Source organism: Serratia surfactantfaciens (genome assembly GCF_001642805.2).
Classification (GTDB): Bacteria; Pseudomonadota; Gammaproteobacteria; order Enterobacterales; family Enterobacteriaceae; genus Serratia; species Serratia surfactantfaciens.
Genome location: NZ_CP016948.1, coordinates 4791600 through 5014345 on the forward strand (window position 1 = coordinate 4791600; position 222746 = coordinate 5014345).

At 59.4% G+C, this 222746-nt stretch carries 214 protein-coding genes, 7 tRNA genes and 4 pseudogenes (2 of these 225 cut by a window edge); 126 read left to right on the forward strand and 99 right to left on the reverse strand.

The window, feature by feature from the left end; translation table 11 throughout:
* The 7 genes from ATE40_RS22320 to ATE40_RS22350 form a co-directional block, all read left to right on the forward strand.
* Positions 1-226: the final stretch of an enterobactin synthase subunit F gene (locus ATE40_RS22320; RefSeq protein ID WP_063919664.1), read on the forward strand. The gene continues 3719 nt to the left of window position 1, outside the view; the window shows 226 of its 3945 coding nt (coding positions 3720-3945); its start codon lies off the left edge, out of view; the stop codon is at positions 224-226.
* 175 nt (positions 227-401) lie between these two features.
* Positions 402-1670 carry an enterobactin transporter EntS gene (gene entS, locus ATE40_RS22325; protein WP_019453418.1) on the forward strand — a complete coding sequence of 423 codons (1269 nt, stop codon included), beginning with the start codon at positions 402-404 and terminating at the stop codon, positions 1668-1670.
* Positions 1671-1882: 212 nt separating this feature from the next.
* Complete coding sequence (locus tag ATE40_RS22330; protein WP_063919665.1) at positions 1883-3088, forward strand: isochorismate synthase; 1206 nt, start codon at positions 1883-1885, stop codon at positions 3086-3088.
* Between the two features lie 7 nt (positions 3089-3095).
* Positions 3096-4724: a (2,3-dihydroxybenzoyl)adenylate synthase gene (locus tag ATE40_RS22335; protein ID WP_063919666.1), complete on the forward strand. Its 1629-nt coding sequence runs from the start codon at positions 3096-3098 to the stop codon at positions 4722-4724.
* Between the two features lie 3 nt (positions 4725-4727).
* Positions 4728-5588, forward strand: coding sequence for an isochorismatase (locus ATE40_RS22340; RefSeq protein WP_016929399.1), 861 nt, complete (start codon positions 4728-4730; stop codon positions 5586-5588).
* Between the two features lie 243 nt (positions 5589-5831).
* Positions 5832-6851, forward strand: coding sequence for a 7-bladed beta-propeller protein YncE (gene yncE / locus ATE40_RS22345; RefSeq protein WP_370456249.1), 1020 nt, complete (start codon positions 5832-5834; stop codon positions 6849-6851).
* Positions 6852-6971: 120 nt separating this feature from the next.
* On the forward strand, positions 6972-7589 hold the full coding sequence (locus tag ATE40_RS22350; protein ID WP_063919667.1) for a DUF2238 domain-containing protein: 618 nt from the start codon (positions 6972-6974) through the stop codon (positions 7587-7589).
* A gap of 97 nt (positions 7590-7686) precedes the next feature.
* On the opposite strand, the gene ATE40_RS22355 is transcribed toward ATE40_RS22350, so the two are convergent.
* The gene (locus tag ATE40_RS22355; protein WP_004929586.1) at positions 7687-8313 is read right to left on the reverse strand and encodes a helix-turn-helix transcriptional regulator; all 627 of its coding nucleotides are present in this window, start codon (positions 8311-8313) and stop codon (positions 7687-7689) included.
* Between the two features lie 316 nt (positions 8314-8629).
* Here ATE40_RS22355 and ATE40_RS22360 point away from each other — a divergent pair, with 316 nt between their 5' ends.
* The 5 genes from ATE40_RS22360 to ATE40_RS22380 all read left to right on the forward strand — a co-directional run bounded on the left by ATE40_RS22360 (position 8630) and on the right by ATE40_RS22380 (position 12416).
* Positions 8630-9904, forward strand: a complete 1275-nt coding sequence (locus ATE40_RS22360) for a cation:dicarboxylate symporter family transporter (protein ID WP_063919668.1) — start codon at positions 8630-8632, stop codon at positions 9902-9904.
* Between the two features lie 54 nt (positions 9905-9958).
* Positions 9959-10348 (forward strand): RidA family protein, encoded by a 390-nt coding sequence (locus ATE40_RS22365; protein ID WP_063919669.1) that lies wholly within the window; start codon positions 9959-9961, stop codon positions 10346-10348.
* Between the two features lie 21 nt (positions 10349-10369).
* Positions 10370-11341: a threo-3-hydroxy-L-aspartate ammonia-lyase gene (locus ATE40_RS22370; protein ID WP_063919670.1), complete on the forward strand. Its 972-nt coding sequence runs from the start codon at positions 10370-10372 to the stop codon at positions 11339-11341.
* 26 nt (positions 11342-11367) lie between these two features.
* The gene (locus ATE40_RS22375; RefSeq protein WP_063919671.1) at positions 11368-11874 is read left to right on the forward strand and encodes a YbaK/prolyl-tRNA synthetase associated domain-containing protein; all 507 of its coding nucleotides are present in this window, start codon (positions 11368-11370) and stop codon (positions 11872-11874) included.
* Positions 11875-11993: 119 nt separating this feature from the next.
* On the forward strand, positions 11994-12416 hold the full coding sequence (locus ATE40_RS22380; protein WP_230329028.1) for a hypothetical protein: 423 nt from the start codon (positions 11994-11996) through the stop codon (positions 12414-12416).
* Positions 12417-12648: 232 nt separating this feature from the next.
* Here the strand turns inward: ATE40_RS22380 and ATE40_RS22385 are convergent.
* From ATE40_RS22385 to aspA, 6 genes are all read right to left on the reverse strand, one after another.
* A tRNA-Phe gene (locus tag ATE40_RS22385) sits at positions 12649-12724 on the reverse strand.
* Between the two features lie 160 nt (positions 12725-12884).
* A complete protein-coding gene (gene dicD / locus ATE40_RS22390) occupies positions 12885-13460 on the reverse strand; it encodes a division control transcriptional repressor DicD (RefSeq protein ID WP_015376374.1) in 576 nt (191 codons plus the stop codon).
* A 39-nt stretch (positions 13461-13499) separates the two neighbouring features.
* Positions 13500-15218 (reverse strand): protein-disulfide reductase DsbD, encoded by a 1719-nt coding sequence (locus ATE40_RS22395; RefSeq protein ID WP_063918005.1) that lies wholly within the window; start codon positions 15216-15218, stop codon positions 13500-13502.
* Positions 15194-15517, reverse strand: coding sequence for a divalent cation tolerance protein CutA (gene cutA / locus ATE40_RS22400; RefSeq protein WP_015376376.1), 324 nt, complete (start codon positions 15515-15517; stop codon positions 15194-15196). Before cutA ends, ATE40_RS22395 begins: the two co-directional genes overlap by 25 nt.
* 109 nt (positions 15518-15626) lie before the next feature.
* Positions 15627-16928, reverse strand: coding sequence for an anaerobic C4-dicarboxylate transporter (locus ATE40_RS22405; protein ID WP_033654882.1), 1302 nt, complete (start codon positions 16926-16928; stop codon positions 15627-15629).
* 249 nt (positions 16929-17177) lie between these two features.
* On the reverse strand, positions 17178-18614 hold the full coding sequence (aspA, locus tag ATE40_RS22410; protein ID WP_004929659.1) for an aspartate ammonia-lyase: 1437 nt from the start codon (positions 18612-18614) through the stop codon (positions 17178-17180).
* A 373-nt stretch (positions 18615-18987) separates the two neighbouring features.
* On the opposite strand from aspA, the gene ATE40_RS22415 reads away from it, so the two are divergent.
* The 5 genes from ATE40_RS22415 to ATE40_RS22435 all read left to right on the forward strand — a co-directional run bounded on the left by ATE40_RS22415 (position 18988) and on the right by ATE40_RS22435 (position 24149).
* The gene (locus tag ATE40_RS22415) at positions 18988-19476 is read left to right on the forward strand and encodes an FxsA family protein (RefSeq protein WP_019453406.1); all 489 of its coding nucleotides are present in this window, start codon (positions 18988-18990) and stop codon (positions 19474-19476) included.
* 189 nt (positions 19477-19665) lie between these two features.
* Positions 19666-19959 (forward strand): co-chaperone GroES, encoded by a 294-nt coding sequence (locus ATE40_RS22420; protein WP_004952634.1) that lies wholly within the window; start codon positions 19666-19668, stop codon positions 19957-19959.
* A 44-nt stretch (positions 19960-20003) separates the two neighbouring features.
* On the forward strand, positions 20004-21650 hold the full coding sequence (gene groL / locus ATE40_RS22425) for a chaperonin GroEL (RefSeq protein WP_004929662.1): 1647 nt from the start codon (positions 20004-20006) through the stop codon (positions 21648-21650).
* A 225-nt stretch (positions 21651-21875) separates the two neighbouring features.
* Entirely contained in the window at positions 21876-23501 is a 1626-nt protein-coding gene (locus ATE40_RS22430) for a methyl-accepting chemotaxis protein (protein WP_063918006.1), read from the forward strand.
* A 303-nt stretch (positions 23502-23804) separates the two neighbouring features.
* On the forward strand, positions 23805-24149 hold the full coding sequence (locus ATE40_RS22435) for a DUF4156 domain-containing protein (RefSeq protein ID WP_025159576.1): 345 nt from the start codon (positions 23805-23807) through the stop codon (positions 24147-24149).
* An 83-nt stretch (positions 24150-24232) separates the two neighbouring features.
* On the opposite strand, the gene epmB is transcribed toward ATE40_RS22435, so the two are convergent.
* Positions 24233-25261, reverse strand: a complete 1029-nt coding sequence (epmB, locus tag ATE40_RS22440) for an EF-P beta-lysylation protein EpmB (protein WP_025159577.1) — start codon at positions 25259-25261, stop codon at positions 24233-24235.
* A gap of 42 nt (positions 25262-25303) precedes the next feature.
* Between epmB and efp the strand changes: the two genes are divergently transcribed.
* The 4 genes from efp to sugE all read left to right on the forward strand — a co-directional run bounded on the left by efp (position 25304) and on the right by sugE (position 26832).
* Complete coding sequence (gene efp, locus ATE40_RS22445) at positions 25304-25870, forward strand: elongation factor P (RefSeq protein ID WP_019453401.1); 567 nt, start codon at positions 25304-25306, stop codon at positions 25868-25870.
* Between the two features lie 70 nt (positions 25871-25940).
* A complete protein-coding gene (locus tag ATE40_RS22450) occupies positions 25941-26072 on the forward strand; it encodes an entericidin A/B family lipoprotein (RefSeq protein ID WP_019453400.1) in 132 nt (43 codons plus the stop codon).
* A gap of 120 nt (positions 26073-26192) precedes the next feature.
* The gene (locus ATE40_RS22455; protein ID WP_019453399.1) at positions 26193-26324 is read left to right on the forward strand and encodes an entericidin A/B family lipoprotein; all 132 of its coding nucleotides are present in this window, start codon (positions 26193-26195) and stop codon (positions 26322-26324) included.
* A 190-nt stretch (positions 26325-26514) separates the two neighbouring features.
* The gene (gene sugE, locus ATE40_RS22460) at positions 26515-26832 is read left to right on the forward strand and encodes a quaternary ammonium compound efflux SMR transporter SugE (RefSeq protein ID WP_019453398.1); all 318 of its coding nucleotides are present in this window, start codon (positions 26515-26517) and stop codon (positions 26830-26832) included.
* On the opposite strand, the gene blc is transcribed toward sugE, so the two are convergent.
* The 5 genes from blc to frdA form a co-directional block, all read right to left on the reverse strand.
* Positions 26826-27359, reverse strand: a complete 534-nt coding sequence (blc, locus tag ATE40_RS22465; protein ID WP_025159578.1) for an outer membrane lipoprotein Blc — start codon at positions 27357-27359, stop codon at positions 26826-26828. The two genes, sugE and blc, sit on opposite strands and share 7 nt — an antisense overlap.
* Before the next feature lie 84 nt (positions 27360-27443).
* Complete coding sequence (gene frdD / locus ATE40_RS22470) at positions 27444-27803, reverse strand: fumarate reductase subunit FrdD (RefSeq protein ID WP_004929672.1); 360 nt, start codon at positions 27801-27803, stop codon at positions 27444-27446.
* A gap of 12 nt (positions 27804-27815) precedes the next feature.
* Positions 27816-28208 carry a fumarate reductase subunit FrdC gene (gene frdC, locus ATE40_RS22475; RefSeq protein ID WP_004929673.1) on the reverse strand — a complete coding sequence of 131 codons (393 nt, stop codon included), beginning with the start codon at positions 28206-28208 and terminating at the stop codon, positions 27816-27818.
* 15 nt (positions 28209-28223) lie between these two features.
* A complete protein-coding gene (locus ATE40_RS22480) occupies positions 28224-28958 on the reverse strand; it encodes a succinate dehydrogenase/fumarate reductase iron-sulfur subunit (protein ID WP_019453394.1) in 735 nt (244 codons plus the stop codon).
* Positions 28951-30747: a fumarate reductase (quinol) flavoprotein subunit gene (gene frdA / locus ATE40_RS22485; RefSeq protein ID WP_025159579.1), complete on the reverse strand. Its 1797-nt coding sequence runs from the start codon at positions 30745-30747 to the stop codon at positions 28951-28953. The genes ATE40_RS22480 and frdA overlap by 8 nt, the downstream gene beginning before the upstream one ends.
* Positions 30748-31132: 385 nt before the next feature.
* Between frdA and epmA the strand changes: the two genes are divergently transcribed.
* Complete coding sequence (gene epmA / locus ATE40_RS22490) at positions 31133-32110, forward strand: elongation factor P--(R)-beta-lysine ligase (RefSeq protein ID WP_004929681.1); 978 nt, start codon at positions 31133-31135, stop codon at positions 32108-32110.
* Positions 32111-32178: 68 nt separating this feature from the next.
* On the opposite strand, the gene mscM is transcribed toward epmA, so the two are convergent.
* The 3 genes from mscM to rsgA all read right to left on the reverse strand — a co-directional run bounded on the left by mscM (position 32179) and on the right by rsgA (position 37558).
* On the reverse strand, positions 32179-35526 hold the full coding sequence (gene mscM / locus ATE40_RS22495) for a miniconductance mechanosensitive channel MscM (RefSeq protein WP_019453391.1): 3348 nt from the start codon (positions 35524-35526) through the stop codon (positions 32179-32181).
* A gap of 13 nt (positions 35527-35539) precedes the next feature.
* Positions 35540-36433 carry an archaetidylserine decarboxylase gene (gene asd / locus ATE40_RS22500; protein WP_019453390.1) on the reverse strand — a complete coding sequence of 298 codons (894 nt, stop codon included), beginning with the start codon at positions 36431-36433 and terminating at the stop codon, positions 35540-35542.
* A 75-nt stretch (positions 36434-36508) separates the two neighbouring features.
* Complete coding sequence (rsgA, locus tag ATE40_RS22505; RefSeq protein WP_063918007.1) at positions 36509-37558, reverse strand: small ribosomal subunit biogenesis GTPase RsgA; 1050 nt, start codon at positions 37556-37558, stop codon at positions 36509-36511.
* 245 nt (positions 37559-37803) lie between these two features.
* Here rsgA and orn point away from each other — a divergent pair, with 245 nt between their 5' ends.
* The 4 genes from orn to ATE40_RS22525 all read left to right on the forward strand — a co-directional run bounded on the left by orn (position 37804) and on the right by ATE40_RS22525 (position 38889).
* Positions 37804-38349, forward strand: a complete 546-nt coding sequence (gene orn / locus ATE40_RS22510) for an oligoribonuclease (RefSeq protein WP_063918008.1) — start codon at positions 37804-37806, stop codon at positions 38347-38349.
* Positions 38350-38541: 192 nt separating this feature from the next.
* Positions 38542-38617 (forward strand) — tRNA-Gly (locus ATE40_RS22515).
* Positions 38618-38683: 66 nt separating this feature from the next.
* Positions 38684-38759 (forward strand) — tRNA-Gly (locus ATE40_RS22520).
* Positions 38760-38813: 54 nt separating this feature from the next.
* A tRNA-Gly gene (locus ATE40_RS22525) sits at positions 38814-38889 on the forward strand.
* Between the two features lie 312 nt (positions 38890-39201).
* On the opposite strand, the gene queG is transcribed toward ATE40_RS22525, so the two are convergent.
* Positions 39202-40341, reverse strand: coding sequence for a tRNA epoxyqueuosine(34) reductase QueG (gene queG, locus ATE40_RS22530; RefSeq protein WP_063918009.1), 1140 nt, complete (start codon positions 40339-40341; stop codon positions 39202-39204).
* On the opposite strand from queG, the gene nnr reads away from it, so the two are divergent.
* From nnr to ATE40_RS22610, 16 genes are all read left to right on the forward strand, one after another.
* On the forward strand, positions 40340-41854 hold the full coding sequence (nnr, locus tag ATE40_RS22535) for a bifunctional ADP-dependent NAD(P)H-hydrate dehydratase/NAD(P)H-hydrate epimerase (RefSeq protein ID WP_063918010.1): 1515 nt from the start codon (positions 40340-40342) through the stop codon (positions 41852-41854). The two genes, queG and nnr, sit on opposite strands and share 2 nt — an antisense overlap.
* 10 nt (positions 41855-41864) lie before the next feature.
* The gene (gene tsaE / locus ATE40_RS22540) at positions 41865-42335 is read left to right on the forward strand and encodes a tRNA (adenosine(37)-N6)-threonylcarbamoyltransferase complex ATPase subunit type 1 TsaE (protein WP_025159581.1); all 471 of its coding nucleotides are present in this window, start codon (positions 41865-41867) and stop codon (positions 42333-42335) included.
* Positions 42336-42342: 7 nt separating this feature from the next.
* Positions 42343-44139: an N-acetylmuramoyl-L-alanine amidase AmiB gene (amiB, locus tag ATE40_RS22545; protein ID WP_063918011.1), complete on the forward strand. Its 1797-nt coding sequence runs from the start codon at positions 42343-42345 to the stop codon at positions 44137-44139.
* A gap of 22 nt (positions 44140-44161) precedes the next feature.
* Entirely contained in the window at positions 44162-46045 is a 1884-nt protein-coding gene (gene mutL / locus ATE40_RS22550; protein WP_063918012.1) for a DNA mismatch repair endonuclease MutL, read from the forward strand.
* Positions 46038-46979: a tRNA (adenosine(37)-N6)-dimethylallyltransferase MiaA gene (gene miaA / locus ATE40_RS22555; RefSeq protein ID WP_063918013.1), complete on the forward strand. Its 942-nt coding sequence runs from the start codon at positions 46038-46040 to the stop codon at positions 46977-46979. Before mutL ends, miaA begins: the two co-directional genes overlap by 8 nt.
* Before the next feature lie 113 nt (positions 46980-47092).
* Positions 47093-47401 (forward strand): RNA chaperone Hfq, encoded by a 309-nt coding sequence (hfq, locus tag ATE40_RS22560; protein WP_019453381.1) that lies wholly within the window; start codon positions 47093-47095, stop codon positions 47399-47401.
* Positions 47402-47499: 98 nt separating this feature from the next.
* Positions 47500-48780 carry a ribosome rescue GTPase HflX gene (gene hflX / locus ATE40_RS22565; RefSeq protein ID WP_004933675.1) on the forward strand — a complete coding sequence of 427 codons (1281 nt, stop codon included), beginning with the start codon at positions 47500-47502 and terminating at the stop codon, positions 48778-48780.
* Positions 48781-48848: 68 nt separating this feature from the next.
* Entirely contained in the window at positions 48849-50099 is a 1251-nt protein-coding gene (gene hflK / locus ATE40_RS22570) for an FtsH protease activity modulator HflK (protein WP_019453380.1), read from the forward strand.
* Between the two features lie 3 nt (positions 50100-50102).
* A complete protein-coding gene (hflC, locus tag ATE40_RS22575; RefSeq protein WP_004933669.1) occupies positions 50103-51107 on the forward strand; it encodes a protease modulator HflC in 1005 nt (334 codons plus the stop codon).
* A 63-nt stretch (positions 51108-51170) separates the two neighbouring features.
* Positions 51171-51371, forward strand: coding sequence for a DUF2065 domain-containing protein (locus ATE40_RS22580; RefSeq protein WP_004933666.1), 201 nt, complete (start codon positions 51171-51173; stop codon positions 51369-51371).
* Between the two features lie 98 nt (positions 51372-51469).
* A complete protein-coding gene (locus tag ATE40_RS22585; protein WP_025159583.1) occupies positions 51470-52768 on the forward strand; it encodes an adenylosuccinate synthase in 1299 nt (432 codons plus the stop codon).
* A gap of 233 nt (positions 52769-53001) precedes the next feature.
* The gene (nsrR, locus tag ATE40_RS22590) at positions 53002-53427 is read left to right on the forward strand and encodes a nitric oxide-sensing transcriptional repressor NsrR (RefSeq protein ID WP_015376391.1); all 426 of its coding nucleotides are present in this window, start codon (positions 53002-53004) and stop codon (positions 53425-53427) included.
* 59 nt (positions 53428-53486) lie between these two features.
* Complete coding sequence (rnr, locus tag ATE40_RS22595; RefSeq protein ID WP_063918014.1) at positions 53487-55961, forward strand: ribonuclease R; 2475 nt, start codon at positions 53487-53489, stop codon at positions 55959-55961.
* Positions 55962-56022: 61 nt separating this feature from the next.
* Positions 56023-56754 carry a 23S rRNA (guanosine(2251)-2'-O)-methyltransferase RlmB gene (gene rlmB / locus ATE40_RS22600; protein ID WP_004933653.1) on the forward strand — a complete coding sequence of 244 codons (732 nt, stop codon included), beginning with the start codon at positions 56023-56025 and terminating at the stop codon, positions 56752-56754.
* Between the two features lie 116 nt (positions 56755-56870).
* The gene (locus ATE40_RS22605) at positions 56871-58499 is read left to right on the forward strand and encodes an isovaleryl-CoA dehydrogenase (RefSeq protein WP_063918015.1); all 1629 of its coding nucleotides are present in this window, start codon (positions 56871-56873) and stop codon (positions 58497-58499) included.
* Positions 58500-58565: 66 nt separating this feature from the next.
* On the forward strand, positions 58566-58964 hold the full coding sequence (locus ATE40_RS22610) for a DUF350 domain-containing protein (protein ID WP_015376394.1): 399 nt from the start codon (positions 58566-58568) through the stop codon (positions 58962-58964).
* Here ATE40_RS22610 and ATE40_RS22615 read toward each other — a convergent pair.
* On the reverse strand, positions 58961-59236 hold the full coding sequence (locus tag ATE40_RS22615; RefSeq protein WP_025159584.1) for a YdgH/BhsA/McbA family protein: 276 nt from the start codon (positions 59234-59236) through the stop codon (positions 58961-58963). The genes ATE40_RS22610 and ATE40_RS22615 overlap by 4 nt on opposite strands.
* 123 nt (positions 59237-59359) lie before the next feature.
* Positions 59360-59668, reverse strand: a complete 309-nt coding sequence (gene bsmA / locus ATE40_RS22620) for a biofilm peroxide resistance protein BsmA (protein WP_025159585.1) — start codon at positions 59666-59668, stop codon at positions 59360-59362.
* 126 nt (positions 59669-59794) lie between these two features.
* On the opposite strand from bsmA, the gene yjfP reads away from it, so the two are divergent.
* Positions 59795-60547, forward strand: a complete 753-nt coding sequence (gene yjfP, locus ATE40_RS22625; RefSeq protein WP_063918016.1) for an esterase — start codon at positions 59795-59797, stop codon at positions 60545-60547.
* Positions 60548-60669: 122 nt separating this feature from the next.
* Positions 60670-61044 (forward strand): hypothetical protein, encoded by a 375-nt coding sequence (locus ATE40_RS22630; RefSeq protein WP_063918017.1) that lies wholly within the window; start codon positions 60670-60672, stop codon positions 61042-61044.
* A gap of 103 nt (positions 61045-61147) precedes the next feature.
* On the opposite strand, the gene ATE40_RS22635 is transcribed toward ATE40_RS22630, so the two are convergent.
* On the reverse strand, positions 61148-61414 hold the full coding sequence (locus ATE40_RS22635; protein ID WP_063918018.1) for a YdgH/BhsA/McbA family protein: 267 nt from the start codon (positions 61412-61414) through the stop codon (positions 61148-61150).
* A complete protein-coding gene (locus ATE40_RS24825) occupies positions 61411-61632 on the reverse strand; it encodes a hypothetical protein (protein ID WP_139285582.1) in 222 nt (73 codons plus the stop codon). The genes ATE40_RS22635 and ATE40_RS24825 overlap by 4 nt, the downstream gene beginning before the upstream one ends.
* 236 nt (positions 61633-61868) lie before the next feature.
* Here ATE40_RS24825 and rpsF point away from each other — a divergent pair, with 236 nt between their 5' ends.
* From rpsF to ATE40_RS22655, 5 genes are all read left to right on the forward strand, one after another.
* Positions 61869-62267 (forward strand): 30S ribosomal protein S6, encoded by a 399-nt coding sequence (gene rpsF / locus ATE40_RS22640; RefSeq protein WP_004933634.1) that lies wholly within the window; start codon positions 61869-61871, stop codon positions 62265-62267.
* Between the two features lie 8 nt (positions 62268-62275).
* Positions 62276-62593, forward strand: a complete 318-nt coding sequence (priB, locus tag ATE40_RS24435; RefSeq protein WP_049233092.1) for a primosomal replication protein N — start codon at positions 62276-62278, stop codon at positions 62591-62593.
* A 4-nt stretch (positions 62594-62597) separates the two neighbouring features.
* The gene (gene rpsR / locus ATE40_RS22645; RefSeq protein ID WP_000135199.1) at positions 62598-62825 is read left to right on the forward strand and encodes a 30S ribosomal protein S18; all 228 of its coding nucleotides are present in this window, start codon (positions 62598-62600) and stop codon (positions 62823-62825) included.
* Positions 62826-62864: 39 nt separating this feature from the next.
* Positions 62865-63317: a 50S ribosomal protein L9 gene (gene rplI / locus ATE40_RS22650; RefSeq protein ID WP_004933629.1), complete on the forward strand. Its 453-nt coding sequence runs from the start codon at positions 62865-62867 to the stop codon at positions 63315-63317.
* A 111-nt stretch (positions 63318-63428) separates the two neighbouring features.
* Entirely contained in the window at positions 63429-63782 is a 354-nt protein-coding gene (locus ATE40_RS22655; RefSeq protein ID WP_019453369.1) for a DUF488 domain-containing protein, read from the forward strand.
* 3 nt (positions 63783-63785) lie between these two features.
* On the opposite strand, the gene ATE40_RS22660 is transcribed toward ATE40_RS22655, so the two are convergent.
* Positions 63786-64454, reverse strand: coding sequence for an OapA family protein (locus ATE40_RS22660; protein WP_063918019.1), 669 nt, complete (start codon positions 64452-64454; stop codon positions 63786-63788).
* Positions 64455-64721: 267 nt separating this feature from the next.
* Between ATE40_RS22660 and fklB the strand changes: the two genes are divergently transcribed.
* Positions 64722-65342 carry a BamJ family beta-barrel-assembly machinery protein gene (gene fklB / locus ATE40_RS22665; RefSeq protein WP_004933618.1) on the forward strand — a complete coding sequence of 207 codons (621 nt, stop codon included), beginning with the start codon at positions 64722-64724 and terminating at the stop codon, positions 65340-65342.
* A 43-nt stretch (positions 65343-65385) separates the two neighbouring features.
* On the opposite strand, the gene ytfE is transcribed toward fklB, so the two are convergent.
* Positions 65386-66051 carry an iron-sulfur cluster repair protein YtfE gene (ytfE, locus tag ATE40_RS22670; protein ID WP_019453367.1) on the reverse strand — a complete coding sequence of 222 codons (666 nt, stop codon included), beginning with the start codon at positions 66049-66051 and terminating at the stop codon, positions 65386-65388.
* Between the two features lie 113 nt (positions 66052-66164).
* Positions 66165-68117, reverse strand: a complete 1953-nt coding sequence (locus tag ATE40_RS22675) for a bifunctional 2',3'-cyclic-nucleotide 2'-phosphodiesterase/3'-nucleotidase (RefSeq protein WP_063918020.1) — start codon at positions 68115-68117, stop codon at positions 66165-66167.
* Between the two features lie 254 nt (positions 68118-68371).
* Between ATE40_RS22675 and cysQ the strand changes: the two genes are divergently transcribed.
* The gene (gene cysQ, locus ATE40_RS22680; RefSeq protein WP_033644177.1) at positions 68372-69112 is read left to right on the forward strand and encodes a 3'(2'),5'-bisphosphate nucleotidase CysQ; all 741 of its coding nucleotides are present in this window, start codon (positions 68372-68374) and stop codon (positions 69110-69112) included.
* Position 69113: 1 nt separating this feature from the next.
* Here the strand turns inward: cysQ and ATE40_RS22685 are convergent, their stop codons facing one another.
* On the reverse strand, positions 69114-69671 hold the full coding sequence (locus ATE40_RS22685) for a YtfJ family protein (protein WP_025159587.1): 558 nt from the start codon (positions 69669-69671) through the stop codon (positions 69114-69116).
* A 330-nt stretch (positions 69672-70001) separates the two neighbouring features.
* On the opposite strand from ATE40_RS22685, the gene ATE40_RS22690 reads away from it, so the two are divergent.
* Complete coding sequence (locus tag ATE40_RS22690; RefSeq protein WP_019453363.1) at positions 70002-70208, forward strand: DUF1107 domain-containing protein; 207 nt, start codon at positions 70002-70004, stop codon at positions 70206-70208.
* Between the two features lie 67 nt (positions 70209-70275).
* Here the strand turns inward: ATE40_RS22690 and paeA are convergent, their stop codons facing one another.
* Positions 70276-71607, reverse strand: a complete 1332-nt coding sequence (gene paeA, locus ATE40_RS22695; protein WP_019453362.1) for a polyamine export protein PaeA — start codon at positions 71605-71607, stop codon at positions 70276-70278.
* Between the two features lie 180 nt (positions 71608-71787).
* The gene (msrA, locus tag ATE40_RS22700) at positions 71788-72426 is read right to left on the reverse strand and encodes a peptide-methionine (S)-S-oxide reductase MsrA (protein ID WP_156785460.1); all 639 of its coding nucleotides are present in this window, start codon (positions 72424-72426) and stop codon (positions 71788-71790) included.
* A gap of 307 nt (positions 72427-72733) precedes the next feature.
* On the opposite strand from msrA, the gene tamA reads away from it, so the two are divergent.
* The 3 genes from tamA to ATE40_RS22715 are packed head-to-tail and all read left to right on the forward strand — an operon-like array spanning position 72734 to position 78617.
* Positions 72734-74452 carry an autotransporter assembly complex protein TamA gene (gene tamA / locus ATE40_RS22705; protein ID WP_195934014.1) on the forward strand — a complete coding sequence of 573 codons (1719 nt, stop codon included), beginning with the start codon at positions 72734-72736 and terminating at the stop codon, positions 74450-74452.
* Positions 74449-78267, forward strand: a complete 3819-nt coding sequence (gene tamB, locus ATE40_RS22710) for an autotransporter assembly complex protein TamB (RefSeq protein ID WP_063918023.1) — start codon at positions 74449-74451, stop codon at positions 78265-78267. Before tamA ends, tamB begins: the two co-directional genes overlap by 4 nt.
* Positions 78268-78269: 2 nt before the next feature.
* A complete protein-coding gene (locus tag ATE40_RS22715) occupies positions 78270-78617 on the forward strand; it encodes a gamma-glutamylcyclotransferase family protein (protein WP_025159589.1) in 348 nt (115 codons plus the stop codon).
* 53 nt (positions 78618-78670) lie between these two features.
* Here ATE40_RS22715 and ppa read toward each other — a convergent pair whose 3' ends face one another.
* Complete coding sequence (gene ppa / locus ATE40_RS22720) at positions 78671-79201, reverse strand: inorganic diphosphatase (protein ID WP_004933594.1); 531 nt, start codon at positions 79199-79201, stop codon at positions 78671-78673.
* A gap of 260 nt (positions 79202-79461) precedes the next feature.
* Between ppa and ATE40_RS22725 the strand changes: the two genes are divergently transcribed.
* Positions 79462-81015, forward strand: coding sequence for a methyl-accepting chemotaxis protein (locus tag ATE40_RS22725; RefSeq protein ID WP_019453357.1), 1554 nt, complete (start codon positions 79462-79464; stop codon positions 81013-81015).
* A 44-nt stretch (positions 81016-81059) separates the two neighbouring features.
* On the opposite strand, the gene fbp is transcribed toward ATE40_RS22725, so the two are convergent.
* Positions 81060-82064: a class 1 fructose-bisphosphatase gene (fbp, locus tag ATE40_RS22730; protein ID WP_004933587.1), complete on the reverse strand. Its 1005-nt coding sequence runs from the start codon at positions 82062-82064 to the stop codon at positions 81060-81062.
* Between the two features lie 169 nt (positions 82065-82233).
* On the opposite strand from fbp, the gene mpl reads away from it, so the two are divergent.
* Positions 82234-83613: a UDP-N-acetylmuramate:L-alanyl-gamma-D-glutamyl-meso-diaminopimelate ligase gene (gene mpl, locus ATE40_RS22735; protein WP_019453356.1), complete on the forward strand. Its 1380-nt coding sequence runs from the start codon at positions 82234-82236 to the stop codon at positions 83611-83613.
* 197 nt (positions 83614-83810) lie between these two features.
* Here the strand turns inward: mpl and yhcN (ATE40_RS22740) are convergent, their stop codons facing one another.
* From yhcN (ATE40_RS22740) to argR, 3 genes are all read right to left on the reverse strand, one after another.
* Positions 83811-84074 (reverse strand): peroxide/acid stress response protein YhcN, encoded by a 264-nt coding sequence (yhcN, locus tag ATE40_RS22740; protein ID WP_004933578.1) that lies wholly within the window; start codon positions 84072-84074, stop codon positions 83811-83813.
* A 120-nt stretch (positions 84075-84194) separates the two neighbouring features.
* On the reverse strand, positions 84195-84458 hold the full coding sequence (gene yhcN / locus ATE40_RS22745) for a peroxide/acid stress response protein YhcN (protein WP_004933574.1): 264 nt from the start codon (positions 84456-84458) through the stop codon (positions 84195-84197).
* A 403-nt stretch (positions 84459-84861) separates the two neighbouring features.
* Entirely contained in the window at positions 84862-85332 is a 471-nt protein-coding gene (gene argR / locus ATE40_RS22750; protein ID WP_016929335.1) for a transcriptional regulator ArgR, read from the reverse strand.
* 464 nt (positions 85333-85796) lie between these two features.
* Here argR and mdh point away from each other — a divergent pair, with 464 nt between their 5' ends.
* Positions 85797-86735: a malate dehydrogenase gene (mdh, locus tag ATE40_RS22755; RefSeq protein ID WP_004933569.1), complete on the forward strand. Its 939-nt coding sequence runs from the start codon at positions 85797-85799 to the stop codon at positions 86733-86735.
* 66 nt (positions 86736-86801) lie between these two features.
* Here mdh and ATE40_RS22760 read toward each other — a convergent pair whose 3' ends face one another.
* The gene (locus ATE40_RS22760; protein WP_019453353.1) at positions 86802-87062 is read right to left on the reverse strand and encodes a helix-turn-helix domain-containing protein; all 261 of its coding nucleotides are present in this window, start codon (positions 87060-87062) and stop codon (positions 86802-86804) included.
* 182 nt (positions 87063-87244) lie between these two features.
* On the opposite strand from ATE40_RS22760, the gene ATE40_RS22765 reads away from it, so the two are divergent.
* Positions 87245-87601 (forward strand): DNA-binding protein, encoded by a 357-nt coding sequence (locus ATE40_RS22765; RefSeq protein ID WP_025159590.1) that lies wholly within the window; start codon positions 87245-87247, stop codon positions 87599-87601.
* Positions 87602-87651: 50 nt separating this feature from the next.
* On the opposite strand, the gene ispB is transcribed toward ATE40_RS22765, so the two are convergent.
* Positions 87652-88623: an octaprenyl diphosphate synthase gene (ispB, locus tag ATE40_RS22770; protein WP_019453351.1), complete on the reverse strand. Its 972-nt coding sequence runs from the start codon at positions 88621-88623 to the stop codon at positions 87652-87654.
* 270 nt (positions 88624-88893) lie between these two features.
* Between ispB and rplU the strand changes: the two genes are divergently transcribed.
* The 4 genes from rplU to cgtA all read left to right on the forward strand — a co-directional run bounded on the left by rplU (position 88894) and on the right by cgtA (position 91746).
* Positions 88894-89205 (forward strand): 50S ribosomal protein L21, encoded by a 312-nt coding sequence (rplU, locus tag ATE40_RS22775; protein ID WP_004933561.1) that lies wholly within the window; start codon positions 88894-88896, stop codon positions 89203-89205.
* A 17-nt stretch (positions 89206-89222) separates the two neighbouring features.
* Positions 89223-89480 carry a 50S ribosomal protein L27 gene (gene rpmA, locus ATE40_RS22780; RefSeq protein WP_004933559.1) on the forward strand — a complete coding sequence of 86 codons (258 nt, stop codon included), beginning with the start codon at positions 89223-89225 and terminating at the stop codon, positions 89478-89480.
* Positions 89481-89585: 105 nt separating this feature from the next.
* On the forward strand, positions 89586-90557 hold the full coding sequence (locus ATE40_RS22785) for a DMT family transporter (protein WP_063918024.1): 972 nt from the start codon (positions 89586-89588) through the stop codon (positions 90555-90557).
* A 16-nt stretch (positions 90558-90573) separates the two neighbouring features.
* The gene (cgtA, locus tag ATE40_RS22790) at positions 90574-91746 is read left to right on the forward strand and encodes an Obg family GTPase CgtA (protein WP_004933553.1); all 1173 of its coding nucleotides are present in this window, start codon (positions 90574-90576) and stop codon (positions 91744-91746) included.
* A 36-nt stretch (positions 91747-91782) separates the two neighbouring features.
* Here the strand turns inward: cgtA and pmrB are convergent, their stop codons facing one another.
* The 3 genes from pmrB to dacB are packed head-to-tail and all read right to left on the reverse strand — an operon-like array spanning position 91783 to position 94945.
* The gene (gene pmrB / locus ATE40_RS22795) at positions 91783-92844 is read right to left on the reverse strand and encodes a two-component system sensor histidine kinase PmrB (protein ID WP_019453349.1); all 1062 of its coding nucleotides are present in this window, start codon (positions 92842-92844) and stop codon (positions 91783-91785) included.
* On the reverse strand, positions 92841-93503 hold the full coding sequence (pmrA, locus tag ATE40_RS22800; RefSeq protein WP_019453348.1) for a two-component system response regulator PmrA: 663 nt from the start codon (positions 93501-93503) through the stop codon (positions 92841-92843). Before pmrA ends, pmrB begins: the two co-directional genes overlap by 4 nt.
* Positions 93504-93511: 8 nt before the next feature.
* A complete protein-coding gene (gene dacB, locus ATE40_RS22805) occupies positions 93512-94945 on the reverse strand; it encodes a serine-type D-Ala-D-Ala carboxypeptidase (RefSeq protein WP_063918025.1) in 1434 nt (477 codons plus the stop codon).
* 256 nt (positions 94946-95201) lie between these two features.
* Here dacB and greA point away from each other — a divergent pair, with 256 nt between their 5' ends.
* The gene (gene greA / locus ATE40_RS22810) at positions 95202-95678 is read left to right on the forward strand and encodes a transcription elongation factor GreA (protein ID WP_004933539.1); all 477 of its coding nucleotides are present in this window, start codon (positions 95202-95204) and stop codon (positions 95676-95678) included.
* A gap of 112 nt (positions 95679-95790) precedes the next feature.
* On the opposite strand, the gene yhbY is transcribed toward greA, so the two are convergent.
* Positions 95791-96084 carry a ribosome assembly RNA-binding protein YhbY gene (yhbY, locus tag ATE40_RS22815; RefSeq protein ID WP_004933536.1) on the reverse strand — a complete coding sequence of 98 codons (294 nt, stop codon included), beginning with the start codon at positions 96082-96084 and terminating at the stop codon, positions 95791-95793.
* A gap of 143 nt (positions 96085-96227) precedes the next feature.
* Here yhbY and rlmE point away from each other — a divergent pair, with 143 nt between their 5' ends.
* The 19 genes from rlmE (at position 96228) to yedF (ending at position 115791) form a co-directional block, all read left to right on the forward strand.
* Positions 96228-96857, forward strand: a complete 630-nt coding sequence (gene rlmE, locus ATE40_RS22820; RefSeq protein WP_004933533.1) for a 23S rRNA (uridine(2552)-2'-O)-methyltransferase RlmE — start codon at positions 96228-96230, stop codon at positions 96855-96857.
* Between the two features lie 56 nt (positions 96858-96913).
* The gene (gene ftsH / locus ATE40_RS22825; protein WP_004933529.1) at positions 96914-98845 is read left to right on the forward strand and encodes an ATP-dependent zinc metalloprotease FtsH; all 1932 of its coding nucleotides are present in this window, start codon (positions 96914-96916) and stop codon (positions 98843-98845) included.
* Between the two features lie 92 nt (positions 98846-98937).
* Entirely contained in the window at positions 98938-99774 is an 837-nt protein-coding gene (folP, locus tag ATE40_RS22830; protein ID WP_019453345.1) for a dihydropteroate synthase, read from the forward strand.
* A 3-nt stretch (positions 99775-99777) separates the two neighbouring features.
* Positions 99778-101115, forward strand: a complete 1338-nt coding sequence (glmM, locus tag ATE40_RS22835) for a phosphoglucosamine mutase (protein WP_019453344.1) — start codon at positions 99778-99780, stop codon at positions 101113-101115.
* A gap of 220 nt (positions 101116-101335) precedes the next feature.
* Positions 101336-101671 carry a preprotein translocase subunit SecG gene (gene secG / locus ATE40_RS22840; protein WP_004933519.1) on the forward strand — a complete coding sequence of 112 codons (336 nt, stop codon included), beginning with the start codon at positions 101336-101338 and terminating at the stop codon, positions 101669-101671.
* A gap of 70 nt (positions 101672-101741) precedes the next feature.
* A tRNA-Leu gene (locus tag ATE40_RS22845) sits at positions 101742-101828 on the forward strand.
* Positions 101829-101888: 60 nt separating this feature from the next.
* Positions 101889-101965 (forward strand) — tRNA-Met (locus tag ATE40_RS22850).
* Positions 101966-102182: 217 nt separating this feature from the next.
* Positions 102183-102635 (forward strand): ribosome maturation factor RimP, encoded by a 453-nt coding sequence (rimP, locus tag ATE40_RS22855; RefSeq protein WP_004933515.1) that lies wholly within the window; start codon positions 102183-102185, stop codon positions 102633-102635.
* Between the two features lie 21 nt (positions 102636-102656).
* Positions 102657-104165, forward strand: a complete 1509-nt coding sequence (nusA, locus tag ATE40_RS22860) for a transcription termination factor NusA (protein ID WP_019453340.1) — start codon at positions 102657-102659, stop codon at positions 104163-104165.
* A gap of 23 nt (positions 104166-104188) precedes the next feature.
* Entirely contained in the window at positions 104189-106879 is a 2691-nt protein-coding gene (gene infB / locus ATE40_RS22865) for a translation initiation factor IF-2 (RefSeq protein ID WP_019453339.1), read from the forward strand.
* Between the two features lie 70 nt (positions 106880-106949).
* The gene (gene rbfA / locus ATE40_RS22870; protein ID WP_019453338.1) at positions 106950-107360 is read left to right on the forward strand and encodes a 30S ribosome-binding factor RbfA; all 411 of its coding nucleotides are present in this window, start codon (positions 106950-106952) and stop codon (positions 107358-107360) included.
* A complete protein-coding gene (gene truB, locus ATE40_RS22875; protein WP_004933505.1) occupies positions 107360-108304 on the forward strand; it encodes a tRNA pseudouridine(55) synthase TruB in 945 nt (314 codons plus the stop codon). The genes rbfA and truB overlap by 1 nt, the downstream gene beginning before the upstream one ends.
* Before the next feature lie 124 nt (positions 108305-108428).
* Complete coding sequence (gene rpsO / locus ATE40_RS22880) at positions 108429-108698, forward strand: 30S ribosomal protein S15 (protein ID WP_004933502.1); 270 nt, start codon at positions 108429-108431, stop codon at positions 108696-108698.
* A gap of 256 nt (positions 108699-108954) precedes the next feature.
* Positions 108955-111072: a polyribonucleotide nucleotidyltransferase gene (gene pnp, locus ATE40_RS22885; RefSeq protein ID WP_019453336.1), complete on the forward strand. Its 2118-nt coding sequence runs from the start codon at positions 108955-108957 to the stop codon at positions 111070-111072.
* A gap of 128 nt (positions 111073-111200) precedes the next feature.
* Positions 111201-112085 (forward strand): lipoprotein NlpI, encoded by an 885-nt coding sequence (gene nlpI, locus ATE40_RS22890; RefSeq protein WP_063918026.1) that lies wholly within the window; start codon positions 111201-111203, stop codon positions 112083-112085.
* Between the two features lie 122 nt (positions 112086-112207).
* On the forward strand, positions 112208-112282 hold the full coding sequence (gene yrbN, locus ATE40_RS25075) for a protein YrbN (RefSeq protein ID WP_223182019.1): 75 nt from the start codon (positions 112208-112210) through the stop codon (positions 112280-112282).
* Positions 112272-114194 (forward strand): DEAD/DEAH family ATP-dependent RNA helicase, encoded by a 1923-nt coding sequence (locus tag ATE40_RS22895; RefSeq protein ID WP_004933492.1) that lies wholly within the window; start codon positions 112272-112274, stop codon positions 114192-114194. The genes yrbN and ATE40_RS22895 overlap by 11 nt, the downstream gene beginning before the upstream one ends.
* 146 nt (positions 114195-114340) lie before the next feature.
* A complete protein-coding gene (gene yedE, locus ATE40_RS22900) occupies positions 114341-115555 on the forward strand; it encodes a selenium metabolism membrane protein YedE/FdhT (RefSeq protein ID WP_019453334.1) in 1215 nt (404 codons plus the stop codon).
* A complete protein-coding gene (yedF, locus tag ATE40_RS22905; protein ID WP_004933486.1) occupies positions 115552-115791 on the forward strand; it encodes a sulfurtransferase-like selenium metabolism protein YedF in 240 nt (79 codons plus the stop codon). Before yedE ends, yedF begins: the two co-directional genes overlap by 4 nt.
* Before the next feature lie 37 nt (positions 115792-115828).
* Here the strand turns inward: yedF and ATE40_RS22910 are convergent, their stop codons facing one another.
* Positions 115829-116842, reverse strand: coding sequence for a luciferase-like monooxygenase (locus ATE40_RS22910; RefSeq protein ID WP_175565696.1), 1014 nt, complete (start codon positions 116840-116842; stop codon positions 115829-115831).
* Positions 116843-117072: 230 nt separating this feature from the next.
* Between ATE40_RS22910 and ATE40_RS22915 the strand changes: the two genes are divergently transcribed.
* From ATE40_RS22915 to ATE40_RS24840, 5 genes are all read left to right on the forward strand, one after another.
* A complete protein-coding gene (locus ATE40_RS22915) occupies positions 117073-118044 on the forward strand; it encodes an HlyD family secretion protein (RefSeq protein ID WP_019453332.1) in 972 nt (323 codons plus the stop codon).
* Entirely contained in the window at positions 118026-119180 is a 1155-nt protein-coding gene (locus ATE40_RS22920) for an ABC transporter permease (RefSeq protein WP_025159593.1), read from the forward strand. Before ATE40_RS22915 ends, ATE40_RS22920 begins: the two co-directional genes overlap by 19 nt.
* A complete protein-coding gene (locus ATE40_RS22925) occupies positions 119177-120316 on the forward strand; it encodes an ABC transporter permease (protein WP_063918028.1) in 1140 nt (379 codons plus the stop codon). The genes ATE40_RS22920 and ATE40_RS22925 overlap by 4 nt, the downstream gene beginning before the upstream one ends.
* Before the next feature lie 146 nt (positions 120317-120462).
* Positions 120463-120837: a hypothetical protein gene (locus ATE40_RS24835; protein ID WP_156785446.1), complete on the forward strand. Its 375-nt coding sequence runs from the start codon at positions 120463-120465 to the stop codon at positions 120835-120837.
* A 39-nt stretch (positions 120838-120876) separates the two neighbouring features.
* On the forward strand, positions 120877-121107 hold the full coding sequence (locus tag ATE40_RS24840; protein WP_154747200.1) for a hypothetical protein: 231 nt from the start codon (positions 120877-120879) through the stop codon (positions 121105-121107).
* 37 nt (positions 121108-121144) lie between these two features.
* Here ATE40_RS24840 and ATE40_RS22930 read toward each other — a convergent pair whose 3' ends face one another.
* Positions 121145-122023, reverse strand: coding sequence for a U32 family peptidase (locus tag ATE40_RS22930; RefSeq protein ID WP_063918029.1), 879 nt, complete (start codon positions 122021-122023; stop codon positions 121145-121147).
* A gap of 11 nt (positions 122024-122034) precedes the next feature.
* Entirely contained in the window at positions 122035-123030 is a 996-nt protein-coding gene (gene ubiU / locus ATE40_RS22935) for a ubiquinone anaerobic biosynthesis protein UbiU (RefSeq protein WP_063918030.1), read from the reverse strand.
* Between the two features lie 258 nt (positions 123031-123288).
* Between ubiU and ubiT the strand changes: the two genes are divergently transcribed.
* Together ubiT and ATE40_RS22945 are read left to right on the forward strand one after the other, a co-directional pair.
* Positions 123289-123810, forward strand: a complete 522-nt coding sequence (gene ubiT, locus ATE40_RS22940) for a ubiquinone anaerobic biosynthesis accessory factor UbiT (protein WP_025159594.1) — start codon at positions 123289-123291, stop codon at positions 123808-123810.
* A complete protein-coding gene (locus ATE40_RS22945) occupies positions 123804-124307 on the forward strand; it encodes a GNAT family N-acetyltransferase (protein WP_063918031.1) in 504 nt (167 codons plus the stop codon). The genes ubiT and ATE40_RS22945 overlap by 7 nt, the downstream gene beginning before the upstream one ends.
* Here the strand turns inward: ATE40_RS22945 and ATE40_RS22950 are convergent.
* From ATE40_RS22950 to speFL, 4 genes are all read right to left on the reverse strand, one after another.
* The gene (locus ATE40_RS22950; RefSeq protein WP_139291246.1) at positions 124294-124599 is read right to left on the reverse strand and encodes a GIY-YIG nuclease family protein; all 306 of its coding nucleotides are present in this window, start codon (positions 124597-124599) and stop codon (positions 124294-124296) included. The two genes, ATE40_RS22945 and ATE40_RS22950, sit on opposite strands and share 14 nt — an antisense overlap.
* Positions 124600-124685: 86 nt before the next feature.
* Complete coding sequence (potE, locus tag ATE40_RS22955; protein WP_025159595.1) at positions 124686-126002, reverse strand: putrescine-ornithine antiporter; 1317 nt, start codon at positions 126000-126002, stop codon at positions 124686-124688.
* Positions 126003-126064: 62 nt separating this feature from the next.
* Positions 126065-128227, reverse strand: coding sequence for an ornithine decarboxylase SpeF (gene speF / locus ATE40_RS22960; RefSeq protein ID WP_063918032.1), 2163 nt, complete (start codon positions 128225-128227; stop codon positions 126065-126067).
* A 273-nt stretch (positions 128228-128500) separates the two neighbouring features.
* Complete coding sequence (gene speFL, locus ATE40_RS24525) at positions 128501-128605, reverse strand: leader peptide SpeFL (protein WP_004933443.1); 105 nt, start codon at positions 128603-128605, stop codon at positions 128501-128503.
* Positions 128606-129038: 433 nt separating this feature from the next.
* Here speFL and ATE40_RS22965 point away from each other — a divergent pair, with 433 nt between their 5' ends.
* Together ATE40_RS22965 and ATE40_RS22970 are read left to right on the forward strand one after the other, a co-directional pair.
* Positions 129039-129479, forward strand: coding sequence for a YhbP family protein (locus ATE40_RS22965; protein ID WP_063918417.1), 441 nt, complete (start codon positions 129039-129041; stop codon positions 129477-129479).
* Between the two features lie 30 nt (positions 129480-129509).
* Entirely contained in the window at positions 129510-130142 is a 633-nt protein-coding gene (locus ATE40_RS22970) for an NAD(P)H-binding protein (protein ID WP_063918033.1), read from the forward strand.
* Here the strand turns inward: ATE40_RS22970 and phnP are convergent.
* From phnP to phnF, 11 genes are read right to left on the reverse strand one after another with little or no spacing between them, the layout of a single operon-like run.
* A complete protein-coding gene (phnP, locus tag ATE40_RS22975; RefSeq protein ID WP_063918034.1) occupies positions 130099-130881 on the reverse strand; it encodes a phosphonate metabolism protein PhnP in 783 nt (260 codons plus the stop codon). The two genes, ATE40_RS22970 and phnP, sit on opposite strands and share 44 nt — an antisense overlap.
* A 12-nt stretch (positions 130882-130893) precedes the next feature.
* Complete coding sequence (locus ATE40_RS22980; RefSeq protein WP_063918035.1) at positions 130894-131496, reverse strand: DapH/DapD/GlmU-related protein; 603 nt, start codon at positions 131494-131496, stop codon at positions 130894-130896.
* Entirely contained in the window at positions 131493-132062 is a 570-nt protein-coding gene (phnN, locus tag ATE40_RS22985) for a ribose 1,5-bisphosphokinase (RefSeq protein WP_063918036.1), read from the reverse strand. Before phnN ends, ATE40_RS22980 begins: the two co-directional genes overlap by 4 nt.
* Positions 132062-133198: an alpha-D-ribose 1-methylphosphonate 5-triphosphate diphosphatase gene (gene phnM / locus ATE40_RS22990; protein WP_063918037.1), complete on the reverse strand. Its 1137-nt coding sequence runs from the start codon at positions 133196-133198 to the stop codon at positions 132062-132064. Before phnM ends, phnN begins: the two co-directional genes overlap by 1 nt.
* Complete coding sequence (gene phnL, locus ATE40_RS22995) at positions 133198-133902, reverse strand: phosphonate C-P lyase system protein PhnL (protein ID WP_019453319.1); 705 nt, start codon at positions 133900-133902, stop codon at positions 133198-133200. The genes phnM and phnL overlap by 1 nt, the downstream gene beginning before the upstream one ends.
* 16 nt (positions 133903-133918) lie before the next feature.
* Positions 133919-134707, reverse strand: a complete 789-nt coding sequence (gene phnK, locus ATE40_RS23000) for a phosphonate C-P lyase system protein PhnK (protein ID WP_060444784.1) — start codon at positions 134705-134707, stop codon at positions 133919-133921.
* Positions 134707-135567 (reverse strand): alpha-D-ribose 1-methylphosphonate 5-phosphate C-P-lyase PhnJ, encoded by an 861-nt coding sequence (locus ATE40_RS23005; protein ID WP_004933420.1) that lies wholly within the window; start codon positions 135565-135567, stop codon positions 134707-134709. The genes phnK and ATE40_RS23005 overlap by 1 nt, the downstream gene beginning before the upstream one ends.
* Positions 135560-136645, reverse strand: coding sequence for a carbon-phosphorus lyase complex subunit (locus tag ATE40_RS23010; protein WP_063918038.1), 1086 nt, complete (start codon positions 136643-136645; stop codon positions 135560-135562). Before ATE40_RS23010 ends, ATE40_RS23005 begins: the two co-directional genes overlap by 8 nt.
* Positions 136645-137226, reverse strand: coding sequence for a phosphonate C-P lyase system protein PhnH (gene phnH / locus ATE40_RS23015; protein ID WP_063918039.1), 582 nt, complete (start codon positions 137224-137226; stop codon positions 136645-136647). Before phnH ends, ATE40_RS23010 begins: the two co-directional genes overlap by 1 nt.
* A 3-nt stretch (positions 137227-137229) precedes the next feature.
* Positions 137230-137673, reverse strand: coding sequence for a phosphonate C-P lyase system protein PhnG (gene phnG, locus ATE40_RS23020; protein ID WP_063918040.1), 444 nt, complete (start codon positions 137671-137673; stop codon positions 137230-137232).
* On the reverse strand, positions 137674-138402 hold the full coding sequence (gene phnF, locus ATE40_RS23025; protein ID WP_015376439.1) for a phosphonate metabolism transcriptional regulator PhnF: 729 nt from the start codon (positions 138400-138402) through the stop codon (positions 137674-137676). It lies immediately after the preceding gene.
* 227 nt (positions 138403-138629) lie between these two features.
* On the opposite strand from phnF, the gene ATE40_RS23030 reads away from it, so the two are divergent.
* A complete protein-coding gene (locus tag ATE40_RS23030; protein ID WP_063918041.1) occupies positions 138630-139685 on the forward strand; it encodes a permease in 1056 nt (351 codons plus the stop codon).
* A 34-nt stretch (positions 139686-139719) separates the two neighbouring features.
* A complete protein-coding gene (locus ATE40_RS23035) occupies positions 139720-140010 on the forward strand; it encodes a hypothetical protein (protein WP_063918042.1) in 291 nt (96 codons plus the stop codon).
* Between the two features lie 130 nt (positions 140011-140140).
* On the opposite strand, the gene ATE40_RS23040 is transcribed toward ATE40_RS23035, so the two are convergent.
* From ATE40_RS23040 to ATE40_RS23055, 4 genes are all read right to left on the reverse strand, one after another.
* Positions 140141-141499, reverse strand: coding sequence for a hypothetical protein (locus ATE40_RS23040; RefSeq protein WP_244889057.1), 1359 nt, complete (start codon positions 141497-141499; stop codon positions 140141-140143).
* Positions 141500-141963: 464 nt separating this feature from the next.
* A complete protein-coding gene (nrdG, locus tag ATE40_RS23045) occupies positions 141964-142428 on the reverse strand; it encodes an anaerobic ribonucleoside-triphosphate reductase-activating protein (RefSeq protein WP_063918044.1) in 465 nt (154 codons plus the stop codon).
* Positions 142429-142596: 168 nt separating this feature from the next.
* The gene (gene nrdD / locus ATE40_RS23050; protein ID WP_063918045.1) at positions 142597-144735 is read right to left on the reverse strand and encodes an anaerobic ribonucleoside-triphosphate reductase; all 2139 of its coding nucleotides are present in this window, start codon (positions 144733-144735) and stop codon (positions 142597-142599) included.
* A 244-nt stretch (positions 144736-144979) separates the two neighbouring features.
* Positions 144980-145894, reverse strand: a complete 915-nt coding sequence (locus ATE40_RS23055) for a LysR family transcriptional regulator (protein WP_063918046.1) — start codon at positions 145892-145894, stop codon at positions 144980-144982.
* 105 nt (positions 145895-145999) lie between these two features.
* Between ATE40_RS23055 and ATE40_RS23060 the strand changes: the two genes are divergently transcribed.
* On the forward strand, positions 146000-146524 hold the full coding sequence (locus ATE40_RS23060; protein WP_063918047.1) for an NAD(P)H-dependent oxidoreductase: 525 nt from the start codon (positions 146000-146002) through the stop codon (positions 146522-146524).
* Between the two features lie 28 nt (positions 146525-146552).
* Here the strand turns inward: ATE40_RS23060 and treC are convergent, their stop codons facing one another.
* The 3 genes from treC to treR all read right to left on the reverse strand — a co-directional run bounded on the left by treC (position 146553) and on the right by treR (position 150785).
* Entirely contained in the window at positions 146553-148217 is a 1665-nt protein-coding gene (gene treC, locus ATE40_RS23065; protein WP_063918048.1) for an alpha,alpha-phosphotrehalase, read from the reverse strand.
* A gap of 67 nt (positions 148218-148284) precedes the next feature.
* Positions 148285-149700, reverse strand: a complete 1416-nt coding sequence (gene treB / locus ATE40_RS23070; protein WP_019453304.1) for a PTS trehalose transporter subunit IIBC — start codon at positions 149698-149700, stop codon at positions 148285-148287.
* 137 nt (positions 149701-149837) lie between these two features.
* On the reverse strand, positions 149838-150785 hold the full coding sequence (gene treR, locus ATE40_RS23075) for a trehalose operon repressor TreR (RefSeq protein WP_019453303.1): 948 nt from the start codon (positions 150783-150785) through the stop codon (positions 149838-149840).
* Positions 150786-151207: 422 nt separating this feature from the next.
* Between treR and mgtA the strand changes: the two genes are divergently transcribed.
* From mgtA to ATE40_RS23095, 4 genes are all read left to right on the forward strand, one after another.
* Complete coding sequence (gene mgtA / locus ATE40_RS23080) at positions 151208-153916, forward strand: magnesium-translocating P-type ATPase (RefSeq protein WP_063918049.1); 2709 nt, start codon at positions 151208-151210, stop codon at positions 153914-153916.
* Between the two features lie 211 nt (positions 153917-154127).
* Entirely contained in the window at positions 154128-156521 is a 2394-nt protein-coding gene (locus ATE40_RS23085; protein WP_063918050.1) for a beta-N-acetylhexosaminidase, read from the forward strand.
* A gap of 141 nt (positions 156522-156662) precedes the next feature.
* Positions 156663-157241: a hypothetical protein gene (locus tag ATE40_RS23090; protein WP_063918051.1), complete on the forward strand. Its 579-nt coding sequence runs from the start codon at positions 156663-156665 to the stop codon at positions 157239-157241.
* 62 nt (positions 157242-157303) lie between these two features.
* Positions 157304-157570: a hypothetical protein gene (locus tag ATE40_RS23095; RefSeq protein ID WP_063918052.1), complete on the forward strand. Its 267-nt coding sequence runs from the start codon at positions 157304-157306 to the stop codon at positions 157568-157570.
* Positions 157571-157617: 47 nt separating this feature from the next.
* Here the strand turns inward: ATE40_RS23095 and ridA are convergent, their stop codons facing one another.
* The 5 genes from ridA to argF all read right to left on the reverse strand — a co-directional run bounded on the left by ridA (position 157618) and on the right by argF (position 162646).
* Positions 157618-158004: a 2-iminobutanoate/2-iminopropanoate deaminase gene (ridA, locus tag ATE40_RS23100; RefSeq protein ID WP_019453299.1), complete on the reverse strand. Its 387-nt coding sequence runs from the start codon at positions 158002-158004 to the stop codon at positions 157618-157620.
* A 156-nt stretch (positions 158005-158160) separates the two neighbouring features.
* Positions 158161-158625, reverse strand: a complete 465-nt coding sequence (gene pyrI / locus ATE40_RS23105) for an aspartate carbamoyltransferase regulatory subunit (RefSeq protein WP_019453298.1) — start codon at positions 158623-158625, stop codon at positions 158161-158163.
* A gap of 12 nt (positions 158626-158637) precedes the next feature.
* Positions 158638-159573 carry an aspartate carbamoyltransferase gene (pyrB, locus tag ATE40_RS23110; RefSeq protein WP_019453297.1) on the reverse strand — a complete coding sequence of 312 codons (936 nt, stop codon included), beginning with the start codon at positions 159571-159573 and terminating at the stop codon, positions 158638-158640.
* A 289-nt stretch (positions 159574-159862) separates the two neighbouring features.
* On the reverse strand, positions 159863-161431 hold the full coding sequence (locus ATE40_RS23115) for an ABC transporter substrate-binding protein (protein WP_063918053.1): 1569 nt from the start codon (positions 161429-161431) through the stop codon (positions 159863-159865).
* Positions 161432-161626: 195 nt separating this feature from the next.
* Positions 161627-162646: an ornithine carbamoyltransferase gene (gene argF, locus ATE40_RS23120; RefSeq protein ID WP_019453295.1), complete on the reverse strand. Its 1020-nt coding sequence runs from the start codon at positions 162644-162646 to the stop codon at positions 161627-161629.
* 162 nt (positions 162647-162808) lie between these two features.
* Between argF and rraB the strand changes: the two genes are divergently transcribed.
* Positions 162809-163234: a ribonuclease E inhibitor RraB gene (gene rraB, locus ATE40_RS23125; RefSeq protein WP_004933365.1), complete on the forward strand. Its 426-nt coding sequence runs from the start codon at positions 162809-162811 to the stop codon at positions 163232-163234.
* A gap of 179 nt (positions 163235-163413) precedes the next feature.
* Positions 163414-164178, forward strand: coding sequence for a tRNA isopentenyl-2-thiomethyl-A-37 hydroxylase MiaE (gene miaE, locus ATE40_RS23130; RefSeq protein WP_015376459.1), 765 nt, complete (start codon positions 163414-163416; stop codon positions 164176-164178).
* Between the two features lie 15 nt (positions 164179-164193).
* On the opposite strand, the gene ATE40_RS23135 is transcribed toward miaE, so the two are convergent.
* From ATE40_RS23135 to pepA, 5 genes are all read right to left on the reverse strand, one after another.
* Positions 164194-165801 carry a GMC family oxidoreductase gene (locus ATE40_RS23135; protein WP_063918054.1) on the reverse strand — a complete coding sequence of 536 codons (1608 nt, stop codon included), beginning with the start codon at positions 165799-165801 and terminating at the stop codon, positions 164194-164196.
* 225 nt (positions 165802-166026) lie between these two features.
* Positions 166027-166530, reverse strand: coding sequence for a GNAT family N-acetyltransferase (locus ATE40_RS23140; RefSeq protein ID WP_004933360.1), 504 nt, complete (start codon positions 166528-166530; stop codon positions 166027-166029).
* Between the two features lie 199 nt (positions 166531-166729).
* Entirely contained in the window at positions 166730-169606 is a 2877-nt protein-coding gene (locus ATE40_RS23145) for a valine--tRNA ligase (protein WP_063918055.1), read from the reverse strand.
* Between the two features lie 12 nt (positions 169607-169618).
* On the reverse strand, positions 169619-170068 hold the full coding sequence (locus ATE40_RS23150) for a DNA polymerase III subunit chi (protein ID WP_016929275.1): 450 nt from the start codon (positions 170066-170068) through the stop codon (positions 169619-169621).
* A gap of 84 nt (positions 170069-170152) precedes the next feature.
* On the reverse strand, positions 170153-171664 hold the full coding sequence (pepA, locus tag ATE40_RS23155) for a leucyl aminopeptidase (protein ID WP_004933352.1): 1512 nt from the start codon (positions 171662-171664) through the stop codon (positions 170153-170155).
* A 282-nt stretch (positions 171665-171946) separates the two neighbouring features.
* Between pepA and lptF the strand changes: the two genes are divergently transcribed.
* From lptF to ATE40_RS23180, 5 genes and pseudogenes are all read left to right on the forward strand, one after another.
* Positions 171947-173041, forward strand: a complete 1095-nt coding sequence (gene lptF / locus ATE40_RS23160) for an LPS export ABC transporter permease LptF (RefSeq protein ID WP_019453291.1) — start codon at positions 171947-171949, stop codon at positions 173039-173041.
* Complete coding sequence (gene lptG / locus ATE40_RS23165) at positions 173041-174111, forward strand: LPS export ABC transporter permease LptG (RefSeq protein WP_019453290.1); 1071 nt, start codon at positions 173041-173043, stop codon at positions 174109-174111. The genes lptF and lptG overlap by 1 nt, the downstream gene beginning before the upstream one ends.
* A 134-nt stretch (positions 174112-174245) precedes the next feature.
* Positions 174246-174965, forward strand: coding sequence for an autoinducer binding domain-containing protein (locus ATE40_RS23170; protein ID WP_063918056.1), 720 nt, complete (start codon positions 174246-174248; stop codon positions 174963-174965).
* A 1078-nt stretch (positions 174966-176043) separates the two neighbouring features.
* Positions 176044-176128: transfer RNA gene (locus ATE40_RS23175), tRNA-Leu, on the forward strand.
* A 198-nt stretch (positions 176129-176326) separates the two neighbouring features.
* A pseudogene (locus ATE40_RS23180) lies at positions 176327-176725 on the forward strand (Arm DNA-binding domain-containing protein); the annotation flags it as partial.
* Positions 176726-176789: 64 nt separating this feature from the next.
* Here ATE40_RS23180 and ATE40_RS23185 read toward each other — a convergent pair.
* From ATE40_RS23185 to ATE40_RS23195, 3 genes and pseudogenes are all read right to left on the reverse strand, one after another.
* Positions 176790-177145, reverse strand: a pseudogene (locus ATE40_RS23185) (transposase); the annotation flags it as partial.
* Positions 177146-177224: 79 nt separating this feature from the next.
* Positions 177225-177511: pseudogene (locus ATE40_RS23190) on the reverse strand (transposase); the annotation flags it as partial.
* A 78-nt stretch (positions 177512-177589) separates the two neighbouring features.
* A complete protein-coding gene (locus tag ATE40_RS23195) occupies positions 177590-178330 on the reverse strand; it encodes a hypothetical protein (protein WP_063918058.1) in 741 nt (246 codons plus the stop codon).
* Between the two features lie 423 nt (positions 178331-178753).
* Here ATE40_RS23195 and ATE40_RS23200 point away from each other — a divergent pair, with 423 nt between their 5' ends.
* Positions 178754-179344, forward strand: coding sequence for an IS3 family transposase (locus ATE40_RS23200; RefSeq protein WP_063918059.1), 591 nt, complete (start codon positions 178754-178756; stop codon positions 179342-179344).
* Positions 179345-179447: 103 nt separating this feature from the next.
* On the opposite strand, the gene ATE40_RS23205 is transcribed toward ATE40_RS23200, so the two are convergent.
* Positions 179448-181244, reverse strand: coding sequence for a DUF262 domain-containing protein (locus ATE40_RS23205; RefSeq protein ID WP_063918060.1), 1797 nt, complete (start codon positions 181242-181244; stop codon positions 179448-179450).
* Positions 181245-181336: 92 nt separating this feature from the next.
* Positions 181337-182206 carry a phosphorothioated DNA-binding restriction endonuclease gene (locus ATE40_RS23210; protein ID WP_063918061.1) on the reverse strand — a complete coding sequence of 290 codons (870 nt, stop codon included), beginning with the start codon at positions 182204-182206 and terminating at the stop codon, positions 181337-181339.
* A 340-nt stretch (positions 182207-182546) separates the two neighbouring features.
* Here ATE40_RS23210 and ATE40_RS24530 point away from each other — a divergent pair.
* Positions 182547-183646 (forward strand): annotated as a pseudogene (locus ATE40_RS24530) (IS3 family transposase).
* A 117-nt stretch (positions 183647-183763) separates the two neighbouring features.
* Here the strand turns inward: ATE40_RS24530 and ATE40_RS23225 are convergent.
* Positions 183764-184882, reverse strand: coding sequence for an HNH endonuclease (locus ATE40_RS23225; RefSeq protein ID WP_063918062.1), 1119 nt, complete (start codon positions 184880-184882; stop codon positions 183764-183766).
* 230 nt (positions 184883-185112) lie between these two features.
* Positions 185113-185421, reverse strand: coding sequence for a hypothetical protein (locus ATE40_RS23230; protein ID WP_063918063.1), 309 nt, complete (start codon positions 185419-185421; stop codon positions 185113-185115).
* A 554-nt stretch (positions 185422-185975) separates the two neighbouring features.
* On the opposite strand from ATE40_RS23230, the gene ATE40_RS23235 reads away from it, so the two are divergent.
* Positions 185976-186533 (forward strand): hypothetical protein, encoded by a 558-nt coding sequence (locus tag ATE40_RS23235; RefSeq protein ID WP_004933327.1) that lies wholly within the window; start codon positions 185976-185978, stop codon positions 186531-186533.
* Positions 186534-186535: 2 nt separating this feature from the next.
* Positions 186536-186955 carry a putative T6SS immunity periplasmic lipoprotein gene (locus ATE40_RS23240; RefSeq protein ID WP_063918064.1) on the forward strand — a complete coding sequence of 140 codons (420 nt, stop codon included), beginning with the start codon at positions 186536-186538 and terminating at the stop codon, positions 186953-186955.
* Positions 186956-186971: 16 nt separating this feature from the next.
* Here the strand turns inward: ATE40_RS23240 and ATE40_RS23245 are convergent, their stop codons facing one another.
* Together ATE40_RS23245 and ascF are read right to left on the reverse strand one after the other, a co-directional pair.
* Positions 186972-188402 carry a 6-phospho-beta-glucosidase gene (locus tag ATE40_RS23245; protein WP_063918065.1) on the reverse strand — a complete coding sequence of 477 codons (1431 nt, stop codon included), beginning with the start codon at positions 188400-188402 and terminating at the stop codon, positions 186972-186974.
* A 16-nt stretch (positions 188403-188418) separates the two neighbouring features.
* Positions 188419-189861 carry a PTS cellobiose/arbutin/salicin transporter subunit IIBC gene (ascF, locus tag ATE40_RS23250; protein ID WP_063918066.1) on the reverse strand — a complete coding sequence of 481 codons (1443 nt, stop codon included), beginning with the start codon at positions 189859-189861 and terminating at the stop codon, positions 188419-188421.
* Positions 189862-190145: 284 nt separating this feature from the next.
* Here ascF and ATE40_RS23255 point away from each other — a divergent pair, with 284 nt between their 5' ends.
* From ATE40_RS23255 to ATE40_RS23280, 6 genes are all read left to right on the forward strand, one after another.
* Entirely contained in the window at positions 190146-191165 is a 1020-nt protein-coding gene (locus ATE40_RS23255; protein ID WP_156785447.1) for a LacI family DNA-binding transcriptional regulator, read from the forward strand.
* Positions 191166-191804: 639 nt separating this feature from the next.
* The gene (gene rffG, locus ATE40_RS23260) at positions 191805-192869 is read left to right on the forward strand and encodes a dTDP-glucose 4,6-dehydratase (RefSeq protein ID WP_063918068.1); all 1065 of its coding nucleotides are present in this window, start codon (positions 191805-191807) and stop codon (positions 192867-192869) included.
* 20 nt (positions 192870-192889) lie between these two features.
* A complete protein-coding gene (rfbA, locus tag ATE40_RS23265; RefSeq protein WP_033651411.1) occupies positions 192890-193759 on the forward strand; it encodes a glucose-1-phosphate thymidylyltransferase RfbA in 870 nt (289 codons plus the stop codon).
* 75 nt (positions 193760-193834) lie between these two features.
* Positions 193835-194884 carry a TDP-N-acetylfucosamine:lipid II N-acetylfucosaminyltransferase family protein gene (locus ATE40_RS23270; protein ID WP_063918069.1) on the forward strand — a complete coding sequence of 350 codons (1050 nt, stop codon included), beginning with the start codon at positions 193835-193837 and terminating at the stop codon, positions 194882-194884.
* A gap of 54 nt (positions 194885-194938) precedes the next feature.
* Positions 194939-196069 (forward strand): dTDP-4-amino-4,6-dideoxygalactose transaminase, encoded by a 1131-nt coding sequence (rffA, locus tag ATE40_RS23275; RefSeq protein WP_063918070.1) that lies wholly within the window; start codon positions 194939-194941, stop codon positions 196067-196069.
* On the forward strand, positions 196066-197463 hold the full coding sequence (locus tag ATE40_RS23280) for a lipopolysaccharide biosynthesis protein (protein ID WP_063918071.1): 1398 nt from the start codon (positions 196066-196068) through the stop codon (positions 197461-197463). Before rffA ends, ATE40_RS23280 begins: the two co-directional genes overlap by 4 nt.
* Before the next feature lie 95 nt (positions 197464-197558).
* Here ATE40_RS23280 and yjiA read toward each other — a convergent pair whose 3' ends face one another.
* The 12 genes from yjiA to ATE40_RS23340 form a co-directional block, all read right to left on the reverse strand.
* Positions 197559-198512 carry a GTPase gene (gene yjiA, locus ATE40_RS23285; RefSeq protein ID WP_063918072.1) on the reverse strand — a complete coding sequence of 318 codons (954 nt, stop codon included), beginning with the start codon at positions 198510-198512 and terminating at the stop codon, positions 197559-197561.
* A gap of 21 nt (positions 198513-198533) precedes the next feature.
* The gene (locus tag ATE40_RS23290) at positions 198534-198737 is read right to left on the reverse strand and encodes a YbdD/YjiX family protein (RefSeq protein ID WP_004953088.1); all 204 of its coding nucleotides are present in this window, start codon (positions 198735-198737) and stop codon (positions 198534-198536) included.
* A 218-nt stretch (positions 198738-198955) separates the two neighbouring features.
* Positions 198956-201136 carry a carbon starvation CstA family protein gene (locus ATE40_RS23295; protein ID WP_060448212.1) on the reverse strand — a complete coding sequence of 727 codons (2181 nt, stop codon included), beginning with the start codon at positions 201134-201136 and terminating at the stop codon, positions 198956-198958.
* A 261-nt stretch (positions 201137-201397) separates the two neighbouring features.
* On the reverse strand, positions 201398-202282 hold the full coding sequence (locus ATE40_RS23300; protein WP_063918073.1) for a LysR family transcriptional regulator: 885 nt from the start codon (positions 202280-202282) through the stop codon (positions 201398-201400).
* 27 nt (positions 202283-202309) lie between these two features.
* Positions 202310-203002, reverse strand: coding sequence for an MgtC/SapB family protein (locus ATE40_RS23305; RefSeq protein WP_019453282.1), 693 nt, complete (start codon positions 203000-203002; stop codon positions 202310-202312).
* Positions 203003-203114: 112 nt separating this feature from the next.
* On the reverse strand, positions 203115-203894 hold the full coding sequence (locus tag ATE40_RS23310; protein ID WP_063918074.1) for an ABC transporter ATP-binding protein: 780 nt from the start codon (positions 203892-203894) through the stop codon (positions 203115-203117).
* A gap of 583 nt (positions 203895-204477) precedes the next feature.
* Positions 204478-205560: a porin gene (locus ATE40_RS23315; protein WP_063918075.1), complete on the reverse strand. Its 1083-nt coding sequence runs from the start codon at positions 205558-205560 to the stop codon at positions 204478-204480.
* A 32-nt stretch (positions 205561-205592) separates the two neighbouring features.
* Complete coding sequence (locus tag ATE40_RS23320; protein WP_063918076.1) at positions 205593-206384, reverse strand: ABC transporter ATP-binding protein; 792 nt, start codon at positions 206382-206384, stop codon at positions 205593-205595.
* 15 nt (positions 206385-206399) lie between these two features.
* The gene (locus ATE40_RS23325; protein WP_244889058.1) at positions 206400-208010 is read right to left on the reverse strand and encodes an ABC transporter permease; all 1611 of its coding nucleotides are present in this window, start codon (positions 208008-208010) and stop codon (positions 206400-206402) included.
* A gap of 595 nt (positions 208011-208605) precedes the next feature.
* Complete coding sequence (locus ATE40_RS23330; RefSeq protein ID WP_063918078.1) at positions 208606-209295, reverse strand: trehalose-6-phosphate synthase; 690 nt, start codon at positions 209293-209295, stop codon at positions 208606-208608.
* 13 nt (positions 209296-209308) lie between these two features.
* Positions 209309-209719: a GNAT family N-acetyltransferase gene (locus ATE40_RS23335; protein ID WP_063918079.1), complete on the reverse strand. Its 411-nt coding sequence runs from the start codon at positions 209717-209719 to the stop codon at positions 209309-209311.
* Between the two features lie 32 nt (positions 209720-209751).
* Positions 209752-211122 carry a glutamine synthetase family protein gene (locus tag ATE40_RS23340; protein WP_063918080.1) on the reverse strand — a complete coding sequence of 457 codons (1371 nt, stop codon included), beginning with the start codon at positions 211120-211122 and terminating at the stop codon, positions 209752-209754.
* A 236-nt stretch (positions 211123-211358) separates the two neighbouring features.
* Here ATE40_RS23340 and ATE40_RS23345 point away from each other — a divergent pair, with 236 nt between their 5' ends.
* A complete protein-coding gene (locus ATE40_RS23345) occupies positions 211359-211676 on the forward strand; it encodes a hypothetical protein (protein WP_063918081.1) in 318 nt (105 codons plus the stop codon).
* Here ATE40_RS23345 and ATE40_RS23350 read toward each other — a convergent pair.
* The 4 genes from ATE40_RS23350 to ATE40_RS23365 are packed head-to-tail and all read right to left on the reverse strand — an operon-like array spanning position 211667 to position 213889.
* Positions 211667-212062: a hypothetical protein gene (locus ATE40_RS23350; RefSeq protein ID WP_063918082.1), complete on the reverse strand. Its 396-nt coding sequence runs from the start codon at positions 212060-212062 to the stop codon at positions 211667-211669. The genes ATE40_RS23345 and ATE40_RS23350 overlap by 10 nt on opposite strands.
* A gap of 13 nt (positions 212063-212075) precedes the next feature.
* Entirely contained in the window at positions 212076-212468 is a 393-nt protein-coding gene (locus ATE40_RS23355; RefSeq protein WP_063918083.1) for a hypothetical protein, read from the reverse strand.
* Positions 212469-212495: 27 nt separating this feature from the next.
* Entirely contained in the window at positions 212496-212885 is a 390-nt protein-coding gene (locus ATE40_RS23360) for a hypothetical protein (protein ID WP_063918084.1), read from the reverse strand.
* Positions 212885-213889, reverse strand: coding sequence for a hypothetical protein (locus ATE40_RS23365; protein WP_063918085.1), 1005 nt, complete (start codon positions 213887-213889; stop codon positions 212885-212887). The genes ATE40_RS23360 and ATE40_RS23365 overlap by 1 nt, the downstream gene beginning before the upstream one ends.
* Positions 213890-214152: 263 nt before the next feature.
* Here ATE40_RS23365 and ATE40_RS23370 point away from each other — a divergent pair, with 263 nt between their 5' ends.
* On the forward strand, positions 214153-214503 hold the full coding sequence (locus tag ATE40_RS23370; protein WP_033645671.1) for a type II toxin-antitoxin system RelE/ParE family toxin: 351 nt from the start codon (positions 214153-214155) through the stop codon (positions 214501-214503).
* A 3-nt stretch (positions 214504-214506) separates the two neighbouring features.
* On the forward strand, positions 214507-214806 hold the full coding sequence (locus tag ATE40_RS23375) for a helix-turn-helix domain-containing protein (protein WP_019453270.1): 300 nt from the start codon (positions 214507-214509) through the stop codon (positions 214804-214806).
* On the opposite strand, the gene ATE40_RS23380 is transcribed toward ATE40_RS23375, so the two are convergent.
* Positions 214796-215713, reverse strand: a complete 918-nt coding sequence (locus ATE40_RS23380) for a LysR family transcriptional regulator (RefSeq protein WP_063918086.1) — start codon at positions 215711-215713, stop codon at positions 214796-214798. The genes ATE40_RS23375 and ATE40_RS23380 overlap by 11 nt on opposite strands.
* 168 nt (positions 215714-215881) lie before the next feature.
* Between ATE40_RS23380 and ATE40_RS23385 the strand changes: the two genes are divergently transcribed.
* The 7 genes from ATE40_RS23385 to ATE40_RS23415 form a co-directional block, all read left to right on the forward strand.
* Positions 215882-216580, forward strand: coding sequence for a CoA transferase subunit A (locus tag ATE40_RS23385; protein ID WP_004933280.1), 699 nt, complete (start codon positions 215882-215884; stop codon positions 216578-216580).
* 11 nt (positions 216581-216591) lie between these two features.
* Positions 216592-217245 carry a CoA transferase subunit B gene (locus ATE40_RS23390; RefSeq protein WP_015376496.1) on the forward strand — a complete coding sequence of 218 codons (654 nt, stop codon included), beginning with the start codon at positions 216592-216594 and terminating at the stop codon, positions 217243-217245.
* Positions 217246-217259: 14 nt separating this feature from the next.
* Complete coding sequence (locus ATE40_RS23395) at positions 217260-218444, forward strand: acetyl-CoA C-acetyltransferase (protein WP_019453267.1); 1185 nt, start codon at positions 217260-217262, stop codon at positions 218442-218444.
* 17 nt (positions 218445-218461) lie between these two features.
* Positions 218462-219385, forward strand: a complete 924-nt coding sequence (locus ATE40_RS23400; RefSeq protein ID WP_019453266.1) for a 3-hydroxyacyl-CoA dehydrogenase family protein — start codon at positions 218462-218464, stop codon at positions 219383-219385.
* 45 nt (positions 219386-219430) lie between these two features.
* Entirely contained in the window at positions 219431-220822 is a 1392-nt protein-coding gene (locus tag ATE40_RS23405; protein ID WP_063918087.1) for a GntP family permease, read from the forward strand.
* A gap of 12 nt (positions 220823-220834) precedes the next feature.
* Positions 220835-221605, forward strand: coding sequence for a 3-hydroxybutyrate dehydrogenase (locus ATE40_RS23410; RefSeq protein WP_063918088.1), 771 nt, complete (start codon positions 220835-220837; stop codon positions 221603-221605).
* Between the two features lie 371 nt (positions 221606-221976).
* Positions 221977-222746: the 5' portion of a porin gene (locus ATE40_RS23415; RefSeq protein WP_025159602.1), read on the forward strand. Its footprint extends 367 nt past the window's final position; the window shows 770 of its 1137 coding nt (coding positions 1-770); its start codon is at positions 221977-221979; its stop codon lies beyond the right edge, outside the window.

The following is a 222746-nucleotide window of genomic DNA, read 5'->3' on the forward strand; positions in this document are numbered from 1 at the left end:
GGTGCGGTTGCTGTCGCGTACCCGCACCGCCCGTTTCCACGGCCAGGCGACGCTGTTCGTCGCTAAACGCACGCTGCAGGAAGGGATGGACGTGCAGCAAACCTGGTCGCAGTACGTTGATGCGCTGCAGGCGCAAGAGCTGGACTGTGCGCACGTCGATATCGTTTCGCCGGCGTCGTTCAAAGTGCTGGGGCCGCTGCTGAACCGGATCTTGCGCACGCTGTAATGACTCCCTCATCCCGCCGCCAGACACGGGGATTATCCCGCGTTTGGCGGCGTTTCTTGCGGTCGCTCACAATTGAATATCAATGAGTTTTATTATCATTATTGATTTCGTCATCTGTGCTAGCATAGCGCCCCGCAACTGCAGAATCCCCGTTTAAAGATGTGGTGAACAACCGATGAGTAGCAAACCCTCCATCCTGCTTGATTTTAGCCTGCTGAAAACCAACCGGGCTTTCCGCGCGGTGTTCTGCGCGCGCTTTATCTCCATTGTGGCGCTGGGGTTGATGGCGATCGCCATCCCGGTGCAGATCCAGGCGTTGACCGGTTCCACCCTGCAGGTCGGGCTGGCGGTGACGCTGGCCGGCGGCGGCATGTTCGCTGGGCTGCTGATGGGAGGGGTATTGGCCGATCGCTATGAGCGACGCCGGCTGATTCTGTTTGCGCGCTCCACCTGCGGCGTCGGTTTTGTCGGCCTGTGCCTCAACGCCCTGTTGCCGTCGCCTTCGCTGGCGGCCATTTATCTGCTGGCGGTGTGGGACGGCTTCTTCGGCGCGGTGGGGGTGACGGCGCTGCTGGCGGCCACGCCGGCGTTGGTGGGCCGCGAAAACATCGTGCAGGCGGGCGCCATCAGCATGCTGACGGTGCGCTTCGGCTCGATTCTTTCTCCGGCGATCGGCGGCCTGGTGATCGCCCATATGGGCATCGCCTGGAACTACGGTCTGGCGGCGTTCGGCACCCTGCTGACGTTGCTGCCGCTGCTGAGCCTGCCGCAGCTGATGCCGCCGCCGCAGCCGCGTGAACACCCGCTGCGCGCGCTGGCGGGCGGTTTCGCCTTCCTGTTCCAGAACAAGGTGATCGGCATGGTGGCGCTGATCGGCGCGCTGCTGACCATGGCCAGCGCGGTGCGCGTGCTGTACCCGGCGATGGCGGAAGGTTGGCACATCGACGCTGCCCACCTCGGTTATATGTACGCCGCCGTGCCGCTCGGCGCGGCCATCGGCGCGTTCACCAGCGGGCGCGTGGCGCACGTGGCGCGCCCCGGCTGGGTGATGCTGCTGACGGCGATCGCGGCGTTCGCCGCCATTGGCCTGTTCGGCCTGATGCCGTGGTACAGCCTGGCGTTGCTGTGTCTGGTGGCGTTCGGCTACCTGAGCGCGCTGAACTCGCTGCTGCAATACGGTCTGATCCAGAGCCTGACGCCGGACAACTTCCTCGGCCGCATCAATGGCCTGTGGACGGCGCAGAACGTGGTGGGCGATGCGCTGGGCGCGTTGCTGCTGGGGGCGATGGGCGCCTTTATGCTGCCGGCGATGAGCGCCAGCGGCTTTGGCTTCGGCGCGGCGGCGCTCGGCATCCTGCTGTTGTTCGCCATGACCGGTTTGCGTCAGGTCACGATGCACAAACCGGAGCCGCAGAACGAGCCTCAGCCGGCCAGTGAAAAGTAACTCAATGCGTTAATTCGACGCTGTGGGATCAAATAGCAATGCTTATCATCGGCATGCGTAAAACCCACAGCGTTTATGTCATGATTTCGAAATGAAAGAAGTGCTTACGTTTATTGACATAGCAAATATCGGCGAGTAATTTAGCGCGGAATTAACTCAAATGATAATCATTATTATATTGGTTATCACTTCAAATTCTTGAGGGCGAAGCGATGGATACTGCCGTGAACGACATCAATCGAAAGGAAGTGCAGGAGTGCGAAGAGCAGCGATTTGCCGCTGATTTTTCTCCGGCGTCGGGCTTCTTCTTTACTTCTCCTTTCCGCAGTCTGACCACCACCGGTTGTTTCAGCCGCATTCGCCTGCCGGCCGCAGACGGCGCCGATCTGAACGGCGAGTTCCAGCGCAGCGTACGGCAGGCGTTTGCCGAGGCCCGACAGGCCGGCATCAAAAAGCCGCTGCTGTGCGGCGCCATCCCGTTCGATACCCGGCAGCCTTCGGCGCTGTTTATTCCGCAGCAGAGCCGCTGGTTCGATCGCGCCGCCTTTATGGCCGGCGTTAGGCCGGCGGCGGACGGGCCGGAGCTGGCCGGGGTAACGGAGCTGCCGCCACAGCAGCCGTTCATGAACATGGTCAGCGACGCCGTCGACGCGATGAAGGCCGGTGAGTTGGACAAAGTGGTCTTGTCGCGCCTGCTGGAGATCGAAACACGTCAGCCGGTGGATCGCCATGCGCTGATGGCGCGCGTGATTGCCCAGAACCCACACGGTTTCCATTTCCATGTGCCGCTGGAGCAGGGCGCACTGTTGGGCGCCAGCCCCGAATTGCTGCTGCGTCAGGACGGCGGCCGTTTCTATTCCAACCCGCTGGCCGGTTCCGCCCGGCGCGAGGCCGACCCGCAGCGCGATCGCGAAGTGGGAGAGCGGCTGATGGCCTCGGCGAAAGATCGCCACGAGCATCGCATCGTCACCGAAAGCATGCGTGACGTGCTGGCCGGCCGCTGCCGCTACCTGAACGTGCCGCAAACCCCTGAATTATTGACCACCACCACGCTGTGGCATCTCTCCACGCCGATCGACGGCGAGGCGGCATCTCCCGACGAAAACGCCCTGTCGCTGGCCTGCCTGTTGCACCCGACGCCGGCGCTGTGCGGCATGCCGACGGCCCAGGCGCACGCCCTGATCGGCAAGCTGGAGCCGTTCGATCGCGGCCTGTTCGGCGGCATCGTCGGCTGGTGCGACGACGAAGGCAACGGCGAGTGGGTAGTGACTATCCGCTGCGGCACCGTTGACGGCAACCGGGTACGGCTGTTCGCCGGCGCCGGCATCGTGGAAGACTCTTCACCCGAATCTGAATGGCATGAAACAGGCACCAAACTCAGCACCATTCTGCGTGCCTTTGGTATGAATCAAGGATAACGACAAGATGAGCATTGCCTTTACCCCCTGGCCGGCGGAGTTCGCCAGCCGCTATCGCGAGCGCGGCTACTGGATTGACAAGCCGCTGACCGAGATCCTCGAACGCCAGGCCAACAACGACGCTCCGGCGATCATCGACGCCCAGAGCAGCCTGTCCTACCGCGAACTGCAGCAGCGCTCCGATCGCCTGGCGGCCGCTTTGCTGCGCCGCGGCGTGAAATCCGGCGACACCGCACTGGTGCAGCTGGGCAACGTGGCGGAGTTCTATATCGTGTTCTTCGCGCTGCTGAAAATTGGCGTGGCGCCGGTCAACGCGCTGTTCAGCCATCAGCGCAGCGAGCTGAACGCCTATGCCGAGCAGATCAAACCGGCGCTGCTGATCGCCGATCGTCAGCACGCACTGTTTGCCGACGATCAATTCCTGAGCGCCTTCCGCGATACGCATCCTTCGCTGCGGGTCGTGGCGCTGCGCAGCCAGGCCGAGGGTGAGCTGGCGCTGGCCGCCTGGCTGGACGAAGCGAGCGACGATTTCGTCGCGCAGCCTTCCGCGGCCGATCAGGTGGCGTTCTTCCAGCTTTCCGGCGGTAGCACCGGTACGCCGAAGCTGATCCCGCGCACCCACAATGACTACTACTACAGCATTCGCCGCAGCGTGGAGATCTGCCGTTTCGATGCGCAGACCCGCTATCTGTGCGCGCTGCCGGTGGCGCACAACTACCCGATGAGTTCGCCGGGCGTGCTGGGCGTGTTTTATGGCGCCGGGCTGGTGGTGTTCGCCGCCGATCCGGACGCCGGGCAATGTTTCCGCCTGATCGAACAGCACCAAATCAACGTGACGGCGCTGGTGCCGCCGGCGGTCACGCTGTGGCTGCAGGCGATCGAAGAGTGGGGCGGCAATGCCCAGCTTGCCAGCCTGAAACTGCTGCAGGTGGGCGGCGCCAAGCTGGGCGAAACGCTGGCGGCGCGCATTCAGAACGAAATCGGCTGCCAACTGCAGCAGGTGTTCGGCATGGCGGAAGGGCTGGTGAACTACACCCGACTGGACGACGACGAGCGCCACATCCTGGCGACGCAAGGGCGGCCGATGTCGCCGGACGACGAGGTATGGGTGGCGGATGACGACGGCAATCCGTTGCCGGCGGGCGAGGTCGGACGGTTGATGACGCGCGGGCCTTACACCTTCCGCGGTTACTACCAGAGCCCGGCGCACAACGCCGATGCTTTCGACGCCGACGGTTTCTATTGCTCCGGCGATCTGATCAGCATCAGCGAAGACGGTTACATCACCGTGCAGGGGCGGCAAAAAGACCAGATCAACCGCGGTGGGGAGAAGATCGCCGCCGAGGAGATCGAGAACCAGCTGCTGCGCCATCCGGACGTGATCAATGCCGCGCTGGTATCTATGCCGGACGCGCTGATGGGGGAGAAGAGCTGCGCCTATATCATCGCCAACGCGCCGCTGAAACCGGTGGTGCTGCGCCGTCACCTGCGTGAACAGGGCGTGGCGGACTTCAAACTGCCGGATCGCTTTATTCAGGTGGACAGCCTGCCGCTGACCCCGGTCGGCAAAGTGGACAAAAAACGGCTGCGCCAGCAGCTCGAAGCGCAATTACAGACTCAGGCTCAGGGAGATTAATCGATGGCCATTCCAAAACTTAATGATTACGCGCTGCCGACGGCGGACGAACTGCCGCAAAATAAAGTCACCTGGCAGGTGGAGCCGCAGCGCGCCGCGCTGTTGATCCACGATATGCAGCAGTATTTCCTCAACTTCTGGGGCGAGGACAGCGCGCTGATTAAACAGGTGGTGGAGAACATCGCCAACCTGCGCCGCTACTGCAAGCAGCAGGGTATTCCGGTGTTCTATACCGCGCAGCCGAACCAGCAGAGCGATGAAGATCGCGCGCTGTTGAACGACATGTGGGGGCCGGGCCTGAACAAGCACCCCGAGCAGCAGGCGGTGACCGCCGCGCTGGCGCCGGACGAAGACGATACGGTGCTGGTGAAATGGCGCTACAGCGCCTTCCATCGCTCGCCGCTGCAGGAGATCCTGCAGGAGTCCGGCCGCGATCAGCTGATCATCTGTGGCGTGTATGCGCACATCGGCTGCCTGACCACCGCCATCGACGCCTTCATGCGCAATATCCAGCCGTTCATGGTGGCCGATGGCCTGGCGGACTTCTCGCGCGACGAACACCTGATGGCGCTGCGTTACACCGCCGGCCGCTGCGGCCGGGTGGTGACCACCGCGTCTCTGTTGCCGGCGGCCGGTATCGCCAGCATCGATGCGCTGCGTCAGCAGATCCTGCCGCTGCTGGACGAAGACAGCGAAGACATGGGCAACGATGAAAACCTGATCGATTACGGGCTGGATTCGGTGCGCATCATGGAGCTGGCGACTCGCTGGCGCAAGATCCGCAGCGACATCGACTTTATCGCGCTGGCGCGCAACCCGACCATCGACAGCTGGTGGGCGCTGCTTTCCGAAGAGAAAGCCTGATTTTTAATAACGATAATGCGGCGGCCGTCTGGTTTGACATAAAGCGCCGCTCTTTTGAGCCATATCCAAAATAGTTGCATCTGCATCAAGGCGGCAAGAACGTGAGTCCCCAGGAGCTTACTCAGGTAAGTGACTGGGGCGAGCGAGCGCAGCCAACACCGATGTAGCTGCAAGTATGAAGGATATAAGGAGATTTTGATGAATACTTTGATTACCAAGGGAAAACGTGCGGCATTCCCGCTGATGCTGCTGTCCACGCTGCTGTTCTCCAACACCTTGCAGGCGCAAACCGCGCCGGAAGTGCTGCGCAAGCCGGTCGGCAAAGGCGCTTATGAAATGGCTTACAGCCCGAGCGAAAACGCGCTCTACCTGGCCACCTCGCAGAGCCGCAAGCTGGACAAGGGCGGCATCGTCTACCGTCTGGATCCGACCACGCTGGATGTGACCCAGATTATCCATAACGACATCAAGCCGTTTGGCGCCGCCGTCAATGCCAAGACCGGCACGCTGTTCTTCGGCAACACCGTCAATAACTCGGTAACCGCGATCGACGCCAAAACCGGCGACGTGAAAGGCCGCCTGGTGCTGGACGCGCGCCAGCGCTCCGAAACCGTTAAGCCGCTGGCGCCGCGTGAACTGGTGGCGGATGCCGACAGCGACACGCTGTACATCACCGGGCTGGGGGATTCCAGCGTGGTGTGGGTGGTGGACGGCAAGGATCTGACCCTGCGCGCTACCGTGACCGACACCGGCAAATACGGCACCGGCCTGGCGCTGGACGCCGCCGCCAAACGCCTGTATGTCACCAACGCCGACGGCGAGCTGGTGACCATCGACACCCAGAGCAACAAGGTGCTGTCGCGCAAGAAGCTGGATGAGTCTAAAGAGCACTTCTTCCTGAACATCAGCCTGGATACCGCCACTCACCGCGCTTTCATCACCGATTCCAAGCAGCCGCAGGTGCTGGTGGTGGATACCCGCAACGGCAACATCCTGAGCAAGATCGACGTGCCGGAATCGCTGGCGGTGCTGTTCAACCCGGCGCGCAATGAGGTTTACGTTACCCACCGCCAGGCGGGCGAAGTGAGCGTGATCGACGCCAAGAGCTACAAGGTGCTGAACACCATCAAGACGCCGACCCATCCGAACAGCCTGGCGCTGTCGCCGGATGGCCAAACGCTGTATGTCAGCGTCAAACAGGCTTCCAGCCGCGAGAAAGAAGCGACCGCGCCGGACGACGTGATCCGCGTAGCGCTGAAATAATCTCACCCAGATAAGCACACCTCGAACAGGCGAAGCGGCGACGCTCCGCCTGTTTTTTTTCGCCGTGCGATCTGCGGTATAAAGAGGGGATTGCCTTATTGACCCGAAGGAACGTTGGATATGCCCGTTTCACGCTCTCCGCTGTTGTTGTCTGTGATCACCCTGCTGCTGCTGGCGGCGCTGATCCACAGCGGCATTCATCCTTACGATCGCACCACCTGGCTGATGGAAGTGGCGCCGGTCTTGATTGTTTTGCCGCTGCTGTGGCTGACCCACCGCCGCTACCCGCTGACGCCGCTGCTCTACACGCTGATTTTCTTCCACGCGCTGATTCTGATTTTCGGCGGTATGTACAGCTATGCCCGCGTGCCGCTGGGGTTTGAGGTGCAGCAGTGGCTGGATCTTGATCGCAACCCGTACGACAAATTGGGGCATTTCTTTCAGGGATTGGTGCCGGCGCTGGCGGCGCGCGAGATCCTGCTGCGCGGCGGCTATGTACAGGGGCGCAAGATGCTGGGCTTCGTGGTGTGCTGCATCGCGCTGGCGATCAGCGCCCTGTATGAGCTGATCGAATGGTGGGCGGCGCTGGCGCTGGGCCAGGGCGCCGACGAGTTTCTCGGTACTCAGGGTGACCCGTGGGACACCCAGTCCGACATGTTCTGCGCGCTGCTCGGGGCGATATGCGGCCTGTTGCTGTTCGGGCGCTGGCAGGATCGGCAAATCGCTCGCTTAGGCTGATAAACCTCAAATGATCACATAGCAATAGCCCGCCGTATGGCGGGTTTTCTATGAAAAAACGTAAAGTAACCAGGTGGGGCTGAAAGGCGTCGCCTTTTCACTCTTCTTTCGCATAGAGATACACCGAAGCGCGGGAAACGCCGAGGTGCTGCGCCACGATTTCCATCGCCTTTTTAACCTCGAGCAGACCTTGCTCCCTCAGTTCCTGAATCAACCGCTTTCTCTCCGGCGTTTTCAGCGCGCGCGGCGTGGTGGCGTGGCGTGCGGCGAAGCGATCGATACGGTTGCGGATGGCCTCCGCGCCGCTGGGCTCCAGGTGTTCCGTCACCGCGCCGGCCGCCGTTTGCGTGAACTGCGCCAGCGCGCTTTGCATGCCGCGGAACAGCGTCATATCAACGTTCAAACAGAGTGCGGCGACGTAGTCGCCCTGCGCATTCTTGATGCCGATCGAGGTGCTTTTCGCCGGGCGACCGTCGGCGAACTGGTTGCCGTAGTTGGCGATCACGCTGGGAAACTCCGCCGAAGCGATGCGAGCCAGGCCAAGTTCCGTCGCCGCTTGGCCGACTTCTCGTCCGGACAGGTTGTTGTGGATCGCCAAAATGGCGTGTTCGGGATTTTGCAGATCGTGAACCACCACTTCGCAAAACGGCGCGAAGGTGGCGCTCAGCCCCTCGGCAATCACGTTTAACTGGGATAACAGCAAATTTTCCGGCACTTCAGGCATAGGGCACTCCGATCACTCTCTTGGCGGCGTTGGCTCATTTCGAACCAGATCCAGATGAAGAACATACCACAAGTGCGGCGCACGGCGGTTTTCATCTGGCGCCTGGCGACACTAAAAATGATCCTGCTCCCAATTCTGCACTTCCCGATTAGCATTTGACTGTCGCGCAGGTATATAACATCATCATTGGACTTATTTTCTAATTTTAGATTATTTGTTTTGAGTATGACAATGTTCGTGCGTTAAAAGCCGTATCGCACACACCGGGGTTTTTCAGCGCTAGCTTCAACGGCCCGCAAGGGCATGGAGAACAATAATGTCTGCAACTTCAGTCGTCGGTTCTGCACGAAAACCTTTTTACTCCACGCTGACCTTTCAGTTAGTGGTAGGGCTGGCGGCCGGTGGCGCGCTGGGAGTGCTGTGGCCGCAAATTGGCGCTCAGCTCAATCCGCTGGCGGCGGCCTTCGTCAAGCTGATCAAAATGGTGGCCGGCCTGATTGTGTTTCTCACCGTGGTGGCCGGTTTTGCGCAGGTTAAACGCGGTGCCGGCGTTGGTCGCCTGGGCATGATCTCGGTCTGTTATTTCGAAGCGGTCAGCACGTTGGCACTGCTGATCGGCCTGGTGATGGGCAATCTGTTTGAGCCGGGCAAGGGGCTGGCCTTGCATGCTGATGCCGCCACGGTGCTTAAACCGGCGGAGCCCCTGCAAGGCGTGGACTTCGTGATGAGCATTATCCCGAAAACGGTGGTTGATGCGTTGGCCAGCGGCATCATGCTGCAAATCTTGTTGGTGGCTCTGCTGTTTGGCTATGCGCTGTACGCAATGGGCGATAAAGGCAAGCCGGTGGTTGATTTGGTGAATCTGCTTACCGAAGCCACCTTCAAAGTGGTCAATATCATCCTCAAGCTGGCGCCCGTTGGCGTATTTGGCGCGGCGGCGTTCATGCTGGGCAAATACGGCATTGGCGCGCTGATGCCGGTGATGAAATTGGTGGGGCTGGTCTATCTGGGGTGTCTGTTCCTCATTGTGGTGGTGTTTTCCGTGGTGGCCTGGTTGACCCGTTTTAGCCTGTTCGGTTTCTTAAAACTCATCAGGGAAGAGCTGATCATCGCCTTTACCACCACCTCATCGGAAGCCGCCTTGCCGGGCCTGATGAAAAAACTTGAATTGGCCGGCTGTAGTAAAGCCACCGTCGGTTTTGTCGTGCCGACCGGTTACTCCTTGAATCTGGACGGCTCTTCAATCTACATGACGTTAGCGGCGCTGTTTATCGCTCAGGCCGCCGGTTTGGAGCTGAGCCTGGCGCAACAGGCCGGCCTATTGATGGTGTTTCTGCTGACCTCGAAAGGCGTAGCCGGCGTGACGGGCGGCGCTTTCGTCACGCTGTCCGCTTCGCTGTTGATGTTTCCAGAGATACCGATGGAGGGGCTGGCGCTGATTCTTGGCGTGGATCGCTTGATGGATACCATGCGTACGTTGACCAACGTGGCCGGCAACGGCGTGGCGACCATGGCGATTTCTTACTGGCAGAAAGAGCGTGTGGGTTTTCAGGTGAGGCTGCCTGAAGCTGCCGTGCGCAAACCCGTCTGAATGCCGCCCTGCGCGGTTGCCGCAGGGCTTTTCGAACCTGTGCAAGGATTAAATATGAAGCATGATGTGGTTTACAACGGATCCGGCGGCTTTCCTCCCGCCGGTCATTACTCACCCAGTTGCACGGCCAATGGGGCGGTCTATATCTCTGGCCAATTGCCGATCGCCTTTTCCGGTGAGAGTCTTGCCGGCGAACCTTTCGCGCGGCAAGTCCGCCAGGTGCTCGACAATCTGGATGCCTGCCTGGCAGGGGCCGGCGTCGGCCGCGCGCAACTGGTTCAGGTGCGCGTCTATCTGACGGATATCGATTTGTGGCCGACCTTCAATGCGCTGTATGCCGAATGGATCGGCGAGTTTCGCCCTGCGCGCGCGGTGGCCGGCGTATCGCAGCTGCATTATGGCGCCGCCGTGGAAGTGGAAGCTGTCGCGTTGGCCGCCCTTTAACCCTTACTGACAGGTAACGCTATGACCGATTTGATTTTACCCGTTTATGACGACGTGGCCGCCGCCGCCGCGCGCATCAAGGATTATGCTCACCGCACGCCGGTGCAGACTTCACGCACGGTTGACGACGATTTCGGCGCCAGCGTATTTTTCAAATGCGAGAACCTGCAGCGCATGGGCGCCTTTAAATTTCGCGGTGCGATGAATGCCTTGCTGCAGTTTTCTCCGGCGCAGCGCAAGGCCGGGGTAGTGGCCTTTTCTTCCGGCAATCATGCACAGGCGATCGCGCTGGCTGCCAGGCTGCTCGACATTCCCGCCACGATCGTTATGCCGCACGACGCGCCGGCGGCCAAAGTGGCTGCGACGCGCGGCTATGGCGGCAAAGTGGTGGAGTACAACCGTTATCATGAGGATCGCGAGCAGATCGGCCGGGATCTGGCGCAGCAACAGGGATTAACGCTGATCCCGCCTTACGATCATCCGCAGGTGATCGCCGGGCAGGGTACCGCGGCTAAAGAGCTGTTCGACGGGGTCGGCGAACTGGACGCGCTGTTCGTTTGCCTGGGCGGCGGCGGGTTGCTGGCCGGCTCTGCACTCGCCGCGCGTCGGCTGTCGCCGGGTTGCCGAGTCTATGGCGTAGAGCCTTTGGCGGGCAATGACGGGCAGCAATCATTCCGTACCGGCCGCATCGTTCACATTGAGACGCCGCAGACCCTCGCCGATGGCGCACAGACGCAGCATCTGGGCCAACATACTTTCCCGATTATCCGCCGGGACGTTGACGACGTTCTGACGGTGACCGACGATGAGCTGATTACCGCCATGCGCTTTTTCGCTGAACGGATGAAAATGGTGGTGGAGCCAACCGGCTGCCTGGGGTTCGCCGCCGCCTGCGCGCAGAAATCGATGCTGCGGGGAAAACGCGTCGGTGTGATCATCAGCGGTGGCAACGTCGACATTCGCCGCTACGGCGAGTTGCTGGCAGGTCAATAGAAACAGGCGGATGACGAGAGAGAACCATGGTGACAGACAAGACGGTATTTGAGCAGGTCGTGGCGCTGCTGAGCGCCGGAGAGGCCGCATTCCGGGTGATAGAACATCCGGCGGAGGGGCGCTGCGAAGCGGTAGCGGCATTGCGCGGCACCGAACAGGGGCAGGGCGCCAAGGCACTGGTGTGCCAAACGCGCATCGACGGAGCCAAGCATTACATTTTGGCGGTGCTGGCGGCGGACCGTCAGGCGGATCTGCAGCGGTTGGCGGCCGAGTTGGGCGGTAAAAAGGCGTCGTTGGTCAGCCCGGCGGAAATCGCGACCCTGACGGCCTGCGTGCCGGGGGCGATCCCGCCGTTCAGCTTCCACCCGCAGCTCAGGCTGGTCGCCGATCCGGAGCTGTTTGAGCGTTACGATGACATTGCGTTTAACGCCGGCGATCTGCAACGCTCCGTGGTGCTCAATGCGCAGGATTATCTGCGTATTGCGGCGCCTGAGTTTATTCATTTCGCGCGTACGGAGACGATGGCGGAGTGAGAAAAAGAGCGTCTGTTCAGACGAGTTGAACAACAACGCTGAACTGCCGTTTACCGCCGGTTCAGCGTTTTTATGCTATATCCTTTGTTCGGAACCGCTGGCTGAACGAGAGACTGAGTTTGATCACCAATCCCCTATCCCGCAAAGAATACGCAGTATGGATGTCGTTAACGATAGGGTTCAGCTTTGCGTGGTTAAATCTTTTAGAGCTCTATAACAACGACGCATTATTCTTTCAGAAATTGACGATTTCCGTCATCAATAACGTTTCGTTCGCCGATGTCATCGCCTCTTACCTGAGGCTGATTCTGTATCTTCCTTTCGGCGTGTTGGCGATCGTGCTGACGCTGCTGTTTTGCGCCCAGCGGTTATGCGATACCCGGTTCTTCGTGCTCGCCTGGCCGGTTTCTCTGGCGATCTTCCTGGCCTTTTGGTTCATCAACGTCGCTTTCCCCGGGCATCTCAATCTGGTATTAGCCGCCAAATCTTGCGTACTGGCGCTGATTGGGCTGATTCCGCCGAGCCAACGAAAGCCCGAATAATCGAACGCAGTTCGATGGAGAGTCCTGTCTCTGAAAAGCAAAAACCCAGCCATAGGCTGGGTTCTCTATATAGGGCGACCGGACTCGGACAACCGGCGCTGGCGCCGTGTTGAACAGCGCTTTAGCGCTGGCCCGCAGGGTGAGGCCTTTGGCCGAATAATCGAACGCAGTTCGATGGAGAGTCCTGTCTCTGAAAAGCAAAAACCCAGCCATAGGCTGGGTTCTCTAAATATGGTGCCCGGACTCGGAATCGAACCAAGGACACGGGGATTTTCAATCCCCTGCTCTACCGACTGAGCTATCCGGGCAACGGGCAGCATTAAACCGTATTGGCATAAAGCCGTCAACGGCTTTATGCGTGAAAGACGCTAAAATGCGTCCGGTTGCTGGCTTTTCAGGCAAAGGGCGCAAAAAATGCGCCTGTCAGAGAGAGCGCCTTGGGTTGGCTGCGCCGCCGACCCTGCAGATTCAGCTCAGCGCCCCGTTACGGCGGCATTGCGCCACCTGCAAGATGTCTTCCGCCAGCCGTTTGGCGACCGATACGTCCTGGAGCTGGCGTTTTACCAGCAGTTTGCTCAGGCAACCTTCCTGAATCAGCTCCATTTGCTGCGCCACCATATCGGCGTCGTCGGCGTCCATGTCGCGCAGCAGTTCGCGGGTCAGCTCCAGCGAAGTCAGCTTTTGCTGCTCCGCCAGTTGGTGGATCGGGTGATCCGTTTCCGGGAAGAAGCTGCAGGCGGCGATAAACAGGCAACCGGGGTAGCGGTCTTGCTGCACGTATTCCGCCAGCACGTCATAGCGCGCCAGCAGCTTTTGCTGCGGGCTCAGATTTTCGTCCAGCAGCAGCTGGCGGCGCCAGGTGTCTATCTGCTGGCCATGATAGCGCAGGCAGTCGTACAGCAGCGCTTCGCGATCCGGCCAGAACCGTTTGAGATCGCCGGGTTGAACGTCGAGTTTTTCCGCCAGCATCTCTAATGTGGCGGTCGCCAGGCCCTGTTGTTCCAACAGGCCCAGCGCGGTATCAAGGACGTGTTCACGTTGCACTTGTGCTTCCTCCCATTCACTTCCGATCTTCAGTGTCAGTTATCGCATCACTTTCTGCAAATGCGCGTTGAAGGCTTCCGCCTTCATAAAGCCGGTGACCCGCTCGGCCGCCAGCTCGCGGCCTGCCGGATCGAAGAACAGGATCGTCGGCAGCCCCAACACCTGCAGATGCTTCAGCAGCGCAGCCTGTTCTGCGCTGTTGGCGGTCACGTCCGCTTGCAGCAGCACCGCGTTGGCCAGGCTCGCCTGTACCGCCGCATCGCTGAAGGTGTATTTCTCGAACTCTTTACAGGCCACGCACCAGTCGGCGTACAGATCGAGCATCACCGGCTTGCCCCGCGCTTGTTGCAGCGCCAGATCGAGCTGTTCGACGTTGTTGATACGGGTAAAGGCCAGGTGCGGCTGAGCAGCCTGCTGCGCCTGGTCGGCGCCGAAAGCCCAATCTTGCAGCGGCCGTGCGGCGATCACCGCTGCCGCCAGCAGCAGCAGTTGCAAGGCGCGAGCCCAGCCGCGCGCGCTTCTCAGGCTCAGGGCGAAGGCCCAACCGAAGAATGCCAGGCCGAGCAGGCTCCACAAACGCATGCCCCACAGATCGCCGATCACTCGCTCCAGCAGGAACACCGGCAGCGCCAGAATGACGAAGCCGAAGGCCTCTTTCACGTACTGCATCCACGGGCCGCTGCGCGGCAGCAGGCGGTTGCCGAACAGGGTGACGATCACCAGCGGAATGCCCATCCCCAGCGCGTACAGGTACAGCGTGCCGCCGCCAGCCCACAGATTGCCGCTCTGGGCGATATACAGCAGGATGGCGCTGAGCGGCGCGGTGGTGCAGGGCGAGCAAATCAGCCCGGCCAGGGCGCCCATCAGGAATACGCCGGTCAGCGAGCCGCCGCGCTGGGTGTTGCTCCAGTTAGCCAGCCGGGTTTGCAGTGCGGAAGGCAGCTGCAGGGAATAGAGGCCGAACATCGACAGCGCCAGGGCGATGAACAGCACCGACAGGCCGATCAAGACATAAGGATGTTGCAGCGCCGCCTGGAACTGCAGCCCGGCGGCGGCCACCACCAACCCGAGCAGGGTGTAGGTGAGCGCCATGCCCTGCACGTAAACCACCGCCAGCGCCAGAATGCGGCCGCTGCTTTGCGGCCGGTCGCGGCCGAGAATGATGCCGGAGATCAGCGGGTACATCGGCAGCACGCACGGCGTGAAGGCGATACCGATGCCGATCAGCAATGCCCACAGCGGCGAGAACGGCAGGCTGGCCGGTGCGGCGGGCGCTTCAGCCGGTGCAGAGGCCGAAAGCGGTGCGGCTGCTGCGGCGCTGACCGCGTCCAACGGGATCACCCGGGTTTCCGGCGGATAGCAGAAACCGGCCTCGGCGCAGCCCTGATAGGTGACGCTGAGGCTGGCGTTGGCCGCCGCCTGTTGCAGCGGCACCTGCAGATTAAGCTGCTGCTTGAAGATGGCGACTTCGCCGAAGAACTCGTCCTTGTGGCTCAAACCTTCCGGCAGGGTAAAGGCGCCGAGCGTCGCCTGTTGCGGCACCAGTTTGATCTGCTGACGATACAGGTAATAGCCGGGGCGGATCTGCCAGTTCAGCGTCACCTGGCTGCCTTGCTGTTTGAAATCGAAAGCAAAAGCCCGATCGACGGGCACGAACTGGCTGCCGCCCGTCGGTGCGAACAGCGAGGCCTGCGCCGCCTGCGGCAGGAAGAACAGGCTGCACAGCAGCAAAATCAGTTTAATGAAGCGTTGATCCATGACAGGTAGTCTTTATCTCCGGCCATCACCGGCAATACCAGCAGCTCGGGCGTCTGGTAGGGGTGATGTTGTTTCAGGGTGTCGAGCAGGGCCTGCTGACGGCGGCGATCGCTTTTGAACAGCATCTGCACCTCGTATTCCTGTTCCAGCTTCCCTTCCCAGTAATACAGCGAGGTGGCGCCGGGCAGCAGCGTGGCGCAGGCCGCCAGCTTATCGCCCAAGACCCGCGCCGCCAGTTCCTGGGCGCTGGCTTCATCGGGTGCGGTACAGAGTATGACGACAGCTTCGCAATCAGACATCTTCAGCCCTCTCTTCGGTTCGAATGGGCACTATACCCTGAAGGCGGATTGGCTAGAAGGCGAGTTTATCGCCAGAAGGAAAACCGGGGCCGCAGCCCCGGTCGAAGCGTTACAGCATGATGCTGCCGAGCAGGAAGCCGAATACCACCGCGAAAATCACGCCCATGGTGCCGGGAATGAAGAACGGATGGTTGAACACGAAGCGGCCGATGCGCGTGGTGCCGGTATCGTCCATCTGCACCGCGGCGACCAGCGTCGGGTAGGTCGGCAGGATGAACAGGCCGGATACGGCAGCGAAGGAGGCGACGGCGGTCAGCGGCGACACGTTCAGCGCCAGCGCCATCGGCATCAGCGCCTTGGCGGTGGCGGCCTGCGAGTACAGCAGCGCCGAGCAGAAGAAGAAGATCACCGCCAGCAGCCACGGGTGCGCCTGAATGACGCTGCCTGCCGTCTCTTTGATCCAGTCGATGTTGGCCTGCACGAAGGTGTCGCCCAGCCAGGCGACGCCGAGGATACAGATACAGGCGCTCATGCCGGCCTTGAAGGTGCTGGAGTTCAGCACCATGTCGGTGTCGACGCGGCACAGCAGGGTAGTCAGCGTGGCGACGCTCAGCATGATGATCAGGATGGCGTTGGTGGTGTTCATCAGCGGCTTGGCCACCAGGCCCAGGCCCGGGCTGTTGATGATGGCGTAGGCTACCACGCACAGTACGCCCAGCAGGAACAGCAGCACCGAGGCTTTGGCGCGCGGTTTGATCTCCAGCGCGTTGTTGCCGCGCAGGGTGATCAGGCCTTCTTCCAGGCGTTTCAGGTAGACCGGATCGTTAGACAGCTTGGAGTCGAACAGCCAGGTCACCAGCAGCGACATCACCAGCACGGCGCAGAAGGTGGACGGGATCACCACCATCAGCAGGTGCAGGTAGCTGACGCCGTGGCCTTCCATCACCGAAGACATGTACACCACCGCGGCAGAGATCGGCGAGGCGGTGATGGCGATCTGGGCGGACACCACGGCGGTCGACAGCGGCCGGCAAGGCTTGATGCCCTGTTCTTTCGCCACTTCGGCGATCACCGGCAGCGCCGAGAGCGAGATGTTGCCGGTGCCGGCGAAGATGGTCAGGAAGTAGGTGACGATAGGGGCGAGAATGGTGATGTGCTTGGGGTTCTTGCGCAGCAGCTTTTCGGTCTGCTGTACCAGATAGTCCATCCCCCCGGCGACCTGCATGGCGGAGATCGCCGCGATCACCGCCATGATGATGGAAATCACGTCGAAGGGAATGCTGCCCGGCTTAACGCCGATCAGCGCCAGGACCAGAACGCCCAATCCCCCCGCGAACCCGATACCGATACCGCCCAACCTGGCCCCTAAAAAGATGGCCAGCAGAACGATAACCAATTCCAAGGCTAGCATAGTGTTTACTCCTTAAAATGAGATTTCCCGTCGTCCTTGAAACTGCATCGGTGTTGGCTGCGATCACTGACCCCAGTCACTTACTTGAGTAAGCTCCTGGGGACTTGCGCTCTTGCCGCCTTGATGCAGTCCCAATGATTTAGGGTGTAAATTGAAAATAAAACGTTAAAATTTTGTGGGCGCCGGAAAGTAAAAAGGCACGCTATCCAGAGGATTTAGCGTGCCTTTCAGGGCTACCGGGTAGGTCTGTTATTGTTCATTTTCATCCGTATAGCGTTTGGCTTTATAGGCCGGGTGCATCAGGTTCTCCACGGAGAAGATGTCATCCAGCTCGGCTTCGGTCAGCAGGCCGCGTTCCAGCACCACTTCACGCACGCTCTTGCCGGTTTCGGCGCAGATCTTCCCGACGATGTCACCGTTATGGTGGCCGATGAACGGGTTCAGATAGGTGACGATACCGATCGAGTTGAAGACGTAGTGTTCGCAGACTTCTTTATTCGCGGTGATGCCGTTAATGCATTTTTCCAGCAGGTTGTAGCACGCGTTGGTCAGGATGTGGATCGACTCGAACATCGCCTGGCCGATCACCGGCTCCATCACGTTCAACTGCAGCTGGCCCGCTTCGGCCGCCATGGTAACGCAAGTGTCGTTGCCAATCACCTTGAAACACACCTGATTGACCACTTCCGGCACCACCGGGTTCACTTTGGCCGGCATGATGGACGACCCCGCCTGCAGCTCCGGCAGGTTGATTTCGTTCAGGCCGGCGCGCGGGCCGGAGGAGAGCAGGCGCAGGTCGTTACAGATTTTGGACAGTTTCACCGCCAGGCGTTTGAGCGCGCTGTGCACCATCACGTAGGCGCCGCAGTCGGAGGTGGCTTCGATCAGGTCTTCCGCCGGCACGACCGGCAGGCCGCTGACTTCCGCCAGTTTTTGCACCGCCAGCGGCTGATAGCCTTCCGGGGTGTTGAGCGCGGTGCCGATGGCGGTGGCGCCCAGGTTCACTTCCAGCAGCAGCTCCGCGGTGCGGTGCAGGTTGCGGGTTTCTTCGTTCAGCAGCACGCTGAAGGCGTGGAATTCCTGGCCGAGAGTCATCGGCACCGCGTCCTGCAGCTGGGTGCGGCCCATCTTCAGGATGGTTTCGAACTCTTTCGCCTTGCGATCGAAGCCTTCGCGCAGTTGGTTGATGGCGTCGATCAGCTTCTGGTTGGAGGCGTACACCGCGATGCGGAACCCGGTCGGGTAGGCGTCGTTGGTGGATTGGCATTTATTGAGGTGATCGTTCGGGTTCAGGTATTGGTATTCGCCTTTTTGGTGGCCCATCAGCTCGAGGCCGATGTTCGCCAGCACTTCGTTGGTGTTCATGTTCAGCGAGGTGCCTGCGCCGCCCTGGAACACGTCCACCGGGAACTGATCCATGCATTTGCCTTTATCCAGCACCTCGTCGCAGGCCTGGATGATCACGTCGGCGATTTTGCGCGGGATGGTTTTAAGTTCTTTGTTGGCCATCGCCGCGGCCTTTTTCACCATCACCATGCCGCGAACGAACTCGGGGACATCGCTGATTTTGCTGTTGCTGATGTAGAAGTTTTCAATCGCACGCAGAGTATGAACTCCGTAGTAAGCGTCTGCGGGGACTTCACGTGTTCCTAACAGGTCTTCTTCGATACGAATGTTGTTTGACATGAGAACCTTCTCTATCTCTATGTGTTGCTGCCGAATTAATAATTTGTCAGGTCAAGGCTAAAGGGCACAGCCTAAATTAATATTGCCGAAGGCTTGGGGCGTGAAACGATTAACCAAATCGCCCGTTGCTGCCCAGATCATATGCTGGTTGGTAAGAAATGACTGAATCCAGATCACCTTATGGTGTTTAAGGATATGCCCTTTTCCGGTTCTGTGACTTCTTTCACGTTTGTGAACTTTAGCAATAAAAACCGGCTCTCGGTTGAAATGAAAGGGTGATGTCCCCATTGTAGTGGTGTCGGCCGTTTACGGCCTCTTTTTTCGCGCCGTCGCCCCGTGGCGGCCGCGCTTTACCTACCGATAGGAGAACCAGGTGCGCTGGTTACCGCTACTGCTGATATTTCTGCTGGCTTACATAGAAATATCGATCTTTATCAAAGTCGCCGCCGTGCTCGGCGTCGCTGTCACCCTGCTGCTGGTGGTGTTCAGTTCCTGCGTCGGCATTTCGCTGGTGCGCAATCAGGGTATGAAAACCTTCGTGCAGATGCAGCAAAAACTGGCGGCCGGCGAAAGCCCGGCGGCGGAAATGGTGAAAAGCGTTTCGCTGGTGTTGGCAGGCTTCCTGCTGCTGATTCCGGGCTTCTTCACCGACTTCCTCGGCCTGCTGCTGCTGCTGCCGCCGGTGCAAAAATCGTTGACGCTGAAGCTGATGCCGCATCTGTCGGTGTATCGCCCCGGCGGTTGGACGGGCGGCGACGCCGCCAACGGCAACACCTTCGACGGCGAATTCCAGCGCAAGGACGACGAACGCCCGGTGCTGGAACACCGCCCGGACGAGGAGCGCAAGCCTCACGATCGTTAACAAAACGCGGCCCAGGCCGCGTTTTTCATCTCTGTAGCCTCCGTTCGGCCAAAAATGCGAAATTTTTTTCGTTAGCCCCCTTGAAGGGGGCTGGAACGCCCCCATCTCAAATGCCACGAGGCCGGTAATAACAACCATCCGGTGTACAACCCTAAATCTGATAGAGACCTTCTTACAGGAGAGCGTTCAATGAGTATTCGTCCATTGCATGACCGCGTTATCGTCAAGCGCAAAGAAGTTGAATCAAAATCTGCTGGCGGCATCGTCCTGACTGGCTCTGCGGCGGGTAAATCCACTCGCGGTGAAGTGGTTGCAGTGGGTAAAGGGCGTGTGCTGGAAAGCGGCAACATCCAACCGCTGGATGTGAAAGTTGGCGATATCGTGATTTTCAACGACGGCTACGGCGTGAAAGCAGAGAAGATCGACAATGAAGAAGTGTTGATCATGTCCGAAAGCGACATTCTGGCAATTGTTGAAGCGTAATTGCGCTTTATCTTCTGAACTGAACGAGTTGAAGGGAAATACCAATGGCAGCTAAAGACGTAAAATTCGGCAATGACGCTCGCGTGAAAATGCTCCGCGGCGTGAATGTTCTCGCTGATGCAGTAAAAGTGACCCTGGGCCCGAAAGGCCGCAACGTAGTGCTGGATAAATCTTTCGGCGCACCAACCATCACCAAAGATGGCGTTTCCGTTGCGCGTGAAATCGAACTGGAAGACAAGTTCGAGAACATGGGCGCTCAGATGGTGAAAGAAGTGGCCTCCAAAGCGAACGACGCGGCGGGCGACGGCACCACCACTGCAACCGTACTGGCTCAATCCATCATCACCGAAGGTCTGAAAGCGGTTGCTGCAGGCATGAACCCGATGGATCTGAAGCGCGGCATCGACAAAGCGGTTGTCGCTGCGGTTGAAGAACTGAAAAAACTGTCCGTACCTTGCTCCGATTCCAAAGCTATCGCTCAGGTAGGCACCATCTCCGCCAACTCCGACGAAACCGTGGGTAAACTGATCGCGGAAGCGATGGAGAAAGTGGGCAAAGAAGGCGTTATCACCGTTGAAGAAGGCACCGGCCTGCAAGACGAGCTGGACGTGGTTGAAGGTATGCAGTTCGACCGCGGTTACCTGTCCCCATACTTCATCAACAAGCCGGAAACCGGTTCTGTTGAGCTGGAAAGCCCGTTCATCCTGCTGGCTGACAAGAAGATCTCCAACATCCGCGAAATGCTGCCGGTGCTGGAAGCCGTTGCCAAAGCAGGCAAACCGCTGCTGATCATCGCTGAAGACGTTGAAGGCGAAGCGCTGGCGACCCTGGTGGTCAACACCATGCGCGGCATCGTGAAAGTCGCCGCCGTTAAGGCGCCTGGCTTCGGCGACCGTCGTAAAGCCATGCTGCAGGACATCGCTACCCTGACTGCCGGTACCGTTATCTCTGAAGAGATCGGTCTGGAGCTGGAAAAAGCCACCCTGGAAGATCTGGGCCAGGCGAAGCGCGTTGTCATCAACAAAGACACCACCATCATCATCGATGGCGTGGGCGACGAAGCGACCATCCAGGGCCGCGTTGCTCAGATCCGTCAGCAGATCGAAGAAGCGACCTCTGACTACGATCGTGAAAAACTGCAGGAGCGCGTAGCGAAACTGGCCGGCGGCGTTGCCGTTATCAAGGTTGGCGCAGCCACTGAAGTTGAAATGAAAGAGAAGAAAGCCCGCGTTGAAGACGCCCTGCACGCGACCCGCGCCGCAGTGGAAGAAGGCGTGGTTGCAGGCGGCGGCGTAGCGCTGATCCGCGTTGCAGGCAAAATCGCCGCGCTGAAAGGCGACAACGAAGACCAGAACGTGGGTATCAAAGTTGCGCTGCGCGCAATGGAAGCCCCTCTGCGTCAGATCGTGGTCAACGCCGGTGAAGAAGCTTCCGTTATCGCCAACCAGGTGAAAGCGGGCGAAGGCAGCTACGGCTACAACGCTTACTCTGAAGAATACGGCGACATGATCGCGATGGGCATCCTGGATCCAACCAAAGTCACCCGTTCTGCTCTGCAGTACGCGGCGTCCGTGGCTGGCCTGATGATCACCACCGAATGCATGGTCACCGACCTGCCGAAGGCTGACGCACCGGATCTGGGCGCAGCAGGCGGTATGGGCGGCATGGGCGGCATGGGCGGCATGATGTAATCATCCCCCACACGCTTGTGTGCTGAGAACCCCGGTCAAGTGACCGGGGTTTTTTTTATCTTAAAAATCAATAAAAAGAATGTTTGTTTAGCGTGTTATTAGTTAACTGAATGAATTATTGCATTATTTTGTTTTTACCCTAAACCGTTGTCGTTTCGTACCGATATAGCCCCTACCGGGCGGGGAATTTTCCCCCGCCGGGGTGACTGTCAACGGAGACGACTTATGCTGAAAAATATGAAAATAGCCACCTGGCTGATGTTAATGCTGTTGCTGCTGGGCTTGATGCCCATGGGAACCGGCGCCATCGCCTTCTATTTCATGCAGCAAAACGGCAACAGCATCGGCAGGATGAGCACTTTCTCCGACGAGGAAGCGGCGCTGAACCGCAGTTGGCGTGCTTTGCTGCAAACGCAGACGCTGATCGACAACATGGCGTTCGAGCGTATGGCGCAGACCAGCAGAGCCGATATTCAGCAGGGCATTGATGAGGCGCGCGGCGAGCTGCGCGGCGCCGATGTCGCTTTCAACCTGTTCTGGGATACGCCGGGTTTGACGGTATCGCGCCCGGAGCTGGGCGAGGCGATGAAAAAGGTTTACCTGGCGCAGCAGGCGGTGCTGAAGCAAGAGTTGACGCTGCTGGCCGACACGCCTCAGGTGGCATTGATCGAGCGGCTGCACGCCATGGCGGCCGAGAAGCGTCAGGTGCGCCAACGGTTGGACAGCCAGTTTGCCGACTATATGCGGGCGACGGTCGCCGCCCACCGTCTGGCGGTGGAGGCGGCGGAACAGACTCAGAAAGTGTTCGCTCGCCTGCTGAGCGGTACCCTGGCGGCGATCCTGCTGCTGCTGGTCGCCGTACAGCGCGACTTCCGTCGGCGCCTGATCCTGCCGCTGCGCCAAATTGCTGAACACTTGCAAAAGGTTGGGCGCGGCGATCTGCGCAGCAAGATCGTGGCGCGCAGCAACGATGAGATTGGCATGTTGTTCGCCAGCCTGCAGGCGATGCAGCAGGAGCTGAGCGCCACCGTGCAGCAGGTGCGTGACGGCGTGGAGTCGATCAACCACGGCACGCATGAGATCGCCGTCGGCAACGCCGATCTCTCCAGCCGCACCGAAGAGCAGGCCAGCGCGCTGACGGAAACCGCCGCCAGCATGGAACAGATCACCGCCATGGTGCGGCAAAACGCCGATAACGCCAACCAGGCCGCCGGAATGGTCAGCCAGACCGTCGATATTGCCCGCAACGGCGAAACGATGATGGCCAGCGCGGTCGACAAAATGCGGGCGATCAACGACAGCGCGCGTCAGGTGGGGGACATCACCAGCGTGATCGATGGCATCGCCTTCCAGACCAATATCCTGGCGTTGAACGCCGCCGTGGAGGCCGCGCGCGCCGGTGAGCAGGGGCGGGGTTTTGCGGTGGTGGCCGGCGAGGTGCGCAATCTGGCGCAGCGCTGCGCGACTTCGGCCAAGGAGATCAGTGGCCTGGTCGACGGCGTGACCGGCGATATCGCCGCCGGAGTGCGGCTGGTTGAACAGGCGGGTGAAACGATGAATGCCATCGCCGGCTCGGTGAATCAGGTGATGTCGCTGATGGATAACATCTCGTACGCGTCGCAAGAGCAAAGCAAGGGCGTTGAGCAGGTCGGGGTGGCGGTGACCCAGATGGATCAGGTGACCCAGCAGAACGCCGCGCTGGTGGAGGAGGTGGCGACCACCGCCGTCGGCGTGGAGGAGCAGGCGGCGCTGTTGGCGCAGGCGGTGGCGGTATTCCAACTGGCGGAGGAGGGACCGCGTCAGGGCGAAGTGGAGGCTCAGGCATCGGCGGCCGCTGCCGGTTGGGCATAACGCCGCCGCACTGTATTTGATGATATTTTTGCCGCCCGGGGCGATTTAGCTGGTAGACTGGTTAGTTATCAGCTGTCGCTCAAGACGTTGGCCCGCTAGCGTGGCAACGGATGCTTAAGAGATGGCATCGCTTTCTGATATACCCTATGAGTTTCAAGTTGTAGCTAGGCGGCCAGCTCGTGAGTCCCCAGGCGCTTACTTGAGTAAGTAACTGGGGGGAGCGAGTGCAGTCAACAACGCTACAGCTTGAAAGGCGACGGGGATAAGATTTTGCGTAATTCTCAACATCGAATGGGGAACAAGATGCGGATTAAAGCCTTACTGGGTCTTTCGGCAGCGATGCTGCTGGCGGGTTGCAGCACCACTCATGAACTGACCGCTGCGGGTCAGCAGATCAAGTTCACCGACAGCAAGCCGGCGGCGGAATGCCAGCTGCTGGGTGAAGTGACCGGCACCCAGAGCAACTGGCTGTCCGGCAACGGCGGTGAAGGCAGCTCCATGCGCGGTGCGGCCAACGATCTGCGCAACAAGGCTGCGGAGATGGGCGGCAACGTCATTTACGGCGCCAACAGCCCAAGCCAGAATCTGCTCTCCAGCTTCGCGCCGTTGGACAGCAAAATGGTCGGCCAGGTTTACAAGTGCCCGTAAGGCGCTGAGGCCAATCGCCGCAGAGAGATAAAAAAAGAGGAATGCCACGGCATTCCTCTTTTCGTTGGGGTGTCTGACGCGCCTCACTCCTGCATCAGACGCAGGTCGATCGGCGTTTTGCTTGGTTCGCCGCCCACCTCACGCGTCAGGCGCGGCACCAGATAACCGGACACCTTGCTCAGCAGCGCCTGCATGATGGCGCGCGCTTCATCGTCGCTGACCATGAAGTGCGCCGCGCCCTGCACTTTGTCCAGCACGTGGATGTAATAGGGCAGGATGCCGGCGTCGAACAGCGCGTTGCTGAGCGCCGCCAGCGTATCGGCGTCATCGTTGACATCGCGCAGCAGCACGCTTTGATTGAGCAGCGTGACACCGGCGAGGCGCAGCTGGGCCATGGCGCTCTGCAGCTCGCGGTCAATTTCGTTGGCGTGGTTGATGTGCGTGACCATCAGCACCTGCAGGCGCGAGGCCGACAGCAGGCGGCACAGCGCCGGCGTAATGCGCGCCGGGATCACCACCGGCAAACGGGTGTGAATGCGCAGACGTTTCAGGTGCGGGATGGTCTCCAGCTCGCCGACCAGCCACTCCAGCTCGCTGTCTTTGGCCATCAGCGGATCGCCGCCGGAAAAAATGATCTCGTCCAGTTCCGGGTGTTGGCGGATATAATCCAGCGCCTGCCGCCAGTTGTTCTTATTGCCCTGGTTGTCCTGATAGGGGAAGTGGCGGCGGAAGCAGTAACGGCAGTTGACCGCACAGCCGCCCTTGACCAGCAGCAACGCGCGATTGCGGTATTTGTGCAGCAGGCCCGGCACCACGCTGCGCTGCTCATCCAGCGGATCGGTGGTGAACCCTGGGGCGTTGATGAACTCCTCTCTGGCGGTCAGCACCTGGCGCAGCAGCGGGTCGTTGGCGTCCCCGGGGCGCATGCGCGCAGCGAAGGCGCGCGGCACGCGCAGGGCAAACAGCCGACGGGCATCGCGCCCCTGCGGCAGTTCCGGGTGCGTATTCAGTGACAAAAGCTGCAGTAATTCATCAGGATCGGTAATAACATCGGCGAGTTGATGCAACCAATCTTCTCTATGCGCCGTACTTTGGGTTATAATGTGTGCCATTTTTTTGGCTAAGCTACCAGTTCAAATATTCAGAGGGCCATCATGGCGACTTATTCTAGCAACGATTTCCGTCCGGGTCTTAAAATCATGTTCGAGGGCGAACCTTACGCCGTCGAAGCCAGTGAGTTCGTTAAGCCGGGCAAAGGCCAGGCGTTCGCGCGCGTGAAAATGCGCCGTCTGCTGACCGGCACCCGCGTGGAAAAAACCTTCAAGTCTACCGATTCTTGCGAAGGCGCGGACGTGATGGACACCAACATGAACTACCTGTACAGCGACGGTGAGTTCTACCACTTCATGCACCCTGAGTCTTTCGAACAGCATCAGGTTGACGGCAAAACCGTCGGCGACGCGGCCAAATGGCTGCAGGATAACGCAGAGTGCATCATCACCCTGTGGGATGGCCGTCCAATCGCCGTTCAGCCGCCGAACTTCATCGAAGCGGAAATCACCGAGACCGATCCTGGCCTGAAAGGCGATACCGCAGGGACTGGCGGCAAGCCGGCTACCCTGAGCACCGGCGCCGTGGTTAAAGTGCCGTTGTTCGTCCAGATCGGCGAAGTGATCAAAGTTGACACTCGCTCTGGCGAATACGTCTCTCGCGTTAAGTAAGTTTCAAAACAGAGGAACCCCAGCGGTTCCTCTGCTTTATCCCTTCCCCGTTCGTTGGCAGAAAATCCGCATGTTCAAGAAAACGCTGTTGGCCGTGCTCTCCCTGTTGTTCCTTTTCTCCCTTAGCGGTTGCAATACGTTTCGCGGTTTCGGCGAAGACGTTCAGCATCTCGGCGGCGCCATCTCCCGCACGGCCAGCTGAACCCGCCTTTAAATCGATGTATTTGCGCTACAAAGCCGGTTGCGATCCCACGCCTTCCGTCAATTTTGACTACGCTTAGAAAGCCGTACTTTTTCATCAACGACAAATAAGGACTTTCTTATGCTGAAGAAAAGTATTATCGCGATCTTCTCTTTGATGATTTTGGCCTCTCTGACCGCCTGCAATACCACCCGCGGCGTGGGTGAAGACATTCAGGCCGGCGGCAAGGCCATTCAGCGCAGCGCGGAATAATCCGTTCTCATCCGGCGGCGCTTCGCCAGCGGAGGCCGCCGCACTACTTGTCCTTGCCTATCTGTTTGCGCTGTTGCTATGCTGCCGCGGTGCGGGCGAGGTTGCCCGCCGTTCATCACCTGGCTGAACGGGACGACCCGTTTACGCGTCATTTCATCGGGGACGACCCCAGTGGTAGGGAGGCCGTCTCATGGCCTGGATTATTCTGCTTGTCGCCGGTTTGCTCGAAGTGGTTTGGGCTATCGGTCTGAAATATACCCACGGTTTTACCCGATTGACGCCGAGCATCATCACCATCGCCGCGATGGTGGTCAGCATGTTGCTGTTGGCCAACGCCATGAAAACGCTGCCCGCCGGCACCGCTTATGCGGTGTGGACCGGCATCGGCGCGGTGGGCGCGGCGATCATGGGCATGGTGCTGTTGGGCGAGTCGACCAATATCGCGCGCATCATCAGTCTGTGCCTGATTGTGGTCGGCATCCTCGGTCTGAAGTTCAGCAGTCACTGATCGGCGGACTGTTGCACCCAGATCAGCGCATCGGTGGCGAAACCGTAGCCCTTGGCCGTCTGTAATAAGCTGTCGCGTGCGTTGGCGTCAAGCGTCGGGGTGCGCGACAGGATCCACAGATAGTCGCGGTTAGGGCCGCAAACCAGCGCGTAGCGGTAGTCCGGGTCCAGGGCAATCACGTTATAGCCGCCGTAGAAGGGGCCGAAGAACGACACTTTCAGCGCCGCGACCTGCGGTGAACCGATAAAGTAGGCTTTGCCTTCGCTTTCTTGCCATTGCTGTTTCTGCGGATTGAAGCCGCGATTGATGACTTTCAGCCCGCCGTCGGCGCGTGGGCTGTAGTGGGCGGTCACCTGCTGCAAACCGCGTTCAAAACGATGATCCAGACGCGCGATTTCGTACCAGGTGCCGAGATAGCGCTGGCTGTCGAAATTGTTCACGACCTTGATGTCTTTGGGCGGGGAGACGCTGCAAGCGACGGAGAGCAGGGCGGAAAGCATGACGCTAAGCTTTGACCATAAACGCATCGGTGGCTCCTGTTTACCGGGGGCGAGTAGACAGTGTAGCCGATGAGAAAAGGGCGGCCAACGGGCGTTGGCCGCCTGAGCGGTTTACAGCGTGACGACGCCGATGACGGTGACTACGCTGAGGATCGCCGCCAGACCGTAGAACACCCACTTGCCGGCCGGCACGTGGATCTTCAGATCGTGCATCGCATGGTGGATGCGGTGCAGGCCGCACCACAGCGGCAGAATGATCATCAGCAGCAGGAACAGGCGGCCGATTAGGCTCTGGCAGAACGCCAGCACGCGCTCGTAACCCAGCGCCTCACCGGGGAACAGCCCCAGCGGCAGCAGAATGCCGACCAGCAGCACGATGGCCGGCGCGACGATCGCGCCCCACATGCCGCCGGCGCCGAACAATCCCCAGAAAACCGGCTCGTCGGAGCGTTTAGGTGCTTGATTTATCATGTTTCCTCCGGATTAGATCAGGGCCACGGCCAGAATGACCACGCTGACGACGATGGTGACGGCCCACAGCCCTTTCACGATGGGGCCCGGCCCCATTTTCTCGCTGTTGACCACGATATTGGCGGCCTTCGGCGCCAGATCGAACCAGGTTTTGGTATGCAGCGCCGCCGCCAGCAGGGCGACGACGTTGATCAACAGCACCAGCGGATTCTGCAAGAAACCGACGAAGCCGGCCCAGCTCTCGGCGCCGCCCTTCAGCGCAAATACGCCGTAGAGCAGCACGATGCTGAACCACACCGCAAGCACCGAGGTGCCTTCGCGCAGCATATAGAAACGGTAGAAGCCGAGCTTTTGCCACCAGGTGGGCGTCATGGTGCGCACATAGGGCTTACGTTGAGTTGTCATGGCAATTTTTCTCCCTTATTGCGGCTTCAACATGGCGATCATGAAGTCTTTGGCGCTCTCCACCTTGCCCTGCTGGATGGCGGCGGCGGGATCGACGTGTTTCGGGCAGACTTCAGAGCAATAGCCGACGAAGGTGCAGCTCCAGACGCCGTTTTGGCCGTTGAGCTGCGGCATGCGCTGTTTCTTGCCGTGGTCGCGGTTGTCCAGGTTATAGCGGTGTGCCAGCGTGATCGCCGCCGGGCCGATAAACTCGGGGTTGAGGCCGAACTGCGGGCACGCGGCGTAGCACAGGCCGCAGTTGATACAGCCGGAGAACTGGTGGTACTTGGCCATCTGCGCCGGGGTCTGCACGTTCGGGCCATCTTCCGGTTTGCGATCGTTACCGATGATGTACGGCTTGATTGCCTCCAGGCTTTCGATGAAGTGGGTCATGTCTACCACCAGATCGCGCTCGATCGGGAAGTTGCCCAACGCTTCGACCTTCATGCCGCCGACATAGTCGCGCAGGAAGGTTTTGCACGCCAGCTTCGGCACGCGGTTGACCATCATGCCGCAGGAGCCGCAGATCGCCATGCGGCACGACCAGCGGTAGGAGAGATCCGGCGCCAGGTTATCCTTGATGTAGCCCAGCGCGTCGAGCAGCGAGGTTTGTTCATCGTAAGGCACGGCGTAAGTGACGAAATGCGGCTCGGCGTCGGTTTCCGGGTTATAGCGCATGACGTCGATCTTCAGGGTTTGCATCTCAGCCATTTGCCTGCTCCTTATTCTTTTTCTCCTGCGCTTCGGCTTCTGCGCCGTAGACGCGTTTGGCCGGCGGCAGCTTGGTGATTTTCACGTCGCTGTATTCGAGACGCGGCGCGCCCTGCGGGTTATGGAACGCCAGCGTATGTTTGAGGAAGTTGACGTCGTCGCGCTCGGTGCAGCCTTCGTCCAGGCGCTGGTGGGCGCCGCGCGACTCTTTGCGGTTAAGCGCGGAGTGCGCCATGCACTCGGCGACGTCCAGGCCGTAACCCAGCTCGATGGTGTACAGCAGATCGGTGTTGAACACGCTGGAGTTGTCGGTGATTTTGACGCGCTTGAAGCGCTCTTTCAGCTCGGCCAGCTTATCGATGGTTTTTTGCATCAGCTCCGGCGTGCGGTAGATACCGCAGCCTTCTTCCATCGACAGCCCCATTTCGTCGCGGATCTTCGCCCAGTTCTCGTTGCCTTCCTGTTTCATCAGGTTGCTCAGGCGGGTTTCGACGTCGCGGGTTTGCGCATCCAGCGCGGCGCCGTTGGCCGGTGCGGTTTCCAGCGCGCGGCGCGCCGCGTGTTCACCGGCGACGCGGCCGAACACCACCAGTTCCGCCAGCGAGTTGGAGCCGAGACGGTTGGCGCCGTGGAGGCCGACGGAGGAGCATTCGCCGACTGCGAACAGCCCCTTGATGCGGGTTTCGCAGTTTTGATCGGTTTCAATGCCGCCCATGGTGTAGTGCGCGGTAGGGCGCACCGGAATCGGATCTTTCACCGGATCGACGCCGACATAGGCTTTGGCCAGTTCGCAGATGAACGGCAGCCGCTCCAGCAGCTTTTTCTCGCCCAGGTGGCGCAGATCGAGGTAGACCACGTCGCCGCGCGGGGTGGCGATGGTGCGGCCGGCGCGCCATTCGTGCCAGAAGGCCTGGGACACCTTGTCGCGCGGGCCCAGCTCCATGTATTTGTTCTTCGGCTCGCCCAGCGGGGTTTCCGGGCCCATGCCGTAGTCTTGCAGGTAACGGTAGCCGTCCTTGTTCACCAGGATGCCGCCTTCGCCGCGGCAGCCCTCGGTCATCAGGATGCCGGAACCGGGCAGGCCGGTCGGGTGATACTGCACGAACTCCATGTCGCGCAGCGGTACGCCGTGGTGGAACGCCATGCCCATGCCGTCGCCGGTGACGATGCCGCCGTTGGTGTTGTAGCGATAGACGCGCCCGGCGCCGCCGGTGGCCATCACCACCGCGTTGGCGCGGATCTGCACGCGGGTGCCTTCCATCATGTTAAGCGCCACCAGGCCGCGCGCCTGGCCGTCATCCACCAGGATATCCAGCACGAAGTGCTCGTCGAAGCGTTGGATTTGCGGGTATTTCAGCGAAGTCTGGAACAGAGTGTGCAGCATGTGGAAGCCGGTCTTGTCGGCGGCGAACCAGGTGCGTTCGATCTTCATGCCGCCGAAGCGCCGCACGTTGACCGAACCGTCCGGTTTGCGGCTCCACGGGCAACCCCACTGTTCGAGCTGGGTCATCTCGCGCGGGCACTGATGCACGAAGTGATCGACCACGTCCTGCTCGCACAGCCAGTCGCCGCCGGCAACGGTGTCGTGGAAGTGGTAGTCGAAGGTATCGTGATCCTGAGTGACGGCGGCGGAGCCCCCCTCGGCGGCGACCGTGTGGCTGCGCATCGGGTAGACCTTAGAGATCAGCGCGATTTTCAGTTGGGGATTGGCTTCCGCTGCGGCTATTGCTGCACGTAAACCAGCGCCCCCGGCCCCAATAATGGCAAGATCGGCGTTAAAGGTTTGCACTGCATTCCTCCAATGTTCTTATTAAGAACGGCAAGTTAAATATCTATGCTTAAAATTTAGCGAACTCTTCGGGTGCTAACTAATTGAACCGATTAATGTTGCTTAAAGGTTAAGGATAGATATCTCCCACCAATAATGGGGAATTAACTATACCTAAAGTTAAGTAGTCGAAATTTGATGTGATCGATTGTTTTGTCGATTAACGCTCGACCAACAGGCTTGCCTGCCTTTTCGCGTGTTCGGCGTGCTTTACCCTTTTTAGCGCGCTTTTGCCGCCTATTTATCGGAAATTGGCGTTATCGCCGGTTGCGCATCGTGAAGAATTTGTTTGGCTGCAAGGATGCGAGTAGACTGCATCCCCTGTTTGATTTCGGAGTTAATTACCATGAGCGAAACGGCAAGCTGGCAGCCTAGTGCACCCATCGCCAATTTGTTGAAACGCGCAGCGATTCTGGCTGAGATCCGGCGTTTCTTCGCCGATCGTGGCGTGCTGGAAGTTGAGACGCCCACCATGAGCCAGGCAACGGTCACCGACGTTCACCTGTTCCCGTTCGAGACGCGTTTCGTCGGGCCGGGGGCGGCAGAGGGCCTGACGCTATACATGATGACCAGCCCGGAATATCACATGAAGCGCCTGCTGGCGGCGGGCAGCGGCCCGATCTACCAAATGGGGCGCAGCTTCCGCAATGAAGAAGCCGGGCGGCATCACAACCCGGAATTCACCATGCTGGAGTGGTACCGTCCGCACTACGACATGTACCGCCTGATGAATGAGGTGGACGATCTGCTGCAACAGGTGCTGGACTGCGAGAGCGCGGAGACCCTGTCTTATCAGCAGGCGTTCCTGCGTCATCTGGACATCGATCCGCTGTCGGCGGAGAAGGCGCAGCTGCGTGAAGCGGCGGCCAAACTCGATCTGAGCAACATCGCCGATACCGAAGAAGACCGCGATACGCTGCTGCAGCTGCTGTTCACCGTGGGCGTGGAGCCACATATCGGTCGTGAAAAGCCGGCGTTCGTTTACCACTTCCCGGCCAGCCAGGCGGCGTTGGCGGAGATCAGCACCGAGGACCACCGCGTGGCGGAGCGTTTCGAGGTGTACTTCAAGGGCATTGAGCTGGCGAACGGTTTCCGCGAGCTGACCGACGGCCGTGAACAACAGCAACGCTTCGAGCAGGACAATCGCAAACGCGCGGAGCGCGGCCTGCCGCAGCAGCCGATCGACTACAACCTGTTGGCGGCGTTGCAGCACGGCATGCCGGAATGTTCCGGCGTGGCGCTGGGCGTGGATCGTCTGGTGATGCTGGCGTTGGGCGCCGAGAGCCTGAGCGACGTGTTGGCCTTCCCGGTCGGGATCGCCTGACGTTTCAGGCGGAGAGAAAAGCAAAAAGGGTCGGCAAATGCCGGCCCTTTTTTTATCGCGAGAGTCCCTTACAGCCCTCCGGCGTCGCGCTTGGTATTCGGCGCCGGCGTGGACGGCGGCGTACGGCCGTTGTTGGTCAGCCGCGACAGCGTCTCGGTACGCACCTGGAACGGTGGGTACGGCAGCGTGATGCCGTGCTCACGGTAGCCAGCCAGGATCAGCTGGTGGATCTCGTGGCGCAGCGGCATGCGGTGGCCCATCTCGGCGGCGTAAATACGCATCTCGAAGATCTGGATGCCTTGCTGCAGGTCGACCAGGTAGACCTCCGGCGCCGGGTTATCCAGCACCAGCGAGCAGCGCTCGGCGGCGTTCATCAGGATCTTGGTCACCTCTTCACTGTTGGCTTCGCCCGGCGCCGGTACGGTCAGCACCACACGAGTCAGGTTATCCGACAGCGACCAGTTGACGAACTGCTCGGTGATGAAGGCTTTGTTCGGCACGATGATCTCTTTGCGGTCCCAGTCCGAGATGGTGGTGGCGCGGGTGTTGATCTTGGTGACGGTGCCGGTCAGGTTGCGGATCGTCACGGTATCGCCGATGCGGATCGGCTTCTCGAACAGGATGATCAGGCCGGAGATGAAGTTGGAGAAGATCTCCTGCATGCCGAAGCCCAACCCCAGACTGAGCGCGGTGACCACCCATTGCAGTTTCGACCATTCGATGCCGATCCAGGCGAAGCTGAGCACTGCGCCAAACAGCAGCAGCAGGTACTTGGTGATGGTGGTGATGGCGTAGCCGGTGCCTGGCGACAGATCGAGGTGCTGCAGCACCGCCAGCTCCAGCAGCGCCGGCAGGTTGCGCACCAGCTGCATGGTGATGATCAACACCAGAATGGCGATCAGAACCGCGCCGAGGGTGATCGGATGGGCGGTTTCCACGCCGTTCACCGTCGAGGTGACGTCCCACAGCGAGATGTTTTCCAGGAAGGCGAACGCGGAGTGGATCTCCGACCACAGCACGATCACCGACACCAGCGCGATCAGCGTCAGGATCGAACGCACCAGCCGCAGCGACTGGGCGCTGATGGTGTCCAGATCGAAGTCTGAATCGTCCGGATCGATGGATCCTTCGGTACTGTTCGGGGTATGCGAAGTTTCGTCTTCGCCGCGGGCGCGCTGGGCCAGAATGTCGGCGCGGCGCTGTTTGGCGCGATCGAACGCGATGCGCCGCCGCTGGATCAACATCCAACGGCGAATGATGTGGTAGATGACCAGCAGCAGGAACCAAATCGCCACCGAGGTTTCCAGGCGCGCCAACAGCGCCTGCGCGGTGGTGAGGTAACCGACGGTCGACGCCAGCGCCGCCAGCAGCGGCGCCGACAGCAGCAGCCCCCAAAAGGCGCTGTTGAGCATGTTGTCGCCGGAGCCGTTTTTATCCAGATACAGCGGGATGCCGGCGCGTTTCAGGCTGTGGGTGACCAGCGCCAGCGCCAGACACAGCAGGATGAAGCACAGCCGCCCCAGCGTATTGGCGAACTCGCGCTCTTTCAGGCTATCGAAGGTGATCAGCGCCATGATCAGCGGCACGATCAGCCAGATCGACATTTTGTAGTAGCGCATGGCGCGCGAGACCTGCTTCGCCGGCCAGCGGAAGTGCACGATGAACAGCCCCTGCGGGTGGGCGAAGGCGGCGCAGATCATACAGATCCACAGGATCGGCAATGTGGCGGTCACCCCTTTGCCGATCGCTTCCGCCACCGGGTAGTTCCAGGCGCTTTGCAGGCCGTAGCCGAGTGCGGCCCACAGTACCGGCAGCGGCATCGCCACCAGAATCGACCAGAACACGGTGCGCACCGTCAGGAAGAATTCATCCTGCGTCACCTTGCCGACGCGGCTGCTGGCGCGCTCGAGGAAGGCGTGATAGTGCTTGCGCGAACTGATGCTGAAAATCACCAGCAGCAGGGCGCCGAAGATCGGGATCAGCGTTTCGCGGCTGGTCACCATCATCATGAAGGCGCCGCCGAGCTGCGACAGCGTATCCAGCGACAGGACGCGCGTCAGATCGTGCGCCACGTTGAGCGGGTAAGAGAAGTTGATCGGATTGACGTCCGGCACCCAGAACAGGTAGCGGTGGGTGGCGTCGCGAATTTCGTTCAACGCTTCGATCAGCTGGGTGTTGGCCACCTTCAGCTTGGTCAGCTCGAGAATTTGGGTGTCGCAACCGGACAACAGCGAGTTCAGCAGCTCGCGCTGGGTGCGCAGCTGGGCATCGACGATGCGCTGCTCCTGGTTGGTCAGTGCGCTGCCGTCGTCGCGTTTGAACTCGCGCTGCGACAGTTTTTCCAGCTGGCTTTCAAACTGCAGGCGCTGCACGCGCAGCTGGGCCATGTCGCCGTCCAGCTGTTGCGGTTTGGGCATTTCCGGCAATGTCGCCACCTGGGCGCGCAGGGTTTCCCCCAGCGCCGACGACGAACCGAGCCACTGGGCCTGTTCGATGATGGTGCTCAGCGCCTGGCGCACCTGCAGTGTCTGCGCCGCCGCCTGCCGCTGCTGCGATGAAATCAGATCCATGCGCTGCGCCTGGTTGTTCAGCGCGGCGGACAGTTCGCGGTTGATCTGCAGCTGTTGGCTGATGCTCTTCGGCAGATCGCCGTTCTGCTCGGCCAACTGCTCGGTTTTTTCCAGCGCCAGTTCCGCTTCGCGTTGGCGCTGGGCGTTGAGGTTGTTGCGCAGCGCCTGCAGCTGAACGTCTATTTTCTCGTGGCGCTTTTTATAGACTTCGGCGCGCATGCGCGCCAGCTCCTGGCGATTGTTGGCCGACAGCTGCGCCAGCTCCAGTTCGTCTACTTTGGCCTTGCGCGCCGCGGCTTCGGTCTGCAGCAGGGCCAGGGCGGCCTGCGCGTACGGCGTGGTCGGGTTGGCGGGCTGCGCCTGCAAACGGCGCTGCACTTCGGTCAGCGCGCGGCGGGCGTCGGTCTGCTGCTGCGGCAACTGGCCGAGCGAGTCGCTGATTTCCCGGGTGCGATCCTGCTCTTGCTGCAGCAGGCGTGCCTGTTCCAGTAGCAGGCTGCTGGTTTGCAGGATCTGCTGCTCCAGATCGGCCGCCGGGAGATCGTCGCCGTTCGGCAGGATCTTGTTGCTTTCCAGCACCAGCTGCCGGCGCAACTCCTGCGTCATCTTCGGGAAATCGTCGATCACCCTCTGATACTGCTCGGAGCGAGTCTGCGACTCTTTACGCTCCGTCAGCCAGTTGAGAGCGCTTTGCAGCGCTTCGGTGGTCTCCGCCTGATTCGGCGCGTTTTTGCTGCTTTCCGCCTGCTTCAGCTCCTGTTTGAGCTGGTTCTCGGTCGGCACGGGGGCGGCCAGCGCCGGTTGCCACAGCAGGCAACCGAGCAAAAGCGTGATGATCAGGCGCACGGCGTCGATTCCTTTAGAGCGGGGTCTGTGGTGTTTCAGCGGCGGCCGGAATTTCGGCGAAGGCCTCACCCATGCGGGTGACGGTGCCGTTATGCAGCTGCGGCGCGAACTGTACGCTGCCTGCGGTAAACAGGTTGATCACCGTGGAGCCGAGCTTGAAACGGCCCATCTCGGCGCCTTTTTCCAGCGCGATGGCACCTTCTTCACCGGCGGCCGGGTAGGTCCAGCGCTTGATGATGCCTTCGCGCGGCGGCGTGACGGTGCCGGCCCAGACGGTTTCGATGCTGCCGACGATGGTGGCGCCGACCAGGATTTGCACCATCGGCCCGATGTCGGTGTCGAACACGCAGATCACGCGCTCGTTGCGCGCGAACAGGTTAGGCACGTTGGCGGCGGTGAGCGGGTTGACCGAGAACAGATCGCCCGGCACATAGATCATCTCGCGCAGCACGCCGGCGCACGGCATGTGTACGCGGTGGTAATCGCGCGGTGCCAGATAGGTGGTGGCGAACAGGCCGTTGCGGAACGGCTCGGCCAGCAGATAGTTGCCGGCCAGCAGCGCTTCCAGACTGTAATGGTGGCCTTTAGCCTGGAAGATTTGATCGTCGCGGATCGGACCGAGCTGGCTGATGGCGCCGTCGGCGGGCAGCGCCAGCCAGTTGGCGTCGGCGATGATAGGGCGCGCGCCGTCGCGCAGCGGGCGCACGAAGAAGTCGTTGAAAGTGGCGTAAGACGCCAGGTCCGGATTTTGCGCTTCCTGCATCTCCACGCGGTAGTAGCGGGCGAAGGTCTTGACCACCAGTTGGGTCAGCCAGCCAGCCTGTTTGTCCGCGCCCCAGCCCGCCAGGCGGGTCAGCGCCAGCTTAGGCAGCCAATATTGCAATTTAATCTTGATGCTATCCAGCACGTTAACCTCGTGAATCAGGGTAAAGGGCGCGCATTGTAACGAGGGCTCCGCCGTCGTCAATCCCGCCCGTTAGTGTCAGTCTGCGGCGTCCGTGAAGTTCTTGCGAACCTTCACCTGCGCCATGCTTTCCAGAATGCGGTGATAGTTGTCGAAACGCTCTTCCGCGATATCGCCTTTCTCCATCGCCTCGCGAATGGCGCAGCCGGGATCGGTATCGTGGCGGCAGTCGCGGAATTTGCAACCGCCTAAATAATCACGGAATTCGACAAAGCCGCGGGTGATTTGTTCCGGCTCCAGGTGCCACAGGCCAAACTCGCGCACCCCTGGGGAGTCGATCACATCGCCGCCGTGCTGGAAATGGTACAGCCGCGCGGCGGTGGTGGTATGTTGCCCGAGGCCCGATACGTCGGAAACCTGATTTACCAGAATTTGCTCTTCGGACGGCGGCAGCAGCGCGTTCAGCAGGCTGGACTTGCCGACCCCGGACTGACCGGCGAAGATGCTGATGCGCCCGGCCAGCGCCTGTTCGAATTCCGCCATGCCTTCCCGCGTCTGGCTGGAGACTTCCAGCACCCGGTAGCCAATCTTGCGATAGATATCCATCATGCCGTCGACCAGCTTGCGCGCTTCGGCGTCCAGCAGGTCAATCTTGTTGAGCACGATCAGCGGCTCGACTTCGAGCGTTTCGCAGGCCACCAGATAACGGTCGATGATGTTCAGCGACAGCTCGGGCAGGATCGCCGACACGATGACGATCTGATTGATATTGGCGGCGATCGGCTTCACGCCGTCGTAGAAATCCGGGCGCGTCAGCACCGAGGTGCGTTCGTGCACCGCTTCCACAATGCCTTTTACCCCTTCATGGGCGCCCAGGCCGGGGCGCCACACCACGCGATCGCCGGTCACCAGCGAACGCAGCGTGCGGCGGATGTTGCAGCGGTGCTGAGTGCCATCCGGCGCCTCAACGTCGGCGTGCATGCCGAAACGGCTGATGACGACGCCTTCCTGCGGCTCGCCCAGTTGGGAATCATCAGGTTCCGGTTTGTTGTCAGCGCGCTTCAGACGGCGCTGATGGTTCGCCTGCACGCGGCGTTGCTGGCCTTTGGACAGTTTGTTCTTACTCACTGCGCCTCACTTGAATCGGTTTTATACCTTTACGTATACGCACAGCTGCGGCGGGGGACTTTCCCCGGGCGCAGCCTTGAACCCGTCAGGGTATATGTCGCCCAGGGCGACCAAAAAGACTATGATACACGCTATTTTATATTAAATAACCGTTGTTAGCCGCCGGCTGCGGCGCGTCGCCACCGGCGGCGCCCGCCGTCTCGTCCGCGCAGCGTTTTTCTCTCGGCTTTTAGGCAGGAAACATCATGACAGGAAACGAAAATAACCTGATTTGGATCGATTTGGAGATGACCGGGCTGGATCCCGAGCGTGACCGCATTATCGAAATCGCCACGCTGGTCACCGACGCCAACCTGAACATCCTGGCGGAAGGGCCGGTGATCGCCGTGCATCAAACCGATGAGCAGCTGGCCCTGATGGACGAGTGGAACGTGCGCACCCATACCGGCAGCGGATTGGTGGAGCGAGTGAAAGCCAGCCGCCAGGACGATCGCGCTGCCGAGCTGGAAACCATCGCCTTCCTGCAGCAATGGGTGCCGGCCGGCAAATCGCCGATCTGCGGCAACAGCGTAGGCCAGGATCGCCGTTTCCTGTTCCGCTATATGCCGGAACTGGAGGCCTACTTCCATTACCGCTATCTGGATGTCAGCACGCTGAAAGAGCTGGCGCGCCGCTGGAGGCCGGAAATTCTCGGCGGCTTTAAGAAGCAGGGCACCCATCAAGCGCTGGATGACATCCGCGAATCGGTGGCCGAACTGGCTTATTACCGCGAACATTTCATTCAGCTTTAAGGCGATAGCAGCCCCTGTGGAGAGAAAACGCCGTTTTTAGCCGATTAATTCGCCAATCTGGCGCTTTAATCGGCAATTAAACAAAAATCGCGTTTTTTTGCTTTCAGGGGCTTGCGACAAAAAGGATTTCTCGTATAATGCGCACCCCGTACCGATGAAGAATTTCGTAACGTTCCACCATCGATACGCCGGGCGGGAATAGCTCAGTTGGTAGAGCACGACCTTGCCAAGGTCGGGGTCGCGAGTTCGAGTCTCGTTTCCCGCTCCAAATTCAACAATGTCGCGATGCGGCATGATGAATAAATAAAGCAGTATCAAGCAGTACCTATGCGACGCGGGAATAGCTCAGTTGGTAGAGCGCAACCTTGCCAAGGTTGAGGTCGCGAGTTCGAGCCTCGTTTCCCGCTCCAAAAATTCAAAGGTCACGCCAGTGTTTGGTGACCGGATGCCAAAAGCATCTCAATGCGGGAATAGCTCAGTTGGTAGAGCACGACCTTGCCAAGGTCGGGGTCGCGAGTTCGAGTCTCGTTTCCCGCTCCAATTTTCTCTTCGTTTCAAACTCAAATCCAACGCCTTGTCGGGCGCGGATTTTTGTCCCGTTTTACACACCCGGTAAAAACGTTGTGAACAGAGTTATCCACAGCCTCTGTACATAAACCCGCCTGCCTGAAAAATCAACGTCATACAAATTAAATATTTATTGCTTTGATTTATAAGCTTATTTATTTATGCCGAAACGTTATGCCGATCACTTGCTCTTTTTGTTGCAGTTGAAAGACAACGTGTTTTTATTTTTATACACAAATCCACAGAGTGAGTCGCTCGGGCGGCATGACTGTGCTATGTACGCCCTCAGGCGTCGCGCGGCAGGCCTTTTTCCACAGCCCGTATCAACCGTTTTTTCTGCGCCGTCTGCACCTCAATGCCCTGCGCTTCGCGGCGGGCGAGCTGTTGCGCCAGCGCCCAGTGGATATGTTCGTCCAGCATGGCGTCCTGCTCCAAACGCGCGCGCAGTGCGAGTACGATGCTGTCCTCATAAGGCGCGTTGCCCAGCGCCACCGCGATATTGCGCAGCCAGCGCAGGTGGCCGATGCGGCGTATCGCCGAGCCTTCGGTGATGCGCAGGAATTTTTCTTCCGTCCAATTGAACAGATCGATCAGCTGCGGCGTATGCAGCGCGGCGCGCGGGCTGAAGTCGTCTTCATCGGTGAGTTGCGAAAAGCGGTTCCACGGGCAGATCAGCTGGCAATCGTCGCAGCCGTAGATGCGGTTGCCGAGCAGCGGGCGGAACTCTTCCGGGATCGCGCCTTCCAGCTCGATGGTCAGGTAGGAGATGCAGCGCCGGGCGTCGACGGTATAGGGCGCGACGATGGCACCGGTCGGGCAGGTGGTGATGCAGGCGACGCAGCGGCCGCACTGCTCTTCCTGCGGCTGATCCACCGGCAGCGGCAGATCGATCAGCAGTTCACCGAGGAAAAACCAGGATCCGGCTTCGCGGTTGAGAATTAGTGAGTGTTTACCAACCCAGCCAATACCCGCTTTGGCGGCCAGCGCACGCTCCATCACCGGCGCCGAATCGACAAAGGGACGGAAATTCAGCTCGCCGCAGTATTCCTGGATTTGATCGCCCAGCTTTTTCAGGCGCTGGCGCAACAGCTTGTGATAATCGCGCCCCAGCGCGTAGCGGCTGACGTAACCCAACTGCGGGTTTTGCAAGGTGCTGGCGAACGCTGCCTTGGCCGGCAGGTAGTTCATGCGCACGCTGATCACCCGCAGCGTGCCCGGCAACAGCTCGTGAGGGCGTGCGCGCAACATGCCGTGGCGCGCCATCCATTCCATCTCGCCGTGGTACTGTTTGTCGAGCCAGGCCTGCAGCTTCGGCTCTTCAAGGCTCAGATCGGTATCGCAGATGCCAACCTGCTGGAATCCTAGCGATTGCCCCCATTGCTTGATATGTTGGGCGAGTTGATGGAGATCGAGGGGGTGCGTCATGACGGGCCACAGTGAAAAAGCATACGTTGACAGTTTACCACACTCTGTCTGGCCTGCGGATTGGATCCGGCGTTCGGAACCTGCGGCGGCGGCCTCGCTCGGTATTTCTCTTTACGATTTGATGCAGCGCGCCGGTCAGGCGGCCTACGCGCTGGCGCGCAACGCTTACCCCTCACGCGACCACTGGCTGGTGCTCTGCGGCCACGGCAACAACGGCGGCGATGGCTATGTGACGGCGCGCCTGGCGAAGGCGGCGGGCGTGCAGGTGACGGTGATCGCCTGTGAAGGCGCACGGCCGTTGCCGCCGGAGGCCGCTGAAGCCCGCCTGGCCTGGCTGGCCGCCGGCGGCGATATTCTGCCGGCGCACAGCCGCTGGCCTGAACGAGTCGATCTGATCATCGACGCTCTGTTAGGCACCGGTTTAGGCAGTGCGCCGCGTGCGCCTTACGATGCGCTGATCGAAGCCGCCAACCGCCATTCGGCGCCGGTGGTGGCGCTCGATATCCCGTCCGGCCTGCTGGCAGAAAGCGGTGCGGCGCCGGGGGCGGTGGTGCGTGCCGCACACACCGTCACGTTTATCGGTCTTAAGCCGGGGTTGCTGACCGGCCAGGCGCGCGATTGGGTCGGGCAACTTCATCCGAATACGCTAGGCTTATCGGGTTGGTTGGCAAAGCAACCGGAGCAGATTCAGCGGCTTACCGCCGAAGTGCTGCCGCGCTGGCTGCATCCGCGCCGTCCCTGCGCCCACAAGGGCGAACATGGCCGTCTGCTGTTGGTGGGCGGCGACCGCGGATTCGGCGGCGCCATTCGCATGGCGGCGGAAGCGGCGCTGCGCAGCGGGGCGGGATTGGTGCGAGTGCTCACTCACATTGAACACGTTGCGCCGCTGTTGGCGGCCCGACCGGAGTTGATGGCACAGGCGTTGGACGAAGCGACGCTGCGGCAGGCGATGCAGTGGGCGGATGTGCTGGTGATTGGCCCGGGGTTGGGCCAGACTGAGTGGGGCAAAAACGCGTTGAACGTGCTGCAAACCAGCGATAAACCGGCTTTGTGGGACGCCGATGCGCTGAACTTGCTGGCATTAAATCCCGAGAAACGGCAGAATCGCGTGATGACTCCGCATCCCGGGGAGGCGGCGCGGCTGTTGAGCTGCAGCACCGCCGACATCGAGAGTGATCGCTTACTTGCCGTGCGTAACCTGACGGCGCGTTATGGCGGCGTGGCGGTGCTGAAAGGCGCCGGAACGCTGATCGCCGATGAGCGGGGGCAGATGGCGATCGCCGACGTCGGCAACGCCGGCATGGCCTCGGGCGGCATGGGCGATGTGCTGTCGGGCATCATCGGCGGTTTGCTGGCGCAAAAGCTCTCGCTGTATGATGCTGCCTGTGCGGGCTGCGTCGTACACGGCGCGGCCGGCGATCGCGTAGCGGAAAGACAAGGTACAAGAGGCATGTTGGCGACCGATTTACTGCCGGACATCCTTCATTTCGTTAACCCTGAGTGGGCAAAATAGACTTTATCGAATGAAAGAACTCGTTTTACCTCTGCCGGACGAGGCAGCGACTGTCGCTTTGGGCACCACTTTGGCCAAGGCTTGCGATCGCGCCAGCGTCATCTATCTGTACGGCGACCTGGGCGCCGGTAAAACCACCTTCAGCCGTGGCTTCCTGCAGGCGTTGGGGCATCGGGGCAACGTCAAAAGCCCGACCTACACGCTGGTGGAGCCTTATGCCCTGCAGCCGCTGGCGGTGTATCACTTCGATCTGTATCGCCTGGCCGATCCGGAAGAGCTTGAGTTTATGGGCATTCGCGATTACTTCGCGCAAGACGCCATCTGCCTGGTCGAATGGCCGCAGCAGGGCACCGGCGTGCTGCCGGAGCCGGATCTGGCGTTACATCTGCGCTATCAGGGCGAAGGACGAGAGGCGCAGATCGAGGCGATTTCCGCTTACGGCGGCCAATTGTTAGACCGTATCCATGGATCACAGGGATGATGCTGCAATGACGCATGCGTTGAAAAAATTTGCGATCGTCATGTTGATCGCCGTGCTGGGGCCGCTCGGCGCGCTGAACGCGCTGGCGGCGTCTTCGCTGTCCGATATCAAAGTCTCTAACGCCCAGCGCGAAGCGACGGTGTCGGTGAGTTTCAATGGCCCGCCGGACTACGCGTTTTTCCCGCTGCACGGCCCGGATCGCGTGGTGTTGGACGTCAACCAGAAAGGCAAGGTCGGCGGCCTGCCGCTCAATTTCAGCGGCCAAAACCTAGTGAAAAGCATTCGCTCCAGCGCGCCGAAAGACGCCCAGAGCGTGCGCCTGGTGTTTGATCTGACCCAGCGCGCCAAAACCCGAGTTTCCACCCGTCAGAACGGCAGCGTACACACCGTGGTCTTCACCATTACGGCCGAAGGCGGCGCCAATGCCGTGGCGCGTAAAGCGCCGGTGCAAACGCCTGCGCCGGTGGCGGTCAGCCAACCGCCGCGTCAGGCGCCGGTCGCGGTGCGTGAAGCGCCGGAGCCGCCGCTGCGCAAAGCGCCGCCGGGTTCAAACCCCTTTACCAATAAACAGAGCGTGGTCGCAGGCACCGCCACCGAGGTGACGCCGCGCAGCAGCCGCGTTTCCGCCGGTTCCGGCGATCGGGTGGTGGTGGCGATCGACGCCGGCCACGGCGGTCAGGATCCGGGTGCCATCGGCCCGACCGGCCTGAAAGAGAAGAATGTCACCATCGCCATCGCGCGCCGTCTGCAGGCGATGCTGGACGCCGATCCGCAGTTCAAGCCGGTGTTGACGCGTAACGGCGACTATTTCATTTCGGTGATGGGGCGTTCCGACGTCGCGCGTAAGCAGGGCGCCAACGTGCTGGTTTCCATCCACGCCGACGCCGCGCCGAACCGCAGCGCCAGCGGCGCTTCTGTTTGGGTGCTGTCCAACCGCCGCGCCAACAGCGAAATGGCCGGCTGGCTCGAACAGCATGAGAAGCAGTCCGAGCTGCTCGGCGGCGCCGGCGATCTGCTGGCCAACAGCCAGGCCGACCCTTATCTGAGCCAGGCGGTGCTGGACCTGCAGTTCGGCCACTCGCAGCGCGTGGGGTACGATGTGGCGGTGAAAGTGCTGCAGCAGCTGCAGAGCGTCGGATCGCTGCATAAACGCCGGCCGGAACACGCCAGCCTGGGCGTGCTGCGTTCGCCGGATATCCCATCGCTGCTGGTGGAAACCGGATTTATCAGTAATAGCACGGAGGAGCGGCTGCTGGGCAGCAGCGCGTATCAGGAGAAGATTGCCAAGGCCATCCATAACGGTCTGCGCAGCTACTTCCTGGCGCATCCGCTGCAAGCCGACCCAAAGGTGGAAAACCGACCGCTGGACGTCGCAGCGGCGGTTAACACCTCAACACCAGACGTGCGCCAGCCGGAGCCTATCGTCAGCTCGGCCGGCGCGAGCCGCAGCCAAAGCGGCAAAACCCAGATCCACGTGGTGAAGCGGGCGGAGACGCTGTCCGGCATCGCCGACAGCTACGGTACGACCATGGCGGCGCTGCGGGATCTGAACAAACTGAAGAAAGACGGCGTATGGGTCGGGCAACGCCTGAAGGTGCCGGCGGGGAAAAACGCCGCCATCACTACGGTCGCCAAGGCGAAAACGCCGGCGAAGAAGCCGTCCAAACATAAAGTGGCCCGTGGGGATACGCTCTCCTCCATCGCTTCTCGTTACGGCGTCAGCGTCGGCGATCTGAAACGGGTCAATAATCTGAAGTCGGACGTCGCGCCGCTGGATCGGACGCTGACCATTCCGCAGGCCTAGCGCCATCGCTACAGGAGTCAGCATGCCTATCCAGGTGTTACCGCCACAGCTCGCCAACCAGATCGCCGCCGGAGAGGTGGTTGAACGCCCCGCGTCGGTGGTCAAGGAGCTGGTGGAAAACAGCTTGGATGCCGGCGCGACGCGTATCGACATCGATATTGAACGCGGCGGCGCCAAGCTGATCCGCATTCGCGACAATGGCTGCGGCATCGGCAAGGACGACCTGGCGCTGGCGCTGGCGCGGCATGCCACCAGTAAAATCAGCACGCTCGACGACCTGGAGGCGATCGTCAGCCTCGGTTTTCGCGGCGAAGCGCTGGCCAGTATCAGCTCGGTTTCCCGTTTAACCCTGACGTCGCGCACCGCCGAGCAGAGCGAAGCGTGGCAAGCCTACGCCGAAGGGCGTGAGCAGGCGGTGACGGTCAAACCCGCCGCGCATCCGATCGGCAGCACGCTGGAAGTGCTGGATCTGTTTTACAACACCCCGGCGCGTCGCAAGTTCATGCGCACCGAGAAAACCGAATTCGGCCATATCGATGAAGTGGTGCGGCGCATCGCGCTGGCGCGTTTCGATGTGGCGATCAACCTCAGCCATAACGGCAAATTGATCCGCCAATACCGGGCGGCGAAGGAAGAAAGTCAACACGAGCGCCGTTTGGGCAGCATCTGCGGCCCGGCGTTTTTGCAGCATGCGCTGAACATCGACTGGCAGCACGGCGATCTGAGCATCCGCGGCTGGGTGGCGGATCCGGCCGGCGCGCGTCAGCTGGGTGAAATGCAGTATTGCTACGTCAACCGCCGCATGATGCGCGATCGGCTGATCAATCATGCCATTCGTCAGGCCTATCAGGATCAGTTGAAAGACGATCAGCAGCCCGCTTACGTGCTGTACCTGGAGGTCGATCCGCACCAGGTGGATGTCAACGTTCACCCCGCCAAGCACGAGGTGCGTTTCCATCAGGCGCGGCTGGTGCACGATTTTATTTATCAGGCGGTGACCACAGTGCTGCAGCAGGCCGGCCAAACGCCGCTGATGCCGCTGACGGAAACGCCTGACGAAGAACCAGCGCCGGTCTGGCAGCAGGAAAACCGCGTCGCCGCCGGCGGCAACCATTTTTCTCAGCCTGCGCCGCGCCGCGAAACGCCGCCGCAGGCCGGCGTCGCCCGCGAGCGCGCACCGCAGCCGGGGTGGCAAACGGCGGGCGGTTACCAGAAACGCGAAGGCGAGCTGTACGGCAAACTGATCCAGCCCGCCGCAGAGCCGCCGGCCGACGCCGAGTCGGAAACCCCGAGCAAGCCACCGCTGTTCCCGCCGGTGAAAGCCGCAGCGGAAGTACCGCTGGCGGGCGGGCAGCATAGTTTTGGTCGGGTGCTGATGATTTATCCGCCATGCTATGCGTTGATTGAGCAGCGCCAACTGCCGGCACTGCTCAATCTGACGGTGGCCGAACGCTGGCTGCGTCAGGCGCAGCTCAACCCGTCGGCGGAGGGGCTGCGGCCGCAACCGCTGCTGATCCCGATCAAGCTGACGCTGAGTAAAAACGAAGCGGCGGCCATTGCGCGGCATCAGGCGCTGTTGGCGGCGATGGGGCTGGATCTGCAGACAGATCATGGCCGTGTGACGTTGCGCGCAGTGCCTTTACCATTACGCCAACAAAATTTACAAAAACTGATACCCGAACTGTTAGGCTATCTGACCGAACATCAGGAGATATCGCCCGCGGTGCTGGCTACTTGGCTCGCTCGTCGCCTTGGCAGCGAACATGAACAGTGGAACACCTCGCAAGCGATACAATTGCTGACCGACGTTGAACGACTTTGCCCGCAGCTGGTCAAATCGCCACCGAGCGGACTTTTACAACCCGTTGATTTACAGGCCGCACTGGCGGCCCTCAAGCATGACTGAAACTGAAATGACACCACGTCCCCCGGCTATTTTCATCATGGGGCCGACCGCCTCGGGCAAGACCGCGCTGGCGATCGCGCTGCGCGAACGCCTGCCGGTGGAGCTGATCAGCGTCGATTCCGCGCTGATTTATCGCGGCATGGATATCGGCACCGCCAAGCCGAACGCCGAAGAATTGGCGCAGGCGCCGCACCGGCTGATCGATATCCGCGATCCCGCCGAAGCTTATTCGGCGGCGGAGTTCCGCGCCGACGCGCTGAAAGAGATGGCCGACATCACCGCCGCCGGGCGCATTCCGCTGCTGGTGGGCGGTACCATGTTGTATTTCAAGGCGTTGCTGGAAGGATTGTCGCCGCTGCCGTCCGCCGATCCCGCAGTGCGCGAGCGCATCGAACGGCAAGCGGCGGAGCTGGGTTGGGAGGCGTTGCACCGGCAGTTGCAGGCGATCGATCCGGTCGCGGCATTGAGAATTCATCCGAATGATCCGCAGAGACTGTCCAGAGCACTGGAAGTTTTTTTTATTTCGGGTAAAACTTTAACGGAACTGACTCAAATTTCGGGTGAATCGTTACCGTATCAAGTTCACCAATTTGCGATAGCGCCGACCAGCCGTGAGTTGATCCATCAACGCATCGAGCTGCGGTACCATCAAATGTTGGCGGCGGGTTTTGAGACGGAAGCGCGTGCACTTTTCGCACGGGGTGATTTGCATACGGACTTGCCCTCCATTCGCTGTGTCGGTTACCGCCAGATGTGGTCATACTTGTCTGGTGAAATTAGTTACGATGAGATGGTTTATCGTGGTATTTGCGCAACACGTCAGTTGGCTAAACGCCAGATGACCTGGTTACGGGGTTGGGAGTCGGTCCATTGGTTGGACAGTGAAAAGCCGGGAGAGGCTTTGGACTCGGTGACACAGGTTGTTAGTGCATAGGTTGGGTGATTGTGTACAATTGCTGAGTATTCAGCGCGCAAATTTTTACGTCGTTTATTTTAGAGCCGACAGGTTCTTAGTTACAAACAACAAGCAAATAAGGAAAAGATAGAATGGCTAAGGGGCAATCTTTGCAAGATCCGTTCCTGAACGCATTGCGTCGTGAACGTGTTCCGGTTTCTATTTATTTGGTGAATGGTATTAAGCTGCAAGGCCAGATTGAGTCTTTTGACCAGTTTGTCATCCTGTTGAAGAACACGGTTAGCCAGATGGTGTACAAGCACGCTATCTCTACCGTTGTCCCGTCACGTCCGGTTTCGCATCACAGCAACAACCCGAGCGGCGGTTCAAGCAACTATCACCATGGCAACAATCCGTCTGCGCAGCAACAGTCGCAGCAGGAAAGCGATGACGCTGAATAAAGCGCGTTGCAAGTCAACCATGACGGGGAGCATAAGCAGCCGCGCGCTGTTTATGTCCCCCAAACTCACGGTGAGTGTCCGTTTGAGAGGTTGCACGCTTGTTTGACCGTTATGAAGCCGGTGAGCAGGCCGTACTGGTTCATATCTATTTCTCGCAAGACAAAGATACGGAAGACCTCAACGAGTTCGAATCGTTGGTTTCCTCAGCCGGTGTCGAAGCTTTGCAAGTGGTGACTGGTAGCCGCAAAGCCCCGCATCCGAAGTACTTTGTCGGCGAAGGAAAGGCCGAAGAAATTGCAGATGCGGTGAAAGCCAGCGGCGCGTCTGTTGTCCTGTTTGATCATTCCCTTTCCCCGGCGCAGGAAAGAAACCTTGAGCGCCTGTGCGAATGCCGGGTGATCGACCGCACCGGGTTGATTTTAGACATCTTTGCCCAGCGTGCCCGCACCCATGAAGGTAAGCTGCAGGTGGAGCTGGCGCAGTTGCGTCACATCGCCACGCGTCTGGTGCGCGGCTGGACGCACCTGGAGCGGCAAAAAGGGGGGATTGGCCTGCGCGGGCCGGGGGAAACCCAGCTTGAGACCGACCGTCGCCTGTTGCGCGATCGCATCAGCTTGATTCTGCGCCGCCTGGAGCGGGTAGAGAAGCAGCGTGAACAAGGCCGACGCGCGCGGACCCGCGCCGATGTGCCGACCGTATCGCTGGTGGGCTACACCAACGCCGGCAAATCCACCCTGTTTAACCGAATAACGTCTGCCGAGGTGTATGCGGCGGACCAGCTATTTGCCACCCTGGATCCTACGTTGCGGCGCATTGATGTGCCGGACGTGGGAGATACCGTGTTGGCGGATACCGTAGGCTTTATCCGGCACCTGCCGCACGATCTGGTGGCCGCCTTCAAGGCGACGCTGCAGGAGACGCGCCAGGCATCGCTGCTGCTGCACGTCATCGACGCGGCGGATCCGCGCGTCGATGAGAACATCGAAGCGGTGAACACCGTGCTGGCGGAGATCGACTCGGATGAAATCCCTACACTGTTAGTGATGAACAAAATAGATATGCTGGACGATTTTGTGCCGCGTATCGACCGCAACGACGAAAACCTGCCGATCCGGGTGTGGCTGTCCGCCGCCAGCGGAGAGGGTATTCCGTTGCTGTATCAGGCGTTGACGGAGCGCTTATCGGGGGAGATCGCGCATTACGAATTGCGCTTACCGCCACGGGCAGGCCGTCTTCGCAGCCGTTTTTACCAGCTTCAGGCGATTGAAAAAGAGTGGAACGAGGAGGACGGCAGCATTGGCGTGGTGGTGCGAATGCCGATCGTCGAATGGCGTCGTCTCTGCAAGCAAGAACAGGACCTGATTGACTTTATCGTATGATCATATCCTGTTACATTTATGCTTCGCGAAAGCCTGAAGTACCCAATCACAGAATATGGAGCTAAAACATGGCGTGGAATCAGCCCGGTAATAACGGACAGGACCGCGACCCGTGGGGGAGCAGCAATAACAATGGCGGCAACTCTGGCGGTAACAACAAAGGCGGTCGTGATCAAGGGCCACCTGATTTGGACGATATCTTCCGCAAACTGAGCAAGAAATTGAGCGGTTTCGGCGGGGGCAAAGGCTCCAACAGCAATAGCGGCGGCACCGGCACCTCTGGTCCGGGCTTCAGCGGCCGCATTATCGGTATCGCGGCGGTCGCCGTGGTGGTGATCTGGGCCGCCAGCGGCTTCTACACCATCAAGGAAGCCGAGCGCGGCGTCGTGACGCGTTTCGGCAAGTTCAGCCACCTGGTGCAGCCGGGCCTGAACTGGAAACCGACCTTCATCGACGACGTGCGTCCGGTGAACGTGGAATCCGTGCGCGAGCTGGCGGCGTCCGGCGTGATGCTGACCTCCGATGAAAACGTGGTGCGCGTGGAAATGAACGTGCAGTACCGCGTGACCAACCCGGAAGCGTACCTGTTCAGCGTCGTCAATGCCGACGACAGCCTGAGCCAGGCGACCGACAGCGCCCTGCGCGGCGTGATCGGTAAATACTCGATGGACCGCATCCTGACCGAAGGCCGTACCGTGGTGCGTAACGACACGCAGCGCATGCTGGAAGAGACCATTCGTCCTTACAACATGGGCATCACGCTGCTGGACGTCAACTTCCAGGCGGCGCGTCCGCCGGAAGAGGTGAAGGCGTCGTTCGACGATGCGATCGCCGCGCGTGAGAACGAGCAGCAATACATCCGTGAAGCGGAAGCTTACGCCAACGAAGTTCAGCCGCGTGCGAACGGCCAGGCGCAGCGTCTGCTGGAAGACTCCAAGGCTTATAAAGACCGCACCATCCTGGAAGCTCAGGGTGAGGTGGCGCGCTTTGCCAAACTGTTGCCGGAATACAAGTCCGCTCCGCAGATCACCCGCGAGCGTCTGTATATCGAAACCATGGAAAAAGTGCTGGGCCATACCCGTAAGGTGTTGGTGAGCGACAAAGGCAACAACCTGATGGTGCTGCCGTTGGATCAGATGCTGCGCGGCCAAGGCGCGGCACCGGAGAGCGGCAACAAGGATACCAGCCTGATTCGCCTCAATCCGAATCCTGCGCCGGCTGCCAACAGCAGCGCTCCGCGCACCAGCGGCGGTTCGATTATGGATCAGCGCCGGGCGAATGCGCAGCGTGACGACACCACTCGCGTAGGGAGAGAGTAATCAATGCGTAAGTCTTTTGTAGTTATTGTCCTCGCGGTGCTGGTGGTGCTGTACGCTTCGCTGTTCGTGGTGCAGGAAGGTCAGCGCGGCATCGTGCTGCGCTTCGGCAAGGTTCTGCGCGACGGCGAAAACAAGCCGCTGGTGTATGCGCCGGGTCTGCACCTCAAGATCCCGTTCATTGAAACCGTGAAGAACCTGGATGCGCGTATCCAGACCATGGACAACCAGGCCGATCGCTTCGTGACCAGCGAGAAGAAAGACCTGATCGTCGACTCCTATCTGAAGTGGCGCATCAGCGATTTCAGCCGTTACTATCTGGCGACCGGCGGCGGCGACGTCTCCCAGGCTGAAGTGCTGCTGAAACGTAAGTTCAGCGACCGTCTGCGTTCCGAAATCGGCCGCCTGGACGTGAAAGACATCGTGACCGACTCGCGCGGCAAGCTGATGTCCGACGTGCGTGACGCGCTGAACACCGGCACCGTGGGCGACGGCGAGGAAGTGGCGACCACCGAAGCCGATGACGCTATCGCCTCTGCGGCGGCGCGCGTTGAGCGGGAAACCACCGGCAAACAGCCGCAGGTGAACCCGAACAGCATGGCGGCGCTGGGCATCGAAGTGATCGACGTGCGTATCAAGCAGATCAACCTGCCGGCCGAAGTGTCCGACGCCATCTACCAGCGTATGCGCGCCGAGCGTGAAGCGGTAGCCCGTCGTCTGCGCTCGCAAGGCCAGGAAGAAGCCGAGAAGCTGCGCGCCAGCGCGGACTACGAAGTGACCCGTACCCTGGCGGAAGCCGAGCGTCAGGCGCGTATCACCCGCGGTGAAGGCGATGCCGAAGCGGCCAAACTGTTCGCCAATGCGTTCAGCCAGGATCCGGACTTCTATGCCTTTATCCGCAGCCTGCGCGCCTATGAAGCCAGCTTCAAGGACAACCAGGATGTGCTGGTACTGAGCCCGGACAGCGATTTCTTCCGCTACATGAAGTCGCCTGATACCCTGCGCAAATAAGCGCGGCAGGCAATCTGATCGAGGGCCCGTTTACGCGGGCCCTTTCTCGTTTTTGGGGGATGCATGAACTCAACGATTTGGCTGGCGCTTGGGCTGGTTCTGGTACTGGAAGGATTGGGGCCGATGCTGTTTCCGCAGGCCTGGCGCAAAATGATTGTGGCGATGTCGCAGCTGCCGGACGCGACGCTGCGGCGATTTGGCGGTGGAATAGTGGTTGCGGGCTGCGTGATCTACTACATGTTGAGCGGCCGCACGGGTCTTTAAAGTCTAGCCCAAAATTTATGCAATCGTATGCTAAAAGTGCTGAAAATCGAAAATTACGGTGGTAGAATCCATTTTTAAGCAATCGGTGATTTTGAAAAATGGGTAAGAACGTCGTCGTACTGGGCACCCAATGGGGTGACGAAGGTAAAGGCAAGGTTGTAGACCTGCTGACTGAACGGGCTCAATATGTTGTGCGCTACCAAGGTGGCCATAACGCTGGCCACACTCTGGTAATCAACGGTGAAAAAACCGTCCTTCATTTAATTCCTTCAGGTATTCTGCGTGAAAACGTCACCAGCATCATCGGCAACGGTGTTGTTCTGGCGCCGGACGCGTTGATGAAAGAAATGGGTGAACTCGAAGCGCGTGGCATCCCGGTACGCGAACGTCTGTTACTGTCTGAAGCTTGCCCGTTGATCCTGCCTTACCACGTTGCGTTGGATAACGCGCGTGAGAAAGCGCGCGGCGCGAAAGCGATCGGCACCACCGGTCGCGGCATCGGCCCGGCTTACGAAGATAAAGTGGCTCGTCGCGGCCTGCGCGTCGGCGACCTGTTCAACAAAGAAACCTTCGCCGTTAAGCTGAAAGAGATCGTCGATTACCACAACTTCCAGCTGGTCAACTACTACAAAGTTGAAGCCGTCGATTATCAGGCGACGCTGGACTATGTGCTGTCTATCGCCGACATCCTGACCGCCATGGTGGTTGACGTTTCCGAACTGCTGGACGGCGCGCGCAAGCGTGGCGATCTGATCATGTTCGAAGGCGCTCAGGGCACCCTGCTGGATATCGACCACGGCACCTATCCGTACGTGACCTCTTCCAACACCACCGCAGGCGGCGTAGCTACCGGTTCCGGCATTGGCCCACGTTATGTGGACTACGTGCTGGGCATCGTGAAAGCTTACTCTACTCGCGTGGGTGCAGGTCCGTTCCCAACCGAACTGTTCGATGAAACCGGCGAGTACCTGTGCAAGCAGGGTAACGAGTTCGGCGCCACCACCGGCCGTCGTCGTCGTACCGGCTGGCTGGATGCCGTAGCGGTGCGTCGTGCGGTGCAGATCAACTCACTGTCCGGCTTCTGCCTGACCAAACTGGACGTCCTGGACGGCCTGAAAGAAGTGAAGATCTGCGTGGGTTACCGCATGCCGGACGGCCGCGAAGTGGACACCACTCCGCTGGCGGCAGAAGGCTGGGAAGGCATTGAGCCTATCTACGAAACCATGCCGGGCTGGAGCGAAACCACCTTTGGCGTGAAAGAGCACAGCAAGCTGCCTCAGGCTGCGCTGAACTACATCAAGCGCATCGAAGAAGTGACCGGCGTACCGGTAGACATCATCTCTACCGGCCCGGATCGCAGCGAAACCATGATCCTGCGCGACCCGTTCGACGCATAATCAGGCTTTGCGGCACTAAACAAACCGGGCGCGTCCCGGTTTGTTTTTATCCTGACTCCCTCCGATTGCGGTTTCACGTCAAAAAATCCTTTCATAAACCCGCCTTAGGGTGCGGGATTCGCTAAATAATTAGCGACGAACTCTCCGGCTGGTTTATTATCCAATGAGTAATCTTTTGAATAGCGCCGAAAAGCGGCGTATCAGACGGGTAAAGTGATACCCAGAGGTAAGATGTGCAGTTAACAAGTTTTACTGATTATGGCCTGCGGGCGTTGATCTACATGGCCTCGTTGCCGCAGGACAAGATGACCAGCATCTCGGAAGTGACCGAGGTTTACGGCGTGTCTCGCAACCATATGGTGAAGATCATCAATCAGTTGAGCCGGGTGGGTTTTGTCACGGCGGTGCGCGGCAAGCATGGCGGTATCCGTTTGGGCAAACCGGCCGAGAGCATTCGCCTCGGCGACGTAGTGCGGGCGCTGGAGCCGCTTGCGCTGGTTAACTGCAGCAGCGAGTTTTGCCACATCACCCCTGCCTGCCGACTGAAGCAGGTGCTCCAGCAGGGCGTACAGAATTTCCTTGAAGAGCTGGATAAGCATACGTTGGCCGACATGGTCGAAGACAATCCGCCGCTCTACAAGCTATTGCTTGTCGAATAAAACGACGTTGAGAAGACAAGGCTCAACGTCATCCTGCTGATGACAACGGAGGAACCGCAATGTCACAAGATCCATTCCTGGAACGAGAAGCAGAAAAATACGAATCCCCCATCCCCAGCCGTGAATATATCCTGGCCCATTTGGCGAAACGAGAAACGCCGGCCAGCCGCGAAGAACTGGGCAACGAACTGGGCCTCAGCGGCGAAGAGCAGCTGGAAGCGCTGCGCCGCCGCCTGCGCGCCATGGAGCGCGATGGCCAGTTAGTGTTTACCCGCCGCCAGTGCTACGCGCTGCCGGAACGTTTGGATCTGCTGCGCGGCACGGTGATCGGCCACCGCGACGGATACGGCTTCCTGCGCGTTGAGGGCAGCAAAGACGATCTGTACCTGTCCGCCGAACAGATGAAAATGGCGATCCACGGCGACGTGGTGCTGGCGCAGGCGCTGGGCGCAGACCGTAAAGGGCGTCGCGAGGCGCGCATCGTGCGCGTGCTGGTGCCGAAAAACAGTCAGATCGTCGGCCGTTTCTTCATGGACGCCGGTACCGGCTTTGTGGTGCCGGACGACAGCCGTCTGAGCTTTGATATTCTGATCCCGGCGGACAACGTCAGCGGCGCGCGCATGGGCTTTATGGTGGTGGTGGAGCTGACTCAGCGTCCGACCCGCCGCACCAAGGCGGTCGGCAAGATCGTCGAGATCCTCGGCGACAAAATGGGCACCAGCATGGCGGTGGACATCGCGCTGCGCACCCATGAGATCCCGCATACCTGGCCGCCGCAGGTGGAAAAACAGGTGGCCGATCTCAGCGAGCAGGTGCCGGAAGCGGCCAAGAAGGGCCGCGTCGATCTGCGCAAGCTGCCGTTGGTCACCATCGACGGTGAAGACGCGCGCGACTTCGATGATGCTGTGTACTGCGAGAAGAAACGCGGCGGCGGCTGGCGCCTGTGGGTGGCGATCGCCGACGTCAGCTACTACGTGCGTCCGCGCACCGCGCTGGACGATGAAGCGCGTAGCCGCGGCAACTCGGTCTATTTCCCGTCGCAGGTGATCCCGATGCTGCCGGAAGTGCTGTCCAACGGGCTGTGCTCCCTGAACCCGCAGGTCGATCGCCTGTGCATGGTGTGCGAGATGACCATCTCCGCCCAGGGGCGCCTGTCGACGGCCAAGTTCTACGAGGCGGTAATGAGCTCTCACGCCCGCCTGACCTACAACAAGGTGTGGCACATTCTGCAGGGCGATCAGGAGCTGCGCGAGCATTACCACCCGCTGGTCAAGCACCTGGAAGAGCTGCACGCCATGTACAAGGTGCTGGATAAGGCGCGCGCCGAGCGCGGCGGCATCGCGTTCGAAACCGAAGAAGCCAAATTCATCTTCAATGCCGAGCGTCGCATCGAGCGCGTAGAGCCGACGGTGCGCAACGACGCCCACAAGCTGATCGAAGAGTGCATGATCATGGCCAACGTGGCGGCCGCGCGCTTCGTCGAGAAACGCAACGAGCCGGCGCTGTACCGCGTGCACGATCGTCCGAGCGACGACCACATCTCCGCGCTGCGCAGCGTGCTGAGCGAGCTGGGGCTGACGCTGGGCGGCGGTAATAAGCCGCAGCCGAAGGACTATGCGGTGCTGATGGATGAAGTGTCCGAGCGCCCTGACCACGAAATGCTGCAAACCATGTTGCTGCGCTCGATGAAGCAGGCGATTTACGATCCGGAAAACCGCGGCCACTTCGGCCTGGCGCTGGCCTCTTACGGCCACTTCACCTCGCCGATCCGCCGTTATCCGGATCTGGCGCTGCACCGCGCGATCAAATATCAGCTGGCCAAGGAACACAGCGAGCCGAAAGAGCGCTGGACGCCGACCGGCGGCTGGCACAGCGAATTCGAAGAGATGCTGCAGCTGGGCGAACACTGTTCGATGACCGAGCGCCGCGCGGACGAAGCGACGCGCAACGTCGCCGACTGGCTGAAGTGCGACTTCATGCAGGATCACGTCGGTGAAGTGTTCAGCGGCATCATCTCCAGCGTGACCGGTTTCGGCTTCTTCGTGCGCCTGAACGATCTGTTTATCGACGGGCTGGTGCACGTATCAACGCTGGATAATGATTACTATCGCTACGATAATATCGGCCAGCGCCTGATCGGCGAGTCTTCCGGCACGGTCTATCGCCTGGGGGATACGGTGGAGATCCGCGTGGACGCGGTGCATATGGACGAGCGCAAGATCGACTTCGCGCTGGTGTCCAGCACCCGCAAAGCGCGCGGTGAAGGCAAAACCGAGCGCGATCGCGCCAAGAAAGGCGGCCAGCGTACGCTGCGCGACAACGGTAGCGCAGGGCGCGGCAAGCGCCGCGGCGGCAAACCGCCGGCCAACTTCGAGCCGGACAGCGCCTTCCGCAAGCAGGATGACGCAAAGCCTGCGGACAACGTGAAGAAGGCGAAAAAGAAAGCCAAGAAAGCGTCCGACAAAACGCGGAAAATCGCGGCGGCGACCAAAGCCAAACGCGCAGCCAAGAAGAAAGGTGCCGAGCAGGCCTAACCTGCCGCACATCGTTATCATCGGCCGGTTATCGCCGGCCGCACGAATTTAAAAGAGCATCATGAGCGAAATTATTTACGGCATCCACGCCGTCAAAGCCCTGTTAGAGCGCGACCCGCAACGCTTCCTGGAAGTGTTTATCCTGAAAGGCCGCGAAGATCGCCGCCTGCAACCGCTGATCGCCGAGCTGGAAGCGACCGGCATCGTGATCCAGGTGGCGAACCGCCAATGGCTGGATGACAAGGTTGAAGGCGCGGTGCACCAGGGGATCATCGCCCGGGTGCGCGAAGGGCGCCAGTATCAGGAGAACGATCTGCCGGGCCTGCTGGAGAGCGTAGAGACGCCGTTCCTGCTGGTGCTGGACGGCGTGACCGACCCGCACAACCTCGGTGCCTGCCTGCGCAGCGCCGATGCGGCCGGCGTGCACGCGGTGATCGTGCCGCGTGACCGTTCCGCCCAGTTGAACGCCACCGCCAAGAAAGTGGCCTGCGGCGCCGCCGAAAACGTGCCGTTGATCCGCGTGACCAACCTGGCGCGCACGCTGCGTCTGTTGCAGGAAATGAATGTCTGGGTGGTGGGCACCGCCGGCGAAGCCGACCATACGCTGTATCAGAGCAAAATGACCGGCCCGATGGCGCTGGTGATGGGCGCGGAAGGCGAAGGCATGCGCCGCCTGACCCGCGAACACTGCGACGAGCTGATCAGCATCCCGATGGCCGGTACCGTCTCTTCGCTGAACGTGTCGGTCGCCACCGGCATCTGCCTGTTCGAAGCGGTGCGTCAGCGCGGCTGATTCTCCTGACGGGGGCGCAGTGCCCCCGTTAATTCCCCCTCTTGTGATCCCGCCTGCGGCAGAAATCCCTGCGCCGACCATACTTACTCCTGACGCTTTTTTCAGGGAGCACTCTCATGGTCTGGACTACGCACACCGTTTTTAACCAACCCAAGCCGCTCGGCAACAGCAACCTGTTTCTCTCCGATACGCCGCTGCGTGAAGCGTTGCAGCGCGAGCAAGGCGGTTGGGACGCCGAGGTATTGGCTTCGCTGGGCCAGCAGCTCGGCACGCAGGAGTCGCTGGAGCTGGGGCGGCTGGCCAACGCCAACCCGCCGGAGCTGCTGCGCTACGACGCCACCGGCCAGCGACTGGACGACGTCCGCTTTCACCCGGCCTGGCATATCCTGATGCAGGGGCTGATCGCCAACCGGGTGCACAACCTGCCCTGGCAGGAGGATGCGCGCATCGGTTCCTTCGTGGCGCGCGCCGCGCGCTTTATGCTGCATGCTCAGGTCGAGGCCGGCACCCTGTGCCCGGTGACCATGACCTTCGGCGCCACGCCGCTGTTGCTGCAGACGTTACCGGCTGAGTTTCGCTCCTGGTTGACGCCGCTGCTGTCGGATCGTTATGACGCTCATCTGCTGCCGGGCGGGCAAAAACGCGGCCTGCTGATCGGCATGGGCATGACGGAGAAGCAGGGCGGCTCCGACGTATTGAGCAATACCACCACTGCCACGCCGTTAGGCGCGCGCGGGCCGGGCGAAGCCTACCGGCTGGTGGGGCACAAGTGGTTCTTCTCGGTGCCGCAGAGCGATGCGCACCTGGTGCTGGCGCAGGCCGAAGGCGGGTTGTCCTGTTTCTTCCTGCCGCGCATTTTGCCGGACGGCAGCCGCAACGCCATTCGCCTGGAGCGGCTGAAAGACAAGCTGGGCAACCGCTCCAACGCCAGCAGCGAAGTGGAGTTTCAGGACGCCACCGCCTGGCTGCTGGGCGATGAGGGCGACGGCGTGCGGCACATCCTGAAAATGGGCGGCCTGACCCGTTTCGACTGCTCACTGGGCAGCCACGGCCTGATGCGCCGCGGGCTGTCGGTGGCGCTGTATCATGCGCTGCAGCGGCAGGCATTCGGTAAGCTCCTGATCGAACAACCGCTGATGCGCCAGGTTCTGGCGCGCATGGCGCTGCGGCTGGAAGGGCATACCGCGTTGCTGTTCCGGCTGGCCCGCGCCTGGGAGAGCCGCAGCAATGAGGGCGAGCTGATTTACAGCCGCCTGCTGACGCCAGCGGCCAAATACAGCATCTGCCGGCAGGGCATGCCGTTCATCGCCGAGGCGATGGAGGTGCTGGGCGGTATCGGCTACTGCGAAGAGAGCGAGCTGCCGCGTCTGTACCGCGAGATGCCGGTCAACAGCATCTGGGAGGGTTCCGGCAACATCATGTGCCTGGACGTGCTGCGCAGCTTGCACAAGCTGCCGGGCGCGCTCGAGATGTTGCAGTTCGAGCTGCAGCCGGTGCGCGGTCAGAATCGGCTGTTCGATCATGCCTGGCGGCAGTGGCAGCAGCGCGCCCGGCAACCGAGCGAGGAGATGGGGCGGTTGCTGACCCAGCAGCTGTTCGATCTGTGCTGCGCCGCGCAGCTGCTGCAGCACGCCAGCCCGCAGATCGCCGATGCCTGGTGTCACCTGACGCTGGATCACCGCGGTGAGAGCCTGCTGTCGGCCGAGGTGTGCGAGCTGCTGTTGAACCGCGCCATCGGCGGCTAGGGAAAAGGGTGGCGCGCGGCGGCGAAAACCTTTTTAATTCAGCCTCACTCTGACAGGAAAATGCACATGGATATTCTCAGCGCGTTGGCGGCGTTCGCCTCTTACTTCTTCAGCGGTTTCGCCATGATTTTGGTGTTTCTGTTCGTCTATACCCGTATCACTCCGCACGACGAATGGGCGCTGATCAAGGCCGATAATCAATCCGCCGCCTTTGCTTTCATCGGTGCCTGCCTGGGGTATGTGATCCCGTTGGCCAGCGCGGCGATCAACTCGATCAGCCTGCTGGATTACCTGCTGTGGGGCGTGGTGGCGCTGGTGGTGCAACTGCTGCTGTTCGCGGCCGTGAAGATCTACATGCCGCGCATCAGCGACAAGATCGAAGCCAACCATCTGGCCGCCGGGATTTTCCTGGGGGGCGTCTCCGTCAGCGGCGGCGTGTTGAATGCGGCTTGCATGAGCTACTAAAGGTATAAGATCGCCGAGGCGCGCCAGCCAGGCGGGTGCGCCTGCTCTTCCATCCGCAGGATGCGGTAATAGCTGGCGCCGTGTTGGTCGGCGGTGCGGGCGATGGCCAGTTCCGCCTCCTGCGGTGAGCCGGGCAGATCGTTGAAGGTGATCTCGGCGATTTCACTGAGCGGCGTCACGCGATCGGCGGGCGCCAGCTCGGCGGACTGTGCGCCGGTGCTGAGCAACCCCATGGAAAGCAAGAGGGAGGTGAGTGCGGTGGAGCGTTTCATGGCGTTCCCCTTCGTCAGATCCTGATTCGACACCCGCAACATGCGGCATGCTGTCCCTCAGTGTGCAACACCCTGCTTCAGCCAGTGCAAAGCTAGTGTAAATCTGCTTAAAAAATCCTCACCTTAGCGATACAGGATCGCTTGGGAATACCATTGGCCCGGCACGACGGTCTCGCTGTTCATAATGATCACGTAATAACGAGCGCCGGCGGCGGTGGCCTTGCGCTGGATCTCCGCTTCCACGTCCATCGGGCTGCCGCGTACCACGGCGGTGACGGTGCCGGTTTTCACCAGCTCGGCGGTTTGCGCGCGAACGATCTCCTGCGCCTGTGCGGTGGGCGGCGGCGGCGGTTTCGGCGTGGTGGTCATGATGCCGCAGGCGGAAAGCTGTGTGGCCAGAGTCAGGCTAATGAGTGTACGGACAATCGTCATGGTGACCTCGGAAGCGCCGGTGCGATGGCTTCAGTGTAACGCAATATAAGCTGTAACAGATTGAGCTATCGCTGCTTCGTGCAAGTTTGTCATGATGAATGCCAACAGGTGATTGAGGATGAGCGGATGATCGAAATTCATGACGAGCGGGCGGGCGATATTGCGGTGATCCATGCGGTGCCGGCGGGGCAGTATCATCGGCCGCTGCCGACGGTGTTCTTCTGCCATGGCTATACCTCGTCGAAAGAGGTGTACGCCTACTTCGCCTATGCGCTGGCGCGTGCCGGTTTTCGAACGGTGCTGCCGGATGCCGATCGGCACGGCGAGCGGTTCGACGGCGATGAGACGCGGCGCCTGGCATCGTTCTGGGAGATCTTGCGCAGCAATATCGACGAACTGCCGCAGGTCAAAGCGCATTTTGAGCGGCTCGGCCTGATTGCCGACGGACGCATCGGCGTCGCCGGCGCCTCAATGGGCGGCATGACCGCGCTCGGCGCCTTCGCGCGCTTCCCGTGGATCCGGGCGGCCGCCAGCCTGATGGGCTCCGGTTATTACCGTTCGCTGGCGCACACGCTGTATCCGCCGTTGGGCGAACGGGGCGAGGCGCTCTCGCCGGCGGCGTATGCCGCGCGCACCGCCGTGCTGGCGGAGTATGAACTGGAGGGGCGTTTGGCGCAGATCGCCGGGCGGCCGCTGCTGCTGTGGCACGGCGAGACGGACGACGTGGTGCCGGCGGCGGACAGCCTGCGTTTGGCGGCCGAACTGCGGCGGCAAGGCGCGGACGGCCGTTTGACGTCGCTCGTCGAGCCGGGGGTGAAGCATCGCATCACGCCGTTGGCGCTGTCCGCCACCACCGATTTCTTCCGCCGCGAGTTGTAATGCGCATCCGGGCGCGATGCAGGGAATTACAGCGCTCTGCGCAGGTTGTTTCGGCCATCGTTTGGCCGCCCGAAGGGGAGAATGTCAGCGTGAATTCTTTCTGGGGCAGCAAGGAGCAGGGCATGATAAAGGGTATCAGCAAGACGGCCGACGCCGATCGCAGTTTGATGGGAACGATAAAAGCGCGCGCCGAGGTTAAATCAGCGGCCTTCAGCGAGCTGTTGGGCGCCGCCGACGGCAAAGCGCGGCAAAACAAGGCTAATCCGCTGTCGCGCATTACCGCGCATACGGTGCAAAACATGACGGCACTGTTCTCTTTCGCGCCGAAAGCAGCGGCCACTCACACTGCCGCGGCGGGGGCGCTCTCTTTCGAGCAGCGGGCGACCCTGGCGGAAAGTACCGAGCTGCTGCAAACGCGCACCCACTATCTGCGGATGGCGTTGCAGTTGCACAATCTGGGCAAGGCGCTCAGTGCGCCGGCGTTGCTCAAGCTCTGATTGGCGTGGGAAGTAGTGGAGCGCCCAACGTGCGGCGCTCCTGAGTGGACTTAACGGGCTCTCTGGTGAAGCCCTGGGGATTTCCCTGGCGTGGCGTGTCTCTTTAGCGGTACAGCTCGGCGCTGACGTGCATCGTGCTGTTGTCGCCCGGTTCGTGCAGGGCGATGATGCGATAAGAGGTTGCGCCGCGTTGATCGGCGATTTTACTGACCTGGCTGGTGGCGTCATCCGGCGAAACCACGTTCTGGTTCAGGGTGACGAAGCCGACGCTCTGGCGTTGATCGGCCTGGTGCGAGGTGATCTCCGTCGCGGCCATTACGTTGGCGGAGAACAGGGCGGCCAGCGCCGTCGCGAGCATGATGCGTTTCATAGTGCCTCTCTTAACTTCTTGCCGTTACGGCCTGACAGCGAGTGTCGCTGCGGCAAAAAGTCATTTATCTGCATTGAATAACCTGGAATCTTTTTCGTCGCGCTGTCTGCGGCGGATATGGTTAATTTTAGTCCGTTGCGGCGGATTAAAAAGCGGGGTGTTTTGATGACCTTTTTCAAAAAAAATGAAATAGATTTGTGACTCAGCGCTGATTTCATTGAAAGATTTTTGAAACCGATGGATCGGCGTACATAGGTTCACCCACGAGCAAATCGTGCTATTTCCCATAGCGCCTCGCATTAACGCGAATAAAACCCACGCAGTCCTTGAGTTTCCCGCCCTGCGTCAGTATGATTACGCGTCATTTTTCAGCCGCACACTAAACACGTTCCTTGCTTCCATGGGCCGCGGTTGACCCTGACAGGAGGCTGAATAATCCGTAAGGAGCAATTCGATGCGTCATTACGAAATCGTTTTTATGGTCCATCCTGACCAAAGCGAACAGGTTCCGGGCATGATCGAGCGTTACAGTGCTACCATCACTAACGCGCAAGGTCAGATTCACCGTCTGGAAGACTGGGGCCGCCGTCAGCTGGCTTATCCGATCAACAAACTGCACAAGGCTCACTACGTTCTGCTGAACGTTGAAGCGCCGCAGGAAGCGATCGATGAGCTGGAAACTAACTTCCGCTTCAACGACGCCGTTATCCGCAGCATGGTTATGCGCGTTAAGCACGCGGTAACTGAAGCATCTCCGATGGTTAAAGCGAAAGACGAACGTCGTGGCGATCGCCGCGAAGACTTCGCTAACGAAACCGCAGATGATGCAGATGCTGGGGATTCTGAAGAGTAATTGCCGCCGTGACGGCTAATCGTCTGGTTTTGTCGGGCACTGTGTGCAAGGCGCCGGTTCGAAAAGTGAGTCCTTCCGGGATACCACACTGCCAATTTGTGCTAGAGCACCGTTCGCAGCAGATGGAAGCCGGATTCAGCAGACAAGCATGGTGCCGAATGCCCGTGGTTGTCAGCGGACAACAGTCACAAGCACTAACTCAAAGATTAACGGTCGGCAGTCAGATTACCGTGCAAGGCTTTGTAAGCTGCCATCAAGGGCGCAACGGGCTGAGCAAATTGGTTCTGCATGCCGAGCAGATTGAATTGATAGATTCTGGAGACTAGCCAAATGGCACGTTATTTCCGTCGTCGCAAGTTCTGCCGTTTCACCGCGGAAGGCGTTCAAGAGATTGACTATAAAGACATCGCTACGCTGAAAAACTACATCACCGAAAGTGGTAAAATTGTACCGAGCCGTATCACCGGTACTCGTGCAAAATATCAGCGCCAGCTGGCCCGTGCTATCAAGCGCGCGCGCTACCTGTCTTTGTTGCCGTACACTGATCGTCATCAGTAATCGGCCACTGTCCATTAACGACTTTGAGAGGATAAGGTAATGCAAGTTATTCTGCTTGATAAAGTAGCAAACCTGGGCAGCCTGGGTGATCAAGTTAACGTTAAAGCGGGCTACGCTCGTAACTTCCTGGTACCACAGGGCAAAGCTGTTCCTGCTACCAAGAAAAACGTTGAGTTCTTCGAAGCACGCCGTGCTGAACTGGAAGCCAAACTGGCTGACGTTCTGGCTGCTGCTGAAGCTCGCGCAACCAAGATCAACGAACTGGGTTCAGTGACCATCGCTTCCAAATCTGGCGACGAAGGTAAACTGTTCGGCTCTATCGGCACCCGCGACATCGCTGACGCAGTGACTGCGGCAGGCGTTGAAGTTGCCAAGAGCGAAGTTCGTCTGCCGAACGGCGTTCTGCGTACCACTGGTGAGCACGAAGTGCACTTCCAGGTACACAGCGACGTGTTCGCACAGCTGAATGTAGTTGTGGTTGCAGAAGCGTAATTTACGCTGCTGTTAACCCGGTTAAAACGCCAGCCTCGCGCTGGCGTTTTGCTTTTCTGCGCCCGGCAAAACGCGCTACGCTTGAACTCGGGATGAAAAGGAGAGCGTGCGATGGCAAAGATTACTCTGCAACGGGTTTACGACTTCAGCGCGCCGGCGCCGGCGCATTGTTATCTGATAGATCGGCTATGGCCGCGCGGCGTCAGCAAGGAAAGGCTGGCGGGCGTGCAGTGGCTGAAACAGGTGGCGCCGGATGACGAGCTGCGCAAGTGGTTCCATCAGCATACCGACCAGTGGGCGGTCTTTGAGGCGCGTTACCGCCAACAGCTGGTGGCCAACGATGCCTGGCGGCCGCTGGTGGCGCTGTTGCGGCAGGGGGAGGCGCTGACGCTGCTGTATGGCAGCAAGGATACCGAGCACAATCAGGGCGTGGTGCTGCGCGAGTTTCTGCTGGCGCAGCTGTAGGGATTAGCGTTCCCGGCGGTAGCTGCCGTCGGCCTGGCGGCGGAACAGCACCTGGCTGTTGTCTGCGGTGGTGACCGACAGCGCGTTAATCACGCCGTTGGCGTCGCGTTCGATACGCACTTCCTGGCCGGCTTTCATGTTGCTCAGCGGCTTGTCGCCGCCTTCCACCTGCGCCATGGCGAACACTTCATTCACCGGCAGGTTGTTGTCGCGAAACAGCTGGGCCAGCGTCTGGCCGGGCTGGATCTGATAACGCTGCCAGTTGCCCGCCGGCGCAGTTTCGTTGGCAGACGTGGTGCCGCCGTTTTGCAGTTCGGCCTGCAGCGGCACGCTGGTTTCCTGCTGAGATACCGGGAACGGCTGTCTTTCGGGCGAGTAAGGCCACAGCAACGCCAACAGCAGAATGATGCCGAAGATCAGCACCCAGCGGCGATGAAAGTAGGGCAGCGGTTCCATCCAATGGAAACCGTCCGGCAGATGCCAGACTTTAATCAGCAGCGCTTTGACCTGCTGCATTTTGTCGTTGGCCGACGGCGGCTCCGATGGCGGCTCCGCGCCTTCAGACGCAGGTGCGGCGCCCGGTTTCAGGCGCTGGCTGACGTTCAGCCAGGTGCGCAGCAGCGGCTGGTAGATGCGGGTGGTTTTCCTTCTCCTGGGCGCGATTCTGCCCATGGTGACCTCTCTTCGACGGCGTAATAATTAGCGCGGCGCGACAAACGCGTCGCCTGCCCGGTATCCTGCTTTCAGTATAGTCCGCTAACTGATTGAAGTGAAAGGCGGCTGAGCGGCAGAGCCGAGGTTTGCGGCTGCGGGCGTTAACAGAAGGTTATTGTTTCTTTTTCTACGACAAAAGTCATCATTCTCCACACAAGATTTTACCCGGCATTGACGCGCTGTTATGCTGCGCTTTCGACTTTTTACAGACTTAAGGAAAACCCCATGACAACCCCTTCTTTTGACAGCGTTGAAGCGCAAGCAAGTTACGGGATTGGTTTACAGGTCGGCCAGCAGCTGCAAGAGTCCGGGCTGGAAGGTTTGCAACCGGAAGCTTTGCTGGCGGGTCTGCGTGACGCGCTGGAAGGGAATGCCCCGGCGGTTCCGGTAGACGTGGTGCACCGTGCGCTGCGTGAAATCCATGAGCGTGCGGACGCGGTGCGCCGCGAGCGCCAGCAGGCGATGGCCGTTGAAGGCCAGAAGTTCCTGGACGACAACGCCAAGCGCGACGACGTGACGCTGACCGAGTCCGGCCTGCAGTTCTCCGTGCTGGAGCAGGGCAACGGCCCAATCCCGTCCCGTCAGGATCGCGTGCGTGTGCACTACACCGGTCGTCTGATCAACGGCGACGTGTTCGACAGCTCGGTTGAGCGCGGCCAGCCGGCGGAATTCCCGGTCAGCGGCGTGATCCCAGGCTGGATCGAAGCGCTGACCCTGATGCCGGTCGGCTCCAAATGGCAGCTGTATATCCCGCACAACCTGGCCTACGGCGAGCGTGGTGCTGGCGCGTCCATCCCGCCGTTCAGCGCTCTGGTGTTCGACGTCGAGCTGCTGGAAATCCTGTAATCTCACCGAGGATTGCTCTGGGCGCCTTCGCGGCGCCCTTGTTTTATGCGCCGCGCAGCGCGCGCGGGAACAGCAGATTGTTCTCCAGACTGATGTGTTCCATCAGATCGCCGATGAACTCGTCGATGCCGTTGTACAGCGCTCGCCAGGTGGTGCAGGCGCCCTCCGGCGGCGTGACGTTATCGGTGAGGAACTTCACCACCTCCAGTTGCTCGCCCGCCTCGTCATGTTCATGTTCCATCACCGAAATAGGTCCGGCGGCCTGAGGCCCCATCCCCTGTTTGATCAGCGGGAACAGGATCTGCTCCTCTTTCATCATGTGATTCTCCAGATCCAGGCGGATCAGGTTCAGCTGCTTCGCCAACCCGCGCGGGCAGGCGGGTTTGTCGCCGTGCACGCGTTCAACTTTTTCCGCCATCAGCACCAGTTCGGCCAGCTGTTCTCGGTGCCGCTGATGAAAGCGCGGCAGTATGTAGTCGATCACCTCATCGAGCGGGGCCGTGCGCCAGTCACGGTTTTGTACCGGCGTGGCGGCCAGAGCGGCCAGTTCGTTCTCCAATCTGTCGATATCCAGGCCTTTGCGCTCGGCGGCGCGTTCCAGCGACTGTCGGCCGCCGCAGCAGAAATCCAGCTGGTGTTGGCGAAAAAGACGGGATGCCCGTGGAATGGCGATAGCGAGCGCGCCAAGGGATTGATTGCGGTAATCCATGGTAGTGCCTCTTTAAACGAAGGAATTCTATAACATGCATTTTAAATGCAATTTAAAGGGCGCGCCAGCGGGAAAATAGCGAAGATGGCCGGGGGATTGCCCCGGCCTGGCGATTATTTTGCGCTTAAATCGATGCGATAGACCGCGAAACCGATGCGGTCATTGCCTTCGGCGGTCATCGGGTATTGGGCGTGCTCTTTGATAAACGCCGTTGCTTTGTCCGATGGCGAGGTCTCGAAGCGGATATCCAGCGGCTGCTTGCTGCTGAAGGTCGCCAAACGCCAATTGTTGTCTGCCTGCGGATGCACTGCGCCGCGCCGTTTGGTTTCGGCGCTGATGTAGGCCGCCAGCACCGAACGATTCTCATCCGGCGAAGCGAAGGCGATATGTTGGTCGCCGGTGCCGGCAAACTTGCCGCCGTAGGCGCGGTAGTTGTTGGTGGCGACCAGGAAGGTGGCGTTCGGATCGATCGGCTTGCCGTTGAAGGTCAGCTGCTTGATGCGCTCCGCCTTATCGTTGATCAGCTGGCATTCGCCGTCATAGCGCGCCGGCTGGCTGACGTCGATCTGGTAATTGACGCCGTCGATCACGTCGAAGTTATAGGTGCGGAAGCCGTCCCAGTTGATCAATCCTTGCGGCTTGGCGTTATTGACGTCTATCTGGTTGAACTGACCGGCGGAGCACTCCAGCCACTCTTTCACCTCTTTGCCGCTGGCCTTCACCACCACCAGCGTATTGGGATAGAGATAGAGATCGGCGGCGTTGCGGAAGGTGAGCTGGCCCTTTTCCACTTCGACGAAGCTGGCGGGATCGTTCTTGCGGCCGCCGACCTTGAACGGCGCCGCCGCCGACAACACCGGCAGATCGGCAAGATCCGGGTCGCCCTGGATGTAATGTTCGACGTAGGCCTTCTGCGCATTGTTGACGATTTGCACCGTCGGATCGTCCTGCACCAGCGCCAGATAGCTGTACATGTTGCCGTCGGATTTGCCGATCGGCTGGCTGACGAACTCGCGCGTGCCCTTGTGATCGTCCGCCAATACTTTCACCAGCGCGGCGTCTTCAGCCGCCAGCGATTTCTTGTTCTCTTTGTCGTAGATCGGCCGCGCTTCCGCTTTGGCGGCGGTCACTTTCCAACTGCCGCCATCGTTGTTGAGCTGCAGGTCGACCACGCCGAGATGATCACCCCACTGGCCCGGCATGACCGCCGGTATGCCGTTCAGCAGGCCCTTATCGATATCCGCGCCTTTGATGTTGGCGAAGTCCTTGCTCGGGAACACCGCATGGGCGTGACCGAACATGATGGCGTCGATGCCCGGCACCTGGCTGAGGTAATAGACCGAGTTTTCCGCCATCGCCTTGTAAGGCTCGCTAGACAGCCCGGAATGCGGGATCGCCACCACCAGATCGGCGCCCTGTTTACGCATTTCCGGCACATAGCGCTTGGCGGTGGCGGTGATGTCGTCCACCGTCACTTTGCCCTGCAGGTTAGCTTTGTCCCATACCAGGATCTGCGGCGGCACGAAGCCGATGTAGCCGATGCGTAGCGTATGCGTCTTGCCGTCGCGGTCTTTCACCGGCGTATCGACGATGATGTACGGCGTGAACAGCGGTTTTTGCGTTTTGGCGTCGAGGACGTTGGCGTTGATATACGGGAATTTGGCGCCGGCGATGGCGTTCTTCAGGTAATCCAGCCCGTAGTTGAACTCATGGTTGCCGATGTTGCCGACCACATAGTCCAGCGTGTTCATCGCCTTGTAGACCGGGTGCACGTCGCCCGGCTTCAACCCCTTGGCCGCCATGTAGTCGCCGAGCGGGCTGCCCTGAATGATGTCGCCGTTGTCCACTAACACCGCGTTGGTGGCCTGCTGGCGCGCCTGTTGGATCAGACTGGCGGTGCGCACCAGGCCGAATTTGTCGGTCGGGGTGTCCTTGTAGTAATCGAAGTCCATCATATTGCTGTGCAGATCGGTGGTTTCCAGCACGCGCAGATCGACGGTCGCCGCCTGCGCCGAGGCGCACACCAGCAGCGCAAGCGCGGACAGCCTCAGTGGATGCTTCATCATTGGGGGTCTCTCCATTCCATTATTCGAGTGTTATCGCAGAGGGAAATGTAATTAACATTGCTTGCCACAGCAAACTGTGAAGTTTGACAGAAAACGGCGGTAGGTAACGCGGGGAAGTTCACAGTTGCGCCCTACAAGATCTGAGCAATTCCCGAGGCTTAGGCGGTTGAGATGGATATTCGGCGCAAAAAAAACTAGTCTGCTAGCAGAGACAGAGGGAAATTTCCCACGGAGATGCGGAGTTGAGGTGCATGATGTTAGAGCGAATTTGCCAACTGTCCCGCGAGGCGGGAGCGGCGATCATGGCGGTGTACGATGGTGAACAACCGCTTGATGTCGCACAGAAAAAAGATGATTCACCGGTGACGGCGGCCGATCTGGCGGCGCACCATATCATCAAGCGCGGCCTGGCGGCGCTGACGCCGGAGGTGCCGCTGCTGTCGGAAGAGGATCCGCCGGCGTGGGAAGAGCGCCGCAACTGGACGCGCTACTGGCTGGTCGATCCGCTGGACGGCACCAAAGAGTTTTTGCATCGCAATGGCGAGTTCACGGTCAATATCGCCCTGATTGAAGACGGGCAGGCGGTGATGGGCGTGGTGTATGCCCCGGCGATCGACGTGTTGTATCTGGCGGAGCGCGGCAAGGCCTGGAAAGAAGAGAAGGGCGTGCGGCAGGCGATCGGCGTCAGCAACGCGCATCCGCCGCTGGTGGTGGTGAGCCGCTCGCATATCGACGACGAACTGAAAGACTATCTGCAGCAGCTGGGCGAGCACCAGACCGTGTCCGTCGGTTCTTCGCTGAAATTCTGCCTGGTGGCGGAAGGCAAGGCGCAGCTCTATCCGCGCTTCGGGCCGACCAACATTTGGGATACCGCCGCAGGGCATGCGGTGGCGGTGGCCGCCGGGGCGCAGATTCACGATTGGCAGGGCAAGCCGTTGCTTTACACCCCGCGTGAATCCTTCCTCAACCCCGGCTTCCGGGTTTCGCTGTTCTGAGTTAGTTCGCCAACAGCTGGTGCAGCTTGGACATCACCTGCTGCACCTCTTCCGGCGTCAGCGCGCCGTCTTTGGCGAACTGGATGCGCCCTTGCTTATCCAGCACCACAATAGCTGAGCCTTTCGGCTGCAGATCCCAGGCCTTGCGCACGTTGCCGTCGCTGTCGACGATAAACTGCGACCATGGGAACTCCTTCTTGCTGTCTTCAATGCTGCTGCGCACGAACATCGCGGTGCCCATCAGGGCATCGTCGGTGTTGACGATTGTCGTCGTTTGGTAACGATCGTGTGGTAGCTTCGCCTTCTTGATCGCTTCAATCAGTGGGTCGTTCATGTCTTTGGCGGAGCTGCGGCCGGCAATATGTTGTATCACCCGCACTTTTCCACTGAGCTGCGCGCTGTTCCAGTTTTGGTAGCTAAAATTACCGTCAGCGTAATTGAGTTCTCCTTTGTCGCTGACGCCGACCGGCGCCACGCGCTGCTGGAGCTGGAAGTTGTGTGCGGAAGCGAAAAGCGGGGCGAGCAGCAGGGATACCATCAGCATGCGACTTGTTTTCATGCTTTCTCCTTGTAATGGGGGGAATTTGTGCGACAGCACTTCGACAGCCTAAAGCATAGGATGTGATAAGAGGTCTGTCCTGTTAACCGGATCGCAGATTTTCCCTTGGTTCGCTAATCATCAGATTTTGAAGGGATATCCTGAAAACGTTATAAATTATCATATACAATTCTGTCAAAAAGTGTAAATCCAGCGTAGATCACCGGGCGAAAGTGAACGTTCTGGTCTTTACTGGGTCTACTACATGCAATCAAGTTGCGTTCTGAATTTCGAGGCTGCCACCTTTGGCGGCTCGCTGAGCGCATGGATCAACGGGAGGAGCGTAAAAGAATGAGAATCTTCCAGCGTTATAACCCTTTGAAAGTGGCAAAGTACGTTAAGACCCTGTTTCGCGGAAGGCTGTATATCAAGGACGTAGGCGCATTTGAATTCGACGAGGGGAAAATCCTGCCGCCGAAGATTCGCGACAAGCGCCATTTCAGCGTGATGTCTGAAGTGAACCGTCAGGTGCTGCTGTTGCAGGCCGAGTTCGGTTGAACACCGTGCTGACAGCTGAAAAAAATGCGGCCCCGATGGGGCCGCTGATGTTTTTGTCCCGCCGCCGTCAAGCCGACGGCGTGTCTTCCGGCGCCTTCGGCAGCACCGCCGCCGGTTTGTCGCTCAGCCGGGTGACCAGCAGCTGGTCTATCTTGTAGCTGTCGATATCCACCACTTCAAACTTGTAGCCGGCGTATTTGACGAAGTCGGTGCGTTTCGGGATCTTGCGCAGCATATACATCATAAAGCCGCCGATGGTCTCGTAGTTACCCGCCTGCGGGAATTCGTCGATATCCAGCACGCGCATCACGTCGTCGATCGGTGTGCCGCCTTCAATCAGCCATGAGCTTTCGTCACGCGCTACGATCTGCTCTTCCTGACCCTGGCCGACCAGGTCGCCCATCAGCGTGGTCATCACGTCGTTAAGGGTGATGATGCCCACCACCAACGCATATTCATTGAGGATCACCGCGAAGTCTTCACCGGCGGTTTTGAAGCTTTCCAGCGCTTCAGACAGCGTGAGGGTGTCCGGCACGATCAGCGCAGAACGGATCTGCACGCCGCTGCTCAGCACCAGGCTCTGGTTGCCCAGCACGCGGTTCAGCAGGTCTTTGGAGTCGACGTAGCCGACCACCTGATCGATATGGCCGTCGCACACCAGGAACTTGGAGTGCGGGTGGGTCGAGACTTTCTCCTTGATGCTCTCTTCGCTTTCGCGCAGATCGAAGTACACCACGCTTTCGCGCGAGGTCATCGAAGACGGCACGGTGCGCGATTCCAGTTCGAACACGTTTTCAATCAACTCGTGCTCCTGCTTGCGCAGCACGCCCGCCAGGGCACCGGCTTCCACCACCGCGTAAATATCATCGGAAGTGATGTCGTCCTTGCGCACCATCGGCAGCTTGAACATGCGGAAGATCAGGTTGGCCATGCCGTTGAAGAACCACACCAGCGGGCGGAAGATCATGATGGAGAAACGCATCGGGTTGATGATCCGGACGGCGACCGTCTCTGGTGCAATCATACCGATGCGCTTCGGGGTCAAATCGGCGAACAGGATAAACAGGCTGGTCACCAGCACGAAGGAGCAGATGAAGCTGACCTGTTCCGCCAGTTCGGGGGACAGGAATTTAATAAAGAATTGTTGGAAGGTGCCGGAAAAAGCCGCGTCGCCGACGATACCGCCGAGGATGGCTACGGCGTTCAGGCCGATCTGCACCACGGTGAAGAAGATGCCCGGAGTTTCTTGCAGTTTAAGCACTCTGGCGGCGTTGACGTTGCCTTCGTCCGCCATCAGCTTCAGTTTGATCTTGCGCGAGGCGGCCAGAGAGATTTCCGACAGTGAGAAGAACGCACTCACCGCGATCAGAAAAAGAATCAGTAAAATACTGTTTAACATAATCTATCCATACGTGCCGACGGGATGCCGGCGCTCTTGAGGAAGGGTAGTACATAGTAAAAAAAGCAGCGATAACAACCAGAAGGGAAGCTATCGGGCCGCAGAAGCGGCCCGCATAGTATAGCAGTTGCCCCACAGGGGCCGCCAGCGGTTAAAAAAGTGCCGCCGGCCGGCATCGGATCAGCCCTGCGGCGGCAGGCACACGCCGATGCCGCCCAGCCCGCAGTAGCCTTCCGGGTTCTTGAACAGGTACTGCTGGTGATCGTCTTCCGCGTAATAGAACGGCAGCGCCGGCGCGATCTCGGTGGTGATGACGCGCTTGTCGCCCGCCGCGTCCATCGCCTGCTGGAAGCGCTGCAGGCTGCTTTCGGCTTCGGCCTGCTGTTCCGGGCTCAGCGTATAGATCGCCGAGCGGTACTGCGTGCCGACGTCGCCGCCCTGGCGCATGCCCTGCGCCGGATCGTGATTTTCCCAGAACAGCTGCAGCAGCTGTTTGTAGCTGACGACCTGCGGATCGAACACCACGCGCACCACTTCGGCATGGCCGGTCTGGCCGCTGCATACTTCACGGTAGGTCGGGTTCGGCGTGTAGCCGCCGCTGTAGCCGGCGGCGGTGCTGTAGACGCCCGGCCGTTGCCAGAACAGGCGCTCTACGCCCCAGAAACAGCCCATGGCGAAGATCGCCACTTCCATGCCTGCCGGCACCTGGGTCATCGAGTGTTCGGTGACCACGTTGAGCGTTGCGACAGGCATTGGCGTGGTGCGGCCAGGCAGCGCGCTTGCCTTATCGACGGTTTGTGATTTATCAAAAAATGGCACCACGGTTGACTCCTGTTGTCACAGTAAGAATTGACCCTACATGGCGGCGGTTCGGTTGTATCTCACCGCGTCTTTGCCCACAATAAGTGGCAAGTTGGATTTTGTATAAGCTTAACGCAGTATTTTGAGCGCCAAAAGTGAAGAATTCGCCTGTTGCGCGGCGGTGGCAAAGCGCGGCGGGCGGCGTCCGGAACTAGGCTGAAGAGGGCTGCCGTCATGATAGCGCGGAGTCTGCCCTGGCCCCGGAGCGAACACCATAACAGGAAAGTAAAATCAATAAGGAGAACACGTGCCAAAGTACCCGGTCATGTGCTTGATAGCTGTGTTGCTTGCAACACCTGCAGCCTACGCGGCGAACGTGCGGTTGCAGGTGGAAGGGTTAAGCGGAGAATTGGAAAAAAACGTCCGGGTGCGGCTGTCGTCGATCACGCCTGAAGAAGTCGGCACCGACGGCCGTTTTCGCGCGCGGGTGGATGAGGCGGTGCGCCAGGGGCTGCGCGCGCTCGGCTATTACCAGCCGACCATCGAGTTTACGCTGGACGACAGGCCGGGGATGTCGCGCCCGGTGCTGCATGCCAAGGTCAATCCGGGCGAACCGGTGCGCATCGCCGGCGCCAACATCGTGCTGGAAGGCGGCGCAAAGACCGATGAGGACTACCTGGCGCTGGTAAAGAAGGACCGGCCGACCATCGGCGAGATCCTCAACCACGGCAAGTATGACAGTTTCAAAGGCTCGCTCACCGGCCTGGCGCTGCGCAAAGGCTACTTCGATGCCGACATGACCAAAAGCCAGCTCGGCGTGGCCGAAGATCTGCACAAGGCGTTTTGGGATATCGATTTCAACAGCGGCGAACGTTATCGCTTCGGCAAGGTGAAATTCACCGGTTCGCAAATCCGCGAAGACTATCTGCAAAATCTGGTGCCCTTTCATCAGGGGGATTACTACAGTTCGGAGGATTTGGCCGAGCTGAACCGCCGTTTGTCCGCCACCAACTGGTTTAACTCGGTGGTGGTGTCCCCTGATTTCAACGATGCCAAAGAGAACAAGATTTTGCCGTTGGACGCGCTGGTGACGCCGCGCACGCGCAACACCGTCGAAACCGGTATCGGTTACTCCACCGACGTCGGCCCACGGGTGAAAGGCACCTGGAAAAAGCCCTGGCTCAACGATCGCGGGCATAGCCTGGAAACCAGCGCCAGCGTGTCGGCGCCGGAGCAGCAGCTGGATCTGACCTACAAGATCCCGCTGCTGAAGAATCCGCTGGAGCAGTATTACCTGCTGCAGGGCGGGCTCAAGAACGTCAATCTCAACGACACCAAATCCGTCACCTCCAAAGTGGTGGCCTCGCGCAACTGGGATCTCTCCAGCGGCTGGCAGCGGGCGATCAACCTGACCTGGCGCTGGGATAACTTTACCCAGGGTAACGTCAGCAACACCACCATGCTGTTGTATCCCGGCGTCAGCTTCAACCGCACCCGTTCGCGCGGCGGCCTGATGCCGACCTGGGGCGACAGCCAGCGCTACTCCATCGACGTGTCCGACACCACTTGGGGCTCCGGCGTGGACTTCGCGCTGATGCAGGCGCAGAACGTCTGGATCCGCACCCTGGCCGACAAGCACCGTTTCGTGGCGCGCGGGCAGGTGGGATGGATTGAAACCAACGATTTCGACAAGGTGCCGCCGGATCTGCGTTTCTTCGCCGGTGGCGACCGCAGCATTCGCGGCTACAAGTACAAAGACATTTCGCCGCGTGATAACGACGGCAAGCTGACCGGTGCCTCCAAGATGCTGACCGGATCGCTGGAGTACCAATACAACGTGACCGGCAAATGGTGGGGGGCGATGTTCGTCGACTCCGGTGAAGCGGTGAACGATATCAAGCAGAGCAACTTCAAAACCGGCGCCGGTGTCGGCGTGCGCTGGCAGTCGCCGGTGGGGCCGGTGAAGCTGGATATCGCCGCGCCCGTGGGGGACAAGGACACCCACGGGATGCAGTTCTACATCGGTTTGGGGCCTGAACTATGAGCCTGGTTAAAAAGATTTGTCTCGGATTTCTGGTCGTCTTGCTGTTGCTGATCGGCGGTCTGGCCTTCCTGGTGGGCACCACCACCGGTTTGCATATGGTCATCAACGGCGCGGCGCGCTGGGTGCCTGGGCTGGAGATCGCCGGCGTCAGCGGCGGTTGGCGCGATTTGACGCTGAAGGGCGTGAAGTATCAGATGCCGGGCGTGACGGTCAACGCCGGACAGTTCCACCTCTCCCTCGATCTGTCCTGCTTTAAACGCAGTTCGCTGTGCGTCAACGCCTTGACCGCTCAGGACGTGGACGTGGCGGTGAACACCAAAGAGATGGCGCCTGCCGCGCCGGTGGAGGAGAGCAGTGAGCCGACCACCAATCTCAGCACGCCTTATCCGATCACGCTGCGCCTGTTGGCGCTGAATAACGTCAAGGTCACCGTCGACGACACCGCCATCTCTCTGGCCGAGTTCCGCACCGGTGCACACTGGCAGGAGCGCGCGCTGACGTTGATGCCCACCAAGATCGGCTCGCTGCTGATCGCGTTGCCGAAAACCCCGCAAAACCCGTTGCCGGAAGCGGTGCAACCGGCGGTAGAGGTGGCGAAAAAGGTCGGCGAGCAGGTTACCGACGCGGCGAAACCGGCGCCGCAGCCGGAAGAGAAGCCGCTCGGCGAAACGCTGAAGGAACTGTTCGCCAAACCGCTGTTGCCGGATCTGCCGGACATCCGCCTGCCGCTGGATATCACCGTCAAAGAGATCAGCGGCGAGCAGCTGCGCTTGACCGGCGATACCGACGTGCTGATCACGAGCCTGTCGCTGCAGGCCAGCACGCAGGACCAGCATATCCAGCTGGACAACTTCGACGTGAAATCGCCGCAGGGCACGCTGTCGGTGCAGGGACAGGCGACCCTGACCGGCGACTGGCCGGTGGCCCTGACCGCCAACAGCGCGTTGAATATCGAGCCGCTGAAGGGCGAGAAAGTGAAGCTGAACATCGGCGGCGGACTGCGTGACGAGCTGAAGGTGGCGCTGAACCTGTCCGGCCCGGTCGGGGCCCAACTTGATGTGCAAACCCGGCTGGCCGAAGCCGGCCTGCCGCTGGCGCTGACGCTGCAGAGCAAGCAGCTGAAATGGCCGCTGAGCGGCGAGGCGCAGTATCAGGTCAACGATTTCCGCCTGCGCTTTAACGGCAAGGCGACCGACTACGCGCTGTCGACGCGCGCCAATCTGAAAGGCCAGGATCTGCCGCCGGCGGTGTTGACGCTGGACGGCAAAGGCAACGTCGAGCAGTTCAAGCTGGAGCGCCTGCGCCTGGCGGCGCTGCAGGGCAATACCGACCTCACCGCGCTGGTGGACTGGAGCAAGGCCATCAGTTGGAACTCGCAATTGACGCTGAGCGGCATCAATACCGCCAAGCAGTGGCCGGAATGGCCGGCGAAGCTCGACGGCAAGATAGTTACGCGCGGCAGCCTGCACGGCGGCAGCTGGCAGTTGCAGGTGCCGGTGTTGCAGCTGGACGGCAACGTGAAGCAGAACAAGGTCACGGCGCGCGGCACGCTGAGCGGCAACGCCGCCGGGCAGTGGAAAATCCCCGGCATCGATCTGACGCTGGGGCGTAACCAGCTGAACGTCAAAGGGCAGCTGGACGAGAAGAGCTGGAATCTGGACGCTAACATCGACGCGCCGCGTCTGGACGGCGCGCTGCCGGGCCTGGGCGGCACCGCCAAAGGGCTGCTGAAACTGCGCGGCAATCTGCAGGCACCGCAGCTGCTGGCGGATTTGACCGCCTCCGGCTTGCAGTGGCAGGCGCTGCGCATCAACCGCGTGAAGATCGATGGTGATGTGCGCTCCACGGATCAGATCCAGGGGCAGTTGGCGGTACGCGTCGAGCAGCTGAAGCAGGACGCGCTGGAGGTCAGCCTGCTGACCCTCGACGCCAAAGGCAGCGAGAAACAGCATCAGCTGCAGTTGAAGATCGACGGCAAACCGGTCTCCGGCCAGCTGGCGCTGCAGGGCAGCTTCGATCGTCAACAGCAGCGCTGGCGCGGCAATCTGAACAACACCCGCTTCGATACGCCGGTCGGGGAGTGGCGCCTGACGCGCGCCATCGCGCTGGACTACCTGAACACTGAGCAGAAGATCAGCGTCGGGCCGCACTGCTGGCAGAACCCGAATGCCGAACTGTGTGTGCCGAAGACCATTGAAGCCGGCCAGAGCGGCCAGGCCAGCGTGGTGCTTAACCGGTTCGACCTGGCGATGATCAAACCGTTCCTCGGTCCGGAAACCGCCCTCAGCGGCGTGTTCACCGGCCGTGCCGACGTCAGCTGGAAACCAGGCGGCGCGCTGCCGGAGGCGAAAGTCACGCTGGCCGGCAACGGCGTCAAGGTGGTGCAGCAGGTACAGGGCAACGCGCTGCCGATCGCCTTCGATACGCTGACTCTCAACGCCGGGCTGAACAACGGCCGCGCACAGGCCGACTGGCGGATCAAACTGACCAACAACGGCCAGTTCGACGGCAACATCCAGGTGGCGGATCCGCAGGTGCGGCGCACCATCAGCGGCAACGTCAATATCACCAACATCTCGCTGGCGCTGATCAACCCGGCGCTGATGAAGGGCGAAAGCGCGGCGGGCATGCTGAACGCCAACCTGCGTCTGGGCGGCAGCGCGCAGAAGCCGCTGGTGTTCGGCCGCCTGGCGTTGGATCGGGCGAAGGTGCAGGGGCACTGGATGCCGTTCGACATGACCGATGCGCGGCTGGCGGTGAATTTCAACGGCATGACCTCGACGCTCGAGGGGCTGCTCAGCACCACGCGCGGCCAGCTGAATCTGGCGGGCGACGCCGACTGGCGTGACATCAATGCCTGGCGTGCGCGCATCGCCGCCAAGGGCGACAAGCTGCGGGTGACGGTGCCGCCGATGATCCGCATCGACGTGTCGCCGGATCTGGTGTTCGAAGCCACGCCGCAGCTGTTCTCGCTCAACGGCAAGGTCGATATTCCCTGGGCGCGCATCACGGTGCAGGAGCTGCCGGAAAGCGCGGTGGGCGTCTCTTCCGACGAGGTGATGCTGGACGATCAGCTGAAGCCGATTCAACCGAAGACGGCGTCGATCCCCATTAACAGCAACCTGATGATTCACGTCGGCAACGACGTTCGGCTGGACGCTTTCGGCCTCAAAGCCCGCCTGAAGGGCGACCTGAAGGTGGTGCAGGACAAGAAAGGGCTGGGCCTCAACGGCCAGATTGACATCCCTTCCGGTCGATTCCATGCTTATGGTCAGGATTTGATCGTGCGTAAAGGGCAGCTGATGTTCTCCGGTCCGCCGGATCAGCCGCTGCTCAACATCGAGGCGATCCGCAACCCGGAATCCACCGAGGACGACGTGACCGCCGGCGTGCGCGTGACCGGCCTGGCGGATGCGCCGAAGCTGGAAGTGTTCTCCGATCCGGCCAAATCGCAGCAGGAAGCCTTGTCTTATCTGCTGCGCGGCCAGGGTTTGAGCAGTTCCGGCGCCGACGGCAACGCCATGACGTCGATGTTAATCGGCATGGGGGTTGCACAAAGTGGTCAACTTGTGGGTAAAATCGGCGAGGCATTCGGCGTGAGTAATTTGGCCCTGGACACTCAGGGGGTTGGCGACAATTCCCAGGTTGTCGTGAGCGGCTATGTCCTCCCAGGCTTACAAGTAAAATATGGGGTGGGCATTTTCGACTCGCTGGCCACGCTGACGTTGCGTTATCGCCTGATGCCTAAGTTGTATCTTGAAGCGGTGTCTGGTCTCGACCAGGCATTAGATTTGCTCTATCAGTTTGAGTTTTAGCGATGCGAATAATTGTCTACGGCAGTTTACGACGCAAACAGGGAAACAGCCATTGGATGACTAACGCCCAATGGCTCGGCGAGCACGAGCTCGAAGGCTATCAGATTTATAATCTGGGCCATTACCCGGCGGCGATCCCTGGAGAGGGCACGATACATTGCGAGGTGTATCGTATTAACTCATCGATTCTGGCAGAGCTGGACGAACTGAAAAGCAACACCAAGGACTATAAGCGCGAGCTGATTCAGACGCCTTATGGGAGTGCGTGGATCTACCTGTACAAACACAGCGTGGACGGTTACCCGCGAATTACCAGCGGTGACTGGCTGAAGCGTCTCGAAGAACAGTAAGAAAAAAAACACCGCTCATTGAGCGGTGTTTTTTCATCGGACGGCGGCGAGAATTACTTCTTGGCGGCGCGTTCGAAGGAGGCGATGATTTCCGCTTTAGCCGCGGCAGCGTCTGCCCAGCCTTCCACTTTCACCCATTTGCCTTTTTCCAGATCTTTGTAGTGCTCGAAGAAGTGAGCGATCTGAGCTTTCAGCAGCTCCGGCAGGTCGTTCACGTCTTTCACGTGATCGTACTCTTTAGTCAGCTTGCTGTGCGGTACCGCAACCAGCTTGGCGTCTTCACCGGCTTCGTCGGTCATCTTCAGCACGCCAACCGGACGGCAGCGGATCACGGAACCCGGCTGCAGCGGATATGGCGTTGGGACCAGCACGTCAACCGGGTCACCGTCCAGAGACAGGGTGTGGTTGATGTAGCCGTAGTTGCACGGGTAGAACATTGCGGTGGACATGAAACGGTCAACGAACAGCGCGCCGGTTTCTTTGTCGATTTCGTATTTGATTGGATCGGCGTTGGCCGGGATTTCGATTACTACGTAGATGTCTTCCGGCAGGTCTTTGCCAGCAGGGACCAGATTCAAGCTCATGTCGGTTTCCTTTAATCATCAAACCAGAAATGGAGTGGCGGCTATTATAGCGGACTCTTTTGCGATTTCCTGCCCTTTTCATCGTCGAAAACCCAGTGCCTCTGTGCGCGGAGAATTTCCAGATTAATCCCGCCACGGCATGAAGTTTTGCCTGCGGCTGCCGATAACTTCAACAAACAATAATGAGCCAGCAAAGCTGGCTCCGCGTTTTGCCACCCCTACTACGTCTGATCTCACTATTCTGAAGCCGGGAAGAACTCATGCTAAAAAAGATTACGGTGAAGGCTGGGCTGATCGCCCTGCTGAGCCTGATGACCATGCTGCTGATCATGGTCAGCGTTATTGGCGTCAACGCGATTAACGAAGGATCGCGCTCGATCCATACCTTAAACCAGATCCTTGGCGAAGAGCTGGGCTCGCTGGCCAACAGCTCCAACCTGACGCTGCGCGCCCGAACCGCTGCCTCGCTGGCGGTGCGCCAACGGGAGATCGGCCAGACTGATGTCTCCGACGCGACCGTCGGCCGCATCTACGGCTACCTCGAGCAGTCGAACAAGGAAATGGCGCGCTTTGTCGGCGTCGGCACCGTGACCGATCGTGGCCGCGAACTCTCCAACCGCCTGCAAAACAGCTATCGCGCCTATCTGGAACAGGGCGTGAAGCCGATGGCCGCCGCCATCAAGGCCGGCAAGATTGATGAGTATTATCATATCCAGGAGACGCGCATCTCCGCATTGAGCATCGCGTTTGAAAAGGATCTCACCGATTTCCGCAGCTTCGCCATGAAGCTCGGCGCCCAGCAGGTGCATGACGCGGAAAGCAACGCCAGCACCAAGATCTCGCTGATCGTGGTGGCGGGCCTGCTGAGTGTGCTGCTGGCGGTTCTGGCCTGGTTCGCGCTGCGCGTGATCATTCTGCGCCCGTTGGACGAGTCCATCGCGCAGCTGGAACACATCGCCGGCGGCGATCTGACCCATGAGATCCGCGGCGAGGGCGATACCGAAATGGGGCGCCTGATACGCGCGATGCAGCGCATGCAGCGGGCGTTGGCCAGTTCGGTCAGCAAAGTGCGCGACGCCAGCAGCCAGATCGACACCGGTTCACGCGAACTGGCGGCCGGCAACCTGCACCTGGCGCAGCGCACCGAAGAATCGGCCGCCTCGCTGGAAGAGACTGCCGCCAGCATGGAGCAACTGACCTCGACGGTGAAAATGAACGCCGAGAACTGCGAACAGGCCAACCAACTGGCGCTGAGCGTGTCCGATATCGCCAACCAGGGCAGCGACGTGGTCAGCCAGGTGATGAGCAAGATGCAGGCGATCACCGACAGTTCACGCCGCATCGCCGATATCATCAGCGTGATGGACGGCATCGCCTTCCAGACCAATATCCTGGCGCTGAATGCGGCGGTGGAAGCGGCGCGCGCCGGTGAACAGGGCCGCGGCTTCGCGGTGGTGGCCGGCGAAGTGCGCAATCTGGCGCAGCGCAGCGCCCAGTCGGCGAAAGAGATCAAAGGGCTGATCGAAGCGTCGCAGAACCGGGTGCAGGAAGGCGAGCAGATGGTGGAGTCGGCGGCGCAGACCATGAGCGGCATCACCGGCGAAGTGGGCCGGGTGACGGCGTTGATGCGTGAGATCTCGGCGGCGACGCGCGAACAAAGCAGCGGTATCGAACAGGTGAACCTGGCGGTGGCGCAGATGGATCAGGTGGCGCAACAGAATGCGGCGCTGGTGGAGGAGTCTGCGGCGGCGACGCGCTCGCTGGAAGATCAGGCTCAACTGCTGGCGCAGAGCATGGCGGCGTTCAAGCTGTAAGGCGATAAGGGTTCGGCAAGGCGCCGAACCCTACAAAAAACGCGTTACTCGTCCGGGTTTTCGGCGATGAAGCGTTCTGCGTCTTCTACCATCGACTTGGTGCCGACGAAGAATGGCGCGCGCTGGTGCAGTTTCACCGGCGTGATGTCCAGAATGCGGTTTTTACCGTCGCTGGCCTTACCGCCGGCCTGTTCGGCCAGGAACGCCATCGGGTTGCATTCGTACAGCAGGCGCAGCTTGCCCTGTGGGTGGCTGGCGGTGCTTGGGTAGATGTAGATGCCGCCTTTCAGCAGGTTGCGGTGGAAGTCCGCCACCAGAGAACCGATGTAGCGCGAGGTATAAGGGCGCTGCGTCGCTTCGTCCTGCTCCTGGCAGTACTTGATGTATTTCTTCACGCCGAGAGGGAACTTGATGTAGTTGCCTTCGTTGATGGAATACATGTTGCCGCTCGCCGGGAAGCGCACTTTCTCGTGAGAGAGACAGAACACGCCCAGAGACGGGTCGTAAGTGAAGGCGTGGACGCCGTAACCGGTGGTGTACACCAGCATGGTGGACGAACCGTAAACCACATAACCCGCTGCGACCTGGGCGCTGCCCGGCTGCAGGAAGTCTTCTTCGGTCACCGGCGTGCCGACCGGCGTGATGCGACGGTAGATAGAGAAAATCGTACCGACCGAGACGTTGACATCGATGTTGGACGAACCGTCCAACGGATCCATCAATACGACATACTTGGCATTTTCAGCACGCTCGCCGTCGAATATCACGATTTCATCTTCTTCTTCGGAAGCGATACCCGCAACTTCACCGCGCGCTTTCAACGCCGCTTTCAGTTTTTCGTTCGCGTACAGGTCCAGTTTCATCTGAACTTCGCCCTGTACGTTGGACACCCCGCTGGTTCCCAGAATATCAACCAGGCCAGCCTTGTTGATGTCGCGGTGGATGATTTTGGCGCCCAGTTTAATGGCAGAAAGTAACGCGGTCAGCTCGCCGGTGGCGTGCGAGAAGTCGTGCTGTTTCTCGACGATAAATTCGCCTAACGTTTTCATGACACAATCCCTGAATCTACGGATGGATAGCGGCCTGTTAACAAACCGCCAACGTTTTCGCGTGCAGTGTAGCCCAAAGATGCGCGCCATTCATAGGCAAATCCATTTCTTCTGGACGATTCTGAGCGTTAGAATATGCCGACATTCGATGCACTCACATGAGAAACCTATGCGCATTCACATTCTTGGGATCTGTGGCACCTTTATGGGCGGGTTGGCGATGCTGGCGCGCTCACTGGGGCATGACGTCACCGGTTCGGACGCCAACGTCTATCCGCCGATGAGCACGCTGCTGGAGAACCAGGGGATCGATCTTATTCAGGGTTATGATCCAGCCCAGCTGGATCCGGCGCCGGATCTGGTGATCATCGGCAACGCCATGACGCGCGGCAACCCGTGCGTGGAGGCGGTGCTGGAGCGTGGCATCCCTTACGTTTCCGGTCCGCAGTGGCTGCACGACGCCGTGTTGCGCGATCGCTGGGTATTGGCGGTCGCCGGCACCCACGGCAAAACCACCACCGCCGGCATGGCGACCTGGATCCTCGAGGCCTGCGGTTACCAGCCCGGCTTCGTCATCGGCGGCGTGCCGGGCAACTTCGAGGTTTCGGCCCGCCTCGGCGGCAGCCCGTTCTTCGTCATTGAAGCCGACGAGTATGACTGCGCGTTCTTCGACAAGCGCTCCAAATTCGTGCATTACAGCCCGCGCACGCTGATCATGAATAACCTGGAGTTCGACCATGCCGACATCTTCGACGATCTGAAAGCCATCCAGAAACAGTTCCACCATCTGGTGCGTCTGGTGCCGGGCAAAGGCAAGATCATTCTGCCGGACAACGACAGCCACCTGAAACAGGTGATGGCGATGGGCTGCTGGAGCGAGCAGGAGCTGGTGGGGGAAGAGGGCACCTGGCGCGCGCAGAAGCTGACGCCGGACGCCAGCCATTACGCGGTGTTCCTCGACGGCGAGCAGGTCGGCGAAGTGAACTGGGCGCTGGTGGGCGAGCACAACATGCATAACGGTCTGATGGCCATCGCCGCTACCCGCCACGTCGGCGTGCAGCCGGCGGACGCCTGCCGCGCATTGGGCGATTTCATCAATGCCCGCCGCCGCCTGGAGCTGCGCGGCGAAGCCAACGGCGTCACCGTTTACGACGACTTCGCGCACCACCCGACGGCGATCCTGGCCACCCTGGCCGCGCTGCGCGGCAAGGTAGGCGGCACGGCGCGCATTCTGGCGGTGCTGGAACCGCGCTCCAACACCATGAAAATGGGCATCAGCAAAAACGATCTGGCGCCTTCGCTCGGCCGCGCCGACGAGGTGTTCCTGTTCCAGCCGCATCACATTCCGTGGCAGGTGGCGGAAGTGGCGGATGCCTGTGTGCAACCGGCGCACTGGAGTGCGGATCTCGACACGCTGGTGGACATGGTGGTGAAAACCGCACAGCCGGGCGATCACATTCTGGTGATGAGCAACGGCGGTTTTGGCGGCATTCACGATCGCCTGCTGGACGCGCTGGCGAAAAAGCAGGAACCGAAGGTGACCTACTGATCGCTTAGCCGCATCAGCCAACACAAGGGCCGCATTCGCGGCCTTTTTTACGCCCATAAAAAAGCCCTCGCGAGCGAGGGCAACGGGGTTCGTCGGATAGGACGACGAGAGGGTCTCTGGGAAATCGGCGTTTGCGTCAGAACTCGGCAGTGGCAGTGACGAGGGTAATCAGCTCTGCAAAGCCGTTCCCAGAGTTGTTATTTGTAAATCTCGGCGGTGGCGTGGTAGTTGCCTTCGTTACGCGCTTCGATTACGCGGTAGGCGGTCGCGCCTTTCGCGTCGGCTTTCTCCGACAACGCCTGGCGAATGTCGGTCGGCGCGCCGTCGATGCCGCTGACGGTAATGGTGCCGATAGATTGCAGATTGGCGGTCTGATCGTTAGTCACCAACTGGGCGGCGGAGGCGCCGAAGGAGATGACGGACAGCAAACCGAGTGCAGCAACAGTAGTTTTCATGTTCATGATAGCGATCCTTGGTCATAACAGCCTGGAAGGGCTTGGCCGCGATTTTTATTCTTGAAGGCCGTTATGACAGCGTTTGGTTCCAGAGATGTATTGCCCGTTGCCGGGTAATGCCGGTACTTATTTGTAGATTTCAGCGGTCGCGTGGAAGTTGCCGTCGTTACGCGCTTCGATCACGCGGTAAGCGGTCGCCCCTTTGGCGTCGGCTTTATCGGACAGCGCCTGACGAATGTCGGAAGGTGCAGCGGCGACGCCGCTCACGGTGATCACACCGGCGGGCTGCAGTTTTGCGGCCTGGGTTGCATCAACAGATTGTGCTGCGAATGCGCCGAAGGAAAGCATGGACAGAACGCTCAGGGTTGCAACGGTAGCTTTAATTTTCATCATCTCACCTCATCGTATTCTTTTATCAGTTCCAACGAACTGTGACTTAGTTCACGGAAATGAGTATACAGCTAGTAACGCGAAAAATTAATAGTTCGCTAACAGTTGCTAGTGAAACTTTAAACCGGTGAACCTTCTTTTTTATAACCGTAAGGAATAAAAAACGCTTATAAAACGATCTTTCGATGTTAATTTTATGTAATTTCAATGAGGTAAGTGCTTTTGACCAAAAGTGCGGAAGATCACAGTGGGTACTGCTGGCTACATGGAGATGTCATGGAAATGTGTTGTGGCGGGATAAAAAAGCAGTGTTAAACGCGGTTGAGGGCCGAGAAGGTAACGCAGGGGTTAAAGAAGCGCTAACAAAATGCGAACGGTAGCCGCACTTTGTTAGCGCCAGGTTTCACAGCTCTTGCTCGAACACGCCCAGGATCGCTTCATGCAGCTTCTGAGCGGTAAAGCCGCTGGACGGGGTGACGAAAATCGTGTCGTCGCCGGCGATAGTGCCAAGGATGCCCTGGGATTTGCCCAATGAGTCGAGCAGGCGGGCGATCAGCTGTGCGGCGCCGGGGCTGGTGTGGATCACCACGACGGCGTCGTTATGGTCGACGTCCAGCACCAGGTTCTTTAGCGGGCTGGTAGTGGTCGGCACGCCGAGTTCGGCCGGAAGGCAATACACCATTTCCATTTTGGCATTACGCGTACGTACCGCACCGAACTTGGTCAGCATGCGCGATACTTTGGATTGGTTAATGTTTTCGAAGCCTTCTTCTTGCAGCGCCAAAACGATCTCGCCTTGAGAACTGAATTTTTCTTCTTTCAATAACGCTTTGAACGTCTTGATCAGATCTTCCTGTTTTGCGGGATTACGCATTTTGCACCGTGGAAAGTTGATAGTGGAAGTCATGATTATGCATATAGATGAATTTTTATGCAACAGAGGCCGACCCAAAGAAAATAAACATGACCGGGCGGCGAGGAAAGGGCGGCATTTTAACAAAATCCGGCCGCGATGAATATGCCCTTTTGACGACGGAAAATCGGCCCGCAGTAGTAAATAAAATGTTATTAAAATGATGTTGTTCTGATGTTGCGTAAGGGTGTAATGTAACGGCCGGTTAACTTGCTCGTGAATAACCTCGCATTATTTTTGATTAGTGTGCGCTATGCCCTTCATGCGTAAGCGATTTAATCTAAAATGGGCGCGACAGCGGCCATTTTATTACACTGGCAGGCAAGAATTGGCTAATTTATTGTTTTTAAAGGTGTAATAATTTAAGGTCCGTAACCAACACATTCACGGCGCTTTATATATTTAAGATAATAAAGGAGTATAGGATGAAAGTTGCAGTTCTCGGTGCTGCTGGCGGTATCGGCCAGGCCCTCGCCCTTCTACTCAAAACCCAGCTTCCTTCAGGTTCTGAACTCTCTCTCTACGACATTGCCCCCGTTACCCCAGGCGTTGCCGTCGACTTAAGCCACATCCCAACCGCAGTTAAAATCAAAGGCTTCAGCGGCGAAGACGCGACCCCGGCTCTGCACGGCGCGGACGTGGTGCTGATTTCCGCCGGCGTGGCCCGTAAGCCAGGCATGGATCGCTCCGACCTGTTCAACGTTAACGCCGGCATCGTGCGTAACCTGATTGAGCAAGTGGCGAAAACCTGCCCGAAAGCCTGCATCGGCATCATCACCAACCCGGTAAACACCACGGTCGCCATCGCGGCGGAAGTGCTGAAAAAAGCCGGCGTTTACGACAAAAACAAACTGTTCGGCGTGACCTCGCTGGATATCATTCGTTCCAACACCTTCGTGGCCGAGCTGAAAGGCAAGCAGCCTGAAGAACTGAACGTGCCGGTGATCGGCGGCCACTCTGGCGTGACCATCCTGCCTCTGCTGTCGCAGATCCCAGGCGTGAGCTTCACCGATCAGGAAGTGGCGGATCTGACCAAACGCATTCAGAACGCCGGCACCGAAGTGGTGGAAGCCAAAGCCGGTGGCGGATCTGCAACGCTGTCCATGGGCCAGGCGGCCGCACGTTTCGGCCTGTCTCTGGTGCGTGCGCTGCAGGGTGAGAAAGGCGTGGTGGAATGCGCTTACGTTGAAGGCGACGGCAAATACGCTCGCTTCTTCGCGCAGCCGCTGGTGCTGGGCAAAAACGGCGTTGAAGAACGCAAAGATATCGGCACCCTGAGCGCCTTTGAACAAAAAGCGCTGAATGAGATGCTGGACGTGCTGCACAAAGATATCGAGCTGGGCGAGAAGTTCATCAATAACTGATCGTCGCCGCGAGTCAGCCGATAAACGCCGCCGGACGCTGTTCCGGCGGTTTTTTTTGCCCTGCGTTCACGACTTGATGCGCGCTTTGCGATCCAGCAGGCAATCGCTGTGCGGATCATAATAGCGGCTTGGCCAGATCTCCGAGGGGTGAACGCCTATCGCTTCGGCGATCAGCCATTCTCCTTTCGGCCATGGGCGCGACAGCGCGTTGGCCAGCGTTGATGAGCTTAATCCTGCCTTGCGTGATACCGCCGCCAGCGTGGTGCCCTGCTTGCGTAACGCCGCGATGATGTCTGCCGTGTGCCAGTCCTGCTTCCTTGAATTCATGTTTACATTCCTTTTCTGATTAGCCAAAGTTGCGTTAGTGGTATAACTAACGGGTCGAGGTTAGGCGTTTGAACAACGTGAAACGCTTATTCGGAAATCAGAATACCATTAAATTTCCAAAAAATGACCTAAACAGTTTCCAAATAAATGACTTTGCCCACTACTGCCCAGAGATAATGGCTATGAAAAACGAGTGGTTTGCCGCCAAGGAGCTGACAGGCATCGCAGGATTACCTTCCTCACCACAGGGAATCAATCTGATGGCCCGGCGCGAAGGCTGGATCAGCCGCAGGCGCCAAGGCGTGCAGGGAAAAGCGTTGGAGTATCATATCGACAGCCTGCCGGCAGGCGCGCGCAATCTGCTGATGCTGAGGGAAGACGGGGCGGCATATGACCTGGAGCGCCAGGATCCGTTGGCGGTTTGGATCGAGTATTACTACCATCTGACGGAAAGCGAGCGCGAAAAAATGGTGGCTTTCCTGATGCGGGAAGGGATCGGCGGCCTGCTGGCGCGCATCGACGAAGAAAACGAGAGGTAGTCAGGCCCGTGGGCGCGGGCCTGATGAGAACGTTAAGAAACCCAGGTTTCTTAAAATTCGCGCTGTACCGCCAGATGGGCCAGGCCTTCCAGCGCCGTGCGGTGCTCCGAGGCCGGCAAGACCTGCAGCGCGGCGATCGCCTTGTCGGCTTCCTCTTCGGCGCGTTGGCGGGTGTATTCCAGCGAACCGCATTGCTGCATCGCCTGCAATACCGGCTCCAGCAGGTGGCGGCCGTTGCCTTGCTCAATCGCGCCTCGGATCATCTCACGCTGCGCGTCGTCGCCGTTGTGCATCGCGTGCAGCAGCGGCAGGGTCGGTTTCCCTTCGTTCAGATCGTCGCCGGTGTTTTTACCGAGGGTGCTGCCGTCGGCGCTGTAATCGAGCAGATCGTCGATCAGCTGGAAAGCGGTGCCGAGGTAGCGGCCATAATCTTGCAGCGCCTGCTCTTGCTCGGCGCTGGCGCCGGACAGGATCGCCGACGATTGCGCCGCCGCTTCAAACAGACGGGCGGTTTTGCTGTAGATCACCCGCATATAGTTTTCTTCGCTGATGTCAGGATCGTGCACGTTCATCAACTGCAGCACTTCACCTTCGGCGATGACGTTGACCGCCTCCGACATCAACGCCAGCACGCGCAGTGATTCCAGGCTGGTCATCATCTGGAAGGCGCGGGTGTAGATAAAGTCGCCGACCAGCACGCTGGCCGCATTGCCGAACGCGGCATTGGCGGTGGCTTTGCCGCGGCGCATGTCCGATTCGTCGACGACGTCGTCATGCAGCAGCGTGGCGGTATGAATGAACTCGATCAGGGCGGCGACGGTGACGTGCTTGTTGCCTTCATACCCCAACGCTCGCGCCGCCAGGACGGCGATCATCGGCCGGATGCGCTTACCGCCACCGCTGATAATGTAATAGCCAAGCTGATTGATGAGCGTGACATCGGAATTCAGCTGTTCGAGAATTGTTGCGTTCACGGCCGCCATATCTTGCGCGGTTAACTCGGTAATTTGCTCTAGGTTCATTGTATTTTTTTCAGCTGTGTTTCTCTTCACCGCGTTGAGATCGCTGCTCACATCGGTACATGGCGGTAACTGTCCCTATGATTGTACTTGAAAAACGGTTCAGATAAACGCCACGAAAGAAACTGTGTTTTTTTTCTTCTTTTTTGTTCATCTGGTCTTATTCTGCTCTTGTCATGCGCCGCTTTTTTGCGTAGAATTCGCGCCCTATTGTGAATATTTATAGCGCGCTCTGAACTAACACAGTCGGGCACGCGGAAAGCGGAGTTTTATATGTACGCGGTTTTCCAAAGTGGTGGTAAACAACACCGAGTAAGCGAAGGTCAGACCGTTCGCTTGGAAAAGCTGGACATCGCAACTGGTGAAGCGGTTGAGTTTGACCAGATTCTGATGATCGCTAATGGCGAAGATATCAAAATCGGCGTTCCTTTCGTCGATGGCGGCAAGATCAAAGCTGAAGTCGTTGCTCACGGTCGTGGCGAGAAAATTAAGATTGTTAAGTTTCGTCGTCGTAAACACCACCGTAAGCAGCAGGGCCACCGTCAGTGGTTCACTGACGTTAAAATCACCGGCATCAGCGCTTAAGTTAGGAGAGCGGATTAATGGCACACAAAAAGGCTGGCGGCTCGACTCGTAACGGTCGCGATTCAGAAGCTAAACGTCTGGGCGTAAAACGCTTTGGCGGCGAAGCAGTACTGGCAGGCAGCATCATCGTTCGTCAGCGCGGCACCAAATTCCACGCTGGTACCAACGTGGGTTGCGGCAAAGACCACACTCTGTTTGCTTTGAAAGACGGTAAAGTCAAATTCGAAGTTAAAGGCCCGAGCAATCGTAAATTCATCAGCATCGAAGCTGAATAATTTTTCGAGCCTTACGAAATAGATGTAAGCCCCGCAATTCGTTGCGGGGCTTTTTACATTTATGGGCTGCTCAGGTGCGGCCCCGTCAGCGTTGGCGAAGGTGATATGGATACGAAGCAGCAGGTCGGCGTTGGCATTTCCCTGGCGTTAACTACGGCGGTTTGCTGGGGCGCGTTGCCGATCGCGATGAAAGAAGTGCTGGCGGTAATGGAGCCGTTTACCGTCGTCTGGTACCGCTTTACCATGGCCGCGATCGGTTTGGGCGTCATCCTCGCGGTGCGCGGCAAGCTGCCGCCGCTGACGATGTTCCGCCAGCCGCGCTGGCTGCTGCTGTTGGCGATCGCCACGGCAGGGCTGCTGGGCAACTTCGTGTTGTTCAGTTCATCGCTGCAATACCTGAGCCCGACGGCGTCGCAGGTGATTGGCCAGCTGTCGCCAGTCGGCATGATGTTCGCCAGCGTGCTGATCTTAAAAGAGCGCATGCGGGTTACCCAGGCGATCGGCGCGCTGATGCTGATCGGCGGCTTGATGCTGTTCTTCAACGTCAGCCTGGTTGAGATCTTCACCCGGCTGACGGACTATACGCTGGGCGTCATGCTGGGCGTGTGCGCGGCGATGGTCTGGGTGAGCTACGGCGTGGCGCAGAAGGTGTTGTTGCGCCGGCTGGCGTCGCCGCAGATCCTGGTTATGTTGTACACTTTATGTGCGATAGCGTTGTTTCCTCTGGCCAAGCCCGAGGTGATTTTCCAGCTTAGCGGCTGGCAATTGGCGTGCCTGCTGTTTTGCGGCGCCAATACGCTGATCGGCTATGGCGCGCTGGCGGAAGCGATGGCGCGATGGCAGGCGGCGCAGGTGAGCGCGTTGGTGACGCTGACCCCGCTGTTTACCCTGCTGTTTTCAGATTTATTGGCGCTGGCCTGGCCTCAGGCGTTCGCCGCGCCGACGCTGAACCTCGTCGGCTATGTTGGCGCGTTTGTGGTTGTGGCGGGCGCTATGTTTTCCGCAATTGGTCACCGGTGGTGGCCGCGACGGGCAGAACCCCCCCAGGTTGCTCCTTTGAAGCAGCCCGGTGAATGATTTACGGAGACGGTAAATGAAGTTTGTAGATGAAGCAGCGATTTTGGTCGTTGCAGGCGACGGCGGCAACGGATGCGTCAGCTTCCGCCGCGAAAAATATATCCCCAACGGCGGGCCTGACGGCGGCGACGGCGGCGACGGCGGCGACGTCTACCTGCTGGCGGACGAAAACCTCAACACCCTGATCGACTACCGTTTTGAGAAGTCTTTCCGCGCCGAGCGTGGCCAGAACGGCCAGAGCCGCGACTGTACCGGTAAACGCGGTAAAGACGTCATCATCAAGGTGCCGGTCGGCACGCGCGTGAAGGATCAGGGCACCGGCGAGATCCTCGGCGACATGACCCGTCACGAGCAGAAGCTGATGGTCGCCAAGGGCGGCTGGCACGGTCTGGGCAACACCCGTTTCAAATCTTCGGTCAACCGTGCGCCGCGTCAGAAGACGCTGGGCACCGCCGGCGAAGCGCGCGATCTGCTGCTGGAACTGTTGCTGCTGGCCGACGTGGGCATGCTGGGTCTGCCGAACGCCGGCAAATCGACCTTCATCCGCGCGGTGTCCGCCGCCAAACCGAAGGTGGCCGACTATCCGTTCACCACCCTGGTGCCGAGCCTGGGCGTGGTGCGCATGGACCACGAGCAGAGCTTTGTGGTCGCCGACATCCCGGGGCTGATCGAGGGCGCATCCGAAGGCGCGGGCCTGGGCATTCGCTTCCTGAAACACCTGGAGCGTTGCCGCGTGCTGCTGCACCTGGTGGACATCGCGCCGATCGACGAATCCGATCCGGTGGAAAACGCCAAAGTCATCATCAACGAATTGAACCAATACAGCGAAAATCTGGCGCAGAAGCCACGCTGGCTGGTGTTCAACAAAATTGATGTGATTGGTGAGGAAGAAGCCGCCGAACGCGCCAAGGCGATTGTGGAAGGCATGGGCTGGGAAGGGAAGTACTACATGATCTCCGCCGCCAACCGCGAAGGCGTCAACGCGCTGTGCTGGGACGTGATGAACTTCATCAACACCCAGCCGAAAGCGATGGCGATCGAAGAAAGCGCACCGGAAAAAGTCGAATTCATGTGGGATGACTACCACCGTGAGCAAATCGCGGAAGTGGAAGCCGAAGCGGAAGATGACTGGGATGACGACTGGGACGAGGACGACGACGAAGGCGTCGAAATCATTTACCAGAAGTAATTCGGTGATCAAGGGCTCAGCAACGCTGGGCCCTTGTTATTTGAGCGCTTTTTCCGGCAGCCAGCACTGGGCGTTCAGGCCGCGTGCATCGCGGCGGTTTTCCAGCGTCAAACGCCCCTGGTGCAGCTGCACGATGCGGATCACGATATTCAACCCCAGCCCGCTGCCGCCGTAGCGTTGATCCATGCGGCGAAACGCCTGCGTCAGCTCCCCGACCATCTCTTCCTTGATCCCCGGGCCATCGTCGATGACCTGCAGCAGATAGCCGTTGTCCTGTGGCGTTAACTGTACCAGTATCGCGCCGCCTTCCGGGCCGTAGCGGTGGGCGTTTTCGACCAGGTTGCGCAGCAGCAGCCGCAGCAGCACCGGATCGCCGTTCACCGCTGCGGCGGCCGGCAATCGCCAGTCCAACGTCTGTCCGCGTTGAGCGGTCATTTCGCCGAGCTCTTCGCGCAGCGGCTGGATCACATCGGCCACCCAATCGAAATGCTGGTAATGGCCGCTGGCGAAGTCTTGCCCGGCGCGCGACAGCATCAACAGTTGCTCGACGGTGTGCATCAGCAGATCGATGCGGGCGATCAGCGCCTGGCTGCCCTTGACCCCCTGTTTTTCCATCAGTTCCAGATGCAGGCGAATGCCGGCCAGCGGCGTGCGCAGCTCATGGGCGGCGTCGGCGGTAAACAGGCGTTCCTGTTGAATGGTGTTGTCCAGCCGTGAGAACAGCTGATTGAGCGCATTGGTGACCGCCACCATCTCCAGACTGTCGCTGTTGATCGGCAGCGGCGTCAGGTTATCGGCAGAGCGCTTTTCCAGCCGCTGCTGCAATTGGTTGAGCGGACGGGTGATCCAGCTGATGGCCCAGAACGACGCCAGCAGCGTGACGATCATCATGATCAGCGAAGGCGCCAACAGCGACGCGATGGCCTCGGCGATCTCGGTATCGACGCGTTCGCTGCGCACTTTGGCAGACAGGGTTTCGTCCACCAGGAAACTGATCTGTTCCTGGCTTTCGTGCCACAGCCAGAAGGCGCTGATGAGTTGCGTGACCAGCAGGATCAGCGCCAGCATCAACAGCAGGCGGCGGCGCATGCTGATCATGACGAAGGTTCCAAACGGTAGCCGATGCCGCGCACGGTGCGGATACGATCCTTGCCCAGTTTGCGGCGCAGGTTGTGGATGTGCACTTCCAGCGTGTTGGAACCCAAATCGTCTTGCCAGGTGTAGAGATCTTGCTGCAGGAGCTCACGGTTAACCGTCTGCCCGGCGCGCATGATCAGGCGCGCCAGGATGGCGAACTCTTTCGGCGTGACCTCCACCGGCTGCTGTTGCAGGTAGACTTGCTGGCTGGACAGGTTCAGCTGCAGGTCGTCCACCTGCATCAGATTGTCGCTGTGGCCCTGGTAGCGGCGCAGGAGGGCGCGCACGCGTGCCTGCAGCTCAACCAATGCGAAGGGTTTGACCAGGTAGTCGTCGGCGCCGGCGTCCAGCCCGTCGACCCGGTCTTCCAGGGCGTCGCGGGCGGTCAGGATCAGCACCGGCAGATCGATCTGCTGGCGGCGCCACTGCCGCAGCAGTGCGGCGCCGTCCATGTCCGGCAGGCCGAGATCCAGGATCACCATGCTGTATTGGCTGGTGATGAGCAGGCTGTTGGCCTCCGCCGCCGTGGCGGCGCAGTCGCAGACATAGCCTTCGCCGGTCAGCGCCAGCGCCAGCCCCTGTTGCAGCAGTTCATCATCCTCAACGACCAGCAGCTTCATGACGATCCTCAGTTGTTTTGGTAAATATCCCGATACAGGCGGCTTTCGAAGCGCACCAGCGGTGCGCGGCGCTGCTTCTGATCTTCCGGCGGCACGGCGTAGCCGGAGAGATACTGCACGAAGGCCATGCGCTGGCCGCTGGCGGTGGTGATGAAGCCTGCCAGGTTGTACACGCCCTGCAGTGCGCCGGTCTTGGCCGACACTTTGCCGTCGACGCCGGCTTCGTGCAGGCCGCCGCGGTAGCGCAGCGTGCCGTCATAACCGGACAGCGGCAGCATCGAGATGAAGTTCAGCTCGTTGTCGTGCTGCGCGATGTACTGCAGCGCCTGCATCATGGTCGCCGGCGCCAGCAGGTTGTGGCGCGACAGGCCGGAGCCATCGGCGATGATGGTGTTGCCCAGATCGATACCGGCCTTCTGGCGCAGCACCTGCCGAACCGCGTCGGACCCCGCTCGCCAGGTGCCCGGCACGCCGAAGCGTTCGTGGCCGATGGTGCGGAAGACGGTATCGGCGATCATGTTGTCCGATTTCTTCAACATGATCTTCAACAGATCGTGCAGCGGCGCCGACTGGGTTTGCGCGATCACCGTGCCGGTGATACCGGGACGCGTCTGGCGTTTCAAATGCCCGTCGATCTGGATGCCGGCCTGCGTCAGTTCGTCTTTCAGGATCGCGCCCGCATAGCTGGCGCCGTCCTGGATGGCGAAGGCCAACGGCAGCGGTTCGCTGCGCTGCGTCAGGCAGCCGGTCAGGGTAAAGCGGTTCAGTTCGCCCGGCACCACGTCCAGCTCGCAGTACTGCGCGTCTGCGGAACCGCGCGCCAGAGTGCGCACCTGGCTGAACATATTGACCGGATAATAGGAGGCGACGCGGATAAACGCCATGTCGCCCGGGTTCGGCGCGCTGTACAGCGAGACCGAGAAACAGTTGCGATCGACGATGGCGGCGGCCGGCGGCGCGCTGAAGCACTGCGTCAGATCGTTCCACGGCCAGCCGGGCGCTTTGTCATGGCTGGCGAAGACCGAAGTATCGACCAGCACGTCGCCGCTGATTTGGCGCACGCCCTGTTTCTTCAGGACGGCCACCATATTGCGCAGGCTCTGACGTTTGAAGGTCGGATCGCCGCTGAAGCGGGCGAGCAGGTTGCCGCGCAGCACGCCGTCGCGGATATCGCCCTGGCTCTCCAGCGTGGTGGTGAAACGGTAATCGGGCCCGAGCTGCAGCAATGCCGCCAGCGCCGTCAGCACTTTTTGGGTACTGGCCGGCAGCGCCATTTGCTGAGAGTGGTAATCGATCGTCGGCGAGCCGGCGCCGATCTTCTGAACGACCAGGGCAAGGTTGGCCCCATCAGGCAGATATTGTGTGTACTCTTCAACCGGGGCCGCATTCGCATTCAGAACAAATGCGCAAGCCAATGCACTGACAATTCGTGAAAAACGCATAATCTCGGGATAACAGCTGGATAACGTGCCGTCATACTACGGTGCAATCAGGGAAAAAGTAAACGATGACCCTCAAGGAACTCTAGGCTAAAATGCGTATCAAAATGCAAAACCAATCTTGGCTTGGGCCCCGTTCCGAGTCAGGTTTCTTTTGTTTGTCGCCTGGAGGCGGGTGGCGCTATGCCAACCGTGTTTTCATACGAATACGTCAGGATGACGGTTATTTGAACAGGAAAGATTTAGAGGTATTTATACGATGAACCAAATTCCGATGACCTTGTTTGGCGCTGAAAAACTGCGCGAAGAGCTCGAATATCTGAAAAGCGTGCGCCGCCCGAAAATCATTGCGGATATCGCTGAAGCGCGCGAACACGGCGATCTGAAAGAGAACGCCGAGTACCACGCCGCCCGCGAACAGCAGGGTTTCTGCGAAGGCCGCATTCAGGAAATCGAAGCCAAGCTGTCCAATGCTCAGGTGATCGACATCACCAAAATGCCGAACACCGGCCGGGTGATCTTCGGCGCCACCGTATCGGTGATGAATCTGGACAGTGAAGAAGAAGTGACTTACCGCATCGTTGGCGACGATGAGGCCGATTTCAAGAAAAATCTGATTTCGGTAAACTCGCCGATGGCGCGCGGTCTGATCGGCAAAGAGCAAGACGATGTGGTGGTGATCAAAACCCCAGGCGGCGACGTCGAGTATGAGATCCTGAAGGTTGAGTATCTCTGATGGAGGCCGTTGGTCATTAATGCGCCAACGTTTTGTAAAGATAGGAAAAAGGCCGCAAGCGGCCTTTTATCTTCGTCAGGCGCATGGCACCTTTTCTTTAACCTGATGGTTATTAACGCGGTAGACTGATCTTGCGCTCTTTCGAAGGGCGGTAAAGAATAAGCGTACTGCCGATAACCTGCACATTGCAGGCGCCCGTTTCGCGCACGATAGCGTCGGCGATCAGGGTCTTGGTTTCGCGATCTTCAGCGGCGATTTTTACCTTGATCAGCTCATGATGCTCCAGAGCCTGTTCAATTTCAGCCAGCACCCCTTCGGTAAGACCGTTATTGCCCAGCATCACCACCGGTTTTAACGGATGCGCCAGGCCTTTCAGGTGCTGTTTTTGTTTATTATTCAGATTCATTGTCTTTTTTGCTTAAGTTGGGATTGAAAACGGTACATTCTACCGCCATCTCATGTATATCACCAAATCGGTCTTCACCGGTGTGAGTCTACGTGAGCAGCGACCCTGACATAAGACTCTTTTTATGATAGTTGGAAAACGAGATGGCTAATAAAAAGCGTTCGGCTAGCTCCAGTCGCTGGTTACAAGAACACTTTAGCGATAAATATGTGCAGCAGGCGCAGAAAAAGGGACTGCGATCCCGCGCCTGGTTTAAACTTGATGAAATACAGCAGAGCGACAAACTGTTCAAGCCGGGCATGACTGTGGTTGACCTGGGCGCCGCGCCGGGCGGTTGGTCGCAGTATGTGGTCACCCAAATCGGCGGTACCGGTCGCATCATCGCCTGTGATATTTTGCCAATGGATCCTATCGTTGGCGTCGATTTCCTTCAGGGCGATTTTCGTGATGAACTGGTGCTGAAGGCACTGTTGGAACGAGTAGGCGAGAGTAAGGTTCAGGTGGTCATGTCCGATATGGCCCCGAATATGAGTGGCACCCCGGCCGTCGATATTCCAAGGTCGATGTATCTGGTGGAGTTGGCGCTGGATATGTGTCGTGATGTCCTCGCACCAGGCGGAAGTTTCCTGGTGAAGGTGTTCCAGGGAGATGGCTTTGACGAGTACCTACGGGAAATTCGCTCCCTGTTTACGAAGGTTAAGATTCGTAAGCCAGACGCTTCCCGCGCCCGTTCGCGCGAAGTGTACATTGTAGCGACAGGGCGCAAACTGTAGTACCCTAACGCTGTTTGTTAACACAGTTGTAAGATGAGGTTAATCCCTTGAGTGACATGGCGAAAAACCTAATTCTCTGGTTAGTCATCGCAGTAGTGTTGATGTCTGTATTCCAGAGCTTTGGGCCCAGCGAGTCGAATGGCCGTAGGGTGGATTACTCTACCTTCATGTCCGAACTGACCCAGGACCAGGTTCGCGAAGCGCGAATCAACGGGCGTGAAATTAACGTTACCAAGAAAGACAGTAACAAATACACGACCTACATCCCTGTCAACGATCCGAAGTTGCTGGATACGTTGTTAACGAAGAACGTAAAAGTTGTCGGCGAGCCGCCTGAAGAGCCGAGCCTGCTGGCTTCTATCTTTATCTCGTGGTTCCCGATGCTGTTGCTGATCGGGGTCTGGATCTTCTTTATGCGGCAAATGCAGGGCGGCGGCGGCAAGGGCGCGATGTCCTTCGGCAAGAGCAAGGCCCGCATGCTGACGGAAGACCAAATCAAGACCACTTTCGCCGACGTTGCCGGTTGTGACGAAGCGAAAGAAGAGGTGAGCGAACTGGTGGAATACCTGCGCGAACCGAGCCGTTTCCAGAAGCTGGGCGGCAAGATCCCGAAAGGCGTGCTGATGGTTGGCCCGCCGGGGACCGGTAAAACGCTGTTGGCGAAAGCGATCGCCGGCGAAGCGAAGGTGCCGTTCTTCACCATTTCCGGTTCTGACTTCGTCGAAATGTTCGTCGGCGTGGGTGCATCCCGTGTGCGTGACATGTTCGAACAAGCGAAAAAAGCCGCGCCGTGCATCATCTTCATCGATGAAATCGACGCCGTCGGTCGCCAGCGTGGCGCCGGCCTGGGTGGCGGTCACGATGAGCGCGAGCAAACCCTGAACCAGATGCTGGTTGAGATGGACGGTTTTGAAGGCAACGAGGGCATCATCGTCATCGCGGCTACCAACCGTCCGGACGTGCTTGACCCTGCGCTGCTGCGTCCAGGCCGTTTCGACCGTCAGGTCGTGGTCGGGCTGCCGGATGTGCGTGGCCGTGAGCAGATTCTGAAGGTGCACATGCGCCGCGTGCCGTTGGCCGCCGACATCGACGCCTCCGTCATTGCGCGCGGTACGCCGGGCTTCTCCGGTGCTGACCTGGCTAACCTGGTCAACGAAGCGGCGCTGTTCGCCGCCCGCGGCAACAAGCGCGTGGTGTCGATGGTGGAGTTCGAGAAAGCCAAAGACAAGATCATGATGGGTGCGGAACGTCGCTCCATGGTGATGACCGAAGCGCAGAAAGAGTCGACCGCGTATCACGAAGCGGGCCACGCCATCATTGGTCGCCTGGTTCCTGAACACGATCCGGTGCACAAGGTCACCATCATTCCTCGTGGCCGTGCGCTTGGCGTGACCTTCTTCCTGCCGGAAGGGGATGCGATCAGCGCCAGCCGTCAGAAGCTGGAGAGCCAAATCTCCACCCTGTACGGCGGCCGTCTGGCGGAAGAGATCATCTACGGGCCGGAAAAAGTGTCTACCGGCGCGTCGAACGACATCAAAGTGGCGACCTCCATCGCCCGCAACATGGTGACCCAATGGGGCTTCTCCGAGAAGCTGGGGCCGCTGCTGTATGCGGAAGAAGAGGGTGAAGTGTTCCTGGGCCGTTCCGTGGCCAAGGCGAAGCACATGTCGGATGAGACCGCGCGTATCATCGACCAGGAAGTGAAGTCGCTGATCGAACGCAACTACACGCGTGCTCGCTCGCTGCTGATGGAAAACATGGACATCCTGCATTCGATGAAGGATGCGCTGATGAAGTATGAAACCATCGATGCGCCGCAGATCGACGATCTGATGAACCGCAAAGACGTGCGTCCGCCGGCAGGCTGGGACGATGCGAACAAAGGCAACAGCTCCGACAACGGTGGCACCCCGAAAGCCCCGACGCCGGTAGATGAGCCGCGCACCCCAACGCCGGGCAACACCATGTCCGAACAGCTCGACAAGTAACAACGGCTGTGTAATAACATCAAACCCCGGTAAGCCGGGGTTTTTTTTTGCCCGGCGGGCAGTGAACCAGGCAACAGTAAGGTGGATCAACCATGCAGTTAACCGTGCGCGACATGACGCTCAATCTCTCCCATCCGCAGGTGATGGGTATCCTCAACGTGACGCCGGATTCGTTTTCAGACGGCGGCCGTCACAACACCCTGAACCAGGCTCTGCTGCACGCGCACGCGCTGATTTCAGCCGGCGCCACGATGATCGACGTCGGCGGCGAATCGACAAGGCCGGGGGCGGCGGAGGTGAGCGAAGAGGAAGAATTGGAACGGGTCGTGCCGGTGGTGGAAGCGCTGGCGCAGCGCTTCGAGGTCTTTATCTCGGTCGATACTTCGAAGGCGGGCGTGATCCGCGAATCGGCGCAGGCCGGCGCACATCTGATCAACGACATCCGTTCTCTGCAGGAGCCGGGCGCTCTGACGGCGGCGGCGGAAAGCGGCCTGCCGGTCTGCCTGATGCACATGCAGGGGCAGCCGCGCACCATGCAGCAGGCGCCGCACTACGACGATCTGATCGCCGATGTTCAGACGTTTTTTGAACACCATATCCGGCGCTGCAATGAGGCGGGGATAACAAATCAGAAATTGCTGCTCGACCCCGGCTTCGGTTTCGGTAAAAATTTGGCGCACAACTATCAGCTTCTGGCTCGGTTGTCGGAGTTTCATCGGTTCGGTTTGCCGCTGCTGGTCGGCATGTCGCGCAAATCGATGATTGGACAACTGCTGAACGTGCCGCCGGATCAACGGGTTATCGGCAGCGTGGCCTGTGCAGTGATCGCGGCAATGCAGGGTGCGCAGATTGTCAGAGTGCATGACGTTAAAGAAACCGTCGAGGCGATGCGTGTCGTCGAGGCAACACTTTCAGCAAAGGGACAGTAAGACATGAGCGAGCGCAAATATTTCGGCACCGACGGCATCCGCGGCAAAGTCGGGGACAGCCCCATCACCCCGGACTTCGTGCTGAAGCTGGGTTGGGCGGCCGGTAAGGTGCTGGCGCGCCACGGTTCGCGCAAGATCATCATCGGCAAGGACACGCGCATCTCCGGTTACATGCTGGAATCCGCGCTGGAAGCCGGCCTGGCAGCCGCGGGGCTTTCTGCCTCTTTCACCGGGCCGATGCCGACGCCGGCGGTAGCCTATCTGACGCGCACCTTCCGCGCCGAAGCGGGCATCGTCATCTCCGCCTCGCATAACCCGTTCTACGACAACGGCATCAAATTCTTCTCGATAGACGGCGCCAAACTGCCGGACAACGTCGAAGAGGCGATTGAAGCCGAGATGGAAAAACCGCTTACCTGCGTGGAGTCCGCCGAACTGGGTAAAGCCAGCCGCATCATCGACGCCGCCGGCCGCTATATCGAATTCTGTAAAGGCACCTTCCCGAGCGAGCTGAGCCTGAAAGGGCTGAAGATCGTGGTCGATTGCGCCAACGGCGCCACTTACCACATTGCGCCGAGCGTGCTGCGCGAATTGGGCGCCACGGTGATCGCCATCGGCGTTGAGCCGGACGGCATGAATATCAACGAAAAATGCGGCGCCACCGACGTGCGTCAGCTGCAGGAGCGCGTACTCAAAGAAAAAGCGCACGTGGGCCTGGCGTTCGACGGCGACGGCGATCGCGTGATGATGGTGGACCATTTGGGCAACAAGGTGGACGGCGATCAGATCCTGTACATCATCGCGCGTGAAGGCCTGCGTCAAGGCCAGCTGCGCGGCGGCGCGGTCGGCACCCTGATGAGCAACATGGGGCTGGAGCTGGCGCTGAAGCAGCTGGGCATTCCGTTCGCCCGCGCCAAGGTGGGCGACCGCTATGTGCTGGAGAAGCTGCAGGAGTTGGGCTGGCGCATCGGCGCGGAAAACTCCGGCCATGTGATCCTGCTGGACAAAACCACCACCGGCGACGGCATCGTGGCCGGGCTGCAGGTGCTGACCGCCATAGTGCGCAACCACATGAGCCTGCACGATCTGTGCAGCGGCATGAAGCTGTTGCCGCAGATCCTGGTCAATGTGCGCTTCGCCGGCGAGCATAATCCGCTGGAATCCGAAGCGGTGCGTAAAGTCACCGAGCAGGTGGAAGCCGAGCTGGCCGGTCGCGGCCGGGTGCTGCTGCGCAAATCGGGCACCGAACCGCTGATCCGCGTGATGGTGGAAGGCGAGGACGAGCAGCAGGTGACCGCGCTGGCGCATCGCATCGCCGACGCGGTGAAATCCGCAGGTTAAAACAGACAGTTAGCCGCCGGGCTCGGCAACGCTGAGCCCGAACAGGCGATTGTTGGCGTTTTTTTCCGCAAACGCGCCGGCGGCTGCAAATTGCCCTTGCGCGGGTTGGCGGCTTTGGTTAGTATTCACACCCGCTTCAGTAGGCAGTTTTTAAAAGCGCCTGCTTGATGAGTGTGAAGCATTTGGCATGCGGTTAGGCCGCAAGGATACGGGTACTACTATGTACGAAGCTCTTCTGGTAATTTTCCTGCTGATCTCAATCGGGCTGGTTGCTCTGATTATGCTGCAGCAAGGTAAAGGCGCTGATATGGGAGCCTCTTTCGGAGCAGGTGCATCAGGCACGCTGTTCGGTTCGAGTGGTTCCGGTAACTTTATGACCCGCATGACTGCTGTGCTGGCGACGCTGTTCTTCGTCATCAGCCTGATTCTGGGCAACCTCAGCAGCAACCAAAGCAAGAAAGGCAGCGAGTGGGAAAACCTGGGTCAGCCAGTGAAAACTGAGCAGACAACCGCGCCGGCGGCACCAGCCAAACCGAGCAGCGATATCCCGCAGTAAGCCGCAACAGAGTTTGAAAACGGTGGTTGTGAACTCGAAAGAACAACGGCCGTTAGCAGTAAGAATCAGTACCGAGGTGGTGGAATTGGTAGACACGCTACCTTGAGGTGGTAGTGCCCTAACGGGCTTGTGGGTTCGAGTCCCATCCTCGGTACCAAATCCCAGAGATAACTTGCAATTTTGCGATTATCGGCGTAGTATTTGCCACGTTTTCGGACGCGGGGTGGAGCAGCCTGGTAGCTCGTCGGGCTCATAACCCGAAGGTCGTCGGTTCAAATCCGGCCCCCGCAACCACTTTCCTTTAAGTGTTTATTTTCAAATACACTTTTCGATTGAAACCCGCTTTTCTCGATCAACATTTGAAAATGACACTTGCTCGAAAGTTGTACCGAGGCCGCCTAGCGGCAAACAGGGTCCAGTTGCATAAAGCCCCGATTTTTCGGGGTTTTTTGTTATTTGGCAACAGAATCACTGGGCTATTTAGCCCTTTTTTTATGTCTTGGGGGTGGGCTTGTCCACATTAGAGCAACAGTTAACAGAGATGCTTTCGGCACCCGTAGAAGCGTTGGGCTTTGAGCTTGTAGGCATCGAATTCATTCGTGCGCGCCAATCGACGCTCCGCATCTATATTGATAGTGACAACGGCATCAATGTTGATGATTGCGCTGATGTCAGCCACCAGGTCAGCGCTGTATTGGACGTCGAAGATCCAATCACGGTCGCTTACAACTTGGAAGTCTCCTCTCCTGGCCTTGATCGCCCGATGTTCACCGCAGAACACTATACGCGTTACCTCGGTGAAGAAGTCAGCCTGGTCCTGCGCATGGCGGTACAGAACCGTCGCAAGTGGCAGGGTATTATCAAGTCTGTCGAAGGCGAGATGATCACGGTTACTGTGGAAGGGAAAGATGAAGTGTTCGCGCTGAGCAACATCCAGAAAGCGAACCTGGTACCCCACTTTTAAAGTTTGGAAGAGGCAACTAGGATGAACAAAGAGATTCTGGCTGTTGTTGAAGCAGTTTCCAATGAAAAATCCCTTCCGCGCGAGAAGATTTTCGAAGCGCTGGAAACTGCATTAGCCACCGCAACCAAGAAAAAATACGAGCAGGAAATCGACGTGCGCGTCAGCATTGACCGCAGAACCGGCGATTTCGATACCTTCCGCCGTTGGGTCGCCGTAGACGAAGTGACTCAGCCAACGCGTGAAATCACGCTGGAAGCCGCTCAGTTTGAAGATCCGAGCATCGAGCTCGGCGGCTACGTCGAAGATCAGATCGAATCCGTGACCTTCGACCGTATCACCACCCAAACCGCCAAACAGGTTATCGTGCAGAAAGTGCGCGAAGCCGAGCGTGCGATGGTGGTCGACGCTTTCCGTGAACACGAAGGCGAGATCGTCACCGGCGTGGTGAAGAAAGTGAACCGCGACAGCATCGCGCTGGATCTGGGCAACAACGCCGAAGCGGTGATTGGCCGTGAAGACATGCTGCCGCGCGAAAACTTCCGTCCGGGCGACCGCATTCGCGGCGTATTGTACGCCGTGCGTCCTGAAGCTCGCGGCGCGCAGCTGTTCGTCAGCCGTTCCAGCTCGGAAATGCTGAAAGAACTGTTCCGCATCGAAGTGCCGGAAATCGGCGAAGAAGTGATTGAAATTAAAGCGGCAGCCCGCGATCCTGGCTCCCGCGCGAAAATTGCAGTGAAAACCAACGACAAGCGCATCGACCCGGTCGGCGCTTGCGTAGGCATGCGCGGTGCGCGCGTTCAGGCCGTGTCGAGCGAGCTCGGCGGCGAACGTATCGACATCATCCTGTGGGATGACAACCCTGCGCAATTCGTCATCAACGCCATGGCGCCGGCCGACGTCGCGTCGATCGTGGTAGACGAAGATAACTGCACCATGGATATCGCCGTTGAAGCCAGCAACCTGGCGCAGGCGATCGGCCGTAACGGCCAAAACGTGCGTTTGGCTTCCCAGCTGCTGAAACAACACCGCGGCGACGATCGTTGGGAACTGAACGTGATGACGGCGGACGACCTGCAGGCCAAGCACCAGGCCGAGGCTCATGCCGCTATTGATACCTTCACCAAGTATCTTGATATCGACGAAGATTTCGCCACCGTACTGGTTGAAGAAGGCTTCTCCACGCTGGAAGAGCTGGCCTACGTGCCGATCAAAGAGCTGTTGGAAATCGACGGTCTGGATGAAGATACGGTTGAAGCATTGCGCGAACGCGCCAAAGCTGCATTGACCACGCTGGCCCTGGCACAAGAAGAAAGCCTGGGCGACAACAAACCGGCCGACGATTTGCTCAACCTGCCGGGTCTTGAGCGCAGCATGGCCTTTAAACTGGCCGCGCGTGGGGTTTGTACGCTGGAAGATCTTGCCGAGCAGGGTGTTGACGATCTGGCTGATATTGAAGGGCTTAGCGATGAGCAAGCCGGCGAGCTGATCATGGCTGCACGCAATATCTGTTGGTTTGGCGACAACGCGTAATAACTGTAGCAGGAAGGAACAGCATGACGACAGATGTAACCGTAAAATCGCTGGCAGCAGAGATTCAGACTCCGGTTGATCGCCTGGTACAGCAGTTTGCTGATGCAGGGATCAACAAGTCCGAGTCGGACTCTGTTACCCAGCAAGAAAAAGAAACATTGCTGGCGCACCTGAACCGTGAACACGGCAGCGCGCCGGGTAAACTCACTTTGCAGCGCAAAACGCGCAGCACCTTGAATATCCCGAGCACCGGCGGTAAAAGTAAATCGGTGCAAATTGAGGTCCGCAAGAAACGCACTTATGTAAATCGCGATACGCAGGAAGCCCAGTTGGCTGAAGCGGCAGAGCAGGCACAGCGTGAAGCGGAAGAGCAGGCACGGCGCGAAGCGGAAGAGCTCGCAAAACGCGAAGCGGAAGCGAAGCGCGCAGCCGAAGAGCAAGCCAAACGTGAGGCCGCGGAGATTGCTAAGCGTAATTCAGCGGAAAAAGAAAAAGTGACCAATCAACATACCGACGAAATGACCAAGCCAGCTCAGGCGGAAAAAGCACGCCGTGAAGCCGAAGCCGCTGAACTGAAACGCAAAGCGGAAGAGGAAGTGCGCCGCAAGGTTGAAGAGGAAGCCAAGCGCGTGGCGGAAGAAGCCCGTCGCATGGCCGAAGAGAACGGCGAGAAGTGGGCCCAGGCCGACGCGGCAAGCGCTGCGGTTGAAAGCGCCGACTATCACGTGACCACCTCTCAGCATGCCCGTGCCGCTGAAGACGAAAACGACGCCAAAGTTGAAGGCGATCGTCGCAGCCGCACCCGCGGCGGCAAAGCCACCAAGCAGAAGAAAGGCAACAAGCTGTCCGAATCCAAAGCGGATCGCGAAGAAGCGCGCGCCGTTACCCGTGGCGGTAAAGGCGGCAAACGCAAGCCTAGCGCTCTGCAGCAGGGCTTCAACAAGCCGGCGCAGGTGGTTAACCGCGACGTGGTGATCGGTGAAACCATCACCGTAGCCGAGCTGGCCAACAAGATGGCGGTAAAAGGTTCTCAGGTCATCAAAGTGATGATGAAGCTGGGCGCCATGGCCACCATCAACCAGGTTATCGACCAGGAAACCGCACAGCTGGTTGCCGAAGAGATGGGCCACAAAGTTATCCTGCGTCGTGAAAACGAGCTGGAAGAAGCGCTGATGAGCGACCGTGATACGGGCGCTGCGGCTGAACCGCGTGCGCCGGTCGTGACCATCATGGGCCACGTTGACCACGGTAAAACCTCTCTGCTGGACTACATCCGCTCCACAAAAGTGGCGGCGGGCGAAGCCGGCGGCATTACCCAGCACATCGGTGCCTACCACGTAGAAACCGAGAACGGCATGATCACCTTCCTGGATACCCCGGGTCACGCCGCGTTTACCTCGATGCGTGCTCGCGGTGCTCAGGCAACTGACATCGTGGTTCTGGTGGTGGCGGCTGATGACGGCGTGATGCCACAGACCATCGAAGCTATCCAGCACGCGAAAGCGGCGCAGGTGCCATTGGTGGTTGCGGTTAACAAAATCGACAAACCGGAAGCCGATCCGGACCGCGTTAAGCAGGAACTGTCTCAGTACGGCGTTATGCCGGAAGAGTGGGGCGGCGAAGCGCAGTTCGTCCACGTGTCCGCGAAAGCCGGTACCGGTATCGACGAACTGCTGCAGGCTATCCTGCTGCAGGCCGAAGTTCTGGAACTGAAAGCGGTACGCAGCGGCATGGCGAGCGGCGTAGTGATCGAGTCCTTCCTGGATAAAGGCCGTGGCCCAGTGGCTACCGTGCTGGTTCAGGAAGGTACGCTGAACAAGGGCGACATCGTCCTGTGTGGCTTCGAATACGGCCGTGTGCGTGCGATGCGCGACGAATTGGGCCGTGAAGTGACCTCCGCCGGTCCGTCTATCCCTGTGGAAATCCTGGGTCTGTCCAGCGTGCCTGCAGCGGGTGACGAAGCGACCGTAGTGCGTGACGAGAAGAAAGCGCGTGAAGTGGCGCTGTATCGTCAGGGCAAGTTCCGCGAAGTCAAACTGGCGCGTCAGCAGAAGTCCAAGCTGGAAAACATGTTCGCCAACATGACCGACGGCGAAGTGTCCGAGCTGAACATCGTACTGAAATCCGACGTTCAGGGTTCTTGCGAAGCGATCAGCGACTCGCTGCTGAAGCTCTCCACCGACGAAGTGAAGGTGAAGATTGTCGGCTCCGGCGTAGGTGGTATCACCGAAACCGACGCGACGCTGGCTGCGGCCTCCAACGCCATCATCCTGGGCTTCAACGTGCGTGCCGACGCTTCTGCGCGCCGCGTGATCGAAGCGGAAAGCCTGGATCTGCGTTACTACTCCGTGATCTATAACTTGATCGACGAAGTGAAGCAGGCGATGAGCGGTATGCTGGCGCCGGAATACAAGCAGCAGATCATCGGCCTGGCCGAAGTGCGCGACGTGTTCAAATCGCCTAAGTTCGGCGCTATCGCCGGCTGTATGGTTACCGAAGGGACCATCAAGCGTCACAACCCAATCCGCGTACTGCGCGACAACGTGGTTATCTATGAAGGCGAGCTGGAATCCCTGCGCCGCTTCAAAGATGACGTTAACGAAGTCCGTAACGGCATGGAATGTGGTATCGGCGTTAAGAACTATAACGACGTGCGCGTCGGCGACATGATCGAAGTGTTCGAGATCATTGAGATCCAACGCACCATCGCTTAACGATTGCACATCTGCTTATATCTGTTTACGGGGGGCCTTTGTGCCCCCCGATTTGTCTGGAGAATCCAAAATGGCAAAAGAATTCAGCCGCGGTCAACGCGTGGCGCAAGAGATGCAGAAAGAGATTGCGATCATTCTGCAGCGTGAAGTGAAAGATCCGCGCGTCGGCATGGCGACCGTTTCCGGCGTGGAAGTGTCCCGTGATCTGGCGTACGCCAAGGTTTACGTCACCTTCCTGAACGTGCTGACCGAGAACCACGATCCGGATCTGGTCAACAACGGCATCAAAGCGTTGCAAGACGCTTCCGGTTACATCCGCACCCTGCTGGGCAAAGCGATGCGCCTGCGCGTGGTGCCGGAGCTGACCTTCGCCTACGATAACTCCCTGGTGGAAGGCATGCGCATGTCCAACCTGGTGACCAACGTGGTGAAGAACGACGCCGAGCGCCGTTCCGCCTCAGGCGATGACAAGGAGGACTGATGAGTCGCCCTCGTCGCCGCGGCCGTGATATCCACGGCGTGCTGTTGCTGGACAAGCCGCAGGGTTTGTCGTCCAACGATGCGCTGCAAAAAGTAAAGCGCCTGTACAACGCCAACCGGGCGGGTCACACCGGCGCGCTCGATCCGCTGGCGACCGGCATGTTGCCTATCTGCCTGGGTGAAGCGACCAAGTTTTCGCAATATCTGCTCGATTCCGACAAGCGCTATCGGGTGATCGCCAAGCTGGGGCAGCGTACCGATACCTCGGACGCCGACGGTCAGATCGTGCAGGAGCGCCCGGTGAACTTCACCCAGGCGCAGCTCGACGCGGCGCTGGACACCTTCCGCGGCGACATCCAGCAGGTGCCGTCGATGTATTCGGCGCTGAAATACCAGGGCAAGAAACTCTACGAGTATGCGCGCCAGGGGATTGAAGTGCCGCGCGAAGCGCGCAGCATCACGGTGTACGAGCTGCAGTTTATCCGCTGGGAAGGGGATGAGCTGGAGCTGGAGATCCACTGCTCGAAAGGCACTTACATCCGCACCATCACCGACGATCTCGGCGAGCTGCTGGGCTGCGGCGCGCACGTGATCTATCTGCGTCGCCTGCAGGTGGCGACTTACCCGATCGCGCGCATGGTGACGCTGGAACAGCTGAACGCCTTGCTGGCGCAGGCGCAGGAACAAGCGATCGCCCCCGGCGAGCTGCTCGATCCGCTGCTGATGCCGATGGACAGCCCGGTTGAGAACTATCCGGAAGTGAATTTGCTGCCGGTGGTGGCGGGCTACGTCAAGCAGGGGCAGCCGGTGCAGGTGGCCGGTGCGCCGGCCTCCGGTATGGTGCGTATCACCGAGGGTGAAGAGCGGAAATTCATCGGCGTTGGCGACATCGCCGAGGATGGTCGCGTGGCGCCGCGCCGCCTGGTGGTCGAACATTTCGACTGACGGCGGGGCACTGCGTCGCCTTGCGATCGCACTGCGCTAAGAGTAGAATGGCGCAGCTTATGCATTGGGTTGCTGAATTAGAGATCGGCGCCTGTTTTTATTATCTATAATCTGGAGTATTACAATGTCTCTAAGTGTTGAAGCTAAAGCTCAAATCGTAGCTGATTTCGGTCGTGGTACTAACGACAGCGGTTCTACCGAAGTTCAGGTTGCCCTGCTGACTGCGCAGATCAACCATCTGCAAGGCCACTTCTCCGAGCACAAAAAAGATCACCACAGCCGTCGTGGTCTGCTGCGTATGGTTTCTCAGCGTCGTAAGCTGCTGGACTACCTGAAGCGTAAAGATGTAGCACGTTACACCAGCCTGATCGAGCGTCTGGGTCTGCGTCGCTAATCTAGCAAGTTTCAGTGGAAAGGGGCCTATTTTGGCCCCTTTCTTCTAGGAAGCATAAGCAAATCAGGTTAATGTATTACTGATGTTTCCAAACAGGCTCTTCCGTTACAGAGGTTCGCGCGGCTAATGAGAGGCTTTATCTCCCGCCTGAGATAAGGATTGTCATTAGTCGCGAGGATGTAGTGAGAAGGCAAATCGAGTCACAGGCGTGTCGAGTCGTCAATGCGATTGCGCGCCGCTAATCAAGGATATAATTTTGCTGACACCGATCATTCGCAAATTCCAGTATGGCCAGCATACCGTCACCATCGAAACCGGTATGATGGCTCGTCAGGCCACCGCCGCCGTTATGGTGAGCATGGATGACACCGCCGTCTTCGTTACCGTTGTTGGCCAGAAAAAAGCCAAGCCGGGCCAGAGCTTCTTCCCGCTGACCGTTAACTACCAAGAGCGTACCTACGCCGCTGGTCGTATCCCGGGCAGCTTCTTCCGTCGCGAAGGCCGTCCGAGCGAAGGCGAGACCCTGACTTCCCGTCTGATTGACCGTCCGATCCGTCCACTGTTCCCGGACAACTTCCTGAACGAAGTTCAGGTGATCGCGACCGTGGTTTCCGTTAACCCGCAGGTGAACCCGGACATCGTTGCGATGATCGGTGCCTCTGCCGCCCTGAGCCTGTCCGGTATTCCGTTCAACGGCCCAATCGGCGCAGCGCGCGTAGGTTACATCAACGATCAGTACGTGCTGAACCCGACGACCGACGAGCTGAAAGAAAGCCGTCTGGACCTGGTGGTTGCTGGTACTGCCGGTGCGGTGCTGATGGTTGAATCCGAAGCGGACGTGCTGAGCGAAGATCAGATGCTGGGTGCCGTGGTATTCGGCCACGACCAGCAGCAAGTGGTTATCGAGAACATCAACGCTCTGGTTGCCGAAGCCGGCAAACCGAAGTGGGATTGGCAGGCGCCTGCGGTCAACGAAGCGCTGCACGCGCGCGTGGCTGAACTGGCCGAAGCTCGCCTGGGCGACGCTTACCACATCACCGAAAAACAAGAGCGTTACGCTCAGGTTGACGCGATCAAAGACAGCGTAGTTGAAACCCTGCTGGCGCAGGACGAAACGCTGGACGCCGGCGAAATCCAGGACATCCTGGGCAACGTCGAGAAGAACGTGGTGCGCAGCCGCGTACTGCGTGGCGAGCCGCGTATCGACGGCCGTGAAAAAGACATGATCCGTGGCCTGGACGTGCGCACCGGCGTACTGCCGCGCACCCACGGTTCCGCGCTGTTCACCCGTGGCGAAACTCAGGCGCTGGTTACCGCGACCCTGGGCACCGCGCGCGACGCCCAGAACCTGGACGAGCTGATGGGCGAGAAGACCGACAGCTTCCTGTTCCACTACAACTTCCCTCCGTACTCCGTAGGCGAAACCGGCATGGTCGGTTCTCCTAAGCGTCGTGAAATCGGTCACGGTCGCCTGGCGAAACGCGGCGTATTGGCTATGATGCCTAAACCGGAAGATTTCCCGTACACGGTTCGCGTGGTGTCTGAAATCACCGAATCCAACGGTTCTTCTTCCATGGCTTCCGTGTGCGGCGCGTCTCTGGCGCTGATGGACGCCGGTGTGCCAATCAAGGCCGCCGTTGCGGGTATCGCGATGGGCCTGGTGAAAGAAGCCGATAACTTTGTGGTTCTGTCCGACATTCTGGGTGACGAAGATCACCTGGGCGACATGGACTTCAAAGTGGCCGGTAGCCGCGACGGTATCACCGCGCTGCAGATGGACATCAAAATCGAAGGCATCACCCGCGAAATCATGCAGGTGGCTCTGAACCAGGCCAAGGGCGCGCGTCTGCACATCCTGGGCGTAATGGAACAGGCTATCAGCACCCCACGCGGCGATATCTCCGAATTCGCACCGCGTATTCATACTATCCGCATCAACCCGGATAAGATTAAAGACGTGATCGGTAAGGGCGGTTCCGTTATCCGCGCGCTGACCGAAGAGACTGGCACTACCATCGAAATTGAAGATGATGGTACAGTTAAAATCGCAGCGACCGACGGTGAGAAGGCGAAATTCGCTATCCGTCGTATCGAAGAGATCACGGCAGAGATCGAAGTGGGCCGTATTTACCAGGGTAAAGTGACCCGTATCGTTGATTTCGGCGCGTTCGTCGCTATCGGCGGTGGTAAAGAAGGTCTGGTGCACATTTCTCAGATCGCCGACAAGCGCGTCGAGAAAGTGACCGACTATCTGCAGATGGGTCAGGAAGTGCCGGTTAAGGTACTGGAAGTTGACCGTCAGGGCCGCGTGCGTCTGAGCATCAAAGAAGCGATGGCGCCGGAAGCAGGTTCACCTGCGCCTGAAGCAGAATAACTGTATAGATAGTTTTACAGCTCCCCGCCATGGGGTTGGGAGCTGTTCGTATCGCGCGGGTAGGATGCCCGCGTTTTAGCAAACGGAGGACAGGACGTTCATCCAATGTTTGTCTTCGGGAGTGGGAAATGAAGCCTTTCTTGCGCTGGTGTTACGTTGCGACAGCACTCATGCTGGCAGGATGCAGCAACCATGATTGGCGTAAAGACGAAGTTTTGGCAATCCCGTTGCAGCCAACGTTGCAGCAGGAAGTGATCCTGGCGCGCATGGAACAAATTCTTGCCAGCCGGGCACTGACGGATGACGAACGCGCACAGCTTTTATATGAGCGCGGTGTGCTGTATGATAGCCTCGGGTTACGTGCATTAGCGCGCAATGATTTCTCGCAGGCGCTGGCGATACGTCCCGACATGCCGGAAGTTTTCAACTACCTGGGCATTTACTTAACGCAGGCAGGCAATTTTGATGCTGCCTATGAAGCGTTTGATTCTGTACTAGAGCTTGATCCAACTTACAATTACGCGCGTTTAAACCGGGGCATCGCACTGTATTATGGCGGCCGCTTCCCGTTGGCGCAGGATGATCTGCAGGCGTTTTATCAAGACGACCCAAACGATCCCTTCCGTTCGTTATGGCTGTATCTGGTGGAGCGAGAAATCGATCCCAAGAAGGCCGAGGTAGCGCTTCAGCAGCGCTATGACAAAGCGGACAGAGGGCAATGGGGATGGAATATTGTCGAATTCTACCTGGGCAAGATCAGCGAAAAAACGCTGATGGAACGCCTCAAGGCAGATGCAACGGATAACACTTCGCTCGCTGAGCATCTCAGTGAAACTGACTTCTATTTGGGTAAACACTACCTGAGTCTGGGGGACAAGGACTCCGCTTCGGCGCTGTTCAAACTGACGGTGTCTAACAACGTTCACAACTTCGTTGAGCACCGCTATGCATTGTTGGAATTGGCGCTTTTGGGCCAAGAGCAAGACGACCTATCGGAATCGGACCAGCAATAGCTGACGAACACCTATCAGCCTGATGGACATTGGTTTTTAACCAAAGTTATCGCCTTAACGGGCGAGGGCTTTTTTGTTCGTTTTATAATCTAATTTGAGCCGGTTCACACTTTTCAATGAAAATGACTGAAAATTTTCTCGACGAGTTATGTAGACTGGCTGCCATTATTAATGAGGCACGTGTACATGACGACTGAGTTTGAAACCTCTTTTGCTGATCTGGGGCTGTCTGCTCCAATCATTTCCGCCCTGAACGATCTGGGCTATGAAAAACCATCTCCGATCCAGGCTGAGTGTATTCCTCACCTGTTGAACGGCCGCGACGTGCTGGGCATGGCACAGACCGGTAGTGGTAAAACCGCAGCGTTCTCGCTGCCGCTGCTGCACAACCTGCAGGCAGACCTGAAAGCACCTCAGATCCTGGTGCTGGCACCGACCCGCGAACTGGCGGTTCAGGTTGCTGAAGCGATGACCGATTTCTCCAAACACATGAACGGCGTCAACGTGGTAGCCCTGTACGGCGGCCAGCGTTACGACGTGCAGCTGCGCGCTCTGCGCCAGGGCCCGCAAATCGTTGTGGGTACCCCAGGCCGTCTGCTGGACCACCTGAAACGCGGCACCCTGAACCTCTCTAACCTGAGCGGCCTGGTGCTGGATGAAGCCGACGAAATGCTGCGCATGGGCTTTATCGAAGACGTAGAAACCATCATGGCTGAGATCCCGGCTGAACATCAGACCGCGCTGTTCTCCGCCACCATGCCGGAAGCGATCCGTCGCATCACCCGCCGCTTCATGAAAGAGCCGCAGGAAGTGCGCATCCAGTCCAGCGTGACCACCCGTCCGGACATCAGCCAGAGCTACTGGTCGGTCTACGGCATGCGTAAAAACGAAGCGCTGGTGCGTTTCCTGGAAGCCGAAGACTTTGACGCGGCGATCATCTTCGTTCGTACCAAGAATGCGACCCTGGAAGTGGCCGAAGCGCTGGAGCGCAGCGGTTACAGCAGCGCCGCGCTGAACGGCGACATGAACCAGGCGCTGCGTGAGCAGACTCTGGAGCGTCTGAAAGACGGTCGTCTGGATATCCTGATCGCGACCGACGTTGCGGCCCGTGGCCTGGACGTTGAGCGCATCAGCCTGGTTGTCAACTACGACATCCCGATGGACTCCGAGTCTTACGTTCACCGTATCGGCCGTACCGGTCGTGCGGGCCGCGCCGGCCGCGCGCTGCTGTTCGTGGAAAACCGCGAACGCCGCCTGCTGCGCAACATCGAACGCACCATGAAGCTGACCATCCCTGAAGTAGAGCTGCCAAACGCAGAACTGCTGGGCGAGCGTCGTCTGGCCAAGTTCGCCGCGAAAGTTCAGCAGCAGCTGGAAAGCAGCGATCTGGACCTGTACCGCGCACTGCTGACCAAACTGCAGCCGGAAGAAGAGCTGGATATGGAAACTCTGGCCGCAGCGCTGCTGAAAATGGCACAGGGCGAACGTCCGCTGATCCTGCCGCCGGATCCGGTCTTCAAGCCGCGTCAGCGCCGCGAGTTCAACGACCGTGACGATCGTCGCGGTGATCGTGGCGACCGTCGTGACAGCCGTGATGGCGATCGTCCGCGTCGCGAACGTCGTGACGTTGGCGAGATGCAGCTGTACCGCATCGAAGTGGGCCGTGACGATGGCGTTGAAGTTCGTCACATCGTTGGCGCCATCGCTAACGAAGGCGACATCAGCAGCCGTTACATCGGTAACATCAAGCTGTTCGCTTCCCACTCCACCATCGAGCTGCCAAAAGGCATGCCGGGCGAGATCCTGAATCACTTCACTCGCACTCGCATCCTGAACAAGCCGATGAACATGCAGCTGCTGGGCGATGCACAGCCGTTCGAACGTCGCGAGCGTCGTGACGGTGGCAACGGTGGCGAGCGTCGCGGCAACGGTCGTCCGTTCAACGGCGAACGTCGCGAAGGCGGCCCGCGTCGCTCCTTCGGCGAACGTCGTGAAGGCGGTAACGGCGGCGAGCGTCGTGGCGGTAACTACAACCGTGACGGCAAGCCGGCGCCACGCCGTGATGACGGCGCACCGGCAGCACCACGTCGTCGTTTCGGCGACGCGTAATCGCTGATTCGCCGTTCGCGGTGAAGCGCTCTGAAAAACCAGCCTGCGGGCTGGTTTTTTTATGCCTGAAAGTTGCCGTCAAACGCCCCTGAATGGCGTATCATTCATAAGGTTTTTTCTTACGGATGATATGCACGGGAGATGCCATGAGTTGGCAGCAGTTTAAATCTCAATACCTGGTGCGCTTTTGGGCGCCGCTGCCGGCGGTGATCGCCGCCGGGATCCTTTCTACCTACTACTTCGGCATGACCGGCACCTTCTGGGCGGTGACCGGCGAGTTCACCCGCTGGGGCGGCCATGTGCTGCAGTGGTTCGGCCTGCACCCCGAGCAGTGGGGCTATTTCAAGGTCATCGGCCTGCAGGGCACGCCGCTGGAGCGCATCGACGGGCGGATGATCATCGGCATGTTCGCCGGCTGTATCGCCGCCGCGCTATGGGCCAACAACATCAAACTGCGTCAGCCGCAGCACCGCATTCGCATCGTGCAGGCGCTGCTGGGCGGCATCATCGCCGGTTTCGGCGCACGCCTGGCGATGGGCTGCAACCTGGCGGCGTTTTTCACCGGCATTCCGCAGTTCTCGTTGCACGCCTGGTTCTTCGCGCTGGCGACCGCCGCCGGCTCCTACTTCGGCGCCAAATTTACGCTGCTGCCGATGTTCCGCATTCCGATCAAGTTGCAAAAGGTGAAGGCCGCCGCGCCGCTGACGCAGAAGCCTGAGCAGGCGCGTCGCCGTTTCCGGCTGGGCATGGCGATCTTCGGCCTGGCGGTGGCCTGGTCGCTGTGGACGCTGTTCGATGCGCCGAAGCTCGGCATCGCCATGCTGTTCGGCATCGGCTTTGGCCTGCTGATCGAGCGCGCGCAGATCTGCTTCACTTCGGCGTTCCGCGATCTGTGGATCACCGGGCGCACCCACATGGCGAAAGCCATCATCATCGGCATGGCGGTGAGCGCCATCGGTATCTTCAGCTATGTGCAGCTGGGCGTGGCGCCGAAGATCATGTGGGCCGGCCCGAATGCGGTGCTCGGCGGTTTGCTGTTCGGCTTCGGCATCGTGCTGGCCGGCGGTTGCGAGACCGGCTGGATGTACCGCGCCGTGGAAGGGCAGGTGCACTACTGGTGGGTGGGGCTGGGCAACATCATCGGCGCTACGCTGCTGGCCTATTACTGGGACGACCTGGCGCCGGCGCTGGCGACCGACTATGACAAGATTAACCTGCTCGATACCTTCGGCCCGATCGGCGGCCTGCTGGTGACTTACCTGCTGCTGGCGCTGGCCTTCGCCGCCATGCTGTGGTGGGAGAAACGCTTTTTCCGCGCCCGGCCTGAGGCGCAGGTGGTGAATTTGAGGAGCATGCCATGAAAGAGACGACGATAGTGCCGGACTACCGGCTGGACATGCTGGGCGAGCCTTGCCCGTACCCGGCGGTGGCGACGCTGGAGGCGATGCCGCAGTTGAAGCCGGGGGAGATCCTGGAGGTGATCAGCGATTGCCCGCAGTCGATCAACAACATCCCGCTCGATGCGCGTAACCACGGCTACAAGGTGCTGGATATTCAGCAGGATGGGCCGACCATCCGCTATCTGATTCAGCGTTAACGCCAAGGCGGTGGGGTTTCCACCGCCTTTTCGCTTTTTAGCCCTTCACGATGTCGCCTTTTACCCCGGCGACAATCTCGAACGAACGCAGCCGCGCCTGATGATCGAAAATCTGGCCGTTGACCATGATCTCGTCAGCATCGGTTTCACGCAGCAGCGTTTGCAGCCCGTGGCGCACCGTATTTTCGTCGCCGACGATCGACATCCGCAGCGCCTGCTCGACGCCGTATTGCTCACCTGCGGTCCACAGCGCGTGGATGTTATCCACTGGCGGCGGCAGCGGGCCGGGCGAACCGCGGCGCAGATTGATGAACTGCTGTTGCATCGAGCTGAACAGGAAGCGCGCGTCGCGGTCGCTGTCGGCGGCGATCACGTTGACGCACACCATGGCGTGCGGTTGCGCCAGCTGTTTGGAGGGTTTGAAGTTCTCGCGGTACAGCTGCAGCGCCTGGAACAGCATATCCGGGGCGAAGTGCGAAGCGAAGGCGAACGGCAGGCCGAGCTGTGCCGCCAGCTGCGCGCTGTAGAGGCTGGAGCCGAGCAGCCAGAGCGGCACATGCAGCCCCTGGCCCGGCACCGCCTGCACCGGCTGGCCGGGCTGCGCATCGCAGAAGTAGTTTTGCAGTTCCTGCACGTCGCGCGGGAAGGTATCCACGTCGCCGGACAGGTGGCGGCGCAAGGCCATCATGGTGCGCTGATCGGTGCCAGGCGCGCGGCCCAGCCCCAGATCGATGCGGCCGGGGTAGAGCGATTCCAGCGTGCCGAACTGCTCGGCGATCACCAGCGGCGCATGGTTCGGCAGCATTACGCCGCCGGAGCCGAGGCGAATGCTTTGGGTGCCGGCGGCCAGATAGCCCAGCAGCACCGAGGTGGCGGCGCTGCCGATGCCGGTCATGTTGTGGTGCTCGGCCAGCCAGTAGCGCTGGTAGCCCCAGCGTTCGGCGTGTTGCGCCAGATCCAGCGAACAGTGGAAAGCGTCGCGCGCTTTGGCCCCTTGCGGGATTGGCGATAAATCCAGTACCGACAGCGGTACGGCAGTGTTTTCAGTCATGGCATCGTCCATCAGAGAGTGGATCGCTTAAAGGGCGATTGCAGAGGTCTGCATACCAAAAAGCCGAAAATGATGCTTTTTAGTGTTAAAAGCATAATCCAATTTATAGTTATAAAAGAGGAGATATGTGCTTGTGATATCCTCATGAGAGCAATGGTGTTTTTTGGAGCAATTTGAAATATGGAAATGATGATACTCGCCCGCCGCTTACCGTTCCGGGAACTGACATAATGAAAAAAAAGACGTTGTTTACCCTATTGCTGATGATGGTGGCGATCGCATTGGCGATCCTGTTCCGCGCGCACAACCAGGATTTGTTGCTGCAGGGTGAAGTGGATGCGCCTGAAGTGATCGTCGCTTCCAAAGCGAAAGGCCGGGTGGTTGAACGCCTGATTGAGCGCGGCGACGACGTGAAAAGCGGTCAGCTGATCATCCAGCTCGACAGCCCTGAACTGATAGCGCAACTGCGTTCCGCACAGGCGACGCGCGACGAAGCCAAGGCGCAGCTCGACCAGTCGCTGAACGGCACCCGTGAAGAGAGTATCCGCAACCTGCGCGCCAACCTGGCGCAGGCCGAAGCGCAGTACCGCAATGCGCAAAATGACTACAATCGCAACCTGAGCGTGGCCGGCAAAGGCTATATCTCGAAGTCCGAGCTGGACGCTTCGCGCCGCGCGCGCGACACCGCCTTCCAACAGGTACAGGCGGCCAAAGCCAATCTGGATGAAGGCATCAACGGCGATCGCGTCGAGCTGCGGCAACAATATGCGGCGGCGCTGCGGGCGGCGGAAGAGAACCTGCTGCAGATCCAGGCGCAGACCGACGACCTGCAGGTAAAAGCGCCGGTGGATGGCGAAGTGGGGCCGATCCCGGCCGAAGTGGGTGAACTGCTGAACGCCGGCAGCCCGCTGGTGACGCTGATCCGGGTGCCGGACGCTTACTTCGTGTTTAACCTGCGCGAAGACATCCTGGCCCACGTGCGCAAAGGCGACAAGGTCAAGCTGCGGGTGCCGGCGCTGAAGGACAAAATGATCGACACCGAGGTGCGCTACATCGCGCCGCTGGGGGATTACGCCACTAAACGCGCCACCCGCGCCACCGGCGACTTCGACCTGAAAACCTTCGAAGTGCGCCTGTATCCGTCACAGCCGGTGGACGGCCTGCGTCCGGGGATGAGCACCTTATGGCAATGGAAAGAGTAAGGGCCGGCTGGCGCTGCTTCAGTCACGCGTTCGACAAAGAGTGCCGCGTCGCCTTTCGCAGCCCGGTGGTGCACTGGCTGAGCTGGATCTTTCCGCTGATCCTGTTTGTGCTGATCAGCAGCAACTTCTCCGAAGGCACGCTGCTCGATCTGCCGGTCTCGGTGGTGGATAGCGATCACAGCCCGCTGTCCAAATCGCTGACGCGCCGGCTGGATGCGGGTTCGCACGCCCACGTCGAGGCTTACGGCGGCGGATTGCCGGAGTCGCTGAACCGCCTGCGCAGCGCACAGGATTACGCGTTGCTGTACATCCCGCCGGACTTTGAGGCCAACGCGCTGTCGGGCAAGCAGCCGAGCGTGGTGATGTACTACAACGCGCTGTTCTACGGCGCCGGGCTGTACTCCACCCAGGACTTCGGCGGCCTGATGAACGAAATCAACGCCAGCACCCGCAGCATCATCGCCACCGAGATGGGCAAATCGCTGCCGCCGCTGGCGGACGTGACGCTCTCCTACGGCAGCCTGTTCAACGCCAGCGGCAGCTATATCTACTACCAACAGTTCGCCGCCACTATCCACCTGCTGCAGCTGTTCGTGGTGACCTGTATGATCTACGTGCTGGCGCGCAGCAAGTCGCTGCTGCAGGCCAAGCCGTTCAGCCTGGCGCTGCTCGGCAAGCTGGCGCCCTACACGCTGTGTTTCACCACCCTGCTGATGGTGGAGATCGCGGCGCTGGTGGGCATCTTTGACGCCCGCGTCAGCGGCAATCCGCTGTTTATGCTGATGATCGGCCTGTTCTACGTGATGGCGGCGCAGAGCATCGGCCTGCTGCTGTATACCTTTACCGGCAGCACCATCACCGCGTACAGCCTGATCGGTATTTTGGTCAGTATCGCAATGACTTTCTCCGGCATGGCGGTGCCTGAGCTGTCGATGCCGCTGCCGGCGCGCATCATTTCCAACATCGAACCGTTGACCCACGCGCTGTACGCGATGTTCGACGTGTTCCTGCGCCAGGTGCACGCTAGCGCCATCTTCAGCGTGTGCGCGCTGCTGGCGGTCTATCCGCTGGTGGCCGCGCTGCTGGTGCGCAACCGCCTGCCGGCGCGGCTGGCAAAAGAGGGGAACGCCGGATGAAGCTTTATTGGCAAACCTTCGTTAAGGTGCTGCTCGGCATGCTGGAGCGGCCGGTGTGGCTGATGCTGATCCTGTCGCTGTGTATCATGAGCATGGTGTACGCCAACCGCACGGTGTGGGATCTGCCGGTGGGGGTGATCGATCAGGATCACAGCACCGCCAGCCGCCAGCTGATCCGCCAACTGGACGCCACCTCCAAGATCGCCATTGAAACTTACGACAGCCTGGAGCAGGCGCAGCGCGATCTCGGCTGGCGCAAGCTGTTTGCGGTGCTCATCATGCCGGTGGATCTGGAGAAGAAAATTCTCAGCGGGCAGAACATCGTGGTGCCGATGTACGGTGACGCCACCAACCGCCTGGCTAACGGCCAGATCCAACAGGACGTGGTGGCGGCCTACCAGCAGTTGTTGACGGAGTACAACAACGGGCTGCTGCTGCGCAGTGGCTTCAGCGAACGGCAGGCGCAGATATTGCTGACGCCGATACTGGGACAAACGCTGGACGTGTTTAACCCCGGCATCAGCTTTGCGGCGATCATCTTCCCCGGCCTGCTGGTGATGCTGTTGCAGCACTCGCTGCTGATCGCCTGTATCCGCGTCAATATCGCCATGAAGAGCATGCCCGGCGGCAAGGCGCCGCTGGCGGCGCACCTCGGCGGGCTGACGGCGCTGCTGCCGATCTGGCTGTTCCTGTCGATCGTGCTGTTCGTGCTGTGGCCGTGGGTCTTGGGCTATCGGCAGACGGCGAACATCGCCGAACTGCTGCTGCTGACCTTCCCGTTCCTGCTGGCGGTATTGGGGCTGGGCAAGCTGGTAACCGAGTGCCTGCGCAGCGTCGAGATGATCTACCTGACGCTGGCGTTCATCACCACGCCGATCTTCTATCTGTCCGGCACCATCTGGCCGCTGCAGTCGATGCCGGCCTGGGTGCGCGCCATCTCGTACAGCATTCCCTCCACCTGGGGCACCAAGGCGATCGCCGGCGTCAACCAGATGGGGCTGTCGCTGAACGAAGTGTGGGGCGACGTGGTGATGATGTTGATACTCGGCGTGGTCTATACCCTGCTGGGCTTCGGCGTGGGTTTCTTGCGCAACAGCGTGGCGCTGCGCGGGATGTTCAGGAAGCGGCGAGTGTAGGGGATAAATAAAGGCGCCATTTTCGGCGCCTTTATTATTTCATATTATCGATGTATTTAATTTGTTTTGTTTAGTTGGTTGCTGGTTTTTTTTGATTTTTTATCTTTCCTTTGGTAATTATAATTGTCGATATATTTAGGGAATTAATGGTCGGCGTTAATTTTATCTGTAACGTGTTATTTAAAGGATGGAATAATATGTCAACAATAAGAACGCTTACATTTGACGAGATGAAACTGATTGGCGGTTGTGGCGATGGGCATAACGGCGGCGATCGTGACAGCCCAAGCAGAGGTGCACCAAACTCTTGTGCCAATCAGGTTGGAATGGGCATTATCATTGGCGCATTTACCGGTTTTTCCGGCGGCCCGCCAGGGATGATAGGCATGGCAGTTGCCGGCGGCTTGATGGGGGCAGTTTCTTGCGCAGATAACAGCCCAGCAAGAAGCAATAAGAATAACGATGGTGCTTTGGGAGGCAATAAAAATGCCAATAGTGTTAATGGGCAGTGTCGCCGGTGATGTGAGTGTCGTTTCTGGGGCATCAAAATAGAGGTTAGAATGATGGCCAATAAACGTCTGGTCAACCTGCTTTGCAATATGGTGGCCTTAACATTGAGCATATTGCTTATTTCTTTCTCCTCACTGCATATTATTTCATACGGAGAACATTTGGCAGATGCGGCCATTGCGGTTTTCACATATTTTGGTATCAGAAGCTGCTGTCTGATGGGGGTAAGCTTATTCCAGTGGTTCCACGGTGGGAATAATCGCATTCCTCTTGATAAATAAACCATGCCGGCAGCGTCCGCTGCCGGCATTGTCTTTGCTAAGACACCAACTCCAACCCCGCCACCCGGCGCCAGTAGCCGTTGCAGTCGGCGTGGTCGGTCAAGGCCAGCGGCTGCTCGCCGCGTTCATTGGCGCGGAAGGCGTCGATTTGCGCCAGCGTCTCGGCGCCCTGCGGCGACAGCCGCACGATGTCCACCAACCCTTGCATGCTCGGCAGCTCGTTGCCGAGGTTGTAGCAGTAGCCGCTCATGGTCTGGATGCCGTTGAGCACGAACACCTGCTGCTGTTCCTGCGAACGCATCATGCGGCCCTGCGGATATTTGATGCAGCAGGTTTCGCACTCGTCCTTGCCGCGGTTCTCCGAGCGGGCGGTGAAGCAGCGCGCCGAATAGGCCAGCGGCAGATGGCCGTAGCTCAGCACCTCCACCTCGAAATCGTGGCGGAAGCCCAGCTCGTCGCACTGCGTCAGCAGGTTGGCCAGCCAGTCGCGCGACAGCTCGACCGGCATGCACCAGCGCACCATGCCCTGGCGGCGCAGCAGGCGTAGGGTATAGGCGTTGTAGCAGTTCAGCGCATGGCCGGCGACGAACGGCAAACCGCGTTCCGCTGCCATGTTCACCGCGCCCAGATCGTTGGCTTCAAGCAGGAACTCGCCGTTCTCCACATAGCGTTTCAGCTCATTCAGCTCGGACGGCGCCTGCAGCAGCGCCAGCGTGGAGATCACTACCTGCTTGCCGCTGCGGGCGATTTCGCGCGCCAGCGCCAGCCAATCGCCGACCTTCATCTCGCGCCGTTTGGTGCAGACGCTCTCGCCGAGGTAAATGATGTCGGCGCTGCTCTCCGCCGCCTGTTGATAGAACGCCGCGATGTCGGTTTTCGGCCAGTAGTAGAGTACCGGCCCCAGTGCGTATTTCATGTTTCCTCCGGCTACTGCCATTTGCGGTGATAGGCGCCCAGCGTGGTCTGGGTGCCTTCGGACATCGCGCCCAGCGTCTCCATCCAGGCGGCGTCGGCACGGTAGGCGGCGGGATTGGCCTGGCAACGGTCGATCGCCTGGCGCCAGACGCGCGCCACCTGGCTGACGTAAGCCGGGCTGCGCTGGCGGCCTTCGATCTTCACCGAGGCGATGTTGGCGGCCAGCAGCTCCGGCAGCAGCTCCAGCGTATTGAGGCTGGTGGGCTCTTCCAACGCGTGGTAGCGCACGTCGTCCACCAGATAGCGGCCCTTGCACAGCGTCGGGTAACCGGCGTTTTCATGATCCTGGTAGCGATCGATCAGCACGTCGTTCAGGCGCGACTCCATGCCCTGAGGGGTTTGCTGCCAGCGCACGAAACGAGCCGGCGAGCAGGCGCCGACGGTGTTCGGCGACTCGCCGGTCAGGTAGGAAGAGAGATAGCAGCGTCCTTCGGCCATGATGCACAGGCTGCCGAAGGCGAACACTTCCAGCGGCACCGGGCTGGTGCGCGCCAGCTGTTTCACCTGATGCATCGACAGCACGCGTGGCAGCACCACCCGGCCCACCTCGAAGTTGCGCTGGTAAAAACGGATCGCTTCCTCGTTGGTGGCGGAAGCCTGCACTGAAACGTGGCGCTCCAGTAGCGGGTAGCGCTGGGCGGCGTATTCCAGCATCGCCAGATCCGCCAGAATCAGCGCGTCGGCGCCCAGTTGGGCCGCCATATCCACCGCGCGCTGCCAGCGGGCGTAGCCGTCGGGATGGGCGAAGGTGTTGATGGCGATATGCAGTTTGCGGCCGTGGCGATGCACGTAATCAACCGCTTCCTGCAGCTTTTTCTCGGTGAAGTTGAGGCCGGCGAAGTGGCGCGCGTTGGTATCGTCTTTCAGACCGATGTAAACGGCGTCGGCGCCGTTATCCACCGCGGCCTTCAGGGCCGGCAGGTTGCCGGCGGGACAAAGCAGCTCCATAGATTTATCCTGGCTTAGCCGTACGCCCGGCCGGGCGCACGCTGTCTTTAAAGGTTGCCGACGGCGGTGTTCCGCCGGCAAACGCGATTTGGGGAGGCCATTTTAGGCAAAGGGGCACACACAGGTTTTGATTTGGGGCAGCTTATGGCGTATTGATAAACATGGCGGTGAAATGCACTATTTGTTGATATAGACCGCTGAAGCCGCGCGCCAGTGTGGCAAAATAGCGGTAGTCCGTATTGAAAGGAGTGGATGACCGTGTTGGAACAACTACGAGCACGCCTTGTGCGCCAGGGGCCGTCGCTGCTGCGCGTCCCGCTGAAATTCACGCCGTTCGCTCTGCAGCGCCAACTGCTGCAGCAGGTGCTGAGCTGGCAGTTCCGCCAGGCGTTGGCGGATGGCGATCTGGAATTTCTCGAATCGCGCTGGTTGAAGATCGAAGTTCGCGATCTGGCACTACACTGGTTTATGACGGTAGAAAACGACAAACTGGTAGTCAGCCAGCACGCCGAAGCGGACGTCAGCTTCAGCGGCGACGCCAACGATCTGATCCTGATCGCGGCGCGCAAGCAAGATCCGGATACGCTGTTCTTTCAGCGTCGGCTGCAGATTGAAGGGGATACCGAATTGGGCCTGTATGTGAAAAATTTGATGGACGCCATCGAGCTGGAAAGCATGCCTGCGCCGCTGCGCATGGGGTTGCTGCAGTTGGCTGATTTTGTCGAAGCAGGGCTGCAGGAGGGCACGGCGTCGGCTTCCCGTGTGGCGGTATCATGCTGATCCGCGTAGAGATCCCGGTAGACGCGGCGGGCATCGACGCCTTGCTGCGCCGCGCCTTTGGCCGCGACGACGAAGCCGATCTGGTGCAGCAGCTGCGCGAAGACGGCCTGCTGACGCTGGGCGTGGTCGCCACTGACGACGAAGGCGGGGTAGTGGGTTACGCCGCGTTCAGTCCGGTGGATGTGGCCGGCGAAGATCGCCAATGGGTGGCGCTGGCGCCGCTGGCGGTAGACGAAAGCCTGCGCCGTCAGGGGCTGGCTGAAAAGCTGGTGTACGAAGGCTTGGATTCGCTGAACGAATTCAGCTACGCCGCGGTGGTGGTGCTGGGCGATCCGGCCTACTACGGCCGCTTCGGCTTTAAACCGGCCGCCGCCTATGGCCTGAACTGCCGCTGGCCGGGCACGGAAAACGCGTTCCAGGTGTATCCGCTGGCGGAAGACGCCCTGAATGGCGTCAGCGGCGAAGTGGCTTTTTCGGCGCCGTTTAATCGCTTTTAACCACCGGCAACAAATACTCAAGCGACAGCGGCGGGTGATTCACCAGCCGCTCTTTTTGTATTTTGCTCAGCTGTTTGACGCGGTATTCCAGCTTCAACGCCGTTGAGCGATCCCCCACCTGGCAGTGAAACGCCAATGTCAGCTCCCCTTTGCCGCGCAGCGCCTTGGCGCCTTTGCCGGCCTGATGCTGCGCCAGGCGGCGCGCCACGTCGGTGGTGATGCCGGTATACAGCATGCCGCTCGGCAAACGCAGCATATAGAGGTGCCAGGGAGTGGGGGAGGTGTCGGTCATCGTATGCCGTTTTGGTGGCCAGGGTCGGCGTATGATGGCATGTTCGCCGCCACAATCCCATCCCCGGCCGCCGGTGCCTTACCGCTTTACCCCTTTTTTCCCGCCAGCTCGAAGCGCGGCGAAACGATGCCGTACAGCGTCCAGCCGAGGAAGGTGGCGATGGCGCCCCACATCATCGCTTCTTCACCGGAGCTGTAGAGCGCGTAGAAGCTGTACAACGCGCCGATGCCGGCGATGATATTGGCGATGCGCGCCTTGTTGTCCGGCACCTTCGCCACTTTCTGAATAATGACCAACGCCGCCATCGACAGGATGTACGGGATGATGTTGGTCACCACCGCCAGGTTCACCAGCACGTTGAACTGTTTGTTCAACGACGGGCTGATGGTCATCAGCGACAAACCGCTCTGGATGACGACGATGGTCAGCATGCCTTTAACCGGCGCATCGGCCTTGCTCAGCTTGGAGAAGATTTTCGGGAAGAAGCCGCTGTCGGCGGAGGATTTGAACACCTGCGCGATGGTGAACTGCCAGCCGAGCAGCGAGCCGACGCAGGACATCACCATCAGCGCCATGATGATCTTGCCGACCGTCGGGTTGAACATGTGGGAGAACGCCAGCCCGAATGGGGCGGTGGAGTTGGCCAGATCCATATTCGGCACGATGCCGGCGATCACGTTGGTCGAAACGATATAGATCACCGCCGCGCTGAGGGTGCCGCCCAGTACGGCGATCGGCACGTTGCGCTCCGGGTTTTCCACCACGTCGGTGTTGGCGCAGGCGGATTCCAGCCCCAGGAACGCCCACAGGGTCATTGAGATGGAGGCGCCGATGGCTTCGAAGGTCGGCACCTGATGCGGGTTCCAGGCGGCGACGTAGGCGCTGCCGCTGAACCAGTACCAGCCGACGATCGAGATGCCCACCACCGGAATGATCACGCCCCAGACGGTGATGCCGCTGATTTTGCCGGTGATGCGCGCGCCGCCGAAGTTGGCGACGGTCGCCAGCCACAGTACGCCGATGGTGGCGATGCAGATCCCGAGCGGGCTGAGCGTAGCGCCAAACAGCTCGGTGCCATAGCCGACGGCGGAAATGGCGATGGCGATGTTGGCGATCAGCAACGAAACGCCGTAGGTGTAGTTCGCCATAAAGTTGCCTGATTTACCGAAGGCATACTCGGCGTAGCCGCCCATGCCGCCGGATTTACGGCTGAACATGCCGCATTTGGCGAAGGCGTAGGCCAGCGCCATCGAGCCGACGGCGGTCACCAGCCAGGAAACGATCGAAATCGTGCCCACTTCGGCCAGCTTGGTCGGAAGCATAATTATGCCGGAACCCATCATATTCACGGCGGTCAGGATCGTTAATTGCACGACCCCCATTTTATTATTGGACTTACTCATGATCATTTTCTCTTTTAGGATGCGATCCGGGCGACGAGAATAATCGCCGCCCCGTAAGGTGATTAATTTTTCATGACGTAGCCGTAAGCGCGGTTCCAGCCGTCCTCATCCTGTTGGATATAAACGCCCTGCAATTCCGGTGCGAATCCCGGCAATAAGTTGATGCCTTCTTCCAGTGCCAGGAAATAACGCTGAGCGGCGCCGCCCCAAATTTCACCAGGCACCACGCACAGCACGCCTGGTGGGTAAGGCAGGGCGCCTTCGGCGGCGATGCGGCCCTCGGCCTTGGCCAGCGACACCAATTCCACATTGCCGCGCACGAACTCGGTATTGGCGTCCTGCGGGTTCATCACCACGCGTGGGAAATAGCTTTTGCGGAACATCTCTTTTTGCAGTTCTTTAACGTCGTAGCTGACGTAAAGGTCGTGCATTTCCTGGCACAGCTGGCGGATGGTGTAGTTTTTGTAGCGCTGCTGGTGGTTTTTATAGACCGCAGGCAGCACCTCGCTGAGCAGGGAGTTTTGCTCGATGTGTTTCTCGAAGCGGGCGATCAGGGCCACCAGGTGCTGCATCTTGGCGATGTCTTCCGCCGGCGTCAGCAGGAACAGGATCGAGTTGAGATCGCATTTTTCCGGCACGATGCCGTTTTCGCGCAGGTAGTTGGCCAGAATGGTCGCCGGGATGCCGAACTCGCTGTAGCTGCCGGTCGCGGTATCGATGCCCGGCGTGGTGAGCAGCAGTTTGCACGGATCGACGAAATACTGCGATTCGGCATAGCCTTCAAAGGCGTGCCATTTCTCGCCGGGCACGAAGTTGAAGAAGCGCAGATCGTTGGCCATCGCCACGGTGTCATAGGCCTGCCACGGCTTGCCGTCGATCTGATCCGGCACGAACGGTTTGATCATCGTGCAGGTATCCAGCAGCATTTTGCGCGCTTCGATGCCCACGCGCACGCACTCCTGCCACAGGCGCTGGCCGCTTTTGCCCTCGTGCATCTTGGCGTTGACGTCCAGCGCGGCGAACAGCGGGTAGAACGGGCTGGTGGAGGCGTGCAGCATAAAGGCGTTGTTGAAGCGCTTGTGGTTGCAGTAGCGGCTCTGCCCCTTGATATGCTTGTCTTTTTTGTGGATCTGCGAGGTCTGCGAGAAACCGGCCTGCTGTTTGTGCACCGACTGGGTGACGATGATGCCGGGATCGTTTTCGTTCAGCTCCAGCAGCAGCGGCGAGCAGTCTTTCATCATCGGAATGAACTGCTCATAGCCCACCCAGGCGGAGTCGAACAGGATGTAGTCGCAAAGATGGCCAATCTTGTCGACCACCTGACGGGCGTTGTAGATGGTGCCGTCGTAGGTGCCAAGCTGGATGATCGCCAGGCGGAACGGGCGAGCCTCGTTGGCGCGTTCCGGCGCCACTTCGCGGATCTGCTGGCGCAGGTAGCGTTCGTCGAAACAGTGCGCGTCGATGCCGCCGATAAAGCCGAACGGGTTACGGGCGGTTTCCAGATATACCGGCGTAGCACCGGCCTGGATCAACGCGCCGTGGTGGTTGGATTTATGGTTGTTGCGGTCGAACAGCACCAGGTCGCCGCGCGTCAGCAGGGCGTTGGTCGCCACCTTGTTCGAGGCCGAGGTGCCGTTGAGCACGAAGTAGGTCTTGTCGGCGTTGAACACCTTGGCGGCGTGTTGCTGCGCGGCGCAAGGTGCGCCTTCGTGGATCAATAGGTCGCCCAGTTTGACGTCGGCGTTGCACATGTCGGAGCGGAAAAGCGTTTCGCCGTAGAAGTCGAAGAACTGGCGGCCCGCCGGGTGTTTGCGGAAGAACTCGCCGCCCTGGTGGCCGGGGCAGGCGAAGGTGGCGTTGCCCATTTCCACGTACTGCGTCAGCGTGTTGAAGAACGGCGGCAGCAGCTCGCTCTCATATTTGGCGGCGGCGGCCTCCAGCTGTTTGCCGTAGAACTGGGTATTCTTGCCGCACAGTTCAAACACGCCGTGCAGCGCCGGCAAGACGGCGTTATCCAGCTCTTCTTCGCAGCAGACGGCGACGAACAGCGGGATGTTCAGGCCGTGTTCTTCGATGCGCGCCACCATGCCTTGCGCGACGTCGTCTACCGACAGCACGATGGCGGCGACGTCATTGAAATCGCTGTGATGCACATCGACGATGTCGCGTTCAGTTTCAAAGCAGCCGAGGGTTTGGGTGTTGGCGGCAATTTTTAAATTTTTCATTTTTCTCATTCTTCAGGCAAAGGCAGTCCGCCGGCAAATAATTCCATTTGCCGTTAACGCCTTCACGAAAATAAAGGTGTGCGAGAACCCAGTGATGCCGAAAGGCATTAACTGTGTTCGTTGTTTTATTTGGCTTGGATGCGCTTGGCCGAAATTAAAAATGCATTGCGTGTCCTTCCCGGTTAGCGAGAAAGAGACATTATCACCGGAGTGCGGAGAATAAAGTGAAACGCAAAGACACTCTTATCAACGGCGTAAGAGCGAAGGGGAGGGTTATCTGTAGTTGAAGAATGCGAAGCTAAAGCAGCTGCGATGAGCCATCATCATAATATGGGTTGTACGCCTGATGTGTGCCATTTTTCGGTTATTGTTTTCCATTTTCTAATCCACCTTGCTGAGTGAAAAGATGGCGCTATTTTAGCGCAAGATTCGCTGAAAATCGTGATGAGAATCACATAAATGCCGGTTTTGATAAATAACTATTCACCGGTTATGCAATGTGTTGCATAAGTATCATCCGGGTGCAGAGGTTGGCATGTAAATGAATTGCTAATGTTCGCGAGCCCTGAACGCTTAATTTCAATGGTGATCGGGAAGGAATAAAAAAAGCGGTCAAATAACCGGCTGTATAACGATCAAATAAATCTGTGTTGTGTTATTTATGTTATCAGCCTGCTTTATGCTGAAGTAAATAAAAATTCACTACTTTTGTTTTTATATTCACTTTTGTTTTTTGGCGATTATCGTTATTTGTGACTCGCTTCAACAACGCAGGGTAAGATGAGGCGAGTGAACAGGGAGGCGATTGATCTTGAATACCCCAGAACAACGGCAGCAGATTGCGGATTTCATCGGTAAGCAACACGTCTTGACGCTGTGCGCCGGCGACGGCCTCGACATGTGGTGCGCCAACTGTTTTTACGTGTTCGACGCCGCGACGATGGCGCTGTGGCTGATGACCGAACTGCACACCCGCCACGGCGGGCTGATGCTGAACAACGGCCGGGTGGTCGGTACCATCGCGCCGAAGCCGAAAAGCATCGCGCTGATCCGCGGCGTGCAGTACCGCGCCGAGGCGGTGCTGCTGAGCGGCGAAGAGGCCGAGGCGGCGCGCGCGCGTTACTGCAAGCGTTTCCCGATCGCCAGGGCGATGAAGGCCTCGGTTTGGCGGCTGGATCTGCACGAGGTGAAGATGACCGACAACACCCTCGGCTTCGGCAAGAAGCTACACTGGGCGCGGTCTATACTTTAAGTCGACGTATTGATTACAACGGGAGATTGCATGGCGCGAGCACTGTTAGTCGGCGCAACCGGGCTGGTGGGGCGAGAGTTACTGCAGCGGTTGCAAAACGATCCGCAGATAACGGCCATCGTGGCGCCGACGCGCACGCCGTTGCCGCCGCACGGCAAGCTGACCAATCCGGTCGGCGACGCGCTGTTCGAGTTACTGAGTAGCCTGCAACAGCCGGTCGATTTGGTGTTCTGCTGCCTGGGCACCACCCGCCAGGCGGCGGGCAGCGCCGATGCCTTCCGCTATGTCGATTACCAGTTGGTGGTGGAGAGCGCGCTGACCGGCCGCCGGTTGGGGGCGCAGCACTGTCTGGTGGTGAGCGCGTTGGGCGCCAATGCGGATTCCACCTTCTTATATAACCGCACCAAAGGCGAGATGGAGCAGGCGCTGCGCGAACAGCACTGGCCGCGCCTGACGCTGGTGCGGCCCTCCATGCTGGTGGGGGATCGCCCTGCGCCGCGCCTGATGGAGCGCCTCACGCTGCCGCTGTTCAGGCTGCTGCCCGGCAAATGGCGGGCGGTCGCCGCCAAAGACGTGGCGCAGACGCTGTTGCAGCAGGCGTTCACGCCGGGTGAAGGGGTCAGGGTGCTGGAGTCGGATCGGCTGCACTGCTACCGAGGCTGACGCTGAGGTGATCGAACGCCAGCTCCAGCCCGGCGGGCAGTTCGTGGTCCAGTAGCCACCGATCGAGATGATGGCTGATGTGCGTCAGCAGCGTGCGTTTGGGCTGCAGCAAGCGCTGCGTTTCCTGCGCGCGGGTCAGATCGTTGTGGTTGCGCGGCGCCTGCGGCTGAGGCGGCAGGCTGCAATCGAGCACCAGCAGATCCAGCGCCACGTTCTGCAGATAGTCGGCGGTGGCCGGCGGCAGGCCGACGGTGTCGGTCAGGTAGGCCAGTGAAGCGCCCGCCGCCTGGATCAGATAGCCGTGGGTCAGTTTGGAGTGTTGCAGCGGCAGCGGGGTGATGCGCATGCCGCCCAGTTCGACGGTGGCGAAGGGCGCCAGCGGCGGCTGAAACGCCAGAATGCCGGGGTGTTTGAACAGATCGTCGCAGCCCTGTTCATCCGGCGGGCCATATACCGGAATGGAATTTCCGCACCCCCAACGCAAAGGAAATAACCCCTGAACGTGATCCATGTGGTAATGTGTCAGTAAAAAACGTTGAATTTGCCCCGCCGAAAATCGCCGCTCCAAAGCCGGTAATCCCGCATCCAATAAGGTCGTTTCCCCCTGATAGTTGAGCATGGCGCTGCACGCTCGTCGCCGAAATGCCGGCTCGCGCCGCGCCCGTTGGCAGATCAGGCAGTCGCAGCCGAATACTGGCACCTGCTGCGCGCCGCCGGTGCCGAGAAAGGTCAGTTGCATCGCTCCCCTCCGTTAAAGGTACTGCTGCGCAAAGCGGTTGATGTCGCGAAAATCCGCCAGCCGCGCCTGCAGCGTAGCGTGATCCCAGTGCCACCACCGGCTGCGTTCGATGCGTTCTATCAGCACGTCGTCAAAGCGCATGCCGATCTTTTTGGCCGCCACGCCGGCGACGATGCTGTAGGGCTCCACATCCTTGGTGACCACCGCCGCGCTGCCGATCACTGCGCCGTTGCCGACGCTGACGCCCGGCATCAGGATGGCGTTATGGCCGATCCACACGTCGTGGCCAACGGTAACGTGGTGCTCGCGCCGCCAGTCGAAGAACGCCGCGTCATCTTCCCCCAGCCCGTATTCGGAAGCGCGGTAGGTGAAGTGGTGCTGCGCGATGCGCTGGTAGGTCGGGTGGTTGCCGGGATTGATGCGCGCATAGGAGGCGATGGAGACGAACTTGCCGATAGTGGCGTAAAAGATCTGGTTGTGCCCGGCGGTGTAGGAGTAGTCCCCCATCTCCACTTCTTCCAGGATTGCATCGTCGGCCAGGTGCACATACTGGCCGAGCCGGGTGCGGTTAAGGGTCACGTTGTCGCCGATTTTCGGCTGGGCGAAGTCGTTCATGGCGTCGCGTCCTGAGTTTGTCGGGTAGTGGTGGGCAGCAGCGCCAGCAGCGCCGCCAGGGTGTCGTCGAGTGGGCCGTCGTTGTGCAGCACCCGGCAGCCGGCGGGCAGACTCTGCTGATATTCCGCCGCCCGCGCCAGCCGCTGCTCGATCTGCTCGGCGCCTTCTCGCCCGCGATCCTGCAGGCGCTGGCGCAGGATCGCGGCGCTGACCTGCAGGCACACCGGCAGCAGCTGCGCCCCATAGCGCTGCTGTGCCTGCGGCAGGTGGGCGCGCGAACCGTTGACCGCCACGTCGATCCCTTGCAGCAGCCAAAGATCCACCTCGATCCCAAACGCGTAGCGCTGCTGGTGCGCCTGCCAGTCGAGCGCGAACAGCCCCTTGGCGCGGCGGCGCAGAAATTCCGGTTCGCTCAGCGCGATGTGATTCTCGCAGCCGGCGTCCGCCGGCCGGGTGATATAGCGGTGCGCCACCAGCGGCGCGTGGTCGGCGTCGGCCCGCAGCGCGGCCAGCAGGCTGTCCTTGCCTGCGCCGGAAGGCCCCATCAGATAGATGAGCCGCGCCATCAGAACACCTGCCTGCCCTGACGCCACACGTTCTGCACGTAAACGTGCTCGCCGTGCGGCCGCGCCAGCACCAGATCCGCCCGCAATCCTTCGGCGAGGGTGCCGCGATCCTGCAGATCCAGCGCCCGCGCCGGGTTGCGGGTGATCATACGCACCGCCTGGGGCAGATCGTAGGCGTTGCGCTCGTCCGCTGCGAGGCGAAACGCCGCGTCCAGCAGGCTGGCCGGGTAATAATCGGAAGAGAGAATGTCCAGCACGCCCAGCGCCGCCAGATGGTGCGCCGCCACGTTGCCGGAGTGGGAACCGCCGCGCACGATGTTCGGTGCGCCCATCAGTACCTGCAGGCCCTGCTGGTGCGAGGCGCGGGCGGCCGCCTCGGTGGTGGGGAACTCGGCAATCGCGCTGCCCAGCGCGCAGGATTCGGCCACGTGCTCGGCGGTGGCGTCGTCATGGCTGGCCAGCGAGATGCGGCGCGCGCGGCAGTGGGCGGCGATCGCCTCGCGGTTCGGTGCGGCCCAGCGGGCGGACAGGGCGACCTGCTGCTCCTCGTACTTGCTCATCTGCTGATCGTTGAGGTGGTATTTGCCCTGATAATATTCGCGGTATTTTTCGCGTGAGGCGAACTGGCGCTGGCCCGGCGAATGGTCCATCAGCGACACCAGCGACACGCCCGGCTTGTCCATCAGCTGTTCGAACAGCGGCAGGGTGCTCTCGTGCGGCAGCTCGCAGCGCAGGTGCAGCCGATGCTCGGCGCGGTTCACCCCGGCGCGCTGGCTGTGGATCACCGCGTCGATCATCTTCTGCAGGTTTTCCAGCCGGTGGCCGCCGTCGCGCACGTCGCCGATCGCCACTGCGTCCAGCACCGTGGTGATGCCGTTGGCCACCATCAGCGCATCGTGGCTGCTCATCGCCGAATGGGCCGGCCAGTCGACGTTCGGGCGCGGGGTGAAAAACTTGTCCAGGTTGTCGGTATGCAGCTCGATCAGCCCCGGCAGCAGCCAGCCGCCGTCGCCGTCCAGCGCCTGTGGCAGCCGGCTTGGGCCGTCGGCGAAGCTGCGGATCACGCCGTCCTGCATCTCCAGCGAGCCTTGCACCACCTGGTCATCCAGCACCAGCTTAACGTTATTGACGATCATCAGAGGGCCTCCAGCGCCTGCGGCGCCTGCATGTCATAAAGCCGGTCGGCGACCTGTCGGCGGACGCCTTCATCATGGAAAATGCCGACGATCGCCGCGCCGCGCGCCTTGGCGCGTTCGATAAGCTGCACCACCGCCGCGCTGTTGCGGCTGTCGAGCGAGGCGGTCGGTTCGTCCAGCAACAGGATCGGGTAATCGACGATAAAGCCGCGCGCGATGTTCACCCGCTGCTGTTCGCCGCCGGAGAAAGTGGACGGCGCCAGCGGCCACAGGCGCTGCGGCACGTTGAGCGCAGCGAGCAGCGCTTCGGCGCGTTCACGGCACTCGGCGCGCTCGACGCCCTGTTCCAGCAGCGGCTGCATCACCACCTCCAGCGCGCTGATGCGCGGGATCACCCGCAGGAACTGGCTGACCCAGCCCAGCGTATGGCGGCGCACCGCCAGAATCTGGCGCGCGTCGGCACTGACCATGTCCAGCCAGTCGCCCTGATGGTTGATCCAGATATGGCCGCTGTCCGGCAGGTAGTTGGCGTACAGCGAGCGCAGCAGGGTGGATTTGCCGCTGCCGGAGTGGCCGTGCAGCACCACGCATTCGCCGCCGTGGACCGTCAGGTTGGCGTCGTGCAGCACCGGCAGGCGGGTGCCGTATTGCTGATGCAGCACAAAGGTTTTACTGAGATGTTCAACTCGGATTTGCATAGTCATCTGTTATCGCCTTGGGTTACGACAGCACCGAAGAAACCAGCAGCTGGGTGTAGGGGTGGTGCGGATCGTCCAGCACCCGGTCGGTCAGGCCGCTCTCCACCACTTCGCCCTGTTTCATCACCAGCAGGCGGTGGGCCAGCAGCCGCGCCACGCCGAGATCGTGGGTGACGATCACCGCCGCCAGCTGCATCTCCACCACCAGGTTGCGCAGCAGATCGAGCAGGCGCGCCTGCACCGACACGTCCAGCCCGCCGGTCGGCTCGTCCATAAACACCAGTTTGGGGTGGGTGACCAGATTGCGGGCGATCTGCAGCCGCTGCTGCATGCCGCCGGAGAAGGTGGTCGGTAGATCGTCGAGGCGCGACAGCGGGATTTCGACGTCCTCCAGCCACTGGCCGGCCTGGCGGCGAATGTCGCCATAGTGGCGCTGGCCGATAGCCATCAGCCGCTCGCCTATGTTGCCGCCGGCGGAGACCTGCGGCCGCAGCCCGTCGAGCGGATGCTGATGCACCACGCCCCAGTCGGTGCGCAGCAGGCGGCGGCGATCGCTCTCCGCCATGGCGTACAGGTCGTGCTCCTGGTCCGCCTGCGGGCGGTAAAGGATCTGCCCGTGCTGCGGCGCCAGCCGCGCCGAGATCGATTTCAGCAGCGTGGTTTTGCCGGAGCCGGATTCGCCGACGATGCCCAGCACTTCACCGGGGTAGATGTCGAACGACACGTCGCTGAAGCCCTTGCCGGGGGCGTACAGGTGGGTGAGCCGGTTCACCGACAGCAGCGGGGTGGTGCTCAAAGGGGTGGAAGTCATCAGTGCTGCGCCTCTTGCGAAGATTGCGCCAGCTGCTGCCGGCAGTAGTCGGTGTCCGAACAGACGAACATGCGGTTGCCCCGATCGTCGAGCACCACCTCGTCCAGGTAGCTATGGCGCGAGCCGCACAGCGCGCAGGGTTCGTCCCACTGCTGCACGCTGAACGGATGGTCGTCGAAGTCCAGGCTCTCCACCTTGGTGAATGGCGGCAGGGCGTAGATGCGTTTCTCACGCCCGGCGCCGAACAGCTGCAGCGCCGGCATCATGTGCATTTTCGGGTTGTCGAATTTCGGGATCGGTGACGGATCCATCACGTAGCGATCGTTGACCTTCACCGGGTAGGCGTAGGTGGTGGCGATATGGCCGTAGCGCGCGATGTCCTCATACAGCTTCACCTGCATCACGCCGTACTCCTCCAGCGCGTGCATTTTACGGGTCTCGGTTTCGCGCGGTTCGATAAAGCGCAGCGGCTCCGGGATCGGCACCTGATAGATCAGGATCTGGTCTTCGCGCAGCGCGGTTTCCGGAATGCGGTGACGGGTTTGGATCAGCGTGGCCTCCGGCGTGCGTTCGGTGGTTTCCACCCCGGCGACGCGCTGGAAGAAGCGGCGGATCGACACCGCGTTGGTGGTATCGTCGGCGCCCTGGTCGATCACCTTCAACACGTCGGCGCGGCCGATGACGCTGGCGGTGAGCTGAATGCCGCCGGTGCCCCAACCGTAGGGCATCGGCATCTCGCGGCCGCCGAACGGCACCTGATAGCCGGGGATCGCCACCGCCTTCAGGATGGCGCGTCGGATCATGCGCTTGGTCTGCTCGTCCAGATAACCGAGGTTATAGCCGGTCAATACTTCACTCATCGCGGGCCTCCTGACGCTCGCTGTATTCCTGTCGCAGCCGCTTGAGCAGCTCCAGTTCGGCCTGGAAGTCGACGTAGTGCGGCAGCTTGAGATGGGAGACGAAGCCGGCGGCCTCGACGTTGTCGGCGTGGGCCAGCACGAACTCTTCGTCCTGCGTCGGGCCGGCGACGCCTTCGCCGTAGTCGGGGCTTTGCAATGCGCGGTCTACCAGCGCCATCGCCATCGCCTTGCGTTCGGCGCGGCCGAACACCAGCCCGTAACCGCGGGTGAAGTGCGGCGGGTGGTCCTTTGGATCGACGAAGCCGTTGACCATTTCGCACTCGGTCAGCAGGATCTCGCCGATATCGATGGCGAAACCGAGCTCTTCAGGCACGATCTCCACCGAAACGTGGCCGGTGCGGATCTCGCCGGCGAACGGGTGGTTGCGGCCGTAGCCGCGCTGGGTGGCGTAGCTGAGCGCCAGCAGGAAGCCTTCGTCGCCGCGCACCAGCTGCTGCAGGCGCGCCGAGCGCGAGCAAGGGTAAACCGGCGGGTTGCGGGTGATGTCGTCCGGCGCGCTGCCGTCGTCCTGCTCTTCGCGCGCCAGCTGCTGGCGACACAACAGATCGAACACGTGGCTGCAGTTGTCCGGCAGCGGTTCGTCGGCCTGCGGCGCACGCGGCGCTTCGCCTTCCGCCAGCAGCGCGAAGTCCAGCAGCCGGTGGGTGTAGTCGTAGGTCGGCCCCAGCACCTGCCCGCCGGGCAAGTCCTTGTAAACCGCCGAGATGCGCCGCTCCAGCCGCATGTTTTCGCTGGCCAGCGGCTCGCTGACCGCCAGGCGCGGCAGGGTGGTGCGATAGGCGCGCAGCAGGAAAATCGCCTCCACCAGATCGCCGCTGGCCTGTTTGATGGCCAGCGCCGCCAGCTCACGATCGTAGATGCCGCCTTCGGTCATCACCCGATCCACCGCCAGCCCCAGCTGCTGTTCGATTTGTTCTGCGCCGATCGCCGGCAGCGCCTTGTAGCCGCGCCGCAGCTGTTCCTGCAGCTGATGGGCCGCCTCAATGGCTTTTTCGCCCCCTTTTACCGCTACGTACATCAGCACACCTCCACGCGGGTGGTCCGCGGGATCGCCAGCAGGCGATCGCCGCAGGTCAGCAAAATATCCAGCCCCAGCGGGAAGCGCTGCGGGCGGTTGACCAGGAAATCCAGCAGCGCCGGCGGCAGGCGTGGCGCGATCAGGCGTTGGCTCTCGATGCCGGGGCCGGTCAGGCGCAGCGCGGCGCCGTTCTCCAGCTCGGCGAGCTGCACGATGACCGTGGCGCCGCATTCCGGCGAGATTTCAGTGCCATGCGGCAACGCCTGCAGATCGGCGGCCTGAACGTGCTCATCGAACAGGGCAAAACAGACCTCCTGCGCCGCGGTGGCCAGCGGCGCGCCGCTGTGAAAACGAATGTTTGTTAGCACTTGCTCACTATTGAGCGCAGCGCACAGCTGCAGCGGCGTTTCCTGATCGGCCAGCGTCAGCAGCGCGGCGGTGCTGGCGGCGTTCAGCGGCGCCCAGGCCGGGCCGTTCGGCAGCGTCACCCGGTAGCCCGGTTCGCTCAAGGCTTTAAGAATCAAACGGAAAGCGTGCTGCGATTGGTCTATCGGTTGTTCAAAACCGGTCAATAAACTCATGGCTTAATCCCCTCGCACCAGCGTAAAGAAGTCCACCCGGCTGGCGGCGATCGCCCGGGCGCGCAGCTGGCGCTGTTCGTGCTGCAGTGCAGCCAGCGGCGCGATCAGCTGTTGTTGCAGGCGTTCGCCGTGTTCCGGCTGTTGCAGCAGCGCATCGGCCAACGCGCACAGCTCGGCGTGCGCCTTGTCGCGCCCGGCGATATAGCTGTAGCCGTAACCGCCGTTGTCCAGCAGCACCACCGCGCGGGTGACGGTCATGTCCCCCAGCACGAAGCGGCGGCCGGTGGCGCCCATGCGCCCCTGCAGCTGGGCCAGGCCGATCTCCGGCGCGCGGATGCTGCGGTAACCCGGGCTGAGGTTCAGCGCCTGCCAGTGGCTGCGCAGCTGCTCGGGCTGGCTGTGCGCCAGCACCGACATCCAGCGTTGTCTCGACTCTAAGGCGTGCATTCAGTGCTCCATCGTCAGTTCAATCATGTCGGCACGGGCCAGGCTGACGGAGTATTCCGCCACGTCTTCGCCGCCGCTGCGGACGTTAAGGGTGCGCACGCACAGCAGCGGCGCGTGGGTGGCGATCTCCAGCAGCCGGCTCTCTTTGGCCTGCGCGCGGCGCGCGCTGATGCGCGTCTGGCGGCGGGTCAGCGGCTGCTGCAGGTGCTGCTCGATAAACTGGTGCAGCGAACCGCTGTGGAACTGCTGCAGCGCCGGCCACCAGTCCAGATCCGGCAGATAGTGGTCGATGACGCTCATCGGTACGCCGTTGACCCGGCGCAGAGTGCGCAGGTGGATCACCATTTCGCCTTCCTCACGCGAGAGCGCGCTGGCAACATGCCCATTGCACGGGCGCAAGACAGCGAGTAAGCGCTCACTGGTGGGATGGCTGCCCTGCTCGAACAGGTTCTGGCTGAAGCGGGTGTTGGCGTGCAGCGGGTAGTCGTAAGGCCGCATCAGCACCAGAATGCCGACGCCGTGGCGGCGCTGCAGCCAGCCGCGTTCCACCAGCTGATCCACCGCGCGGCGCAGGGTGTGGCGATTGACCTGATAACGCTCGGCCAACTGTTGTTCCGAAGGCAGGTAGTCGCCGCAGCGGTACTGCGTGCGCAGCTCCTGTTCCAGCTGCGCGGCGATCTGCTGATAGCGGGTGGGATAAGTGGTCGGATGTCTAGATAACTCCATCATAATAAAAACCTCGTCATACCGATGGCTGTGCGATGAAGGCGGAAGCGGTGCGTTTCATCGTGCGTCTACCCTGTGGTTTTCAAGTTGGCATCATGGTGACGGGCGCAGATGACAATCGCGTTACGCCTCGGTGGCGAACAGATGAACTATTTAGGACAGCCCGAACGTGCACGGGCGGCGGCGGCGCGCTATGCTGGCACCACTGTTGACTGACTCTGGCCGCTACCATGCCGCAACCTCTGAACGCCCCTGAACACGCCCCACGCGCCTGGCCGCTGTGGAAACCGATCCTGTTTCTGCTGGTGGTGGCCGTCGGCCTCTACTACGTCAAATGGCAGCCTTACTACGGCAAGGCGTTCGTGGCGGCGGACAGCCATTCGATCGGCAAATCGATCCTGGCCGACGGTGCCGCGAGCCCCTGGCTGGCGGCCTGGCAGTACGCGCTGGTCTACTTCACCGCAGTATGGAAGGCGGCGCTGCTCGGAGTGCTGTTAGGTTCGCTGGTGCAGGTGCTGATCCCGCGCGACTGGCTGGCGCGCACGCTCGGCCACCGGCGTTTTTCCGGCACCGTGCTGGGGGCGCTGATCGCGCTGCCGGGCATGATGTGCACCTGCTGCGCCGCGCCGGTCGCCGCCGGCATGCGCCGCCAGTCGGTGTCCAGCGGCGCCGCGCTGGCCTTTTGGCTCGCCAACCCGGTATTGAACCCGGCGACGCTGGTGTTCATGGGATTTGTGCTCGGTTGGCCGTTCGCCGCCATCCGCCTGGTGGCGGGCGTGGTGATGGTGCTGGGTATCGCCTGGCTGGTGCAGCGCGTGACCGCCAACGACCCGCAGCCCGCCGCGCCGCAGCCGCCGGTGATGACGGCGCAGAGCGATGAGCGGCCGTTCCTTGCCCGCTGGGGCAAAGCGCTGTGGGCGCTGTTTTGGTCGACCATCCCGATCTACGTGCTGGCGGTGCTGGCGCTGGGGGCGGCGCGGGTCTGGCTGTTCCCGCACGCCGACGGCGCCGTCGACAATAGCCTGCTGTGGATCATCGCGCTGGCGATCGTCGGCTGCCTGTTCGTTATCCCCACCGCAGCAGAAATCCCGATCGTGCAGACCATGATGCTGGCGGGCATGGGCGCCGGCCCGGCGCTGGCGCTGCTGATGACCCTGCCGGCGGTCAGCCTGCCTTCGCTGCTGATGCTCAACAAGGCCTTCTCCGCCCGCGCGCTGTGCCTGACGGCGGCGCTGGTGGCGCTGTGCGGCGCACTGACCGGCGTGGTGGGGATGGGGTTGGTGTAACGGATTCGTGACTTGATGCTGTCTCAAGGAGGAGATGGAAATGGAACAGCGGAATAAACCTGAAATGGACGTAGAGGCGATGTTGCTGGAGCAAGCGTTGCGTGAAAGGGTGGATGCCGCCCTCGAACGCTTAAGAAATGGCACCGCGGTTTATCTCAGCCATTCGGAGGTAGAAAAACGAATGGCTTTATTTAAGGGGGCGTTATTGGCGAGGGGGATGAGGGGGCTTAGCTCTGGGGCTGGGCTGTCAGGTTTTGTGGGTAGAAGACTGCGTTATCTACCAAGCGGCTTTGAGCGAGAAGCGGACACACAGGATGTGAATTAATAACTTGTTTATTCGAAATGTTAATCTGATCAACCTAAAATAGACATAGGTGGTGAAGTTGATAAAAAGCAGGGTATCATAATGCCTATACTGCGTTAATTCAGAATAATTATATTATTTTGTTCGCTAATTAAACTTTCAATGAGGATACCAGAGAGTCTTTTCTTATAACATGATCTTTTCGCAATAACACAAGCTCAAGCGCTGCATAGGGTTCAAGAGATTTTTCTATAATGCTCTCTTCATCGATAAGCTCATCAAAAGAAGAAGACCTCTTCAAGGATTTAAATTCTTTTAATATATTTTGATATTGCTCTGACAAACCATAATGTTGTGCTATTTCCATGAATAGATCCCGGTAATATATTGGTTTTTTAATCGGGTATGAATCGACGATTTCGGCAAGAGTACTTAAAACAAGAATGTGAAACGTCTGAAAAGGCCATAGTTGTTCATGTTTTCGATTCATTTTCAGGTGTCGTGGGAAAGAGGGGCCTTTCTTGTCTAATACTGGTTTGAAAAGATGTCTCTTAATCATCCATTCTTTCCAAAACGAATAGTGTTTCTTGAAAAATGTGTTGTATCCGTTTGAGTACTCGGAGGCTAGCGATTCAACCTCTTCTTTTATATGACGTAATTTTTCGATATTAATTAACTCTAGTATATATTGGCTCCTTCTTTTCTGAATGCTTACCTCTACAGAAGGATGTTTCAACCATGAGCAATGAATGACGTTAGATTCATCGTCAAAGTAATTACATATCGCATATTTATCAGCAAGAGGCAGCAATTCAGGAATACAGCTTGAGTATGAATAAGCAACTCTGATCGTTCTGCCTCCAGTAACTACATCGAGAATGACACACTCATCAGACTCAAACATCAGCGAGACTTTTTGACATGTAACGGTGCGAGCAGTAAATACCTCTCGATTTATGTTATGCGTATTACCATTGTGTTCGAGTTCTATGTCTTGACGTATGCAGGGGAGATACAGCGTTTTATCTTTCATAGAACGCTTAACGAGTTCGTGTACTTTAGATTCTCTTTCAGCTTTGGCTCGCTGCTTTTCTTGTTCAACCTTTTCCAAATGCTTGAGCTTCTTTTTCTCCAGAGCTGAGTGGTAGATCCATTTGTAGTCTACGCTGTTAACTTTTAGTAGAGCGACCCATTCGTCAATGCTCCTGTTTTCATTCGGTGGAAAACGGTACTCAATCGAATCAATCTGCTGGTCGATATAATATTGTCTCTTCTCTTCATCACATTCATGGGTAACCCAGACTTCGATTGCTACATCACCAACACCTGTTTCTAGGTACACATCTGCCCAGTATTTGCCGATCTTGTACTCGAGGGATGATTTACTGACGTCTGTGGTAAATTCAGGAACAAAGAAGTCAGTATCATCTAGGGATAACGAATTTTGGGGAAGGGTAAACTTGGATATCGATAAGAAGTGTTGTTGCATCCCGATGTGCAACTGTGTCATTTGACAGTCTCGGCTTTCTTCTTTTGTTGTATGCGAGAAATGGTGTCTGACTACCCTACCGTTGTTCTTTGCTACCAGAGCGTCCCCACAGTTCTTACAGATGCATTCACAGCGTTTGCCGTTAGGAACGGAATCAACGTGAACAATCTTGTTTGTATTTTTATGGAGGGCATACTCAAATAGCATTTATTCTTTTAGCATCCTTGTTCAGATATGACGCTGATTGGTCTTCATTTGTCCTATTCTTGATTAGAAGAGTACTTTTCCAACTGATCGACCCATTCTTGCATCATTGCCTTACTTTCATCAAGGTAATGTAAACACCCACGTATAACCGTGCCATGTGATTTTAGATATCTTGACTGAATGTGTCGTAATGTTCGCAACATCCGCTCCTGGCACAAAGCAGCCCATCAGATTAACGCCATGCCGTAGCGCTGCCAGCTCAAGTCTGTGCAGCTAGCTCAACGCAACCTATGCACCACCTGGTTGCTGCTGCCGCGCCAGATCAGCGCCGGGTCTTTCAAATCCTGCACGAACTTGCCGTCGATCAGTACGTTGATCCTGTCCACTACCTGCATTTGCTGCGCGTCCAGCTCCGCCAGCCGGTAGCCGGTCCACAGCCAGATATCCTTGCCGGGGCACTCGGCGCGCACCCGTTTCAGCAGCGTTAAGATGCTCGGCACGTTGGCCGGGTGCAGCGGATCGCCGCCGGAGAGCGACAGCCCCTGGCGCGGCACGCGTGTATCGTTCAGGTCGGCGATGATGCGCTCTTCCAGCGCCGGGGTAAACGGCTGGCCGGAGTTGAGCCGCCAGGTGCTTTTGTTGTAGCAGCCGGGGCACTGGTGCACGCAGCCGGCGACAAATAGCGTGCAGCGGGTGCCGGGGCCGTTGACTACGTCGATCGGGTAATACTGGTGATAATTCATGTGAGGCCTGCCCATCAGGCTATTTTACTGGCCATCTTGCCTCCGGGCAGTGCTGCCAATCCTCACGTACTGCGTGTACGCTGCGGTTGGTGCGCGCTGGCCGAAGGCAAACTGGCGGCGACAATCACGCCTGATGAACAGGCTTCTGCATAGGTTGCACCGCGTTTCTCAGCCGAGCTGCCCATTGCCGAGGTGTTTCACCCGGCGTTTCACCTCTTCCTGCTTGCCGGCGTTGAACGGCCGGGCATCCGGGCTGCCGAGATAGCCGCACACCCGGCGGGTGACCGAGACCTTGGCCGAGTCGTGGTTGCCGCATTTCGGGCAGGTGAAGCCTTTGCTGGTGCATGAGAATTCACCGGTGAAGCCGCACTCGTAGCACTCGTCGATCGGCGTGTTGGTGCCGTAGTAAGGCACCCGGCTGTAGCTGTAGTCCCACACGTCTTCCAGCGCCTTCAGGTTGTGCTGCAGGTTCGGGTATTCGCCGTAGCAGATGAAGCCGCCGCTGGCCAACGGCGGGTAGGGCGCTTCGAAATCCAGCTTGTCGTACGGATTGACCTTCTTCTCTACGTCGAGGTGGAAGCTGTTGGTGTAATAGCCCTTGTCGGTGACGCCCGGCACTACGCCGAAATCGGCGGTGTCCAGCCGGCAGAAGCGATCGCACAGGTTCTCGCTCGGCGTACTGTAGAGGCTGAAGCCGTAGCCGGTCTCGTCCTTCCAGGCGTCGACGGCGGCGCGCAGCCGCGCGACGATCGCCACCGCTTTGGCGCGCAGCGCTCCGTCGTCATACACGTGGTTTTCGCCGCCGAACAGCGCGTTGATGGTCTCGTGCAGGCCGATATAGCCCAGCGAAATTGAAGCGCGGCCATTCTTGAAGATATCGGCGATGTTGTCGTCGGCCTTGAGCCGCACGCCGCAGGCGCCTTCCATGTACAAGATTGGCGCCACCCGCGCCTTGATGCCCTCCAGCCGGGCGATACGCGTCATCAGCGCCTTTTTCGCCAGCTGCAGGCGCTGATCCAGCAGCGTCCAGAAGCGCGACTCATCACCCATCGCCTCCAGCGCGATGCGCGGCAGGTTGAGGCTGATGACGCCGATGTTGTTGCGGCCGTCGTGCACCAGTTCGCCGTCCTGCTCGTAGGTGCCGAGGAAGCTGCGGCAGCCCATCGGCGTTTTGAACGAGCCGGTGACCTTCACTACCTGATCGTAGTTGAGGATGTCCGGGTACATGCGCTTGCTGGCGCACTCCAGCGCCAGCTGCTTGATGTCGTAGTTCGGATCGCCGTACTGGTGGTTGAGGCCGTCGCGGATGGCGAACACCAGCTTGGGGAACACGGCGGTCTTGCGGTTTTTGCCCAGCCCGGCGATGCGGTTTTTCAGGATTGAGCGCTGGATCAGGCGCGACTCCCAGCTGGTGCCGAGGCCGAAGCCGAAGGTGACGAACGGCGTCTGGCCGTTGGCGGTGTGCAGGGTGTTGACCTCGTACTCCAGCGACTGGAAGGCGTCGTAACACTCTTTCTCGGTGCGCGCCATGGCATAGCCTTTGGCGTCCGGGATCTGCCATTCTTCCGCCACCTGCAGGTGTTTGCGGAAGCTCTCGTCGACGAACGGCGCCAGAATTTCATCGATGCGGTTGATGGTGGTGCCGCCATAAATATGGCTGGCGACCTGGGCGATGATCTGCGCGGTCACTGCGGTGGCGGTGGAGATCGACTTCGGCGGCTCAATCTCGGCGTTACCCATCTTGAAGCCGTTGGTCAGCATGCCTTTCAGATCGATCAGCATGCAGTTGAACATCGGGAAGAACGGCGAGTAGTCGAGATCGTGGTAGTGAATTTCGCCGCGTTCATGGGCCAGCACCACGTCGCGCGGCAGGATGTGCTGCTTGGCGTAGTGCTTGGCGACGATGCCTGCCAGCAGGTCGCGCTGGGTGGGGATCACCTTGCTGTCCTTGTTGGCGTTCTCGTTCAGCAGCGCGCGGTTGCTCTGCTCGACCAGGCCGCGAATCTCCTGGTTCAGGCGGCCGCGCAGCTCGCGCGCCACGTCGCGATCGTGGCGGTATTCGATATAGGCGCGCGCCAACTGTTTGTACTCGCCGGCCATCAGCTGGTTTTCCACCGCCTGCTGGATCTCGTGGATATCGACGCGCGGCTGTTGCTGCATGCGCTGAGCGACCACGCGGGCGACGGTGGCGCAGTAGTCGGCGTCGACCACGCCCACCGCCAGCGCGGCGCGCTCTATGGCCTGCGCGATGCGCGCTTCGTCAAAAGGTACCTGGCAACCGTCCCGCTTAATCACTACTGGTTTCACGTTGTACTCCTTGTTCCCCGAGGGAGCGTTCATACCCGCCTGACGCGGCGAGCAACCGTCAAATTTCGCTTATCCACAGGGCAAAGCCGCAGCGCGCAAGGGCTGTGGCGACGTGTGGATGATTTTGTGGATAACTACTATATATAGGTGTTCGAAATTCTTAATGCACTATATATAGATATTGGCGCGATTCTTTTGATGTAGAACAAGGAAAACGGAAGAGCGTGCGCAAGCTGAACAGACGTCAATCGCCCGCCGGCCGATCGCGAAAATGTTCCAGCAGAAAGTCGACCCAGACGCGTACCCGCGGCGGCAGATCCGCTGAGGCGTAATAGAGCCACAGCTGCACCGGGCGCGGCCAGCATTGCGCCAGCACCGGCCGCAGCGTGCCTTGCTCAAAGTGCTTTTCAACGTACCAGCGCGCCAGGTTGACGATGCCGAGCCCGGCCAGCGCCGCATCCAGCAACATCTCCGGCCGGCTGACCACCAGCCGGCCGTTCAGATCCAGCGCCAGCGTTTCGCCCTGATGGCGCAGCTGCCATTTGACGTGGCGGCCGTTGCCCGGGTTGCGGTGCAGCAGGCAGTCGTGGCGCAGCAGATCGTGCGGCGTTTGCGGCTCACCGCGCCGCGCCAGATAGTCGGGCGAGGCCGCCAGCACCATGTGCATCGGGTAGAGCGGGCGGGCCACCAGCCGGCTGTCGGGATCGACCCGGCTGCCGATGCCGACATCGAAGCCTTCGCCCACCAGGTTCACCACCCGGGCGTCCAGCGACAGATCGAGATCGATCTGCGGATAGCGCGCCAGAAATTGCGGGATCAACGGCATCAGCATCTGGCGGCCGAAGCCGGGGATCATGCTGACGCGCACCACCCCGGCCGGCGCCTGCCGTTCGCCGCCGGCGCTCTCCAGCGTGGCCGCCAACGCCTGCCACAGCGGCGCCACCTGCGCCAGCAGCGCTTTGCCCTCGTCGGTCAGCAGCACGTTGTGGGTGTTGCGCTGAAATAGCCGCAGCGCCAGCTTCTCTTCCAGCGCGCGGATGTTTTTGCTGACCGCCGCCGGCGTCACGCCCAGCTGGCGAGCGGCGGCGGAGAAATTTTGCGCCTGCGCGGCGGCGAGGAAGGCCGGCAGCAGGCGGTGCACGTCAAAGGGCAGCGACATAGTGGTTGATACTTTTGGTTGAAATTGAAGTGACCTTTAACAGCCTACACCCGAAGCGGCGGAAATGGAAAAATGCCCTCATCTTCTTATGACCGAGGAATCGTTATGTCGCGCATTTTAGTGTTAACCGCCCACCGCACCCCCGACGAGTCGCGCATCAACAAAGCGCTGATCACGGCGCTGAGTCCGTTGCCCAACGTTACCGTTCACGAACTGATCCGCGCTTACCCGGATTACCGCATCGACGTGGCGCGCGAGCAGGAACTGCTGCAGAGCCATGATGCGGTAGTGATGTTGTTCCCGTTTTATTGGTACAGCTCGCCGGCGATCCTCAGCGAATGGCAGGATGCGGTATTAACCTACGGTTTCGCCTACGGCAGCGAAGGCACCCAACTGCACGGCAAACCGCTGCAACTGGTGGTGAGCACCGGCGGCAACGCGCAGGCCTATACGGCGGAAGGGTACAACCGTTATCCGGTGCAGGATCTGCTGCTGCCGTTCCACGCCATGGCCAACCTGACCGGCATGGATTATCTGCCGCCGCATCTGGTGCAGGGCGTATTCGATATGAGCGATGAACGCCTGGCGCAAGAGGCCGCCGGGGTGGTGGCGCTGCTGGGGAAATTGTAGGGCGCAGCGCTCGCCGCGCCCTGCGGGGTTAGTCTTCGAGCAGCCACCACACCGCTTCGAACGGCCGTAGCGTCAGCGCCTGCGGCTGGTCTGCCGAGTCGCTGTAATTGCTCATCAGCGGGCGCCACTGGGCGGAAGGCTCCACGCCCGCCGCCGTCCAGGCCTGCGGCTCGCGGCTCAGGTTGGCCACCACCAGCAGGCGCTGGCCGTTCCAGCTGCGCTGATAGCACCACAGCGCCGGGTGTTCCGGCGCCAGATCCTGATAGTCGCCGTGGGTCAGCAGCGGGTACTGCTTGCGCAGGGTGATCAGCTGGCGGTAGGCGTAAAACACCGAGTCGAGGTCGGCCAGCGCCGCTTCGGCGTTGATTTGCGGGTAGTTCTCGGCGCAGCCGATCCACGGCGTGCCGGTGGTGAAACCGGCGTGCGGCGCGGCGCTCCACTGCATCGGCGTGCGGCCGTTGTCGCGCGATTTGTCGGCCAGGATCGCCAGCAGTTCGGCATCGCTGCGGCCCTGAGCGCTCAGTTCGGCGTACATGTTCAGGCTTTCCACGTCGCGGTACTGCTCGATGGTGCGGAAGCCGGGGTTGGTCATGCCGATCTCTTCACCCTGGTAGATATAAGGCGTGCCCTGCATGCCGTGCAGCACCATCGCCAGCATTTTGGCGGCCGGCAGCCGCAGTGCGCCTTCATCGCCGAAGCGCGACACGATGCGCGGCTGATCGTGGTTGCACCAGAACAGCGCATTCCAGGCGCGGTTATGCATTCCTTGCTGCCAGTGGCGGAAGATCTGCTTCAGCTCCACATAATCCGGCGCCGCCCGCGTCCATTTTTCGCCGCCGGCGTAGTCCACCTTCAGGTGGTGGAAGTTGAAGGTCATCGACAGCTCCTCACCGCTCTGCGCCGCGTACTGCTGGCAATGCTCGAGCGTGGTGGAGGACATCTCGCCCACCGTCATCAGGCCGCGTGGCTGGAACACGTCGCGGCTCATCTCCTGCAGGAACTCGTGGATGCGCGGGCCGTCGGTGTAGAAGCGGCGGCCGTCGCCCTGGCTGTCGGACGGGAAGTCCTGCTGCTTGGACACCAGGTTGATCACGTCGAGGCGCAGGCCGTCGACGCCTTTGTCCGCCCAGAACTGGCACACTTTCTTCAGCTCTTCGCGCACCGGCGGGTGTTCCCAGTTGAGATCCGCCTGCTCGGCGGCGAACAGGTGCAGGTAGTACTGGCCGCTGTCGGCGTGCCACTGCCAGGCGTTGCCGCCGAACTTGGAACGCCAGTTGTTCGGCGGCGTATCGCCTTCGCCGTCGCGCCAGACGTAGAACTGACGATACGGGCTGTGGCGATCCTGTGCGGCCTTGAACCACGGATGCTCGGTCGACGTGTGGTTGAACACCATGTCCATCACGATGCGAATGCCGCGCTGGTGGGCGGCGGTGACCAACTGCTCGAAGTCCGCCATGGTGCCGTAAGCCGGATCGATGGCGCAGTAGTCCGCCACGTCATAGCCATTGTCCACCTGTGGCGATACGTAGACCGGCGTCAGCCAGATGGCGTCGACGCCCAGCTCCTGCAGATAGTCCAGCCGCCGCGTCACGCCGGCCAAATCGCCGTAGCCGTTGCCGGTGCTGTCCTGAAAACTCTTCGGATAAATTTGGTAGATGACGCCGTTCTGCCACCAAGGGGTTGGGTTGCTCATAGCTGTATACCTTTGAATCGTGACAACGAGCCTGCGCGAGCAGGCTCCTACATTCATATTGCGTCAATCAAACCGGCAGCTCGCCGCGGGCGGCCTTGCGTTTGTAGACCATGATGGTCAGCACCAGCGGGATGACGATCGCCACCAGAATTGCCAGCGAGTAAATCAGCCAGAACTGCGGTTTGATAGACAGGATGCCCGGCAGGCCGCCGACGCCGATGCCGTTGGCCATCACGCCGTCCAGGCCGCAGATAAGGCCGGCGATTGCGGAGCCGATCATCGCGCACAGCATCGGGAAGCGGTATTTGAGGTTGATGCCGTACATCGCCGGTTCGGTCACGCCGAGATAGGCGGAGATCGCCGCCGGCACCGAGATTTCACGCTCGTTGGCCTTGCGGCTGATGATGATGATGCCGAGCACCGCCGAAGCCTGCGCGATGTTGGACAGCGCAATCAGCGGCCATACCGGGGTGCCACCCATGCTCTGGATCATCTGCATGTCGATGGCCAGCGTGGTCTGGTGCACACCGGTGATCACCAGCGGCGCATACAGGAAGCCGAACAGCGCAGCGCCCACCGGCGCGAAGCTGCCGGTCATCACCGCTTTCACCGCCCAGGCGACGCCGTCGCCGATCATGCGGCCGAACGGCCCGATCAGCGCGTGCGCCAGGAACACCGCCAGCAGCAGCGAGACCACCGGCACCACCACCAGATAGAGATAGTCGGGGACGATCTTTTTCAGCCGGGTTTCGATCCAGCCCAGCGCCATCCCCGCCAGGATCGACGGGATCACCTGCGCCTGATAGCCCACTTTCTGGATCACGAACCAGCCGAAGTTCCACACTTCCGGCGTTTGCTGGCCGAGCAGGTAGGAGTTCATCAGCTGCGGCGACACCAGGGTCACGCCCAGCACGATGCCGAGCACCGGCGTGCCGCCCATCTTTTTCACCGTCGACCAACAGATGGCCACCGGCAGGAACATGAAGATCGCTTCGCCCAGCAGCCACAGGAAGTCGTAAACGGTTTTCCACGCCGGGTGCATCTGCGCCAGCGTTTGGCCGCCGGACATCGGGATGTCGCCGATCACGTTGCGGAAGCCGAGGATCAGACCGCCGCTGATCAGCGCCGGCAGCAGCGGGAAGAAGATCTCGGCGAAGTGGGAGATGGTGCGCTCGGTCCAGGTCATGTTCTGGCGTGCCGCCACCTTGGCCTGTTCCTTGTCGGCCTCGTTGACGCCGGTGCTGGCGATCAGCGCCTGATAGTAGTCGCCGACGTCGGTGCCGATCACCACCTGGAACTGCCCGGCGTTGGTGAAGCAGCCTTTGACCATCGGCAGCTCTTCGATTTCCTTTGGGCTGGCCTTGCTGGGGTCATTGAGGACGAAACGCAGCCGGGTAATGCAATGGCTGACGGTGGCGATGTTCTCGCGGCCGCCGACCAAAACAATCAGGCGATCAATATCCTGCTGTTTTACTTTGCTCATTATGGGATACCTGCAGAGGTGTTGACTGAGTAATGATCAAAGCTTAGCCACTCGGCTTTTTGAATGAAATGGGAACGTTCCCGGTTTGGGGCGAGGATCACAAAATGACAAAAAATGGTCAACTTCCAAGCAGATCGTCAGGAAAGTTTGCTGGGCACCACCAGGCGGCGGATCCCCTGTTCACCGCTGAGCTGCGCCAGCAGCTGCTGCGCGGCCAGCAGGCCGGCGCTACCGTAGCCGAACTCGACAGACAGGGTATCGGGGAACAGGAAGCTGAGCAGCGGGGTGTTGCCGATGGCGCACACCTGAATGGCGCGGGCCGGTTGCTGCTGCAGGTATTTGATCGCGCCGAGGGCGATACTGTCGGAGGCGCATATCAGCGCGCTGGTGTGCGCATCGATCACTTCGGCGGCGTGCTGGAAACCGCTCTGGTAACTCAGCTCGCCCAGCGTGGCGCGCGGCGTGAGCTTGAGGCGTTCACAGGCGTCGAGATAGGCCTGGTAGCGGCGCTGGCCGGTGGTGGCGTCGCTGAGCTGCACCCCCAGATAGCCGATATGTCGATGCCCCTGCCGGTACAGACGATCCATCAGCAGGTTCACCGCGCCGGCGTCGTCGTAGCAGACGGACGAGAAGCCGTCGTATTCGCGCACCATCACCACCATTTTTTCCTGCCACGGTTTGAGCATCGCCGCGGTCAGGCCGGTGAAGCCGAACAGGATCACGCCGTCGACGTTGCGCTGGTGCAGCACGTGCAGGTGCTCCTGCACCAGGCGGGTTTCGAACTGGCTCTCCATCACGATCGGATCGAAGCCCTGCTGGTACAGCAGCGGCAGCATGGTGCGCACCGCCTGGTTCTCCGACGGCGAATCGAGACGGGAAACGATGATGCCCACCACCTTGTCGCTTTGGCCGCGCATGGCGCGCGCCGACTTGGAGGGGGTAAACCCTTGCTGACGGATCACCGCTTCCACCCGTTCGCGGGTTTGCGGGCTCACGCTGCCTTCATTGTTCAGCACGCGTGAGACGGTGGATTTGCCTACGCCGCTCAGGCGTGCGATGTCCTTGATGGTCAGCCGGTTTTGCATGGTTTACTTGTCGTTTAGGTTGTAAGGCGTAAATTGACGGCCAATAATGAATGCCCGTCAGCATAGCTCATTTTCCGACGCGGATCTTGATGCAAAACGGGATTGTGACATTGCGATGAACGGCCGCTCCTGCCGCTCTGTTTTTCCCTTTACCGGAGGTTATACCCCATATGGACCCCGACCCGGCTGCTTTAGACACTCACTCGGTTCTCCGGTAAAACCTCTCCGCCTGGCGCTGCTGTTTTACCGGTGAAGTACATCACGGTAACCGGTGGCGCGCGCTTCGTCGTTCGCTCCTGCTGCTGAAAAAAGAATAAGGATCTGCATTGGCAGAGGCTTTTTGGCGTGCCCGCCATCCGCCCGGCCGATGACGATCCCCGTTTACCCGCTGCCGTGAGGCACCGGGCGACGAGGTGCGAACCATGAAACTGAAAAAACTCCCCCGTCAGCTGCTGGGCCTGTTCGCCCGCGGCCTTCCGCGCCGTTTGGTGCGCCGCGACAGCCTGCTGGACAGCGTCAGCGGCGCTGCGCGCGATATGCCGGCCGGCCTGGCGCAGCAGCGGCTGGAATGCGCCGCCGCAGAGACGATGCAGCTGTTTGAGCGTTTCCACAGCCACCCGGAAGGTATCACCGCCCATGAGGCGGAACAGGTGCGTCAACGCTGCGGCGAGAACGTCATCGACGATCAGCAGAAAGAGGCCTGGTGGCAACACCTCTGGCACTGCTACCGCAACCCGTTCAATCTGCTGCTGACCGCGCTCGGCATGATCTCTTACGCCACCGAGGATCTCACCGGCGCGTTGGTGATCGCGCTGATGGTGCTGATCTCCACGCTGCTGAACTTCATCCAGGAGGCGCGCTCCAACCGGGCGGCCGATGCGCTGAAAGCGATGGTGAGCAACACCGCCACGGTGATCCGCAGCGATGCGCTCACCGGCAGGAGCGAGCACGTGGAGCTGCCGATCGCGCAGCTGGTGCCGGGGGATATCATCAAGCTGGCGGCCGGCGACATGATCCCAGCGGATCTGCGCGTGCTGTCGGCCAAGGATCTGTTCATCAGCCAGGCGGCGCTGACCGGCGAATCGCTGCCGGTGGAGAAATCTGCGGCGCCGCAGGCGCTGGCGGCCGATCCGCTCGATTGCCAGAATCTGTGCTTCATGGGCACCAACGTGGTCAGCGGCACCGCGCTGGCGATGGTGATCGGCACCGGCGGCAGCACCTATTTCGGCCAGTTGGCGCAGCGCGTCACCAGCCAGGATGAACAGCCGAACGCCTTCCAGAGCGGTATCAGCAAGGTCAGCTGGCTGCTGATCCGCTTTATGCTGGTAATGACGCCGATCGTGCTGCTGATCAACGGCTACACCAAGGGAGACTGGTGGGAAGCGGCGCTGTTCGCGCTGTCGGTGGCGGTCGGGCTGACGCCGGAAATGCTGCCGATGATCGTCACCTCGACGCTGGCCAAAGGGGCGGTGAAACTGTCGCGCCAGAAGGTGATCGTCAAACGGCTGGACGCCATCCAGAACTTCGGCGCCATGGATATTCTGTGCACCGACAAGACCGGCACCCTGACCCAGGACAAGATCGTGCTGGAGCGCCACACCGACGTGTTTGGCGCCAGCAGCGAGCGGGTGCTGCGCTACGCCTGGCTGAACAGCTTCTACCAGACCGGGTTGAAAAACCTGCTCGACGTGGCGGTGCTGAGCTGTGCGGAGCAAAATCAGCAGCCGGAAGCGCTGCAGCACTACCGCAAGGTGGATGAGATCCCGTTCGACTTCGTGCGCCGCCGCATGTCGGTGGTGGTGGCGAAAGACAACGAGTATCACGAGCTGGTGTGCAAGGGCGCGCTGGAAGAGATGCTGGCGATTTGCAGCCACGTGCGCCACGAAGACGAGGTGATCCCACTCAGCGAGGCGCTGCTGGCGCGCATTCGCCGCATCACCGACGATCTCAACCAACAGGGGCTGCGGGTGGTGGCGGTAGCCAACAAGATCCTGCCGGCGCAAACCCATGAATACGGCGTGGCGGACGAGTCGGATCTGATCCTCGAAGGCTACGTCGCCTTCCTCGATCCGCCGAAGGAGAGCACCGCACCGGCGCTGGCGGCGCTGAAACAGAACGGCGTCACGGTGAAGATCCTCACCGGCGACAACGAGCTGGTGGCGGCCAAAGTGTGCCGGGATGTCGGGCTGGCGGCCGAGCACCTGCTGCGCGGCAGCGAGATCGAACAGATGGACGACGAGCAGCTGGCGCAGGCGGCGGCGCGCACCACGGTGTTCGCCAAGCTGACGCCGCTGCACAAAGAGCGCATCGTCAAACTGCTGCGCCGCCAGGGGCACGTGGTGGGCTTTATGGGCGACGGCATCAACGATGCGCCGGCGCTGCGCGCGGCCGATATCGGCATCTCCGTCGATTCGGCGGTGGACATCGCCAAGGAAGCGGCGGACATCATCCTGCTGGAAAAAAGCCTGATGGTACTGGAGCAGGGGGTGATCGAAGGGCGCCGCACCTTCGCCAACATGCTGAAATACATCAAGATGACTGCCAGCTCCAACTTCGGTAACGTGTTCAGCGTGCTGATTGCCAGCGCCTTCCTGCCGTTCCTGCCGATGTTGCCGCTGCACCTGTTGATTCAGAACCTGATGTACGACATCTCACAGATCGCCATCCCGTTCGATAACGTCGACGACGATCAGATCACCCAGCCGCAGCGCTGGAACTCCGCCGATCTGGGGCGATTTATGGTGTTCTTTGGGCCGATCAGTTCAATCTTCGACGTGCTGACCTTCAGCCTGATGTGGTGGGTATTCAAGGCCAATACGCCGGAAATGCAGACGCTGTTCCAGTCCGGCTGGTTCGTTGAAGGGCTGCTGTCGCAAACGCTGATCGTGCACATGATCCGCACGCGCAAAATTCCGTTTATCCAGAGCCGCCCGTCCTGGCCGCTGTGCATCATGACGCTGGCGGTGATCGCCACCGGCATCGGCCTGGTGTTCTCGCCGCTGGCCGGCTTCCTGCAGCTGCAGGCGCTGCCGCTCGGCTACTTCCCGTGGCTGGTGCTGATCCTCGCCGGTTACATGGTGCTGACCCAGTGCGTGAAAGGCTGGTTCGTGCGCCGCTACGGCTGGCAATAACCCGTTCGCCCCCTCCGGCCGGGAGGGGGCAATTGTGATCCCGTCCGCTTTTTCACCGCAACGGTTGGACATCTGTTCTGTGCTGAGTCTTTATCTACAGCGTTGGCTGTTTTCCCCTGCGCCTTTCAAGCCCGCGCGTTGTTGTTTATCGCCTAGCGGTGGTTTGAAATTCATTGGGGATATTTTGTTTTTTTCCTCTGAGGAATTTCCGATGCACAGACCTTTCCGTTATACGCTACTGGCTTCATCGTTATGGCTTTCTTGCGGCGCGCTGGCGCAGCCGGCGGGCGATCTGCCGCTGATGCCCTGGCCGCAGCAGGTGGAAGTGACGCAACCGGCGGGCAAGCTGGTGCTGGATCACCGGCTGGCGTTAAGCCTCCAGGGCGACGATCTGGGTGACGCCCTGCCACGCTGGCGTCAGCGCATCGAACTGCAGACCGGCTGGACGCTGGCGCCGAGGGAAGAAGCGAACGGCGCGGCGATCAAGGTGGTGATCAAGGACCGGGTGGCGGCGCAGCCGCTGCCGGGCAGCGACGAAAGCTACCGGCTGGCGGTTACGGCGCAGGGCGCTACGCTGACCGCCAACACCCGCTTCGGCGCGCTGCGCGGCATGGAAACCCTGCTGCAGCTGCTGCAGACCGACGGGCAAAACACCTTCCTGCCGCTGGTGGATATCCGCGACGTGCCGCGCTTCCCGTGGCGCGGCGTGCTGCTGGATTCGGCGCGCCATTTCCTGCCGCTGCCGGACATTCTGCGCCAGCTTGACGGCATGGCGGCGGCCAAGCTCAACGTGTTCCATTGGCACCTGAGCGACGATCAGGGCTGGCGCTTCGCCTCCGAGCATTACCCCAAACTGCAGCAGCAGGCCAGCGACGGCCAGTTTTACACCCGCGAGCAAATGCGGCAGGTGGTGGCTTACGCCACGGCGCGCGGCATTCGCGTGGTGCCGGAGATCGACATGCCGGGGCACGCCTCCAGCATCGCGGTGGCCTATCCCGAACTGATGAGCGCGCCGGGGCCGTATCGCATGGAGCGCGAGTGGGGTGTGCATAAGCCGACGCTCGATCCGAGCCGTGACGAGGTTTATCAGTTTGTCGACACGATCGTCGGTGAACTGGCGGCGATCTTTCCCGATCCTTATCTGCACATTGGCGGCGATGAAGTTGACGCAAGCCAGTGGCGGGCGTCGCCGTCGATTCAGGCGTTTATGCAGAAGAACGGGCTGGCGGATACCCATGCGCTGCAGGCTTACTTCAACCAGAAGCTGGAAAAGATCCTCGAGAAACACCAGCGGCAGATGGTTGGCTGGGATGAGATCTACCACCCGTCGCTGCCGCGTTCGATCGTCATTCAATCCTGGCAGGGGCAAGACTCGCTGGGTGCCAGCGCCCAGGACGGCTATCAGGGCATTCTCTCCACCGGTTTCTACCTCGATCAGCCGCAAAGCACCGCCTATCACTACCGCAATGAAATTCTGCCGCAGCCGCTGGGGGTCGAGACGGCGGTGCAGCCCGGCGAGCAGGCGCAAAGCTGGCACTTCAGCATGCCGCGCCTGAAGGGCAGCGCGGTGGAAGGCAGCTTCACGCTGATCGAGGGCAAGCAGGGCTGGCGTGGCTTTATCGATTTCAACGGCAAATCGCGCCGCGCGCTGCACGACATCGTCTGGCGCACGCCGCAGCAGGTGACGTTCCGCGTCGATACCTGGATGGGCGACACGCGGCCGGTATTCACGCTGCAGCAGGACAAGCTCAGCGGCTATACGCTGGTCGGCAACGTGCGTTACCCCACCAGCGGCGACAAGCTGGCGGCGGCGCCGGCGGGCAAGATGCCGGTGGTGCCGGACGAGAAGGGGCAGGCCAACATTCTCGGCGGCGAAGCGGCGCTGTGGGCGGAAAACGTGCGCGCGCCGCTGCTCGATATCAAGCTGTGGCCGCGCGCCTTCGTGGTGGCGGAGCGGCTGTGGTCGGCGCAGGACGTCACCGATGAAAGCAACATGTACCGGCGGCTGGCGGCGATCGACGGCTGGTCGGTGGTGTCGGTCGGCCTGCAGCAACATGCGGAAACGGCGCGCGAATTCACCCGCCTGAGCAACAGCGTGCAGATCGCGCCGCTGCAGATCCTGGCCGAGGCGGTGGAACCGGCGCAGTATTACACCCGTCAGCACCTGAAGTTCCAGGCCGGCAACTATCACCAGTTCGAACCGCTGAACCGCTTTGCCGATGCGCTGCCGCCGGAAAGCGAGGCGGTGCGCGCCATGCATGCCCAGGTCGCGGCCTTGTTGCAGGATAAACGCGATAAGGCCGCGGCGCAGGCGCTGCGTGAACGGCTGCAGCGCTGGCAGGCGAACGGCGCGGCGCTGCAGACGGCGATCGCGGGCAACCGCACGCTGCGGGATCTGGCGCCGGTGGCGCAGGACGTCGGCACCCTGGCCACGCTGGGCTTAACGCTGCTGGAGCGCCATCAGCAAGACAAACCGCTGAGCCGGGCCGAGGCCGAGCAAGCGCAGCGCCAGCTGGATGCGGCGGCGCAGACGCGTGACGAAGTGGTGATTGCGGCGGTATACCCGCTGGAGGCGCTGCTGCGTGGGATGCAAACGGCGCCGTAAGGAGAGGTAGCGAAGAAACTGCGGGGCATATTCCATATCTCGACATTGCGATGTGGTTGAAAGAGCAGAAACGACGGGCTGGTTGTAAAATCCAGCCCGATTTGTTCATTCAATACGGTTTACGCGTTCAAGGGATTGATAATGCCGCAGGTTTTTAATGTCCGATTGATTGGAGAAGGTGCACTGGCTGCAACCAATGATCTCTTGGCTGAGGCTGGGTATGGCGTCCGGGTGCAAATGATGCATGCTGAAGGTTTTGAGTGGTGCGTTGCGTTGGCCCGCCAACAACCCGAAGAGCGCCGTATTCCCTGGGCGTTGAATGGCGCCGTGTTGGACGATCCGGACGGCTTTACGTTTAGCTTTAAGATACAGGGCATCGATGACCGGCCGGCCGGCGCCTGTATCTGCCGGTTTTGTCCGGCGGCGGGTGAACAACTGGCGATGTTAAATATTGAGATGCTGCAAAACTTTCGTATTAGAGACTCGAGCCTTGATGGCAATACGCTGCGTTTTGCGCTCTATGTCGCCGTGCTCTTTATGGTGGATACGGCATGCGCAGGGTTGCGCTTAATATCGCCGATTAATACGGAGTTGGCTGATTACTATATAAATCATCATCAATTTGTCGACCTCACCGGGGGGCTCAAACAGATACTTTACCGAGATGCCGAGGCGCTTTTTCTGTGGTTCCAGGAAGGTTTTTCGCCGCCGGCCTCATAATTGAAGGTGGGTGAAATTTGCGCAATAATGGCGAAGTGCCGGTAGGGTCACAGGAGGTTCGCATGGTGATAAAGTCAACAAAACGTCAGGTAACAAAACCTGCCTCTTATGAGCTGAAGGTGTATAAATTCGGCATGGAAGGTGTAGATGCCGTGAACACCTATACATCTGAACAGATTGACCGCATAACGCCTCGCGGTAAACCGATTACGGCTTCGCGAGAAGAGGTTATCGCCGTTTTAAAACGGGCGGTTAAACAGGTTAACGCTTCATCCTCTCCGGCTGCTGAAACTCTGGGCTGTGTCCGTCAGCGCCAGGCATTCAAGTAATGTAAAAACGGCCAGTCTGCACTGGCCGTGATTCGCATACGTGTCGATTAACGACGCACGGCGATGGCTTCGATTTCGATCTTCACGTCTTTCGGCAGACGCGCCACTTCCACGCAGGAGCGAGCCGGGAACGGCGCGCTGTGCTCGGTGAAGAAGGCTTCGTACGCGGCGTTGACGGTGGCGAAGTCGTTCAGGTCTTTCACGAACACGGTGGTTTTCACGATGTCGGCAACGTTCAGGCCGGCGGCTTCGACGATCGCTTTGACGTTTTCCAGCGACTGGCGCGCCTGAGCGGCCACGTCGTCGGCGACGGCGCCGGTTTTCGGATCGACCGGGATCTGGCCGGAAGTGATGATCATGCTGCCCAGATCAACGCCCTGTACATAAGGACCAATGGCTGCCGGGGCGAGTTCAGTGCTGATGTTACGTGACATGTTTTCTCCTGATAGACCCGTTGTTTTTCACGCCGCCGCGCGGTCGGCCGCAGCGTAAAATTCGGTGGGTAGCAACGTGGGTAGAGTTATTTTCAGGCATCCATTATAGGGAGTGACGCGCAGATTAACAGCGCCGCTCCCGCAAAGGGGCAGAATTCAGTCCGCCTGCAGCACCACCTGATGCTCGAACTCTTTTTCGCAGTAGCGGCACTTCAGGTGCACTTCGCCATCGCGCGGCTTCACGCTGAAGCTCGACGCCACCGGCTCGCTGCGGCTGATGCAGTTGCCGTTCGGGCAGGTCAGCACGCCGTCGATGTGGTCCGGCAGGCTGAGAGTCAGCTTGCGCACCACTTCATAGTTATCGATGCGGTTCACCGTGGCCTTCGGCGCGTACATCGCCAGCTGGTTGGCCTGCTGCTCGGTCAGGAAGGTGTTCTCGATCTTGATGAGATCCTTGCGGCCCAGCTCGTTGGAAGGCAGGTTCAGGCCGATGGTGATGCGCTGGTCGGTGGCGGTCAGCTTGAACAGCGTCAGCAGTTTGAAACCGATCTGCGCCGGAATGTGGTCGATCACCGTGCCGCATTTGATCGCTTCGACCTGCAGTTTGTTGTCATGAGTCATGGCGGTTCCCCCTTAAAGAGCCAAATCTGCGTTGAGCACCAGCGCCAGCAGCGCCTGGCGGGCGAAGATGCCGTTGCCTGCCTGCTGGAAGTAGTAAGCGTGCGGCGTTTTATCCACGTCGGTGGCGATCTCGTCGATGCGCGGCAGCGGGTGCAGCACCTTGAGGTTGGCGCGCGCGCCGGCCAGATCCGCGGCGCGCAGCACGAACTGCGCCTTCACGTTGGCGTACTCGGACGGATCGAGGCGCTCTTTCTGCACCCGGGTCATGTAGAGAATATCCAGCTCCGGCACCACTTCTTCAATGCTGCCGTGCAGGCTGTACTCGATGCCTTTCTCGTCCAGCATTTTCAGGATGTAGGCCGGCATCGCCAGCGCGTCCGGGGCGATGAAGTAGAAGCGGTTGCCTTCGAACTTGGCCAGCGCCTGGGTGAGCGAGTGCACGGTGCGGCCGTACTTCAGGTCGCCGACCATGGCGATGCTGAGGTTGCTCAGGCGGCCCTGGGTTTCCTGGATGGTGAACAGATCCAGCAGGGTTTGGGTCGGGTGCTGGTTGGCGCCGTCGCCGGCGTTGAGCACCGGCACGTTGCCGGAGAACTCCGAAGCCATGCGCGCCGCGCCTTCCTGCGGGTGGCGCATCACGATGGCGTCTACGTAGGTGCTGATCACCGAGATGGTGTCGGCCAGGGTTTCGCCTTTCTTGCCGAGCGAGGTGTTGCTGCCGTCGGCGAAACCGACCACCGAGGCACCGAGGCGGTGCATCGAGGTTTCGAACGACAGGCGGGTACGGGTCGAGGCTTCAAAGAAGCAGCTGGCGATCACCTTGTGTTTCAACAGCTCCGGCTGCGGGTTGGCTTTCAGACCGGCGGCGGTGCGCAGCACCAGCTCCAGATCCTCGCGGCTGAGATCGTTAATAGAGATGATGTGTTTGTGATACAGCGGGTTGGCCATTTTTCACTCCTCCTCGACGCGTGCCCGTGGCGCGGGACTTTTTAAGGCAAAAAAAAGCCCCTCAATGAGGGGCTTGAAACGATCGGTTTAGCAACAGGAGAAACAACGGCAGCTGGCCGCCGATAGGCAGTCGGTTTTGTCGATTGCGGCTAACAAAACAAACGTCGTTTTTCATGCTTTCTCCTGGCAAATTGTGGCGCATTATACTCGCGCTTTTCGCCACTGCAAGCGTTAAAACGCCGTTTTTTGCCGCCCCGCAATCGATTGGCCGGCGATGGCCGCCCGCCGGCTATTTGCTGACGCGATCGTAGTAGACCATGTCGGCGTTCAACCCCTGTTGGTAGCCTTTGACGTTGTCGCGCAGCACCACTTCGGTTTTGGCCTGATCGATAAATACGTACGGCGAACTGCGCTGCAGCTCCTGCTGCATGGCGGTGTACAGCGCACGGCGCTTGGCCGGATCGGCTTCGGCCAGCGCCGCCAGCGTCTGCTTATTCAACTGCGGGATCTGCCAGCCGTTCAGCCCGGCCACCGTGCTGCTCTTGCCGTCGTTGTAGGCGAAAGCGCTGGCGTTGGAGTGGGCATCGAAGTAATCCGGGATCCACAGGCGGATCGCCGCCTGGTGCTGTCTGGCGCGCACCCGGGAGTAAACCTGGCTGCCGGCGGCCGGCAGCAGTTCGACCTTCACGCCGGCGGCGGCGAAGCTGCCCTGCAGCGCCTGCGCAATGGTGATGAACGGCGGTTTGTTCTCCACGTCCAGCGTAAAGGCGGCGTGGGTGATCCCCGCCTTGGCCAGGATGGCTTTCGCCTTGGCCGGATCGTAGCTGAACGGGTTGGTCTCCAGCGCGCCCGGCAGCCCGACCGGCAGGAAGCTCTGGTGCACGAAATATTGGCCCTTCAGCAGATCTTTCGTGATGCCTTGATAATCCACCAGGTAGCGCGCCGCTTCCCAGAAGGCCGGGTTGCTCAGCAGCGGATTGGCGCCGTTGCCGGCGTTGAACACCAGGTAGTTTTGCTCGGCGGACGGGATCTCCAGCACCTTGACGCCGGGCTGATTCTTCAGCGTATCGGTCTGGTCGGCGCCCAGTTCGCGGGCGATATCGGCGTCGCCCTGCTGGATCAGCAGGCGGCGGGTGGCCGGGTCCGGCACGTTTTTAATGATGATGTTTTTCAGCTGCGGCTTGTCGCCCGGCGAGGTGGGGTTGGCGTCCAGCACGATCGCCTGGTGCGGCTGATAGACGCGCATCTTGAACGGGCCGCTGCCGGCGGAGTGCATTTTCAGCCAGGCGTTGCCGAAGTCGCCGTCCTTGACGTTGGCCAGTGCCTCCTTGCTGTCGACGATCGAAGCGATCGGCGTCGAGAGGATATTCAGCGCCACCGCCGGGCTGACGTCCGCCGTCCAGCGCAGCTGCACGGTATGTTCGTCGATCTTCTTCAGCTGCGCGTCGATGTTGTCCGGCTGCCAGCCGAGCACGTTGAGGATGAACGCCGGCGACTTATTCATCTTGACCGCGCGGCTGTAGGAGAAGATCACGTCGTCGGCGGTCAGCGGGTTGCCGGAGGCGAACGCCGCCTGCGGCCGCAGTTTCACCGTCAGCGTTTTGGCAGCTGCATCGCCCTGCCAGCTTTCCGCCAGCACCGGCGCCACCTTGGCCGGATCGTCGCGATCCGCCTGCACCAATCGTTGATACAGGCTGGGCACCGTCTGGATGCTGGAGAGTTCGTTGGCTTCCGCCGGATCGAGGCTGACGATGTCATCCAGCGATTGCACCACCACCAGCGTATTCGGCGGCGTGGCGGCTAACGCGGCGGCGGGCAGGGCGGCGAGCAGGAACAGCGGCAAGAGTTTGGCTTTCATCGGTGTATATCCCCTGAAGGCGCCGCCAGGCGGCGCTGAGAACGGTTTGTTATCGTTGGTTTTTACGGCGTGGGCGCCGTCGGCCTGTCACGGTAGAACCTTTGCCGGCGGCGGGCAAAGGTCAATCCGCTATTTGATATTCCTGGAATATATTAGCCGCCCTGGCCGGGGACGCCAGGGCGGAGGGGGGGATTGTCAGAGGGTGTTGCTCAGCGTGGCGACCAGCACCGCCTTGATGGTGTGCAGCCGGTTTTCCGCCTGATCGAACACCACGCTGTGCGCCGATTCGAACACTTCGTCGGTCACTTCCATGCCGCCGTGCAGATCATACTGCTGCGCCATCTGCTTGCCGAGGGTGGTTTGGTCGTCGTGGAACGCCGGCAGGCAGTGCAGGAACTTCACGTTCGGATTGCCGGTCAGCTTCAGCATCGCCATGTTGACCTGATACGGCCGCAGCAGCGCGATACGCTCCTGCCAGGTCTCTTTCGGTTCGCCCATCGACACCCAGACGTCGGTGTAGAGGAAGTCGGCGTCTTGCACCCCTTCGGCGATGTCTTCGGTCAGGGTGAGCTTCGCGCCGGTTTGCTGCGCCAGCGCCTGACACTCGGCCACCAGCTCCGGCTGCGGCCAGCAGGCCTTCGGCGCCACCAGCCGCAGATCCATGCCCGCCAGCGCGGCGGCTTCCAGCAGCGTGTTGCCCATGTTGTTGCGCGCGTCGCCGACGTACGCCAGTTTCACCTCGCTCAGCGCCTTGCCCGGCAGATGCTCTTGCACGGTGAGCAGATCCGCCAACAGCTGAGTAGGGTGGAACTCGTCGGTCAGGCCGTTCCACACCGGCACGCCGGCGTGTTGCGCCAGGGTTTCCACCAGCGCCTGGCCGTAGCCGCGATACTGAATACCGTCGTACAGGCGGCCCAGCACCCGGGCGGTGTCTTTCATCGACTCTTTATGGCCGATCTGGCTGCCGCTTGGGCCGAGATAGGTCACCTGTGCGCCCTGATCGAATGCGGCAACTTCGAAAGAGCATCGCGTACGGGTCGAGTCTTTTTCGAAGATGAGCGCAATGTTTTTGCCCTGCAGCCGGCGCTGTTCCTGCCCCAGCTTTTTGGCCTGTTTCAGATCGGCCGCCAGTTTCAGCAGCGCCTGCAGTTCGGCGGGGGTGAAATCCATTAACCTCAGAAAGTGACGTTGGTAGAACGCATTGCCGGTGCTCATAGTCCGATTCCCTGATTGTGTAATTGAATTAAAATTCACTTTATATGTATGAATATTCAATTTCAACCCCAGCATGGAAATCTTTCACGTTTATCGTGGAAGCAACGTCGGCGGTGTGTGAAAATAGAAGGAATGAAGGCCATTTGACTTGAGGATATAGGCATGGCAAACCGCGAATTGCTGGAAGAACAACGTGAAGAGACCCGCCTGATCATCGAAGAGCTGTTGGAAGACGGCAGCGATCCGGACGCGCTCTACACCATCGAGCACCATCTGTCCGCCGAGAAATTTGAGGTTCTGGAGCAGGCCGCCGTTGAAGCCTTCAAGCTGGGCTACGAAGTGACCGACGCCGAAGAGCTGGAAGTGGAAGACGGTTCGCTGGTGATGTGCTGCGACGTGATCAGCGAAGTCGGCCTGAACGCCGAGCTGATCGACGCCCAGGTAGAGCAGCTGGTGGCGCTGGCGGAACGCTGCGGCGTCAACTACGACGGCTGGGGCACCTACTTCGAAGATCCGAACGGTGAAGACGGTGAGGATGACGAAGACGGCGACTACATCGACGAAGACGACGACGGCAAACGCCACTAATTCCTTTCCGATCAATACCTGTGGGCTGGCTTTCGCCGGCCCCTGATATCCCCGTCGTCTTTCAAGCTGCAGCGTTGTTGGCTGCACTCTCTCACCCCAGTCACTTACCTGAGTAAGCTCCTGGGGATGAGTGAGCTGGCCGCCTGGCTGCAACTTGAAATACATAGGGCAATGACGCCATGACATACCAATCCCTGTTAGCCCCGATTTTAAGCTTCCTGCACTGTGAAACCCCCGACGCCTGGATCGACGCCGCGCGCCGTCCGGAAAACCTGCAGCTGTTGCTGACCGACCACCTGGTGTGCGAGCTGAAAGCCGCGCAGACCGGCATGTGGCTGATCCGCCGCTACGTGGCGGACAAAGAGAGCGGCGACGCGCTGTTGGCGCTGCTGCGCCCTTACGAGGCGTTTCTGCACGAAGCGCAGGGCGCGCCGGACACGCTGTTCCGCCAGGGCCAGTTCACCCGCAAGATCCTGCCGAAAAACGGCTCGGCCTACGGCCAGGATCTGGCGGATCGCATGGTGCTGTTGATCAAGGAAGAGTTGCATCACTTCTCGCAGGTGCTGGAGATCATGCAGGCGCGCGGGATCCCGTATCGCAAGATCACCGCCAGCCGCTACGCTAAGGGCATGATCCGCGAGATCCGCACCCACGATCCGGCGACGCTGATCGACAAACTGATCTGCGGCGCCTACATCGAAGCGCGATCCTGCGAACGTTTCGCCAAATTGGCGCCGCACCTGGACGACGAGCTGAACCGCTTTTACGTCTCGCTGCTGCGCTCTGAAGCGCGCCACTATCAGGACTACCTGACGCTGGCCGAGCAGATCGCCGGCGGCGACATCAGCGAACGGGTGGCGCATTTCGGCCGCCTCGAAGCTGAATTGATCCTGTCGCCGGACAGCGAGCTGCGCTTCCATAGCGGCGTGCCCGCCGCCGCCTGAGGTTGAGGCGCGCCCTTACTGCGGCGCGCCCAGCAACAGATCCACCGCCTTTTCCGCCAGCATGATGGTCGGCGCATTGGTGTTGCCGCTGGTGAGTTGCGGCATCACCGAGCAGTCGATCACCCGCAGCTGTTCAAAACCGTGCACCCGCAGCTGCGGATCGGTCACCGCGTCCTGCGGCGACGGCCCCATGCGGCAACTGCCCACCGGGTGATACACCGTCTTGCAGAAGTTGCGCACGAACTCTTCCAACTGCGCCTCATCGCGCGTCCACTCCGGCTGCGGCATCAGCAGATCTTTGATCAGCGGCTTCAACGCCGCGGTTTGCAGGAAGCCGAGGCCGAACTTTACCGCGCGCACGCTGCCGGCCAGATCGTCCGGGTGGCCGAGGTAGTTGGCGTGCAGCTTGACCGGATCGCGCGGGTTGCTGCTGCGCAGCAGCACTTCGCCGCGCGCCTTCGGCTGCAGGTAGCCGACCTTGAGCGTGAAACCGTGAATGTTCGGCAGCGGTTCGCCGGGCACGTCGTCCCAGCTGTCCAGCAGCGGCAGGAAGTGGATCTGCACGTCCGGCCGGCCGTCGCCCTGGCTGTCGGTAAAGGCGGCGCCTTCCAGCACGTTGGACGAGAGCACGCCGCTGCGAAACGCCAGCCACTGCGCACCGTGGCTCAGCGCCTGCAGACCGCGATCGGCGCCGAACAGGCTGATCGGCTCGCGGGTGCTGACGTTGATCGACATGTGCAGGTGGTCGTGGAAGTTTTTGCCCACCGGCAGATCCCCCCGTACCTCGATGCCCAGCTGCTGCAGGTGGTCGCGCGGGCCGATGCCGGACAGCATCAGCAGCTTCGGCGAACCGACCGCGCCGGCGCTGACGATCACCTCTTTGGTGGCGCGCGCGGTGACTTCCGCACCGCCGTTTTGGCTGTAGACCACGCCGGTGGCGACGTTGCCCTCGAAGGTCAGCCGGTGTGCCAGGGCGTTCAGTTTCACCACCAGCCGCCGTTCGTCGCGCACCGCCTTCAGGTAGGTGCGGGCGGTGCTGGCGCGCTCGCCGTTGTGGGTGGTGGTTTGGTAGAAACCGACGCCGTGCTGGCTGTCGCCGTTGAAGTCGTTGCGATAGGGCAGGTTCAGCTCCTGGCCGGCGCGGATAAACGCCATGCTGAGCGGGTGGCGGTAGCGATTCTCGCTGACCGGCAGCAGCCCGTCGGCGCCGTGGTAGTCGTCTGACAGGCTTTCGTTGGCCTCGGCGCGTTTGAAGTAGGGCAACACCTCGCGGTAGCTCCAGCCGGTGCAGCCGTAGTGTTCGGCCCAGTCGTCGTAGTCTTGCGGCTGGCCGCGCAGGTAGATCATGCCGTTGACCGAACTGCTGCCGCCCAGCACCTTGCCCTGCGCGATCTGCATGCGGCGGTTATTGGCGTGCGGTTCCGGCTCCGTTTCATAGGGCCAGCTCTTTTTGGCGATGATCTTGGCCACCCCGGCCGGCATCTTGATGAACAGGTTATTGTCGTCGCCGCCGGCTTCCAGCAGCAGCACCCGCGCCTGGGTGCGGCGGATAAGCTGCGCCGCCAGCACGCAGCCGGCGGAACCGGCGCCGACAATGATGTAATCAAAGGTATTTTCCGACATGACAGCTCTCCGTGCGCGATTGAGATACTGGCAGAGTAACGCGGGGGAAAAGGCGGTCAATTTACGATCGTTAATTTATTAACGAACTTCACATTAAATTTACATCGTGGTTTTTAACGTCAGTTTATCTGCTTGAAAAACTGAGTTATAGCGAGTTTTACTGATTGATTGCGATATTAATAAAAAAGGCGCAGCAAGCTGCGCCCTGATGGAGAAGCGGAAGGATTACAGCGTTTTCAGCATGGTGACTTCGCAATCGACGTGGCCGGTGGCACCCATCGCGTGGTCGATGTGTTCGAAGCCCAGGTGTTCGTACAGCGCGACGGCCTGCGTCAGGCTGGCGGTGGTCTCGAGGTAACAACAGCGGAAGCCGTGCTGGCGGGCGAAATCCAGCGCCTGCAGCGCCAGACGTTTCGCCAATCCCTTGCCGCGCAACACCGGCAGGAAATACATCTTCTGCAATTCGCAAATATCGTCTGCGCCACCCTGCAGCGGCGCGATGCCGCCGCCGCCGGCGACCTGGCCGTCCACCTCGATCACCCAGTAAGCGCTGCGCGGCAGGCTGTAGAGCTGATACAGGGCATCCAGGTTGGGATCGGAGACGGTATAGCCTTTATCCGCCGTCAGGCCGTGCTCGGCGGAGACTTCGCGAATGACGTGAGCAATGGCGGGATTGTCTTCCGCCGTGATGGGGCGCACCAGCAGGCGCGCCGGGGTTGCTGTTGTCATGTTTACACTCGCCATTGAAAGAGACCACGTTCGTTTTTCATTTTTATCGCAGCGCGAAACGCGCCGGGGTTATTTCCCGGCGGCGTCCTTGCGGCAGTAATATCTTGTAATAACATCTAACCCGGCCCGGATGCAACGGCGATAAAAAAACAGCGGGGAAGACCCCGCTGTTTTTCAGGCGTTGGCGTGAGCCGGTGGATTACAGCGCGGCGATGGTCGCCTGCTGTTCCTGCAGCTTCACTTTGCCTTCTTTGCAGGCCGCCAGACGATCGCGCTCTTTGGCAACTACCGCTTCCGGCGCGCGCGCCACGAAGCCTTCGTTCGCCAGCTTGCCTTCGATCGAAGCGATTTCCGCATCCAGCTTGCCCATCTCTTTCGCCAGACGCGCGATCTCGGCATCCTTGTCGATGAAACCGGCCATCGGGATCAGCAGCTCGGCGCCGTCCACCAGCTTGGTGACGGAGACCGGGCCTTTCTCACCGGCCGGCAGCAGCGCGATGGATTCCAGGCGCGCCAGACGGGCGATAAAGCTTTGGTTCTCCTGCACGCGGCGCTGGGCGTCGGCGCTGCAGTTGCGCAGCAGCACGTCGAGCGCTTTGCTTGGCGCGATGTTCATCTCGGCGCGGATGTTGCGCACGGCGATGATGGTTTGCTTGATCCACTCCAGATCGTTCAGCGCCTGCTCGTCTTCCAGCGCGGCGTCGTAGGCCGGGAACGGCTGCAGCATGATGGTGTCTGCAGTCGTGCCGGTCAGCGGCTTCACGCGCTGCCAGATGGTTTCGGTGATGAACGGAATGATCGGGTGCGCCAGGCGCAGCAGCGCTTCCAGCACGGTGATCAGCGTGTGGCGGGTGCCGCGCTGTTCCGCTTCGCTGCCGTTGCTCACCACCGGCTTGGTCAGCTCCAGATACCAGTCGCAGAACTGGTTCCAGGTGAATTCGTACAGGATGTTGGCCGCCAGATCGAAGCGGTAGGTATCCAGCGCTTCGCGGTAGGCTTTCACCGTGCGGTTGAATTCGGCCAGGATCCAGCGATCCGCCAGCGACAGCACTTTCTCGCCGCCGTTGAAGCCGCAGTCGTGCGCTTCGGTGTTCATCAGCACGAAGCGGCTGGCGTTCCACAGCTTGTTACAGAAGTTGCGGTAGCCTTCCAGGCGCTTCATGTCCCAGTTGATGTCGCGGCCGGTCGAGGCCAGCGCCGCCAGGGTGAAGCGCAGGGCGTCGGTGCCGTGCGGCTCGATGCCGTTCGGGAACTGCTTCTCGGTGCGCTTGCGGATCTTTTCCGCCAGCTGCGGCTGCATCATGTTGCCGGTGCGTTTTTCCAGCAGATCTTCCAGCGAGATGCCGTCGACCATATCCAGCGGATCGATCACGTTGCCTTTCGACTTGGACATCTTCTGGCCTTCATCGTCGCGGATCAGGCCAGTCATGTAGACGGTCTTGAACGGCACCTGCGGCTTGCCGTTTTCATCCTTGATGAAGTGCATGGTCAGCATGATCATGCGCGCGATCCAGAAGAAGATGATGTCGAAGCCGCTGACCATCACGCTGGTCGGGTGGAAGGTTTTCAGCGCCTCGGTCTGCTCCGGCCAGCCCAGGGTGGAGAAGGTCCACAGGCCGGACGAGAACCAGGTGTCCAGCACGTCTTCGTCCTGGGTCAGCACCACGTCGGCGCCCAGGTTGTTCTCGCTGCGCACTTCTTCTTCGCTGCGGCCCACGTAGACTTTGCCGTTCACGTCGTACCAGGCCGGGATGCGGTGGCCCCACCACAGCTGACGCGAGATGCACCAGTCCTGAATGTCGCGCATCCAGCTGAAGTACATGTTTTCGTACTGCTTCGGCACGAACTGGATTTCGCCCTGTTCGACCGCTTCCACCGCCACTTTGGCCAGCGGCGCGGTGCGCACGTACCATTGGTCGGTCAGCATCGGCTCGATCACCACGCCGCCGCGATCGCCGTAAGGCACCGTCAGGTCGTGCGGTTTGATCTCGTCCAGCAGGCCCAGCTGGTCGAAGGCGGCCACTACCGCTTTACGCGCCGCGAAGCGCTCCAGGCCACGGAACTCGGCCGGGATCTCGTTGCAGTAGTCGGTGCAGACTTCGCCCAGGGTGTTGAACACTTCCGCTTCCTGACGGATGTCGCCGTCGAAGGTCAGAATGTTGATCATCGGCAGGCCGTGGCGTTTGCCGACTTCGTAGTCGTTGAAATCGTGCGCCGGGGTGATCTTCACGCAGCCGGTGCCTTTTTCCATATCGGCGTGTTCGTCGCCGACGATGCGGATGCGGCGGCCGACCAGCGGCAGAATGATCTCTTTGCCGATCAGATCTTTATAGCGCGGATCTTCCGGGTTGACCGCCACGCCGGTATCGCCCAGCACGGTTTCCGGACGGGTAGTGGCGACCACCAGGTAGTCTTTGCCCTCGGCGGTTTTCGCGCCGTCGGCCAGCGGGTAGCGCAGGTGCCACATGGAACCTTTGGACTCGCGGTTTTCCACTTCCAGATCGGAGATGGCGGTGCGCAGCTTCGGATCCCAGTTCACCAAGCGCTTGCCGCGGTAGATCAGGTCTTCTTTGTGCAGACGGACAAACACTTCGCGCACCGCGTTCGACAGGCCTTCGTCCATGGTGAAGCGCTCGCGCTCCCAGTCCACGGAGTTGCCCAGACGGCGCATCTGACGGGTAATAGTGCCGCCGGATTCCGCCTTCCACTGCCAGATCTTGTCGATGAACGCGTCACGGCCGTAGTCGTGGCGGGTTTTGCCTTCTTCCGCGGCGATCTTGCGCTCCACCACCATCTGGGTGGCGATGCCGGCGTGGTCGGTGCCCGCCTGCCACAGGGTGTTTTTACCCTGCATGCGCTGATAGCGAATCATGGTGTCCATGATGGTCTGCTGGAACGCGTGGCCCATGTGCAGGCTGCCGGTGACGTTCGGCGGCGGGATCATGATGCAGAAGCTTTCCTGGCTGGTGTCGCCGTTCGGCTTGAAGTAACCCTGATTCTCCCAGTGATCGTACAGCTTCTGTTCGATCTGTTTTGGGTCGTATGCGGTGTCGAGCTGACTGTTTGTCTTTTCCATTCTTTATCGTATTCAGTGAGTTGGCGGCGTAGCCGTGGTCAAATGGAAGCCGACGCTGCGATAGGCCTTGTAACGGTCGCGCGCCAACTGTTTCAGAGTGTCTTCGTAAGGAACGAAGTCTACCACTTCATGGAAAGCGGTAGCAAAATCGGCAAACTGCGGCAGCAGGGCGATCAGCAGATCGCGCGGGGCGTTGCCGCGCTTGCCGGGCCAGCACAGTTCCACCGGCGCGCCGTAGTGCGGCCCTTCGCCGGCCAGGTTGTGCGGCACGAATTCATGCGGCTCACGCTGCCACAGCGCTTCGTCCAGCCGCTGGGCCTGCTCCTGACTCTCGCAGGCGATCAGCACCCGCTTGCCGGAACGCCAGCGTTCGGCGGCAACGGCGCAGGCCACGGCCTCATGGGCGCTGAGCGCGCCTGACGGTTCCGCGTTGTCGAGCAAATAAAACGTCGCCTGTTTCATTAAGGATCCACCGCTGCCGATAAAAAAATGTAGGGGCACAGCATGCTGTGCCCCTTGGGATTATACCTGAATTACCGCTCAGATTTAATCGTCGCCGTTCAGACCTGCACGGTTCAATAGGAACTGCGACAGCAGCGCTACCGGGCGGCCGGTAGCGCCCTTGGCTTTACCGGAACGCCAGGCGGTGCCGGCGATATCCAGGTGCGCCCAGGTGTACTTGCGGGTGAAGCGCGACAGGAAGCAGGCAGCGGTGATGGCGCCGCCAGGGCGGCCACCGATGTTCGCCATGTCGGCGAAGTTGGAGTCCAACTGCTCGTAGTACTCGTCGGCCATCGGCAGGCGCCAGGCGCGGTCGCCGGCCTGCTCGGAAGCGCCCAGCAGCTCGTGCGCCAGCGGGTTGTGGTTCGACATCAGGCCGGTGATGTGATGGCCCAAGGCGATCACGCAGGCGCCGGTCAGGGTGGCGATGTCGATCACCAGCTCCGGCTCGAAGCGCTCGACGTAGGTCAGGGTATCGCACAGCACCAGACGGCCTTCGGCGTCGGTGTTGAGTACCTCGACGGTTTGGCCGGACATGGTGGTCAGCACGTCGCCCGGACGATACGCCCGGCCGCCCGGCATGTTTTCACAACCGGCCAGCACACCGATCACGTTCAGCGGCAGGTTCAGCTCCGCCACCACGCGCATCACGCCGTACACGGTCGCCGCGCCGCACATGTCGTATTTCATCTCGTCCATGCCGTCGGCCGGTTTGATCGAGATGCCGCCGGAGTCGAAGGTCAGCCCTTTGCCTACCAGCACGATCGGCTTAGCGTCCGGATTTGGGTTGCCCTTATATTCCATCACCGACATCAATGATTCGTTCTGCGAACCGGCACCGACCGCCAGATAGGCGTTCATGCCCAGCTCTTTCATCTGCTGTTCGCCGATGACGCGGGTGGTGATGTTGGTGCTGAAGGCGTCCGCCAGCTGACGGGCCTGCGAGGCCAGGTAGCCGGCGTTACAGATGTTCGGCGGCATGTTGCCGAGATCTTTGGCCGCCTTGATGCCGGAAGCCACCGCCAGGCCGTGCTGGATAGCGCGCTCGCCGCTGGTGAGCTCACGGCGGGTCGGCACGTTGAACACCATTTTGCGCAGCGGACGACGCGGCTCCACCTTGTTGCTTTTCAGCTGATCGAAGGTGTAGAGCGTCTCTTTGGCGGTTTCTACCGCCTGACGCACTTTCCAGTAGGTGTTGCGGCCTTTCACGTGCAGCTCGGTCAGGAAGCAGACCGCTTCCATCGAGCCGGTGTCGTTGAGGGTATTGATGGTTTTCTGGATCACCTGCTTGTATTGGCGCTCATCGAGCTCGCGCTCTTTGCCGCAGCCGATCAGCAGGATGCGCTCGGAGAGAATGTTGGGCACATGGTGCAGTAGCAGCGTCTGCCCGACCTTGCCTTCCAGTTCGCCACGGCGCAGCAATGCGCTGATATAACCATCACTGATTTTGTCGAGTTGTTCTGCGATAGGGGACAGGCGGCGCGGTTCGAAAACGCCGACTACAATACAGGCACTGCGCTGTTTTTCCGGGCTACCGCTTTTTACACTGAACTCCATGCACTCTCCTGAATCTTAAAGACAAAGGCGGACGCTACGGCTAGAATAACCGACTCCGTAACGATCTCCTGCCATTTGAGTTAACGGATTATGTTAACCTGAACGGCATAAATTGCTCTGTTTTGGCGACTATAAGCAAGTTCCTATAGGACACCCAAACGGCTTGATGTTGTAATACTATTTTAGCTGTGAAGGTTGCCATATGATGAGAATAAATGGCGGATTAACGATGAAATTATCGATTTTCCTGCAAAAAGACAAGTTTTCACAGGCGTAATAAGCGTGATCATCATAAGATATCTGGTACGGGAAACGCTCAAGAGCCAAATCGCCATCCTGTTCATCCTGCTTCTGATCTTCTTTTGTCAGAATTTGGTCAGGGTGTTGGGCGACGCGGTGGACGGCAATATCCCGACAAACTTAGTTCTCTCTCTGCTCGCGTTGGGCGTGCCGAAAATGGCGCAGCTCATCCTGCCTTTGAGCCTGTTTCTCGGCTTGCTGATGACGCTTGGCCGGTTGTATACCGAGAGCGAAATCACCGTCATGCACGCCTGCGGGCTGGGCAAACGCACCCTGATTATCGCCGCCATGATCCTGGCGCTGCTTACCTCTGCGGTTGCGGCGGTGAATGTATTTTGGGCCGGCCCTTGGGCCTCGCGCTATCAGGACGTGGTGGTGAACGAAGCCAAGGCCAACCCGAGCATCGCCGGGCTGGCGGAAGGGCAGTTCAAACCCTCGCAGGACGGCAACGCGGTGCTGTTTATCGGCAACGTGAAGGGCAGCACCTTCAACGACGTGTTCCTGGCGCAGCTGCGGCCGAACGGCAACCAACGCCCGTCGGTGGTGGTGGCCGAGCACGGCAACATCGTGCAGCAGAAAGACGGCTCGCAGGTGGTGACGCTCGACAAGGGCACCCGCTTTGAAGGCACCGCGCTGCTGCGCGACTTCCGCATTACCGACTTCACCGACTACAAGGCGGTGATTGGCCACCGCACCGTGGCGGCGGACAACACCGAATCCGAACAGATGTCGATGCAGACGCTGTGGGAGTCCGACGATCCGGACGCGCGCGCCGAGCTGCACTGGCGCCTGACGCTGGTGGTCTCGGTGGCGCTGATGGCGCTGCTGGTGGTGCCGCTCAGCGTGGTGAACCCGCGCCAGGGCCGCGTGCTGAGCATGCTGCCGGCCATCCTGCTGTATCTGATCTTCTTCCTGCTGCAGACCTCGCTGCGCTCCAACGCCGGCAAGGGCAAGCTGGATCCGATGCTGTGGCTGTGGCTGGTTAACGGCGTTTACTTCGCGATCGCGCTGGCGCTGAACCTGTGGGATACCGTGCCGATGCGCAAGCTGCGCGCACGCCTGAGAGGAGCGGCCTGATGTTTGGCGTATTAGACCGGTATATCGGTAAAACGATTTTCAACACCATCATCATGACGCTGTTCATGCTGGTGTCGCTGTCCGGCATCATCAAGTTTGTCGATCAGCTGCGCAAGGTGGGCCAGGGCGAATACACCGCGCTGAGCGCCGGCATGTACACCCTGTTGAGCGTGCCGAAAGACATCGAGATCTTCTTCCCGATGGCGGCGCTGCTCGGCGCGCTGCTCGGCCTGGGCCAACTGGCGACGCGCAGCGAACTGGTGGTGATGCAGGCTTCCGGCTTCACCCGCCTGCAGATCGCCGGCTCGGTGATGAAAACCGCCATTCCGCTGGTGCTGCTGACCATGGCGATCGGCGAGTGGGTGGCACCGCAGGGCGAGCAGATGGCACGCAACTACCGCGCCCAGCAGATGTACGGCGGCTCGCTGCTCTCCACCAAGAGCGGGCTGTGGGCGAAGGACGGCAACGACTTCATCTACATCGAGCGCGTCTCCGGCGATAAAGAACTCTCCGGCGTGAACATCTACCACTTCAACGACCAGCGTCGCCTGGAGACGGTGCGCTATGCCGCCACCGCCAGCTTCGAGAACGGCCTGTGGCAGCTTTCGCAGGTGGACACCTCGGATCTGACCAACCCGAAACAGGTGACCGGCACCCAGACGCTGACCGGCGAATGGAAAACCAACCTGACCCCGGACAAGCTGGGCGTGGTGGCGCTGGATCCGGATTCGCTCTCCATCAGCGGGCTGCACAACTACGTGAAGTACCTGAAGCAGAGCGGCCAGGAATCCAACCGTTACCAGCTCAATATGTGGAGCAAAATCTTCTCGCCGCTGTCGGTGGCGGTGATGATGTTGATGGCGCTGTCGTTCATCTTCGGCCCGCTGCGCAGCGTGCCGATGGGCATCCGCGTGGTGACCGGCATCAGCTTCGGCTTCCTGTTCTACGTGTTGGATCAGATCTTCGGCCCGCTGAGCATGGTATACAGCATGCCGCCGGTGCTGGGCGCGCTGCTGCCGAGCATGCTGTTCCTGCTGATCAGCGTGTATATGCTGCTCAAACGCAAGTAGCGGGGCGAGCGGTGGTGAAGAAAGGCGTGGCCGCAGGGCCGCGCCTTTTTTGTTGGTGCGGCATGCCCCCGCCTGCGGTTTTTGTCGTGTTATAGTCACTTCAGCGGCAGGTAGAGAGAGGGAGCAGGCAGCCAATGGAAGACGAATATAATCTCAGCAATATCATCGGCAAGCGCCTGGAAGCGGCATTAGGAGAGTTGGGCGATCTCCTGTGGGCGTATGTGGTGTTATCCAAAAAAGACATTGCCTGCATCTTTGGCGTCACCAACTACCCGAGTGAATGGGTAAAAAAGTATCAAGAGCAGGGGTTGCAGTACATTGATCCGGTAGTGCTTACCGCCCGCAACCGCCTGACCCCGTTCGCCTGGGACGAGCAAATCATGGCCGACGCAGGGCTGCACTTTCCCGAACTGTTCGAACAGGCCCGCGAGTTTGGCGTGACGCACGGCTATACCTTCGTGCTGCACGATTACAACGACAACCTCGTCACGCTTTCCTTTGCCTTCAATGCGGAACAGAAAACGGAAGCCATTCAGGCGCTCACCGATCGTAAAGGTGATATTTCGGTATTGCTGGCCTCAATCCATGAGTCCTATCTGGCGCTGTCCCCACTGACAGCAAAAAACGCCGCAGCCCTGGAGAGAAACGCCCGCTTTACCGACAGGGAAAACGAGATCCTCTATTGGGCCAGCGTGGGTAAAACCTACCAGGAAACGGCGATGATCCTGGGCATAAAGACCGGCACCATCAAGTTTCATATGTCCAACGTCGTCAAAAAGTTGGGGGTCACGAATGCCCGACATGCCGTGCGCCTGGGGATGGAGCTGCGGCTGATTAAACCGGTGGATGGATAAGGCTGCCAGCGCCCCGTGGAATACTGCGCTGGCGGCAGCGCAAAGCTAAATAAGTCGGGAGGCGTATAGAGGTAAAAAGTATCGGCTAGCGAATAGCGGCTTTCGATTCGGGAAATGGCGAGCGTTAACCGGTATTGATTTGGCGCCGTGGCGATTAACGTGAAGGCCGCAATAGCGTATCGGCGGCCCCGAAATCTGCAATATGAAATAATCACCGCACTGAACTTATAAAGGTCTAGTAAGGAACTGTACTTTAGTCTAACTAGTTTCTTGCCCCTTGAGGCGATACACTTTCCCGGTAATGTTTTGATAAAAAATACAAAAAAAAACCTGACCGCGTAGGGCCAGGTTGCCAATATTGGCCAACACCAGGGAAAATTTTCTTGCACCATCTTAAAGCTATTAACTCCGCAGAGGCAAGCGATCTCAGCTGGTTTTTAGGCATTAACTAGCCATTTTGTTATGTATGTACGCTATTTTCTGGTGATTTCAGATAAAGCCCATCCAACGTGAATAACCTCTATCGTTTGGTAGCCTAAATTTCCATTTTTTATTCTCCACCTGATATTCAGCAATGAAAAAATATTGTTCCTGGAATGTTGCGCAACCTCATTCTTTATTGGCTGACACATTAATGTGCAATTATTTGTAGTGTTGTCATTGCGGCTGGGGATTATTTTGTTTTTGATAGGCGCTGGGTGAGGCAGTGGTGATGGGGGAGGCAGGTGCTACCTTCCGCGTGGCGGGTTCCTGAACCTGTTTCGCTAGTTGGGCGAGCGGTTCTGGCTAGTGGGAGGGAGGGAGTTCGGCACATGAGCCATCATTCTTCTGTGCAACGACACTGCAGCCTGAATTCGGACGGTATTACGTGAGCGTGGTGACGGAGCCCCCGATGCTCTCTGCAATAGCCTGATGCTCACCATCAACGTGGTTGGGAAGTGCGCGCAGCGGGAAGACGGGGCGGGCAAACGCGCGTTGCGGCGGTTTTTTCGACACTTAACTCATTGAACAACGGATAAGTGTTGCGTGCTGGTCGCGGGAAGGTATAATTCACCCGTTTTCCGCATACTACTTCAGTGCCGAAGTGGCGAAATCGGTAGACGCAGTTGATTCAAAATCAACCGTAGAGATACGTGCCGGTTCGAGTCCGGCCTTCGGCACCATCGGAACATCAATAGACGTCAACGGACGTCTTTTTTTGTGCCTGTAATCCAGTATCCGCAAGGCTTTCCTCGCTTTTTCATTCAACCTAAGTCAACCTGATTCAATCTACATCAACTTACTGATGCGGGTACAACTGCGGGTATATTCCGGTTCGATAATGTTTGTACCCACACAGAACCCTTGAAAGGATACTCATCATGGCTCTGAGTGATGTGAAAGTTCGTTCGGCTAAGCCTGAAGCAAAAGCCTATAAACTTACTGACGGTGAAGGCATGGTTTTGTTGGTTCACCCGAACGGCTCCAAATATTGGCGGCTTTGTTATCGCTTTGGCGGCAAAGAGAAGATGCTGGCGCTTGGTAAATACCCCGAAGTCTCGCTAGCAGATGCCAGGGCGTGCCGGGATGAAGCCCGTAAGCTGTTGGCTAACGGTGTCGATCCAAGTGAGAACAAGAAAGCCGTTAAGGTAGAACAAGAGCAGGAAGCGATAACGTTTGAAGTAGTCGCCCGAGACTGGCATGCCAGTAATCAGAAATGGTCCGCATCGCATAGTGCTCGTGTATTGAAAAGTCTGGAGGATAGCGTTTGGCGGATTGTGATTTCATTTTGGGTCTCCTTTCATTGAGAGTTTAGTCTCCAAGAAACCCGGTACGGTTCAGACTGCTCAGCGATAATGTGCTGCATGCCTGGCGGATACTCATGGCAAATTGTGCCACCAGATAACTGACGAGCTCCCGCTTTATCGCTGGCTTTAAAGCTTTTTTTCGATAACGTCTTTCAGGGCCCGACATTCAAGGCTGAGATCAGCAAACATCTGCTTTAGCCGCCGGTTTTCGTCCTCCAGATCCTTCATCTTTTTGATATCAGAAGCTTCCATCCCGCCATACTTTGCTTTCCAGTTGTAATAGGAAGCTTCGGATATTCCCGCTTCGCGGCAAACATCCTTAACGGTACGTCCAGCTTCGACAGACTTCAGAACGGTAATGATCTGGTGCTCGGTGAATCGGGCTTTATGCATGACGATCTCCTCAGGGGACATAATCAGTATGTCGGAAGATCTCTAAAAGTGAATGGTCCGTTTTACCGGGATGCTTACACTTCAGTCGGGCTCCCTTGCAAAGTACCGCGCGGCCTTTTTCAGGATATCCCGTTCTTCTTCGGTACGTTTTAGCTGCGCCCGGAGTTTCAGGATCTCGCTTTTCGCTTCCAGTAAATCCCGGGCATGCTGCTCGCTGTTATCAGGTTTGATAGCCCGTAGCCACTTGTAGAGGCTGTGTGCAGAGACGCCCAGACGGTCAGATACTTCGGCGACGGAATAACCGCGTTCCGTTATCTGACGGACGGCTTCTTCCTTAAATTCGGGTGTAAATCGTGGTGTGCCCATACGCTCCTCCTATGCTCAAACTATAGGGCAGGATCGTCTACCGGGGCGGGGTCAGTCCACTCCCGTTAATAAATCATGTTAACTCGCGAGAGACTCTTCTTGGGGGCCTTTGCATGTTTCTTGCTCCTCAGTTGGCGTTGCTGCAGGAGTATCAGGAGTCACATTGTTACACGGTGGATTGTTCCTGAGCCAAGTCTCAAATAAATTCCCAAATTTAGATGCCAGGTAGATATCTTCAATCTGGGAAATTATATAACCTATAACAGTAATAATAGCGGATGCATAAATTAATAAAAATAAGATAAAAAAACCTGTCTCTTTGCTTTTCCAGAAAGTAGAGACGGTATCCCATCCTGCATAAATAAACGTGGCAACTGCAAATATCCCGAACAAGGCAGATATCAAGTAAGATCTGCGGACAATCTTGGTATTAACGCTGAATCCTTTCTCAGGATAGTGACCGATAATAGTATTTTTCAGAAAACCTCGTAGGCGTACATCCAGTGAGCTAACATTTTCAGTCGCCATACAGGAAACCAGCTGGTGACAATGCCACACAGGCAAATACATTCCCAGTTGTTCATATAAAAGTTTCATCTGAATAAGAACATGCGGTGTTGTTGCTTTTTCCTTTAATGCATCAATTTTCGAAAAAATCTCTACTTTCTTATCCGCAGGAATTCTATCAAACTGATATTTTCGTTTAGGTCGTGGGTTACCAACGATTTTTCCTGTCCAGTCAATAAGTTTTTTTATCAAATACAGAACTACGGGGATGAGCAACCCTGTAACAATATCAATCCCAGAAATCGATGACATTCTTATACTCCTTAAACACGTAATATGAACACTCACGCCAACCAAGACAGCATAGCGAGTTATACCGTTTCAGTACAGATGAATCGTTTTAAATATCACTTGTTGATAAAAATACAGCTATATCGTTAATCGTACCCACATTTTTTGGTTCTATAAAGGCTGACCTGCCTTTTCATCTTAATGTTCCGGGAGTAATTAGAATAAATCAATGGACCCGTATGGTATTTAATGCTGATTTATCTTTTATCCTAAAGCAAGATGTATTTGTCGTGATAGTGGAATTTATTTTCCTTGCGTTTAGGATTGTTATTTCTTGCTTATTGATTTAGCACCATTGCTATGTATGTATATTGTAGTAGCATAGTAATTTTGGCCACCTGATTAAAGGTGATATTCTCACCTCAACACAAAACAGGTGACTTAATGAACAAGAAAACTGAGCGTACTTTCACCCCTGAGTTCCGGCTGGAATGTGCACAGCTGAAGTATAAAAATGCCCGTCAGGAACATATATGCCTGCCGAATTTACTCGAGCGTCAGTTCGCTGTGCCGGAGCCAGACCGGGTATGGTACGGAGATATTACGTATATCTGGACAGGACATCGCTGGTGCTATCTGGCGGTTGTCATGGATCTTTTTGCCCACCGAATTATCGGCTGGAGTCTGTCAGCGAATGCCGATACAGCGTTGGTAAGTAGTGCCCTACGGATGGCCTATGAGATACGTGGCCAACCCCGGGAGGTCATGTTCCATAGTGATCAAGTAAGCCAGTATATAGGTCTGAAATATCAAAAAGTTATCTGGCGTTACAGGATAAAGCAAAGCGTCAGTCGACGAAGGAACTTCTGGGATAACAGCCCAATGGAACGCTTCTTCCGTAGTCTGAAAACAGAATGGGTGCCGGCGAATTTTTACGCAGGGAGTGATGAGGCCCGGCGTCAAATCAGCGGTTATATCCTGAATTACTACAACAGCGTCAGGTCTTACCATTACAACGGAGGGTTGACGCCGTAAGAATCAGAGAACAGATATCGTTTTTACTGTAAAACCGTGGCCGGTATTACTTGACCACTACACTTCTGTGCGGGTATTTTCCTCGCACAGAAGCGTAACAGTATTAAGAATTGAGTGATTTTCCCATCGCTCTTTCAATTAAACTCAGTAATTCCTTTTGTCGCTGCTCATAGAACTCTTCAAAGTTATCGTGACGTAGAGCGCTCGCTGGCATGTGATGGCTACGTAACAGCGTATCCATTGCATCATCATTCAGCTGAACCTGGGAATGTGACTGGAGCGCTGCCAAATATGCAGATGGCGCTGAGCCACCAATCATTCTGTTGGCCTTATAAGAAATTGGTGTTTTATTGATGATCGAATCGTACTGACGACGAGGGATACCTTGTTTTTCGCACCAGTCTTTCGGAAATATATGGTGGATATCCAAAGCAACTTCATCTGCTTCAAGATTACGAATCTGGGATTTCCAGAACAAGTCATGAGCACCGTCTCTCAGAACAAGCACATTAATACCTTTATACGCCGCACTCAAACGGGAAGTGAGAGACCCCAAACGATCAATCTGGAAATTAGCATCATTGATTGTTCTGGGCAGGTCTCCACCAACTTCAATCCATGAAAGGAGTTCCTCGACATCGTTAGCAATACGGGTTTCAACGGCTCCGCCATAGAGTTCACCTAACACTCCACACCAGAACCAGCGAGCGAGTTTCTGATGAATCTGCGGTTCTCTCCAGCGTTCATCATCTTTGCTACAAATAATGGTCATTACTGCAGCAAGAGGTGCAATTTGGGTGCGGTATGGTAAATCGCGCTGGGAGCTAAAGCATTCCTGACGCAAGAATTTTGCAGCACATTTAAACCCTTTCTCAACTGCTTCGGCCCAGTTCTGGTAAGCAGTTAAAGGCAGCTCAAGAACTGAAGCCCTTTTGGCACTAACTGGTGAAACCTGCTTTCCAGTCTTACCCGCCGCAAGATCGGCTTTACGTTTTTCCAGCGTATGGAGCATCGTTACAGCTTGAAGGAAGTCTGTATTTTCAACCCCTTTAAGGATTGGCTCTATTGAAAGACGCTGCTTGCGAGAATCTACTTTGCGGATATCACTACCGTACCAGTCATCCCTAAGGTTATAGCCATCAGCAGCATAACTGGCCGTTACAAGCTCAAACACAGACAAAGGTACACCACCGGTATTCACTTTTTCAAAGACAAGGCAAACGGCTTCTTTTGACGTGTCTTTTTTCAGGACAATCAGAGGGATTTGGTAATCATTATAAGCATCCAGAACCCTCGACTTGAATTCGAAGAAGAGCTGTACTGCTTCGGAATTGTGGGTGTAAAGATCTTGCAGCCAGGCCATCGCTTCGAGGATTTCGGAACAAGGAAAATAGAGCTGTCGGCACTCACGTTTTCTGTCTGAGAGATCAAGTTCAATCTTGCGGCCAAAATCGCTGCGGATCTGGCGGCTACCATCCGTTGCGATAATTGCATCGTCTAGTCGGTCTGCACCTTCGAGCGCAGTAGGGATATGGATATAGTAATGACGATCTATCGGTTTACCTTTATCGGTCGTTGTTTTTACCGGACCCGAGAGCTTAAGTACCTGGGTTAGTGTTGTCAGACGTTGCTGACCGTCCAGTATTAATTTTTCAGGGGCAGGAAGACTAACTGGAGAGACATTTTCAACCGGGCGAACCTGAAAACGTACTTCGCCACCCGTTTCAAGAAGCATTACGGCACCGACAGGAAATGAACGGCCGAGGCTTACTAACAGGCTACGAACATGTTCATCATCCCATACCCATCCGCGTTGAAAATCAGGAAGCTGAATTTTCCCCTCAACAATATCCTTTAACAGATCCTTCAAAGGCAGTTTTGTACTATCAAATGTCGACATTTTATATCCTTGTTGTGCTGGGCGTAATAAATTTTTCGAGACTAATTCGTTAATGACTTTTGTATATTCTGTTTGTTTTATCGTTGCCAAATTTAAGAACGAAAAACTTCTTTTCTATGCCATTCAACATATCTCTCCTTTGGATAGTTCCCTTTCAGCATCGGCAACGCGATCTTCTTCCCTGCAAATTCCCAGAATAACCGCCCAACAATTCCACTCCCATTAACAGCCCCTGAGACTAACACCCGCATACTCTCATCAAGCCCAATTGATCCCTTATCAAACGCTTTATGATGAATTGCACACAGAGCCAGCCCGTTCGGGATCTCACACGGTCCACCAAACTGCTTCCATTTGATATGCGCGGCTTCGAGTCCAACATAGGCGTTATCGTGTCGCATATTGAACCCGCAGATCGCACATTCGTAGTTATACGCCCGTAGCACCTGCTGGCGGAACAGCGGATCGCGAACCTTACGTATCTGCTGAATATCAAAACCCATCTCACCCGCGATCTCCTCCTGAATGCTTTCAGGAAAATGCGCTTCAAGGATCTGTTGTGCCAGCGAGCCGATCAGATTTCTGTTCTTACTCAACAGTGAAAAGTGTTCTTCATCAAACCCACCGGCGATGTTATGTTCCACAAGTTCTTTAGCAGATGGTTGTTTGCTGCCAGTGGTCGAACAGAACTCAGTATTCTGAAGCTCCCAAAATCCATCCCCCTTAAGCCGCCAGAAAGGCATATTCGGGTAATGCACCTTCCTTTGCGGGCCAAAGCGTGCTAACAGGCTCAGTAGTTGCTCGTGGACTTCGATACCATAATCAAATAGTCGCGCATGCCCCTGCTGATAGCTAGCCAGGACGTACAGAAGCAACAATGGCTTATGAGGCGCGTGTTGTTCGCCTTTTCGCCAGATGGTGATGTCGGCAATTGCCCGTTCGAGAGTTTTACTGGTAGCCATCGCGTTACGGAAGAAGGTAAATAATTGCGATGATGCTCGCAAAACTCAGACCAATCAACCCGCAATCAGCAAAAACATGACGTTACAGCACATAACTATATTTACTGAATCCCCCTCACATTTTCCAAATTTACCTCGCGCCAAACCGCTGAATTTATATCCTGCACGGTATAATAGCCATCATAAATCACGCCGAACAGTAAAGGAATTATCAAGGAATAATTCGCGATTTGAAGATACTGCAACACCCACATACCTCTTGATCTCATCCCTGTAATCAGTCTCGGTCTAAACTGCAGTATGTGGTCTTTCTTTTATCGAACAAAGAGGCAATTCCGCCATGAAAAAGACCCGTTATACCGAAGAACAGATCGCTTTTGAGCTGAAACAGGCCGAAATCGGCACCCGGGTGGAAGAAGTGTGCAGAGAGATGGGTATTTCTGAAGCCACTTTTTACAACTGGAAGAAAAAATTTGGCGGGATGGGCGTGACAGGCTCGCGTCGTCGACAGCTGGAGGATGAAAATTAGAGGCTCAGTCGTCTGGCGGCAGACCTCAGTCTAGACAAGGAAGTGCTCCAGGATGTCATTCGAAAAAAGTTCTGAGGCCTGTCCAGAAAGGGGAAGCGTGCTCGATGCCTACCGCATTGGTCTGTGCCGTGGCTGTCGTCATGATGATGCAGAGCCGTACGTTATATAACTATTGTAGCTGCCGTGATGATAGGCCCCTGGCTAAGGGGATAAGAGATATTGCAGCAGCGCGAGTTCGCTACGGTTGCCAGCGCATTCATATGCTTTTACGACGGGAAGGTTGGTTAATAAATCATAAGAAAATCCACCGGATTTACTGTCTGGAAGGGCTGAATCTGCGGACAAAACGGCCTCGCCGACATGTCACTGCCAGACATCGGCGCGTCCGTCCGGAAGTTAGCGCACGCAGTAGATCAGTGCTGGAGCATGGAGTTTGTTGCTAATAATCTGTTCAGCGGCCGCCGAATCCGGGCGCTGACTATAGTCGATAATTTTAGTCGTAAATGTCTGGCGATCCATGTTGGACAGGGGTTATATGGTGAGGATGTGGTGACCGTTATGGAGCGTCTGAAGCAGATGAAGCGCCGTGTCCCTCTCAGGTTGCAGACGGACAATGGCAGCGAATTTATCTCCAAATCTCTTGACCGATGGGAGTATGAAAATAAGGTGACGATGGACTTCTCACGGCCTGGAAAGCCCACAGAGAATGCACTGGTCGAGTCATTTAACGGCAGCCTTTGTGATGAATGTCTGGTCTGAATGTGCACTGGTTCTTGTCACTGGAAGATGTTCAGAAGAAGATCGAGTGCTGGCGGCAAGAATATAACCAGCAACGGCGGCCTCATTCATCATTGAGCAACCTGACATCGAAGGAATTTATCCGAAGGCTGCAAAAAGGCCCGAATCTCTGATTTAGCCTGGCACCGATATTGGGAAGGGATCAAAATCATGTGATTTTCATTAAGAAAGCTTACCCACCTCAATGTAAAGGTAATGGGTAAGTTTACTCAATTTTATAAAAATTAAAGCTATATAACGCCAGCCTCTTTCAACTCCAACTTCACCATCAGCTTCTTGTTCACCTCTTTCCCATCCACCCCGCTATGAATCCGTCGATGGCAAGTCGGGCAGATGGCGCCCACCCACTGCGGGTGATCAGGGCCTTCGTCGGCTAAACGTTTGGTGTGGTGGGGTTCGAGGTAGGGCTCGCCGTTCCTTTTCATGAACGGTGCCGGTTGATCGCAGGCTTCACAGATGCCATTGGCGCGCTTCAGCACGTATTTTTTTACGTCTTCGCTGCGTTTGAACCAGGATTTTTTGCTGTCGCTCTGTTGGCGCTGGCCTGATTGCTTTGAGGACTGCAGAGCCTTCTTGCGTAACTGTTCGAGCGTCTCTGTCTGCGTATCGGTTTCATCGGTGTCTGCATCTTCTTCAACAGCGTGCAGTGACGAGACTTTGAACAGGTTAAAGGTAATGCCTTGGCGCATGTTATTTTCGAAATCTAAGCACTGAATGTGATCCCAAGAATCGCACTCGAACATGCCAAGATAGCGAACGCCTTTTTCATTTTTGTTGTCTTCGAACAGGAAGATATCTTTGCCGTCTTTTTTATGGTCGCGGATGGATTTATTACCCCGAATAAATTCCATAGGGCCTTTTTGGCCTTCTCCCGTATAAGAGAAGCTGCCTTCGGCTGTCCATCCATCTTTGTAGCCGTAGGTTTCGCCGCTTTCTCCGGTAAAGATAAAGATTACTGGGAATTCCCGCGGGGTCCAGATACCGCCTTGCAGCTGCCCGCCGTAGAGCTCGATAAGTGCTTTGCGTGTGTACAGCTTGCCTTCGGTTAAATAGTCAAAAGGATGTGGCGTTTCGACGATCTCAAAACCGAGGTCTTTGAGAAATTGGATGGCTTTTTCCGTGCCGCTATCGGCGTTGATTCCCTTTAACGGGTAGCCATGCTGCTCACTGTATGCTCTAGCGGCAATGCCGCGGATGTCGTACTTCTCGCCATTATAAAGAAGGGTGAATTTTTTAAATCGCTTTATTTTATGTTGTTTTAAGAATTCATCTCGGCCAAGTTTTTTATATTCTTCGATGGCTTTTAGAACAGATTCTTTTCCAGATAACGCCTCTATTACGGTTGCCAAAACCACTCCCTCACATTGCCGAGTTGGCTCTGAGCAATGTGCTTGCTGACGAGAGTAGCATGCATCAATACCCAGCAGTTAACTCATCGATTTACTGAATGCGTTAACTATGCCAGGTAGGGGAGGAAATGCCCACCCATGATGAATGTTTTTGTTGTGATATGTCAGCCAGATCTATTGGAAATTGTGGGTGGGAAGGGCGATGAGCATCGCCCTGATTGCCATTTACGTTAGCCGCAGGCTTCCATCTCCCGCAACGCCCGCCCATAAAGGTTACACAGCGCAGGAACCAGATGTGCTGTAGCGTTGAGGTAGTGATTCATTTGCTCCCAGCTTTCGGCATCCAGCTGTGGGGTCTTTTGCAGCAAATGGCCAAACAGCATCAGACCGTGGCAAAGACCTTCCGCCTGTTCGGCGGAGAGGGCGGCCAGGTCTAAGAGTTCTGAGGGATTGTAAGCGCTAAGATCGAGGTGGTTAAACAGTTGGCGATAGAGGGTGAGAGTGTTTGCAACGGATTCTGTAGTGGGAACCTTTGTCATGGGGGCATCTCCGTATGTCATTAGTTAATGACTATCACCAGAGACGCTAAACTCGGGTGGTAGCCCAGACGGGGTTAGCGTCACCGGGACATACGAACCGGCGCTTCTTGCGAAGCCCCCGCCTGAGCCACCATTATTTGGAGTGAACTAAAGCTGCTGCATTATTACATAATACAGCGGTAGTATGTCAGATTCGGAACGCTAATTCCGGCTGCGGATCTTGCCGCAGCGGAAAAACTATAGCGTTATCAGTAAAAGGAACAAATAACCTGTATGGAATTACAGGCTATTTCATGTCTAATATGGAATGAGTATCGCAGTTAATGAGTTGTACAATTTAACTATTGATTCTATGAATGCTCATCTTCTTTATATTCTCTTATTCTGAATGTCTTTATTTGAATTGTTATTTCAAGGGGGTTAATCAATAAATTCACAAGGTGAATTTGTCATGAGGTTTTTTCATTATTTTATAAATAAGTAAATATAATCTAGACTGGCTGAGAAGTAGTCGCTAAGATTTCGATTTAAAATGGTCATAGGGAATTTGGCTCATGCTTACGAAAGAACAGAAAGGCCAACAAGTGAAAGAGGGAACATTACGGCTTATGACGTTGGGTGAAATAGCCATGGCTCGACGTGTTTTCGGTAAGTCGATCGTCTACAACCGTGTATGGATTCATTGCGATAGTTACTTACCCTTTGGTTTACAAGGTAAGCATGTTGGTATGTCGCCCAACGGCGAGATATATTTCCGAGAGGAGGAATACCTGGCTGATTTCTCTAAGGTAAATAATTACGCAAAACAACATTTCTTTATTCATGAGCTTGCCCATGTTTGGCAGCATCAGCATGGGCAGTGGGTCCGCCTCAGAGGTGCCTTTAGTTGGGCAGCTAATTACACTTATAGGTTGGACGCTAATAAGACGCTCACAAAGTACTCTTTGGAACAACAAGCTTGTATCGTTGCCGATTATTGGTTGTTAATACAATATGGCTATGATGCTTGGGCATATGGTATTGGGCGTTTTGTGAATTACACGGGTCCCCAAAACAATAGAATTCGTCTACAGTACGAGCAGGTTTTAGCCGAGTTTTTACGTCAGAGGTAATCATGAAACGGATCTTCCCCCTCGCATTCCCCTTCCTGCTCGCCGGCTGTCCGTCGATAGGCGATCGTATCCCCGTAGACTATCCCGCTACCGCCGGCCTGCGTGAGGGCAAAGTATGCATCACCGCTCACCCACAGGGGGACGAAAAGCTCGCTGGCATCTCGATCTACCGATTGGATGAGGCGCAGAGCCGCACATTCAAATTCTTCGAGCCGCTGCGGGATATTGCCCCCAATCAGTGCGTTCCTGATGAGGGCTATGTATTTACGCCGGGGCAGCAATACCATTTCTCCGCGAAGTTGGTCTCCATCAAGAAACAGCAGGCGGGCGAGTTTCCCTCTGCGCGTGAATTCGTCGCCGAATTCGTTGTGCAGCAGGAAGGCAATCAACTTAGGTTGGAAGCCCTCCGCACCCCACGCTAACCCCACCGCCCCAAACCTACCCCAAATCCCCCCCGTTGCTGGCAATCACTTTCTTATACCACCAGAACGATTTCTTGCGGGTGCGGGCGAGGGTGCCGTTGCCCTGGTCGTCGCGGTCGACGTAGACAAAGCCGTAGCGCTTGCTCATTTCGCCGGTCGAGGCGGCCACCAGGTCGATGCAGCCCCAGGTGGTGTAACCCAGCACCGGCACGCCGTCGGCGATGGCGTTGGCCATGGCGCGGATGTGTTCGCGCAGGTAGCTGATGCGGTAGTCGTCTTCTATCTCGCCTGCTGCATTGAACTCGTCGTGCGCGCCCAGGCCGTTTTCCACCAGGAAAAGCGGCTTTTGGTAGCGGTCGTACATCATGTTCATGGTGATGCGCAGCCCCAGCGGATCGATGCCCCAGCCCCAGTCGCTGCGCGGCACGTGCGGGTTCGCCAGCGATTTCACCACGTTGGCGGCGCTGCTGTTGTTGTCGTTCATGTCGGCGGAGGCGCAGCGCGAGGCGTAGTAGCTGAAGGAGACGAAGTCGACGGTGTGCTTCAGGATGTCGGCGTCTTCCGGTTCCATGACGATGCTGACGTCTTTCTCACGGAATACGCGGGCGGCGTAGGAGGGGTAAGCGCCGCGCGCCTGCACGTCGATAAAGAACAGGTTCTCGCGGTCTTTCTCCAGCGCGGCCCACACGTCTTCCGGCTTGCTGGACCACGGGTAGAAGTTGCCGCCGGCCAGCATGCAGCCCACCTGGTTGGCGGGGTTCACTTCGTGGGCGATGCGCGTCGCCAGCGCGCTGGCCACCAGTTCGTGGTGCGCGGCCTGGTATTTCACCTGTTCGGGGTTTTCGTCCGCTTCAAACACCAGCCCCGCGCCGGAGAACGGGCTGTGCAGCAGGATGTTGATCTCGTTGAAGGTGAGCCAGTATTTCACCAGCCCGTCGAAGGCTTCGAAGCAGGTGCGGGCGTAGCGGGTGAAGAACTCCACCATCCTGCGGCTGCGCCAGGAGCCGTATTCGGTCACCAGGTGCATCGGCACGTCGAAATGGCACAGGGTCACCAGCGGCTCGATGCCGTATTGGCGGCACTCTTCGAACAGGCTGCGGTAGAAGGCAATGCCCTCGGGGTTGGGCGTCAGCTCGTCGCCGTTGGGGTAGATGCGGCTCCAGGCGATGGAGGTGCGGAACACGGTAAAGCCCATCTCCGCCATCAGCGCGATGTCGTCGCGGTAGCGGTGGTAGAAATCGATGGCGTCGTGGCTGGGATAGAACTCGTCGTCGCGCAGGCTAAAGCGCTTCTCCAGCCCGAGTTTGACCGCCATGCGGTTGGCGCCGTGCGGGATCATATCGACGGTGGTCAGCCCTTTGCCGCCCTCGTGATAGCCGCCTTCCGCCTGGTTGGCGGCTAAAGCGCCGCCCCATAAAAATCCTTTAGGGAATGTTGAGTCAGACATGCAATCCTCTGGTGTCTCAATGCGTTGCGCCGGCGGCGTTCGCCGCCGGTGCGGTTTGGCCGGGCGCGGCGGCGTTTTCCGGCAGATCCTCGAAGCCCAGCATCAGCGTGAGCGCGAACGACAGCACCACCGAGAGCGCCATCACCGCCACCACCCACACGATGCTCATCGGGTTGGCCGGATCGAAGAACTGCACGCTGGTGAACAGCCCGGGCGAGGCCATCGAATGGCTGGCCAACCCGCCGATGCCGGCGACCGCGCCGCAGACGAAGCCGCTGATCAGGCTGGCGACCAGTGGCCGCTTCAGGCGCACCGCCACGCCGTACAGCGCCGGTTCGGAAATCCCCGCCACGATGGCGGAGGCCGCGGCGGCCAGCGCGGTCTGGCGCAGTTCGCGGTTCTTGGTTTTCAGCGCCACCGCCAGCGAAGCGCCGCCCAGCGACAGGTTGGCGCCGATCTCCGAAGGCATCACCATGCCCTCTTTGCCGGTCTCGGCGATGGTCTGGATGATGGTCGGGGTGAATACCCGGTGCATGCCGGTGATCACCAGCAGCGGCCAAATCGCCCCCATAATGGCCACGGAGAGCCAGCCCAGGTAGCCGTGCACGGTGTAGACCAGCGCAGAGATGCCGCTGCCGATCCAGATGCCGAGCGGCCCGATAAGCAGAATGGCGATCGGCGCGGCGATCAGCACGATCAGCATCGGCTTGAGGAAGTTCTTGGTCACCGCCGGGGTGATGCGATCCACTCCGCGTTCGATGTGCGACAGGATCCAGGTCATCACCAGCGCCGGGATCACCGTGTAGGTGTATTTCACCGCCGTCACCGGGATGAAGGCGAATTCCACCGCCTGGCCCTGCGCCGCCTTGGCCATCAGATCGATAAAGTTGGGATGCACCAGCACCCCGGCGATAGCGATCGCCAATGACATGTTGGTTTTGAACTTCAGCGCCGCCGAGGCGGCGACCATCACCGGCAGGAAGAAGAACGCGCCGTCGCCGATCACGTTGAGGATGACGAGGGTCGAGGAGCCTTTCTCGAATACCCCGGCCATATCCAGGATCATCGCCAGCAGCTTCACCATCGAGCCGCCGATGATGGCGGGGATCAGTGGCGACATGGTGCCCACCAGCGCGTCGAGAATGCCGGCGCCGATGCCCTTCAGGGTAAGCTGGCGTTTCACCGGGGCGGCGGGGGATGCTGCGCCCGGCATGCCGAGCGCCAGCACCGCCTGATAGGCCTTGGCCACCTCGTTGCCGATGATCACCTGGCACTGTTCACCGCTGTGCACCACGCCCAGCACGCCGTCGATGGCCTTCAGCGCCGGTGTGTCGATCCGCGTTTTGTCTTTCACCACGAATCTCAGGCGGGTCATGCAGTGGGTCACGGCCTCGATATTGCCCGCGCCGCCCAGGGCGGCCACGATGGCGTGCGAGATTTCTGCGTAGTTCTTCGGCATGGCGTGTCGTCTCTCAGATAGCAATTCGGATAGCCTAAAGGCGAATATTTACTGCCTGGGCGATCCGTCGTTCCATCCGTATGAAACGCCCATAAGAAACCGGTTTCACAAAATCATGTATTGGTGTTTTGTGGTTGGCAAGAACTATGGTTTTTGGCGTTGCGTTTTCGTGATCTGGATCGTCAGGGATAAGTGCGCACCGATGTGCAGGGGCGTGAAAACGTTCCAAACGCCGGGCGTCTTGGGTAGACTGCGCTGAACCCATGGATTTTGGCGGCGCACAGATGGCAACGATACTCGAGGTGGCGAAAAAGGCCGGCGTTTCAAAGGCGACGGTGTCGCGCGTTTTGTCCGGCAGCGGCTATGTCAGCGAGGAGAAACGCGCATTGGTGGATAAAGCCATCGCGGAAACCGGCTATCGGCCCAACCTGCTGGCGCGTAGCCTGGCGACCAACACCACCCAAACCCTCGGCCTGGTGGTCACCAACACCCTCTACAGCGGCAACTATTTCAGCGAACTGATGGCGCAGTCGGCGCGCATCATGGAGGCGAACGGCCGCCAACTGATCCTGGCGGACGGCAAGCACACTGCCGAAGAGGAGCGGGCCGCCATTCAGTTTTTGCTGGATCTGCGCTGCGATGGGGTGATCATCTATCCGCGTTTTCTGTCGATCGCGGAAATGGACGAGATCGTCTCCCAACACCGCCAGCCGATTCTGGTGATCAACCGGCGGCTGCGGCGGAACGACAGCTACTGCATCTTCAGCGATCAGCACGCCGCCGGCGCGGCGGCGGTGGCGCACCTGATCGCGCGCGGCCATCGCGATATCGCCTTTATCACCGGCTCGCTCGATTCTCCCACCGGGCTGGAGCGGCTTTCCGGCTATAAATCCGCGCTGGCGCAGCAGGGCATCGCGGTTAATGAGGCGTTGATCGTCGAGGGGAAATGGCACGCGCAAAGCGGCGTGGCGGCGGTCGATGCGCTGCTGGCCGGCGGGCAACCGTTCAGCGCCATCGTCGCCGGCAACGACGAAATGGCCATCGGCGCGATGAAGCGGCTGGCGGAGCGCGGCGTGGCGGTGCCGGAGGCGGTATCGGTCATCGGCTTCGACGACATCCCGCTGGCGCCCTATACCGTGCCGTCGTTGTCGAGCATGAAGATGCCGGTCACCGAGATGATCCAGGAGACCATCAACCGCCTGCTGTCGATGCTGGACGGCGGCGAGCTGAGCAAGCGCCCCAGCTTCCCGGCCAGCCTGATCGAGCGCGAGTCGGTGGCGGCGGGGCCGTACGAGCGAAGTTGAACTCGGCAATGCGTCCATGTGGTTTGTGAAGGCGTAGGTTGGCCGTACAAGCCGTTATCACCCGGCGCAGCGCCGTCACCCCATAGCTATGACTTTTCGCGGCGGCGCGTCAGTCGCTCCCCTTACCACCCTGAGTAATAATCTGAAAGAGCGCCCCAAGACTGCTCTTTCGGGCCGCTATACGTTATGTTATCCCCCGAAAGTTTGGCCGTTCCCACCCACTTTTAGCGATTGAAAGCATCACGCTGTCTTCTGCGACGGCATGGCTTCCTGCGTTGCGTCGGTGAACGGTTTCAGTGGCAAACCTTGCGGCCCTGCGGATGAACGGCCTGAGCGTGTCGCCGTCCGGCGGCAATACCCGAGCGACCACCAGAGATTGGCGTCTGTGAGCCAAGGGCGGTAGCGTAGCCATCCGGCGTTTCCGGCGGCGATACCCGAACACGACGGTTGCGTGCCGACCTAAAACCAACAGAGCTGCGATGCAGCTCTGTTGGTTTTAGGGGCTTGCTGGTGGCGGCGTCTGGGGATGTTTTTAATTGATTGCCGGCAGGGTGTTGCCAGGGAACAGGCCTTTAGCCGTTTATGCGCATGTAAAACAATGTGGCGATGAAATGACCACGGCGTATTTTAGAGGATTCTATGAAAATTATCGTTACCGGCGGCGCCGGGTTTATTGGCTCGGCCGTTGCCCGCCATATTATCAATGATACCGCTGATCACATTTTGGTGCTGGATAGCCTGACCTATGCCGGCAACCTCGAATCCCTGGCGCCGATCGCCGATAGCGATCGTTACTCCTTCGAGCAGGTCGATATCTGCGACCGTCAGGCGTTGGATCGCGTATTTGCCGCCTTCCAGCCTGATGCGGTGATGCACCTGGCCGCCGAAAGCCACGTCGATCGTTCTATTGACGGCCCGGCCGCCTTTATCGAAACCAACATCGTCGGCACTTACACCTTACTGGAGGCAGCCCGCCAGTATTGGCACGCCCTGGACGCCGAGCGCAAGCAGGCCTTCCGCTTCCATCACATCTCCACCGACGAAGTGTATGGCGATCTGCACGGCACCGACGATCTGTTTACCGAAACCACGCCGTATGCGCCAAGCAGCCCGTATTCCGCCTCCAAAGCCGCCAGCGATCACCTGGTGCGCGCCTGGTTGCGTACCTATGGTTTACCGACCGTCGTCACCAACTGTTCGAACAACTACGGCCCTTACCATTTCCCGGAAAAGCTGATCCCGTTGACGATCCTGAACGCGTTGGAAGGCAAGCCGCTGCCGGTATACGGCAACGGCGCCCAGGTGCGCGACTGGCTGTACGTCGAGGACCACGCGCGAGCGCTGTATAAGGTGGTCACAGAAGGCGAGGTGGGCGAAACCTATAACATCGGCGGCCACAACGAACGCAAAAATATCGAAGTGGTGCAAACCATTTGCGCGCTGTTGGATGAGTTGGTGCCGAATAAACCAGGCGACATCGCGCATTATGCGGATCTCATCACCTTTGTCACCGATCGCCCTGGGCACGATATGCGCTATGCGATCGACGCCGCCAAAATCGATGCGGAGTTGGGGTGGAAGCCGCAAGAGACCTTTGAAAGCGGCATTCGCAAAACCGTGGAATGGTATCTGGCGAACGAGACCTGGTGGCGCCGGGTGAAAGACGGTTCCTATGCCGGCGAACGTCTGGGTTTGACCCGTTAATCGATTTTTAAGGAAGAAGCATGAAAGGCATTGTTTTAGCGGGCGGTTCCGGCACGCGTCTCTACCCCATCACGCGCGGCGTTTCCAAGCAGCTGTTGCCGATTTACGATAAGCCGATGGTTTATTATCCGATCTCCGTGCTGATGCTGGCCGGGATCCGGGATATTCTGATCATCTCCACCCCGGAAGATATGCCCTCCTTCAAGCGCTTGCTGGGCGACGGCAGCCGTTTCGGCATCAATCTGAGTTATGAAATCCAGCCGAGTCCGGACGGCCTGGCGCAGGCCTTCCTCATTGGCGAAGCGTTCATCGGCGGCGACAGCTGCGCACTGGTGCTCGGCGACAACATTCACTTCGGCCAGGGCTTCGGCAACAAGCTGGAGTCGGTGGTGAAGCGCAGCGAAGGGGCAACCGTCTTCGGCTATCAGGTGATGGATCCTGAACGTTTCGGCGTGGTGGAGTTCGACGATAACTTCCGCGCGTTGTCGCTGGAAGAAAAACCGGCCGTGCCGAAATCCAACTGGGCGGTCACCGGGCTTTATTTCTATGACCATCACGTGGTCGAGATGGCCAAGCAGGTGAAACCGTCGGCGCGCGGCGAGCTGGAAATCACCACTCTCAACCAGATGTATCTGGAGCGCGGTACGCTGAACGTCGAGTTGCTGGGGCGCGGTTTTGCCTGGCTGGATACCGGCACGCATGACAGTCTGATCGAAGCCTCACAGTTTATACACACTATCGAGAAGCGTCAGGGTTTCAAGGTCGCTTGTCTGGAAGAGATCGCCTACCGAAAAGGCTGGTTGACGCGCGAGCAGCTCGCCGCAGAAGCCAAGCTGCTTGGCAAAACGCTGTATGGTCAGTATCTGTCGCAGCTGATCGCGGAAAAGTAACTTCGGTGCGGCCTGCCGCGCTTCGAATATCCGGAGCGCGGCGAGGCGCTGGACGAACCTGCATATAGAGCGGATATGAGCACTGTACATATTTGTCCTCTGGATAAATTCATCCCTTCATTCATTGAATTTGTGAATGAGAAATTCGATCCCGATGAGCACACCTTTTGGGTTTACGGCGATAAGGCGCGTTTCGCTTTGCCGCAGGCGGATAACGTTCATTATCTCGGGGCGGATCTGTTCGGCAACGTCAAGCCGACCCTGAAGTTGATGAAGGCCATTCAACGCCACGACCGGGTGATTCTGCACAGCTTCCACGGCATCAAGATGGCGCTGCTGCTGCTGTTGACCCCCTGGGTATTAAAGAAATGCTATTGGTTCATGTGGGGCGGCGATCTCTACCAATACCAAATCGGCAAGCGCAACTTCAAATGGCGCCTGACGGAGCTGCTCCGCCGCCCGGCCATCAAGCGTATGGGCAACTTTGTCACTTACATCAAGGGCGATTACGAGCTGGCTAAAAAGTGGTACGGCTGCGCCGGCCGGTGGCATGAGTGCCTGCTGTATACCAGTAACGTATACAAGAAAAACGTCATCGGCGAACGTGCGGCGGACGCGGACGATAAAACCACCATTTTGCTGGGTAATTCCGCCGATCCGACCAATAATCATTTTGCCGCGTTCGACGTTTTGGAAACCTACAAAAACGAGAATATCGAACTGGTCGTGCCGCTCTCCTACGGCAATAAACGCTATGCGGCAGAAGTGGTGGCCGAAGGCACGCGGCGCTTTGGCGAGAAGTTTGTCCCCTTGACCGACTTTATGCCTTTCCAGCACTACCTGGCGCTGCTGGGGAAAGTGGATATCGCGGTGTTCAATCACCATCGCCAGCAGGCGATGGGCAACACCATTTCCCTGCTGGGGTTGAAAAAAACGGTGTTCTTGAATCCGGGCACCACGCAGTGGGATTTCTTTCAGGAAAAGGGTATCCAGGTATTGGATCTTCAAACGTTTTCGCTACGCAGCTTGAGCGCGGCGGAAAAGCATGACAACGAGCAAAAAATCGAAGCCTATTTCTCCGCTGAGAACCTGACCGCGCAGTTAAAGGCCGTCTTTACTTCCTGATGCCGCACGGCTCACCGCCTCGGCATGCATTCAGAATCGACAACAAGGGATAACATGATACCGTTCAACAAACCACCGGTAACCGGCAACGAAATTCAATATATCAATGCGGCGTTGGAGAATGGGAAACTGTCGGGCGACGGCCCGTTCGGCAAACAGTGCCAGCAATGGTTTGAAAACAAGCTGGGGTGCAAACACGCGCTGTTGACTCCGTCTTGCACCGCCGCGCTGGAGATCGCCGCGCTGCTGGTCGATATCCAGCCGGGCGACGAAGTTATCATGCCAAGCTATACCTTCGTCAGCACCGCCAACGCCTTCGTGCTGCGCGGCGCAAAAATCAAATTCGTCGATATCCATCCTGAAACCATGAATATGGATGCAGCGCTGGTGACGGCGGCGATTACCGATAAGACCAAAGCCATCGTGCCCGTGCATTACGCCGGCGTCTCCTGCGATATGGATGCGATCATGCGCCTGGCCGACCAACATAACCTGCTGGTGGTCGAAGACGCCGCGCAGGGCGTCATGAGCAAATACAAAGGCGACTTCGTCGGCGTTAAAGGCCATCTGGCGGCTTTCAGCTTCCATGAAACCAAAAACTACACCAGCGGCGGTGAAGGCGGCGCATTGGTGATCAATGACGAACGCTTTATCAAACGCGCCGAAATTCTGCGTGAGAAGGGCACCGATCGCAGTCAGTTCCTGCGCGGTCAGGTGGACAAATATACCTGGGTCGATTTCGGCAGCAGCTTCCTGCCGGGTGAACTGCAGTCGGCTTGCCTGTGGGGGCAGTTGGAGCTGGCCGATGAGATCAACGATAACCGCCTGGCGACCTGGCACAAATACTATGCGAGCTTCGCGCCGCTGGCGGAGAAAGGGCTGCTGACGTTGCCGACCATCCCGGCGGACTGTGAACACAATGCGCATATGTTCTATGTGAAGCTGAAGGATATCGAGCAAAGAACGCAGTTCATCGCTCACCTGAAAGCCTGTGGCGTGATGGCGGTATTCCATTATATTCCGCTGCACTCGGCGCCAGCGGGCAAGGTCTTCGGCACCTTCATCGGCGAAGACAACTACACCACCCGCGAAAGCGAGAGACTGGTTCGTTTGCCGCTGTACTACAACATGAGCGATGCCGATCTGAATAAAGTCATTGAAAGCGTAGTGAGGTTTTTTGAGTGAACGCCCGCAAGATCCTGGCGTTCGCCATCGGGCCCATCGGTAATGCCGCGCTGGGGTTGTTGACCCTGCCGGTGATTACCTGGCTGTTCTCGGCGGACGACGTAGGTCGAATCAGCATGCTGAACGTGGCCGTGTCGTTTTGCGTGCTGTTTTTCAGTTTGGGGCTCGATCAGGCTTACGTTCGGGAATACCACGGCGAATCCGACCGCGGGCAGTTGTTGAAGAACGTCGCTTTCCCCGGCTTGCTGATGATCGTCATCATCAGCGCGGTGTTCCTGTTGTTCCCCGGCAGTTTGTCCGCGTTGCTGTTCGAACAGAAAGACACGGCGATAAGCTGGCTTGTCATGCTGATTCTGCTGGCCTCGTTCATCAACCGTTTCTTGTCCCTGATTCTCAGGATGCAGGAGAAGGGGATGGCGTTTTCACTCAGCCAACTGATGCCCAAGCTGATGACGCTGATCGTCATCGGCCTGTGCTATGTCCTGTATACCCAGCATACGCTGATGCAGCTGGTGGTGGCGAACGCCGTCGGTTTTATCGCGGTGTCGCTGATGCTGATGTGGTCTTCTCGGGCGGATTGGCTCGCCGCGCTGCGCAGTTCGCTGGACGCCGGCAAGCTGAAAGCGATGCTCAAGTTCGGCTATCCGCTGATTTTGGGCGGGCTGGCGTTTTGGGGGCTAACCACCATCGATCGGATGTTCGTGCGAGCCTATTCCGGCTTTGAACAGCTGGCGATATTCTCGGTGGCGGTCAGCTTCGCCGGCGTGGCGAGTATCCTGCAAAGCGTGTTTTCCACCGTTTGGGCGCCGATGGTGTACAAGCTGGCGGAGTCCAACGAGGGCGGCGAGCTGCAGATGATCAACAAGGTCACGCAGTGCATGCAGATCGCCGTGGTCTGCCTGTTCAGCTTGGGCGGGCTCTTTTCCTGGTTGGTTGACTTTGTCTTGCCCGCTAACTACGTGAATGTGAAATACATTCTGGTTGCGAGCCTGGGCTTCCCTTTGTTGTTCACGCTGTCGGAAACGACGGCGGTCGGCATCGGCCTGAGCAGAAAGACCGGTTACACCATGCTGGCTTCCTTGATCGCGTTGATTATCAACGTGGCGGCCAACGCATTGCTGGTGCCTCGTTTCGGCGCCGGTGGCGCGGCGGTCAGCACCTGTTTGGCCTTCTGGGCATTCCTGATCCTGAGAACGGAGTTCTCGATTATCAGCTGGAAGGCCATGCCGCGTTTTGAAATGTATTTCTTCACTTTCCTGTGTCTGGCGGGGGCGTCGGTTTCCGCGCTGGCGGGTGAAAAAATGAAATACGAGCTGTTTGTCTATTGGGGCGTCCTGCTGGCCGTGGTGCTGGTGAGGAACCTGCGGTTCCTTAAATCGTTCGCCAAAAGATAACGTTTTCGGTCAGGCAACCCGTCGCGGGTTGCCGCCGTTTTCCCCATTTCTTTTTCTCATCATGACAGCGCGATCTCGCTGACGTCTCCTCTTGCTCAACGCAGCCGCTCCCGAATCTCCTCCTCCGGCAGATCCACACCAATAAATACCAAGGTGCTCTTGCGCTCTTCCTCAGGCAGCCACTCCCGATCCCAGTCGGCGTTATACAGCCGCTGCACGCCCTGGAATAGCAGGCGGCGCGGTTCGTCTTCGATAGACAGAATGCCTTTGTAGCGCAGCAGGTTATCGGCGTATTCCAGCAGCAGGCCTTCCATTACTTCGGAGATTTGCATCAGCGGCAGCGGGCGCTCCAGCGTCACTACGATCGAGCGGATGTCGCTCTGCGGCTGTGGGATGCGGCGGAACAGCGGGGCGGGCGGCGTCAGGTTGAGCTTGTCGTTCAGCGTAAAGCCTTCGATGTCGAACAGCACGCTCAGATCGATGTCGCCGTGCGTCACCTGGTAGACCGGCGCGCGGGCGTTCATCCGCTGCAGTCGCTGGATCAGCGCCTCGCAGTCCGGCGCCACATCGGTTTTGGTCAGCAGAAGGCGGTCGGCGTAGCCCACCTGCGCCTGGGCGATGCTGAACTGGCTCAGCTGCTGCTCGGCGTGTGCCGCGTCCACCAGGGTGATGATGCCGTCCAGCAGGAAGCGCTCGCACAGGATCTCGTGCGAGAAAAAGGTCTGGGTAATCGGGCCGGGATCGGCCATGCCGGTGCATTCGATGATCAGCCGATCGAACGCCAGCTGGCCGCTGTCGACGCCGTCCAGCAGATCCAGCAGCGCGTCTGCCAGTTCGTTGGACTTGCTGCAGCAGATGCAGCCGTTGCTCAACGTGGTGATGCGACTGGCGCGATCGCCGATCAGCGCGTCGTCGATCGGCACTTCGCCGAACTCGTTCTCGATGACCACGATTTTATAGCCGTGTTCGGCGTTCAGGATGTGGCGCAGCAGGGTGGTTTTGCCGGCGCCCAAAAAGCCGGTCAGGATGGTGACTGCAATGGGTTTCATACGGGTCCTTGTGACTGCGGGTTAACAGCAGCGCATGCCGCCTTTGCCGTCGCCGCCGTAGCGCGCTTGCTGGCGCTCGCGGAAAAATTCTTTATAGGTCATCACCGGCTTGTCCGGGTGGTTGTCTTTCATGTGCTGGACGTAGGTATCGTAGTCAGGCACGCCCACCAACATGCGCGCCGCCTGCCCGAGGTACTTCCCCGCCTGGCCGAGATTTCCGAACATAAGCCTTCTCCAACTTTACCCTGCATCACTACAGCGCTTGCTTAAGCCTGATATTAGGGGAAGCCGGGGGATGGGGTTCCCGCAGGGATGCCCCACCTCCGGGTCGCCCCGGGTATCTCGATTGCATCGCGCCGCACGCCTGGCATCTTGCGATGCACAGGCCGTGCGGCTTTGGGTACTACTTAACGTTTATTATGCAGGGTATCCGTTAAATCACATCAATGCTGGGTCGAAACTTTGACCTCCCCCTCAGTTACGCCGTCGGCGGGCGCGGCCTGCGGCACCGGCACGTAAGGCGTTTCCTGGTCGGTGCGTTTCGGGTTCTTGTGCGCCGCCATCGCGGTTTTCACCCCGTAGAAGATGATGCTGTACACCACCAGCAGGAACAGAATGCTCAGCCCGGCGTTGGTGTAGTTGTTCACCACGATGTGGTTCATGTTGGCGATCTGCTGGGCGCTCAGCTCGGCGCCGCCTTCGGCGATTTTGCGTTTGTATTCGCCGGCCAGGAAGAAGAAGCCTTCCAGCTGCGGGTTGTCGCTGAACAGCTTCAGGCCCAGCGCGTAGGTGGTGCAGATCAGCAGCCACACCGCCGGCAGCACGGTCACCCAGATATATTGGGTGCGCTTCATCTTAATCAGCACCACGGTGCCCAGCACCAGCGCCACGGCGGCCAGCATCTGGTTGGAGATGCCGAACAGCGGCCACAGGCTCTTCACGCCGCCGAGCGGATCCACCACGCCCTGATACAGCAGATAACCCCACAGCCCGACGCAGCCGGCGGTGCCGATGATGCCGGCCACCAGCGAGTCGGTTTTCTTCAGGAATGGCACGAAGTTGCCGAGCAGATCCTGCAGCATAAAGCGGCCGGAGCGGGTGCCGGCGTCCAGCGCGGTCAGGATGAACAGCGCCTCGAACAGAATGCCGAAGTGGTACCAGAAGCCCATATTGGCGCCCGGAATGATCTGGTGGAACACGTGGGCAATGCCCACCGCCAGCGTTGGCGCGCCGCCGGCGCGGTTCAGCACCGAAGGTTCGCCGATGTCGGTGGCGGTCTGCAGGATCTGTTCCGGGCTGATGACGAAGCCCCAGGAGCTGACCGCCGCCGCCGCGTGCACGGTCACGTCCTTCAGCGAAGCCATGATCATCGGCGCGTCTTCGGTACCCAGGCGGTGCAGATCCGGCATGGTGATGCCCAGCGCCGCCGGCGGGGTGTTCATGGCGAAGTACAGGCCCGGCTCGATGATGGAAGCCGCCACCAGCGCCATGATGGCGACGAAGGACTCCATCAGCATAGCGCCGTAGCCGATAAAGCGCGCGTCGGTCTCATTGGCCAGCAGCTTCGGCGTGGTGCCGGAAGCGATCAGCGCATGGAAGCCGGAGACCGCGCCGCAGGCGATGGTGATGAACAGGAACGGGAACAGGGTGCCTTTCCATACCGGGCCGGTGCCGTCGACGAACTGGGTCACCGCCGGCATTTTCAGCTCAGGGTTGAGGATCACGATGCCGATCGCCAGCCCGACGATCACGCCGATTTTCAGGAAGGTGGCCAGGTAGTCGCGCGGCGCCAGGATCAGCCATACCGGCAGCAGGGCGGAGACAAAGGCGTAGCCGATCAGCGTGAAGGTGATGGTGGTGTCTTTAAAGGTCAGCGCCGGGCCCCAGTACGGGTCGTGCGCCACCACGCCGCCGAACCAGATGGCGGCCACCAGCAGCACGATGCCGATGATTGACACTTCACCCACGCGGCCGGGGCGCAGGTAACGCATGTAGATGCCCATAAACAGCGCGATCGGCACGGTGGAGCAGACGGTGAACACCCCCCACGGGCTTTCCGCCAGCGCTTTCACCACGATCAGCGCCAGCACCGCCAGGATGATGATCATGATCAGGAAGCAGCCGAACAGCGCGATGGTGCCCGGTATCGGCCCCATCTCTTTTTTGATGATCTCACCGAGCGAGGCGCCGTTGCGGCGTGAGGAGATGAACAGCACCATAAAGTCCTGCACTGCCCCCGCCAGCACCACGCCGCCCAGCAGCCACAGCGTGCCGGGCAGGTAGCCGACCTGCGCGGCCAGCACCGGCCCCACCAGTGGCCCAGCGCCGGCGATGGCGGCGAAGTGGTGGCCGAACAGCACGTTCTTGTTGGTCGGCACGTAGTTCAGGCCGTCGTTGTTGACCACCGCCGGGGTGGCGCGGCCGGCGTCCAGCTTCATCACCTTGGTGGCGATGTACAGGCTGTAGTAGCGGTAGGCCACCAGATACACCGCCACCGACGCGACGACGATCCACAGCGCGCTGATGTGTTCGCCGCGGCGCAGCGCCACCACGCCGAGGCAGGCTGCGCCGAGTATCCCCAGCAGCATCCACGGAATGTGCTTTAAAATCCCCTCTCGTTTCATGAGGTATCCTTAATTCCAGTCTGCAAAATATGAATGAACTCATCCGCTTGTAAGAGATGTCAGAGTGGCGCGGTGAGCCGTAGCGTCTTTCCCGAGGTAAGGCGGGTTTAGGAACAGCTCATCATCGCTGGGGGTAAGGGGGGAAGACAGGCGTATTTCGCTCAGCGGTCAGATTCGCCGGGTGAACGGTTGGATTGGCGGGGTGAGCGGTTGGCGGCCTGAATCAGAGAGTCGGCCGCCGGCGGGCGGCGGCCTGTCTCCTCAGGCCGTCTGCATGGCCTGCAGCAGGTGGATAAACGCGACGCTGAGCGGCGGCGTGGCCGGTTCATGGCGGGTAAAGACGTAAAAGCGCGCGCTGATGTCGATCTCTTGCGTCGGGATTTTCTGCAGGTGCAGCTGCGGGGCGTAGTGCGCGACCACCCGATCGCTCAGCAGCGCGATATAGCCCTGCTGCCTGACCAGGCACCAGGTTGCCAGAAAGGAGTCGGTCTCGACGATCTGGCCGTGCGGCGTGTAGCGTTCGGCGATCTCGCGGATGGCGGCATGCCCCACCGAGCAGGAGCGCGGCACCACCCATTTGGCCTCGGCCGGCGGCTGCCCGGCCGCGCTAAGGTCGCCTCCCTGATAGAGCGAGAAGCGCTCGCTCTTCAGCGCCTGCATCGCCAGATCGGCGCCGCCCGCCGCGCCGTTCAGGCTGCTGACCGCCAAATCCAGCTCGCAGTTTCGCAGCCGGGCCAGCAGGCCTTCCGGGCCGTCTTCCACCACCGTCACCCGGGTATGCGGGTAGCGGCGGTTGAAGCCTTCGAGCACCTGAGGCAGATAGCACAGCAGCGGATCGACGCTCATCCCCACCCGCAGGCGCTTCTCGCCGTCAGCGCTCAGGCCGCGCAGCTCGTCAAACGCGTTGAGCAACTGGTTGGTGGCGGCGTCTATCCGCCGGTAAAACAGTTCGCCGACCGCCGTCAGGCGCACGCCGCGGTTGCTGCGCTCCAGCAGCCGCGCGCCGACGGTCATTTCCAGCTCTTTCAGCACCCGGCTGAGCGTCGGTTGCGAGATGGCCAGCTTTTTCGCGGCCTCGTGCAAGCTTCCACAGTGGACAATGTCTTTGAACATCGTCAGATGCGCCAGCTTTGGCATGGTTTTCATGGTTGATCTCCCTGGAAGTGAAAGGCATCAGCCGGAGCCGGCGATGCGGCTGTAATAGGCCTGTTTCATCATGCTGTCGTTCAGCAATTTATTGATGGTCTGGTCGAGCACCGGTGTGGTGACGGAAGCCGGCATCAAGGTGGCGGTGATCTCCACGTCGTCGTCGCCGAAGGGTTCGATATCCAGATGCGAGATAAAGCAGTTTTCCCCTTGCAGCACCTGTTTGAATTTGGCCAGCGCTTCACGCTGTTCATGCTCGAAGGCAATGACGCAAATCTGGTAGGTGGATTCGCCGTTAACGTCATTGAAGGGCTGTTTGTTGACCATATTGACCAGCGGGCGCAACAGGGTGTTGGCGGCGAGCACGAACAGCGTGGCGGCCAGCGCGTCGCCGTACAGGCCGCAGCCGGCGCAGGCGCCGACCGCTGCGGAGCCCCAGAGCGTGGCGGCGGTGTTCAGGCCGCGGATGTTCATCCCTTCCTTCATGATGGCCCCGGCACCGAGAAAGCCGACGCCGGAGACCACGTAGGAGATGACGCGCACCGCGCCGCCGCTGCCGTCGATGGTCATGGCCAGATGGACGAAGATCGCCGCGCTGGTGGCCACCAGCGTGTTGGTGCGCAGCCCGGCGGTGCGCTGGCGGAACTGTCTTTCGTAGCCGATGGCGGCGCCCAGGACGGACGCGGTCAGCAGCGTCAGCAGCGTATGAATGAAATGCATGATAATAACTCGATGTATTATCCGCTTATCATGAGCCACCCGTGGTGGGGTAACTCTTGATAAACAGGTAGTTAAGTTGGCGGGATTCCGTCCCGCCAGTCCAGGGCGGCGCTCAGTGCGCGGCGGCGATCTGCCGGCTGAGCGCCTCGCTGATTTTGTCCGTCAGCGGCTGCATCCCCTCGCGGGTGCGCGCCTCGCGGCGCTGCGTGATGTGATAGCAGCCGTCGAGGGTGCCGGCGCCCAGCAGGAGGATGCGGTCAGACATCATCACCGCCTCCTCTACGCTGTGGGTGACCAGCACGATGGAGCGGGTTTTGATCTGGCGCGTGCTCCAGATCCGCAGCAGATCGCTGCGCAGGTGCTCACCGGTATAGACGTCCAGCGCGGAAAACGGCTCGTCCAGCAACAGCAGCATCGGTTCAACCGCCAGCGCACGCGCGAAGCCGACCCGCTGGCGCATGCCACCGGAAAGCTCGCGCGGGTAGGCGTCGCGGTAGGGCGCGAGCCCGACCAAATCGAGCATTTTCAGCGTTTGGGCTTCGACCACCTGCGGCGGCAGATCCTGCGCCTGCAGCCCGAAGGCGATATTTTGGTAGACGTTCAGCCACGGGAAAATGGCGAAGGTCTGGAACACCATGTTGATCTGCGGATTCGGCCCCGAGACTTTTTTATCCCCCAGCATCACGCTGCCCAGATCCGGCGCGATCAGGCCGGAAAGCATGCGCAGCAGGGTGGATTTACCCGAGCCGGACTGCCCCAAAATGCTGACGACTTCGTTGTCATAGAGGCGCAAATTGATTTCATCCAGCACCAGACGTTTTTCTTTACCGGTAGGCTGAACGCTTTTGCTAACGTTATTGACCGTCAGCAGCGTAGTTTTTTTTACCATCATGATCTGTCTCCACCCAATTAAAATATGAGCATGGAAAAAGGGCCGATATTTATCGCCGGGCAGGCGTAAAATAAATGCGAGTGCAAATAAGCCTGGCCGTTATCGGGCTGTTAATACGCTATGCTGGAGGGGGTAGCCCGTCGGGCGCGCCGGTGCGGCGTGCGCGGAGGCCAGAGGCTGAAGGGTAAAGCGAAGGGATGCTGTAACTGACTCATATCCTGACACTTTCAGGATGCAATGGGATGACTATTGCTCCTGTGACCTCAGCGGCTCCAACAATAAAATAAACAACCAACTGTCGCCGTCCATATCATTCTCCCGTTATTTTTCGTGTGGCCATAATACGCGTGCTATTGCCTATTGTTCAATGTGGATGCACCGAATTATGGCGGCAAAATGTAATTTAATATGAATGCGGGAAAGATTTTCTTTATTCATTAAACGGGGTGTCAACAGAAAGCGCGAGAATGAATATAGGCGTCATTTTGTGGAAATATAAACCTGAATTAAACGAGAGAATAAGCGGCGGGCGGAAAGTCGAATAATGAACCGGCCGGAGGGTGCCCTCTGGCCGGGATGGGGGTCAGAACTGATACATGATGCCGGTTTCGACGATGTCGTCGGCGCTGGCGCCAGCGGCGTTCTGCCGCTGCAGCAGGTTGAGTTTGTACTCCACGTAGGTCGACATGTTGGCGTTGAAGCTGTAGTTCAGCGCCAGATCCAGGTATTTGACCAGATCGGCGTCGCCAATGCCGGGCAGGTTGCGGCCGCGCGTTTGCAGGTAGGCTACCGAGGGCGTGACGCCGGAATCGAAGTGATACTGCGCGACCGCCTCGACGGCGTCTGCGCGCGGGGCGAAGCCGGCGTAGCGATCGCCGTCGACGTAGGTCATGTTCTCGGTGCGTGCGTAGCTTGCCGCCAGGTAGAGGTTGTCCTGGTCGTATTTCAGCCCCAGTGTCCAGGCCCGGGCGCGATCGCCGTCAGCCAGGCCGAAGCGTTGCTGCGCCAGGGTGCGCGCAGAGTTGGCGTAGGCGGCGCCAAAGTTTAGCCCCGCGCCGGTGTCGTAAGTGGCGGAAAAGGCGTAACCATCGCCGTTTTGCGTTTGGATATCCTTCGCCCGGTGAGCGTCGTCCCCCCGATTCTTCCCCTGATATTGCAGGCCGAGATCCAGGCCGTCGACCAGACCGCCCAGGCTGCGGTTGTGGTAGGTCAGCAGGCCGTTGGCGCGGCCGGTCATAAAGTTGTCGGCCGCTTCGTAGCTGCCGTTGCCGAATTCAGGCAGCACGTCGGTCCAGCCGGCCACGTCATACAGCAGGCCGTAGTTGCGGCCGTAATCCAGGCTGCCCCAGCGGCCGAACGTCAATCCGGCGAAGCCGAGGCGGGTATAGCTGTCGCCCGGCCCGGCGCTTTCCGGCTGATTGAGCCCGGCCTGATATTCCCATTGGCCATACCCCGTCAGCCCGTCGCCGATCTGTGTCTCGCCTTTGAAACCGAAGCGGGTATAGGAGCGGTCGCCGTTATTGTCAGCGTCACTGCTGAAGTAATGTACGCCGTTCAGCTGGCCGTACAGATCCAGCTTATTGCCGTCTTTATTGACGATTTCCGCGCCGGTGGCGGCGGCCGGCAGCAGGATGACCAGCATCATCAGCAAGCTTTTATGGTTCATTTCAATTCCCCAAGTGGATGAAAACAGGGCCATTAACCGGCCGATTGCGCTTGCGCGATTTTTTTGTACAGGCAGCTGCGGATCCGAGCGGTGAGGTGCCGCAGGCTTTCCCGGTTGCGCGCCGCGCGCGGGAGGTTGACGCTGAATTCGTCGTCGATCCGTTTGCTGGTCGCGTCCAGGATCAGCACCCGATCGGACATCAGCACCGCCTCTTCGACGTCGTGCGTCACCATCACCATGGCGCGCGTGCGCAGCCGGTTTTCCCCCCACAACGCCAGCAGGTCGCCCCGCAGTTTTTGCGCGGTAAAGATATCGAGAGCGGAGAAGGGCTCGTCCAGCAGCAAGACGTCGGGCTCTACCGCCAACGCCCGGGCGAAGCCCACACGTTGGCGCATGCCGCCCGAAAGCTCGCGTGGCCAGGCGTGCTCATAGCCACTCAGGCCCACCAGGCGCAGCAGCGCCTCCAGTCGTTCGGCGATCGTCTGCGGCGGCAGTTTTTGCGCCAGCAGCCCGAAGGCGATGTTGTCGTACACCGCCAGCCAGGGATAGAGCGCGTAGGACTGAAACACCATGCCGGCGTTGGTGCTCGGGCCGTCGACCGGTTTGCCCGCCAGGGTGAGCGTGCCGCTGTCCGGTGGGATCAGCCCGGCCAGCATGCGCAGCAACGTGGACTTGCCCGAGCCGGATTGCCCCAGAATGGTGACGAACTCGCCGGCGTGCACGGTCAGCGATACGTCGCGCAGTACGGGTTTGGGGCGTTTGTTTTCGCCGATAAACGTCTTGTTCAGCCGGCGGGCGCTGATAATTACCTCTTGAGTCACCATGTGGTTCCCCCTTGATCAGTCATATTTGAATTTGGTTTCCGCGATGCGATACAGCGGTTGCCAGATGAAGATGATGCACAGCGCCACCAGCGCGCACATCGCGGCGCAGCCCAGCGCGGACTCCGGGTTCTTGCCGGCGTCGGTGACGACGGAAATGAACGCGCCCAGCCCGGTGGCGCTGAGGGTGGTGCTGCCCCACTGGATCACCTCGGCGGCGATGGCGCTGTTCCAGGCGCCGCCGGCGGCGGAGATGATGCCCGTCACGATGTAGGGGAAGATCGCCGGCAGCATGTAGTAGCGCCACCAGCGGAGGCGGCGCAGCCCGAAGGTTTCGCTGACTTCGGTGATCTGCGTCGGAATGGCGGAAACGCCGGCGATCACGTTAAACAACACGTACCACTGGGTGCCCAGCATGATCATCGGAATGGCCCACCAGCCGAGATCCTGGTGATAAATGGCGATGAAGGCGGCGATCAGCGGGTAGAAAATGTTGGGCGGAATAGCCGCCAGGATCTGGATGATCGGCTGGAAGATCTTCACCAGCCGCGGGTTCATGCCGATCCACACCCCCAGTGGCGTGAAGATCGCCACGCTGAGCAGCATGGCCGCAGCCACCCGCGCGGTGGTGAGCAACATCCACTCCGGCAGCATGGCGAAGTACTGTTTGGGGAAATATTCCCACAACTGATACCCGAACCACACGCAGGCCAGCACCACGCCGAGATACCACAGGCTGCGCCACAGCCAGTTGCCTTTGGCGGCGATCCTGAACAGGCGGTGCAGGCCGAGGGCGTACCACAGCCGCGGCAGCTTGAACAGCCACAGGTCAGCCAGCGTGCGCAGCGTGCGGCCGAGCGCCGCGCCAACGTGCGAGAAGGCCAGGCTGTTATAAAACCACGGATTGCCGAGCGGCCGGTTGGTGGTAACGTCTTCGTATTTGAAGCGCGCGGTGTAGCGCACCAGCGGGCGGAACACCAGCTGATCGAGCAGCACGATGTTGGCAGCCAGCGCGACGATCGCATACAGGATCGCCGGCACGTTCTGCTGCGCCAGCGCTTCGGCGATATAGGAGCCGACGCCGGGCAGTTCGACCGAGCGATCGCCGACCGGAATGGCCTCGGAGGCCACTAGGGCGAACCAGGCGGCGGATTGCGACACCATGGCGTTCCACAGCAGGCCCGGCACTGAATAGATGAACTCCAGCCGCCAGAAGCGTTGCCACGGGTTGTAATTGAAGCTGCGCGCGGCTTCGTCCAGCTCCTTGGGCACGATGCGCAGCGTCTGATACAGCGTCAGCATCATGTTCCAGGCCTGGCCGGTAAACACCGCGAAGATGGCGGTGCACTCCAGCCCCATCACGCTGTGCGGGTAGAGGTTGAGAAAATACACGGTTGTGAAGGTCAGGAACCCTACCAGCGGCACCGACTCCATAAAGTTGACGAAGGGCAGGATCACCCGGCGCAGCGGTGCATAGCGCGCGGCCAGCACGGCGAATACCACAGAAAACAGCAGTGACCAGGCCATGCCGAGGAGAAAGCGCATGCTGGTTCTGAGCGAATAATAAAGCAGGTTCCAGGCGTCGAGATTAATGGCAGAGACGTTTTGTTCATTGAAGTCACCGTGCATGTCACCCCAGGCACGAATAAAAAAGGCAATGAAAAAAACACCGATGGCGATAACGATAAAGTCATTTAAATAAGACTTTCTGAAAACAGATGTACCCCGGTTATTTTGCATAACGCAATACCTTATTTTTCCCATAAGAAATCCGTCGACGCTCGGGGAATATGCCCGGCGACATCAGATAAATACCGCCGTAGCGGTTGAGACAGACGTTGTTTTCGCAGCGGGGCGATGGGTGGGCCGGCAGAGCGGGAAAGGCCGTCAGAAGGGGAGCGGTAGCCGCATTCTGTGTCTTTCAGAATGCAACGCGGATGGCATTACTGAAAGACGCCCAATAGTATTAGCGTAAAACTAAAACTTTCATCGCCCATGGGGCCCTCCTCGGTTTAAATATGGCAGGGAGAGGGTAATGTTTTTTACTAATAAAAAGCAATTGGCGGCGTAGGGTTTTTACGGATGATATGTAACAGGATGAATATTCATTTTTTAATCGCTATATTCATAAAATGAAATAACGCATGCTGATGGCGATAAAGGCGGTAAAAATAAATCACGGCGAAATAAAACGGCGCGCCTGAAGGGGGCACGCCGCCGTAAATCAATAAACCTGTCTGCCGTTGATGCCGGCGGGGAAAATGCCGGTGGCGAACAGATGCCCGTTGGCCTGGATCTGGTCGTCGGGCAGCATCTCCAGCGGGAACTCGCCCGCCAGGCAACTGAGAAAGGCGTTGCGATCGTCCGTGCTGGTAAAGCCGATCAGATCGTAGAACAGCAGCGAAGCGATCAGCTGGCGGTGTTCCGGGATGCGTCGCAGCAGCGCCGCCGACGGAAACGGCAGGTGGAAAAAGAACGCGCAGGCGTTCAGCAGCCCCTGTTCCTTCAGCGCCTGGGCGCAGGGCAGCAGCTGGTAGTCGTCGACGCAGACGATGTCGCCGGGGCACAGGTGCTCGCAGGCGATATCGGCAAAATGGCGGTTCAACTGCCGGTAGGCGCGGTAGTTTTCCGGCGTGAAGTGCGCCTTCTCCGGCTGGTTGTGGAACACCGGCCACAGGCCGTCGTGGTAGTAGCCCTGATAGTGGCGGCGGAACTCCTCGATCGACAGCGGGAAGGTCACCTGATCGTAACCGGCGCGTTGGCGGCAGCTGATCGGGCGCTGCGCAAAATTCTGCACGTCGCCGTTCCAGCCCAGCCACAGCCCCGGTTCGGCGTCGGCCGCCAGCGTCTGGCCGGCGCAGGCCAGATCCTTGCCGTCGCACTGCTTGTTCGAAATCAGCACTAAACGAGACATCAGGAGCTCCTTATCAGTGAAGGGCGCGCAGGGCATGCGCCGAACAATCGGCGCGCCAGGGCGCTTGCAGCGCCGGCAACGTGACGCGCAGGCCACGCAAGGCCGGATGCGCCAGGCAGCAGCGCGTCAGCCAGCTGCCCAGCCCGACACCGCGGTATTCGGCGCTGACGAACAGTTCGCTCACCGAGGCGAAGGTGGCGTAATCGGTCACCATGCGGGCGAAACCGAGCAGGTGGCGCTTGCGGTACAGGCCAAAGCACAGGCCGTGGTGCACTAGGCGTTCGGCCGCCGCCCGATCCGCTAGGCTGAGGAAACGCTGGATCGCCTCGATATCCAACAACTGCCGATCGGTGCTGATATGAAAAACGCCTTTTCGCCAGCAGAGCAGTGGCTGAACGGGCGCCGGTTGCGGTTGCATATTCATGATTATCCTTAGGTTAATGAATCAAAGAGCGATTACAGCATCCAGCCGAGTTCGGCGGCGGTGACCTGTTCCTCGAAGCGGTGCAGTTCGGCGCTTTTGCAGGTGTGCCACAGGGTGCAGAACGCCGGGCCGAGCAGCTCGCGCAGCGGATCGCTGTGGCGGAACAGCGTCAGCGCCTCCTGTTGGCCGAGCGGCAAGGGGGCGGCGTTGTCGCTCTCGCAGCCGTTGGCGGCCGGCGGCAGCGGCAGCGGCTGTTCCAGCCCGTGCAGCAGGCCGCCGAGCATCACCGCCAGCGCCAGATAGGGGTTAGCGTCGGCGCCGGCCAGGCGGTATTCGATGCGCTGGTTGGCGCTGTCGGCGCAGGGCAGGCGCAGCGCCACCGTGCGGTTGTTGTGGCCCCAGGAGGCGCGCAGCGGCACGTGCATGCCGGGGCGGAAACGGCGGAACGCGTTGATATTGGGCGCCAGGATCGCCATTGACGCCGGCATCAGCGCCAGCATGCCCGCCATCGCCTGCTGCATGTTGTCGCTCAGTTCGCCCGGCGCGCCGGTCAGCAGGTTCTCGCCGTGCTCGTTCTGCAGGCTGATGTGAAAGTGCAGTCCGCTGCCGGCGGCGTGGGCGCAGGGCTTGGCCATAAAGCAGGCGTGCTGGTGATGTTGCTCGGCAATTTGCCGCGTCAGGCGTTTTAGCGCCATGATCTGGTCGCAGGCTTCCAGCACGCGCCGGCTGTGATGCAGGTTCAGCTCGTACTGGCCGGAGGCGGCTTCGGCCACCACGCCGGTCAACGGCAGGTTTTGCAGGCGGGCGTGCCGTTCGATGTCGCTCAGCAGCGCATGGTGGCGCTCCGGCGCATCCACCGCGAAGCTCTGCGTTGGGCAGGTTTCCGCCTCGGCGGGGTGCTGCGGATCCTGCAGGTAGAACTCCAGTTCGGCCGCCACCACCGGGAAACAGTTGCGCTCGTGCAGGCGCTTCAGCACCCGTTGCAGCACCACGCGCGGCTCCAGCTCGCAGGCGTCGCCATCGGCGTTTTGCATCGTCAGCAGCAGCTGGGCGTGGCGCTCGGGATCGCGCGCGCAGGGGCGCAGCGTACCGGGCACCGGCAGGCACAGCCGGTCCGGCTCGCCCGCCCGCTGCCCCAGCCCGCTTTCTTCTATCACCCGGCCGTGCAGATCCATGGCGTAGATCGACAACGGGAAGTAGCAGCCTTTTTCCAGCCCAAAGGCTTCGGCGATCGGCAGCCGTTTGCCGCGCAGCTGGCCGTTCAGATCGTGCAGATAAATATCCAGCTGTTCGGTATCCGGATAGCGCTGCAGATAGTGCTCCAGCTCTTTACGGAAGGTGCGCGTCGGCGAAGCGGGCAGCTCCGCCAGCAGGGGATTGAACCCGATGATATTAGCATGCATGGCGTGCTCCAGAACGTAGACCGGTCACGGCCAGAGGCAGGGATAAACGCATGAGACAACTCTCTTGTGAGGCCATAGCGGCGATGTGAAAAGGGTATCTGCGGCGGCAAAAACTGTCTGTAAAAACGCCGTAACGTTAACGGGGCGCGGAATAAAAATGCCGTAAAGAGCGCGGCGGGTTGGCCGGGTCGGCACGGTCTATACTGGCGAGACGGGCCGTAGAAGGAGAGATAACGATGAAGAGAATAGGGCTGCTTATCGCCGCGCTGGCCGCGTTCAACGCCACCGCGTCTTCCCCACAGGCGTGGGCCGAGAGCGAAAGGGCGATGCGCGCCGCCTGCCTGAAAGCCAGCGGGCTAAAAAACGCCAGGGTAGAAGGGGCGATCGTTCACTACGGCGATGACGTCGGCTATTCGGCGCTGTTTATCGGCGGGCGCTACCCGCAGCCGTTTATGAAAAACAAGCCGGGCAGGGAGCTGTGCTTATATCAGCGCGCCACGCAGAAGGCGGCGGTGCAGGCGGTGGAGGGGAGCAACGCGTCTGCTCAACTTTGATGATTGATGAGGTAAATAAAAATACAGCCCACGGTGGTAATCATGGCCTCTACGAGCAAAAGTATAAAATCCATCGCCAGCCACTTTTGTAGCTCAGGAGAGGCGGTTTTTTGCACGAAATCGTAGGTTTTCGCATCGAGCCAAACCTGATCCCTTATTTTTATTTTTTTCCTTTTCAGGATCCAAAGAAACCACTGTGCTTTCAATGAGGTTCCAAGCATGCCGAGGCTATCGGCAAAGGCGACGTAGGGCGGAATAAAATGTCCGCTGCCGGCGTAACGCTGATAGAAAGCATCAAACTCTTTTTTATGGCGACGGTAACCAATGAACTGGATGAAGGTGCTTAAAACCAGCAGCGTTAAGCATAATATGACAAGGGTTTTCATCGAGCAGCCTGAATCACGACATTCTCGTTATCATCATAAAGATCAATGCCATGATGAAGAACAAGCCTTCCAGCGCCAAAAGCGTGCCGTTGTTTTTCATCCAGGTCTGCAAGCGTTCAGATGATGAAAGACGAAAAAATTCATAGGTCTTGGCGGGAAGATATTGGTTTTTCTTCACCTTGATTTTCTTGCCGAAAAGGATCCCTCTGAACCATTGGACTTTGATGGAAGTACCTAAAGAGCCAAGGCCATCGGCAATTGCGACGTGAGCAGGGACAAAGTGGCCCTGTTGGGTATAGCGTTGATAAAAAACATCGAACTCGTGTTTATAGCGACGAGAGTAAATATATTGAGCAAGCCAACAAAGTAAGAGCAGCACGGCTGCAGTAAGTGATGCTATTTTCATAAGCCACCGGCTAAGGTTCAAGGGGCGTTATGCCTTACTCAAAAAAGCAAAAATGCACATTAACGCCAAACACCCCATTTTCAGCACGCTTAAGATGAAGTCTTTTCGAATCCAACTCTTCAGATGTTGAGATGTGTTTTCATTCACGAATTCGTAGGTTTTTGAGCTCAGAAAAGCGTTTTTCCCTATCCTTATTTTTCTGCCATTCAATACCCAACGGAACCATTGCGCTTTAATAGACACACCGAGCAAACCAAGGTTATCCGCGAAGATGACAAATGGAGGCAAGGGATGGGCGCTTTGCACATAACGTTGATAGAATTCAGAAAATTCGTCTTTATAGCGCCGATAGCAAAGATACTGCACCAAGGCGCTAATCAATGTCAGAGTGAAGAACAGGACGATAGCGATTTTCATTATTCACCAAAAATGAAACCAGTAATGCTGTCGGCGGCTACACCGCCACCCCAACTGCCAGCTGCGCCACCCAGAGCAGCGCCTGCTATACCACAAGCTAAAATACCGGTACCAAACGTGGAGGCGCCTAAGACGATACTGCAAGCCGTCATTGCTAACATTGCACCGCCTTCACCCCCCAAAATCCCCGCCGCAGTACTCGCCGCAAAATGACTGTATCCCTTTACCGCGATCTTGGCGCACTCCTGTTCGCGGCCAGTGGTGCAGGCATTGTAGACGTCGTTGGTGGTATTCAGCCCACTCAATCCGATGCCGATCCAGCCGCCGGCTTTCATAAACTTGGCCGCACGGCTGGCGCTGTCGACGTAGTTCGAATAACCCCTAATGGCGCCGACGCCGGCGGTGCTCCATTCATGCACCAGCGATTTACTGGAGAGCCCCAGCGCGTGTTTGATATGCGCATACTCTTTCATATTGAGTTGAGCACGAGTAAGGCGATTCAGTAACGGTTTTAATGTACCGAACAGCCGCGCCCGTTCCACCTGAAACTGGGTGCCAATCAACGCGCCACTCGTGCGGAACTGATTTTGGTAGGTTTTTTCAATCTCAACCAGGATATTTTTGATCTGGCTGAAGTAGCGTTCTCCGGCATCCGAAGCCAGCCCGACGACCGTTTCCCCATAGCTGGTGAAGGCGGCGATAGCGGCGTAATTACGGTGCAAGAAGGTGGAGAAATCGCTGTCACCGGCTTTCACCGCTTTGCTGGTACGTCTCTTGGCCTGCATCAGGGCGGCGATCTGCGTAGATTGATTATGATTGCGCGGATCGGCGACGATCAGCATTTGCCCCGGTTGAACCAGCGGCGTATCGGCATTGAGCTGCATAAAAAAGCGTGCCGCTTCCGATGGCTTGCCACCGAACAGGTAGTTGGCGTGGAAGGCGAGCGGGCCGGTTTGTTGGGCGATGCAATAGCCCGGTGCGATGCTGCTGGACTTCTGTTCCATGTCGAAAAGCCTCCTTATTTTTAGGAAACTTAACATTTTCTACAGGGTGGTAACAGGTTCTGGCTCACGCTCTCGATCGGAGAATCATCTGAAAACATCGGCATTTCGCTAAATTTGCCTCTCCTTTCCTCTATTTGATAGACGATGGTCCTATCGGTTTCTTTTGCGAGTCGCCAGGCAAAACGCCAATGGCGGCCTGGATAAAATTATATATTCCGGTCTATCGTCTCGTCATAGATTGTACTCTATAATCAGGAGGTGCCATGTGGACGGTAATGACAACGGAAGAGTTTGATCGGTGGCTCTGTGAGCAGGATGAATCGACGCAGGAAAAGGTGTTGGCCGCGCTGGTGATGCTCGAGCGTGCCGGGCCTTCTCTTCGGCGGCCTTTTGTCGACGTGCTGAAAGGCTCGTTGCATCCCAACATGAAAGAGCTGCGTATTCAGCACAAAGGGCGGCCGATTCGCGCTTTTTTCGCCTTCGATCCGGCGCGGCAGGCGATTGTGCTGTGTGCGGGCGACAAAACGGGTAATGAGAAGCGGTTTTATAAAGTGATGCTGCCCATCGCGGATGCGCAGTTCACCCAATATTTGATGTGTTATTTCAAGGAGTAACCCATGAGCACCTTAAAGCAACTGCTGGCCTCCCGCACCCCGGAGAGCCGCCGGCGCATCGAGGAAATGGCCGAAGAGATGCTGTTTGAAGCGCACCTGCACCAGCTGCGGGAAGCGCTGAATATTTCCCAACAGGAACTGGCGAAAACGCTGGGCATTTCCCAGCCTTCTGTCGCGGCCATCGAAGGGCGCGGCAATGAGCTGAAGATTTCGACCCTGAAACGCTATGTGGAAGCGATGGGCGGCACGCTGCGCCTGGACGTTGAGCTGCCGGGCGGCAAGCACGTCGGGTTTACGGTTTAAACGCAGGTTCTGCGCCACTTCCCGCCATCTCCCGTTCGATCACCGTCGCCAGCGCCTGCGCGGCGGAAGAGAGCTGATGCTGCGCCAGGCGGATCAGGCCCACGCGCCGTTCGATGATCGGGCCGATCAGCGGCACGCAGACCGCTCCCAGCTCATCCATCTGTTGCTCACACAGCGCCGGTACCGCGCTGGCGCCGAGGCCGTTGGCCACCATGCGCCCGACCGTTACCAGCTGGTGGCTTTCAAACGCCACCTCCAGCGTGCGGCCGCTGCGGGCCAGCTCCTGCTCCAGCAGCAGCCGCACCGCCGATGGCCGCTGCAGGGTGATGAAATCCAGCGTCAGCAGCTCCTTCCAGCTCACCTGCGCCTTGCGCGCCAGCGCCGAATCCTTCGGCACCACCGCCATAAAGCGATCGCGGCACAGCGGGGTGAAGTGCAGGGTGTCGCTCGGCTCCGGCTCGAAGGCGATGCCCATCTCCACCCGGCCTTCGCGGATCATTTCAAACACCTGCTCGTTGATGACGTCGTGCACCGCCACGTTGATGCCGGCGTAACGATCGCGAAACGCCTTGAGGATCGGCGGCAGCGGGTTGCCGGCGAACGACGGCATGGCGGCGATCGCCACCTTGCCCATCTGCAGGGTGAAGCGCTGGCGCATCGCCTCTTCCGCGTTGTCCCAATCCGCCAGCAGCTGGCGCGCCATCGGGAAGAAGGTTTCCCCCTCCGGCGTCAGCGTCACCCGGCGGGTGGTGCGCAGCAGCAGCGGCCCGCCCAGCGCGTCTTCCAGCCCACGAATCGCCAGGCTGAGCGCCGGCTGAGAAATATTCAGCCGCTCGCTGGCCTGGGCGAAGTTCAGAGTGTGAGCTACCGCTAAAAACGCGCGTAACTGTTTGATGCTCATTTTCATTTTGGCTGGCGTTAACTCTTTGTTAATTGTCGGTTAACGGTTGATTAATAAAAATTCTAAATGAATGCGGCATAAAAACAAAATTAACAAATCATTTTTGTGACCTGAAGATGCCCTCACGCAAGCCAGGGCATTTCGCCCTGCGCCGCAACATGCAGGGGCAACGATATGGCAGGGCTCGACAAACGCGTCGGCAGCTACCAGGAAGCGCTGGCAGGCCTGACGGACAACATGACGGTGCTGGCGGGCGGCTTTGGCCTGTGCGGCATCCCGGAAAACCTGATCGAAGAGATCCGCCGGCGCGGCGTGCGCGGCTTGACGGTGGTTTCCAACAACTGCGGCGTCGACGGGTTCGGCCTCGGGCGGCTGCTGGAAACCCATCAGATCCGCAAGGTGGTGGGATCGTACGTCGGCGAAAACGCGCTGTTCGAGCAGCAGGCGCTCAGCGGCGAGCTGGAGGTGGACCTCACGCCGCAGGGCACGCTGGCTGAGAAGATCCGCGCCGGCGGCGCCGGTATCCCGGCGTTCTTCACCGCCACCGGTTACGGCACGCCGATCGCCGAAGGCAAAGAGGTGCGCGAGTTCAACGGCCGCCCTTACATCATGGAAACCGCCATCACCGGCGATTTCGCCATCGTTAAAGGCTGGAAGGCCGATCACTTCGGCAACGTCATCTATCGCCACACCGCGCAGAACTTCAATCCGCTGATGGCGACCGCCGGGCGCATCACGGTGGTGGAAGTGGAAGAGATCGTGGCGCCGGGCGAGCTGGATCCGGCGGCGATCCATACCCCCGGCATCTACGTCGATCGGCTGATCCAGGGCACCTTCGAGAAGCGTATCGAACAACGCACCCTGCGGGCATAAGGAGAATTCGCATGCTTACCCGTGAACAAATGGCGCAGCGCGTAGCGCAAGAGCTGAGAGACGGTTACTACGTCAACCTGGGCATCGGCATCCCGACGCTGGTGGCCAACTACGTGCCGGCGGGCATGGACGTGATGCTGCAGTCGGAAAACGGCCTGCTGGGAATGGGCGAGTTCCCGACCGAGCAGCAGCTGGACGCCGACATGATCAACGCCGGCAAGCAGACGGTCACCGCGCGCCTCGGCGCGTCGATCTTCGATTCGGCGCAGTCGTTCGCCATGATCCGCGGCGGCCATGTCGATCTGACCGTGCTGGGGGCGTTTGAAGTGGACGTCGAGGGCAACATCGCCTCGTGGATGATCCCCGGCAAGATGGTCAAGGGCATGGGCGGCGCGATGGATCTGGTGGCGGGAGCGGAGAACATCATCGTGGTGATGACCCACGCCGCGAAGGGCGGCGAGTCCAAGCTGCTGCCGCGCTGCACGCTGCCGCTGACCGGCGCCCGCTGTATCCGCAAGGTATTGACCGATCTGGCCTACCTGGAAATTGAAGACGGCGCCTTCGTGCTGCGCGAACGCGCGCCGGGCGTCAGCGTGGCGGAGATTGTCGCCAAAACCGCCGGCCGGCTTATCGTGCCGGAGCAAGTGCCGGAAATGCGTTTCTGAAACGGGAGGTGAATGTGCAACAACGTGAAGTGGTGATCGTAGCGGCGACGCGCACGCCGGTCGGCAGTTTTCACGGCGCGCTGGCGCCGTTGACGGCGGTGGAACTGGGCACGGCGGCGGTGCAGGGGCTGCTGGCGCAAAGCGGCGTGGCGCCGCAGCAGATCGATGAAGTGATCCTCGGCCAGGTGCTGACCGCCGGCTGCGGGCAGAATCCGGCGCGCCAGACCGCGCTGAACGCCGGGCTGCCCGTTACGACGCCGGCGCTGACCATCAACAAGGTGTGCGGCTCCGGTTTGAAGGCGGTGCATCTGGCGGTACAGGCGATCCGCAGCGGCGACGCCGAGGCGGTGATCGCCGGCGGCCAGGAGAGCATGAGCCAGTCGCCTTATCTGATGGCTGGTGCGCGCGCCGGTCTGCGTCTCGGTCATGCGCAGATGGTGGACAGCGTGATCCACGATGGCCTGTGGGACGCGTTCAACGACTATCACATGGGCATCACCGCCGAAAACCTGGCGGAGAAATACGCCATCAGCAGAGAAGAACAAGACAGGTTCGCGCTGCGCTCGCAGCAGAAGGCGCAGGCGGCGCAGCAGGCCGGGCGTTTCGCGCAGGAGATCACGCCGGTGACGGTGCCGAAGCCAAAGGGGGAGGCGCTGCGGGTTGAGCACGACGAGCAGCCGCGCGACACCAGCCCTGAGGCGCTGGCGCGGCTGCGCCCGGCGTTTCGCAAGGAGGGCACGGTGACCGCCGGCAACGCCTCGTCGCTCAACGACGGTGCCGCCGTGGTGCTGCTGATGAGCGCGGAAAAAGCCGCCGCGCTGCGCTTGCCGGTGCTGGCGCGCATCGCCGGTTACGCCTCGTCGGGCGTCGATCCGGCGATCATGGGCATCGGCCCGGCGCCGGCCGCGCGCCGCTGCCTGGAAAAAGCCGGCTGGCGGCTGGAGGAGGTCGATCTGATCGAAGCCAACGAAGCCTTCGCCGCGCAGGCGCTGGCTGTGGGTAAAGAACTGGGCTGGGATGCGGAGCGGGTCAACGTCAACGGCGGTGCGATCGCGCTGGGGCATCCGATCGGCGCGTCCGGCTGCCGCATTTTGGTGTCGCTGCTGTTCGAAATGCAGCGCCGCGGGGTGAACAAGGGGCTGGCGATGCTGTGCATCGGCGGCGGGCAGGGCGTGGCGCTGGCGGTAGAGCGCCCGTAAACAACCGAGGAGGCACGATGCAGTCATCTGACTATGCGGTGCTGGGCGCCGGCTTGATGGGGGTGGGCATCGCCACCCATTTTATCCGCCATGGCCATGGGGTGCTGCTGTATGACCCGGATCCGCAGCGCCTGGCGGAAGCGCCGGTGGTGGCGAGCGGCATTCTGGCCGAGCTGAGCGACGTCGGGCAGTTTGATAACGATGAGCGCGACGCGGCGCTGGCGCGGCTGCGCGTGACCGGCGATCTGAACGAGGTGGCGCGCGCCCGGCTGCTTATCGAGGCGATCCCGGAACGGCTCGAGCTGAAGCATGCGCTGTATGAGCAGTTGGAAGGGCTGATCGCCGACGACGCGGTGATCGCCAGCAACACCAGCGGCCTGCCGCCGGATGAGCTGGCGGCGCGCATGACCCATCCGCAGCGCCTATTGATCGCCCATTTCTGGCACCCGCCGCACCTGATCCCGCTGGTGGAGATCGTGCCCGGCAGCGCCACCGAACCGGGTCATCTGGCGGCGGTGCAGGCGCTGCTCGGTGAGATGGATCTTGAGGCGGTGCTGCTGGAGCGCGCCGCGCCGGGGTTTGTCGGCAACCGGCTGCAGTTTGCGGTGCTGCGCGAGGCGCTGCACATCGTACACAGCGGTATCGCCAGCGCCGAGGTGGTGGATCAGGTGATGCGCGCCTCGCTGGGGCGGCGCTACGCCATGGTCGGCCCGCTCGAAGCCGCCGACATGACCGGGCTGGCGACGGTGGCGGACATCGCCCGCCACCTGTTCCCGGAACTGGCGACCGGCGACGAGATGATGGCGCTGGTGGAACAGCGGCTGCAGCGCGGCGATAGCGGCCAACGCAGCGGCCGGGGATTTTATCTGTGGGATGAAGCACGCAGGGAACGCATTCAACGGCGCCGGGCGCATCAGCTGCGCTTTGCGCTGAAACCGTAATTTCGCACTCCGTACCTGACAATAACAACGATAGCGAGGTGTCCGATGAGCGTTTTGATTGCCCTGGCAGCACTGGGATTACTGATGCTGGCCGCCTACCGCGGCTACAGCGTGATTTTGTTCGCCCCGATCGCCGCGCTGGGCGCGGTGCTGTTGACCGACCCCGGCGCGGTGGCGCCGACTTTCACCGGGCTGTTTATGGAGAAAATGGTCGGCTTCGTGAAGCTCTATTTCCCGGTGTTCCTGCTGGGGGCGGTATTCGGCAAGCTGATCGAACTGTCCGGTTTTTCCCGTTCGATCGTCGCGGCGGCGATCCGCATTCTCGGCCGGCGTCACGCCATTCCGGTGATCGTGCTGGTGTGCGCGCTGCTGACCTACGGCGGGGTGTCGCTGTTCGTGGTGGCGTTCGCGGTCTATCCGTTCGCCGCCGAGCTGTTCCGCCAGAGCGGCATCCCCAAGCGGCTGATCCCGGCCACCGTGGCACTCGGCGCCTTCTCCTTCACCATGGACGCCTTGCCCGGCACGCCGCAGATCCAAAACATCATCCCGACCAGCTTCTTCGGCACTAATGCCTGGGCCGCGCCCTGGCTGGGGCTGATTGGCTCGCTGTTCATCATCGCGGTCGGTCTGCTGTATCTTGAACGCCAGCGGCGCAAGGCGCAGCTGAAAGGCGAAGGGTACGGCACCGAGCTGCTGAACGAACCGGAAACCCCGGACGATATCAACCTGCCGAATCCGCTGATCGCCATCCTGCCGTTGATTCTGGTCGGGGTATTCAACCTTGCCTTCACCCATTGGATCCCGCAGTGGTACGGCGCCAGCCACGAGCTGACGCTGCCGGGGCTGGCCAAGCCGATCACCACCGACGTGGCGAAGATCACCGCCATCTGGGCGGTGGAAGCGGCGCTGGTGTCGGGTATTCTGCTGGTGGTGGTGTTCGGCTTTGGCAATATTCGCGGCCGGCTGGCGGAGGGCAGCAAGACGGCGGTCGGCGGCGCAATTCTGGCGGCGATGAATACTGCCTCCGAATACGGCTTCGGCGCGGTGATCGCGGCGTTGCCGGGCTTTTTGGTGCTGTCGCAGGCGCTGTCGGCGATCCCCAATCCGCTGCTGAACGAAGCGATCAGCGTCACCTTGCTGGCCGGTATCACCGGCTCGGCCTCCGGTGGCATGAGCATCGCGCTGGCGGCGATGGCCGATAATTTCGTGGCCGCCGCCCACGCCGCGCATATCCCGCTGGAAGTGCTGCACCGGGTGGCCTCGATGGCCAGCGGCGGCATGGACACCTTGCCGCACAACGGCGCGGTGATCACCCTGCTGGCGATCACCGGCCTCAGCCATAGGCAGGCCTATGGCGGCATCTTCGCCATCACCCTTATCAAGAGCGCCGCGGTGCTGTTCGTGATCGGCGTGTTCTACCTGACCGACATTGTTTAAAGGAGCGATACCATGAGTGTACAAGGCAAAACCGCGCTGGTGACCGGCTCGACCAGCGGCATCGGCCTCGGAATAGCGTCCGTGTTGGCCGCCGCCGGCGCGCGCGTGATCCTCAACGGCTTCGGCGAGGTGGAGCAGGCGCAAGCGCAGGTCGCCCGGCTGGGCAGCGCGCCGGGGTATCACGGTGCCGACCTCGGCGATGCGGCCCAGATAGCGGACATGATGCACTATGCCGAACGCGAGTTCGGCGGCGTGGATATTCTGGTGAACAACGCCGGCATTCAGCACGTGGCGCCGCTGGATCAGTTCCCGGTGGAGAAATGGAATGCCATCCTCGCCATCAATCTGTCGGCGGTGTTCCATACCTGCCGATTGGCGCTGCCGGGCATGCGCGAGCGCCACTGGGGGCGCATCATCAACGTGGCGTCGGTGCACGGGCTGGTGGCGTCGAAAGACAAGTCGGCCTATGTGGCGGCCAAGCACGGCGTGGTGGGGCTGACCAAGACGCTGGCGCTGGAAACGGCCCGCACGCCCGTCACCTGCAACGCCATCTGCCCCGGCTGGGTGCTGACGCCGCTGGTGCAGCAGCAGATCGACAAACGCATCGCCGCCGGTACCGAGCCGCAGCGGGCGCGCGATGAGCTGTTGGCGGAGAAGCAACCGTCGCAAGAGTTCGTCACGCCTGAGCAGCTCGGTGAGCTGGCGCTGTTCCTGTGCAGCGATGCGGCGGTGCAGGTGCGCGGCGCCGCCTGGAACATGGACGGCGGCTGGCTGGCGCAGTAGTGAGATTTTCCCCGGAGCGCGCAATGCGCTCCGTCGTTATTTCCCGCCTTTAATTAATTCCCTCGCGTGACGGTTTACCTGCGGCAATAATATTTATTTGTTATTTGCTATCATTATTCCCAGATAATCACGCTGGGTTATTTTGGATGAAACGTGCGGATTGGTTTATTTCGTGCTGCAGTTATTACATTGTTTTTCTCCATGTTACAGGTGAACACGTTTTTGCTGAAATTAAATCCAACCTGAAATAATGGCAGGTTATGGCGTGAATTTTTATATCTTGCGTGCGCTGTTCACATCGGGTAATTATTTTGGCGTGGCTTAAGACCACCGTATTTATAAAAATAATTCTTTTTAGGGCAGGGGTAATAATGAGAAAAACCACAACGCCAATCGTCATTGGCGGCGTCTTGCTGTCGGCGATTTCCGCCGGCGCGCAGGCCGAGATCACCATTCTGGATAAAAACCCGCAGAGCAATGTGTTGCTGGCGCCGCTCAGTTTAAAGGTGGGCGGCAGCATTCGCCCCGAGTGGATCTTCAATAACGGCCCGGAGCCGGGCTATGACAAAAACGGCCACGACGGCGGCACGCGTTTTCGCTTCAGCGGCGACTATGCGCTGACGCAGGACACCTCGATCATCGGCTATTACGAGTGGGGTGTCGATCTGGCGCACGCGCTCAGCTGGGACGGGCACTATAACGAAGACGGCAAGCGCGACTATCAGCGCCAGCTGTACGCCGGTTTTAAAGACGATCGTTACGGCACCCTGACCTACGGCCATCAATACGGCATCTATTATTCCGTGGTCGGCATCAAAAGCGACGTCTGGGATAACGATGGTCATGCGGGCGGCACCGGCATCGGTATTTCCGGCGACTACGACGGCGGCAATAAACCGAAAAACAGCATCAAGTACACCAATGATTTTGGGCCGGTGACGCTGTACGCCAACTATTTATTGCCGGAAGACGATCTGCACACCGCGGATAACCTGATTTATCGCCGCAAGGGCGGCGGCGGGCTGGGCTTCGATTATAAGGTGACGAAAGACTTCACCTTCAGCGCCGCCTACAGTTATACCGATGCGAAGATCAAAGATAATCTGTACAGCGAAAAAGATTATCACCAGCAGCTGTCCGG

What these genes read in the sequence shown, in the direction of transcription:
- greA (WP_004933539.1), top strand. Translation starts at nt 95,202, where the DNA reads ATGAACCAAATTCCGATGACCTTGTTTGGCGCTGAAAAACTGCGCGAA.
- secG (WP_004933519.1), top strand. Translation starts at nt 101,336, where the DNA reads ATGTACGAAGCTCTTCTGGTAATTTTCCTGCTGATCTCAATCGGGCTG.
- ATE40_RS22335 (WP_063919666.1), top strand. Translation starts at nt 3,096, where the DNA reads ATGAGCATTGCCTTTACCCCCTGGCCGGCGGAGTTCGCCAGCCGCTAT.
- rpsO (WP_004933502.1), top strand. Translation starts at nt 108,429, where the DNA reads ATGTCTCTAAGTGTTGAAGCTAAAGCTCAAATCGTAGCTGATTTCGGT.
- speF (WP_063918032.1), bottom strand. Translation starts at nt 128,227, where the DNA reads ATGAAAAATTTAAAAATTGCCGCCAACACCCAAACCCTCGGCTGCTTT.
- mgtA (WP_063918049.1), top strand. Translation starts at nt 151,208, where the DNA reads ATGAAACTGAAAAAACTCCCCCGTCAGCTGCTGGGCCTGTTCGCCCGC.
- yhbY (WP_004933536.1), bottom strand. Translation starts at nt 96,084, where the DNA reads ATGAATCTGAATAATAAACAAAAACAGCACCTGAAAGGCCTGGCGCAT.
- phnH (WP_063918039.1), bottom strand. Translation starts at nt 137,226, where the DNA reads ATGAGTTTATTGACCGGTTTTGAACAACCGATAGACCAATCGCAGCAC.
- ATE40_RS22435 (WP_025159576.1), top strand. Translation starts at nt 23,805, where the DNA reads ATGCGGATTAAAGCCTTACTGGGTCTTTCGGCAGCGATGCTGCTGGCG.
- ATE40_RS23320 (WP_063918076.1), bottom strand. Translation starts at nt 206,384, where the DNA reads ATGGTGACTCAAGAGGTAATTATCAGCGCCCGCCGGCTGAACAAGACG.
- nlpI (WP_063918026.1), top strand. Translation starts at nt 111,201, where the DNA reads ATGAAGCCTTTCTTGCGCTGGTGTTACGTTGCGACAGCACTCATGCTG.
- sugE (WP_019453398.1), top strand. Translation starts at nt 26,515, where the DNA reads ATGGCCTGGATTATTCTGCTTGTCGCCGGTTTGCTCGAAGTGGTTTGG.
- miaE (WP_015376459.1), top strand. Translation starts at nt 163,414, where the DNA reads ATGACATACCAATCCCTGTTAGCCCCGATTTTAAGCTTCCTGCACTGT.
- hflC (WP_004933669.1), top strand. Translation starts at nt 50,103, where the DNA reads ATGCGTAAGTCTTTTGTAGTTATTGTCCTCGCGGTGCTGGTGGTGCTG.
- ppa (WP_004933594.1), bottom strand. Translation starts at nt 79,201, where the DNA reads ATGAGCTTGAATCTGGTCCCTGCTGGCAAAGACCTGCCGGAAGACATC.
- frdD (WP_004929672.1), bottom strand. Translation starts at nt 27,803, where the DNA reads ATGATAAATCAAGCACCTAAACGCTCCGACGAGCCGGTTTTCTGGGGA.
- ATE40_RS23375 (WP_019453270.1), top strand. Translation starts at nt 214,507, where the DNA reads ATGAGCACCTTAAAGCAACTGCTGGCCTCCCGCACCCCGGAGAGCCGC.
- treR (WP_019453303.1), bottom strand. Translation starts at nt 150,785, where the DNA reads ATGCAAAACCGGCTGACCATCAAGGACATCGCACGCCTGAGCGGCGTA.
- ATE40_RS22945 (WP_063918031.1), top strand. Translation starts at nt 123,804, where the DNA reads ATGCTGATCCGCGTAGAGATCCCGGTAGACGCGGCGGGCATCGACGCC.
- lptG (WP_019453290.1), top strand. Translation starts at nt 173,041, where the DNA reads ATGTTTGGCGTATTAGACCGGTATATCGGTAAAACGATTTTCAACACC.
- pmrA (WP_019453348.1), bottom strand. Translation starts at nt 93,503, where the DNA reads ATGAAGCTGCTGGTCGTTGAGGATGATGAACTGCTGCAACAGGGGCTG.
- treC (WP_063918048.1), bottom strand. Translation starts at nt 148,217, where the DNA reads ATGAGCAACCCAACCCCTTGGTGGCAGAACGGCGTCATCTACCAAATT.
- argR (WP_016929335.1), bottom strand. Translation starts at nt 85,332, where the DNA reads ATGCGTAATCCCGCAAAACAGGAAGATCTGATCAAGACGTTCAAAGCG.
- ATE40_RS24825 (WP_139285582.1), bottom strand. Translation starts at nt 61,632, where the DNA reads ATGAAATCAGCGCTGAGTCACAAATCTATTTCATTTTTTTTGAAAAAG.
- ATE40_RS23205 (WP_063918060.1), bottom strand. Translation starts at nt 181,244, where the DNA reads ATGTCGACATTTGATAGTACAAAACTGCCTTTGAAGGATCTGTTAAAG.
- ATE40_RS23355 (WP_063918083.1), bottom strand. Translation starts at nt 212,468, where the DNA reads ATGAAAATAGCATCACTTACTGCAGCCGTGCTGCTCTTACTTTGTTGG.
- ATE40_RS22715 (WP_025159589.1), top strand. Translation starts at nt 78,270, where the DNA reads ATGCGAATAATTGTCTACGGCAGTTTACGACGCAAACAGGGAAACAGC.
- ATE40_RS23410 (WP_063918088.1), top strand. Translation starts at nt 220,835, where the DNA reads ATGAGTGTACAAGGCAAAACCGCGCTGGTGACCGGCTCGACCAGCGGC.
- ATE40_RS22615 (WP_025159584.1), bottom strand. Translation starts at nt 59,236, where the DNA reads ATGAAACGCTCCACCGCACTCACCTCCCTCTTGCTTTCCATGGGGTTG.
- yncE (WP_370456249.1), top strand. Translation starts at nt 5,832, where the DNA reads ATGCTGCTGTCCACGCTGCTGTTCTCCAACACCTTGCAGGCGCAAACC.
- ubiU (WP_063918030.1), bottom strand. Translation starts at nt 123,030, where the DNA reads ATGGAGCTGCTTTGTCCCGCCGGCAACCTGCCGGCCCTGAAGGCCGCG.
- glmM (WP_019453344.1), top strand. Translation starts at nt 99,778, where the DNA reads ATGAGCGAGCGCAAATATTTCGGCACCGACGGCATCCGCGGCAAAGTC.
- ispB (WP_019453351.1), bottom strand. Translation starts at nt 88,623, where the DNA reads ATGAACCTAGAGCAAATTACCGAGTTAACCGCGCAAGATATGGCGGCC.
- ATE40_RS23305 (WP_019453282.1), bottom strand. Translation starts at nt 203,002, where the DNA reads ATGCATTTCATTCATACGCTGCTGACGCTGCTGACCGCGTCCGTCCTG.
- ATE40_RS23405 (WP_063918087.1), top strand. Translation starts at nt 219,431, where the DNA reads ATGAGCGTTTTGATTGCCCTGGCAGCACTGGGATTACTGATGCTGGCC.
- ytfE (WP_019453367.1), bottom strand. Translation starts at nt 66,051, where the DNA reads ATGGATTACCGCAATCAATCCCTTGGCGCGCTCGCTATCGCCATTCCA.
- cutA (WP_015376376.1), bottom strand. Translation starts at nt 15,517, where the DNA reads ATGTCTGATTGCGAAGCTGTCGTCATACTCTGTACCGCACCCGATGAA.
- ATE40_RS23310 (WP_063918074.1), bottom strand. Translation starts at nt 203,894, where the DNA reads ATGATGGTAAAAAAAACTACGCTGCTGACGGTCAATAACGTTAGCAAA.
- ATE40_RS23115 (WP_063918053.1), bottom strand. Translation starts at nt 161,431, where the DNA reads ATGAAAGCCAAACTCTTGCCGCTGTTCCTGCTCGCCGCCCTGCCCGCC.
- rpsR (WP_000135199.1), top strand. Translation starts at nt 62,598, where the DNA reads ATGGCACGTTATTTCCGTCGTCGCAAGTTCTGCCGTTTCACCGCGGAA.
- ATE40_RS22330 (WP_063919665.1), top strand. Translation starts at nt 1,883, where the DNA reads ATGGATACTGCCGTGAACGACATCAATCGAAAGGAAGTGCAGGAGTGC.
- tamB (WP_063918023.1), top strand. Translation starts at nt 74,449, where the DNA reads ATGAGCCTGGTTAAAAAGATTTGTCTCGGATTTCTGGTCGTCTTGCTG.
- ATE40_RS22980 (WP_063918035.1), bottom strand. Translation starts at nt 131,496, where the DNA reads ATGAACGACTTCGCCCAGCCGAAAATCGGCGACAACGTGACCCTTAAC.
- ATE40_RS22785 (WP_063918024.1), top strand. Translation starts at nt 89,586, where the DNA reads ATGGATACGAAGCAGCAGGTCGGCGTTGGCATTTCCCTGGCGTTAACT.
- mdh (WP_004933569.1), top strand. Translation starts at nt 85,797, where the DNA reads ATGAAAGTTGCAGTTCTCGGTGCTGCTGGCGGTATCGGCCAGGCCCTC.
- ATE40_RS22930 (WP_063918029.1), bottom strand. Translation starts at nt 122,023, where the DNA reads ATGAAATACGCACTGGGGCCGGTACTCTACTACTGGCCGAAAACCGAC.
- speFL (WP_004933443.1), bottom strand. Translation starts at nt 128,605, where the DNA reads ATGGAAAACAATAACCGAAAAATGGCACACATCAGGCGTACAACCCAT.
- ATE40_RS23170 (WP_063918056.1), top strand. Translation starts at nt 174,246, where the DNA reads ATGGAAGACGAATATAATCTCAGCAATATCATCGGCAAGCGCCTGGAA.
- pmrB (WP_019453349.1), bottom strand. Translation starts at nt 92,844, where the DNA reads ATGATCAGCATGCGCCGCCGCCTGCTGTTGATGCTGGCGCTGATCCTG.
- pyrB (WP_019453297.1), bottom strand. Translation starts at nt 159,573, where the DNA reads ATGGCCAACCCGCTGTATCACAAACACATCATCTCTATTAACGATCTC.
- ATE40_RS22340 (WP_016929399.1), top strand. Translation starts at nt 4,728, where the DNA reads ATGGCCATTCCAAAACTTAATGATTACGCGCTGCCGACGGCGGACGAA.
- bsmA (WP_025159585.1), bottom strand. Translation starts at nt 59,668, where the DNA reads ATGACGATTGTCCGTACACTCATTAGCCTGACTCTGGCCACACAGCTT.
- pyrI (WP_019453298.1), bottom strand. Translation starts at nt 158,625, where the DNA reads ATGACTCATGACAACAAACTGCAGGTCGAAGCGATCAAATGCGGCACG.
- folP (WP_019453345.1), top strand. Translation starts at nt 98,938, where the DNA reads ATGCAGTTAACCGTGCGCGACATGACGCTCAATCTCTCCCATCCGCAG.
- hfq (WP_019453381.1), top strand. Translation starts at nt 47,093, where the DNA reads ATGGCTAAGGGGCAATCTTTGCAAGATCCGTTCCTGAACGCATTGCGT.
- yhcN (WP_004933574.1), bottom strand. Translation starts at nt 84,458, where the DNA reads ATGAAAATTAAAGCTACCGTTGCAACCCTGAGCGTTCTGTCCATGCTT.
- ATE40_RS23330 (WP_063918078.1), bottom strand. Translation starts at nt 209,295, where the DNA reads ATGTCTCGTTTAGTGCTGATTTCGAACAAGCAGTGCGACGGCAAGGAT.
- ridA (WP_019453299.1), bottom strand. Translation starts at nt 158,004, where the DNA reads ATGTCACGTAACATCAGCACTGAACTCGCCCCGGCAGCCATTGGTCCT.
- cysQ (WP_033644177.1), top strand. Translation starts at nt 68,372, where the DNA reads ATGTTAGAGCGAATTTGCCAACTGTCCCGCGAGGCGGGAGCGGCGATC.
- ATE40_RS22365 (WP_063919669.1), top strand. Translation starts at nt 9,959, where the DNA reads ATGAAGCATGATGTGGTTTACAACGGATCCGGCGGCTTTCCTCCCGCC.
- ATE40_RS23055 (WP_063918046.1), bottom strand. Translation starts at nt 145,894, where the DNA reads ATGTCGCTGCCCTTTGACGTGCACCGCCTGCTGCCGGCCTTCCTCGCC.
- ATE40_RS23370 (WP_033645671.1), top strand. Translation starts at nt 214,153, where the DNA reads ATGTGGACGGTAATGACAACGGAAGAGTTTGATCGGTGGCTCTGTGAG.
- rnr (WP_063918014.1), top strand. Translation starts at nt 53,487, where the DNA reads ATGTCACAAGATCCATTCCTGGAACGAGAAGCAGAAAAATACGAATCC.
- ATE40_RS23200 (WP_063918059.1), top strand. Translation starts at nt 178,754, where the DNA reads ATGAACAAGAAAACTGAGCGTACTTTCACCCCTGAGTTCCGGCTGGAA.
- rfbA (WP_033651411.1), top strand. Translation starts at nt 192,890, where the DNA reads ATGAAAGGCATTGTTTTAGCGGGCGGTTCCGGCACGCGTCTCTACCCC.
- ATE40_RS23360 (WP_063918084.1), bottom strand. Translation starts at nt 212,885, where the DNA reads ATGAAAATCGCTATCGTCCTGTTCTTCACTCTGACATTGATTAGCGCC.
- fbp (WP_004933587.1), bottom strand. Translation starts at nt 82,064, where the DNA reads ATGAAAACGTTAGGCGAATTTATCGTCGAGAAACAGCACGACTTCTCG.
- tamA (WP_195934014.1), top strand. Translation starts at nt 72,734, where the DNA reads ATGTGCTTGATAGCTGTGTTGCTTGCAACACCTGCAGCCTACGCGGCG.
- fklB (WP_004933618.1), top strand. Translation starts at nt 64,722, where the DNA reads ATGACAACCCCTTCTTTTGACAGCGTTGAAGCGCAAGCAAGTTACGGG.
- ATE40_RS22925 (WP_063918028.1), top strand. Translation starts at nt 119,177, where the DNA reads ATGAAGCTTTATTGGCAAACCTTCGTTAAGGTGCTGCTCGGCATGCTG.
- ATE40_RS22610 (WP_015376394.1), top strand. Translation starts at nt 58,566, where the DNA reads ATGGATATTCTCAGCGCGTTGGCGGCGTTCGCCTCTTACTTCTTCAGC.
- ATE40_RS23270 (WP_063918069.1), top strand. Translation starts at nt 193,835, where the DNA reads ATGAGCACTGTACATATTTGTCCTCTGGATAAATTCATCCCTTCATTC.
- ATE40_RS22395 (WP_063918005.1), bottom strand. Translation starts at nt 15,218, where the DNA reads ATGGATCAACGCTTCATTAAACTGATTTTGCTGCTGTGCAGCCTGTTC.
- ATE40_RS23010 (WP_063918038.1), bottom strand. Translation starts at nt 136,645, where the DNA reads ATGTACGTAGCGGTAAAAGGGGGCGAAAAAGCCATTGAGGCGGCCCAT.
- epmB (WP_025159577.1), bottom strand. Translation starts at nt 25,261, where the DNA reads ATGGCACACATTATAACCCAAAGTACGGCGCATAGAGAAGATTGGTTG.
- argF (WP_019453295.1), bottom strand. Translation starts at nt 162,646, where the DNA reads ATGAGCACCGGCAATGCGTTCTACCAACGTCACTTTCTGAGGTTAATG.
- ATE40_RS23300 (WP_063918073.1), bottom strand. Translation starts at nt 202,282, where the DNA reads ATGAAAACCATGCCAAAGCTGGCGCATCTGACGATGTTCAAAGACATT.
- ATE40_RS22355 (WP_004929586.1), bottom strand. Translation starts at nt 8,313, where the DNA reads ATGCCTGAAGTGCCGGAAAATTTGCTGTTATCCCAGTTAAACGTGATT.
- ATE40_RS23060 (WP_063918047.1), top strand. Translation starts at nt 146,000, where the DNA reads ATGTCGCGCATTTTAGTGTTAACCGCCCACCGCACCCCCGACGAGTCG.
- amiB (WP_063918011.1), top strand. Translation starts at nt 42,343, where the DNA reads ATGACGCATGCGTTGAAAAAATTTGCGATCGTCATGTTGATCGCCGTG.
- ATE40_RS23235 (WP_004933327.1), top strand. Translation starts at nt 185,976, where the DNA reads ATGCTTACGAAAGAACAGAAAGGCCAACAAGTGAAAGAGGGAACATTA.
- ATE40_RS23325 (WP_244889058.1), bottom strand. Translation starts at nt 208,010, where the DNA reads ATGCACGGTGACTTCAATGAACAAAACGTCTCTGCCATTAATCTCGAC.
- phnG (WP_063918040.1), bottom strand. Translation starts at nt 137,673, where the DNA reads ATGCACGCCTTAGAGTCGAGACAACGCTGGATGTCGGTGCTGGCGCAC.
- ATE40_RS22725 (WP_019453357.1), top strand. Translation starts at nt 79,462, where the DNA reads ATGCTAAAAAAGATTACGGTGAAGGCTGGGCTGATCGCCCTGCTGAGC.
- ATE40_RS24840 (WP_154747200.1), top strand. Translation starts at nt 120,877, where the DNA reads ATGATGGCCAATAAACGTCTGGTCAACCTGCTTTGCAATATGGTGGCC.
- phnP (WP_063918034.1), bottom strand. Translation starts at nt 130,881, where the DNA reads ATGCAACTGACCTTTCTCGGCACCGGCGGCGCGCAGCAGGTGCCAGTA.
- ATE40_RS23030 (WP_063918041.1), top strand. Translation starts at nt 138,630, where the DNA reads ATGCCGCAACCTCTGAACGCCCCTGAACACGCCCCACGCGCCTGGCCG.
- ATE40_RS23350 (WP_063918082.1), bottom strand. Translation starts at nt 212,062, where the DNA reads ATGAAAACCCTTGTCATATTATGCTTAACGCTGCTGGTTTTAAGCACC.
- groL (WP_004929662.1), top strand. Translation starts at nt 20,004, where the DNA reads ATGGCAGCTAAAGACGTAAAATTCGGCAATGACGCTCGCGTGAAAATG.
- ATE40_RS22910 (WP_175565696.1), bottom strand. Translation starts at nt 116,842, where the DNA reads ATGACTGAAAACACTGCCGTACCGCTGTCGGTACTGGATTTATCGCCA.
- efp (WP_019453401.1), top strand. Translation starts at nt 25,304, where the DNA reads ATGGCGACTTATTCTAGCAACGATTTCCGTCCGGGTCTTAAAATCATG.
- dacB (WP_063918025.1), bottom strand. Translation starts at nt 94,945, where the DNA reads ATGCGTTTTTCACGAATTGTCAGTGCATTGGCTTGCGCATTTGTTCTG.
- ATE40_RS23290 (WP_004953088.1), bottom strand. Translation starts at nt 198,737, where the DNA reads ATGTTCGGAAATCTCGGCCAGGCGGGGAAGTACCTCGGGCAGGCGGCG.
- ATE40_RS23400 (WP_019453266.1), top strand. Translation starts at nt 218,462, where the DNA reads ATGCAGTCATCTGACTATGCGGTGCTGGGCGCCGGCTTGATGGGGGTG.
- phnM (WP_063918037.1), bottom strand. Translation starts at nt 133,198, where the DNA reads ATGATCGTCAATAACGTTAAGCTGGTGCTGGATGACCAGGTGGTGCAA.
- yedF (WP_004933486.1), top strand. Translation starts at nt 115,552, where the DNA reads ATGAAAGAGACGACGATAGTGCCGGACTACCGGCTGGACATGCTGGGC.
- ATE40_RS22430 (WP_063918006.1), top strand. Translation starts at nt 21,876, where the DNA reads ATGCTGAAAAATATGAAAATAGCCACCTGGCTGATGTTAATGCTGTTG.
- ATE40_RS23255 (WP_156785447.1), top strand. Translation starts at nt 190,146, where the DNA reads ATGGCAACGATACTCGAGGTGGCGAAAAAGGCCGGCGTTTCAAAGGCG.
- ATE40_RS22350 (WP_063919667.1), top strand. Translation starts at nt 6,972, where the DNA reads ATGCCCGTTTCACGCTCTCCGCTGTTGTTGTCTGTGATCACCCTGCTG.
- ATE40_RS23380 (WP_063918086.1), bottom strand. Translation starts at nt 215,713, where the DNA reads ATGAAAATGAGCATCAAACAGTTACGCGCGTTTTTAGCGGTAGCTCAC.
- rpsF (WP_004933634.1), top strand. Translation starts at nt 61,869, where the DNA reads ATGCGTCATTACGAAATCGTTTTTATGGTCCATCCTGACCAAAGCGAA.
- rffA (WP_063918070.1), top strand. Translation starts at nt 194,939, where the DNA reads ATGATACCGTTCAACAAACCACCGGTAACCGGCAACGAAATTCAATAT.
- rbfA (WP_019453338.1), top strand. Translation starts at nt 106,950, where the DNA reads ATGGCAAAAGAATTCAGCCGCGGTCAACGCGTGGCGCAAGAGATGCAG.
- hflK (WP_019453380.1), top strand. Translation starts at nt 48,849, where the DNA reads ATGGCGTGGAATCAGCCCGGTAATAACGGACAGGACCGCGACCCGTGG.
- cgtA (WP_004933553.1), top strand. Translation starts at nt 90,574, where the DNA reads ATGAAGTTTGTAGATGAAGCAGCGATTTTGGTCGTTGCAGGCGACGGC.
- ATE40_RS23340 (WP_063918080.1), bottom strand. Translation starts at nt 211,122, where the DNA reads ATGCATGCTAATATCATCGGGTTCAATCCCCTGCTGGCGGAGCTGCCC.
- yjiA (WP_063918072.1), bottom strand. Translation starts at nt 198,512, where the DNA reads ATGAAACCCATTGCAGTCACCATCCTGACCGGCTTTTTGGGCGCCGGC.
- nrdG (WP_063918044.1), bottom strand. Translation starts at nt 142,428, where the DNA reads ATGAATTATCACCAGTATTACCCGATCGACGTAGTCAACGGCCCCGGC.
- ATE40_RS23390 (WP_015376496.1), top strand. Translation starts at nt 216,592, where the DNA reads ATGCTTACCCGTGAACAAATGGCGCAGCGCGTAGCGCAAGAGCTGAGA.
- rlmB (WP_004933653.1), top strand. Translation starts at nt 56,023, where the DNA reads ATGAGCGAAATTATTTACGGCATCCACGCCGTCAAAGCCCTGTTAGAG.
- ATE40_RS23230 (WP_063918063.1), bottom strand. Translation starts at nt 185,421, where the DNA reads ATGACAAAGGTTCCCACTACAGAATCCGTTGCAAACACTCTCACCCTC.
- orn (WP_063918008.1), top strand. Translation starts at nt 37,804, where the DNA reads ATGACAGGAAACGAAAATAACCTGATTTGGATCGATTTGGAGATGACC.
- entS (WP_019453418.1), top strand. Translation starts at nt 402, where the DNA reads ATGAGTAGCAAACCCTCCATCCTGCTTGATTTTAGCCTGCTGAAAACC.
- phnN (WP_063918036.1), bottom strand. Translation starts at nt 132,062, where the DNA reads ATGGCGCGGCTCATCTATCTGATGGGGCCTTCCGGCGCAGGCAAGGAC.
- blc (WP_025159578.1), bottom strand. Translation starts at nt 27,359, where the DNA reads ATGCGTTTATGGTCAAAGCTTAGCGTCATGCTTTCCGCCCTGCTCTCC.
- rraB (WP_004933365.1), top strand. Translation starts at nt 162,809, where the DNA reads ATGGCAAACCGCGAATTGCTGGAAGAACAACGTGAAGAGACCCGCCTG.
- ATE40_RS22690 (WP_019453363.1), top strand. Translation starts at nt 70,002, where the DNA reads ATGAGAATCTTCCAGCGTTATAACCCTTTGAAAGTGGCAAAGTACGTT.
- phnK (WP_060444784.1), bottom strand. Translation starts at nt 134,707, where the DNA reads ATGACTTCCACCCCTTTGAGCACCACCCCGCTGCTGTCGGTGAACCGG.
- ATE40_RS24835 (WP_156785446.1), top strand. Translation starts at nt 120,463, where the DNA reads ATGGTCGGCGTTAATTTTATCTGTAACGTGTTATTTAAAGGATGGAAT.
- epmA (WP_004929681.1), top strand. Translation starts at nt 31,133, where the DNA reads ATGAGCGAAACGGCAAGCTGGCAGCCTAGTGCACCCATCGCCAATTTG.
- ATE40_RS22375 (WP_063919671.1), top strand. Translation starts at nt 11,368, where the DNA reads ATGGTGACAGACAAGACGGTATTTGAGCAGGTCGTGGCGCTGCTGAGC.
- truB (WP_004933505.1), top strand. Translation starts at nt 107,360, where the DNA reads ATGAGTCGCCCTCGTCGCCGCGGCCGTGATATCCACGGCGTGCTGTTG.
- ATE40_RS23035 (WP_063918042.1), top strand. Translation starts at nt 139,720, where the DNA reads ATGGAAATGGAACAGCGGAATAAACCTGAAATGGACGTAGAGGCGATG.
- rffG (WP_063918068.1), top strand. Translation starts at nt 191,805, where the DNA reads ATGAAAATTATCGTTACCGGCGGCGCCGGGTTTATTGGCTCGGCCGTT.
- miaA (WP_063918013.1), top strand. Translation starts at nt 46,038, where the DNA reads ATGACTGAAACTGAAATGACACCACGTCCCCCGGCTATTTTCATCATG.
- ATE40_RS22950 (WP_139291246.1), bottom strand. Translation starts at nt 124,599, where the DNA reads ATGACCGACACCTCCCCCACTCCCTGGCACCTCTATATGCTGCGTTTG.
- ATE40_RS22760 (WP_019453353.1), bottom strand. Translation starts at nt 87,062, where the DNA reads ATGAATTCAAGGAAGCAGGACTGGCACACGGCAGACATCATCGCGGCG.
- rpmA (WP_004933559.1), top strand. Translation starts at nt 89,223, where the DNA reads ATGGCACACAAAAAGGCTGGCGGCTCGACTCGTAACGGTCGCGATTCA.
- ATE40_RS22605 (WP_063918015.1), top strand. Translation starts at nt 56,871, where the DNA reads ATGGTCTGGACTACGCACACCGTTTTTAACCAACCCAAGCCGCTCGGC.
- ATE40_RS23090 (WP_063918051.1), top strand. Translation starts at nt 156,663, where the DNA reads ATGCCGCAGGTTTTTAATGTCCGATTGATTGGAGAAGGTGCACTGGCT.
- ATE40_RS23385 (WP_004933280.1), top strand. Translation starts at nt 215,882, where the DNA reads ATGGCAGGGCTCGACAAACGCGTCGGCAGCTACCAGGAAGCGCTGGCA.
- rlmE (WP_004933533.1), top strand. Translation starts at nt 96,228, where the DNA reads ATGGCTAATAAAAAGCGTTCGGCTAGCTCCAGTCGCTGGTTACAAGAA.
- rplI (WP_004933629.1), top strand. Translation starts at nt 62,865, where the DNA reads ATGCAAGTTATTCTGCTTGATAAAGTAGCAAACCTGGGCAGCCTGGGT.
- ATE40_RS22420 (WP_004952634.1), top strand. Translation starts at nt 19,666, where the DNA reads ATGAGTATTCGTCCATTGCATGACCGCGTTATCGTCAAGCGCAAAGAA.
- queG (WP_063918009.1), bottom strand. Translation starts at nt 40,341, where the DNA reads ATGACGCACCCCCTCGATCTCCATCAACTCGCCCAACATATCAAGCAA.
- ATE40_RS22630 (WP_063918017.1), top strand. Translation starts at nt 60,670, where the DNA reads ATGATAAAGGGTATCAGCAAGACGGCCGACGCCGATCGCAGTTTGATG.
- aspA (WP_004929659.1), bottom strand. Translation starts at nt 18,614, where the DNA reads ATGTCAAACAACATTCGTATCGAAGAAGACCTGTTAGGAACACGTGAA.
- ascF (WP_063918066.1), bottom strand. Translation starts at nt 189,861, where the DNA reads ATGCCGAAGAACTACGCAGAAATCTCGCACGCCATCGTGGCCGCCCTG.
- ATE40_RS22655 (WP_019453369.1), top strand. Translation starts at nt 63,429, where the DNA reads ATGGCAAAGATTACTCTGCAACGGGTTTACGACTTCAGCGCGCCGGCG.
- ATE40_RS22895 (WP_004933492.1), top strand. Translation starts at nt 112,272, where the DNA reads ATGACGACTGAGTTTGAAACCTCTTTTGCTGATCTGGGGCTGTCTGCT.
- ATE40_RS23335 (WP_063918079.1), bottom strand. Translation starts at nt 209,719, where the DNA reads ATGAATATGCAACCGCAACCGGCGCCCGTTCAGCCACTGCTCTGCTGG.
- ATE40_RS22685 (WP_025159587.1), bottom strand. Translation starts at nt 69,671, where the DNA reads ATGAAAACAAGTCGCATGCTGATGGTATCCCTGCTGCTCGCCCCGCTT.
- ATE40_RS23040 (WP_244889057.1), bottom strand. Translation starts at nt 141,499, where the DNA reads ATGACACAGTTGCACATCGGGATGCAACAACACTTCTTATCGATATCC.
- ATE40_RS22660 (WP_063918019.1), bottom strand. Translation starts at nt 64,454, where the DNA reads ATGGGCAGAATCGCGCCCAGGAGAAGGAAAACCACCCGCATCTACCAG.
- ATE40_RS22455 (WP_019453399.1), top strand. Translation starts at nt 26,193, where the DNA reads ATGCTGAAGAAAAGTATTATCGCGATCTTCTCTTTGATGATTTTGGCC.
- phnF (WP_015376439.1), bottom strand. Translation starts at nt 138,402, where the DNA reads ATGATGGAGTTATCTAGACATCCGACCACTTATCCCACCCGCTATCAG.
- ftsH (WP_004933529.1), top strand. Translation starts at nt 96,914, where the DNA reads ATGGCGAAAAACCTAATTCTCTGGTTAGTCATCGCAGTAGTGTTGATG.
- nnr (WP_063918010.1), top strand. Translation starts at nt 40,340, where the DNA reads ATGACGGGCCACAGTGAAAAAGCATACGTTGACAGTTTACCACACTCT.
- infB (WP_019453339.1), top strand. Translation starts at nt 104,189, where the DNA reads ATGACGACAGATGTAACCGTAAAATCGCTGGCAGCAGAGATTCAGACT.
- ATE40_RS22370 (WP_063919670.1), top strand. Translation starts at nt 10,370, where the DNA reads ATGACCGATTTGATTTTACCCGTTTATGACGACGTGGCCGCCGCCGCC.
- ATE40_RS22765 (WP_025159590.1), top strand. Translation starts at nt 87,245, where the DNA reads ATGAAAAACGAGTGGTTTGCCGCCAAGGAGCTGACAGGCATCGCAGGA.
- ATE40_RS22450 (WP_019453400.1), top strand. Translation starts at nt 25,941, where the DNA reads ATGTTCAAGAAAACGCTGTTGGCCGTGCTCTCCCTGTTGTTCCTTTTC.
- ATE40_RS22585 (WP_025159583.1), top strand. Translation starts at nt 51,470, where the DNA reads ATGGGTAAGAACGTCGTCGTACTGGGCACCCAATGGGGTGACGAAGGT.
- ATE40_RS22635 (WP_063918018.1), bottom strand. Translation starts at nt 61,414, where the DNA reads ATGAAACGCATCATGCTCGCGACGGCGCTGGCCGCCCTGTTCTCCGCC.
- ATE40_RS22580 (WP_004933666.1), top strand. Translation starts at nt 51,171, where the DNA reads ATGAACTCAACGATTTGGCTGGCGCTTGGGCTGGTTCTGGTACTGGAA.
- mutL (WP_063918012.1), top strand. Translation starts at nt 44,162, where the DNA reads ATGCCTATCCAGGTGTTACCGCCACAGCTCGCCAACCAGATCGCCGCC.
- ATE40_RS23085 (WP_063918050.1), top strand. Translation starts at nt 154,128, where the DNA reads ATGCACAGACCTTTCCGTTATACGCTACTGGCTTCATCGTTATGGCTT.
- ATE40_RS23150 (WP_016929275.1), bottom strand. Translation starts at nt 170,068, where the DNA reads ATGAAACAGGCGACGTTTTATTTGCTCGACAACGCGGAACCGTCAGGC.
- ATE40_RS22915 (WP_019453332.1), top strand. Translation starts at nt 117,073, where the DNA reads ATGAAAAAAAAGACGTTGTTTACCCTATTGCTGATGATGGTGGCGATC.
- ATE40_RS22970 (WP_063918033.1), top strand. Translation starts at nt 129,510, where the DNA reads ATGGCGCGAGCACTGTTAGTCGGCGCAACCGGGCTGGTGGGGCGAGAG.
- paeA (WP_019453362.1), bottom strand. Translation starts at nt 71,607, where the DNA reads ATGTTAAACAGTATTTTACTGATTCTTTTTCTGATCGCGGTGAGTGCG.
- ATE40_RS23145 (WP_063918055.1), bottom strand. Translation starts at nt 169,606, where the DNA reads ATGGAAAAGACAAACAGTCAGCTCGACACCGCATACGACCCAAAACAG.
- ATE40_RS23245 (WP_063918065.1), bottom strand. Translation starts at nt 188,402, where the DNA reads ATGTCTGACTCAACATTCCCTAAAGGATTTTTATGGGGCGGCGCTTTA.
- mpl (WP_019453356.1), top strand. Translation starts at nt 82,234, where the DNA reads ATGCGCATTCACATTCTTGGGATCTGTGGCACCTTTATGGGCGGGTTG.
- ATE40_RS23315 (WP_063918075.1), bottom strand. Translation starts at nt 205,560, where the DNA reads ATGAACCATAAAAGCTTGCTGATGATGCTGGTCATCCTGCTGCCGGCC.
- yjfP (WP_063918016.1), top strand. Translation starts at nt 59,795, where the DNA reads ATGATCGAAATTCATGACGAGCGGGCGGGCGATATTGCGGTGATCCAT.
- yedE (WP_019453334.1), top strand. Translation starts at nt 114,341, where the DNA reads ATGAGTTGGCAGCAGTTTAAATCTCAATACCTGGTGCGCTTTTGGGCG.
- nusA (WP_019453340.1), top strand. Translation starts at nt 102,657, where the DNA reads ATGAACAAAGAGATTCTGGCTGTTGTTGAAGCAGTTTCCAATGAAAAA.
- ATE40_RS23195 (WP_063918058.1), bottom strand. Translation starts at nt 178,330, where the DNA reads ATGTCATCGATTTCTGGGATTGATATTGTTACAGGGTTGCTCATCCCC.
- ATE40_RS22480 (WP_019453394.1), bottom strand. Translation starts at nt 28,958, where the DNA reads ATGGCTGAGATGCAAACCCTGAAGATCGACGTCATGCGCTATAACCCG.
- ATE40_RS23345 (WP_063918081.1), top strand. Translation starts at nt 211,359, where the DNA reads ATGAAGAGAATAGGGCTGCTTATCGCCGCGCTGGCCGCGTTCAACGCC.
- yhcN (WP_004933578.1), bottom strand. Translation starts at nt 84,074, where the DNA reads ATGAACATGAAAACTACTGTTGCTGCACTCGGTTTGCTGTCCGTCATC.
- ATE40_RS22920 (WP_025159593.1), top strand. Translation starts at nt 118,026, where the DNA reads ATGGCAATGGAAAGAGTAAGGGCCGGCTGGCGCTGCTTCAGTCACGCG.
- ATE40_RS23095 (WP_063918052.1), top strand. Translation starts at nt 157,304, where the DNA reads ATGGTGATAAAGTCAACAAAACGTCAGGTAACAAAACCTGCCTCTTAT.
- ATE40_RS23135 (WP_063918054.1), bottom strand. Translation starts at nt 165,801, where the DNA reads ATGTCGGAAAATACCTTTGATTACATCATTGTCGGCGCCGGTTCCGCC.
- ATE40_RS23295 (WP_060448212.1), bottom strand. Translation starts at nt 201,136, where the DNA reads ATGAAACGAGAGGGGATTTTAAAGCACATTCCGTGGATGCTGCTGGGG.
- ATE40_RS22360 (WP_063919668.1), top strand. Translation starts at nt 8,630, where the DNA reads ATGTCTGCAACTTCAGTCGTCGGTTCTGCACGAAAACCTTTTTACTCC.
- ATE40_RS23365 (WP_063918085.1), bottom strand. Translation starts at nt 213,889, where the DNA reads ATGGAACAGAAGTCCAGCAGCATCGCACCGGGCTATTGCATCGCCCAA.
- pepA (WP_004933352.1), bottom strand. Translation starts at nt 171,664, where the DNA reads ATGGAGTTCAGTGTAAAAAGCGGTAGCCCGGAAAAACAGCGCAGTGCC.
- treB (WP_019453304.1), bottom strand. Translation starts at nt 149,700, where the DNA reads ATGAGCAAAGTAAAACAGCAGGATATTGATCGCCTGATTGTTTTGGTC.
- frdC (WP_004929673.1), bottom strand. Translation starts at nt 28,208, where the DNA reads ATGACAACTCAACGTAAGCCCTATGTGCGCACCATGACGCCCACCTGG.
- rplU (WP_004933561.1), top strand. Translation starts at nt 88,894, where the DNA reads ATGTACGCGGTTTTCCAAAGTGGTGGTAAACAACACCGAGTAAGCGAA.
- phnL (WP_019453319.1), bottom strand. Translation starts at nt 133,902, where the DNA reads ATGACTATGCAAATCCGAGTTGAACATCTCAGTAAAACCTTTGTGCTG.
- ATE40_RS23210 (WP_063918061.1), bottom strand. Translation starts at nt 182,206, where the DNA reads ATGGCTACCAGTAAAACTCTCGAACGGGCAATTGCCGACATCACCATC.
- potE (WP_025159595.1), bottom strand. Translation starts at nt 126,002, where the DNA reads ATGAGTAAGTCCAATAATAAAATGGGGGTCGTGCAATTAACGATCCTG.
- ATE40_RS23240 (WP_063918064.1), top strand. Translation starts at nt 186,536, where the DNA reads ATGAAACGGATCTTCCCCCTCGCATTCCCCTTCCTGCTCGCCGGCTGT.
- ATE40_RS22675 (WP_063918020.1), bottom strand. Translation starts at nt 68,117, where the DNA reads ATGATGAAGCATCCACTGAGGCTGTCCGCGCTTGCGCTGCTGGTGTGC.
- ATE40_RS23140 (WP_004933360.1), bottom strand. Translation starts at nt 166,530, where the DNA reads ATGACAACAGCAACCCCGGCGCGCCTGCTGGTGCGCCCCATCACGGCG.
- ATE40_RS23005 (WP_004933420.1), bottom strand. Translation starts at nt 135,567, where the DNA reads ATGAGTGAAGTATTGACCGGCTATAACCTCGGTTATCTGGACGAGCAG.
- ATE40_RS22405 (WP_033654882.1), bottom strand. Translation starts at nt 16,928, where the DNA reads ATGCTAGCCTTGGAATTGGTTATCGTTCTGCTGGCCATCTTTTTAGGG.
- tsaE (WP_025159581.1), top strand. Translation starts at nt 41,865, where the DNA reads ATGAAAGAACTCGTTTTACCTCTGCCGGACGAGGCAGCGACTGTCGCT.